220 protein-coding genes, 5 tRNA genes, 2 pseudogenes and 1 riboswitch (1 of these 228 cut by a window edge) are annotated in these 224,809 nt (G+C 72.6%); of the genes and pseudogenes, 115 read left to right on the top strand and 112 right to left on the bottom strand.

Translation table 11 applies throughout. The features are described 5' to 3' along the window. The 3 genes in view from ACTMSW_RS21860 to ACTMSW_RS21850 are tightly spaced (at most 37 nt apart) and all read right to left on the bottom strand, a layout consistent with a single transcriptional unit that may run on beyond the window. Positions 1-873, bottom strand: partial view of a hypothetical protein gene (locus tag ACTMSW_RS21860; RefSeq protein WP_441182520.1) — the 5' portion only. Its footprint begins 393 nt before the window's first position; 873 of the gene's 1,266 nt are visible here — the first part of the coding sequence; its start codon is at positions 871-873; the stop codon falls past the left edge of the window. After that, positions 870-1,679 (bottom strand): ATP-binding cassette domain-containing protein, encoded by an 810-nt coding sequence (locus ACTMSW_RS21855; RefSeq protein ID WP_441182518.1) that lies wholly within the window; start codon positions 1,677-1,679, stop codon positions 870-872. The genes ACTMSW_RS21860 and ACTMSW_RS21855 overlap by 4 nt, the downstream gene beginning before the upstream one ends. A gap of 37 nt (positions 1,680-1,716) precedes the next feature. Further along, positions 1,717-2,058, bottom strand: coding sequence for a hypothetical protein (locus ACTMSW_RS21850; RefSeq protein WP_441182516.1), 342 nt, complete (start codon positions 2,056-2,058; stop codon positions 1,717-1,719). A gap of 199 nt (positions 2,059-2,257) precedes the next feature. Between ACTMSW_RS21850 and ACTMSW_RS21845 the strand changes: the two are divergent. From ACTMSW_RS21845 to ACTMSW_RS21835, 3 genes and pseudogenes are all read left to right on the top strand, one after another. After that, positions 2,258-2,353, top strand: a pseudogene (locus ACTMSW_RS21845) (SigE family RNA polymerase sigma factor); the annotation flags it as partial. Continuing rightward, positions 2,350-3,453 carry a hypothetical protein gene (locus ACTMSW_RS21840; RefSeq protein WP_441182514.1) on the top strand — a complete coding sequence of 368 codons (1,104 nt, stop codon included), beginning with the start codon at positions 2,350-2,352 and terminating at the stop codon, positions 3,451-3,453. The pseudogene ACTMSW_RS21845 and the gene ACTMSW_RS21840, both read left to right, overlap by 4 nt. A gap of 300 nt (positions 3,454-3,753) precedes the next feature. Next, entirely contained in the window at positions 3,754-4,284 is a 531-nt protein-coding gene (locus tag ACTMSW_RS21835; RefSeq protein ID WP_441182512.1) for a hypothetical protein, read from the top strand. A gap of 48 nt (positions 4,285-4,332) precedes the next feature. Here ACTMSW_RS21835 and ACTMSW_RS21830 read toward each other — a convergent pair whose 3' ends face one another. Next, complete coding sequence (locus ACTMSW_RS21830; protein ID WP_441182510.1) at positions 4,333-4,518, bottom strand: DUF397 domain-containing protein; 186 nt, start codon at positions 4,516-4,518, stop codon at positions 4,333-4,335. Further along, positions 4,509-5,312 carry a DUF5753 domain-containing protein gene (locus tag ACTMSW_RS21825; RefSeq protein WP_441182508.1) on the bottom strand — a complete coding sequence of 268 codons (804 nt, stop codon included), beginning with the start codon at positions 5,310-5,312 and terminating at the stop codon, positions 4,509-4,511. Before ACTMSW_RS21825 ends, ACTMSW_RS21830 begins: the two co-directional genes overlap by 10 nt. 154 nt (positions 5,313-5,466) lie before the next feature. On the opposite strand from ACTMSW_RS21825, the gene ACTMSW_RS21820 reads away from it, so the two are divergent. The 3 genes from ACTMSW_RS21820 to ACTMSW_RS21810 all read left to right on the top strand — a co-directional run bounded on the left by ACTMSW_RS21820 (position 5,467) and on the right by ACTMSW_RS21810 (position 7,167). Next, positions 5,467-5,820, top strand: a complete 354-nt coding sequence (locus tag ACTMSW_RS21820) for a hypothetical protein (protein ID WP_441182506.1) — start codon at positions 5,467-5,469, stop codon at positions 5,818-5,820. 130 nt (positions 5,821-5,950) lie between these two features. Then, positions 5,951-6,718, top strand: coding sequence for an SGNH/GDSL hydrolase family protein (locus ACTMSW_RS21815; RefSeq protein ID WP_441182504.1), 768 nt, complete (start codon positions 5,951-5,953; stop codon positions 6,716-6,718). Positions 6,719-6,720: 2 nt separating this feature from the next. Beyond that, positions 6,721-7,167, top strand: a complete 447-nt coding sequence (locus ACTMSW_RS21810; RefSeq protein ID WP_441182502.1) for a hypothetical protein — start codon at positions 6,721-6,723, stop codon at positions 7,165-7,167. Between the two features lie 62 nt (positions 7,168-7,229). On the opposite strand, the gene ACTMSW_RS21805 is transcribed toward ACTMSW_RS21810, so the two are convergent. Further along, complete coding sequence (locus ACTMSW_RS21805; protein WP_441182501.1) at positions 7,230-8,486, bottom strand: hypothetical protein; 1,257 nt, start codon at positions 8,484-8,486, stop codon at positions 7,230-7,232. Then, on the bottom strand, positions 8,479-9,003 hold the full coding sequence (locus ACTMSW_RS21800; protein ID WP_441182499.1) for a SigE family RNA polymerase sigma factor: 525 nt from the start codon (positions 9,001-9,003) through the stop codon (positions 8,479-8,481). Before ACTMSW_RS21800 ends, ACTMSW_RS21805 begins: the two co-directional genes overlap by 8 nt. A gap of 115 nt (positions 9,004-9,118) precedes the next feature. Between ACTMSW_RS21800 and ACTMSW_RS21795 the strand changes: the two genes are divergently transcribed. After that, positions 9,119-10,021, top strand: coding sequence for a sulfurtransferase (locus ACTMSW_RS21795; RefSeq protein ID WP_441182497.1), 903 nt, complete (start codon positions 9,119-9,121; stop codon positions 10,019-10,021). Between the two features lie 12 nt (positions 10,022-10,033). Here the strand turns inward: ACTMSW_RS21795 and ACTMSW_RS21790 are convergent, their stop codons facing one another. Further along, on the bottom strand, positions 10,034-10,639 hold the full coding sequence (locus tag ACTMSW_RS21790; RefSeq protein WP_441182495.1) for a TetR/AcrR family transcriptional regulator: 606 nt from the start codon (positions 10,637-10,639) through the stop codon (positions 10,034-10,036). Between the two features lie 108 nt (positions 10,640-10,747). On the opposite strand from ACTMSW_RS21790, the gene ACTMSW_RS21785 reads away from it, so the two are divergent. From ACTMSW_RS21785 to ACTMSW_RS21745, 9 genes are all read left to right on the top strand, one after another. After that, positions 10,748-11,944 (top strand): FAD-dependent oxidoreductase, encoded by a 1,197-nt coding sequence (locus ACTMSW_RS21785; RefSeq protein WP_441182493.1) that lies wholly within the window; start codon positions 10,748-10,750, stop codon positions 11,942-11,944. A gap of 248 nt (positions 11,945-12,192) precedes the next feature. Next, positions 12,193-13,980 (top strand): HSP90 family protein, encoded by a 1,788-nt coding sequence (locus ACTMSW_RS21780; RefSeq protein ID WP_441182491.1) that lies wholly within the window; start codon positions 12,193-12,195, stop codon positions 13,978-13,980. Positions 13,981-13,984: 4 nt separating this feature from the next. Beyond that, positions 13,985-16,891 carry a hypothetical protein gene (locus tag ACTMSW_RS21775; protein ID WP_441182489.1) on the top strand — a complete coding sequence of 969 codons (2,907 nt, stop codon included), beginning with the start codon at positions 13,985-13,987 and terminating at the stop codon, positions 16,889-16,891. Between the two features lie 99 nt (positions 16,892-16,990). Further along, on the top strand, positions 16,991-17,605 hold the full coding sequence (locus tag ACTMSW_RS21770) for a TetR/AcrR family transcriptional regulator (protein ID WP_441182487.1): 615 nt from the start codon (positions 16,991-16,993) through the stop codon (positions 17,603-17,605). A 174-nt stretch (positions 17,606-17,779) separates the two neighbouring features. Then, on the top strand, positions 17,780-19,147 hold the full coding sequence (locus ACTMSW_RS21765) for an acetyl-CoA carboxylase biotin carboxylase subunit (RefSeq protein ID WP_441182485.1): 1,368 nt from the start codon (positions 17,780-17,782) through the stop codon (positions 19,145-19,147). A gap of 144 nt (positions 19,148-19,291) precedes the next feature. Beyond that, the gene (locus ACTMSW_RS21760; protein ID WP_441182483.1) at positions 19,292-20,212 is read left to right on the top strand and encodes a hydroxymethylglutaryl-CoA lyase; all 921 of its coding nucleotides are present in this window, start codon (positions 19,292-19,294) and stop codon (positions 20,210-20,212) included. Positions 20,213-20,330: 118 nt separating this feature from the next. After that, positions 20,331-21,863 (top strand): acyl-CoA carboxylase subunit beta, encoded by a 1,533-nt coding sequence (locus tag ACTMSW_RS21755; RefSeq protein ID WP_441182482.1) that lies wholly within the window; start codon positions 20,331-20,333, stop codon positions 21,861-21,863. Positions 21,864-21,931: 68 nt separating this feature from the next. Next, on the top strand, positions 21,932-23,080 hold the full coding sequence (locus ACTMSW_RS21750; RefSeq protein WP_441182481.1) for an acyl-CoA dehydrogenase family protein: 1,149 nt from the start codon (positions 21,932-21,934) through the stop codon (positions 23,078-23,080). Between the two features lie 137 nt (positions 23,081-23,217). Beyond that, a complete protein-coding gene (locus tag ACTMSW_RS21745; RefSeq protein ID WP_441182480.1) occupies positions 23,218-25,824 on the top strand; it encodes an ATP-binding protein in 2,607 nt (868 codons plus the stop codon). A 198-nt stretch (positions 25,825-26,022) separates the two neighbouring features. On the opposite strand, the gene ACTMSW_RS21740 is transcribed toward ACTMSW_RS21745, so the two are convergent. Next, on the bottom strand, positions 26,023-26,535 hold the full coding sequence (locus ACTMSW_RS21740; RefSeq protein ID WP_441182479.1) for a MarR family winged helix-turn-helix transcriptional regulator: 513 nt from the start codon (positions 26,533-26,535) through the stop codon (positions 26,023-26,025). Positions 26,536-26,636: 101 nt separating this feature from the next. On the opposite strand from ACTMSW_RS21740, the gene ACTMSW_RS21735 reads away from it, so the two are divergent. After that, a complete protein-coding gene (locus ACTMSW_RS21735) occupies positions 26,637-27,218 on the top strand; it encodes a YceI family protein (protein WP_441182478.1) in 582 nt (193 codons plus the stop codon). Positions 27,219-27,521: 303 nt separating this feature from the next. Beyond that, positions 27,522-29,000, top strand: a complete 1,479-nt coding sequence (locus ACTMSW_RS21730; protein WP_441182477.1) for a glutamate--cysteine ligase — start codon at positions 27,522-27,524, stop codon at positions 28,998-29,000. Between the two features lie 30 nt (positions 29,001-29,030). On the opposite strand, the gene ACTMSW_RS21725 is transcribed toward ACTMSW_RS21730, so the two are convergent. Further along, the gene (locus tag ACTMSW_RS21725; RefSeq protein ID WP_441182476.1) at positions 29,031-30,290 is read right to left on the bottom strand and encodes a hypothetical protein; all 1,260 of its coding nucleotides are present in this window, start codon (positions 30,288-30,290) and stop codon (positions 29,031-29,033) included. Between the two features lie 111 nt (positions 30,291-30,401). On the opposite strand from ACTMSW_RS21725, the gene ACTMSW_RS21720 reads away from it, so the two are divergent. Together ACTMSW_RS21720 and ACTMSW_RS21715 are read left to right on the top strand one after the other, a co-directional pair. Continuing rightward, positions 30,402-31,079 (top strand): PASTA domain-containing protein, encoded by a 678-nt coding sequence (locus ACTMSW_RS21720; RefSeq protein ID WP_441182475.1) that lies wholly within the window; start codon positions 30,402-30,404, stop codon positions 31,077-31,079. A 337-nt stretch (positions 31,080-31,416) separates the two neighbouring features. Next, complete coding sequence (locus ACTMSW_RS21715) at positions 31,417-32,049, top strand: PASTA domain-containing protein (protein ID WP_441182569.1); 633 nt, start codon at positions 31,417-31,419, stop codon at positions 32,047-32,049. Positions 32,050-32,058: 9 nt separating this feature from the next. Here ACTMSW_RS21715 and ACTMSW_RS21710 read toward each other — a convergent pair whose 3' ends face one another. Continuing rightward, positions 32,059-32,496 carry a hypothetical protein gene (locus ACTMSW_RS21710; RefSeq protein WP_441182474.1) on the bottom strand — a complete coding sequence of 146 codons (438 nt, stop codon included), beginning with the start codon at positions 32,494-32,496 and terminating at the stop codon, positions 32,059-32,061. Positions 32,497-32,594: 98 nt separating this feature from the next. Continuing rightward, positions 32,595-32,882 carry a hypothetical protein gene (locus tag ACTMSW_RS21705; RefSeq protein ID WP_441182473.1) on the bottom strand — a complete coding sequence of 96 codons (288 nt, stop codon included), beginning with the start codon at positions 32,880-32,882 and terminating at the stop codon, positions 32,595-32,597. 627 nt (positions 32,883-33,509) lie between these two features. Between ACTMSW_RS21705 and ACTMSW_RS21700 the strand changes: the two genes are divergently transcribed. The 3 genes from ACTMSW_RS21700 to ACTMSW_RS21690 all read left to right on the top strand — a co-directional run bounded on the left by ACTMSW_RS21700 (position 33,510) and on the right by ACTMSW_RS21690 (position 35,196). Beyond that, positions 33,510-34,391: a helix-turn-helix domain-containing protein gene (locus ACTMSW_RS21700; RefSeq protein ID WP_441182472.1), complete on the top strand. Its 882-nt coding sequence runs from the start codon at positions 33,510-33,512 to the stop codon at positions 34,389-34,391. Further along, positions 34,361-34,582 (top strand): DUF397 domain-containing protein, encoded by a 222-nt coding sequence (locus ACTMSW_RS21695; RefSeq protein ID WP_441182471.1) that lies wholly within the window; start codon positions 34,361-34,363, stop codon positions 34,580-34,582. Before ACTMSW_RS21700 ends, ACTMSW_RS21695 begins: the two co-directional genes overlap by 31 nt. A 203-nt stretch (positions 34,583-34,785) precedes the next feature. Continuing rightward, on the top strand, positions 34,786-35,196 hold the full coding sequence (locus tag ACTMSW_RS21690) for a hypothetical protein (RefSeq protein ID WP_441182568.1): 411 nt from the start codon (positions 34,786-34,788) through the stop codon (positions 35,194-35,196). On the opposite strand, the gene ACTMSW_RS21685 is transcribed toward ACTMSW_RS21690, so the two are convergent. Continuing rightward, positions 35,161-35,760 carry a hypothetical protein gene (locus tag ACTMSW_RS21685; protein ID WP_441182470.1) on the bottom strand — a complete coding sequence of 200 codons (600 nt, stop codon included), beginning with the start codon at positions 35,758-35,760 and terminating at the stop codon, positions 35,161-35,163. The genes ACTMSW_RS21690 and ACTMSW_RS21685 overlap by 36 nt on opposite strands. Before the next feature lie 220 nt (positions 35,761-35,980). Here ACTMSW_RS21685 and ACTMSW_RS21680 point away from each other — a divergent pair, with 220 nt between their 5' ends. After that, on the top strand, positions 35,981-37,543 hold the full coding sequence (locus ACTMSW_RS21680) for a S8 family peptidase (RefSeq protein ID WP_441182469.1): 1,563 nt from the start codon (positions 35,981-35,983) through the stop codon (positions 37,541-37,543). Positions 37,544-37,622: 79 nt separating this feature from the next. On the opposite strand, the gene ACTMSW_RS21675 is transcribed toward ACTMSW_RS21680, so the two are convergent. From ACTMSW_RS21675 to ACTMSW_RS21665, 3 genes are all read right to left on the bottom strand, one after another. After that, positions 37,623-38,441: a WecB/TagA/CpsF family glycosyltransferase gene (locus ACTMSW_RS21675; protein WP_441182468.1), complete on the bottom strand. Its 819-nt coding sequence runs from the start codon at positions 38,439-38,441 to the stop codon at positions 37,623-37,625. After that, on the bottom strand, positions 38,423-39,496 hold the full coding sequence (locus ACTMSW_RS21670) for an NAD-dependent epimerase/dehydratase family protein (protein ID WP_441182467.1): 1,074 nt from the start codon (positions 39,494-39,496) through the stop codon (positions 38,423-38,425). The genes ACTMSW_RS21675 and ACTMSW_RS21670 overlap by 19 nt, the downstream gene beginning before the upstream one ends. Positions 39,497-39,606: 110 nt before the next feature. Further along, a tRNA-Leu gene (locus tag ACTMSW_RS21665) sits at positions 39,607-39,689 on the bottom strand. 209 nt (positions 39,690-39,898) lie between these two features. Here ACTMSW_RS21665 and ACTMSW_RS21660 point away from each other — a divergent pair. From ACTMSW_RS21660 to pknB, 7 genes are read left to right on the top strand one after another with little or no spacing between them, the layout of a single operon-like run. Then, positions 39,899-40,681: a DUF3662 and FHA domain-containing protein gene (locus ACTMSW_RS21660; RefSeq protein ID WP_357034259.1), complete on the top strand. Its 783-nt coding sequence runs from the start codon at positions 39,899-39,901 to the stop codon at positions 40,679-40,681. Between the two features lie 6 nt (positions 40,682-40,687). Continuing rightward, positions 40,688-41,173 (top strand): FHA domain-containing protein FhaB/FipA, encoded by a 486-nt coding sequence (locus ACTMSW_RS21655; protein ID WP_441182466.1) that lies wholly within the window; start codon positions 40,688-40,690, stop codon positions 41,171-41,173. Continuing rightward, a complete protein-coding gene (locus ACTMSW_RS21650; RefSeq protein ID WP_441182465.1) occupies positions 41,170-42,615 on the top strand; it encodes a protein phosphatase 2C domain-containing protein in 1,446 nt (481 codons plus the stop codon). The genes ACTMSW_RS21655 and ACTMSW_RS21650 overlap by 4 nt, the downstream gene beginning before the upstream one ends. A gap of 28 nt (positions 42,616-42,643) precedes the next feature. Next, positions 42,644-44,131: an FtsW/RodA/SpoVE family cell cycle protein gene (locus ACTMSW_RS21645; RefSeq protein ID WP_441182464.1), complete on the top strand. Its 1,488-nt coding sequence runs from the start codon at positions 42,644-42,646 to the stop codon at positions 44,129-44,131. Continuing rightward, complete coding sequence (locus ACTMSW_RS21640) at positions 44,128-45,633, top strand: peptidoglycan D,D-transpeptidase FtsI family protein (protein WP_441182463.1); 1,506 nt, start codon at positions 44,128-44,130, stop codon at positions 45,631-45,633. Before ACTMSW_RS21645 ends, ACTMSW_RS21640 begins: the two co-directional genes overlap by 4 nt. Before the next feature lies 1 nt (position 45,634). Then, complete coding sequence (locus ACTMSW_RS21635; protein ID WP_441182462.1) at positions 45,635-47,041, top strand: protein kinase domain-containing protein; 1,407 nt, start codon at positions 45,635-45,637, stop codon at positions 47,039-47,041. Then, entirely contained in the window at positions 47,038-48,849 is a 1,812-nt protein-coding gene (pknB, locus tag ACTMSW_RS21630) for a Stk1 family PASTA domain-containing Ser/Thr kinase (RefSeq protein ID WP_441182461.1), read from the top strand. Before ACTMSW_RS21635 ends, pknB begins: the two co-directional genes overlap by 4 nt. A gap of 83 nt (positions 48,850-48,932) precedes the next feature. Here the strand turns inward: pknB and ACTMSW_RS21625 are convergent, their stop codons facing one another. Genes ACTMSW_RS21625 through ACTMSW_RS21610 form a run of 4 tightly spaced genes read right to left on the bottom strand, consistent with a single transcriptional unit; the run spans position 48,933 to position 52,336 of the window. Next, entirely contained in the window at positions 48,933-49,583 is a 651-nt protein-coding gene (locus ACTMSW_RS21625; protein WP_441182460.1) for an aminodeoxychorismate/anthranilate synthase component II, read from the bottom strand. Positions 49,584-49,587: 4 nt separating this feature from the next. Then, positions 49,588-49,872 carry a hypothetical protein gene (locus ACTMSW_RS21620; RefSeq protein ID WP_441182459.1) on the bottom strand — a complete coding sequence of 95 codons (285 nt, stop codon included), beginning with the start codon at positions 49,870-49,872 and terminating at the stop codon, positions 49,588-49,590. Between the two features lie 5 nt (positions 49,873-49,877). Continuing rightward, positions 49,878-51,533 carry a class E sortase gene (locus ACTMSW_RS21615; RefSeq protein ID WP_441182458.1) on the bottom strand — a complete coding sequence of 552 codons (1,656 nt, stop codon included), beginning with the start codon at positions 51,531-51,533 and terminating at the stop codon, positions 49,878-49,880. Further along, on the bottom strand, positions 51,530-52,336 hold the full coding sequence (locus tag ACTMSW_RS21610; protein ID WP_441182457.1) for a DUF881 domain-containing protein: 807 nt from the start codon (positions 52,334-52,336) through the stop codon (positions 51,530-51,532). Before ACTMSW_RS21610 ends, ACTMSW_RS21615 begins: the two co-directional genes overlap by 4 nt. A gap of 228 nt (positions 52,337-52,564) precedes the next feature. Between ACTMSW_RS21610 and ACTMSW_RS21605 the strand changes: the two genes are divergently transcribed. Together ACTMSW_RS21605 and ACTMSW_RS21600 are read left to right on the top strand one after the other, a co-directional pair. After that, complete coding sequence (locus ACTMSW_RS21605) at positions 52,565-52,828, top strand: cell division protein CrgA (RefSeq protein WP_441182456.1); 264 nt, start codon at positions 52,565-52,567, stop codon at positions 52,826-52,828. 347 nt (positions 52,829-53,175) lie between these two features. Continuing rightward, positions 53,176-55,365: a heterodisulfide reductase-related iron-sulfur binding cluster gene (locus tag ACTMSW_RS21600; RefSeq protein WP_441182455.1), complete on the top strand. Its 2,190-nt coding sequence runs from the start codon at positions 53,176-53,178 to the stop codon at positions 55,363-55,365. Positions 55,366-55,425: 60 nt separating this feature from the next. Here the strand turns inward: ACTMSW_RS21600 and ACTMSW_RS21595 are convergent, their stop codons facing one another. Further along, positions 55,426-56,103, bottom strand: coding sequence for a GOLPH3/VPS74 family protein (locus ACTMSW_RS21595; RefSeq protein WP_441182454.1), 678 nt, complete (start codon positions 56,101-56,103; stop codon positions 55,426-55,428). A gap of 124 nt (positions 56,104-56,227) precedes the next feature. On the opposite strand from ACTMSW_RS21595, the gene ACTMSW_RS21590 reads away from it, so the two are divergent. The 3 genes from ACTMSW_RS21590 to ACTMSW_RS21580 all read left to right on the top strand — a co-directional run bounded on the left by ACTMSW_RS21590 (position 56,228) and on the right by ACTMSW_RS21580 (position 59,719). Continuing rightward, on the top strand, positions 56,228-57,541 hold the full coding sequence (locus ACTMSW_RS21590; RefSeq protein WP_441182567.1) for a hemolysin family protein: 1,314 nt from the start codon (positions 56,228-56,230) through the stop codon (positions 57,539-57,541). Beyond that, positions 57,534-58,535, top strand: a complete 1,002-nt coding sequence (locus ACTMSW_RS21585; RefSeq protein WP_441182453.1) for a hemolysin family protein — start codon at positions 57,534-57,536, stop codon at positions 58,533-58,535. Before ACTMSW_RS21590 ends, ACTMSW_RS21585 begins: the two co-directional genes overlap by 8 nt. A 170-nt stretch (positions 58,536-58,705) precedes the next feature. Further along, the gene (locus tag ACTMSW_RS21580) at positions 58,706-59,719 is read left to right on the top strand and encodes a C40 family peptidase (protein ID WP_441182452.1); all 1,014 of its coding nucleotides are present in this window, start codon (positions 58,706-58,708) and stop codon (positions 59,717-59,719) included. A gap of 111 nt (positions 59,720-59,830) precedes the next feature. Here ACTMSW_RS21580 and dcd read toward each other — a convergent pair whose 3' ends face one another. After that, positions 59,831-60,409 (bottom strand): dCTP deaminase, encoded by a 579-nt coding sequence (gene dcd / locus ACTMSW_RS21575; protein WP_357032494.1) that lies wholly within the window; start codon positions 60,407-60,409, stop codon positions 59,831-59,833. Between the two features lie 78 nt (positions 60,410-60,487). On the opposite strand from dcd, the gene ACTMSW_RS21570 reads away from it, so the two are divergent. Beyond that, positions 60,488-61,009 (top strand): pyridoxamine 5'-phosphate oxidase family protein, encoded by a 522-nt coding sequence (locus ACTMSW_RS21570; RefSeq protein WP_441182451.1) that lies wholly within the window; start codon positions 60,488-60,490, stop codon positions 61,007-61,009. Between the two features lie 75 nt (positions 61,010-61,084). On the opposite strand, the gene ACTMSW_RS21565 is transcribed toward ACTMSW_RS21570, so the two are convergent. Next, complete coding sequence (locus ACTMSW_RS21565; RefSeq protein ID WP_441182450.1) at positions 61,085-62,095, bottom strand: zinc metalloprotease; 1,011 nt, start codon at positions 62,093-62,095, stop codon at positions 61,085-61,087. 232 nt (positions 62,096-62,327) lie between these two features. Here ACTMSW_RS21565 and ACTMSW_RS21560 point away from each other — a divergent pair. Further along, positions 62,328-62,401 (top strand) — tRNA-Gly (locus ACTMSW_RS21560). 88 nt (positions 62,402-62,489) lie between these two features. Here the strand turns inward: ACTMSW_RS21560 and ACTMSW_RS21555 are convergent. Continuing rightward, positions 62,490-62,636: a hypothetical protein gene (locus ACTMSW_RS21555; RefSeq protein WP_441182572.1), complete on the bottom strand. Its 147-nt coding sequence runs from the start codon at positions 62,634-62,636 to the stop codon at positions 62,490-62,492. Between the two features lie 36 nt (positions 62,637-62,672). Next, a pseudogene (locus tag ACTMSW_RS21550) lies at positions 62,673-62,753 on the bottom strand (site-specific integrase); the annotation flags it as partial. Here ACTMSW_RS21550 and ACTMSW_RS21545 point away from each other — a divergent pair. The 4 genes from ACTMSW_RS21545 (at position 62,721) to ACTMSW_RS21530 (ending at position 65,533) form a co-directional block, all read left to right on the top strand. Further along, a complete protein-coding gene (locus tag ACTMSW_RS21545) occupies positions 62,721-63,650 on the top strand; it encodes a nucleoside deaminase (RefSeq protein ID WP_441182449.1) in 930 nt (309 codons plus the stop codon). The pseudogene ACTMSW_RS21550 and the gene ACTMSW_RS21545 sit on opposite strands and share 33 nt — an antisense overlap. Continuing rightward, the gene (locus ACTMSW_RS21540; protein ID WP_441182448.1) at positions 63,590-64,156 is read left to right on the top strand and encodes a hypothetical protein; all 567 of its coding nucleotides are present in this window, start codon (positions 63,590-63,592) and stop codon (positions 64,154-64,156) included. The genes ACTMSW_RS21545 and ACTMSW_RS21540 overlap by 61 nt, the downstream gene beginning before the upstream one ends. A 227-nt stretch (positions 64,157-64,383) precedes the next feature. Beyond that, positions 64,384-64,818 (top strand): DUF6228 family protein, encoded by a 435-nt coding sequence (locus ACTMSW_RS21535; protein WP_441182447.1) that lies wholly within the window; start codon positions 64,384-64,386, stop codon positions 64,816-64,818. Between the two features lie 385 nt (positions 64,819-65,203). After that, positions 65,204-65,533 carry a hypothetical protein gene (locus ACTMSW_RS21530; RefSeq protein WP_441182446.1) on the top strand — a complete coding sequence of 110 codons (330 nt, stop codon included), beginning with the start codon at positions 65,204-65,206 and terminating at the stop codon, positions 65,531-65,533. Between the two features lie 111 nt (positions 65,534-65,644). On the opposite strand, the gene ACTMSW_RS21525 is transcribed toward ACTMSW_RS21530, so the two are convergent. From ACTMSW_RS21525 to ACTMSW_RS21510, 4 genes are all read right to left on the bottom strand, one after another. Continuing rightward, positions 65,645-66,175 carry a SigE family RNA polymerase sigma factor gene (locus tag ACTMSW_RS21525; protein WP_441182445.1) on the bottom strand — a complete coding sequence of 177 codons (531 nt, stop codon included), beginning with the start codon at positions 66,173-66,175 and terminating at the stop codon, positions 65,645-65,647. Further along, positions 66,172-67,299 (bottom strand): hypothetical protein, encoded by a 1,128-nt coding sequence (locus tag ACTMSW_RS21520; RefSeq protein WP_441182444.1) that lies wholly within the window; start codon positions 67,297-67,299, stop codon positions 66,172-66,174. Before ACTMSW_RS21520 ends, ACTMSW_RS21525 begins: the two co-directional genes overlap by 4 nt. 79 nt (positions 67,300-67,378) lie before the next feature. Next, the gene (locus ACTMSW_RS21515) at positions 67,379-68,770 is read right to left on the bottom strand and encodes a TolB family protein (RefSeq protein WP_441182443.1); all 1,392 of its coding nucleotides are present in this window, start codon (positions 68,768-68,770) and stop codon (positions 67,379-67,381) included. Next, entirely contained in the window at positions 68,767-69,270 is a 504-nt protein-coding gene (locus ACTMSW_RS21510) for a SigE family RNA polymerase sigma factor (protein ID WP_441182442.1), read from the bottom strand. Before ACTMSW_RS21510 ends, ACTMSW_RS21515 begins: the two co-directional genes overlap by 4 nt. Positions 69,271-69,335: 65 nt before the next feature. Between ACTMSW_RS21510 and ACTMSW_RS21505 the strand changes: the two genes are divergently transcribed. Both ACTMSW_RS21505 and ACTMSW_RS21500 read left to right on the top strand, forming a co-directional pair. Continuing rightward, positions 69,336-69,464: a hypothetical protein gene (locus tag ACTMSW_RS21505; RefSeq protein WP_441182441.1), complete on the top strand. Its 129-nt coding sequence runs from the start codon at positions 69,336-69,338 to the stop codon at positions 69,462-69,464. A gap of 70 nt (positions 69,465-69,534) precedes the next feature. Then, entirely contained in the window at positions 69,535-70,413 is an 879-nt protein-coding gene (locus ACTMSW_RS21500; protein WP_441182440.1) for an LLM class flavin-dependent oxidoreductase, read from the top strand. Positions 70,414-70,473: 60 nt separating this feature from the next. Here the strand turns inward: ACTMSW_RS21500 and ACTMSW_RS21495 are convergent, their stop codons facing one another. Beyond that, positions 70,474-70,905: an ASCH domain-containing protein gene (locus ACTMSW_RS21495; protein WP_441182439.1), complete on the bottom strand. Its 432-nt coding sequence runs from the start codon at positions 70,903-70,905 to the stop codon at positions 70,474-70,476. 105 nt (positions 70,906-71,010) lie between these two features. Here ACTMSW_RS21495 and ACTMSW_RS21490 point away from each other — a divergent pair, with 105 nt between their 5' ends. After that, on the top strand, positions 71,011-71,532 hold the full coding sequence (locus tag ACTMSW_RS21490; protein WP_441182438.1) for an alpha/beta fold hydrolase: 522 nt from the start codon (positions 71,011-71,013) through the stop codon (positions 71,530-71,532). Here the strand turns inward: ACTMSW_RS21490 and ACTMSW_RS21485 are convergent. Together ACTMSW_RS21485 and ACTMSW_RS21480 are read right to left on the bottom strand one after the other, a co-directional pair. After that, complete coding sequence (locus ACTMSW_RS21485) at positions 71,520-72,617, bottom strand: questin oxidase family protein (RefSeq protein ID WP_441182437.1); 1,098 nt, start codon at positions 72,615-72,617, stop codon at positions 71,520-71,522. The genes ACTMSW_RS21490 and ACTMSW_RS21485 overlap by 13 nt on opposite strands. Positions 72,618-72,650: 33 nt before the next feature. Next, a complete protein-coding gene (locus tag ACTMSW_RS21480) occupies positions 72,651-73,202 on the bottom strand; it encodes a phosphoribosyltransferase (protein ID WP_441182436.1) in 552 nt (183 codons plus the stop codon). Between the two features lie 186 nt (positions 73,203-73,388). Between ACTMSW_RS21480 and ACTMSW_RS21475 the strand changes: the two genes are divergently transcribed. The 4 genes from ACTMSW_RS21475 to ACTMSW_RS21460 all read left to right on the top strand — a co-directional run bounded on the left by ACTMSW_RS21475 (position 73,389) and on the right by ACTMSW_RS21460 (position 77,885). Continuing rightward, positions 73,389-74,030 (top strand): septal ring lytic transglycosylase RlpA family protein, encoded by a 642-nt coding sequence (locus ACTMSW_RS21475; protein ID WP_441182435.1) that lies wholly within the window; start codon positions 73,389-73,391, stop codon positions 74,028-74,030. A 100-nt stretch (positions 74,031-74,130) separates the two neighbouring features. Beyond that, positions 74,131-75,258: a PP2C family protein-serine/threonine phosphatase gene (locus tag ACTMSW_RS21470; RefSeq protein WP_441182434.1), complete on the top strand. Its 1,128-nt coding sequence runs from the start codon at positions 74,131-74,133 to the stop codon at positions 75,256-75,258. A gap of 116 nt (positions 75,259-75,374) precedes the next feature. Then, the gene (locus ACTMSW_RS21465; protein WP_441182433.1) at positions 75,375-77,231 is read left to right on the top strand and encodes an acyl-CoA dehydrogenase; all 1,857 of its coding nucleotides are present in this window, start codon (positions 75,375-75,377) and stop codon (positions 77,229-77,231) included. A gap of 384 nt (positions 77,232-77,615) precedes the next feature. Then, positions 77,616-77,885: a DUF6458 family protein gene (locus tag ACTMSW_RS21460; protein ID WP_013730795.1), complete on the top strand. Its 270-nt coding sequence runs from the start codon at positions 77,616-77,618 to the stop codon at positions 77,883-77,885. 60 nt (positions 77,886-77,945) lie between these two features. On the opposite strand, the gene ACTMSW_RS21455 is transcribed toward ACTMSW_RS21460, so the two are convergent. Beyond that, a complete protein-coding gene (locus ACTMSW_RS21455) occupies positions 77,946-78,482 on the bottom strand; it encodes a SixA phosphatase family protein (protein ID WP_441182432.1) in 537 nt (178 codons plus the stop codon). Positions 78,483-78,596: 114 nt separating this feature from the next. On the opposite strand from ACTMSW_RS21455, the gene ACTMSW_RS21450 reads away from it, so the two are divergent. Continuing rightward, positions 78,597-78,887, top strand: a complete 291-nt coding sequence (locus ACTMSW_RS21450) for a DUF6458 family protein (protein ID WP_441182431.1) — start codon at positions 78,597-78,599, stop codon at positions 78,885-78,887. Between the two features lie 134 nt (positions 78,888-79,021). Here the strand turns inward: ACTMSW_RS21450 and trhA are convergent, their stop codons facing one another. Next, positions 79,022-79,699, bottom strand: coding sequence for a PAQR family membrane homeostasis protein TrhA (gene trhA, locus ACTMSW_RS21445; protein WP_441182430.1), 678 nt, complete (start codon positions 79,697-79,699; stop codon positions 79,022-79,024). Positions 79,700-79,806: 107 nt separating this feature from the next. Between trhA and ACTMSW_RS21440 the strand changes: the two genes are divergently transcribed. Genes ACTMSW_RS21440 through ACTMSW_RS21430 form a run of 3 tightly spaced genes read left to right on the top strand, consistent with a single transcriptional unit; the run spans position 79,807 to position 82,077 of the window. Beyond that, complete coding sequence (locus ACTMSW_RS21440; protein ID WP_441182429.1) at positions 79,807-80,457, top strand: 5-oxoprolinase subunit B family protein; 651 nt, start codon at positions 79,807-79,809, stop codon at positions 80,455-80,457. Beyond that, positions 80,454-81,344 (top strand): biotin-dependent carboxyltransferase family protein, encoded by an 891-nt coding sequence (locus ACTMSW_RS21435; RefSeq protein WP_441182428.1) that lies wholly within the window; start codon positions 80,454-80,456, stop codon positions 81,342-81,344. Before ACTMSW_RS21440 ends, ACTMSW_RS21435 begins: the two co-directional genes overlap by 4 nt. After that, positions 81,328-82,077 carry a LamB/YcsF family protein gene (locus tag ACTMSW_RS21430; RefSeq protein ID WP_441182427.1) on the top strand — a complete coding sequence of 250 codons (750 nt, stop codon included), beginning with the start codon at positions 81,328-81,330 and terminating at the stop codon, positions 82,075-82,077. The genes ACTMSW_RS21435 and ACTMSW_RS21430 overlap by 17 nt, the downstream gene beginning before the upstream one ends. Before the next feature lie 134 nt (positions 82,078-82,211). On the opposite strand, the gene ACTMSW_RS21425 is transcribed toward ACTMSW_RS21430, so the two are convergent. From ACTMSW_RS21425 to ACTMSW_RS21395, 7 genes are all read right to left on the bottom strand, one after another. Continuing rightward, on the bottom strand, positions 82,212-84,044 hold the full coding sequence (locus ACTMSW_RS21425; protein WP_441182426.1) for an NHL domain-containing thioredoxin family protein: 1,833 nt from the start codon (positions 84,042-84,044) through the stop codon (positions 82,212-82,214). Between the two features lie 126 nt (positions 84,045-84,170). Further along, entirely contained in the window at positions 84,171-87,179 is a 3,009-nt protein-coding gene (locus ACTMSW_RS21420; RefSeq protein ID WP_441182425.1) for an LppU/SCO3897 family protein, read from the bottom strand. 327 nt (positions 87,180-87,506) lie between these two features. Beyond that, positions 87,507-87,644 (bottom strand): hypothetical protein, encoded by a 138-nt coding sequence (locus ACTMSW_RS21415; RefSeq protein WP_357038084.1) that lies wholly within the window; start codon positions 87,642-87,644, stop codon positions 87,507-87,509. 237 nt (positions 87,645-87,881) lie between these two features. Then, positions 87,882-89,360 (bottom strand): dihydrolipoamide acetyltransferase family protein, encoded by a 1,479-nt coding sequence (locus ACTMSW_RS21410; RefSeq protein WP_441182424.1) that lies wholly within the window; start codon positions 89,358-89,360, stop codon positions 87,882-87,884. Between the two features lie 5 nt (positions 89,361-89,365). Then, positions 89,366-90,355: an alpha-ketoacid dehydrogenase subunit beta gene (locus ACTMSW_RS21405; protein ID WP_441182423.1), complete on the bottom strand. Its 990-nt coding sequence runs from the start codon at positions 90,353-90,355 to the stop codon at positions 89,366-89,368. After that, positions 90,355-91,530, bottom strand: a complete 1,176-nt coding sequence (pdhA, locus tag ACTMSW_RS21400) for a pyruvate dehydrogenase (acetyl-transferring) E1 component subunit alpha (RefSeq protein WP_441182422.1) — start codon at positions 91,528-91,530, stop codon at positions 90,355-90,357. Before pdhA ends, ACTMSW_RS21405 begins: the two co-directional genes overlap by 1 nt. A 626-nt stretch (positions 91,531-92,156) precedes the next feature. Further along, on the bottom strand, positions 92,157-92,684 hold the full coding sequence (locus ACTMSW_RS21395) for a hypothetical protein (protein ID WP_441182421.1): 528 nt from the start codon (positions 92,682-92,684) through the stop codon (positions 92,157-92,159). Positions 92,685-92,894: 210 nt separating this feature from the next. On the opposite strand from ACTMSW_RS21395, the gene ACTMSW_RS21390 reads away from it, so the two are divergent. After that, positions 92,895-93,542: a phosphatase PAP2 family protein gene (locus ACTMSW_RS21390; protein ID WP_441182420.1), complete on the top strand. Its 648-nt coding sequence runs from the start codon at positions 92,895-92,897 to the stop codon at positions 93,540-93,542. Positions 93,543-93,625: 83 nt separating this feature from the next. Here the strand turns inward: ACTMSW_RS21390 and ACTMSW_RS21385 are convergent, their stop codons facing one another. From ACTMSW_RS21385 to ACTMSW_RS21375, 3 genes are read right to left on the bottom strand one after another with little or no spacing between them, the layout of a single operon-like run. Then, the gene (locus ACTMSW_RS21385) at positions 93,626-94,846 is read right to left on the bottom strand and encodes a hypothetical protein (protein WP_441182419.1); all 1,221 of its coding nucleotides are present in this window, start codon (positions 94,844-94,846) and stop codon (positions 93,626-93,628) included. Between the two features lie 55 nt (positions 94,847-94,901). Beyond that, positions 94,902-96,566 carry a GTPase family protein gene (locus ACTMSW_RS21380; protein WP_441182418.1) on the bottom strand — a complete coding sequence of 555 codons (1,665 nt, stop codon included), beginning with the start codon at positions 96,564-96,566 and terminating at the stop codon, positions 94,902-94,904. 17 nt (positions 96,567-96,583) lie between these two features. Then, positions 96,584-98,431 carry an ABC transporter gene (locus ACTMSW_RS21375; protein ID WP_441182417.1) on the bottom strand — a complete coding sequence of 616 codons (1,848 nt, stop codon included), beginning with the start codon at positions 98,429-98,431 and terminating at the stop codon, positions 96,584-96,586. A 196-nt stretch (positions 98,432-98,627) separates the two neighbouring features. Between ACTMSW_RS21375 and dnaK the strand changes: the two genes are divergently transcribed. The 5 genes from dnaK (at position 98,628) to ACTMSW_RS21350 (ending at position 103,366) form a co-directional block, all read left to right on the top strand. Further along, on the top strand, positions 98,628-100,487 hold the full coding sequence (gene dnaK, locus ACTMSW_RS21370) for a molecular chaperone DnaK (RefSeq protein ID WP_441182416.1): 1,860 nt from the start codon (positions 98,628-98,630) through the stop codon (positions 100,485-100,487). 47 nt (positions 100,488-100,534) lie between these two features. After that, positions 100,535-101,287 (top strand): nucleotide exchange factor GrpE, encoded by a 753-nt coding sequence (grpE, locus tag ACTMSW_RS21365; protein ID WP_441182415.1) that lies wholly within the window; start codon positions 100,535-100,537, stop codon positions 101,285-101,287. An 80-nt stretch (positions 101,288-101,367) separates the two neighbouring features. Continuing rightward, positions 101,368-102,552, top strand: a complete 1,185-nt coding sequence (gene dnaJ / locus ACTMSW_RS21360; protein ID WP_441182414.1) for a molecular chaperone DnaJ — start codon at positions 101,368-101,370, stop codon at positions 102,550-102,552. Between the two features lie 44 nt (positions 102,553-102,596). Then, on the top strand, positions 102,597-103,037 hold the full coding sequence (locus ACTMSW_RS21355; protein WP_441182413.1) for a heat shock protein transcriptional repressor HspR: 441 nt from the start codon (positions 102,597-102,599) through the stop codon (positions 103,035-103,037). Positions 103,038-103,171: 134 nt separating this feature from the next. After that, complete coding sequence (locus tag ACTMSW_RS21350; RefSeq protein WP_441182412.1) at positions 103,172-103,366, top strand: hypothetical protein; 195 nt, start codon at positions 103,172-103,174, stop codon at positions 103,364-103,366. A gap of 84 nt (positions 103,367-103,450) precedes the next feature. Here ACTMSW_RS21350 and ACTMSW_RS21345 read toward each other — a convergent pair whose 3' ends face one another. From ACTMSW_RS21345 to ACTMSW_RS21335, 3 genes are all read right to left on the bottom strand, one after another. After that, positions 103,451-103,882, bottom strand: a complete 432-nt coding sequence (locus ACTMSW_RS21345; protein ID WP_441182411.1) for a hypothetical protein — start codon at positions 103,880-103,882, stop codon at positions 103,451-103,453. A gap of 174 nt (positions 103,883-104,056) precedes the next feature. Continuing rightward, the gene (locus ACTMSW_RS21340; protein ID WP_441182410.1) at positions 104,057-105,265 is read right to left on the bottom strand and encodes a cation:proton antiporter; all 1,209 of its coding nucleotides are present in this window, start codon (positions 105,263-105,265) and stop codon (positions 104,057-104,059) included. A gap of 5 nt (positions 105,266-105,270) precedes the next feature. Then, positions 105,271-105,771, bottom strand: a complete 501-nt coding sequence (locus ACTMSW_RS21335; RefSeq protein WP_441182409.1) for a cation:proton antiporter regulatory subunit — start codon at positions 105,769-105,771, stop codon at positions 105,271-105,273. Between the two features lie 31 nt (positions 105,772-105,802). On the opposite strand from ACTMSW_RS21335, the gene ACTMSW_RS21330 reads away from it, so the two are divergent. The 15 genes from ACTMSW_RS21330 to ACTMSW_RS21260 all read left to right on the top strand — a co-directional run bounded on the left by ACTMSW_RS21330 (position 105,803) and on the right by ACTMSW_RS21260 (position 119,084). Continuing rightward, complete coding sequence (locus ACTMSW_RS21330) at positions 105,803-106,903, top strand: hypothetical protein (RefSeq protein ID WP_441182408.1); 1,101 nt, start codon at positions 105,803-105,805, stop codon at positions 106,901-106,903. Between the two features lie 100 nt (positions 106,904-107,003). Next, positions 107,004-109,595, top strand: coding sequence for an ATP-dependent chaperone ClpB (gene clpB, locus ACTMSW_RS21325; protein ID WP_441182407.1), 2,592 nt, complete (start codon positions 107,004-107,006; stop codon positions 109,593-109,595). A 138-nt stretch (positions 109,596-109,733) separates the two neighbouring features. Next, complete coding sequence (locus ACTMSW_RS21320) at positions 109,734-110,117, top strand: hypothetical protein (protein ID WP_441182406.1); 384 nt, start codon at positions 109,734-109,736, stop codon at positions 110,115-110,117. A 68-nt stretch (positions 110,118-110,185) separates the two neighbouring features. Next, a complete protein-coding gene (locus tag ACTMSW_RS21315; protein ID WP_441182405.1) occupies positions 110,186-111,049 on the top strand; it encodes a hypothetical protein in 864 nt (287 codons plus the stop codon). 80 nt (positions 111,050-111,129) lie between these two features. After that, positions 111,130-111,753 carry a DUF4178 domain-containing protein gene (locus ACTMSW_RS21310; RefSeq protein ID WP_441182403.1) on the top strand — a complete coding sequence of 208 codons (624 nt, stop codon included), beginning with the start codon at positions 111,130-111,132 and terminating at the stop codon, positions 111,751-111,753. Continuing rightward, complete coding sequence (locus ACTMSW_RS21305; RefSeq protein WP_441182402.1) at positions 111,754-112,260, top strand: DUF2617 family protein; 507 nt, start codon at positions 111,754-111,756, stop codon at positions 112,258-112,260. After that, positions 112,257-112,682 carry a DUF4247 domain-containing protein gene (locus ACTMSW_RS21300; protein ID WP_441182401.1) on the top strand — a complete coding sequence of 142 codons (426 nt, stop codon included), beginning with the start codon at positions 112,257-112,259 and terminating at the stop codon, positions 112,680-112,682. The genes ACTMSW_RS21305 and ACTMSW_RS21300 overlap by 4 nt, the downstream gene beginning before the upstream one ends. A 36-nt stretch (positions 112,683-112,718) precedes the next feature. Beyond that, entirely contained in the window at positions 112,719-113,141 is a 423-nt protein-coding gene (locus ACTMSW_RS21295) for a DUF350 domain-containing protein (protein ID WP_441182400.1), read from the top strand. Between the two features lie 134 nt (positions 113,142-113,275). Then, positions 113,276-113,947, top strand: coding sequence for a hypothetical protein (locus ACTMSW_RS21290; protein WP_441182566.1), 672 nt, complete (start codon positions 113,276-113,278; stop codon positions 113,945-113,947). Beyond that, a complete protein-coding gene (locus ACTMSW_RS21285) occupies positions 113,944-115,509 on the top strand; it encodes a polyamine aminopropyltransferase (RefSeq protein WP_441182399.1) in 1,566 nt (521 codons plus the stop codon). The genes ACTMSW_RS21290 and ACTMSW_RS21285 overlap by 4 nt, the downstream gene beginning before the upstream one ends. A gap of 86 nt (positions 115,510-115,595) precedes the next feature. Beyond that, positions 115,596-116,390, top strand: a complete 795-nt coding sequence (locus ACTMSW_RS21280) for a hypothetical protein (RefSeq protein ID WP_441182398.1) — start codon at positions 115,596-115,598, stop codon at positions 116,388-116,390. 72 nt (positions 116,391-116,462) lie between these two features. Further along, the gene (locus ACTMSW_RS21275) at positions 116,463-117,122 is read left to right on the top strand and encodes a hypothetical protein (protein WP_441182397.1); all 660 of its coding nucleotides are present in this window, start codon (positions 116,463-116,465) and stop codon (positions 117,120-117,122) included. Between the two features lie 9 nt (positions 117,123-117,131). Further along, the gene (locus tag ACTMSW_RS21270; protein WP_441182396.1) at positions 117,132-117,941 is read left to right on the top strand and encodes an SDR family NAD(P)-dependent oxidoreductase; all 810 of its coding nucleotides are present in this window, start codon (positions 117,132-117,134) and stop codon (positions 117,939-117,941) included. Between the two features lie 168 nt (positions 117,942-118,109). Continuing rightward, positions 118,110-118,649: an orotate phosphoribosyltransferase gene (pyrE, locus tag ACTMSW_RS21265; protein ID WP_441182395.1), complete on the top strand. Its 540-nt coding sequence runs from the start codon at positions 118,110-118,112 to the stop codon at positions 118,647-118,649. A gap of 57 nt (positions 118,650-118,706) precedes the next feature. Further along, a complete protein-coding gene (locus ACTMSW_RS21260) occupies positions 118,707-119,084 on the top strand; it encodes an ArsR/SmtB family transcription factor (RefSeq protein WP_357028903.1) in 378 nt (125 codons plus the stop codon). Positions 119,085-119,172: 88 nt separating this feature from the next. Here the strand turns inward: ACTMSW_RS21260 and ACTMSW_RS21255 are convergent, their stop codons facing one another. The 5 genes from ACTMSW_RS21255 to ACTMSW_RS21235 all read right to left on the bottom strand — a co-directional run bounded on the left by ACTMSW_RS21255 (position 119,173) and on the right by ACTMSW_RS21235 (position 126,082). Then, on the bottom strand, positions 119,173-119,886 hold the full coding sequence (locus ACTMSW_RS21255; protein WP_441182394.1) for a DedA family protein: 714 nt from the start codon (positions 119,884-119,886) through the stop codon (positions 119,173-119,175). A 106-nt stretch (positions 119,887-119,992) separates the two neighbouring features. Continuing rightward, entirely contained in the window at positions 119,993-122,509 is a 2,517-nt protein-coding gene (locus ACTMSW_RS21250) for a polynucleotide kinase-phosphatase (protein WP_441182393.1), read from the bottom strand. Next, on the bottom strand, positions 122,506-123,951 hold the full coding sequence (locus ACTMSW_RS21245; protein ID WP_441182565.1) for a 3' terminal RNA ribose 2'-O-methyltransferase Hen1: 1,446 nt from the start codon (positions 123,949-123,951) through the stop codon (positions 122,506-122,508). Before ACTMSW_RS21245 ends, ACTMSW_RS21250 begins: the two co-directional genes overlap by 4 nt. 136 nt (positions 123,952-124,087) lie before the next feature. Continuing rightward, positions 124,088-125,626 (bottom strand): LPXTG cell wall anchor domain-containing protein, encoded by a 1,539-nt coding sequence (locus tag ACTMSW_RS21240; RefSeq protein WP_441182392.1) that lies wholly within the window; start codon positions 125,624-125,626, stop codon positions 124,088-124,090. Between the two features lie 243 nt (positions 125,627-125,869). Next, complete coding sequence (locus ACTMSW_RS21235) at positions 125,870-126,082, bottom strand: hypothetical protein (protein ID WP_441182391.1); 213 nt, start codon at positions 126,080-126,082, stop codon at positions 125,870-125,872. A gap of 381 nt (positions 126,083-126,463) precedes the next feature. Here ACTMSW_RS21235 and fbaA point away from each other — a divergent pair, with 381 nt between their 5' ends. Beyond that, entirely contained in the window at positions 126,464-127,486 is a 1,023-nt protein-coding gene (fbaA, locus tag ACTMSW_RS21230; RefSeq protein ID WP_441182390.1) for a class II fructose-bisphosphate aldolase, read from the top strand. Between the two features lie 171 nt (positions 127,487-127,657). Here fbaA and ACTMSW_RS21225 read toward each other — a convergent pair whose 3' ends face one another. Next, positions 127,658-128,908, bottom strand: a complete 1,251-nt coding sequence (locus ACTMSW_RS21225; protein WP_441182389.1) for an LOG family protein — start codon at positions 128,906-128,908, stop codon at positions 127,658-127,660. 260 nt (positions 128,909-129,168) lie between these two features. On the opposite strand from ACTMSW_RS21225, the gene ACTMSW_RS21220 reads away from it, so the two are divergent. Next, complete coding sequence (locus tag ACTMSW_RS21220) at positions 129,169-129,597, top strand: DUF3151 domain-containing protein (RefSeq protein WP_441182388.1); 429 nt, start codon at positions 129,169-129,171, stop codon at positions 129,595-129,597. Between the two features lie 55 nt (positions 129,598-129,652). Here ACTMSW_RS21220 and ACTMSW_RS21215 read toward each other — a convergent pair whose 3' ends face one another. Both ACTMSW_RS21215 and ACTMSW_RS21210 read right to left on the bottom strand, forming a co-directional pair. Further along, positions 129,653-131,584, bottom strand: a complete 1,932-nt coding sequence (locus tag ACTMSW_RS21215; RefSeq protein WP_441182387.1) for a chromosome partitioning protein — start codon at positions 131,582-131,584, stop codon at positions 129,653-129,655. A 75-nt stretch (positions 131,585-131,659) separates the two neighbouring features. Then, the gene (locus ACTMSW_RS21210) at positions 131,660-132,661 is read right to left on the bottom strand and encodes a hypothetical protein (protein ID WP_441182386.1); all 1,002 of its coding nucleotides are present in this window, start codon (positions 132,659-132,661) and stop codon (positions 131,660-131,662) included. 120 nt (positions 132,662-132,781) lie between these two features. Here ACTMSW_RS21210 and ACTMSW_RS21205 point away from each other — a divergent pair, with 120 nt between their 5' ends. From ACTMSW_RS21205 to purD, 3 genes are all read left to right on the top strand, one after another. After that, positions 132,782-134,071: an adenylosuccinate synthase gene (locus tag ACTMSW_RS21205; protein ID WP_441182385.1), complete on the top strand. Its 1,290-nt coding sequence runs from the start codon at positions 132,782-132,784 to the stop codon at positions 134,069-134,071. A 300-nt stretch (positions 134,072-134,371) separates the two neighbouring features. Continuing rightward, positions 134,372-135,175, top strand: a complete 804-nt coding sequence (locus tag ACTMSW_RS21200; protein ID WP_441182384.1) for a hypothetical protein — start codon at positions 134,372-134,374, stop codon at positions 135,173-135,175. An 82-nt stretch (positions 135,176-135,257) separates the two neighbouring features. Beyond that, the gene (gene purD, locus ACTMSW_RS21195; RefSeq protein WP_441182383.1) at positions 135,258-136,508 is read left to right on the top strand and encodes a phosphoribosylamine--glycine ligase; all 1,251 of its coding nucleotides are present in this window, start codon (positions 135,258-135,260) and stop codon (positions 136,506-136,508) included. Positions 136,509-136,533: 25 nt separating this feature from the next. Here purD and ACTMSW_RS21190 read toward each other — a convergent pair whose 3' ends face one another. From ACTMSW_RS21190 to ACTMSW_RS21175, 4 genes are all read right to left on the bottom strand, one after another. Next, positions 136,534-137,859, bottom strand: coding sequence for an MFS transporter (locus tag ACTMSW_RS21190; protein ID WP_441182382.1), 1,326 nt, complete (start codon positions 137,857-137,859; stop codon positions 136,534-136,536). A 170-nt stretch (positions 137,860-138,029) separates the two neighbouring features. Then, positions 138,030-139,592, bottom strand: coding sequence for an AMP-binding protein (locus ACTMSW_RS21185; protein WP_441182564.1), 1,563 nt, complete (start codon positions 139,590-139,592; stop codon positions 138,030-138,032). A gap of 200 nt (positions 139,593-139,792) precedes the next feature. After that, a complete protein-coding gene (locus ACTMSW_RS21180; protein WP_441182381.1) occupies positions 139,793-141,007 on the bottom strand; it encodes an acyl-CoA dehydrogenase family protein in 1,215 nt (404 codons plus the stop codon). Between the two features lies 1 nt (position 141,008). Continuing rightward, positions 141,009-141,461, bottom strand: coding sequence for an SCP2 sterol-binding domain-containing protein (locus ACTMSW_RS21175; RefSeq protein WP_441182380.1), 453 nt, complete (start codon positions 141,459-141,461; stop codon positions 141,009-141,011). A 70-nt stretch (positions 141,462-141,531) separates the two neighbouring features. Here ACTMSW_RS21175 and ACTMSW_RS21170 point away from each other — a divergent pair, with 70 nt between their 5' ends. Next, on the top strand, positions 141,532-142,170 hold the full coding sequence (locus ACTMSW_RS21170; RefSeq protein ID WP_441182379.1) for a TetR/AcrR family transcriptional regulator: 639 nt from the start codon (positions 141,532-141,534) through the stop codon (positions 142,168-142,170). Between the two features lie 47 nt (positions 142,171-142,217). On the opposite strand, the gene ACTMSW_RS21165 is transcribed toward ACTMSW_RS21170, so the two are convergent. The 3 genes from ACTMSW_RS21165 to ACTMSW_RS21155 all read right to left on the bottom strand — a co-directional run bounded on the left by ACTMSW_RS21165 (position 142,218) and on the right by ACTMSW_RS21155 (position 145,398). Further along, the gene (locus ACTMSW_RS21165) at positions 142,218-142,835 is read right to left on the bottom strand and encodes a DedA family protein (RefSeq protein WP_441182378.1); all 618 of its coding nucleotides are present in this window, start codon (positions 142,833-142,835) and stop codon (positions 142,218-142,220) included. An 89-nt stretch (positions 142,836-142,924) separates the two neighbouring features. Next, complete coding sequence (locus ACTMSW_RS21160) at positions 142,925-144,040, bottom strand: MaoC family dehydratase (protein ID WP_441182377.1); 1,116 nt, start codon at positions 144,038-144,040, stop codon at positions 142,925-142,927. After that, positions 144,040-145,398 carry a 3-oxoacyl-ACP reductase gene (locus ACTMSW_RS21155; protein ID WP_441182375.1) on the bottom strand — a complete coding sequence of 453 codons (1,359 nt, stop codon included), beginning with the start codon at positions 145,396-145,398 and terminating at the stop codon, positions 144,040-144,042. The genes ACTMSW_RS21160 and ACTMSW_RS21155 overlap by 1 nt, the downstream gene beginning before the upstream one ends. 55 nt (positions 145,399-145,453) lie before the next feature. Between ACTMSW_RS21155 and ACTMSW_RS21150 the strand changes: the two genes are divergently transcribed. Next, positions 145,454-146,746, top strand: coding sequence for an acetyl-CoA C-acetyltransferase (locus tag ACTMSW_RS21150; protein ID WP_441182374.1), 1,293 nt, complete (start codon positions 145,454-145,456; stop codon positions 146,744-146,746). Between the two features lie 53 nt (positions 146,747-146,799). On the opposite strand, the gene ACTMSW_RS21145 is transcribed toward ACTMSW_RS21150, so the two are convergent. Together ACTMSW_RS21145 and ACTMSW_RS21140 are read right to left on the bottom strand one after the other, a co-directional pair. Then, positions 146,800-147,144: a type II toxin-antitoxin system PemK/MazF family toxin gene (locus ACTMSW_RS21145; protein ID WP_441182373.1), complete on the bottom strand. Its 345-nt coding sequence runs from the start codon at positions 147,142-147,144 to the stop codon at positions 146,800-146,802. Further along, positions 147,141-147,395 carry a hypothetical protein gene (locus ACTMSW_RS21140; protein WP_441182372.1) on the bottom strand — a complete coding sequence of 85 codons (255 nt, stop codon included), beginning with the start codon at positions 147,393-147,395 and terminating at the stop codon, positions 147,141-147,143. The genes ACTMSW_RS21145 and ACTMSW_RS21140 overlap by 4 nt, the downstream gene beginning before the upstream one ends. A gap of 79 nt (positions 147,396-147,474) precedes the next feature. Here ACTMSW_RS21140 and purB point away from each other — a divergent pair, with 79 nt between their 5' ends. Further along, positions 147,475-148,899, top strand: coding sequence for an adenylosuccinate lyase (gene purB, locus ACTMSW_RS21135; RefSeq protein WP_441182371.1), 1,425 nt, complete (start codon positions 147,475-147,477; stop codon positions 148,897-148,899). 22 nt (positions 148,900-148,921) lie between these two features. Here the strand turns inward: purB and ACTMSW_RS21130 are convergent, their stop codons facing one another. Together ACTMSW_RS21130 and ACTMSW_RS21125 are read right to left on the bottom strand one after the other, a co-directional pair. After that, positions 148,922-149,485 carry a YbjQ family protein gene (locus ACTMSW_RS21130; protein WP_441182370.1) on the bottom strand — a complete coding sequence of 188 codons (564 nt, stop codon included), beginning with the start codon at positions 149,483-149,485 and terminating at the stop codon, positions 148,922-148,924. 24 nt (positions 149,486-149,509) lie between these two features. Further along, positions 149,510-150,190 (bottom strand): S1 family peptidase, encoded by a 681-nt coding sequence (locus tag ACTMSW_RS21125; RefSeq protein WP_441182369.1) that lies wholly within the window; start codon positions 150,188-150,190, stop codon positions 149,510-149,512. Between the two features lie 402 nt (positions 150,191-150,592). On the opposite strand from ACTMSW_RS21125, the gene purS reads away from it, so the two are divergent. The 4 genes from purS to ACTMSW_RS21105 all read left to right on the top strand — a co-directional run bounded on the left by purS (position 150,593) and on the right by ACTMSW_RS21105 (position 155,135). Then, on the top strand, positions 150,593-150,856 hold the full coding sequence (gene purS, locus ACTMSW_RS21120) for a phosphoribosylformylglycinamidine synthase subunit PurS (protein ID WP_441182367.1): 264 nt from the start codon (positions 150,593-150,595) through the stop codon (positions 150,854-150,856). Beyond that, a complete protein-coding gene (gene purQ / locus ACTMSW_RS21115; RefSeq protein ID WP_441182366.1) occupies positions 150,853-151,536 on the top strand; it encodes a phosphoribosylformylglycinamidine synthase subunit PurQ in 684 nt (227 codons plus the stop codon). The genes purS and purQ overlap by 4 nt, the downstream gene beginning before the upstream one ends. 70 nt (positions 151,537-151,606) lie before the next feature. After that, the gene (purL, locus tag ACTMSW_RS21110; RefSeq protein ID WP_441182365.1) at positions 151,607-154,375 is read left to right on the top strand and encodes a phosphoribosylformylglycinamidine synthase subunit PurL; all 2,769 of its coding nucleotides are present in this window, start codon (positions 151,607-151,609) and stop codon (positions 154,373-154,375) included. A gap of 4 nt (positions 154,376-154,379) precedes the next feature. Then, complete coding sequence (locus ACTMSW_RS21105; RefSeq protein ID WP_441182364.1) at positions 154,380-155,135, top strand: 2-phosphosulfolactate phosphatase; 756 nt, start codon at positions 154,380-154,382, stop codon at positions 155,133-155,135. A 129-nt stretch (positions 155,136-155,264) separates the two neighbouring features. Here ACTMSW_RS21105 and ACTMSW_RS21100 read toward each other — a convergent pair whose 3' ends face one another. After that, the gene (locus ACTMSW_RS21100) at positions 155,265-157,313 is read right to left on the bottom strand and encodes a carboxypeptidase-like regulatory domain-containing protein (RefSeq protein ID WP_441182363.1); all 2,049 of its coding nucleotides are present in this window, start codon (positions 157,311-157,313) and stop codon (positions 155,265-155,267) included. Between the two features lie 161 nt (positions 157,314-157,474). Here ACTMSW_RS21100 and ACTMSW_RS21095 point away from each other — a divergent pair, with 161 nt between their 5' ends. From ACTMSW_RS21095 to amcA, 5 genes are all read left to right on the top strand, one after another. Then, on the top strand, positions 157,475-157,861 hold the full coding sequence (locus ACTMSW_RS21095) for a sterol carrier family protein (protein WP_441182362.1): 387 nt from the start codon (positions 157,475-157,477) through the stop codon (positions 157,859-157,861). Between the two features lie 134 nt (positions 157,862-157,995). Beyond that, entirely contained in the window at positions 157,996-159,528 is a 1,533-nt protein-coding gene (gene purF, locus ACTMSW_RS21090) for an amidophosphoribosyltransferase (protein WP_441182361.1), read from the top strand. A 55-nt stretch (positions 159,529-159,583) separates the two neighbouring features. Continuing rightward, positions 159,584-160,738 carry a phosphoribosylformylglycinamidine cyclo-ligase gene (purM, locus tag ACTMSW_RS21085; RefSeq protein WP_441182359.1) on the top strand — a complete coding sequence of 385 codons (1,155 nt, stop codon included), beginning with the start codon at positions 159,584-159,586 and terminating at the stop codon, positions 160,736-160,738. 166 nt (positions 160,739-160,904) lie between these two features. Further along, on the top strand, positions 160,905-162,008 hold the full coding sequence (gene amcB, locus ACTMSW_RS21080) for a cyclophane-forming radical SAM peptide maturase AmcB (RefSeq protein ID WP_441182563.1): 1,104 nt from the start codon (positions 160,905-160,907) through the stop codon (positions 162,006-162,008). Continuing rightward, positions 161,977-162,213, top strand: a complete 237-nt coding sequence (gene amcA, locus ACTMSW_RS21075) for a multiple cyclophane-containing RiPP AmcA (RefSeq protein WP_441182358.1) — start codon at positions 161,977-161,979, stop codon at positions 162,211-162,213. The genes amcB and amcA overlap by 32 nt, the downstream gene beginning before the upstream one ends. A gap of 141 nt (positions 162,214-162,354) precedes the next feature. Here amcA and ACTMSW_RS21070 read toward each other — a convergent pair whose 3' ends face one another. Together ACTMSW_RS21070 and ACTMSW_RS21065 are read right to left on the bottom strand one after the other, a co-directional pair. Then, entirely contained in the window at positions 162,355-162,570 is a 216-nt protein-coding gene (locus ACTMSW_RS21070; RefSeq protein ID WP_441182356.1) for a DUF3073 domain-containing protein, read from the bottom strand. A gap of 301 nt (positions 162,571-162,871) precedes the next feature. After that, positions 162,872-163,954 (bottom strand): Glu/Leu/Phe/Val family dehydrogenase, encoded by a 1,083-nt coding sequence (locus ACTMSW_RS21065; protein ID WP_441182355.1) that lies wholly within the window; start codon positions 163,952-163,954, stop codon positions 162,872-162,874. Positions 163,955-164,190: 236 nt separating this feature from the next. Here ACTMSW_RS21065 and ACTMSW_RS21060 point away from each other — a divergent pair, with 236 nt between their 5' ends. Then, the gene (locus ACTMSW_RS21060) at positions 164,191-165,030 is read left to right on the top strand and encodes a hypothetical protein (protein ID WP_441182354.1); all 840 of its coding nucleotides are present in this window, start codon (positions 164,191-164,193) and stop codon (positions 165,028-165,030) included. A 250-nt stretch (positions 165,031-165,280) separates the two neighbouring features. Then, positions 165,281-165,490 (top strand): BldC family transcriptional regulator, encoded by a 210-nt coding sequence (locus ACTMSW_RS21055; RefSeq protein WP_007073996.1) that lies wholly within the window; start codon positions 165,281-165,283, stop codon positions 165,488-165,490. Between the two features lie 96 nt (positions 165,491-165,586). On the opposite strand, the gene ACTMSW_RS21050 is transcribed toward ACTMSW_RS21055, so the two are convergent. Next, entirely contained in the window at positions 165,587-165,967 is a 381-nt protein-coding gene (locus tag ACTMSW_RS21050; protein ID WP_441182353.1) for a PPOX class F420-dependent oxidoreductase, read from the bottom strand. A gap of 54 nt (positions 165,968-166,021) precedes the next feature. Here ACTMSW_RS21050 and ACTMSW_RS21045 point away from each other — a divergent pair, with 54 nt between their 5' ends. After that, entirely contained in the window at positions 166,022-166,798 is a 777-nt protein-coding gene (locus ACTMSW_RS21045; protein WP_441182352.1) for a class I SAM-dependent methyltransferase, read from the top strand. Positions 166,799-166,850: 52 nt separating this feature from the next. On the opposite strand, the gene ACTMSW_RS21040 is transcribed toward ACTMSW_RS21045, so the two are convergent. Beyond that, the gene (locus ACTMSW_RS21040; RefSeq protein ID WP_441182351.1) at positions 166,851-167,147 is read right to left on the bottom strand and encodes a hypothetical protein; all 297 of its coding nucleotides are present in this window, start codon (positions 167,145-167,147) and stop codon (positions 166,851-166,853) included. Between the two features lie 287 nt (positions 167,148-167,434). On the opposite strand from ACTMSW_RS21040, the gene ACTMSW_RS21035 reads away from it, so the two are divergent. Together ACTMSW_RS21035 and ACTMSW_RS21030 are read left to right on the top strand one after the other, a co-directional pair. Next, positions 167,435-168,331 (top strand): 3-hydroxyacyl-CoA dehydrogenase family protein, encoded by an 897-nt coding sequence (locus ACTMSW_RS21035; RefSeq protein WP_441182350.1) that lies wholly within the window; start codon positions 167,435-167,437, stop codon positions 168,329-168,331. Then, positions 168,328-169,071 carry an enoyl-CoA hydratase/isomerase family protein gene (locus tag ACTMSW_RS21030; RefSeq protein ID WP_441182349.1) on the top strand — a complete coding sequence of 248 codons (744 nt, stop codon included), beginning with the start codon at positions 168,328-168,330 and terminating at the stop codon, positions 169,069-169,071. The genes ACTMSW_RS21035 and ACTMSW_RS21030 overlap by 4 nt, the downstream gene beginning before the upstream one ends. Before the next feature lie 63 nt (positions 169,072-169,134). Here the strand turns inward: ACTMSW_RS21030 and ACTMSW_RS21025 are convergent, their stop codons facing one another. Further along, the gene (locus ACTMSW_RS21025; RefSeq protein ID WP_441182348.1) at positions 169,135-170,484 is read right to left on the bottom strand and encodes an ABC transporter substrate-binding protein; all 1,350 of its coding nucleotides are present in this window, start codon (positions 170,482-170,484) and stop codon (positions 169,135-169,137) included. Positions 170,485-170,637: 153 nt separating this feature from the next. Here ACTMSW_RS21025 and ACTMSW_RS21020 point away from each other — a divergent pair, with 153 nt between their 5' ends. Both ACTMSW_RS21020 and ACTMSW_RS21015 read left to right on the top strand, forming a co-directional pair. Next, entirely contained in the window at positions 170,638-171,027 is a 390-nt protein-coding gene (locus tag ACTMSW_RS21020) for a hypothetical protein (RefSeq protein ID WP_441182347.1), read from the top strand. A 55-nt stretch (positions 171,028-171,082) separates the two neighbouring features. Then, complete coding sequence (locus tag ACTMSW_RS21015; RefSeq protein ID WP_441182346.1) at positions 171,083-171,784, top strand: DUF2786 domain-containing protein; 702 nt, start codon at positions 171,083-171,085, stop codon at positions 171,782-171,784. Between the two features lie 13 nt (positions 171,785-171,797). On the opposite strand, the gene ACTMSW_RS21010 is transcribed toward ACTMSW_RS21015, so the two are convergent. Then, positions 171,798-172,313: an SRPBCC family protein gene (locus ACTMSW_RS21010; RefSeq protein WP_441182345.1), complete on the bottom strand. Its 516-nt coding sequence runs from the start codon at positions 172,311-172,313 to the stop codon at positions 171,798-171,800. A 182-nt stretch (positions 172,314-172,495) separates the two neighbouring features. Between ACTMSW_RS21010 and ACTMSW_RS21005 the strand changes: the two genes are divergently transcribed. Continuing rightward, positions 172,496-173,428, top strand: coding sequence for a hypothetical protein (locus ACTMSW_RS21005; protein ID WP_441182343.1), 933 nt, complete (start codon positions 172,496-172,498; stop codon positions 173,426-173,428). Positions 173,429-173,464: 36 nt separating this feature from the next. On the opposite strand, the gene ACTMSW_RS21000 is transcribed toward ACTMSW_RS21005, so the two are convergent. From ACTMSW_RS21000 to ACTMSW_RS20955, 10 genes are all read right to left on the bottom strand, one after another. Further along, on the bottom strand, positions 173,465-174,151 hold the full coding sequence (locus tag ACTMSW_RS21000) for a cation diffusion facilitator family transporter (RefSeq protein WP_441182342.1): 687 nt from the start codon (positions 174,149-174,151) through the stop codon (positions 173,465-173,467). Beyond that, on the bottom strand, positions 174,148-174,507 hold the full coding sequence (locus ACTMSW_RS20995; RefSeq protein WP_441182341.1) for an ArsR/SmtB family transcription factor: 360 nt from the start codon (positions 174,505-174,507) through the stop codon (positions 174,148-174,150). Before ACTMSW_RS20995 ends, ACTMSW_RS21000 begins: the two co-directional genes overlap by 4 nt. 227 nt (positions 174,508-174,734) lie before the next feature. Next, positions 174,735-174,808, bottom strand: a tRNA-Phe gene (locus ACTMSW_RS20990). A gap of 104 nt (positions 174,809-174,912) precedes the next feature. Next, a tRNA-Asp gene (locus ACTMSW_RS20985) sits at positions 174,913-174,986 on the bottom strand. Positions 174,987-175,018: 32 nt separating this feature from the next. Continuing rightward, positions 175,019-175,091, bottom strand: a tRNA-Glu gene (locus ACTMSW_RS20980). 154 nt (positions 175,092-175,245) lie between these two features. Then, entirely contained in the window at positions 175,246-176,043 is a 798-nt protein-coding gene (locus ACTMSW_RS20975; RefSeq protein WP_441182340.1) for a polysaccharide deacetylase family protein, read from the bottom strand. A gap of 42 nt (positions 176,044-176,085) precedes the next feature. Continuing rightward, positions 176,086-177,075 (bottom strand): MerR family transcriptional regulator, encoded by a 990-nt coding sequence (locus tag ACTMSW_RS20970; RefSeq protein WP_441182339.1) that lies wholly within the window; start codon positions 177,073-177,075, stop codon positions 176,086-176,088. Continuing rightward, a complete protein-coding gene (idi, locus tag ACTMSW_RS20965; protein ID WP_441182338.1) occupies positions 177,065-177,685 on the bottom strand; it encodes an isopentenyl-diphosphate Delta-isomerase in 621 nt (206 codons plus the stop codon). Before idi ends, ACTMSW_RS20970 begins: the two co-directional genes overlap by 11 nt. Continuing rightward, positions 177,682-179,163, bottom strand: a complete 1,482-nt coding sequence (gene crtI / locus ACTMSW_RS20960; protein ID WP_441182337.1) for a phytoene desaturase family protein — start codon at positions 179,161-179,163, stop codon at positions 177,682-177,684. Before crtI ends, idi begins: the two co-directional genes overlap by 4 nt. 28 nt (positions 179,164-179,191) lie before the next feature. Next, entirely contained in the window at positions 179,192-180,346 is a 1,155-nt protein-coding gene (locus ACTMSW_RS20955; RefSeq protein WP_441182336.1) for a polyprenyl synthetase family protein, read from the bottom strand. A 65-nt stretch (positions 180,347-180,411) separates the two neighbouring features. Between ACTMSW_RS20955 and ACTMSW_RS20950 the strand changes: the two genes are divergently transcribed. Beyond that, positions 180,412-181,323, top strand: a complete 912-nt coding sequence (locus ACTMSW_RS20950) for a phytoene/squalene synthase family protein (RefSeq protein ID WP_441182335.1) — start codon at positions 180,412-180,414, stop codon at positions 181,321-181,323. Then, the gene (locus ACTMSW_RS20945) at positions 181,320-182,651 is read left to right on the top strand and encodes a cryptochrome/photolyase family protein (protein WP_441182334.1); all 1,332 of its coding nucleotides are present in this window, start codon (positions 181,320-181,322) and stop codon (positions 182,649-182,651) included. The genes ACTMSW_RS20950 and ACTMSW_RS20945 overlap by 4 nt, the downstream gene beginning before the upstream one ends. A gap of 83 nt (positions 182,652-182,734) precedes the next feature. On the opposite strand, the gene ACTMSW_RS20940 is transcribed toward ACTMSW_RS20945, so the two are convergent. Continuing rightward, positions 182,735-183,799 carry a serine hydrolase domain-containing protein gene (locus ACTMSW_RS20940; protein ID WP_441182333.1) on the bottom strand — a complete coding sequence of 355 codons (1,065 nt, stop codon included), beginning with the start codon at positions 183,797-183,799 and terminating at the stop codon, positions 182,735-182,737. A 93-nt stretch (positions 183,800-183,892) separates the two neighbouring features. Here ACTMSW_RS20940 and ACTMSW_RS20935 point away from each other — a divergent pair, with 93 nt between their 5' ends. Next, complete coding sequence (locus ACTMSW_RS20935) at positions 183,893-185,362, top strand: dihydrolipoyl dehydrogenase family protein (protein ID WP_441182332.1); 1,470 nt, start codon at positions 183,893-183,895, stop codon at positions 185,360-185,362. Positions 185,363-185,399: 37 nt separating this feature from the next. Here the strand turns inward: ACTMSW_RS20935 and ACTMSW_RS20930 are convergent, their stop codons facing one another. Next, complete coding sequence (locus ACTMSW_RS20930; RefSeq protein ID WP_441182331.1) at positions 185,400-186,164, bottom strand: crotonase/enoyl-CoA hydratase family protein; 765 nt, start codon at positions 186,162-186,164, stop codon at positions 185,400-185,402. A gap of 62 nt (positions 186,165-186,226) precedes the next feature. Beyond that, positions 186,227-186,424: riboswitch (cobalamin riboswitch) on the top strand. A 36-nt stretch (positions 186,425-186,460) separates the two neighbouring features. Here ACTMSW_RS20930 and bluB point away from each other — a divergent pair. Together bluB and ACTMSW_RS20920 are read left to right on the top strand one after the other, a co-directional pair. After that, positions 186,461-187,096, top strand: coding sequence for a 5,6-dimethylbenzimidazole synthase (gene bluB, locus ACTMSW_RS20925; RefSeq protein WP_441182330.1), 636 nt, complete (start codon positions 186,461-186,463; stop codon positions 187,094-187,096). 87 nt (positions 187,097-187,183) lie between these two features. Then, on the top strand, positions 187,184-188,023 hold the full coding sequence (locus ACTMSW_RS20920) for a Rieske 2Fe-2S domain-containing protein (protein ID WP_441182329.1): 840 nt from the start codon (positions 187,184-187,186) through the stop codon (positions 188,021-188,023). A 222-nt stretch (positions 188,024-188,245) separates the two neighbouring features. On the opposite strand, the gene ACTMSW_RS20915 is transcribed toward ACTMSW_RS20920, so the two are convergent. The 12 genes from ACTMSW_RS20915 to ACTMSW_RS20860 all read right to left on the bottom strand — a co-directional run bounded on the left by ACTMSW_RS20915 (position 188,246) and on the right by ACTMSW_RS20860 (position 197,323). Beyond that, positions 188,246-189,400 carry a LysM peptidoglycan-binding domain-containing protein gene (locus tag ACTMSW_RS20915; protein ID WP_441182328.1) on the bottom strand — a complete coding sequence of 385 codons (1,155 nt, stop codon included), beginning with the start codon at positions 189,398-189,400 and terminating at the stop codon, positions 188,246-188,248. 14 nt (positions 189,401-189,414) lie between these two features. Beyond that, the gene (locus ACTMSW_RS20910) at positions 189,415-189,861 is read right to left on the bottom strand and encodes a pilus assembly protein TadG-related protein (protein ID WP_441182327.1); all 447 of its coding nucleotides are present in this window, start codon (positions 189,859-189,861) and stop codon (positions 189,415-189,417) included. Further along, positions 189,858-190,337: a TadE/TadG family type IV pilus assembly protein gene (locus tag ACTMSW_RS20905; protein ID WP_441182326.1), complete on the bottom strand. Its 480-nt coding sequence runs from the start codon at positions 190,335-190,337 to the stop codon at positions 189,858-189,860. The genes ACTMSW_RS20910 and ACTMSW_RS20905 overlap by 4 nt, the downstream gene beginning before the upstream one ends. Further along, positions 190,322-190,729 carry a TadE family protein gene (locus ACTMSW_RS20900; RefSeq protein WP_441182562.1) on the bottom strand — a complete coding sequence of 136 codons (408 nt, stop codon included), beginning with the start codon at positions 190,727-190,729 and terminating at the stop codon, positions 190,322-190,324. Before ACTMSW_RS20900 ends, ACTMSW_RS20905 begins: the two co-directional genes overlap by 16 nt. A gap of 71 nt (positions 190,730-190,800) precedes the next feature. Further along, entirely contained in the window at positions 190,801-191,004 is a 204-nt protein-coding gene (locus ACTMSW_RS20895; RefSeq protein WP_441182325.1) for a hypothetical protein, read from the bottom strand. Between the two features lie 23 nt (positions 191,005-191,027). Then, complete coding sequence (locus ACTMSW_RS20890) at positions 191,028-191,894, bottom strand: type II secretion system F family protein (protein WP_441182561.1); 867 nt, start codon at positions 191,892-191,894, stop codon at positions 191,028-191,030. A gap of 58 nt (positions 191,895-191,952) precedes the next feature. Then, the gene (locus tag ACTMSW_RS20885) at positions 191,953-192,855 is read right to left on the bottom strand and encodes a type II secretion system F family protein (protein WP_441182324.1); all 903 of its coding nucleotides are present in this window, start codon (positions 192,853-192,855) and stop codon (positions 191,953-191,955) included. A gap of 3 nt (positions 192,856-192,858) precedes the next feature. Continuing rightward, positions 192,859-194,391, bottom strand: a complete 1,533-nt coding sequence (locus ACTMSW_RS20880; protein WP_441182323.1) for a CpaF family protein — start codon at positions 194,389-194,391, stop codon at positions 192,859-192,861. Further along, entirely contained in the window at positions 194,381-195,181 is an 801-nt protein-coding gene (locus ACTMSW_RS20875) for a ParA family protein (RefSeq protein ID WP_441182322.1), read from the bottom strand. The genes ACTMSW_RS20880 and ACTMSW_RS20875 overlap by 11 nt, the downstream gene beginning before the upstream one ends. A gap of 2 nt (positions 195,182-195,183) precedes the next feature. Beyond that, on the bottom strand, positions 195,184-195,843 hold the full coding sequence (locus ACTMSW_RS20870) for an SAF domain-containing protein (RefSeq protein ID WP_441182321.1): 660 nt from the start codon (positions 195,841-195,843) through the stop codon (positions 195,184-195,186). Continuing rightward, positions 195,840-196,763 carry a hypothetical protein gene (locus tag ACTMSW_RS20865; RefSeq protein WP_441182320.1) on the bottom strand — a complete coding sequence of 308 codons (924 nt, stop codon included), beginning with the start codon at positions 196,761-196,763 and terminating at the stop codon, positions 195,840-195,842. Before ACTMSW_RS20865 ends, ACTMSW_RS20870 begins: the two co-directional genes overlap by 4 nt. Then, positions 196,757-197,323 carry a hypothetical protein gene (locus ACTMSW_RS20860; RefSeq protein ID WP_441182319.1) on the bottom strand — a complete coding sequence of 189 codons (567 nt, stop codon included), beginning with the start codon at positions 197,321-197,323 and terminating at the stop codon, positions 196,757-196,759. Before ACTMSW_RS20860 ends, ACTMSW_RS20865 begins: the two co-directional genes overlap by 7 nt. Positions 197,324-197,912: 589 nt before the next feature. Between ACTMSW_RS20860 and ACTMSW_RS20855 the strand changes: the two genes are divergently transcribed. Next, the gene (locus tag ACTMSW_RS20855; protein WP_441182318.1) at positions 197,913-198,686 is read left to right on the top strand and encodes a prepilin peptidase; all 774 of its coding nucleotides are present in this window, start codon (positions 197,913-197,915) and stop codon (positions 198,684-198,686) included. 59 nt (positions 198,687-198,745) lie between these two features. On the opposite strand, the gene ACTMSW_RS20850 is transcribed toward ACTMSW_RS20855, so the two are convergent. Then, positions 198,746-199,867, bottom strand: a complete 1,122-nt coding sequence (locus ACTMSW_RS20850; protein ID WP_441182317.1) for an ice-binding family protein — start codon at positions 199,865-199,867, stop codon at positions 198,746-198,748. 336 nt (positions 199,868-200,203) lie between these two features. Between ACTMSW_RS20850 and ACTMSW_RS20845 the strand changes: the two genes are divergently transcribed. Both ACTMSW_RS20845 and ACTMSW_RS20840 read left to right on the top strand, forming a co-directional pair. Further along, positions 200,204-202,561 carry a glycoside hydrolase family 65 protein gene (locus ACTMSW_RS20845; RefSeq protein ID WP_441182560.1) on the top strand — a complete coding sequence of 786 codons (2,358 nt, stop codon included), beginning with the start codon at positions 200,204-200,206 and terminating at the stop codon, positions 202,559-202,561. A 71-nt stretch (positions 202,562-202,632) separates the two neighbouring features. Continuing rightward, complete coding sequence (locus ACTMSW_RS20840; protein ID WP_441182316.1) at positions 202,633-203,124, top strand: GNAT family N-acetyltransferase; 492 nt, start codon at positions 202,633-202,635, stop codon at positions 203,122-203,124. Here ACTMSW_RS20840 and ACTMSW_RS20835 read toward each other — a convergent pair. Continuing rightward, a complete protein-coding gene (locus tag ACTMSW_RS20835; protein WP_441182315.1) occupies positions 203,068-203,574 on the bottom strand; it encodes a hypothetical protein in 507 nt (168 codons plus the stop codon). The genes ACTMSW_RS20840 and ACTMSW_RS20835 overlap by 57 nt on opposite strands. Before the next feature lie 233 nt (positions 203,575-203,807). On the opposite strand from ACTMSW_RS20835, the gene ACTMSW_RS20830 reads away from it, so the two are divergent. Continuing rightward, positions 203,808-204,737 carry a hypothetical protein gene (locus ACTMSW_RS20830; RefSeq protein ID WP_441182314.1) on the top strand — a complete coding sequence of 310 codons (930 nt, stop codon included), beginning with the start codon at positions 203,808-203,810 and terminating at the stop codon, positions 204,735-204,737. A 98-nt stretch (positions 204,738-204,835) separates the two neighbouring features. Further along, positions 204,836-205,102: a hypothetical protein gene (locus tag ACTMSW_RS20825; RefSeq protein ID WP_441182313.1), complete on the top strand. Its 267-nt coding sequence runs from the start codon at positions 204,836-204,838 to the stop codon at positions 205,100-205,102. Between the two features lie 378 nt (positions 205,103-205,480). Here ACTMSW_RS20825 and ACTMSW_RS20820 read toward each other — a convergent pair whose 3' ends face one another. After that, a complete protein-coding gene (locus ACTMSW_RS20820; protein ID WP_441182312.1) occupies positions 205,481-206,113 on the bottom strand; it encodes a TetR/AcrR family transcriptional regulator in 633 nt (210 codons plus the stop codon). Between the two features lie 126 nt (positions 206,114-206,239). Here ACTMSW_RS20820 and ACTMSW_RS20815 point away from each other — a divergent pair, with 126 nt between their 5' ends. Continuing rightward, complete coding sequence (locus ACTMSW_RS20815) at positions 206,240-207,151, top strand: TIGR03620 family F420-dependent LLM class oxidoreductase (protein WP_441182311.1); 912 nt, start codon at positions 206,240-206,242, stop codon at positions 207,149-207,151. Positions 207,152-207,213: 62 nt separating this feature from the next. Beyond that, positions 207,214-207,963 (top strand): SDR family oxidoreductase, encoded by a 750-nt coding sequence (locus ACTMSW_RS20810; protein ID WP_441182310.1) that lies wholly within the window; start codon positions 207,214-207,216, stop codon positions 207,961-207,963. A 71-nt stretch (positions 207,964-208,034) separates the two neighbouring features. On the opposite strand, the gene ACTMSW_RS20805 is transcribed toward ACTMSW_RS20810, so the two are convergent. Continuing rightward, positions 208,035-208,928, bottom strand: coding sequence for a LysR family transcriptional regulator (locus ACTMSW_RS20805; protein WP_441182309.1), 894 nt, complete (start codon positions 208,926-208,928; stop codon positions 208,035-208,037). A 70-nt stretch (positions 208,929-208,998) separates the two neighbouring features. On the opposite strand from ACTMSW_RS20805, the gene ACTMSW_RS20800 reads away from it, so the two are divergent. Then, a complete protein-coding gene (locus ACTMSW_RS20800) occupies positions 208,999-209,877 on the top strand; it encodes a dihydrodipicolinate synthase family protein (RefSeq protein ID WP_441182308.1) in 879 nt (292 codons plus the stop codon). Next, positions 209,874-210,059: a hypothetical protein gene (locus ACTMSW_RS20795; protein ID WP_441182307.1), complete on the top strand. Its 186-nt coding sequence runs from the start codon at positions 209,874-209,876 to the stop codon at positions 210,057-210,059. The genes ACTMSW_RS20800 and ACTMSW_RS20795 overlap by 4 nt, the downstream gene beginning before the upstream one ends. Here ACTMSW_RS20795 and ACTMSW_RS20790 read toward each other — a convergent pair. The 6 genes from ACTMSW_RS20790 to argS form a co-directional block, all read right to left on the bottom strand. Beyond that, positions 210,016-210,384 (bottom strand): hypothetical protein, encoded by a 369-nt coding sequence (locus ACTMSW_RS20790; protein WP_441182306.1) that lies wholly within the window; start codon positions 210,382-210,384, stop codon positions 210,016-210,018. The genes ACTMSW_RS20795 and ACTMSW_RS20790 overlap by 44 nt on opposite strands. After that, positions 210,381-210,815, bottom strand: a complete 435-nt coding sequence (locus ACTMSW_RS20785) for a hypothetical protein (RefSeq protein ID WP_441182305.1) — start codon at positions 210,813-210,815, stop codon at positions 210,381-210,383. The genes ACTMSW_RS20790 and ACTMSW_RS20785 overlap by 4 nt, the downstream gene beginning before the upstream one ends. A gap of 46 nt (positions 210,816-210,861) precedes the next feature. Then, positions 210,862-211,350 (bottom strand): hypothetical protein, encoded by a 489-nt coding sequence (locus ACTMSW_RS20780; protein WP_441182559.1) that lies wholly within the window; start codon positions 211,348-211,350, stop codon positions 210,862-210,864. Between the two features lie 8 nt (positions 211,351-211,358). Further along, on the bottom strand, positions 211,359-211,679 hold the full coding sequence (locus ACTMSW_RS20775; protein ID WP_441182304.1) for a WXG100 family type VII secretion target: 321 nt from the start codon (positions 211,677-211,679) through the stop codon (positions 211,359-211,361). 3 nt (positions 211,680-211,682) lie between these two features. Beyond that, positions 211,683-212,099, bottom strand: coding sequence for a YbaB/EbfC family nucleoid-associated protein (locus ACTMSW_RS20770; RefSeq protein WP_441182303.1), 417 nt, complete (start codon positions 212,097-212,099; stop codon positions 211,683-211,685). 144 nt (positions 212,100-212,243) lie between these two features. Next, the gene (argS, locus tag ACTMSW_RS20765; protein WP_441182558.1) at positions 212,244-213,962 is read right to left on the bottom strand and encodes an arginine--tRNA ligase; all 1,719 of its coding nucleotides are present in this window, start codon (positions 213,960-213,962) and stop codon (positions 212,244-212,246) included. 307 nt (positions 213,963-214,269) lie between these two features. On the opposite strand from argS, the gene chrA reads away from it, so the two are divergent. After that, positions 214,270-215,679 (top strand): chromate efflux transporter, encoded by a 1,410-nt coding sequence (chrA, locus tag ACTMSW_RS20760; RefSeq protein WP_441182302.1) that lies wholly within the window; start codon positions 214,270-214,272, stop codon positions 215,677-215,679. A gap of 28 nt (positions 215,680-215,707) precedes the next feature. Here the strand turns inward: chrA and ACTMSW_RS20755 are convergent, their stop codons facing one another. Then, entirely contained in the window at positions 215,708-216,196 is a 489-nt protein-coding gene (locus ACTMSW_RS20755) for a hypothetical protein (RefSeq protein WP_441182301.1), read from the bottom strand. Positions 216,197-216,689: 493 nt separating this feature from the next. After that, on the bottom strand, positions 216,690-219,065 hold the full coding sequence (locus ACTMSW_RS20750) for a S8 family serine peptidase (protein WP_441182300.1): 2,376 nt from the start codon (positions 219,063-219,065) through the stop codon (positions 216,690-216,692). A 1,320-nt stretch (positions 219,066-220,385) separates the two neighbouring features. Between ACTMSW_RS20750 and ACTMSW_RS20745 the strand changes: the two genes are divergently transcribed. After that, on the top strand, positions 220,386-220,964 hold the full coding sequence (locus ACTMSW_RS20745; RefSeq protein ID WP_441182299.1) for a hypothetical protein: 579 nt from the start codon (positions 220,386-220,388) through the stop codon (positions 220,962-220,964). Positions 220,965-221,107: 143 nt separating this feature from the next. On the opposite strand, the gene ACTMSW_RS20740 is transcribed toward ACTMSW_RS20745, so the two are convergent. The 3 genes from ACTMSW_RS20740 to ACTMSW_RS20730 all read right to left on the bottom strand — a co-directional run. Then, entirely contained in the window at positions 221,108-221,626 is a 519-nt protein-coding gene (locus ACTMSW_RS20740) for a hypothetical protein (RefSeq protein ID WP_441182298.1), read from the bottom strand. A gap of 759 nt (positions 221,627-222,385) precedes the next feature. Beyond that, positions 222,386-224,296, bottom strand: a complete 1,911-nt coding sequence (locus ACTMSW_RS20735) for an FtsX-like permease family protein (RefSeq protein WP_441182297.1) — start codon at positions 224,294-224,296, stop codon at positions 222,386-222,388. Next, the coding region (locus ACTMSW_RS20730; protein WP_441182296.1) for an ABC transporter ATP-binding protein at positions 224,293-224,809 on the bottom strand (517 nt) is incomplete at its 5' end. The genes ACTMSW_RS20735 and ACTMSW_RS20730, both read right to left, overlap by 4 nt.

Genomic DNA, 224,809 nt, shown 5'->3' with positions numbered 1-224,809 from the left:
GGCGTTCAGTCGTTCCATCATCGTGGTAGCTAAAGGGAGGTACTTTCGATCCTCCGGCCACAGGCACACCTTCGGGTGAGTGTTCGTACAGACGAAGGCCTGCGGAGCGGCCCGATCCACGACCAGCCGGCCAGAATTCGCCGTGCCAACGACACCCAAGGCCATAGCTGCGGTGGCTATTAGCGCCGGCAGGCAAAAAGAAACGGCCGATTTCGCGCTAAAGCGGGGTGTCCGCACGAGAGAGGGGATAAGGATGGCCATCGCTACGAGGCCCAGGGAGACGACCAATCGCGCGAGGAGTGGAACAGCCGCCACCCGTTCGTTAGGGGAGCCGGAGAGAACGAACAGCTCCGCTCGCCGGCCGGTCGTCCCGAGAGCGACGAATAGCCCTAGCCCGCAGATTGCCGGCGTCGCCAACGATGACCGCGAGAGTGCGCCGACTAAGTGGCCAATAGCCGCACTAGCAACAATCACACTTGCGCCAAGGAGCACGTAACCGGGCCACAAGAAGCCAGGGCCAGCCTCATTCAGGCTAACAGCAGCAGCGGCAAGAGCGCCCACAGCATAGGCGGCAATTCCGAAGGTGACAGATGCTGCGAGCTGAACTGCGTCAATTCGCCAGGATGGTATCGCTGCCACGCGAAGTTGGTCTTGGAGTTGATTACGATGGGACCGGCCAGCCGCCCAAGCAGCTGCAGCGGCAAGAACGGGCGCGAAGAATAACGAGGGGACCTGAACTGCCGCGCTCGCCTGCGGCCAAACTCCAATCCAATAGCGACTGCGACCAAACACCGCCACCAGGTCCATAATCACGAAAACCGCAAACCACCATTTAAGCGGCGAATTTCGGAGTTCGAGGAAATATGCTTTCATTGGGGCTGGAAGCTCCTTTGCGCACCCAGGACAGTCATGTAACCCCTCTCCAAGTCGCTATCACCGGGCGCCTCTTTCGTAGCAAGCGCCGCAAGCTCCTTTGGCGTTCCGAGATAACGAGCCTGGCCTCGATCAATGACTACCACCGTGTCACAAACCGCAGCGATATCTTCGACGAGATGGGTACTTAGGACGACTGCCACATCGCCAAAAAATCGTACGAGGGCCCGGAAATCCAGCCTCTGCGCAGGATCGAGTCCGACGGTGGGCTCGTCCAACAGCAGCAGCTTGGGCGAACCTACGATAGACGACGCAATACCGACTCGGCGAAGCATCCCACCCGATAATGTCTTCATCTTTGAATTCTGTCGGTCAACCAGCCCAACGCGTTCAATGGCTAATGCTGAGGCAGCTTCGATCTCTTGTGCCGGCACATCTCGCAACCAGGCACAGTATCTAACAAAATCCTCCACGGTGAAGGAGGGCATGAACCCGAAGCTTTGTGGAAGGAAGCCAATGTTGCGACGTGCAATCCGGGCCTCACGCTCCGACGCAACTTGGTGCCCGAGTATTTGAAGAGTGCCTGCGCTCGGTGGGAGAGCGGTTGCGATCGTACGCAGCAACGTTGTCTTTCCTGCTCCATTAGGGCCCAGCACGCCGAGAACGCCCACCTCGACGTCCAAGTTGAAGCCCTCGAACACCCGGTGACGGCCATAACCTTGAGTAAGGTTTGTCAGGCTTGCCACTGAACCCATCTGATACCTCTCGTTGAGAATGGCGGAGCGCCAATGCTGGCGCCCCGCCATCTACTATAAGCCGTCTCGTTGTCGAATTCCTTAACGATCAGCTACCGGCGTAGGCGACGTATCCACCCGTAACGCGGAAGGTGCAGCTGTCGTCATCGAACGTCCCGGAGTAGCCCCGGTCCTTATGATACCAGTCGCCGTGATAGTCGCCCTCGTAGTCGCAGTAGGCGTTAAGCTGGTAGTAGCCCCTCTGGGTGGTCGACTCGCAGACACCCTTGAAGTAGGTGGAGTACCACTGGGCGTAGCAGCCGTTCGTCTTAGTACTAGTGCCTGCCGTCGCTGCTGATGGCACCAAGATGTTCACTGCTGCAAACGAGAGTGCGCCTACAACTGCTGCTTTTGGTAGGGCTTTCGCGAAGCGCTTCACAACGTCCTGCATGGGACCTCCTGAATAAGGAATGGCGAAGAAGCAACGACGGCGGCCAACCCCCCGTGACTTCTGAAAAGACTTTACTGTGCATAGGCTTTGGATGGGGGGGTGACCCATGTCACTCTCACGTGCGTTGACGTTAGCGCGGATGCAACGCGCGCCTTGTGCCGAGCCGGTCTACAAATGTGGCTTTTTTAGGCTCTTGACTACTGTCAAGAGCCAGACCTCCAAGGCCCTGGCCAGGATGCGCGCCGTCGCACCCGAGCTGGCCGAGCTGTACGTCCTGGAAGGAACCGCCCGATGAACGACGACCGCCTCCGGCTCGACCTCACCGATCTGGCCGACGAGGTCACCCCGGTCGACCTGCGCGACCGGGCGCTGCGTACGTCCCGGCGGCTCGGCATCCAGCGGGTCGTCGTCACCTCGACGACGGCCGTGGTGATGGTCGGCGCGGCCACCGGGACGGCCTTCGCGCTGATGCCCAAGGCGGACGGGACAAGTCCGCTGCCGGCCGGCACCCCCACCGTCACGCTCGACCCGTCGGGGGACGTCCCGCCGACACCGGCACCGTCCGGCTCCCGGCAGAGCCCGTCCCCGTCGGTCACCGACACCACACCCCCCGGGTCAGCGGTGCTCGGCGGCACCCGCTACCACGTCGGCCGGTCCGGAGGCGACGCGATCGTCCGCGCGGTGCGGGGCGCCGACGACAGCGTGCTGGCCCGCGTTCCCCTGGGCGACGATCCCTGCGTCGGCAACAGCATCACCGTCTCGCCGGACGGCCGCCGGCTCGCCTGGGTCGAGGACGGAGCCGCCTCCGGGGTGGGCACCCTGATGACGGCCGCGGTCGACGGCTCCAGGAAGCGGCAGGTCGCCACCGACGTCGTCTGCCTGGGCGGGAACCCTCTCGTCTGGGAAGGCGGCGACCTGCTGATGGTGCGGTTGGGCGACGGCCCGTACCGCTCGGTCGACATGAGCGCCGGCAAGATTCTGGGCGGGGATCCCGGAATGGAGCGGGATCGCTGGTGGTCGCCGGACGGCCGCTACCTGGCGGCGGTCATGGACGGCGAGCCGTACGTGTCCGGCCCCGGCGTCAGCCGCGCCTACCTTTACGACCCGCCCGCGGAGGAGGCCGCCCGGTACGACGGATGGGCCGTCCGGAGCGTGTCGATGGAGGGCCGGTACGTCGCGGTCGGCTGGAAGGGTACCGCCGTCTCCCGCCAGGACGGCAGCTTCGCGGTGGTGGACACCACGACTGGCAGGTCCGTCGATCTGCCGGTGAAGGGTGAGATCCTCAGCATCCACTTCACCGCCGACCGGAAGGTCCTCGTCCGGCAGGCGAACGGAATCACCGTGCTCGACTCGCGGTTCCGGTTCTCGACACGGTCGCCGAGCCCGCCGCCGTGAGGACGTCGCCCCTGCTCGCGTACGTGCCCTGAATCCTGACGGCCGCGGAGACCCACCGACGCCGGCCCGCCCCGGCGTAGATCCACCCGATGTCAGTGAAGTCGGGCTGGAAGTCTCACCCGGACACCCCGATTCCCATGACGCCGAGTCGATCATGCTTTGGAACAGTCACTGGCGACAGCGAGAGGACGGGCGCCCGTGGACGCGAGGACAAGCGGCGGATCACTCTCCGGTGGATCGTCCCCGCCGGCGGAACCATCGTGCGGACTGCACGTCACGGCGCGGCCTGCGGTGGTCGCGTTGGTCCTCTGGGCGATCCTCGACGTGCTCCGCACGACCCTGACCGTGGGTCGGTACGAGGACCGGATCACGATCGTCGACCACGACGAGCCGGACGTGGTGCCCGCCTGGCTGGCGTACGCCCTTCTCGATGCTTCGCTGCCGACGGGCATGGTGAGCGCCCTGGCCGACTGGACCTGGGCACTCGGGACGCTCGTCGCGGCGGCCGCCGTCGCCGTCTGGCTGCACCAGGCGCGCAGCAACGCGGGCGGCCTGCACGGTGTGGCCGCCGGGTCGGCCCCGGTGAGCTGGTGGCGGGTGAGTCTGCTCGCGGTGCTGGTCCTGCACGGCCTCGGCCTCCTGCACGGTGTGCTGACCTCGGACGGCGGGGCGTTCGAGGGGACGATGCTGGACCGTCGCACCCTCGCCTATCCGTTGTGGACCTCCGCGACGGCGACGGCCGTGGCCGCGGCACTCCTCGGCGCGAAGGTGGTACGGCGGGTCACCGCAGGGGCGGGCGAGTGCGGAGGTTGTCGGCGATCACCGACGTGAACCGCCACGCACCATGCCGAACCGTCGAGGTGAACCCCTTCGACAGGGTTACGCCGTCCGCCTGGTGCGGTCGAGGAACGCCCGCCAGGCATCAGGTGCGAAGGTCAGGACCGGCCCGGCGGGGTCCTTGCTGTCCCGTACGCCGACGACGCCCGGCAGGTTGTCGGCCACCTCGACGCACTCGCTGTTGCCGCTGCGGGTGGACTTGCGCCAGGTCGCACCGCTCAGCTCCATGACGTCATCACTTCCTTCATCAGCAGCATGGATTGACGCCGGGGCAGCGCCTCGCTGCGGACGCTCTCCCACCTGGCCAGCAGAATAGCCAACTCCTCATCCCTGTCGACCGATGTGCCGCCGAGCTGGCTCTCCAGGTAGCCGACCCATCCACCATCGGCGCCACGCGCCAGGGTGAACGGTCCTGCCAACCCGACGTGCGCGCTGATCTCCGCCGGGATGACGTGCACGCTCACGTGGGGGCGCTCGGCGCACTCGACGAGGTGAGCGATCTGCTGCACCATCAGCCCCCGGAATGCCTCGTCCGCCCGCCGGAGGACCGCCTCCTCGATCACCGCCACGAACTTCGGTGGATCGGGCTGGGCCAGGACCGCCTGTCGGTCCATCCGCACCGCGAGCCTCTTCTCCACCTCGCCGTCGCTGAGCATGTCGTCGGCCCGGATCACCGCCCGGGCGTAGTGCTCCGTCTGCAGCAGCCCGGGAATGAGCGTCGGGTGGTAGCAGCGGAGTTGACGTGCGTTCTGTTCCGCCTCCAACCAGGGACGCAGCCAGCTCGGCTGGCCGTCCCGCTCGGCGAGCTTGAGCAGCGACATCAGCAGTCCGCCCGTACCCAGCACCTCGTCGGCGCGCATGAGGAACAGGCGGTCGAGGGGCCGTTGCCCCAGCTCGACGGCCGACACCTGGGACCCCGAGTAGTGCACCAGCTTCCCGAACTCCTCCTGACTCAGCTCGGCGCGCAGTCGTAGCCGGCGAAGTTGGGCCCGGATCAGCTCCGATGTCGGCTCGCCTTCCACAGTTCCTCCACGGTTGTCCCGGCGTCTCCGAGGGGCGGGCGCACCGACCGTCGACGCCTCCCGAGGGGCCCCCACACCAACGCCGACGCCTTCCGAGAGTAATGGTGTCCTCAGCAGACTGTCACGCAGTGATCCCGCCCTCGAGGAGGTCCACGTGTGCGATCCGGTCCGCTCGCTTCCCGTACCCCGGCTCGGGCCGTACCCCGATCGGCCCCGCGCCCATCCCGCGGACCGCCCCCCGCACGTGCCGCTGCGCCCGCTGTGGCTGTGCCGGGCCTGCGGACGGCCGTGGCCGTGCGCGGAGGCCCGGCTGCTGCTGAAGGTCGAGTACGCGGACCAGCCGGTCGACCTGGCCGTCTACCTGTCGGGGCTGTACTACGAGGCGACGCACGACCTGTTCCGGCTCGACCCGCACGGCGGCCCGACGCCGCGTGAGTTGTTCGAGCGGTTCGTGGCGTGGGGTCCGTACCGCCGACCCGCCGTCGGGCCGCCGCCGTCGGACCGGTGATGACCTGTGCCACGTTCCCCGGCGCGCGGGATCACTCCGCCGTGCTGCCGATGCCAGACTGTCCGTTGTTAAGAAGGGGCCCTTCCTCTACCTCAGGCGTTAAGAAGGTGCCCTTCCTTCGGAGGTGGGAATGCGCTGGCGCAGTTACGTCGCGGTGGGGGACAGCTTCACCGAGGGCATGGACGACGCGTACCCGGACGGCACCTACCGGGGCTGGGCGGACCTGGTCGCCGCACGGCTCGCGGCCGAGGTGGGTCCGGACTTCCGGTACGCGAATCTCGCCATCCGAGGCCGTCTCTTCCCGGGTGTGGTGGCCGAGCAGGTGCCCGCCGCGGTGGCGATGAAGCCTGATCTGATCAGCTTCGCGGCGGGCGGCAACGACGTGCTGCGCCGTACCTTCGACCCGGACGCCCTGGCCACCCGCTTCGACGACGTGGTGCGGCGGCTGCGCTCCGGCGGCGCCGACGTGGTCCTGTTCCGGTTCGCCGACGTGATGGCCCGCCTGCCCGGGCAGCGGCTCGTCGCCCCCCGCATCGAACTGCTGAACCAGGCGGTCGGCGAGACCGCCGAGCGGCACGGCGCGATCCTCGTGGACCTCTACGCCGACGACACCTTCCTCAACCCGATGCTGTGGAGCACCGATCGCCTGCACCTCTCCGCCGCCGGCCACCGACGGGTCGCCGGGCAGGTGCTGACCGCGCTCGGGGTGGGCTGCGAGGAGGACTGGCTGCTCGTTCCGGAGCGGCCGTTGCCGAAGCCGTGGCTGGCCGCCCGCGCCGACGACCTGCGCTGGGCCGGCCGGCACCTCGCCCCGTGGATCAAGCGCCGGCTCACCGGCCGCTCCTCCGGCGACACGGTCACCGCCAAGCGGCCCTCACTGAGCCCGGTCGCCGACTGACCGTGCTGACCCTGCACACGGCACCCCTGCTGCGTACCGCCCCCGGCGGTCCGCCGTCGGAAGCGGCCGCCGTCGCGGTCCGGGCCGACCGCATCGTCGCGGTCGGTCCGGTGGTCCAGCTCTCCCAGGAGTACGCGGGCGCGCGCGTCCGCCGCTGGCCGGGCACCCTGGGCCCGGGGCGGGTGCACGACGCGCCGCTGCCACCCGCGCCCACGCCGCGCGAGCGGATCCACGCGCTGCTACGGCTCGGGGTGACCGCCGTGCTGGCCGAGTACGTCGTCGAACCGATGCTGCGGGCGGCCGTCGACCGCAGCGACCTGCTGGTGCTGGACGCGTCGGTCCCGCCGACGCTGGCTCCGGGCGGTCGCGCCGACCTGGCCGTCTTCGCCCACGACGGCACCTGCCTGGTGACCGTGCTCGCCGGCCGGCTCGTCCACCGCCGCGCCTGACCGGCGACGCGGCCGGTCCACCACCCCCGTGTGTGGTGGACCGGCCGCGTGTCCGTGGCGGCTCAGTAGTGCCGCGTCCAGGAGCGGTCGACGCCGGAGCCGGTCCCGAGGAAGGTGCCGGCCGGGCCGGTCACGACGATGGTGTCGTCGGGAAGGACCCGCACCGACGCGTCACCGTCGCCGGACCGCACCGTCCCGCCCAGTGCGGGCTCGTCGACGTACCGCTTGTCGAACCAGTAACCGCCACCGCCGTAGGCGCTGGTCACCGGCAACACCCCGCCGTTCGCCGCGGCCACCGTCGACGTGTCGTCCGGCAGGCCCGGCTGCTCCTGCCAGCGGTCGCCGACCAGCTTCCACAGCCGCTTCGGGGCGGTCGCGTCGAACCCGGGGTCACTGCTGTCGACCAGCCAGGCGTCCCTGCCGTCCGGAGAGACCAGGAGACGCGCGGCACCGGCCACCGGGGGTAGCCCCCGCCACGTGGACGCCTGGTCGTCGCTGACCGACACGGTCAGCCGGTCGCCCTCCCGGGTGGTCACCCACAGTCGACCGTCGCCGCCCTCGACGAGCTGGTTGTGACCATCCGACCGGGACGTCAGCGGGGGCTGCGCCCGGATCGGTGTCCCGTCGACCCGGACGAGTCGCTGCCCGGGACACGCGGTGCCGGAGATGACCAGGTCCTCCGGGCACCGGAGCAGATATCCGCTGTCGCTGCCCACGGCGAGGCTGATCACCTCCGGCGGCGCGCTGAGGGGATGGTCGGTGAAGGAGGCGCCACCGTCGACGGTGACCAGGTACCGCTTGCCCGTGACGACGGTCGCCCGCTGACCGTCCAGGGGCAGGACGTACGGGGAACCGGTCAGGTTCGGCCCGTCCGCCGCCGCCGGAAGCGCCGTTCTCCACCAGGTCACGCCGGCGTCCTCGGTGCGCGCCAGGTCACGCTGGCAGTCGCTGGACGCCTGGTCGTCGCCCTGGTCGCAGGTGTCGAAGAGCGCCCAGCCGTGCCGGGCGTCGACGAACTCCAACCGGCGCAGCGCACCGGGCACCCCGGGCACCGCCACCGCCCGCTCGACGAACCGGCCGTCCGGCGACGCGCTCGGTTCGGGTGCGGGGGGCGTCGGCGCGTCGTCGCGGCCCGCCATCGCGTACGCCCCGCCGGGACCGGCCAGGAACAGGGCCGCCACGCCGGCCAGCAGGCCGCGCCGGCGGCGACGCCGCTGGTGGACGCGACGTGCCGCGTCGGCGACCCCCGGTGGGCGGAAGGTCGGTGCGATCCGCGCCGCGAACTCGGCGAACACGTCGTCCAGGTCGGTCTCACGCACGGTGGGCCTCCTGCCGGTCGGTGAGGTGGCGGGCCAGCGCTGCCCGGCCCCGGGTCAGCCAGGACCGCACGGTGCCCTCGGGCGCGCCGAGCTGGTCGGCGATCTCGGCGACGCTGAGTTGCGCCAGGTGGTGCAGGACGACGGCCCGGCGCTGGTTCGCGGGCAGGGCGGCCAGCGCGGCGGTGAGCGCCACCCGGTCCGGTCCCGGGCCGGGCACGTGCTCCTCCCGCTGCCTGGCGAGGTGCCGGACGGCGGTACGCACCCGGCGCAGCCGGCTGGTGGCCAGGTTCCAGGCGACCCGCCGCACCCAGGCGGACGGGTCGTCGTAGGCGCTGATCCGGTCCCACCGCTCCAGCACCCGGCAGAACGCCTCCTGGGTGAGGTCCTGCGCCTCGGCGTGGTCCCCCAGGTACGCGTAGAGCTGCACCGCCAGGCGGTGGAAGTGCGCCTCGTAGAAGCCGGTGAACTCCAGCGGCGGCGGTGCACCGGGTCCCCCCGGTCGGTGCCCTACGGTCATGTCGGTCCTCGGTGTCGGGCGGGTCTCGTCACTGTCACGTGCGATGCGTCCCATCCGCTGCACCCGATCCCCGATGACCGGTCGCCGGCCCTCCATCCGGCGTACCTTGGGGATCATGTCTGTGCCGAACGATCCCGATCCCCGACTCCAGCCGTACGCGGACCCGCAGCGTCTCGTCACCACCCAGTGGTTGGCCGAGCACCTGGGCGACGAGGGCCTCGTCGTCGTCGAGTCCGACGAGGACGTGCTGCTCTACGACACCGGTCACATCCCGGGCGCCGTCAAGGTCGACTGGCACACCGAGCTGAACGACCAGGTCACCCGCGACTACCTCGACGCGGAGAGCTTCGCCGAGCTGTGCGCGGCCAAGGGTATCGGCCGCGGGGACACCATCGTCTTCTACGGCGACAACTTCAACTGGTGGGCCGCGTACGCCCTCTGGGTCTTCTCGCTCTTCGGCCACGCCGACGTGCGCCTGCTCGACGGCGGCCGGCAGAAGTGGATCGCCGAGGGGCGGGAGTTGACCCGGGACAAGCCGGCCCGGTCGCGCGCCGATTACCCGGTGCCGCAGCGCGACGACGCGCCGCTCCGCGCGTACCGCGAGCAGGTCATGGCGCACGTCGCCGCCGGCCGGCCGCTTGTCGACGTGCGGTCGCCCGGCGAGTACACCGGCGAGATGCTGCACATGCCGGACTATCCGCAGGAGGGCGCGCTGCGCGGCGGCCACATTCCCGGTGCGGTCAACAAGCCGTGGAAGTCCGCCGCCAACGAGGACGGCACCTTCAAGTCGGCCGACGAGCTGCGCACCATCTACGCCGACCAGCTCGGGCTCGACCCGTCCGACGACGTGGTGGCGTACTGCCGGATCGGTGAGCGTTCCAGCCACACCTGGTTCGTGCTGCGTCACCTGCTGGGCTACCCGCAGGTGCGCAACTACGACGGCTCGTGGACCGAATGGGGCAACCTGGTCCGGGCTCCCGTCGTGAAGGGCGACCAGCCCGGGGGCCTGTCCCGCTGACGAAGGGGCCGGTCAGTCCCGGCTGCCCGTCAGGTAGCGCTGGATGGTCGGCGCCACCCAGGCGACCAGTTCCGCCGGGTCGGCGTCGACCATCGGGGGTAGGCGCAGCACGTAGCGGGTCAGCGCCAGCCCGAGGATCTGGCTGGCCACCAGCCCGGCCCGCCGGGGTGCCTCGGTGGGGTCCTGCGCGAAGCGGGACACCGCCGTGCTGAGCTGGTCGGCGAAGATGCCGCGCATCCGTTCCGCCGCGCCCGGGTTGGTGCTGGCCGTGCGCAGCAGTGCCACCAGCGTCGCGTCGCCCTCCCAGCGGTGCAGGAAGTGCCGCACCAGCACCTCGCCGACGGCGTCCGGTGCCACGCCGGTCAGGTCGGGCAGGCGCAGGTCGAACTCGGCCGCCGCCGCGAACAGATTCTCCTTGCTGACGTAGTACCGCATCACCATCGACGGGTCGATCCGCGCGTCCGCGGCGATGGCCCGGATCGTGGCCCGGTCGTATCCGTCCTCGGCGAAGCGGTCCCGGGCGGCCCGCAGGATCGCGGCCCGGGTGACGTCGGAGCGGCGGGCGCGGGGCGGCGCGGTGCCGGAGATGTCGGCGCGGACGGGCGCGGCCTCGTTCATGCCCACGACCGTATGCCAACACCTGTTGACGTGCCAGTGCCGGTGCGCCTAGCGTGGCCAACAACAGTTGGCCAACACGTGTTGGCACGACGGTCGACGGAGGTGCCCATGCTGCCGGAGGAGACGGACGTACTGGTGGTGGGCGCCGGGCCGACGGGGCTCACCGCCGCCCTGACGCTGGCCCTGCGGGGTGTCCGGGTGACCGTGGTGGACCGCCTTCCACGACCGCCGGTCACCTCCCGGGCGGCGGTCGTGCACGCGTACACCCTGGAGGAGCTCGACCGGATCGGCGCCGGCGCCCCGCTGGTCGCCCGAGGGATCCGCTCCCGGAACTTCACCGTGCGCGACCGCGACCGCGTGCTGCTCACCGTGCCGTTCCACGCCCTGCCGTCGGTGCACCCGTACGCGCTGATGGTCTCCCAGGCGGTCACCGAGGAGGTGCTCACCGACCGGCTCGACGCGGCCGGCGTGCGGGTGCTGCGGCCGTACGAGATGGCCGACCTGGACCTCGACGGCGCCGGCGCGGTCGCCACCTTCGGCGGTGGCGCAACCGTGCGGGCGCGGTACGTCGTGGCGGCGGACGGGATGCGCAGCACCGTGCGGGAGCGGGCGGGGATCGCGTTCGTCGGACCCGCCGGTGGGGCGGAGTCCTTCGTCCTCGCGGACGTGCGGGTCACCAGCTCGCTGCCGTACGACGAGGTGTCGCTCTTCCTCGACCGGGCCGGCCCGCTGGTCTGGGCGCCGCTGCCCGACGGGGTGGTCCGGCTGGTGGCCGCGGTCGACGAGGCGCCCGCCGACCCGGACGCCGCCTACCTCCAGGCGCTGCTCGACGAGCGCGGCCCGACACGTCGACCGCACCGGATCCGGGAGGTGCTCTGGGGGTCCCGCTTCCGTCTGCACCACCGTGTCGCGGCGACCTTCCGGACCGGCCCGGTGCTGCTCGCCGGCGACGCCGGCCACGTGCACAGCCCGGCCGGCGGGCAGGGCATGAACCTCGGCATCGTCGACGCCGTCGACCTCGGCACCACCCTCGCCGACGTGCTCGCCGGAGGACCCGAGGCGCTGCTCGACGGGTACGCGGCGCGGCGCCGCCCGATGGCCGAGGACGTGGTGGCCTTCGCCGACCGGCTCACCCGGCTCGCCGCCGTGCCGCCCACCACCCGGCCGGCCCGGAACCTGCTGCTGCGTGTCCTCTCCGGCCTCCCGCCGGCCCGGCGCCGGATCGCCCTGCGCCTCTCCGGCCTCTCCCACCGGCCGGCGATCACCCCCGAGCCGGCCCCAGTACACGCCAGCCCGCCCCCGTGACCCCCGCCCCCGCCCCTCCCCGCCCCCGCCCCCTCCGCGGCGATCTTGCAGTTTCGGTCGCCCTTGTGTGGCTTGTGCACCGTTTCGTCCCGACGGAAAGTGCAAGATCGCGGGGGATGGCGGGTCGAGGGTCGAGCCGGTCGACGGTCCGGTCGGGTCGACCGTCCATCCGGCGGCGAAAGGGGGACGCGCGTGCCCGGTGATCGTCGGTACGGTGGGCGCCGGCATCGAACCGGGGAGCACACTGCGTGGACCACACCTTCCAGGTCGACCTCCGTGGCGTCGTCGACCTGCTCAGTCACCACCTCTACGGCAGCCCGCGCGTCTACGTACGCGAGCTCATGCAGAACGCGGTCGACGCGATCACCGCGCGGCGGGCGACCGATCCCGGCGCGCCCGCCTCGGTCCACATCGAACCGCCGGAGCGGACCGGCGACGGCACGCTGCGGGTGCACGACACCGGCATCGGCCTGACCGAGGCGCAGGTGCACGAGCTGCTGGCCACCATCGGCCGCAGCTCCAAACGGGACGAGCTGGGTTTCTCCCGCCACGAGTTCCTCGGCCAGTTCGGCATCGGCCTGCTCTCCTGCTTCCTGGTGGCCGACGAGATCCGGGTGGTCACCCGGCACGGCGACTCCCCGACGGTGCACTGGACGGGTCACTCCGACGGTCGGTACGCGGTGACGCTGGCCGCGCCGGACGAGGGCCGCGCCGAGCAGGGCACCACGGTGACGCTGGTGCCCCGGCGGGACGCCGAGCAGTGGTTCGCCACCCCCACCGTCGTGGACCTGGCCCGCATCTTCGGCGCCCTGCTGCCGGTCGACGTCCGGGTCGGCGACGTGGTGACCACTTCCGGCCCGCCGCCGTGGCCGACCACCCCCGGCGCGCCGGTCGACCGGCCCGCCCTCGTCCGGTACGCCCGCGAGCACCTCGGCTACGCCCCGTTCGACGTGCTGCCGCTGTCGGTGCCGGAGGCCGGGCTCACCGGTGTCGCGTTCATCCTGCCCACGCCGGTGAACCCGGCGGCGCGCGCCGGCCACCGCGTGTACCTCAAGCGGATGCTGCTCACCGAGAACGCCGACGGTCTCCTGCCGGACTGGGCGTTCTTCGCCCACTGCGTGGTCGACGCCACCGAGCTGCGCCCGACCGCCAGCCGCGAGGCGCTCTACGAGGACACCCTGCTCGCCGCCACCCGGGAGGCCCTCGGTGACCAGGTACGCGGTTGGCTCGTCCGGCTGGCCCGGCACGATCCGCGCCGGCTCGCCGAGTTCCTCCAGATCCACCACCTCGGGGTGAAGGCGCTGGCCGTGCACGACGACGAGATGCTGGGCCTGGTCGACCAGTGGTGGCCGATGGACACCAACGTCGGCACGCTCACCCTGGCCGAGTTCCGGCAGCGGCACGGCCTCGTCCGGTACGCGGCCAGCCTCGACGAGTTCCGCCAGCTCGCCGCCGTGGCCGCCGCCCAGGACCTGGCGGTCGTCAACGCCGGCTACACGTACGACACCGAGCTGATCGAGCGCCTGCCGACGGTGGACCGGTCGGTGCTCATCGAGCGGCTGGAGCCGAGCGACCTGACCACCCGCTTCGAGAGCCTCGACCCCCAGGTCGAGCTGGCGCTGCGGCCGTTCGTCGCCGCCGCTCAGGGTGCGCTGGAGCGGTCCGGGTGCGAGGTGGTGATCCGGGCGTACGACCCGGTGTCCCTGCCCGCCCTCTACCTGGTGAGCCGGTCGGCGGCGTTCAACGACCAGCTCGCGGCGAGCCGCGACAAGGCCGACGAGCTGTGGGGCGGCGTACTCGACGCGCTCGCCTCCTCGACGCCCCCGGACCGGCCGCAGCTGGTGCTCAACCACCGCAACCCGCTGGTCCGGCGCATCACCACCCTGGCCGACCCGGAGCTGGTCGGTCTCGCCGTCGAGGCGCTCTACGGCCAGGCCCTCCTGCTCGGCCACCACCCCATCCGCGCGGCCGACGCCGCCCTGCTGAACAGTTCCTTCCTCGGCCTGCTCGGCCGGGCCGTACCGGGACGGGAGTGAGGTCATGAGCGACGAGGACCTGTGGCGGGTGCTCCGCCAGATCGAGGGCATGCCGTACGGGGCGGGGCAGGTCGCCGCCCTGGAGCAGCTGCTGCGCCGGGTGGACGCGTCCGACGACCGGCACCTGGCGTTCGTGACCCGGATGCAGGCGACCACCGCGTACACCTACGGCGGCGAACCGGCGAAGTCCTTCGTGACCTTCGCGTGGTGCCTGTCCGAGTTCGACCGGGACCCGCAGCCCTACCACCAGCGCCACACCCACCAGCTTCTCTGGCACTTCAAGTACATGGTCAACGGCATGCTGAAGTTCCCCGAGCTGCCCCTGGACCGCACGTACGCGGTGCTCGACGACATGGAGCGGCGCTACCGCACGGCGGGCCACAGCCTCCAGGCCGTCCACAAGCACCGGTTCCGGGTCGCCGACCACGTCGGTGACACCGAGGCGGCCGAGCACTGGTACCGGCTCTGGCAGAGCACCCCTCGCGACGAGCTGTCCGACTGCGCCGGCTGCGACCCCACCTCCACCGTCAACCACCTCGCCTCCACCGGCCGGGACGAGGAGGCCGTCGCGCTGGCCGAGCCGGTCCTCGCCGGCCGGCTGTCCTGCACCGAGCAGCCGCAGACCATCCTCACCGCGCTTCTCATGCCGTACCTGCGTACGGGCCGCTTCGACGCGGCGCGGGACGCGCACCGGGAGGCGTACCGGCGACAGCGGGGCAACCTCTCGGACCTGTGGGAGATCAGTGACCACGTCGAGTTCTGCACGCTGACCGGCAACGAGGCCCGGGCCGTCGAGATCGTCGAGCGGCACCTCGACTGGCTCGACCGGGCGCCGTCACCGGCCGCCGCCATGCACTTCGCGGCCACCACCGCCGCCGCGCTCCGCGGCGTCGGCGACCTCACCCTGCACCGGCGTGCGGCCGGTGACCGCCCGGCGGGAGAGGTGAGCGCCGCGGAGCTGGTGACCGAGCTGACCGCGCGTGCCACGGCCCTCGCTGCCCGCTTCGACGATCGCAACGGCACCACCCGTCAGTCGGAGTGGATCGCGCAGCGGCTGGCCGTCGCGCCGACCGGGGAGCACGTGCCGCTCTCGGCCAGCCTCCGCCGGCCCCGCCGCCCCACCGGGACACCGTCGACGCAGGCGGGACCGGCGTCGGCACCGGCCGGGTCGGCGCACCCGGTGACGACGGCGCGGGCCACCGCCGCCAGGGTCGCGGACCGCGTACCGGCCGTGCCGGTGCCCGCCGACGCGACCGCCGCCGACCTGCTCGACTTCGCCGACGAGCGCCGGCGCTCCCACGACCTGGCGGGCTTCCGCGCCGCGCTGGCCGCCTGGGACGAGCGGTTCGCCGACGCCGACCTGCCGGCCCCGACCGCGGCCCATCGCACCGAGCTGCGGGCCGCCGAGCTGAGCGACGCCGAGGACGTGCCGGGAGCGATCGCCGCGCACCGGGCCGCGCTGGCCGCCTGGCGGGAGCTGGGCGACGAGGTCCGCGCGCAGGTCGTCGCCGCCCGGCTCGGCGTGGACCTCGCGTCGGCGGACGAGACCGCAGACGAAGGGATGAAGCTGCTGCGGGCCGCCGCCGACGTGCTCGACGTACGCGGTGACGCCCGGCAGCGGGCCTTCGTCCACGACCTCACGGCACTGGCCTTCATGGAGCGCCAACGCTGGTCCGACGCGTTGGAGGCACTCGACCGGGTGCCGGCCGGGGCGGGCGACGACGCCCATCTCGACGCCCGGGTGGCGCTGCACCGCGCTCGGGCTCTCGACCAGCTCGACCGCGCGGAGGAGGCGCTGGTCGAGGCCGGGCGGGCGCGCCGGCTCGGCGCCGAACTGGGCGCCGCCGACCTCACCACCGCGGCCTGCCTGGCGTACGCGGTGTGCGCCCAGGACCCGGCCGACTCGGTGACCGCCTGCGACGACGCCCTCGCCGTCGCGCCGGACGACGCGCTGCTGTCGGTACGGCTCACCCGGGCCCGGGCGCTGATGGCCGCCGACCGCGCCCCGGAGGCGGTGGACGACTTCGTCGAGGCCGTGACGCTCTGCGTCGAGCGGGGCAACCCCGGGGACGCCTTCCTCCGGTGGGAGCTGGCGAACGCGTACCGGGCCGTCGGCAGGCTGGGCGAGGCGGCCGAGGTGGCCGAGGAGGCGGTCATCGGGCTGGACCGGCTCGGCGCGCAGGCCGAGGCGGACCGGTGCCGGCACCTGCTGGCCGGCATCTACGAGGGGCTCGGCGAGATCGACCCCGCGCTCACGCTGCTGGAACAGCTCGCGACGAACCTGGACTCGCCGGACAACCTGCCGCACCGGGCGCAGGTGCTCGAGGAGGCGGGCGGCATCCTGTTCGACGTCGACCGGGACGCGGTGGCCGCGCAGCGGTTCGCGGCTGCCGCGACGGCGTACGGGCAGGCCGGAATGGCCGTCGACGAGCTGCGCGCCCGTCGCCGGGAGGCGTCCGCGCGGTACTGGGCCGGGGACGTCAAGGCAGCCGTCGACACCGTCGAGGCGGCGGATCGGCTCGCGGCCACGCTCGCCGCCCAGTCCGACCCGGCGCCGGTGGTGACGTACGAGCTGGCCCTGCTCGCCGAGCACGGCGCGCGGGTGCTCACGGGTGCCGGCCGACTGGTCGAGGCGCTGGACCGGCTCGACGGGGTGGCCGGGCGGCTGCGGGCGATCGAGGCGTTCGGCGAGGCCGCGCAGGTGGAGACCTTCACCGGTGAGGTCCTGCTCCGCCTGGAGCGACCGGCCGAGGCGGAACGACTGCTCCGCGAGGTGCTCGGCGGACTCCCCGCCGGCTCCCGCCCGGCGCAGCAGACCGCGTGGCTGCTGGCGCGGGCCCTGGACGACCTCGACCGCGGGTCGGAGGCGGCCGCGCTGCGCGAGGAGCACGGCATCGACCCGGACGACTGATTCCGTACGTCCGGGTCGGTTGCGGCTGCCCGCACCGGCCCGGACGGCCGCAACCGACCGGTAACCCATGCACCCGACGGTGCGGTCTACGCTTGCCCCGTGACGGTGGAGCAGCAGGCGCGGGGCGCGACGGGGCCGGCTCGGCGGCGGTCCCGCAAGGACGAGATCCTGGAGATCGCGGTCGGTCTCTTCGCCTCGCGGGGCTACCACGGCGTCTCGATGGACGACATCGGCGCGGCCGCCGGCGTCACCGGCCCGGCGCTCTACCACCACTTCGCGGGCAAGGAGGCGATGCTGGCCGCCGCGCTGATCCCGGTCAGCGAGGGGCTGCTCGCCGGTGGCCGGGAACGGTCCGCCGGCCAGCCGGACGACCCGCGCGCCGCTCTGGAGTCGCTGATCGACTTCCACGTCGAGTTCGCGCTCGCCAATCCCGCCGTGATCGCGCTGCATCTGCACGAGCTGGACCGGTTGCCGGAGGAGCCGCGCCGCCGGATCCGCCGGCTCCAGCGGCTCTACGTCGAGGAGTGGGTCACCACGCTGACCGCACTGCACCCGGGCCTGCCCGACGGCGAAGCGCGGGTGCTGGCCCACGCCGCGTTCGGCCTGATGAACTCGACGCCCTTCCTCGGCGGCGAGGTGGACCGTCGGCGCCGCGCCGAACTGCTCCGGGGCGCCACCCTGGCCGCTCTCCTCGCGCCGACCGCCCGGGCCTGATCGCGCGCCGGCCGGTCTCCACCGGCCGGCCGCGCCCGCCTCTTCGGTGTTAAGCGGGGGCCCTTCCTCTACACGAGGCGTTAAGCGGGGGCCCTTCCTTGCGTCCGACTCGTGAGTAACGTGCCGGTCGTGATTCCCTGTCTTCCGTCCCGACCCCCGGACGCTGGAGGAAACATGATCGAGTCGCTGCTGGTCGCCAACCGGGGCGAGATCGCCCGCCGGATCATCCGTACCGCGAAGCGGCTCGGGATCCGCGCGATCGCGGTGCACTCGGAGGCGGACGCCGACCTGCCGTTCGTGACCGAGGCCGACGAGGCGGTCTGCGTCGGCCCGGCCAACCCGGCGCAGAGCTACCGCAACGTCGAGGCGATCCTCGCCGCCGCCAAGTCGACCGGCGCACAGGCCATCCACCCCGGCTACGGCTTCCTGTCGGAGAACGCGGACTTCGCCCGTACCGTCGAGAGCAGTGGCCTGATCTGGGTCGGCCCCGGCGCGGACGCGATCACCGCGATGGGCGACAAGATCAACGCCCGGAACCTGATGGCGGCGGCCGGCGTACCGGTCGCGCCCGGCACCACCGACCCCGCCGCCGACCTCGCGGCGGCGGTCGCCGCCGCGACCGAGATCGGCTACCCGGTGATGGTCAAGGCCGCGGCCGGTGGCGGTGGCATGGGCATGGCCGTGGCCAACGACGAGGACCAGCTCGCCACGGAGTACGACAAGGTGCGCGCGTTCGCCGAGCGGATGTTCGGCGACGGCTCGGTGCTCATCGAGCGGTACTTCCCCCGGGTGCGCCACGTCGAGGTGCAGATCCTCGGCCTGGCCGACGGCCGGGTGGTGGCCCTCGGGGAGCGCGAGTGCTCGGTGCAGCGGCGCAACCAGAAGCTGGTGGAGGAGTCCCCGTCCCCGGCGGTGTCGCCGGAGCTGCGGGAGCGGTTCCTGGCGGCGGCCGTCCGCGCCGGTGAGGCGGTCGGCTACCGCAACGCGGGCACGGTCGAGTGCCTGTTGGTCCCGCGTGAGCGGGACTTCGAGGGTGAGGGCTCCCGGTCCGAAGAATTTTTCTTCCTGGAGATGAACACGCGGCTCCAGGTCGAGCACCCGGTGACGGAGCTGGTGTACGGCGTCGACCTCGTCGAGGAGCAGTTGCGCGTCGCGGCCGGTCTCGCGCCGACCTTCGACCCGGACGCGCTCGCCCCGCGCGGGCACGCCATCGAGCTGCGGATCAACGCCGAGGACCCGAAGCGCTTCCTGCCCGGTCCCGGCGCCATCCGGACCTGGGTCGAGCCCACGGGTGAGGGTGTTCGGGTGGACTCCGGCTACGTCGAGGGCAACACCGTCACGCCGTTCTACGACAGCCTGATGGCCAAGCTCATCGTCAGCGGCGCCGACCGGGCCGAGGCGATCGAGCGCGCGAGAACGGCCGTGGCCCAGTTCCAGTTGGTGGGCCCGAAGAACAACCTCCCGTTCTTCGCCGAGCTGCTGGAGAACGAGGAGTTCCTGACCGGCGACTACGACACCGGCATCGTCTCCCGCATGCGCTGACCCCACCTGTCCCGTCTCACTCCGTTGATCATGAAGTTGTTGCCGCGACACGCCGATGCCGCGGGCGACAACTTCATGATCAACGAGGTGGGAGCCGGGGGTGGCATGCTGGGGGGAATCCCAGGATCAGTGAGGTGAACCCTTATGGCGGGACTGCCGGAATTCGTGTCGATCCGTGAAGTTGGGCCGCGGGACGGGCTCCAGAACGAGGAGCCCATCCCCACCGACGCGAAGGTGCGGCTGCTGGACGCGCTGTCGCGTACCGGTGTGCGGCGGATCGAGGCGGTGTCGTTCGTGCACCCCAAGGCGATCCCGCAGATGGCGGACGCCGACGAGGTGTGGCGGCGGGCGGAGAAGGTCGACGGGGTGCGCTACTCCGCCCTGGTGCCCAACACCCGCGGTGCGCAGCGGGCCCTCGCGGCCGGGTTCACCGAGATCGAGGTGGTGGTCTCGGCCAGCGACACCCACAACCGGCGGAACGTCAACCGCTCCACGGACGAGTCGCTGGACGACATCGCCGAACTGATCGACCTGCTGCACGGCGCGGGCGCCCAGGCCGAGGTGATCGTGGCGACCAGCTTCGGCTGCCCGTACGAGGGGGACACCGACCCCGCGCGGGTCGCCGCGATCGTCGACCGGGTCGTCCGGGACGGCGCGGACCGGGTGGCCTTCGGCGACACGACCGGCATGGGTACGCCCCGGCGGGTCCGCGAACTGCTCACCGCGGTACGCGACCGCAACGCCCACGTCCCGGTGCTGCTGCACTTCCACAACACCCGGGGTACGGCGCTGGCGAACATGCTGACCGCGCTGGAGCTGGGCGTGACGGAGTTCGACGCGAGCGTCGGCGGCCTCGGCGGCTGCCCGTACGCCCCGGGGGCCAGCGGCAACCTGGCCACCGAGGAGGCGGTGCACATGCTGCACGACATGGGCATCGACACCGGCATCGACCTGGACGCCCTGATCGAGGTCGCCGAACTGGCCGAGTCCCTGGTCGGCAGGACCCTCCCGTCCGGTGTCCTCCGCGCCGGCCCCCGCACCCGCCTCACCCCCCTCCCCACCTGACCGCCCGCCCCCGCCCGGGTGGGTCGCCGGTGGGTGGTTCGATGCGCTAGCCTAACGATCGTTCAGGTCGGTCGGTCCGCTCACGAGGCGACCGGCCCAGGCGGCTGAGGGAGTCGGCGTGACGCTCGACGGTGAGGCACTGGAGCAGCTGCGCAAGCGCGCCCGGGCCGGCGGTGCGGACAAGTACCACGCGGCGAACGCCGCCAAGGGCAAGCTCTTCGCCCGGGAGCGGGTCGCGCTCCTGGTCGACGAGGGCTCCTTCGTCGAGGACGGCCTCTACGCCAACGCGATGGCCGAGGGCCTGCCGGCCGACGGCGTGGTCACCGGCACCGCCACCATCGACGGCCGGCAGGTCTGCCTGATGGCCAACGACTCCACGGTCAAGGCCGGCAGTTGGGGCGCGCGCACCGTCGAGAAGATCATCCGGATCATCGAGCGGGCGTACTCCATCGGCGTGCCGATGGTCTACCTGGTCGACTCGGCCGGCGCACGGATCACCGACCAGGTCGACCTGTTCCCCGGCCGGCGCGGTGCGGGGAAGATCTTCTGGAACCAGGTCCGCGCCTCCGGGTCGATCCCGCAGGTGTGCGCGCTGTTCGGGCCGAGCGCGGCCGGCGGGGCGTACATCCCGGCGTTCTGCGACGTGGTGGCCATGGTGGACGGCAACGCCAGCATGTACCTCGGGTCGGACCGGATGGTCGAGATGGTCACCGGCGAGAAGACCACGTTGGAGGCGATGGGCGGCGCCAAGGTGCACTGCGCCGAGTCCGGCGTCGGGCACTTCCTCTGCAAGACCGAGGCCGAGGCCCTCGACGTGGTGAAGCGCTACCTGTCGTACCTGCCGGCGAACTGGCAGCAGGCGCCCCCGGCGGCGCCGGCCGCCGAGGCGTCCGGGAAGGTCGACCTCGCCGCGCTGGTGCCGGCGAGCGAGCGGCAGGCGTTCGACATGCGCCGGTACGTGAAGGGCCTGCTCGACGACGACAGCTTCTTCGAGATCCAGGCGCTGTGGGCCAAGGAGCTGACCATCGGTTTCGGCCGGCTGAACGGCGAGGTCGTCGGCGTGGTCGGCAACAACTCGATGTTCAAGGGTGGGGTGCTCTTCGTCGACTCGGCCGACAAGGCGACCCGCTTCGTGCAGCTCTGCGACGCGTTCAACGTGCCGCTGCTGTTCCTCAGTGACGTGCCGGGGTTCATGGTCGGCAGCGCGGTGGAGAAGCAGGGCATCATCCGGCACGGCGCCAAGATGATCACCGCGATCTCGGAGGCGACCGTACCGAAGATCTGCGTGGTGGTCCGCAAGGCGTACGGCGCGGGTCTCTACGCGATGGCCGGCCCCGGTTTCGAGCCGGACGCGACGATCGCCCTGCCCACCGCGAAGATCGCCGTGATGGGTGCCGAAGCGGCGGTCAACGCCGTCTACGCCAACAAGATCGCGGCCATCGCCGACGAGACCGAGCGGGCCGCGTTCGTGGCGGCGAAGCGCGAGGAGTACGAGCGGGACATCGACATCGTCCGCCTCGCCAGCGAGCTGGTGGTCGACGCGATCGTCGAGCCGCACGAGCTGCGTGCCGAACTGGTCCGCCGGTTCGCCGCCGCCCGGGGCAAGGAACGGCACTTCTCGAAGCGCCGGCACGGCGTCACCCCCGTCTGAGCCGGACCCGGCACCACCCGTCCCGGCGTCACGAGCGCCCGGCGGCCCATCCACGACAGGAGGATCAGATGGACTTCCGGCTCAGCGAGGAACAAGAGGCGCTGCGGTCCAGCGTGCGGGAGTTCGCCCGGGAGGTGATCGCCCCGGTCATCGGCGAGCACTACGAGAAGCACACCTTCCCGTACGAGATCGTCCGGCAGATGGGCAAGATGGGCCTGTTCGGCCTGCCGTTCGCCGAGGAGCACGGCGGCATGGGCGGCGACTACTTCGCGCTCTGCCTGGCCCTGGAGGAGCTGGCCCGGGTCGACTCCAGCGTGGCGATCACCCTGGAGGCGGCGGTCTCCCTGGGCGCCATGCCGATCTACCGCTTCGGTACGGAGGAGCAGAAGGCGCAGTGGCTGCCGAGGCTGCTCAGCGGTGAGGCCCTTGCCGCCTTCGGGCTGACCGAGCCGGGCACCGGCTCGGACGCCGGTGGCACCCAGACCCGGGCGGTGCTGGACGGCGACGAGTGGGTGATCAACGGTTCGAAGGCGTTCATCACCAACTCGGGCACCGACATCACCGCGCTGGTCACGGTCACCGCCGTGACCGGCACGCGCCCGGACGGCGCCAAGGAGCTGTCCACCATCATCGTGCCCTCCGGTACGCCGGGCTTCACGGTCGCGCCGGGCTACTCCAAGGTCGGGTGGACCGCCTCGGACACCCACGAGCTGACCTTCGACGACTGCCGGGTGCCGGCGGCGAACCTGCTCGGCGAGCGGGGCCGGGGCTTCGCCCAGTTCCTGCAGATCCTCGACGAGGGCCGGATCGCCATCGCCGCCCTGGCCGTGGGTCTGGCCCAGGGCTGCGTCGACGAGTCGATCAAGTATGCGAAGGAGCGCCAGGCCTTCGGCCAGCCGATCGGCAACTACCAGGCGATCCAGTTCAAGATCGCCGACATGGAGATGAAGGCGCACACCGCCCGGCTGGCCTACTACGACGCCGCCGCGCGGATGCTCGACGGGGAACCGTTCAAGCGGCAGGCCGCGATCGCCAAGCTGCACGCGAGCACCGTCGCGGTGGACAACGCCCGCGAGGCCACCCAGATCCACGGCGGCTACGGCTTCATGAACGAGTACCCGGTCGCCCGCTTCTGGCGCGACTCGAAGATCCTGGAGATCGGCGAGGGCACCAGCGAGGTCCAGCGCATGATCATCGCCCGCGACCTCGGTATGTGACGTACCCGTGCGGGGCCCGGGCCACCTGGTGACCGGGCCCCCCATCCCGCCGGTCGGTGTCGGATATCCGCAGCGGGCCGTCGGCAGGACGACGATCGGCTGCCGCCGGTCAGGGGTGCTCCGTACTCTTCGTGCCCATGACTCCCGATCTTGAGGGTTCGCGGAGCCCGGGTCTGCCCACCGGCCTGGCCGATCTGCTCCGCGGGCACCGGCTCGCCGCCGGCCTGACCCAGGCCGAGCTGGCGTCCCGGGCCGGCGTGGGCGTACGGACGGTCCGCGACCTGGAGCGGGGACGCGCATCGCGTCCCCAGCGCACCACGGTCGAGCTGCTCGCCGGGGCGCTCGGCCTGGTCGGCCCGGCCCGGTCGGCCTTCCTGGCCGCGGCGCGCGGCCCGGTACCGGCACCCCGGGCGGCCCCGGGCGGCCCGCCGCCGGTGGACGCGGATCCGCCCGCCGGTACGACCGTGGCGCTCCCACCCCCGGTCACCCTGGTCGGTCGGGAACGGGACGTGGCGGAGCTGGTCGGGATGTTGAGCGCCGATGCCGCGCTCCGACTGGTGAGCCTGGTCGGGCTGACCGGCGTCGGCAAGACCGCACTGGCCCTCGCCGTGGCTCACGCCGTCGCCCACTGGCATCCCGGGGGCGTGGCCGGCGTCCTCATCGGTGAGGGGTCGGACAGCGACGACGTGCTGGCCGCGTCGCTGGCGGTCTTCGGTGTGGCCCGGCTGCCGGAGCTGGCGGCCCACGTCGACGGGCGACCCGCACTACTGATCATGGACGCGGTGGAGCGGTCGCCGGACCCGGTCGCCGAGACCGTACGCCGGCTCACCGGCGCGGCGCCGTCGCTGCGGGTGCTGGTCACCGGACGCCATCCGGTCGGCCTTCCGGGCGAGCGGGTCCGCCCGGTCGCGCCGCTCGACGTACCGCCGACGGACGGTGCGGACGTGGCCGACTATCCGGCGGTGGCGCTCTTCACCGCCCGGCTGGCCCAGGTACGCCGGGAGCCACCCACCCCGGACGAGCTGCCGGCGCTGGCCGCGTTGGTCCGGCGCGTCGGCGGGCTGCCGCTGGCCATCGAGCTGATGGCGGCGCGGGCCCGGATCCTCGACCTCAACGAGCTGCTCGACCGGTACGGCGATCGGGTCCTCGACCTGGCCACGTCGTCGGGTGCGGCGGAGCGACCGGGTTGGGATCCCGCCGAGCCGGTGGCACCGGAGAGTGGACGTGCCGCGGCGGCCGAGACGCTGCGGGACGCGGTGGCGACCAGCTACCGGCTCCTGGCTCCGCACGAACGTGCGGCGCTGCGCCGGCTCGCGGCGTACGGCAACCGCTGGTCGGTCGAGATGGCCGAGGAGATGCTCGCCGACGACGGCGACACCGATGGCGCGGTGGCGGTCGACCCGGTACCGCTGCTGGACCGGCTCCGGGAGCTGGGGCTGCTGAGTGTCCGGGGGGCCGGGCCGTTCCGGTTCCGGCTGGTGGACGCTGTTCGGGACTTCGCCGCCGAGCAGGCTGCCGGAGCCGGGGAGTGGACCGCGATCCGTCGCCGGCACGCCGAGGTGCTGGCGCGGCTCGTGACCCGGACCGCGCCGGACCTGGTCGGTGTGCACCTGACCGCCGCGGTGCACCGGTTGGACGAGGTGAGTGGCGACATCAGCTCGGCGCTCGCCCATGCCGCGGTGGACGACCCGCACACCGCGCTGCGCCTGGCGGCGGGGCTGGCCCGCTGGTGGCGGTTCCGGGGGCGGGACGTCGCCGGCCGTCAGTGTCTGCGCCGGTTGCTGGCCGATCCGCGTACGGCCGATGCCGATCCGGTGCTGCGGGCCTGGGCGTCGGTCGGGGTGGCCCGGCTCGCCGCCGAGCACGGCGCGGGTGCCGAGGAGGTGTCCACCGCGCGGGGGGCGCTCGCCGCGTTCCGCGAGGCGGATGACGTCAACGGCGAGGTGGAGGCGCGGACGGTGCTGTGTGCGCTGCTCATCGGCATCGGCGGACACGACGAGGCACGGGACCAGGCGGAGACGGTGCTGACCCTGGCCGTCCGCAACGGGCGTACACGGGACATGGCGGTGGCGCAGAACAACCTGTCCTGGCACGAGATCCGGGTGGGTGACCTGGCCGCGGCGCGGCGGCGCCTGGCGGCGGTGGACCGGCTCGCCACGCAGTGCGCGGACCGGCGGCTGCGGGCGCTGGCGCAGGCCAACCTGGCCGAGGTGTCCCGCCTGCAGGGCCGGTACGCCGATGCGGTCGAGCAGGGCCGGCGGGTGCTGCGCGCGCTGGACGGGTTGGGTGATCCGGGACACCGCCGCCGGGTGCTCGGCACGATGGGCCTGGCACTCGCCCAGGACGGGCGGGCGGCGGAGGCGGCCCAGGTGCTGGCCGAACTGCGGCCGCCCGGGTCGCCGGTGCACCGGACCGACGGCCTCCACGGTCGCGATCCGGCCGCCGGCGCGCACGGTACCGGCCCGGCGGACGCCGTGTACGCGCTGATCCAGGGGAACCTGGCCCTGCACGGGGGCGACCGGGACCTGGCGGCAGAGTGGTTCGCGGCGGCGGCGGAACTCGGCGTCGGCGGGCAGGACCGGCGGGACGTGGTCGAGGCGCTGGTGGGGCTCGCCGCCAGCACGGGTGAACCGGCGGTGCTGGAACGCCTGGACGAGGCGTGCCGGGCGAGCGGTGTGCGGTTGCTGCCGCAGGAGGAGGAGTTGCTCTACGCGCTGGTCGCGGCCCGGCGGGATGCCCCGTAGGGCGGGCCGGGAGGTGGCGCGAGCGAAGAAGCCCCCTCTTGCTACCCCTTGCTCATCGCTCGCGCCGTCTCCCCCCGGTGCGTCCCCGCTGCACGAAGACTAGTCAGCGGCGGTGGGCCATCCCGTCCGGTTTGAGAGGTATCTCCCGCGCGGGTGATGGTTCTGCCGGTGTTTCTGCCGGTGGCTCGGCCGGGTTGCTCACCCTCCGGAGGGGGTCTCCGCACCCTCGGTGTGAACGGAGTCGGTGCTGCCGGCGGTGGCGCCGGGGTGGACGGCGTCCCGTACCCGGCGCAGTCCGTCGAGCAGGGTGCGCAGCGACTCGGGGTCGAACTGACCGGTGAACCACTGCTCGATGATCCGCAGGTGGCCGGGGAGGACCTCGTCGAGACGGTGCAGGCCGGCGGCGGTGACCACCGCGTACGAGCTGCGCCGGTCGGAGGGGCAGGCCCGCCGCGCGAGCAGCCCGTCGCGCTCCATCCGGTCGACCACCCGGGTGACGCCGCTGGTCGACAGGGAGGTCTGGGCGGCCAGGTCGGTCATCCGAAGCTGGTTGCCGGGGGAACGGGCTAGTCGGGCGAGCACCTCGAACTCGACAGGTGAGAGGCCGTGCTCCTCGAACTGTGCGGCGAACCGGGCCGACAGCCCGGCGTGCGCCTCCACGAGCAGGCCTACGGCGGTGAGCCGGGGGTCGTCGAACAGGTTCTCGTTCACCGGCTCATCCTAACAGTCATTGACACGGGGAATATTGTTCAGGCTATAGTTGCTCAGGCAGTCGTTGGGCTACTAAACAATCTTCTCGGAGGGCAGTTCTCATGACCAGCAGCACCGCACCGGTTACCCGCGACTGGGACGGCCTCACCATCCCCACCGCCGGCACCTACCTGCTGGACGCCGCGCACAAGCGCGTGGGCTTCGTCGCCCGGCACATGATGGTGAGCAAGGTACGCGGCGAGTTCGCCGACGCCTCCGCGACGATCACCGTCGCCGAGGACCCGCTGCAGTCCTCGGTCACCGCCACCATCCAGGCCGCCAGCATCGACACCAAGCAGACCGACCGGGACGCGCACCTGCGCAGCGCCGAGTTCCTGGACGCCGAGCAGTTCCCGACGCTGGAGTTCCGCAGCACCGGCGTGAAGTCCCAGGACGGCAACGAGTTCGTCCTGTCCGGTGAGCTGACCGTGAAGGGCGTCACCCGCACGGTCGACCTGGAGGTCGTGTTCGAGGGCGTCGGCCGGAGCCCCTTCGGCCAGGACATCTTCGGCTTCTCCGCCACCACGGAGATCGACCGCGAGGACTTCGGCCTGACCTGGAACGTCGCGCTCGAGACCGGCGGCGTGCTGGTCGGCAAGAAGATCAAGATCGAGATCGAGGGCGAGGCCGTCCGTCAGGCCTGACCCCCCTCGCACCGAAACCGGGCCCGCGCCGCACAGGCGCGGGCCCGGTGCCGTACGTGCCCCGGCCGGCACCGGCCCGGGGTGCGAATTGTCACGACCTGTTCGCCTCCGCCGGCCGGTGGAGTGGACTCCGACGGGGTAGTGATCCCAGCGCACGCGCGCCCCTCGTCCGCTCCCGGGTCGATCCGTACGATCATCGACTGCGGCCTCTGGTCCCGGCGAGGGGCACGCTCTTACCGTGGATGGTTCACAACGCGCTGCGGAACGGCACCGTTCCGACGCGCCACGCGCCGGGAGGACTACATGGGCAGGGACGTCGAGCAGGGCGCCTTCTCCCGCGAGGACCGGGTCCGCTACCGGCACAAGGTCCGGCGCTGTCTGGACGTCTTCGCGCTGATGCTGGACGACTTCGGGTTCGACGCGGACCGGCCGATGACCGGGCTGGAGATCGAACTGAACCTGGTCGACTCGGCCGCCGAGCCGGCCATGCGCAACGAACAGATCCTCGCCGACATCGCCGACCCGCTCTTCCAGACCGAACTGGGGCAGTTCAACCTGGAGCTGAACGCGCTGCCCCGGCTGATCGAGGGCACCGGTTTCGCCGACTACGAGCAGGACCTGCGCAGCAGCCTCTCCCGAGCCGACGAGCGGGCGGCCAGGTCGGACGTCAAGATCGTGCTGGTCGGCATCCTGCCCACCCTCACCGAGCGTCACCTGGTCGCCGACAACCTCTCCACCAACGAGCGCTACCGGGTCCTCAACGACCAGATCGTCGGTGCCCGCGGCGAGGACATCGAGCTGGACATCCGGGGGGTCGAGCGGCTCCGCACCCACACCGACTCGATCGCCCCGGAGGCGGCCTGCACGAGCCTCCAGTTCCACCTCCAGGTCGCCCCGGACAGCTTCGCCGACTACTGGAACGCCTCCCAGGCCATCGCAGGCGTGCAGGTGGCCGTCGGGGCCAACTCCCCGTTCCTCTACGGCCGGCAGCTCTGGGCGGAGACCCGGATCGGGCTGTTCCAGCAGGCCACCGACACGCGCCCGGACGAGCTCAAGGCACAGGGCGTACGACCCCGGGTGTGGTTCGGGGAGCGCTGGATCACCTCGATCTTCGACCTGTTCGAGGAGAACGTCCGCTACTTCCCTCCGCTGCTGCCCATCTGCGAGGAGGAGGACCCGGTCGAGGTGCTGCACGCCGGCGGCGTACCGGAGCTGGGCGAGCTGCGCCTGCACAACGGCACCGTCTACCGCTGGAACCGCCCGGTGTACGACATCATGAACGGCCGCCCGCACCTGCGGGTGGAGAACCGCGTGCTCCCCGCCGGGCCGACCGTGGTCGACATGCTGGCCAACGCCGCCTTCTACTTCGGGCTGGCCCGGGGACTGGCCGAGGCGGACCGGCCGATCTGGAGCCAGCTCACCTTCAGCTCCGCCGAGGAGAACTTCCACGCCGCCGCCCGACGCGGGATGGACGCCGTCCTGCACTGGCCCCGCCTCGGCGAGGTGCCGGTGACCAAGCTGGTCCTCGACGTCCTGCTGCCCACGGCCGCGACCGGCCTGGACCGGTTCGGGGTGTCGCCGGTCGAACGGGACCGGCTGCTGGGCATCATCGAGCAGCGCTGCCGTACCGGCCGCAACGGCGCGGTGTGGCAGACCGAGACGGTCTGGGCGGCCGAGCGGCACCGCGGCATGGACCGTGACGCCGCCCTGCACCACATGGTGCAGCGCTACGCCGAGCTGCAACGCGGCAACGAGCCGGTGCACACCTGGCCGGTCGACTGACCGTCGGCGGCGGTCTCCTCGCCGGACGGGTCAGCGGGGGCGGCGCGGCGCGCGGGGACGCCGGGCCGGCGGCGCGGCCTCGGGCGTGGTGTCCGGTCCGTCCCCGGTGACCGGCTCCGTGCCGGTGCGCTGCGCCGGGATCGTGGCGGTCGGTGCCGGTGCCGTCGGGCTCGCCGGCGGGTCCATGACGATCGGTGTGACCTCGACGGTGGCCGTCCCGCCGGTCGGGGAGGCGGTGCCGGGCCGCTCGTCGGCGAGGCCGTGGGGGCTCGCGTCCGCGCCGGTCGGACCCGTCCGTCCGTCGTCGTCCGGCGTACGCGCCTCGTCGCCGGGCGTCTCGTCGGGCGTCGACGTCTCGCCGGTGCGCTGCGGCGGAACCGTGGCGCGGGCGGCGGCCCGACGGGCGGCGCGCTGGGCGAGCGCGGCCACCAGGACCGAGCCGCCGACGCCGACGATCACGGCGTACGGGGCGATCAGGTGCGCCGACAGTTGCTGCGGGTCGATCGTGGTCAGCCCCGGCACGGCCACCAGGTAGGCGGTCGCCACGAGCAGTGGCCCGGCCGCCCCGGAGGCGGCGGCACCGATCCGGCGCTCGGCGTGGCGGGCGGTCCGCCGGGCGGCCAGTGCGCCGATCAGCAGGGCGGACCCGAGCGACAGCACCGCTCCGGGCCAGTAGAACCAGTCCCGGATCCAGTAGGCCGGATCGTTCGCGCTGAGCTGCCAGATGCCGAGCTGCGCGGTGGTCAGGCCACGTCCGGCGAGGACGCCGTCCAGCACCGCGACCACCGCGAGCGCCCAGAGCCAGCCGACCGTGGCCAGCACGTTGGTGGCGGCGGCCCGGGAGCGCAGGGCCCAGACGGCCGTCAGCACGCCGAGCAGCAGCCCGACCGTCGCGTACGTCGCCGCGACGTTCCGGGGCGACGAGGTCTCCGGTACCACCGCCACCCGGGCGGGTACGGCCACCAGCAGGACGGTGATCGACGCGCCGAGCCCGGCGGCCACCGCCAGGGCCACCGCCCCGAGCGTGTCGGAGGACGCGTCGGAGGTGTCGGGGTCGGTGGCGCGGTCCCGCAGCCATCGGGCGCAGACGGCGCCGGCGACGGTGGAGGTGGCGGCGATCCAGGTCGCCCAGATCAGACCGGCCACCCAGCCCGCCACGTCCGTGGTGCCCTCGGGCGGTGCCCAGTCGATGATGCCCAGGCCGTAGCCGAAGCCCAGCTGGGCGGCACCGGTGCCCGCAGCGACACCGATCGCGGTCGCGACCGATCCTCCCCAGCCCCGTCTGGCCATGCCGGGGAGCGTAACGCCCCTGGATCGGCGCGGCGAGTCGTGTCGGTGCCCCGTGACGCAGCGCGGTTGGGCGTGCCCGGTACGGTCGCCGGTGAGCGAGGCGGTGGCGGTATGACGGATGGAAACACGGTGCAGGGTGCCGACGGCGGAACGGGACCGGACCGGCTGACCCTGATGCTGGGTGGCGGGTTGGCCGTCGCGCTGCTCGCGGCGATCGGCGCGACCGGCGGCTGGTTGCTGGCCGGCGCGGACGACGAGGCGCCCGGGGGAGCGCCGGCCCTGGCGACCGCCTCCCCGAGCACCACCCGGTCGAGTGCCGCCCCACCCTCGGAGCGGCCCCGACCGACGCCACCGCGTACCACCGCGCCGGCCCCCACCGACGGGCTGACCGTTCCACCGGTGGTCGGCATGGATTTCGAGAAGGCCCGCGGGGAGCTGCGCGACCGGCGACTCGGCTGGCGGCTGATCTTCGGCTCGGGCACCGGGCGGACGGTGGAGCGCGCGTACCCCGAGGTCGGCCAGGAGGTGGCGCCGGGCCGGACGGTCACCCTCCACGTCAGTGGGTCGGCGCCCGCCGTCGAGGTTCCCGACCTGATCGGCGACAGCTGCCCGGAGGCGGCGGACGAACTGGTCGAGGACGGCTTCTATCCCGCCTACCGTCTGCGCAGGGTCGGCGTGGTCACCCGCCAGGACCCGGCTGCCGACAGTGCGGCGCGCTGGAACGACCGGGTGTCGATCTGGTGCGAGGCCCCGGCCTCCGGGACACCCACACCCACGCCGAGTCCCTGAGGCGGGGCGGCACGCCGTTCCCGGCCGTTCCGGCCCCGGGCCGCTAGGTTGACGGGCAGGGGCCGCGAGGCGCGCGCCGGGCCGGGAAGGGACGTGCGATGAGCGAGCGCAGCGAGCGAATCATCGGGCTCAGCGCGTCGGTGTCTCATGGCACCGCGGAGCGAAGCGCAGCGGTGGCATGAGCGAGCCGACGCCCAGGGAGTACGACGACAGCACCCGACCGCTCCCGCCCACCGGCCCGAGCGGGGCGGAGCCCGCCGACCGTACGCAACGGCTGCCGGGACCGGCCGACCGGACCGCCGCCGGACCACCGGCGCCGGAGGACGCGACCCGGCCGATGCCCCCGGACCGCGCGGCGCCGGTGGACCGCACCGCGCCCCTGCCGCCCGAGCGGTCCACCTCGCCGGCCGCCTGGTCCGGCCGGGCAGAGGTCCCGGGGCCACGGCCGGCGGACTACCGCGAGCCGGCCGACTGGTACGCCGAGGAGCCGGGCGGCCGGCCCTGGTGGCTGCCCATCCTGTGGGGCGTGCTGGCGCTGCTGCTGCTCGCGCTCGTCGGCGGCGGGTTGTGGCTGGCGCTCCGGTCCGCCGACGACGCGACGCCGGCACCGTCCCCCTCGCCGTCCGTCACCCGCGCCTCCCCGACCACCGGGGCGCCGACCACGTCCGCCGCCCCCACGAGCGGTTCCCCGTCGGCGTCGCCGACCGACGAGCCGGTGGAGGTGCCGATGCCGCCGCTGGAGAACCTGCCGCTCGAGACGGCGCAGGGGATCCTGGACCGGTCGGGCCTGGCGTACCGGGTGGAATACCGGACCTCCGACCGCCCCGCCGGCACCGTCCTGGAGACCGAGCCGGAGGCGGGTGAGCAGGTGCCCGAGGGGGAGGAGGTCACGCTGGTGGTCTCCCGGGGCGAGCGCACGCCCGACAGCCCGACGGTGACCCCGAGCGGGGAGCCGACACCCACCGACTGAGCGACCGGGTCACCACATCCGGCGTCGGGTGCCGACCAGGCCCAGCCCGGCCAGCGAGATGGCCAGCCCGAACACGCCCGACCAGAACAGCGACCGTCGGACGTCCTCCGCCGAGGACGGTGCGCCGTGTGCGACGTCGTGCGGTCCCGAGGACGGCTCCGTCGCGGGGCTCGCGGTACCGGGGTCGGCGCCCCCGAAACCGTCCGGTTCCGTCAGGGCGAACGGTTCCGCGAAGGGGTCGGTCCCGGTGTCGTCGGGCGGGTCCTCGTCGACCACGGTGATCTCCGGCGCGGGCACCGGCGCGGTCAGTTGGGTGGACGAGAGGGCGGGTTCCCGGACCACGACCACGAGAGCGGTCGCGACGCCGAAGAGCGCCAGGAGTCCGAGGGCGTAGGCGATGTTCCAGAGGTGGGGCCGCCGGGCGGTGGTGTGATTGACCATGGCCATCCCAGGTTCAGGGGCCTGGAGGCGCGGGATGGAACGTGCCGGGGTGGGCGTACCGATTCTATGGCCGCGGCACGCCCCCCGGCGGCCGATCGCGGAGGTCAGCCCACCCGGACGGGAGTGCGGACGACCGGCCGGCGTGGTGCGCGGACCGCGTGCTGACGCGGTTGCGGTGCGGTCTGGAGCGTCTCGAGCCCCTCCCGCTGTACGAAGATCGACCGACGGTTGACCGCGTCCCCCGATGCGTTCAACTCGTAGCCGTCGAGCCAGAACCAACCGTCGTAGGTCGGCCAGTCGAGGACCCGGATCACCCGGAAGGCGATGGGTCGGATGAACTGGACACTCGCCGCGCGAGTCACGTGCAGTACGTCACCGGAGCGGGGAAGCACATGGGCTCCTGGGAGGGTCGGCCGGCGTTGCGGGGCCGGCGGGGGCTGCGTGGGGGACGTTTCTCCTGCCCGGCGACGGGGTCGTGCCTCGTGGAACCGGCGTGCGGGCGGTGGTGGTCGGGCGGCTTGCCGCTGGTGGCGGGGCGCCACCCGACCAACACCCGGCTGCTCCGGGTGCCGCTCCCGCCGCCGCAGCCATCAGGCGTGCAGCGGTGGGGTCATCTCCCCGGAGCAGGTCTGGTTGTCGCTGGCCACGAGCCCTGGCCGACCCACGTCCGGAGCGCCGCGGGATCACCACGGCGGGGAAGCGGACGGAGACGGTGAGTTACCCGTGCCATACGCACAGAGTGCATCAGCGTCGTGCGGGATGCAAGTTGCACGTCGACTTTTGCCGATACGTGAGCGCCACGCGCGAAGCGACGCTTGAAGACGTTCGCATTTGGACGGCACACTGAGATCCGGTTTCGCCCGTCGCGGCCGGTCGACGACCCGCACCACTCCCTGCCGCGAACGCCCGCCCCGCCCCGCGCCGGGGACCCGGCGGGCGGACGACAGCGGCGCGTCCAAGGCGGAGGTGGCGGGTGACGGCCAGCAGCCAGTGGTCCGGAACGGACGGCGGGGCCAGTCGTGAGTGAGCGGCGCAGCCCGACCATCCGGCGGCGCCGGCTCGGCGCCGAACTGCGTCGTCAGCGGGAGGCGGCGGGGATCACCATCGAGATCGTGGCCGAGCAGCTGGAGTGCTCAGCCTCCAAGATCTCGCGGATCGAGACCGGCCACACCTCGGCCACCCCACGCGACGTGCGGGACATGCTCCGGATCTACGGAGTGGTCGGCGCCGAGAGCGACGAGCTGGTGCAGATCGCCCGGGAGGCCCGCCAGAAGGGCTGGTGGCACCCGTACAGCACGGTGCTGGTCGGCGCGTACGTCGGCCTGGAGGCGGCGGCCAGCTCGATCCGCGCGTACGAGCAGCAGGTGGTCCCCGGGCTGCTGGAGACCGAGGAGTACGCCGGCGCGATGATCCGCGCCGCGCGTCCCGACTTCACGCCTGAGCAGGTACGACAGCGGGTGCGTGTCCGATTGGGCCGTCAGTCGTTGTTGACCCAGGATGATCCGGTCGATCTGTGGGTGGTGCTCGATGAGGCGGTGGTGAGCCGGCCGGTGGGCGGGGACACGGTCATGCGTGACCAGCTCCGACGGCTGGTGGAGGTGGCCGAGCTGCCGAACGTGACGCTCCAGATCCTGCCTTTCGAGGTGGGAGCGCACGCCGGCATGGACGGGACCTTCACGATCCTCAGCTTCCCCGAGCCCGGTGATCCGGATGTCGTGTACGCGGAGAACGCCACGGGTGGGCTTTTCCTGGAGAAGAGCGACGAACTGCAGAAGTACAGCTTCATCTTCGATCACATCCGCGCCGCGGCCATTCGTCCGGAGGAGTCCGTCGCACACATCGCGAAACTGGCAGAGGAGCCGTTGTGGAAATGGCGACCAAGGGGTTCCCCGTGGACCTGACGCAGGCAGCCTGGTTCAAGAGCTCGAAGAGCGGGCCGAACTGCGACAACTGCGTGGAGGTGGCGTACGTGACCGGGGCCGTCGGGGTCCGGGACTCGAAGGACAAGACGGGTCCCGCCCTGGTGTTCAGCCCGGGTGACTGGCGGGCCTTCGTCGACGGCGCCAGGGACGGCGGCCTCGGCCGGGGCTGAGACCCGGCAGTGAGGTGCGGCGTGTGTCCCCGTACGGCCCCGGCCGTACGGGGACCGGTCGTGCCCGCATCCTGGATTCGGGGCGGGTGAGCAGGGACCGGCCGGGATTCCCGTCGCCACAACGCTCCCGTCTCGTTGTACCTCTGGAGAACGGCGCTGGTCGACAAACCGCGGATCGGCAACCGAACGAGGCAGGCGTGACGATGACGACGATCGGGTCAGACAACCTCACCAACGGACCGGGCAAGCCGGAAAGGTTCGGCGGCAAGTACCGCGGCGCACGCCGGGACACGGTGCTGACCGAGGTGGTGTCGACGGACGCCGAGGTCGGCGGCCGGGAGGACGGGCCCACCGCGCCGGAGCAGGCGACCCCGCCGTTGACACTGCCGTCGCTGGACCCGAACCCGCTCACCGAGCCGTCGTTCCCGACCGGCGCCTGGGCGATGGAACCGGCCGGCTCGCTGGCCGACCACCCGCTGCTGCGTGGGCTGCTGCTGGAGCTGCCCCCGAAGGGCAGCGTGCCGCCGCCCGGATGGCTGGACCGCTGGTTCGAGGCGACCCGGGCGATCCTGGAACTGCTATACGTGCAGGGGGCGGGCAGCCGTTCGCGGTGACGCCGGCTCCGGCATCGCCTGCTCCGCCAGGCGGCTGTGCCGGAGCGCGTGACGGACCCCGATGGCGGCGACGCCCAGGACGCCGACGGTGATCGCCGGCCCGCTCGCACCCGTCCGGGTCATCAGCTCCGGCATCGCGGCCACCACCACCGCCGGCAGGGTCGCCAGGCCGGTCACCTGCACGGGAAGCCCGATCAGCGGGTGCGCCGCGGCGGCCCGCAGGCCGTGCGGGGCCGGTGTGTCCGGTGCGGTGGCGAAGGCTCCGGCGCCGGCCCACAGGCGACGCATGCGTCGTACGGCGCAGATCGCGACGGCACCCGCCGGGACCACGGCGAGCGTGAGCCCGGCGGCGGCACGGTCCACGACCGTTCCGCCGTCGCTGGAGAGCCCGGCGACTCCGACCACGACCGTGAGGCCGAGGGCGGCCCCGGTCAGGGCGAGGACCTGTCCGGTACGGCGGCGCAGCGTGCGGGCCCGATCCAGCCGGGGCAGCCCGTCGGCCAGCGCACCGGCGGTGAGCCAGACGGCGGCGAGGGGCAGCAGGACGGCGAGATGACTCTCCATGCCGTCCAGCGTTTCCCGTTCGCCGCGGCGGCGAATCCGGGCCGAGCCCCCGTTGGTCCCGTAACCGGCCCCCGTAGGGGTCATCCCACCGGTGCTATGGGCAAATCGGCATGTATATCTTCCGCTTCACCGGGATCTACTCTCAGCTCGATCGGTACTCATCGATCCGCTCGTCACGAACGGGTGGACGGTCGACGTCCGGTCGGAGGGAGGTAGGGAGATGGGTCTTCCACGCAGGTCCGTTCTCGTCGGGGTGGCCGCACTGGCCATGGTCGCCACGGCCACGCCGGCCATGGCGGCCGAGCCCGCCGGCACCGTCCGCGCCGCTGGCGGTGCGACCGCCGTCACGGACAGCTACATTGTGGTCTTCAAGGACAGCGCGGTCAGCCGGACCACCGTCGGGTCGTCGGTGAGCCGGCTCGCGAGCCGCCACGGTGGCACGACGGTCCGGACGTACCGCACCGCCGTACGCGGTGCCGAGATGCGGATGAGCGCCAGAGCGGCGGCCCGGATGGCGGCCGACCCGGCGGTGGCGTACGTCGAGCAGAACCACACCGTGTCGATCGCCGGCACCCAGGCGAACCCCCCGTCCTGGGGCCTCGACCGGATCGACCAGCGGGCGCTCCCGCTGAACAACTCGTACACGTACCCGAACACGGCGAGCAACGTGACGTCGTACATCCTGGACACCGGCATCCGGACGTCGCACTCGGACTTCGGCGGTCGCGCCACCTGGGGCACCAACACCGCCGACAGCAACAACACCGACTGCAACGGCCACGGCACGCACGTCGCGGGTACCGTCGGCGGCTCGGCGTACGGGGTCGCCAAGGGCACCCGGCTGGTGGCGGTCAAGGTGCTCAACTGCCAGGGCAGCGGCACCAACGCCGGTGTGATCGCCGGCGTCGACTGGGTGACCGCCAACGCGGTCAAGCCGGCGGTGGCCAACATGAGCCTCGGCGGTGGGGCCAGCAGCGCCCTCGACACCGCCGTGGCCAACTCGATCAGCTCCGGAGTGACCTACGCGCTGGCGGCCGGCAACAGCAACGCCAACGCGTGCAACTCGTCGCCGGCCCGTACCGCCTCGGCGATCACCGTCGGCGCGACGACCAACACCGACGCCCGGTCGTCGTTCTCCAACTTCGGCACCTGCCTGGACATCTTCGCGCCGGGCTCGTCGATCACGTCGGCCTGGTACAACAGCGACACCGCGACGAACACCATCAGCGGCACGTCGATGGCCTCCCCGCACGTGGCCGGCGGCGCGGCGCTGGTGCTCTCGGCCAACCCGTCGTACACCCCGCAGCAGGTCCGCGACGCTCTGGTCAACAGCGCCACCAGCAACGTGGTGACCAACCCGGGCACCGGCTCGCCGAACAAGCTGCTCTACGTCGGTGACGGCGGCACCACCCCGCCGCCGCCCCCGCCGCCGCCGGGCTGCACCGGCACCAACGGCACGGACGTCGCGATCCCGGACGCCGGCTCCGCGGTGAGCAGCTCGATCACCATCTCCGGCTGCGACCGGGCCGCCTCGGCGACCTCGACGGTGGCCGTGAACATCGTGCACACCTGGCGGGGTGACCTGGTCATCGACCTGATCGCGCCGGACGGGTCGGCGTACCGGCTGAAGAACAGCAGCAGCTCGGACAGCGCCGACAACGTCAACGCCACCTACACGGTCAACCTCTCCGGTGAGGCGGCCAACGGCACCTGGCGGCTCCAGGCGCGCGACATCTACCGGACGGACACCGGGTACATCAACACCTGGACGCTGACCGTCTAGCGCCTTGTTCCCACGGCCGAGGCCCCTCCCGGATCACAACCGGAAGGGGCCTCGCGCCGTGCTGGTGAGGGTCGGGCTGTCAGACCGCGAAGCTGCCGGGGTGCTCGGTGGCCGGTGCCGGCGGGCGCGCCTTCCACAGGCCGGTCTTCTGCGCCGTCAGGCGGGCGAGGTAGGCCGGGTTGAGGATCACGTAGCGCCGCCAGAGCCGCTTCGGTTCCAGGCCCAGACGCCAGAACCACTCCAGGCCCGCGCGCTGCATCCACGCCGGGGGCTGGCGAAGCAGCCCGGCGTGGTAGTCGAAGGCGGCCCCGACGGCCATCAGCGGCATGTCCAGCAAGGGCCGCATGGCGTACGCGAAGACCTCCTGGCGGGGACAGCCGAGCCCGACCAGGAGGAGCCGGGCGCCGCTGGACCGGATCCGGTCGGCGATCTCCCGGTCCTCGCCCGGCTGCACGGCCCGGAACTTCGACGGCTCCACACCGGCGATCTTGAGGGCCGGGAACATCCGCTCCAGCTCGGGGATCAGCCGACCGAGGGTCTCCTCGGTCGAGCCGTACAGGTAGATGGGCAGCCCCTCGTCGGCGAAGCGGGACAGCACGCGCAGGGTCAGCTCGGGGCCGTACACCCGGTCGGTCAGCCCCGCGCCGTGCAGCAGGTTGAGCGCCCAGCGCACCGGCTGGCCGTCCGGGGTGACCACGTCGAAGGAGTTCAGCCGGGCGTTGTGGGCCGGGTCGAGCACACCGGTCATCACGCCGTGCACGGCGAGCGCGGTCAGCGCCAGGGGCTGCCGGTCGTGGGCCGCCGTCACCACCCGCTCGGTGGCGTCGGCGTAGTCGGTGGCGTCGACCAGGACGCCCAGGACGTTCTTCTTGCCCCGGTTCACGGCTGCGGCACCCACTTGTCGACGTTGGCCTCGTAGATCTCACGCATGATCATTGGTACGTCGTACACCTGTTTCCAGTCCGGGTAGTCGGCCTGGAACGCCTCGTTGGAGCCGATCCACCACTTGTGGTCGCCGATCCGGTTCTCCTCGACGTACTCCGAGATCATCTCCTGGCCGGTGATCTGCTCGGCCAGGGCGAACGCCTCGCGCATCGAGGTGTTGGAGTGCCGGCCGCCGCCCAGGTTGTAGACCGCGGACGAGCGCGGGTCGCGGAAGAACGCCTCGAAGGCGGACACCACGTCCGAGCTGTGGATGGCGTCCCGGACCTGCTTGCCCTGGTAGCCGAAGATCTTGTACTTCCGGCGCTCCATGTTGGCCCGCATCACGTAGCCGAGGAAGCCGTGCAGCTCGGTGGCCGAGTGCGCCGGACCGGTCAGCGTCCCGCCCCGGAAGCAGGCGGTCCGCATGCCGAAGTAGCGGCCGTACTCCTGGACCATGACGTCCGCCGCCACCTTCGAGGCGCCGAACACGGAGTGCAGGCAGGCGTCGATCGACATGTCCTCGCGGATGCCCTGCTCGTACGGGTGGCCGGGCTCGATCTCCCAGCGGGTCTCCTGCTCCACCAGCGGCAGGCTGTTCGGCCGGTCGCCGTAGACCTTGTTCGTGGAGCAGTGGATCACCGGTGCCTCGGGGCAGTGCTGCCGCACGTTCTGGAGCACGTTGAGGGTGCCACCGGCGTTCACGTCGAAGTCGGTGAACGGGTCCCGGACGGCCCAGTCGTGCGAGGGCTGGGCGGCGGTGTGGATGACCACGGAGACGTCCGAGCCGTACCGGGCGAAGAGCTTCGCCAGCGCGTCCCGGTCCCGGATGTCGATGCTGTGGTGCGCGTACGCGCCACCCAGGTCGTCGGTCAGCCGGCGGACGTTCCAGGCGGTCGACGCCTCCGCGCCGAAGAACTCCTGCCGCATGTCGTTGTCGATGCCGACGACCTCGAGACCGAGGCCGGCGAAGTGCCGGACCGCCTCGGAGCCGATCAGCCCGCCCGACCCGGTCACGAACGCGACACTCACAACGCCACTCCTGGTCCGTCTGAGGCAGAAACCATCGGAGCATAGCGTGACGAACGGCACGCCCCGATATGGAGCGAGGGCCCCGCAAGCTGCGGAGCCCTCGTCTGCGGTGGGGATGGGGGGAGTTGAACCCCCACGCCCTTTCGGGCACACGGACCTGAACCGTGCGCGTCTGCCATTCCGCCACATCCCCGTGGCTCGACCTCGAACACTGTAGTCGCTGTCGGTCCCGCCGCTTCCAGCGGGCCCGGCCATCCTACCCAGGCTCCCGGCCGTTGCCACAGACGGTTACCGTTCGTGGCGGACGAAAGACTAGCACGGGATTTCGGCCCACCGAGAACGGGCCGTCGCCCCCACCGCCGAGCGGCGTGTGAGCTGCGCGCGCGCCGGCCGGATACCATCATGTCCTCGGGACCCGAGGAGGAGCCGGTGAGCGTGCTGCAACGCTTCGAGAAGCGTCTGGAAGGCCTGGTCGAGGGGGCCTTCGCCAAGGTCTTCAAAGGGGTGGTCCACCCCGTGGAGATCCTCAACGCCATGCAGCGGGAGGCCGAGGCGCACAAGGCGATCCTGGCCGGTGGGCGCACGTTGGTGCCCAACCGCTACGTGATCGATCTCTCGCCGTACGACCACAGTCGGCTGGCGCCGTACGCCGCCGCGCTGGCCCAGGAACTGGCCCAGTCGCAGGCGGAGTTCATCGGTGAGCAGGCGTGGACGGTCTACGGCGATGTGATCGTCGAGATCGAACGCGGCGAGGGACTGGACACGGGCATGTTCCGGGTCACCGCCGAGGTCTACACGGGTGGCGAGGTCGCCCCCGCGCCCGGCTACGACGCCGGCCCGCCCGCGTACCCGGCGTACGACCAGGGTGGCGGCTACGGCCCGCCGCCGGGTCACGGCGGCGGCCGCAACGTGCGGCTCGTCTCCGGCGACGGGCGCACGTACCCGCTGCAGATGGGCTCCACGGTGATCGGCCGTGGTGACCAGGCCAATCTGCGGCTGCCGGACGTTGGCATCTCCCGCCGGCACGCCCGGCTGGACTTCGACGGCGGCCAGGTCGTGCTGACCGACCTCGGCTCCACCAACGGCACGATGGTCAACGGTCAGCGGGTGTCGGCGGTCGCCCTCAATCCGGGGGACATGATCCAGCTCGGCACCACGACGCTGACCTTCCGCGTGGACGGCTGATCCGCCTTGCCGGAACTCGTCATCACCGTCGCCCGGTTCGGGTTCCTCATCCTGCTGTGGATCTTCGTGTTCACGGTGGTCGGCGTGATCCGGCGGGATCTCTTCGCGGGTGCCCGGTCGGGTCGGCTGGTGGCCGCCCCCCGGGCGGTCGGTGCGTCCCTCGGGCAGCCGGCGAAGCAGGCCAAGGCCAAGCGGGGCAGGGCGGCCCACCAGCTGGTGGTCACGGCGGGTCAACTGGCCGGTACGCGGATCACCCTCGGTGAAGCACAGATCACGATCGGTCGGGCCGAGGACTCCACCCTCGTCATCACCGACGACTACGCCTCAGCGCGACACGCCCGGCTCGTGCCGCGCGAAGGGCAGTGGTTCGTCGAGGACCTGGGCTCGACTAACGGCACGTACCTGGATCGCGCTAAGGTCACCGGACCAACCCCCGTCCCCCTCGGCGTGCCGATCCGGATCGGCCGCACTTCTCTCGAATTACGGCCATGACTCTGACCCTGCGCTACGCGGCCCACAGCGACCGCGGTCTGATCCGAGACGGTAATCAGGATTCCGTCTACGCCGGACCGCGGCTGCTTGCCGTCGCCGACGGCATGGGCGGCATGGCCGCCGGTGACGTCGCGAGCAACATCGTCATCGGTGCCATGGCGCCGCTCGACGAGGACGTCCCAGGGGACGCCCTCGTCGACGCGTTGCGTTCGGCCGTGAGCGCCGCCACCCAGCAGCTCCGCGAGACGGTGGACGCCAACCCACAGCTGGAGGGGATGGGGACCACGCTGACCGCGATCCTCTTCTCCGGCAGCAAGCTGGGGATGGTCCACATCGGCGACTCACGGGCCTACCTCCTGCGCAACGGTGAGTTCGCGCAGATCACCAAGGACGACACGTACGTCCAGATGCTCGTCGACGAGGGCCGGATCAGCGCCGAGGAGGCGAGCAGCCACCCGCAGCGGTCGCTGCTGACCCGCGCGCTCGACGGCCGCGACATCGACGCCGAGTACTCCGTCCGTCAGGTGCTCCGGGGCGACCGGTACCTCATCTGCAGCGACGGTCTCTCCGGCGTGGTCAGCGCCGAAACCATCGGCGAGACGTTGCGGGAGTACACCGATCCCCAGCGGTGCGTCGAGCGGCTGGTGCAGCTCGCCCTGCGTGGCGGCGGCCCGGACAACATCACGGTGATCATCGCCGACGCGACCGACCAGGACATCGTCGAGGCGACGCCGATCGTCGGCGGCGCCGCCGCCCGCGACCGGGGCATGGCGACCTCCGCCGACGTCTCCACCCCGGCGGCCCGGGCCTCCGCGCTCTCCGCGCCACGTCCGGCCGCTCCGGAGGAGCCCACCGCGGGCTCAGACGACGAGCCCGAGCACCGGCGACACCGTCCGGTTCGGGCCGCGGCGATGTCGCTGGCGCTGCTGGTCCTTCTCGGCGGCGCGGTCTTCGGCGGCTGGAGCTACACCCAGCGCCAGTACTACGTCGGCGCCACCGAGGACGGGCACGTCGCCGTCTTCAAGGGGATCGAGGGCCAGATCGCCGGGATGGACCTCTCCACGGAGCACTCTGTCAGCCCGGCCGAGCTGGACGACCTCACCCTGGCCGCGCAGGAGCAGGTCAAGCAGGGCATACCGGCCAGGAGCGAGCCCGACGCGGCCCGTCGCCTCGCCGAGCTGACCAGCGACGACCCGAAGAACCCGAACCTCAAGCCGGTCTGCCCGCCGACCCCGACCCCGAGCGCGGTCGTGGTGACGACGCCCGCTCCGGCGCCGTCGAGCGGGCCGGTGTCGCCGACCCCGGCCACCACGGCGGCGGGAGCGCCCAGCGCCACCGTCCCCGTCGGAACGCCGGTCGCGCCGACCACGTCGCCCGACGCCGAGCCCTCCGACACCCTCGCCCCGTCGCTCGATCCGGCGGCCTGCCGGTCGCCCGAGTGAGCGCCGGCTCGAACCCTCAGGACGATCCGTGACCGCAGCGGCAACTCCGGCATCCTCGCCCGCCACCGCGGGCGAGCAGCCCGGCGCACGCCTGGCCCGGTCCCGGCGCAACGCCGAGCTGTCGCTGCTGCTGCTGGCGATGGTGCTGGTGGCCGCGTACGGGGCGATGGTCGAGGCGAACGTGCTCGACACGGTCACCCCGGACTTCTGGATCCCGGCCGCCGCGCTCACCGCGGTGTTCTTCGGGCTGCACATGGTGATCCGCTTCCTGGCGCCGTTCGCCGACCCGGCCCTGCTGCCGGCCGTCGCGCTCCTCAACGGCCTCGGCGTAGGCTTCCTGCGGCGGCTCGACCTGGCCGACGCCGCGCCCGCCGAGCGCCAGGACCTGGCGATCTTCGCGGGCACGGGTGGCCGCCAGCTCGCCTGGACGCTCGCCTCGGTTATCCTCGCCGCCGGCCTGCTCGCCCTGGTCCGCGACCACCGCTCGATCTCCCGGTACGCGTACACCCTCGGCCTCGCCGGCATCGTGCTGGTGATGCTCCCGGCGGTGCTGCCGGCCAGCATCTCCGAGATCAACGGCGCGAAGCTCTGGGTGCGGGTGGGCGGTTTCTCGATCCAGCCCGGTGAGTTCGCCAAGCTGGCTCTGCTGACGTTCTTCGCGTACTACCTGGTGCGCAAGCGTGAGGTGCTGTCGCTGGCCAGCCGCCGGATCCTCGGCATCGACTTCCCGCGCGGCCGGGACCTCGGGCCGGTCCTGGTGGTCTGGATCATCAGCCTCCTGGTCCTCGTCTTCGAGAAGGACCTGGGCACCTCGCTGCTCTACTTCGGCATGTTCGTGGTGACGCTCTACATCGCCACCGAGCGCGTCAGCTGGCTGCTCATCGGTCTGGTGCTCTTCTTCGGCGGCGCCTACCTGGCGTACGTCCTGGGTGAGAGCGTCGGCGGCCCGTTCGCGAACTTCTACCTGCGGGCGCAGATCTGGCTGGACCCGTTCGCCGACCCGTACGAGGACGGCTACCAGCTGGTGCAGGGGCTGCTCGCGCTCGGCACCGGCGGCCTCTTCGGCGCCGGCCCGGGCGGCGGCCAGCCGGGCAAGCTGCCCGAGGTGCAGAACGACTTCATCTTCGCCGGCATCGGGGAGGAGATCGGCCTGTTCGGCCTCTCCGCCCTGCTGGTGATCTACCTGCTCATCGTCGAGCGGGGCCTGCGCGCCGCGCTGGCCGTACGGGACTCGTTCGGCAAGCTCCTCGCGGGCGGCCTGGCCTTCACCCTCGGCCTCCAGGTCTTCGTGATCGTCGGCGGGATCAGCAAGCTGATCCCGCTCACCGGTCAGACCACCCCGTTCCTCTCCGCCGGTGGCTCGTCGCTCATGGCGAACTGGCTGCTCATCGCGGTCCTGCTCCGGGTGTCGGACGGCGCGCGGCGCCCGGTGGGTGGCGGCGGCACGGCGGCCCGACCCGCCGGCGGTCCGCCGGAGCAGCTCCACGGTGCCCCCACGGAGGTGATCAGGCCGTGAACGCACCCCTGCGCCGTGTCGGCGTCGTCGTGATGGTCCTGTTCGGGCTGCTGTTCGCCAACCTGAACTGGATCCAGGCCTACAAGGCCGACGAGTACCGCACCAGCGACTACAACGGTCGCGTCCAGGTTGACGAGTACAAGCGCAAGCGCGGCAACATCGAGGCCGGAGGGACCGCGTTCGCGGTCAGCCGGGAGACCAGTGGCGAGCTGACGTACCAGCGCACCTACCCGCAGGGGCCCGAGTACGCCCACGTGCTCGGGTACAAGCCGGTCAACCTGGCCGAGACCGGCATCGAGAAGTCCGAGAACGACTTCCTCGCCGGCACCAGCGACCGGCTGATCGCCAACCGGGTGAAGGACATGTTCACCGGGGACCAGACCGGCGGCGCCAACGTCCTGCTCACCATCTCGAAGCAGGCGCAGAACGTCGCGTACGAGCAGCTCCGCAACAACCGCCAGAACGTCGCCAAGGGCGCGGCCATCGCCATCGACCCGCGTACCGGCGCGGTGCAGGCGCTGGTCTCCATGCCGAGCTTCGATCCGAACCCGCTGGCCAGCCACGACAGCGACACGGCCACCGCGGCGTACAACAAACTGGACCAGGACCCGACCGGCCCGCTGAAGAACCGCGCGCTCGGCGAGGTGCTTCCCCCCGGCTCCACCTTCAAGATCGTGGTGGCCGCCGCCGCCCTGGAGAACGGGATCGGGCAGACCACGCAGATTCCGGCCGGGAGCGAGTACACGCCACCCACGTCCGGGCAGCCGATCCGCAACGCCGCCCAGTCGATCTGCCCGGAGCGGCAGGTCACCCTGCTCGACGCCGTCACCGAGTCGTGCAACACGGGCTTCGCCCAGCTCGGCGTCCGGCTGGGCGCCGACACGGTCAAGGAGAAGGCCCGCCAGTTCGGCTTCGAGGACGAGGACCTCAGCGTCGGGCGGCTCGGCGAGGGCGGCCTGGGCGTGGCGGCCAGCCGGACCGGCGACATGCAGAACCCGGACGGAAGCACCGACCCGGCGGCGCTGGCCCAGTCCTCGATCGGCCAGAACAACGTCCGGATGACCCCGCTCCAGGGCGCGCTGATCGCCGCCACGGTCGGCAACGAGGGCAAGCAGATGCGGCCGTACCTCGTCCGCCAGGTCCTCGGCCCGGACCGGACCACCGACTACTACACCGCCCAGCCGCGCGAGCTGCGCCAGCCGGTCAACGGCCAGGTCGCCGCCGACCTGCGGGACATGATGGTCAGCGTGGTCCAGAACGGCACCGGTCGGAACGCGCGGATCAGCGGCTACACCGTCGGCGGCAAGACCGGCACCGCCCAGTCCGCTCCGAACCGCCCCGACCACGGCTGGTTCATCGGTTTCGCCCTGGACAAGGACGGCAACGCCGTCTCCGCGGTCTGCGTGGTGCTGGAGGAGGCCGGTAGCGGCGGCAGCGCCGAGGCGGCCCGGATCGCCGGTCAGATCATGCGGGCCGCGATCAACGATCCCGGGGGCCGCTGACATGCTCAGCCCGGGGGTGCAGCTCGGCAACCGCTACCGCCTCGACGAGCGGATCGCCAGCGGGGGCATGGGCGACGTCTGGCGCGGCACCGACCAGGTGCTCGGGCGTACGGTCGCGGTCAAGAGCCTGCTCCCCGCGCTGCTCGACGATCCCGACTTCGCCGAGCGGTTCCGTGGCGAGGCGCGGACGATGGCGACCATCAACCACCCCGGGGTGGTCGACATCTACGACTTCGGCAGCGACCAGCAGATCGCCTTCCTGGTGATGGAGTACGTCGAGGGCGACGCCCTGTCGGCCACCCTCAGCCGGGTCGGCCGGCTCACCCCGGCCCGCACGATGGCACTGGTCGCCCAGGCCGCCGACGCCCTGCACGCCGCACATGTGAAGGGCATCGTGCACCGGGACGTGAAGCCGGGCAACCTGCTCGTCCGGCCGAACGGCACCCTGGTGCTCACCGACTTCGGCATCGCCCGGTCCGACCTGGTGGCGCAGCTCACCGCCGCCGGCTCGGTGCTCGGCACCGCCTCGTACATCTCCCCGGAGCAGGCCACCGGCCAGGTCGCCACCCCCGCCTCGGACGTCTACGCGCTCGGCGTGGTCGCGTACCAGTGCCTCGCCGGCCGCCGGCCCTTCGAGGGCGACAACCCCCTGGAGATCGCGATGCGGCACGTCCGGGAGTCCCCCCGGCCGCTGCCCCGCGACATCCCACCGCAGGTCTGCGCGGTGGTCGAGCGCGCCTTGGCGAAGGACCCGGCGGCCCGGTGGTCGAGTGCCGCCGCGCTGGCCGGGGTGGCCCGGCAGCTCAAGGCGCAGCTCTCCCAGCAGTCCCGGGCCGCAGGCCAGGCCGGCCCGGTCTCGCCGGCTCCGGCGTCGCCGGCCGCGTCGCCCGGTCGCGCCCAGGTACCGCCGCCCTCGGCGTCGCGTCCCCCGGTGGCGCACCGGCCGCCGGCCGCGACCCCGCAGCCGCCCCGCGCGCCGGTCTCGGCGCCGCGTGCCAGCGCCGCGACGCCGTCGGCGCCGCGCCCACCGACGACACCGCAGGGCTGGCCGCGCGGTGCCGCCCCGGTGCCGCCGGCCCCCGTCAAGCAGGAGCGACAGGCCGGGTACGCCCGCTCGCCGGTCCTGCCCGTCCCACCGCCGCAGCCCCGTCGGTCCCGTGCCGGAATGGTGTTCCTCGCCATCCTCCTGGCCGTACTGGTCCTCGTCTGCTCCGGCGTGATTTCCTACTTGCTGAATGAGAACGGCGCATCCGGTGAACCCGGTGCGTTCGGCGCGCGGACGGTGCCGTCCGGCGTGCTGCGGCCCGCCGGGCACGACGATCCGGCTGGAACGTCGTACCGTCGACAGGAACGGCCCCGGCCGGGTAGCGACGAGACGACGACGAGCGAAGGACGACAGACGCGATGACAGCGCAGGCCCGCCTGCTCGGTGGCAGGTACCAGGTCGGCGAGCTCCTCGGCTACGGCGGCATGGCCGAGGTGCACCGCGGTCGCGATCTCCGGCTCGGTCGGGACGTCGCGATCAAGATGCTCCGGACGGACCTCGCCCGCGACGCCACCTTCCAGATGCGGTTCCGCCGGGAGGCGCAGAACGCCGCGTCGCTCAACCACCCGGCGATCGTCGCCGTCTACGACACCGGCGAGGAGACCGCTCCCACCGGCGAGACGCTGCCGTTCATCGTGATGGAGTTCGTCAACGGGCGGACCCTCAAGGAGGTGCTCGGCGCGGAGGGGCGGCTCCAGCCCCGCCGGGCGCTGGAGATCTGCGCCGACATCAGCGCGGCCCTGGAGTTCAGCCACCGGCACGGCATCATCCACCGGGACATCAAGCCCGGCAACGTGATGCTCACCCAGACCGGCCAGGTCAAGGTCATGGACTTCGGCATCGCCCGGGCCCTGGCCAGCGGCGCCACCACGATGACGCAGACCAGCGCGGTGATCGGCACCGCGCAGTACCTGTCGCCCGAGCAGGCGCGAGGCGAGGCGGTCGACGCCCGCTCCGACGTGTACGCCGCCGGCTGCGTTCTCTTCGAACTGCTCTGCGGGCACCCGCCGTTCGTGGGCGACAGCCCGGTCAGCGTCGCGTACCAGCACGTGCGGGAGGCCCCGCCGACGCCCAGCGACATCAACCCGGACGTCAACCCGGCGGTCGACGCGATCGTGCTGAAGGCGCTGTCGAAGAACCCGCTCAACCGCTACCAGAGCGCCGGCGAGATGCGTGCGGACCTGCTCCGCGCCGCCGCCGGCCGGCCCGTACTGGCCACGCCGGTGCTGCGCGAGGACGAGACGACGCACCTGGCGCCGGCCGCCGCGGGCTACCCGGCGGCGGGTGCGCCCCAGACCCGGCAGATCCCCGCCCGGGTCGGCGACCCGCGCCAGCGCAAGGCCTCGTCCTGGTTGATCGCCACCTTCGCCGCGGTCGGCGTGCTCGCGGTGATCGCCCTGGTGGGAGCCCTGCTCTACGGCAACCGCGACCAGAAGATCGTCGTGCCCGACGTCACCGGCATCACCCAGCAGCAGGCGATCGACCGGCTTCAGCAGGCGAGGCTGACCGGCCGGCCGGAGCAGGTTCGCGAGAGCAACTGCCGGGAGGGCCTGGTCGTCAGCCAGGATCCCGCAGCCAACGCCCGGATCGAGTCCACCCAGCAGGTGGCCGTCCGCGTCTGCAGCGGCGTGCCCGACGCGAAGGTGCCGTCCGGTCTCGAGGGCAGTAAGGTCCAGAGTGCCAGGACCCGGCTGAACGAGGCGAAGCTTGTGCCGGTGATCAAGGAGGTCGACAACGAGGCACAGGCCGGCATCGTCGTCGGTGTCAACCCGGCCGAGGGCGAGGAGGTCGCCGAGGGCAGCGAGGTCACGCTCTCGGTCTCCAAAGGTAACGTCATCGAGGTGCCCAGGGTCGAGGGCCTCAGCCAGGCCGAGGCCACACGGCAGTTGCAGAACGCCGGATTCAAGGTCGACGTGGACAAGGGCGAGAAGGTGGCGCCGGAGGACGCGGGCAAGGTCGAGGACCAGAGCCCGAACGCCGGCGAGAAGAAGGCCCGGAACAGCACCGTGAAGATCGTCGTCACGCAGCCCGAGGAGGTCGAGCCCACGCCGACCGCGCCGACCCCCGATCCGACGGCCACTCCGACCGCCACGCCCACCCCCGGCACGGGTGGCGGGGGTGGGCTGCCCTTCCCGACGGCACCCCCACCCGCCCGCCTCCCCGGCGAGTAGCGGGGTACCCCAACCCCACCCCCCGGACGGCGCTGACCCGCGGCAGTGGGTGGGAGCCGGGCGCGGGGTGCGGGCGGGGTGGGTCAGGTGGTGGCGAAGGCGGCGCGGCGGCGGGCGTCGACCTCGGCGGCCAACTCGGGGGCCCGCTCCAGGGCCTCGCGGTAGCCGCAGGCGGCGAGCCAGTTGGCCAGCATCAGGTGGCCGCCCTCGGTGAGCACCGACTCCGGGTGGAACTGGACGCCCTCGATCGGCAGTGTCCGGTGGCGCATCGCCATGACGATCCCGGAACCGGTCCAGCCGGTCACCTCCAGCTCGTCCGGCAGCGTCTCCGGCAGTACGGCGAGCGAGTGGTAGCGGGTCGCGGTGAACGGATCCGGCAGCCCGGCGAGGACGCCGGTGTCGCGGTGGCGGACCTCGGAGGTCTTGCCGTGCAGCAGCTCCGGCGCGCGGGTCACGGTGGCGCCGAAAGCCTCACCGATCGCCTGGTGCCCGAGGCAGACGCCGAAGATCGGCAGCTCGCCGGCGTACTGCCGGATGACGTCGAGGCAGATGCCCGCGCGGTCCGGGCTGCCCGGCCCGGGCGAGAGCAGGATGCCGGACGCGCCGACCCTGCCCACGTCCGCGACGTCGATCTCGTCGTTGCGCCGCACCTCGCAGTCCACGCCGAGCTGGCCGAGGTACTGGACGAGGTTGAAGACGAACGAGTCGTAGTTGTCGATCACCAGGACGCGCACGGTGTCACCTGTCCGAGGGAGGCGGTGTGTTGTTCTGGTCGGTGTCGTACGGGAGGTCGTACTCGTCGCCCGACGGTGCGTCGCCGCCGCCGGGCACGGTGTCCCCACCGGGGTCCCCGGGGACGCCGGAGTCCTGGGTGACCTGCACGTCGTCGAAGGGCAGGAGGGGCTCCGCCCACGGGAACACCACGTACCAGAGCAGCGCGACCGCGGCGGTGGCCAGCAGCAGGCTGCCGGTCAGCTTGCCGGGCAGCCCGAATGGGAGCTTGCGCCAGATCCAGGCGTACATGGTCCTCAGTTCCCCAGTTCCGCCGGCCGGCCCGCGGACTTGGCCTGGGCCCGCTCCAGCTCGGCGTGGACGATGAGGCGTTCGTAGTTGTCGAACTTCGGGTTGCACGTGGTCAGCGTGAGCATCCGCTTCCTCGGCTTCGCCCCGGGCTCGCCAGGGACGGGTGCCACCACCTCGACCTGGGTCGGCTTGACGATGTGGTTGCGCGTCACCCGGTAGACGTACCACTCGGTCTTGCCCTCGACCACGATGGCGTCGCCCTCGTCCAGCTCGTCCAACCGCCAGAAGGTCGCCCGGTTGCGGTGGCCGGCGACGGAGAAGTTGCCCACGGCGCCGGGCATGGCGCTCGACGGGTAGTGCCCCGGGGCGTACCGGATGTCCTTCTGGGTGACGCCCTCGACCACCACCCAGTTCTTGTCGAGCTTGGGGATGTAGAGACCGGCGATCGGCTTGCCCTGGACGGGCGGCTTCGGCTTGGTGGACGCGGAGGCGCTCGGGGCGACGGTCGGGTCGCCGGTCGGTCCCCACGCCTGCGCGAGTTGCTGGCTCAGGTCGTTCTGATGGGCGTCGACGATGGCCGACTTGCCCCACACCTCGTAGCCGGCGAAGAGGAGCACCACCAGACCGAAGGTGATCAGCACCTCGCCGCTGACCCGGATGCCGGTGCGCAGCCGCGAGGCCAGCGAGGGCCGGGTCAGCTCCGAGTAGACGCTCTTGTAGCCCTCGCCGGTCTGGTGCGGGCGCAGCTGGACGACCCGCTCGCCACGGCGCGGCCGGGGCGGCTCCGCGGGCTGGTCGGCGCCGTCGCCGTCCGGCTCTTCCGTCTTCGGCGGGCGCGGTACGGCACCCATCAGTGCGGTGGAGTCGAGTGGCGGCGGGGTGGGCGTCGGGGGCTTGGGCGGCCCGCCCGGCGTACGCCCGGACACCGCCGGGATCACGGCGGTGGCGCCCGGGTCGGCGGGGCGGTCCGGGCCACCGGGCGAGGCCGGCGTGCTCGGACGGGTGCCGGCGGCGCCCGACCCGCCCACCTTCGGGATGTACGCCGTCGGCGCGTCGGCCTGGCCCGGCCGGTTCGCGCCGGCGTCGGCGGCCGGACGCCCGGCGGCCCCACTCGCGTACCGGCCATCCGGGGCCGGTCGGGCGTTGCCGAACTTCGGTGTGGCCTGGGCCGGGGTGGCCGGTCGGGGAGTCTCCGCCGGTCGAGGGTCGGCCGGGGCGGGTGCGGCGGGCCGGACCGTACCGGCGCCCGGCCACGGCGGCGGGCTCGTCGGGCCCGGGCCAGCAGACCGGCCGGGGCCGGGTTGGGCCGGCCGGGCGGGACCGTCCGGCCGGGCGGGACCGGGTTGAGTCGGCCGGGCGGAACCGGCCGGCCGGGCGGGGGCCGCTGGGGTGCCCGGGCTCGCCGGACCCGACGGAGCGTTCCACGGCGCCGGATCCGCACCGGGCGGCGGTGCGGGTGCGGAGGGCCGGGCCGGACCAGGCGCGGACCGTGCGGGAAGGACCGGGTCGGGCCAGTTCCCGGACGGTGCCGGGCGGCCCGGCGCGGACTCCGGGTGGCTGGGCGCCCGGTCCGGACGGTCGACCTTGGGCAGGAAGGCGGTCGGGTCGTCGCCCGCGTCGCGGTGGCGGCCGTCGCGCCATTCGTCCGGCGATCTGCTCACCGCGGCACCGTCGCCGAGCGCAGTGTCGTCGAGTCCTCGAATGCCGGCACGGTGACCGTGGAGGAGGCGTACTCCTTGTAACCGAGCTTGTAGTCGTCGACCAAGTCCCTGAACTCCCGGACTCCCTTGGAGTCGGCGAGGGCCTGCTGAAGGGCAGCGGGATCGCCGATTGCTACGATCTTGAACGGTGGGGAGTACACCCGGCCGTGCAGCAGCAGAGTGTTACCCACGCAGCGTACCGCGCTGGTGGCGAGCACGCGGACGTTCATGATTGACATTGCCTCCGCGCCTCCGGCCCAGAGTGCGTTGACGACCGCCTGCACGTCACCCTGGTGGACCACCAGGTCGTCGTTGGTGGCCCCTTCCGGGAGGGTGCCGTCGCTGCGTCGCGGCGCGTCGTCGAGTTCGACCGTCACGCCGGGGCCGCTGAGGGCGGTGAAACCGGCCGACTGGCGGTCGCCCGCGGCGCGGGTCTGCTGGTCGCGGATCGGGCCGTCGGATCCGGCGAGCGAGGTGGTGCGGTTCTCGATCTCCCGGCGCAGCGCCGCGGCCCGCTGCTCGTTCGACGCCACGTCGGCGCGGCGGTCCTCGATGAGCTGGTTGAGCTGGGGCCGACGGTCCTCGCGGAGAGCGGTGCCGCCGGCGGTGGTGGCGGTCGTGGTGAAGAGCAGGCCGGCCGCGGCGGCGATCAGCGGAACCCCGACCGACCAGCCGGGTCGCGACTGCCGGGGCCGGCGGAGCAGCGCGGCGATCGCCCGCCGGAGCGCCTTCTGCCAGGAGGCCGCGCCGGATGTGTACTCCACGGAGCGTTCCTTCCCGTCGTCTGATGCCCGCCCGTCGGGGCGCGGGTCGAGGCGGCGATCCGTCCGATCCCGCCACTTTCGGTCACTCCGTGCACCGGCCTGACCCCATTCGTGGCCTGGACGGGTCATCCGGACTACGCTAGCTGTCGAACATTATTGGCCATGGACCGTCGCCCTCGCGCCCGGTTGTCAGGCCGGACGAGGTCGTCACCCCCTCTGGAGAGCGTCGTGCCCAAGTCTCAGGTCCGCAAGAAGAAGGTGTACACCCCGCCGACGGACGTCCGTCCGACGGCGACGGCGTCGACGCGCAAGCCTAGCCCGGTGTGGCTGCCGATCTCGGCGGTCGCCCTCATCGTCTTCGGCATCGGCTGGTTGGTCGTCTACTACCTCTCCGGGCAGGAGTACCCGGTCGCGTCGTGGCAGTACTGGAACCTCGCCGTCGGCTTCGGCGCCATGGTCGCCTCCCTGATCCTGCTCTCCCGCTGGCGCTGAGTCCCTCCGGGCGTCGGGCCTCCCGCCCGGCGCCCGCGCCGCGCGTCGCCCCGCCGCCGTACGTCCGGCGGACGGTCGGCCGAAGGATCCTCGTCACTGCTCCGTGCCCCTGACCGGCAGGTCCGGGCGGGGCACCCTATGGTGTGCGCAGGCGGCGCGGCCGAGTGCGAGAAGACTCACGTTACTGCTGGGTAACCTTGCGCGTAGGCTGCACTGCATGACCGAGCGGAGCGAGGTCGTCGACCGGTCCGGTCGAGGGTGCGGAAGCGGCTGTTCGCCGACCCCGCCCTGACCGGGCACCGATCGTCGAGCCGCTCGACAGCAGCAGACCGGGGAGGGCCGACTCGATGGGCAGCGTCCAGATCGTCACCACGATCGTCGCGGCCGCCATCACCGCCGTGGCGGTGTGGCTCGCCGTACGGGCGGTCATGAAGATGGTGGCCGTGATCCGGCTGGGTCAGCCCGACCCGTCGCGGTTCACCGACAAGGGCACACGGACCACGACCATGCTGGCCGAGACGGCCGGCCACACCCGGATGCTCCGCTGGAGCGTGGTGGGTGCGGCGCACTGGTTCGTGATGGTCGGCTTCATCGTGCTGGCGCTGCTGGTCCTGGAGGCGTACTTCGAGGTCGTCTCCGCGACCGCCGGCCTGCCGCTGGTCGGTGGATGGGCGCTCTACGGCCTGGCCACCGAGTGGATCGGCATCCTGGGCATCGTCGCCATCCTGGTGCTGATCGCGATCCGGATCCGCAACCGGCCCACCCGGCCGGGCGGGAAGTCGCGGTTCACCGGCTCCACGATGTGGCAGGGCTACTTCGTCGAGGCCGTCGTGCTCGCCGTGCTGATCATGGGCTTCGTCATCCGGGGCTTCAAGGTCGCCACCGACCACTTCGAGTACCCGACCTGGGCCACCCCGCTCAGTCACGCCGTCGGCGCGGCGCTGCCGAACTGGGAGGCCGGCGTCAGCATCGCCGCCCTCATCAAGATCATGATTTCGATGACCTGGCTCATCGTGATCTCGCTCAACGTCACCATGGGTGTCGCCTGGCACCGCTTCCTGGCCTTCTTCAACATCTTCTTCAAGCGCGACCCCGGTAAGGCCGGCTCGGGCCTCGGAGCGCTGCGGCCGATGACGAGTGGTGGCAAGCCCCTCGACTTCGAGGAGGCCGACCCCGAGAAGGACCAGTTCGGCGTCGCCCAGGTCGAGCAGTTCACCTGGAAGGGTCTGCTGGACTTCTCCACCTGCACCGAGTGCGGTCGCTGCCAGTCGCAGTGCCCGGCGTGGAACACCGGCAAGCCGCTGTCGCCGAAGCTGCTCGTGCTGAGCCTCCGCGACCACGCGTACGCCAAGGCCCCGTACCTGCTGGCCGGTGGCGGCAAGGACCTGACCGGCGAGGAGAAGGCGACCGCCGCGCAGCTCGCCCACATGGACGTGCTCGCGCTCGCCGAGGCGAACCGGCCGCTCATCGGTGGTGCCGAGGACGGCGGTGTCATCGACCCGGACGTGCTCTGGTCCTGCACCACCTGCGGTGCCTGCGTCGAGCAGTGCCCGGTCGACATCGAGCACGTCGACCACATCGTCGACATGCGCCGCTACCAGGTGCTCATCGAGTCGAGCTTCCCGTCCGAGGCCGGCGTGATGCTGCGCAACCTGGAGAACAAGGGCAACCCGTGGGGCGCCCCGCAGAACACCCGCGAGGACTGGACCAAGGGCCTCGACTTCGAGGTGCCGCGCGTCGGCGAGGTCGACGACTTCGAGTACCTCTTCTGGGTCGGCTGCGCGGGCGCGTTCGAGGACCGGGCCAAGAAGACCACCCGGGCGGTCGCCACGCTGCTCAACGAGGCCGGCGTCTCCTTCGCCATCCTCGGCGAGGGCGAGACCTGCTCCGGCGACCCGGCCCGCCGCATCGGCAACGAGTTCGTCTTCCAGATGCTCGCCCAGCAGAACGTCGAGACCCTCAACGAGGCGTTCGAGGGCCGGGAGAAGAGCAAGCGGAAGATCGTGGCGACCTGCCCGCACTGCTTCAACACGCTGGGCAACGAGTACGGCCAGCTCGGCGGCGAGTTCGAGGTCGTCCACCACACGCAGCTGCTGGCGCACCTGGTCAGCACCGGCAAGCTGACCCCGGTGCAGCCGGTCGACGGCGGGGTCACCTACCACGACCCCTGCTACCTGGGCCGGCACAACCGCGTCTTCGCCGCCCCGCGTGAGGTGCTCGGTGACGCCATCCAGGGCGAGCTCACCGAGATGCCGCGCAACAGCGAGCGCTCCTTCTGCTGCGGCGCCGGCGGCGCCCGCATGTGGATGGAGGAGAAGATCGGCAAGCGGATCAACGTGGACCGGGTCGAGGAGGCCATGTCCACCGGCGCGAGGACGGTCGCCGTCGGGTGCCCGTTCTGCTCGACGATGCTCAACGACGGCGTGAACGGCAAGGGCGCCGGCGAGCAGGTCGAGGTCGTCGACGTGGCCAGTGTGCTGCTCCGCTCGGTGAAGCCGGAGCAGGTGCAGGGCGACAAGGAGCCGGTCGCCGGCTGACCCGTACGTTGGAAGACACCACGGCGGCGGCACCTCGCGGTGCCGCCGCCGTCGTCGTCCTCACGAGACGGTGGTCGTCACGATCACGGCCGTGGTGGCGGTGGTCGCCGCGAGAAGCGCGGCCTGGGTGTCCTCGACGGCCTTCCGGGTGGCCGCGACCGCCCAGTCGCCCGCCGCGATCTCCTCGGTGCGCCGCTTGACGACGTCCTTCGGCAGCCCCTGGAACACCTGCCGGTCGAGGCCGACGGCCCGCGCCAGGCCGATCAGCGCGGCGGTGCGCGCGTCCCCCGGGCCGTCGCCGGTCACCGCGGCGGTCATCCGGCGCCGGGTGTCCGACTCGGCCGCCGGCTCGACGCCGGTCGAGGACGGGAAGCGGGTACGCGGGAAGACCCACAGCACACGGTCGGACTCCCGGCGCAGCACACCGGCGGTGACGAGGCCGTCCAGAACCTGCTCGGGAAGGTCCTTGGCCAACCGGGTGATCCAGTCCTTCGGACGGCGGCGCTTCGGCTCGGCGACGATCCGGGCCAGTGCTCCGTCGACCTGCGCCTGGCCGACCGGGGTCGGGTCGGTCACCACCAGTCGCTCGTCCTCCACCGCGACCCGACCGGCGAGCGCCAGTTCGACCAGCAGGGCACCCGCGAGGCCGTGGTCGAGGGCGGGCCGGCCGAGCCGGTTCGTACCGGCGTCGTCGTAGCTGAGCAGGACCAGGTCGTGGGCGAGCGTGAAGGCAACCATGAACCGACCGTAACGGTCCCGGATCAACCCGGCCGGCTCCGCGCACCCGTGCCCGGAGAGCGCCCGCGTGCGAGAATCGCGCCGAGGTGAGACGACCATCGATGGCCTGCTCCTGACCACGCTGCTGCCCCTGATCGGCTTCGTGCTGCTGACCGGCGGCAACGCGTTCTTCGTCGCGGCCGAGTTCGCCCTGGTGACCGTCGACCGCCCCGAGATCGATCGGCGGGCCGAGGCCGGCGACGCCCGGGCGTCGGCCGTCCGCCGGGCGCTGCGGGAACTCTCGTTCCAGCTCTCCGGGGCGCAGCTCGGCATCACCCTCACGGCCCTGCTCACCGGTTACCTCGCCGAGCCGGCACTGTCCCGGCTCTTCAGCCCGGTGCTACGCCCGGTCGCCGGGGACGCCACCGAGCGGTTCACGCCCTTCCTCGCCCTGGCGCTGGCCACCCTGCTCTCCATGCTCTTCGGGGAGCTGGTGCCGAAGAACGCCGCGCTGGCCCGGCCGATGCCGGCCGCACTCGCCACCGCCGGTCCGATGCGCGCCTTCTCCCGCGGCTTCGGCTGGTTGATCCGGGGCCTGAACGGTTCGGCGAACCGGCTGGTGCGGGCCCTGGGCGTGGAGCCGCAGGAGGAGCTGGCCAGTGCCCGGTCGCCGGAGGAGCTGGGCCTGCTGGCGGCCATCTCGGCGCGGGCCGGCGCGTTGCCGCCGGACACCGCGATGCTGCTGCGCCGCACCATTCGCTTCGGCGAGAAGCGGGCCGCGGAGGCGATGACGCCCCGGGTCGACGTGGTGGCACTGCGGGCCACCACCAGCGTCGCCGACCTGCTGGAGGAGTCCCGGCGGACCGGCCGGACCCGCTTCCCCGTCTACGAGGAGACCCTCGACCTGGTGACCGGCGTGGCGGGGGTGCTCGACGCGCTCGGTGTGCCGCCGGCGCGGCGGGAGTCCACCACCGTCGGGTCGGTGGCCCGCGAACCGGTGTACGTGCCGGAGAGCCTGGACCTGGACGGGGTGCTCGCCGCGCTGCGGGCCGCCGGCGCCGACCTGGCCATCGTGGTCGACGAGTACGGCGGCACGGACGGGGTGGTGACCGTCGAGGACCTGGTGGAGGAGCTGGTCGGGGAGATCGCCGACGAGTTCGACCCGGCCGCCGTGCCGGACGCGAACGCGGTCGAGCTGACCGTGCCGGGCGGTGAACGCACCGTCCTCGCCGACGGGGTGCTGCGCTACGACGAGCTGGTCGAGCAGACCGGCTTCCGGCTGCCCGAGGGGCCGTACGAGACGTTGGCCGGGTTCCTCATGGCGCGGCTGGGTCACATCCCGGTCGCCGGTGAGACCGTCGAGGAGTCCGGCTTCGAGTTCACCGTCGTCGAGGTGGAGCGGCACCGCGTCGAGCAGGTCCGCGTCCTGCGCCCCGAGGAGCCCGAGGTCGATGGTTGAGCTGCTGGTCACCGGCGTACTGCTGCTGGGCAACGCGTTCTTCGTCGGCAGCGAGTTCGCGCTGATCGCATCCCGGCGTACGGTCGTGGAGCCGCTCGCCGCCACCTCGAAGCGGGCCCGCTGGGCCCTGTCGGCGATGAACCAGATCCCGCTGATGATCGCCGGTGCGCAACTCGGCATCACCGTCTGCTCGCTGGGCCTCGGCGCGATCGCCGAGCCGGCGCTGGCCCACCTGCTGGAGCCGGTGTTCCACGCAGTGCACCTGCCGGAGCCGGCCGTGCACCCGGTCTCGTTCCTGCTCGCCCTCGGCGTGGTGGTCTTCCTGCACACCGTGGTCGGCGAGATGGTGCCGAAGAACATCACCCTCGCCGGCCCGGAGCCCGCCGCGCTGTGGCTGGGCCCCGCGATGCTGGCCTTCTGCCTCGCGACGAAGCCGCTGCTGCTCGCGATGAAGTGGGCGGCCCGGCACGTGCTGCGGCTGTGGCGGATCGAGGCCACCGAGGCCGTGAAGACCGTCTTCACCGCCGAGGAACTGGCCGGTCTGGTCGCGCAGGCGCGTACCGAGGGGCTGCTCGACGCGGAGGAGCACGCTCGGATCACCGGCGCGCTCGCCCTGCACAGCAGGACCGCCGCCGACGCGCTGCAACCCTGGTCCACCGTGACGACGGTCGCCGAGGACGTCTCGCCGGCCTCCCTGGAGGTGCTCGCCACGAGCACCGGGCGGTCCCGCTTCCCGGTGGTGCAGCGCAGCACCCGGCGGGTGCTGGGGTTCGTGCACGTCAAGGACGTGCTCGGGTACTCGGGTGTGAGCCGGCGGGCACCGGTGCCGGCCGACGTCTACCGCCCGCTGGTGGTGGTGCCACCGGACCGTACGCTCGCGGACCTGCTGCTGGCGATGCGCCGCGAGCGGCGGCACATGGTCCTGGTGAGCGACGGTCGCCGCCCCCTGGGCGTGGTAACTCTCGACGACGTATTGACGGCTATCGTCGGATAAAGGCTCGGTACGCATGGTGTGCGTGCCGTCGCGCAAACGTGAACTGGCCACTGGTCGCCTTGATTCCCGTGCCCACCTTCCCTAATGTGATGCACCGGCCGCTGTGGATCGTCTGCCTCGCACTCCTTCCCCGTCGCGAGGCGCCCGGCGGCGGGTTGCAAAAGGAGTCGGTGCCGGTGGCAACCATGCCCCCTCATCGTCGTGTCCCCGAACTGTCGGTTCGTCCGGGTGGCCTGCGCCGGGTCTTCCACCGTCTGCTCGTCCTGGTCGCCGCCGTCGCGGTGGGTGCCGGCGCGCTCGCCGCGCCCGCGTACGCGGAGCCCTCGGTCGACGAGATCGAGGCCGCGATCGACAAGCAGTGGGAGCAGTTGGAGCCCACCATCGAGCAGTACAACAAGGTGCGGGCGCAGCGGAAGGTCAACATCAAGAAGGCCGCCGACCTGCAGAAGAAGATCACCCCGCTGGCCCTGCAGAGCGAGCTGGCGATGAACCGGGTCGCCGACCTGGTCTCCCGGTACTACATCACCGGTCCGTCCCAGGAGATCGGCGCGCTGCTGGTCAACGGCAAGCCCACCGAGCTCGGTGAGCAGATGCTCATGCTGGACCGGTTGGCCGCCCAGGAGCGCAGCGAGGTGGCGGACGTGCTGGCGGTCCGCAAGAAGTACGACGACCAGAAGAAGAAGCTGGACGACCTGATCGAGGCGCAGGCCAAGCAGGAAGCAGACCTGGCCGCGAAGAAGAAGCAGATCGACGCGGAGATCAAGCGTCTCCAGGCGTCGCTGCCGAAGACCACGGTCAAGGTGACCAACTGCCCGACGATCAACGGCGTGGTCAGCGAGGCGGCGCGGGTCGCGATCAGGACCGCCTGTGCGCAGGTCGGCGACCCGTACGTCTGGGGCGCGACCGGGCCGAACTCGTTCGACTGCTCGGGCCTGACCCAGTACGCGTACAAGGCCGCCGGGGTCAGCCTGACGCACTTCACGGGAGCCCAGTGGAACGAGGGCCGGGCCATTCCGAGGTCCGAGGCGCGCCCGGGTGACCTGGTGTTCTTCTTCAGCGACCTGCACCATGTCGGGCTCTACCTGGGCAACGGCATGATGGTGCACGCGCCGCGCGCCGGCAAACCGGTCAACGTCTCCAGCATCAGCCACATGCCGGTGGCCGGGTTCCGTCGACCCAGCTGACCGGCGACGACAGGCGACGAAGGGCCCCGGACGGGAGACGTCCGGGGCCCTTGTCGTACGCCGGGAGGGGGTGGGGTCCGGGGAGCGGAGCCGGCGGTCGCCGGCGGTGCGTCAGCGGGTCGGCCAGGTGCGCCAGTGCTGCCAGGAGCGGCTCGGGGTCGGGCCGCGCTGTCCCTGGTAGCGCGAGCCGTAGACGGCCGAGCCGTAGGGGTGCTCGGCCGGCGACGAGAGCCGGAAGATGCAGAGCTGGCCGATCTTCATGCCGGGCCAGAGGGTGATCGGCAGGTTGGCCACGTTGGACAGTTCCAGCGTCACGTGGCCGGAGAAGCCGGGGTCGATGAAGCCGGCGGTGGAGTGCGTGAGCAGGCCGAGGCGGCCCAGCGAACTCTTGCCCTCCAGACGGCCGGCGAGCTGGTCGCCGAGGGAGATCACCTCGAGGGTGGAGGCGAGCACGAACTCGCCCGGGTGCAGCACGAACGGCTCGCCGTCGGGCACCTCGACCATCGACGTCAGGTCGTCCTGCTGCTGAGCCGGATCGATGTGCGTGTAGAGGTGGTTGTTGAAGACCCGGAACAGCTTGTCCAGGCGCACGTCGATGCTGGACGGTTGCACCAGCGTAGGCTCGAACGGCTCCAGCGCGAGCGCGCCCGCCTTGATCTCGGTGACCAGGTCGCGGTCGGAGAGCAGCATCGGAACACCATAGCGAGCGGACCGGACGACCTGCGTGTCGGACTGCGCGTTCGAACGTTTGTTCGATAGAATGCCGACATGGCTTCCTGGTCCGATTTCGCCGCCGACGAGCCCCGCCTCGCCGACGGGATCCGCCTCCTTCTGCAGCAGTACGGGCCGGGCTTCGGCTACCTCGCCACGGTCCGGGCCGACGGTGGCCCCCGTGTGCACCCGGTCTCCCCGATCGTCACCGACGAGGGGCTGTTCTGCTTCGTCATCGACTCACCCAAGCGCCGCGACCTCGAACGCGACGGCCGCTACGCGCTGCACTCCTTCCCGGCGGAGGAGAGCGACGACGAGGCGTACGTGGCGGGGCGCGCCCGGCCGGTGACCGACCCCGCCCGGGTCGCCCGACTGGCCCGCAGCTTCCGGGCCGCGCCGCACGTCGACTGGCGGCTCTTCGAGTTCACCGTCGACGTGGCGATGCTGACCCGGCGGGAGGCCGGGAGCGTCGTGGGCCACGGTCGGCCCGCCGTCCAGCTCTGGGTCGACCCGAGCGGCGGCGACCCGGCGGCCGTCGCCGAGTTACGCCCCGCCCGTCGCGACCGTGCGGCGGCCTGACCAGGAAAAGACCGGTGCCGGCTCCGTGGGACGGAGCCGGCACCGGCTTTCGTGCGCGGTGACGCGAGCGTCAGGTCACGCCGCGCGGTAGGTGTTCCAGGCGGTCAGCATGCGGCTGGCCTGACCTGCGGTGAACTGGTACATGCACGAGTCGTACGTGTAGTCCATGAAGTTGGTGATCGGGTCCTGCCCCGGAGCGGTGCAGGTGTCCCGGCCGGTCGGGCACGCGTTCGCCGGCGAGGCCTCTGCGGGGGTGTCGGAGACGCTGTCGCCGGAGCCCGAGCACCCGTTCTGGAAGGTGTGGTAGAGGTTCAGCCAGTGGCCGACCTCGTGGGTGCCCGTGTCGCCCAGGTTGTAGTTGGTGGCGGTTCCACCGGGCAGCGACTCGCTCAGCACGACCACGCCGTCCGAGCTGTTCAGCCGGCGGGTCGGGAAGGTCGCCCAGCCGAGCAGGTCGTCGCTCAGCTCGCCGAGGTAGATGTTCAGCGTGTTCTTGCCGCCGGTCCGCAGCGAGGACTTCATCGTCCGCTCCGCCGACGAGCCCTGCACGATCGGGTACCACGCCGGGTTGGTGACCCGGTTGATCTTCTGCAACTGGAACGCGAAGGCCGTGGCCGCGCCGCCGGTGCCGCCGCTGAACGACTGGTTCAGCACGCTGATCTGCGAGGTGATCATCGAGTCGGGGATGTTGCCGCCGGCCCGGGTGCTGTCCCGCTGGATCACGTGCACCACGACCGGGATCGTGACCGACGCCGCCGCTGCGGCGGTCGTCTTGAAGCCCTTCCGCTTCACCTGCTCCTGGACCAGGTCGGCCAGTTCGGCCTCACGCTGGTGCACCTGGGCGAGGGTGAGCGCGTTGGGATCGTGCTTGACGGCTCCTCCGGGGCGCACCTTCACCTTCGCCGAGGCGCCGGCCGCCTGCCAGCACTCCTCGGCGGAGACCGGGGAGGCCGCAGCGAGCGGGGCGCTGGATGGCGTCGTGGCCGTCGGCAGGACGCCGACCGTCGCAACGCCGAGCAGTAGGGCGAAGGACGTCGATGCGATGCCGGCGTTGCGCCGGGTCAGCAGGTTGGGACGAAGTCCCATGGGCCCACCTCTTTCTGACGGTGCGACCGGGGGTGTGTCGCACCGGGGCTGAGAACGTGTGGCAGACGTTACAACGCATCGACAGATTTGAGAACGGTCATATGTTGCCGGCAGGAAACTTTTTCCTGCTTTGATCGACGGTCCGTGATCGGAAGGACGCGTACGGTGTGGGTGACGCTCCGGGGGTACCTGGGTGCGTGGTCGTGGCGACTCGGGTACAGTGGTGCCGCCTGCGGGTGTAGTTCAATGGCAGAACATCAGCTTCCCAAGCTGACAGTGCGGGTTCGATTCCCGTCACCCGCTCCACGATCAAGGCCCTGGTCAGGACGCAAGTCCGAGCCGGGGCCTTCGATGTTGCTGGTCCGGCAGCGGCGGGTGGGCCATCCACGGGCCACTAGCCACGCTTCTTGCCCTTGCCGTTGGTCTTGTCCGAGGAACCTGCCGCCGGCTTCTTGGCCTTCTTGCGCTCAACCTTCACCGCGTCGCTCACCGCCTGGGCGATGGGCCGATCCGCCTCCGAGGTGGCGTGCTGGTAGATCATGGCCGCCTGCGATGAGTCGTGTCCCATCCGCGCCATGAGTTCCCGCGTGCTGGCTCCGGTCCGAGCCGCGATCGTGTTGCCGGTGTGTCGCAGATCGTGGAAGTGCAGACCTGGCACGCCGAGCTGGACGCCCAAGACGAGCGGTTCCTGGCAAGGGCCATCGAGATTTCAGGGCGCGCGTTGGAGGACGGGGGCAAGACCCCGTTTGGAGCCGTCGTCGTCATTTCCGGAGAGACCGTCGGCGAGGGAACCAGCAGCGTCGTCGAGCTGCGAGACCCGACCGCACACGCCGAAGTCATGGCCCTGCGTCACGCAGGCCGCAACCTCGGGCGACACCTCTTCGAAGACGGCATCATGTACGCCAGCAGCGAGCCCTGCCCCATGTGCCTGATGGCCTACTACTGGGCACGCATCCCCCGCTTAGTCTTCGGAGCCACCAGCCACGACGTAGCGACCTACGGCTTCGAATACCTCCAGTTCTACCGCGAGGTCGCCCAACCGGCCGAGCGCCGTTCACTGCGTGAAGAGGTTGCCAAGGGAGCGCTCCGGGACCAGGCCGTCGACGTGCTACGCAAGTGGGCCGACATGCTGCCGTCACCGGTCGAACCCAAGCTCTGGCAGAGCCCACGCACTGCCGAATTCCCCTCTTTAGGATCAAGGCGGCCCGCAAGCGGGCCGCGCCGGTCCGGCCCCGGCCTGCTGGCGACCTCCGGCCGGCATCGGCCGGGCCGGCCGGCCACGTTGACGAACGACGAGACCTTGAAGACCTCGGGGCTCTGCCCCGAACCCCGGCCCTCCTCAGAGATGCCGCCGCGGATCACCTCGCCGGGCACCACGAGGCTGGACGGTCTACGACTGCCCGACGAGGAGATCCGCTCTCAGGGGCCGCGAAGCCCACGCGCTCCCGGTATCGTCCGCTGTCACGCTATTGAAGCCTACGGGGAGGGGCACCGGTGTCGTCCGAGGTCTTGTTCTTTTCCGGGGCTGCGGTTGTGCTGTTGGCGGTTGCTGTAATGCTTGGCAGGTTGCTGGCCAAGCGGCGTCGTTGGGGACTTCTGCCCTTGGTGGTAGCCCTTGCCGCGTCGGTGTTGGTGCTGACGGTGATCACGGGGCCGCTCGGCGCACGGTCGCTGGCGGTTGTCCTTGCTACTTCGCTCTGGGGGACCGTCCTTTTGGCCACCGTCCTCTTGGTAAGGCGCTCACACTCACGCCTTGCGATCGTGGTCGGCGGGATAGGTGGAGTCATCGCGGTTCACGCGGCGATGGTCGCGTTTGTGGTGGTGAGGTTTAGCGCGACGGAGGCCCCCCGGGAGTACGCGCTGCTGTGGTTGCCGGCTGCAATGACGGGCGCGGTAAAGGATCTGGGCGAGCCGGGCAGCGGGGTCGAGACGCCGCTGTGGGCTCGAATGTCCCAGGACGCCGGCCTGTTGCCGTTGCTGGTGGTCTTGTTGTCGGGCTTTGCCGTGTCCTATGTGGCGCGCCGGGGGTCCCTCGCCCGCGCTGCCGACGCTCAGGTCTGAGCTGACGCTCCGGACCGCCCCGACAGGTGAGCGGTCCGCATCTAGTCCGCATGAGGTCCACAGACGGCGGGCGGCCGGTGTGAGATGTCGAGAGGCGTCTCCGCTGCTAGACCCCCATCCGCCCAGGTCGTCATGGCTGCAAGCTTGATCTCATAGTCCCTCGGTGGCCGTGCCGTTGGAAACACGGAGGCCAGGCCCCCCGGCGAGTGTGCATACTGCGAGCCACTATGAGCGAAGCGTTCGTTCTGCAGCCCTTCAGCGGCCAGCGGTGGATTGTCCATCTTCCGCAAGATCCGTACGGTGACGGCTACGTCTATACCATCGCGACGGAGCTGCACGACGACGGCCTGACCGCGTCGACGGTAGCCAAGATCGACGGACAATTCTTCGACCTTGATACGACCCTGTCCGGCTTTGTGCAGGGGCTCGCGGCTGACTGGCAAGGTTGGAACGGCGTCCGCACCTGGACGTCTTGGGAGCGCGAGCTTGCAATCGATGCTCGCCACGACGGCCGAGGTTACGTCTTGCTCGGTGTAACTCTCCGGGCTCCCGGCCTCGACCTAGACGACACGGCCTGGTCCGCCAGAGCAGTCTTCGTCCTCGAAGCCGGGGAGGCGATGACCCGCTGTGCTGCTGATCTCAGCCACTTCCTCCGTTCGTAGCCACCACGCCGACCACGTGCCATTAGCGTGCCATTGGCGGAGGCGAGCCAGTGGTAAGCCAGGCCACCGAGGACCGGAGAGACCAGGCTGCGGAGCCCTTGGCCAACCTCGCATTGACAATTCCCAAGCTGACAGTGCGGGTTCGACTCCCGTCACCCGCTCCACGATCGAGGCCCTGGTCAGGACGCAAGTCCGAGCCGGGGCCTTCGACGTTCCACGGCCCAGGATCATGCGGCGTGCCCTGCGGCCCGCTCATCCCGGTCCCGCCTGGGTTCGCTGGCCGCTTCCTGATCATCGTGCCGCCCGCCTTCCTGCCGGTCGTGTCCCTTGTGAAGGTGTCCTCGTGGGCGTCGGTACAGTCACGGCCGATCCGGGGAGGTCACCGATGGCAGAGGTCGACGTGGCGGTCGCGCGGATCCGGGCGACTTGGGCGTACCGGCTGCTGGTCGTCGGTTACCGATGCCTGCTCCTCGGACCGCTCCTGATGGGTCTCACGATCGGGGCGATCGCGCTCTGGTCCCTGAAGCCACCACTGGTCTGGGTGCCCATCGCCATCACCTTCGCGACAGTGGCCGTCGGGGTGGTCGGGATGTGGGTGGGCCTGGTGACTCTGTACGCCCGTGGACTCATGCCGCGTGGTGGCACCAATCGACACGCGGCCCTGATGAGGACTCTCCGACGGGACGTGCTGCCGGGGGCAGGGAGAGGCCGGTAGAGCACGTGCAAGGTGGTGTCACCGGAGGCCGACCCGTCACGCGCTCCAGCCTGAGGCCCCAGCTCAGGCTCGGTTTCCTGGCTGGGGCCCCGGTCACGTGCCGGCGGCTGGTCAGCTCGAGCCCGCCGGAGACTCCTGGAACGCCTCGGCCAACGGTCCGTCGATCCGGCGCAGGGCGGTCATCGCCCGGCTGGCGCGGCTCTTCACCGTGCCCGTCGAGCAGTTCAGCAGTCCGGCGATCTCCTGCTCGCTGAGCCCGGCCCAGTACCGCAGCACCAGCACCACACGCTGCCGGGCCGGCAGCCCCCGCAGCGCACTGAGCACCAGCCGAGCCGTGTCGCGCGGCTCGTAGGGGTCGGCCGCCCGCCGATCCGGCAGCTCCGCGGTGGGGACCTCCCGGCGCCACAGGCGCCGTCCGGCCCGCCAGGCCGCGCGCACCATCACCTGTCGGGTGTACGCGTCGGCGTCGCCGTCCGGGTGCAGCCGGTGCCAGGCACGGTACGTCTTGACCAGCGCCTCCTGGGCGAGGTCTTCGCCGTGTCCGTGGTCCCCGGTGAGCAGGGTGCCGTGCCGGACCAGGGTGGCGTACCGGGCGTTGACGAACTCGGCGAAACCCGCCGGACCGGCCGCGGGGGCGCTCACTTCCCCGCTCCCGGGGTGAGCAGGGCCCGGATCTCGGCGAGGAACCCGGCCGGCAACCAGACCCGTCCACCCATCGAGGAGGTGGCGAACGGACAGTCGTCGGTGCTGCTGATGGCGATCACTGCTTGGGGCATGCCGGACGGGTAGGTGAGGGTCAGTGTTGCCATGTCCGTGCTGGCGGCCTTCCAGAGCGGGGTGAGTTGTCGCGCCGAGGCGCACGGCAGCTCGCCGTCGTCCACGGCCCGGTCCAGTCCGCGCAGTCGATCGAGCACCTTCCCCACGGCAGAGGCATCGGTGGAGTCGAGCCGGTCCCGCTTCGCCCCGGCGAGGCTCGCCGTCTGGGCGGAATCGGGCAGGACCAGCCGGCCCGGCGGCACCGCCTCACTGCTGATCGAGCCGAGCAGATCGTCCAGTTCTTCGCTCGGAGTCTCGACGACGAGTCCTGCGCCGGCCCAGGGCAGGTAGACGTTGAAGGCCGTCCAGGTGGACCGTTCGAACGTACGGACGTTGCGGACCTCGTTGTCGGTCAGCCAGGCCGGCTGCCCGCCGGGCAGGATGACCTCGCTGACGCCCTCGCTGAACCTCGTCGGGGCTCTGTCGTAGGACCTCGGCTGCCAGGGGCGGACCTGGATCTGGGCGCGGGAGTCGCAGGCGCCGCCGGGAACCCAGTTGACATTGACCAGGATCGAGCCGGGGGTGATCTCGCAGTCGGTCACCTGCTTGGGGCTGTCGCCCTGAACCACCCTCCAGCCGCTCCGGATCCCCAGGATCAGCCCGTTGTTGATCCGTACGTCCGAGTCGGTCACCTTTGCCACCACCAACCGCCGTTCAGGTGGCCCTCCGACACCGGTGGGTCGTTTGCTCGGTAGCGGCGGTGAGGTCCGAGCGGCGTCGGTGCTCGCCGAGGGGTTCGCGGCCGGCGTACCGGTGCCCGTCCGGTTGGCGGCGACCAGGCCGCCGGTGGCGAGCAGGGCGACCGCGACGGCGCCGGCCGCGCCCGCCGTGGCCAGATGTCGGCGGCGGTCCACCCGTCGGCGCCGGAGCACCTCTGCCACCGGGTCGGCCACCCGTGGTCGGGTGTCGGCGACCGCCGCGTCGAGCAGCGATCGAATCCGCTCAGTCATGATGTGCCCCTACCTCCCCTGGTCGATGTCCCACCTGTCTAAAGACCCCGGGGAGCGCATCGGTTCCACTGAGTCGAGATCAGTGGCCGGCAGGACGTACGTCAGAGCCGCGGCCGATCAGAGCATCGCGACCGCCTCGATCCCTTCGAGCGCGGTACGCCGCGATGCCCGCCACCCCGACGGTGACGAGGAGGACCGCCCAGAACCAGAACCGGGGGCCCATCCCGTCCGGCGGGCTCGCGTCGCGGGTGCGACCGCTGCGGATCACGTCGTCGGAGACGTCGATCGCCACGACGCCTCTCGGGGCGGTGAGCAGGGTGGTGGGAGCGTCCGCGCCCGGGCCGAGGGACAGCACCCGGACGGTGCCGACATTGCCGTACGCCAGTCGCTGATCCATGTCGAGGGGCGCGTCGAACACGGCCGGCGTACGGGGTTCGGGAAGGTACGCGACGACCCGGGCGGACCCGTCCGTCGCCCATCCCAGCAGCCGGATCGCGGTCACACCGGAGACAGTCGGCGTGTCCATCGCGCCGAGGTCCCGGCCCGTGGCCGGGTCGATCCGCCGCAGGCTCCAGCTACCGCCGTCCCGTCGGGTGACCGTGAGGGTCCGTCCGTCGGTGCTCCAGGCACCCTTGCCGGCCAGTTCCGTTCCCGGCGCGAGGGTGAACGAGGAGAGCCGCCGGCCGTCCAGTTCGGAGATGGAAACCGTCCGTCCGGTCTGGAAGGCGAGCCGTACGCCGTCCGGGGCGAACGCCACGGGCGATCCGAGAGCCTCGTCGTCGGCCAGCCGGGTCCGGCGGTCATCGTCCAGCCAGACGATGCTCAGGACCTGCCGGTAGGCACTGCGCTCCGGGTTGGCCGGCACCGTGTCCCGGACGACCACCGCCCGACCGTCCGGCGACCAGCCCGCCGCTTCGACCATGACGGTGCCGGAGACCCCGCTGGACACGGTACGGCCGTGCCCGGTCGCGAGGTCGACGATATCCACGCGGGGAGGCGCGGAACTGATCGAGGTGAAGGCGATCCGCCGACCGTCGGGGGACAGCACGGTGTCCTGGCCGGCCTGCGCCTCGATCCCGCCCTTGATGATCCGGTAGCGGTCGGCGTCCGCACCGACGACCGCGATGATGCTGCCCTCGTCGCCGTACATCAGGCCCGGGGCCTGACCGGTGAAGATCACCGAGGCGGGACCGAGACGCGGCCGGTCGGTGGCATGCAGGCTGCCGAAGGGCGGCACGCCGACCCGGTCGGGCAGCGCCGCCCCCACCCCCGCCGCTGGCGGGTCGAGGGCGGGCCGAACCGCCCGCGGCAGCGCCGCCCCGACCAGCGCGACCAGCACCAGCGCCGCCACGGCGGCCAGCGCGTTGCGGCGGCGGGAGCGGCGGGCGGTGGCGAGCGCCCGCTCGTAGACCGGGTACGCCGGAACATCAGCCGCCGCCATGTGCAGCGACTCACGCAGTCGGGCGGTCATCGCGGAATCCTCTCCGCCGTGCTGTCGATCAGGTCGGGGGCGATGGCGCGCAGCCGGCGTACCGCGTCGTGGCCGTGCCTCTTGACCGTGCCGACGGAGCAGCCCAGCACCTCGGCGACCTGCGTCTCGGTCAGATCCTCGTAGAACCGCAGCACGACCACGGCGCGTTGGCGCGGGGTGAGCTGGCGGAGCGCGGCCGCCAGCGTCAGCCGCAGGGCGGTCGTGTCGGTGTGGTCGTCGCCGGGCCGGTCGACGGGCTCCGGGTCCAGCCGTTCGGCGAGCCGGCGTCGCCGCCACCAGGAGACCTGCTGGTGGTACATCACCCGCCGTACGTACGCCTCGGGGTCGCCGTCGCGGACGCGCCGCCAGTGCCGGTACGTCCGGGCCAGCGAGCTCTGCAACAGGTCCTCGGCGAGCTGATGATCGCCGGTGAGCAGGTAGGCCCTTCGGGACAGTGCCGGTGAGCGCTGCACCACGAACTCGTGGAACGACTCGGTCATGCCCACCCCCTCACCGGACAAGACGCCTCCCGTCTCCGCAATGGTTGAGGCCACCGTCGGCCAGGATGCGTTGGGCTCCGAACGAGGACGAGTTGGCCGAACTGGCCGACGTCGCCGCCGAGAGCGTCCACGAGCCGGGTGACCGACCGTTCCTGCGGCCGTGGCAGTTCGGCGTACCGACCTCACCGGCGTGACCTTCCGCGACGCTCAGAGATCCGCGCTCCGGCGAACCCTCTCCGGCCGGCCTCCCCGTACGCTGCGACCATGCGGATTGGCATCGTGATCCTGCCCGACCAGCGTTGGTCGGAGTCGCAGCGGCGTTGGCGTCAGGCGGACGAGTGGGGCTTCGACCACGCCTGGACGTACGACCACCTGGGCTGGCGTGACCTGGTCGACGGCCCGTGGTTCGACTCGATGGCCACGCTCACCGCCGCCGCCATGGTGACCGGACGGATCCGCCTCGGCACGTTGGTCGCCTCGCCGAACTTCCGGCACCCCGCCGCGTTCGCCCGGCAGGTGACCACGCTCGACGACGTGTCGGAGGGGCGGGTGCTGCTCGGCCTGGGCGCGGGGGGCATCGGGTTTGACTCGGCGGTGCTGGGTGGCGAGACGCTGCCTCCGCGCGAGCGGGTCGACCGGTTCGCCGAGTTCACCGAGCTGCTCGACCTGGTGCTGCGGGAGGACGGGACGACCTGGCGGGGTGACTGGTTCGCGGCGGTGGACGCACGCAACAACCCGGGCTGCGTGCAGACGCCCCGGGTGCCGTTCGTGATGGCCGCCAACGGGCCGCGCTCGATGCGGCTGGTCACCCGGTTCGGCCAGGGCTGGGTCACCACCGGGGTCGGCGGCGATGACGTGGAGAGCTGGTGGGACGGCGTCGCGGAGCTGTGCGGACGGATGGACAAGACGCTTGCGGCGACCGGCCGGGACCCGGCGTCCCTGGACCGCTACCTGTCGCTGGACGCCGCGCCGGCCTTCTCGCTGCGCAGCGCGGAGTTCTTCGCCGACCAGGTACGCCGGGCCGCCGCCCTGGGCTTCACCGACGTGGTCACGCACTGGCCCCGGGCCAGCAGCTGGTACGCCGGTGACGAGGCCGTGCTCGTGGACGTGGCCACCAACCTGCTGCCGGAGCTGCGCCGCTGAACCGGCGTGTTAAGCGGGGGCCCTTCCTCTACCGGAGGCGTTAACGGGGGGCCCTTCCTTTCAGGTGCTGAGGTCGCCGGTTCCGATGCCGCCGTCGCCGGCGGAGACCAGCCGGAAGCGTACGCAGACGACCTCCGTGTCGTCGGTGACCGGAGTGCCCATCCGCGCCCAGAAACCGGCGTGTCCCTCCCGCCACTCCTCGATCGAGCGGTCGCCCTCCCCCTCGGAGCGCGCGAAGTCCCAGGACACGTCGGCGAAGCGGACCACCTCGACACCGGTCACCTCGACGACGGCGACCAGCGCGTCGTGATCGTCGACGAGCACCAGCCGCTCGCCGACGTTCTCCACGTCCTCGTTCTCCCCGGCGTACTCGCTGAGCAGCCCGGCGGTCGCGGTCTTCACGCCGGCGAGCACGAGCGTGTTCAGGTTCGTCCGCATCTCACCGGGCGTACCGAGGTCGAGGGTGCGCAGTCCGCCGATCCGAGGCCACATTCTGCCGAGGCTACCGCCCGGTTTGGTCCGGCGTCGTCTCGATTGTCGCCCCCATCAGGGGCGGGAGCGGCGCTACCGTGAGGGCGACGAGGACGAGGAGAAGACATGGCGGACCGCCGGGCGGTGCTGATCCCGGGTCGGGGCTACGACACCCGCTACCCGCTCTTCGTCTACGCGGGTGAGGCGCTGCGTCGCGCCGGCTTCGCCCTGCACGCGATCTCCTGGCAGGTGCCCGACGACCTGGAGATGCCGCAGGCCCGGGGCTGGGTGGGCGGGCAGGTCGCCGCCACCCTCACCGAGCGGACGGACCTGCTGGTCGGCAAGTCCCTCGGCACCTTCGCCACACCGCTGGCCGCCGACCGCGGGCTGCCCGCGATCTGGCTCACGCCGCTGCTGCACGTGCCCGAGGTGGTCGACGGCCTGCGCCGGGCCACCGCGCCGTACCTGCTGGTCGGCGGCTCCGCCGACTCCTCGTGGGACGGCTCGGTCGCACGCCGGCTCACGCCTAACGTCGTGGAGATCCCGGAGGCCGACCACGCGCTCATGGTGCCCGGCCCGCTGGCCCGCTCCGCCGACGCGCTCGGCCGGGTGTGCAGCGCCGTCGAGGAGTTCGTTCAGACGAGCTGAGCGGCGTAGCCGGCGGCGTCGAGCACGCGAGCGTCTCCGGTCGCCCCGTACGCGTCGAGCACCGCGTCGGCCAGCTTGACCACGTGCGCGTCGCCGTGCCGGGCCGCGCGGGCGAAGACCTCCGCCGGGTCGCCACCGGTCACGGTCGGTGGCGCGGCGCCGCGCGTCGGGGCGTACACCGAGATCACGGCCGCCGTCGCGGCCCAGGCCGCCGCGACGCTCGGTGCCCACAGCTCCGGAGGAAGAGCCGGGAGCGTACGACCCACCGCAGTCGGCGCGGTCACGGCGTGCACCAGCATCACCGGCTGAGCGTGGCCGTATCGAAGGTAGTCCAGGCCGGCCCGGTGAGTGATCGCCACGAGGGCCCGCGCCGCCCCGGCCGCCGTCGGCGCCGGCGGCAACGCGCCGAGCGCGGTCTCCCATTCCGGTACGCCCACCAGGCGGCCCAGGCGCTCCCGGATGCCCCCGCTCCGGTCGGCGATCCGGGGCAGACCGGCCAGCGCGGCGGTGACCCGCGCGTCCTCGTTCCGATCGGGGTCGGCGGGCCCGGCGTCCGGAGCGGTGTGACCGCCCGGCGGGGTGGCCCGCGACGGGTCGAAGGGGAGCAGCCGTTCGGCCCCGGGCACCGGCTGCCACCGGGCGGCCCAGTAGCCGAGGGCATGGCCGAGCTCGGTCAGCCGTTCCGGCGTCTCCTGCCCCTCCCGCAGCGCGCGGACGGCGTGTCCGACCCGGATCACGCCGTGGGTGGCGCCGGCGGCGATGCCCGGCAGGAGCCGGGGCCACCAGGTGGCGAGCACCTTCCGCCAGGGACGTCGGCCTAGTTCGCGGTCGAAGTGAGCCAGCCAGTCGCCGGCCCGCTTCGGGTCACCGAGCGCCTCCCGCCAGTCGTCGACGGGCCGCAGCCCGCGGGGAAGCTCGTCCAGCCGCCCCAGGTACGCGTCGAGCCAGCGGTGCACGCCTCCTCCGTGGCCGTGCCGCACGAGTGCCTCCACGGCCATCGGACCGTGGTTGGACAGCCAGCCCTCGTACTCGGGTCCGGTGCGGTGCAGCCGCCGGTACGCCTCGTCCAGGATCTCGTCACCCATGCGCCGATCGTCGGATCTCAACCCCGCTTGAGGTCAACCCTCCAGTGCGGTGCCGGCGACGAGCCCGTGGACGCGCAGCTCGGCGACGGTCTCCGGCGCGCAGCCCACCACCACGGCGGCGGTGCCGACCGGCTCCGCCCCCCGCGCCGCGCAGATCTCGTACAGCGCGCGCACCTGGGCGCCGGTGGCCACCCAGTCGTCCACCACCAGCACCCGGTCCCCGGGGCCGAGGCTCCGCTCCCGGACAGCGAGGTCCACCCGGCGGCCCCGGAAGTCGGGTGGACTCTGCGCCCAGCGCAGCGGCCCGGCGGGAAGTCGACCGTCGCCGGGCTTGTGCGCCGGCACGAAGCCGACGCCGAGAGCCGTCGCCGCGAGCGGGCCGACGAGGAATCCGGTGACCGCCGGGGAGACCACCACGGTCGGTCGGGCGCCCCGGAACGGCGCGACCAGCGCGGGACCGAGCCGGGCGAGCACGTCCGGGTCGCGCCACCAGCCGGAGACGTCGCTGACCAGGTGGGTCGCCCCGGGACCCGGGTCGATCCACCGAACCAGGTCGACCAGACGTTCGCTCAGCTCAGCGGCCATGTGCCCATCCTGCGGGAGGCGATCCGCCCGCCGGTGACCCGGGCCGACCGGCCCATGGTGGATCGGATGATCGGCTACACGTACCACCTCAATTTCGGGCATACCATCATGATCACGTTGACTTCGGAAGTGCTTCTCTCGTTACGGTCCGACCCGGTTTGTTCAGCTAAGGAAAGGACCGGGCCGGTGGCTGGTAGGCACTCCCGTACCCGCATGATCTCCTCCCCGGCCGGCATCGCGGCCACCGCGGCGATCGGTGTCGCGCTCGCCGTCGGTGGCACCGTCGGCGCCGTCCAGCTGACCTCGGCCTCGGAATCGGCGCGGCCGGCCGCAGTCGACCTCACGCCGGCCACCCCGTCGGCCGAGCCGACCACGCCGTCGGCGCCGGCGTCGCCGAGCCTCAGCGCCAGCCCCAGCGCCGCGCCCAGCGTGAGCGCGAGCCCGAAGGCCACCCGCACGCAGGCGCCGTCGCGGAGCAGGCCGCGTACCGCCGCGCCGAAGCCGTCGCCGACCGCGACGAAGAAGACCAGCACCCGCCCGGTGGTGGACAGCGGCTCCTGCGGCGCGTCCTTCTACTCCGAGGGGCAACTGACCGCCAACGGCGAGACCTTCGACCCGTCGGCGCTCACCGCCGCGCACAAGACCCTGCCGTTCGACACGAAGGTCCGGGTCACCAATCCGTCGACCGGCAAGTCGGTGACGGTCCGGATCAACGACCGGGGTCCCTTCATCGAGGGGCGGTGCATCGACCTGTCCCGGGCCGCCTTCGCCGCCATCGCGCCGCTCGACGCCGGGCACGTGGAGGTCCGGTACGAGGTGCTCGGCTGAGCTGGTGCCCCACGGCGATCGGCCCCGTGTCGGGGACCGGCCGGCCAGAACCTCCTCGGACGACGGGCCAGGTTCATTCACCAGTTCACGTCCATCGGGCATGCTGTCCGGTGTACGCACGAAAGCCTTCCAGTCGGGCCGCGGCCCACTGAGCCCCGGATCCCGCGCCGGTCTCGGCGCGGCCCTCGCCCTGCTCGCACTCGTGTCCGCCGTGGAGCTGGCCGACGGTCGCGGGGCCAACTACATCGCGCTGATGGTGGCCGGACCCTTCCTCGCCGCCGCGCTGGCGTCCTGGCGGGTGGTGCTGGGCGTGGGTGCCGCCGCCACCGTGCTCGGGGCGAGCTTCGCCCTCGCCGAGCGGACGGTCTCGCTCTCCACGGCCGTCGCCGTCGCTGGGATCGCGCTGGGCACGGCGATCGCGGCGGCGACGGCGTCGGTACGCGAGCGCCAGGCCGAGCAGATCGCCGAGCTGTCCAAGCTCGCCGCGGTCGCCCAGCAGGCGGTGCTCCGGCCGCTGGGTCCCCAGGTCGGCACGCTCTCGGTCGCCGCCCGCTACATCTCGTCCACCGCCACCGCCGAGATCGGTGGAGACCTGTACGAGGCGGTCGACACCCCGTACGGCGTCCGCATGATCATCGGAGACGTACGCGGCAAGGGTCTGGACGCGGTCCGACTGGCGAGCATCGTGCTGGGCTCGTACCGGCACGTGGCGTACGAGCGGGCCGACCTGCGGGCCGTCGTCGCCGACCTGGACCGGGCGGTGGCCCGCAGCGTGGGTGACGAGGACTTCGTCACCGCCGCCCTGGTCGAGGAGCGAGGTGGCACGCTCACGATCGTCAACTGCGGGCACCCCCCGCCGCTGCTGCTGCGCCGGGGCGCGGTGATCCCGCTGGAGCCGCCGGCACCCGCTCCACCCCTCGGGTTCATGCCGGTGGTCCGGCCCCGGGTCGAGCGGCTGGAGCCCGGTGACCGGCTGCTGCTCTTCACCGATGGGCTGGGCGAGGCGCGCCGGGACGGCGAGTTCTTCCCGACCGCCGACCGCGCCTGGCGGCTGCTCGGTCACGGCACGGTCGGCGACGGACTCGCCTCGTTGGAAACCGCCCTGGTCGAGTGGGTGCGCGGTGGTCTCGACGACGACATCGCGCTGGTCCTCATGGAGTACCGGGGCTCGCGTACCGGCGTGACCGCCGCCGTGCCGAGCTGGGAGGTCGGCGCCACCGAGAACTGAACGGCAGGTGTGTAATCGCTGTCACTTCGGCGATCTGCTTGTCGTTGGCTACCCGCGAGTAATACAGTCTGGAGTTACTGATCGGTAACACCTGTCCGGAAGCGGGGCCAGCGAGCATGACCCACTACAAGAGCAACCTTCGGGACCTCGAGTTCAACCTGTTCGAGGTCTTCGGGGCGGACCGGACGTTCGGCCAGGCGCCGTACACGGAGCTGGACGTCGACACCGCCCGCAGCTTCCTCTCCGAGGTCGACCGCCTGGCCCGCGAGGACCTCGCGGCCAGCTACACGGACAGCGACCGCAACCCGCCGGTCTTCGACCCGGCGACGCACACCGCGCCGCTGCCGGAGTCGTTCAAGAAGTCCTACAAGGCGTTCATGGACTCCGAGTTCTGGCGGCTGGACCTGCCCGAGGTCCTGGAGGGCAGCAACGCCCCCCGCACGCTCTGGTGGTCGATCGCCGAGCTGGTGCTCGGTGCCAACGCCCCGATCTGGATGTACTCCTCCGGCCCGTCCTTCGCGCACGTGCTCCACGTCGAGGGCACCGAGCAGCAGAAGAAGTGGGCCAAGCTCTTCGTCGAGAAGCAGTGGGGCTCCACGATGGTGCTCACCGAGCCGGACGCCGGCTCGGACGTGGGTGCCGGCCGTGCCCGCGCCATCCAGCAGCCGGACGGCTCGTGGCACATCGAGGGTGTCAAGCGCTTCATCACCTCCGGTGAGCACGACCTGAGCGACAACATCGTCCACTACGTGCTGGCCCGCCCGGTCGGCGTCGAGGGCGTCGGCGGTCCCGGCACCAAGGGCCTGTCGCTCTTCGTGGTGCCGAAGTTCCACTTCGACGAGGAGACCGGCGAGCTGGGCGAGCGCAACGGCGTCTTCGCCACCAACGTCGAGCACAAGATGGGTCTGAAGGTCTCGAACACCTGCGAGGTGACCTTCGGCGAGCACGGCGTACCGGCCAAGGGCTGGCTGCTGGGCGAGAAGCACGACGGCATCCGGCAGATGTTCATGATCATCGAATACGCCCGGATGATGGTCGGCACCAAGGCGATCGCCACCCTCTCCACCGGTTACCTGAACGCCCTGGAGTACGCCAAGAACCGGGTGCAGGGCGCCGACCTGACCCAGATGGCCGACAAGACCGCGCCGCGGGTGACCATCACCAACCACCCGGACGTCCGCCGGTCCCTGCTGCTCCAGAAGTCGTACGCCGAGGGCCTGCGCGCCCTGGTCTGCTACACCGCCTCCTGGCAGGACAAGGTCGCGATCGCCGAGGCGTCCGGCGACGAGAAGGCCATCAAGCTGGCGAAGCGGGTCAACGACCTGCTCCTCCCGCTCGTCAAGGGCGTCGGTTCGGAGCGGGCGTACGAGCTGCTCGGCCACGAGTCGCTCCAGACCTTCGGCGGCTCCGGCTTCCTCCAGGACTACCCCCTGGAGCAGTACGTCCGGGACGCCAAGATCGACACCCTGTACGAGGGCACCACCGCGATCCAGAGCCTCGACCTGATCTTCCGGAAGATCGTCCGGGACAACGGCAAGGCCCTGATGGCGGTCGCCGGCGAGATCCAGGAGTTCATCACCACCGAGGGCGGCAACGGCCAGCTCAAGGTGGAGCGGCAGGCGCTCGGCAAGGCGCTCGCCGAAATTCAGACCATGCTCGGCGTGATGACCGGCTGGCTGGGTGAGGCGCAGGCCGGCGACACCCGGGCGCTCTACAAGGTCGGCCTGAGCAGCCGACGCTTCCTGCTGGCCATCGGCGACCTGATCGTCGCCTGGCTGCTGCAGAAGCAGGCCGACGTGGCGCTCAAGGCGCTGGCCGGCGACGTGCCCGCCGCCGACAAGGCGTTCTACACCGGCAAGGTGGCCGCCGCCCGGTTCTTCGCCCGCGAGGTGCTGCCGCGCCTCGGTGCCGACCGTCGGATCATCGAGGGTGCCGACCTCGACATCATGGACCTCCCGGAGGAGGCCTTCTGATTCACCCCGTACCGCTGCGCGGTGCGGTAGGCCCGGGTGCGACCCGGGAGTGAGCTGGTCACGACGGCCGGCGGGCTGCGGCCCGCCGGCCGTCGTGTTACGCGCCCGCCAGGGGAAGCGACCGCTTGGCACCGCATCGGTACAGATTGGCGTCGGACCTGGTCGCGCTGTTTCGGCGACTCTCCGTCCGTCTGCGACGGGTCGGCGGGGTCGCCCGGTCCGTCACCGGTCGCAAGCAGCCCTTCGTGGGATCGATCGTCACTCCGGTGTCCGTCAATGATCAGTCGGCGATTGACCGGCGCACACCGGGTATCCCGTCGGCGTGGCGGGTAACCGTCGCGTCAGAGAACGCCCAGAGCCACCGCACGGGGGAGTGCAGCGCACATGGGCATTGGTAGCGGGATCTTCCTGATCGCCATCGGCGCGATCCTCACCTTCGCCATCCGGGCGAACGTCTGGTGGGTGGACCTTCGCGCGGTCGGCTGGGTGTTCATCCTGGCCGGGCTGGGCGTACTGCTCACCACGCTCTGGTTCTGGCAGGACCGGCGCAAGCGGGCACGAACCCTCATCGTGGAGGAGAACCGCCTGTCGCACCCGACCGCGATGATGCCGCCGCCGCCCGACCCGCCACCGCCGACGGCGCCCCCCTCCTGAGTGGGGAAGGCGCCACCGTACGCACCACCTGAGCCACCCGTCGCAGTCGCGGCGGGTGGCTCAGCCGCGTGCCGTGTGCCGGGCGGTGATGGCGGTGCGGCCCCGTTCCACCTGCGCCCAGTCAGCGGCCGTCCGGTGCACCACCACGTCACAGCTCCGCAGGCCGTCCCGATCCGCGTGCTCCGGGTCGAGGAGTGCCGACAGGAGCGAGACGCCGGGATTGTGGGCGATCAGCAGCACGGTGCGCGCTGCCGGGTCGACCCGGTGCACCAGGGCCAGCAGATCCTCCGGCTGTGCCTCGTACGCGTCCGGTTCGTAGCGGACGGTCGGGGCCGGCCCGGCGGAACCGCCCTCCGGCGGCGTGCCGGTCATGCCCAACGCCACGCCGTGCCACGTCTCGCGGGTGCGCCGCGACGTCGAGCAGAGGACCACGTCGGGCAGCAGGTCGTGCCGGGCGAGCCAGGCGCCGGCGGCGGCCGCGTCGGCGCGGCCCCGGGCGGCCAGCGGGCGCTGGGCGTCCGGTCCCTCGTCGGGCGGCTCGGCCTTGGCGTGCCGCAACAGCACCAGCGTGCGTTCCCGGGCGTGGGCGTCCGTCATCTCCCCAGCTTGCCCGATTGGGGATCTCACCGCCGGGGTAAGTCGAGGGAGCCGCAACCTCATCTATGGCCGCGGTGGACGGATACTCCAGGTGACAGCCGAGGAGGCGACGAGATGGGCGTTGGTGCCAGTATCTTCCTGATCGCACTGGGTGCGATCCTCGCGTTCGCCGTGGAGGCGAACCTGGGGTGGCTCGACCTCGCCGTGGTCGGCTGGGTGCTGATGCTCGCCGGCCTGGCCGGGCTGCTCACCACCCTCTACTTCTGGAACTCGCGTCGTCGTACCGTCGTCGCTCCCGCGACCGTCCGGCGGGAGCGGGTCGTCGCCGACCCGGTCGTGCCGGTGCAGGACGACCGGGTGGTCGAGGAGTACCGCGAGGTGCGCCGACCGGGTCGGACCATCTGATCCTGATCTCCAGCCACCGGGGGCTCCGCAACGAGGCGGGGCCCCCGGTTCCTGTGCGGGCACTCCTGCCGTCAGGTGTTAAGAAGGGGCCCTTCCTCTACCGGAGGCGTTAAGAGGGGACCCTTCCTTACACCTCAGGCGAAGAGGGCGAAGTAGATCGCGATGTGGTGGCAGATCGCCGCCACCAGCGTGCAGGCGTGGAAGAACTCGTGGTGACCGAAGACGGTGGGCCACGGATTGGGCCGGCGGAGCGCGTAGAACACCGCGCCGACGCTGTAGACGGCACCGCCGACGGCCAGCAGCACCAGGGCGGTCACCCCGCCCTCGCGCAGGATGTCGGGGAGCATCGCCACCGACACCCAGCCGAGTGCCAGGTAGAGCGGGGCGGAGACCCAGCGCGGAGCGTGCGGCCAGACCACCTTGAGCGCCACGCCGCCCAGCGCCCCACCCCACACCAGGGAGAGCATGATCGTCGCCGTGCGCGGGTCGAGCAGGAGCACACAGAACGGTGTGTACGTGCCGGCGATGAACAGGAAGATCATCGAATGGTCCATCCGGCGCATGATCTGGTAGCCGCGCTCGGACCACACGCGGCGGTGGTAGAGCGCGCTGGTGCCGAAGAGGCCGCAGATGGTCAGGCTGTAGATCAGGCAGCTGACGAGCGGTGCCCAGCCGGGCCGGGACGCGGCGATCGAGCAGAGCACGATGCCGCTGACCAGCGCGACGAAGAACGCGTACGTGTGCAGCCAGCCGCGCATTCGGGGCTTACCGATGTCGACCGGCTTCAGGCGAAGCGGTGCGGAGGTGGTCACCCCCACAGGTTACGACACCGTAGGTTACTTCTTGGTAGTGCCGCCTGTCACGGGACATGTCGGGCCGGCCGACCCCGGGTGGCGAATCGATCGGGAAGGATGGCGGGATGCGGATCCGGCCGGTCGGCGCCCACGCCCTGCTGCTCGGCTGCGCCGAACCCGAGGCCGACGGTACGCCGCCCGACACCACGGACGTCGCCGCCCGGGTAGAGGCGTGGCGCGCCGAGCTGTGGCACCGGCGGGACCGGGGTGACCTGGCCGCGCTGGAGATCGTGCCGGCCGCGACCACCGTCCTGCTGGACGGCGTACCGGACCCGGTGGCCACCGCCGCCCTCGTCGCCGGCTGGACCCCGGAACCCCGGACCACCACGGCCGCCGCCGGAAGCGTCGACGTTCCGGTGACGTACGACGGGGAGGACCTGCCCGTCGTCGCCGACCACTGGGGCGTCGACGTGCCGGCGGTCGTCGACCGGCTGGCCGGCACGGCGTTCCGGGTGGCCTTCTGCGGGTTCGCGCCCGGTTTCGCGTACCTGACCGGGCTCCCGGCCGACCTGTCCGTGCCCCGGCTGTCCACACCGCGCGCCCGGGTGCCGGCCGGTTCGGTCGCTCTGGCCGGCCCGTACGCGGGCATCTACCCGACCGCGTCCCCGGGCGGCTGGCTCCTCGTCGGGCGGACCACGCTCACCCTGTTCGACGTGCACGCCGACCCGCCCACCCGACTCGGCCCCGGTACCAACGTCCGGCTGGTGCCGGCGTGACCGCATCCGCGCCGGACCCGGGCACCGGCACGTCCGGCGAGATCGAGGTACTCCGCGCCGGTGCGCTCACCACGGTGCAGGACCTGGGTCGGCCCGGCTCGGCGCACCTCGGCGTCCCCCGGTCGGGTGCGCTCGACCCGGACGCGCTGCGCCTGGCCAACCGGCTCGTCGGCAACCCCGAGTCCGCCGCCGGTCTGGAGATCACCCTCACCGGCTGTGAGCTGCGGTTCCGGCGGGCCGTCACGGTGGCACTGACCGGTGCCGACGTCGCCGTACGGGTCGGTCGGCGTCCCGGGGACACCGGCCGGCCACTGTCCGTCCCGGCCGGGGCGGTGCTCCGCGTCGACGTTCCCCGCGTGGGCCTGCGGACCTGGCTCGCCGTCGGCGGGGGGATCGCCGTCGAGCCGGTGCTCGGCAGTCGCGCCACCGACACCCTCTCCGGCCTCGGTCCGCCCCCGCTGCGCGACGGTGACCGGCTGCCCGTCGGCACACCGGCCGGACCACCCGCCCCCGTGGACGTCACCGTCACGCCACCGGTCCCCGACGAGCTGCGGCTGACCGTACGCCTCGGCCCTCGCGACGACTGGTTCACCGCCGTCGCGCGGGAACGGCTGCTCGGCGGCGCGTACGTGGTGAGCCCGTTGAGCAACCGGGTCGGCGCGCGGCTGACCGGCGCACCGCTGCCCCGCGCGGTGGCCGGGGAACTGCCCAGCGAGGGCATCGTCCTCGGCGCGGTGCAGGTGCCGGCCGGCGGGCAACCGCTGGTCTTCCTCGCCGACCACCCGACCACCGGCGGATACCCGGTCATCGGAGTGGTGGACGACGTGACCCCGCTCGCACAGGCGCGCCCAGGCACTACGGTGAGATTTCATGGACCTCAACGCTGACCTCGGAGAGGGATTCGGCGTCTGGCGGCTCGGCGACGACACGGCACTGCTGGACCTCGTCACCTCCGCCAACGTCGCCTGCGGCTTCCACGCGGGGGACGCGTCGACCATGCGCCGGGTCTGCGAGGCGGCCGCCGTACGCGGGGTCGCCGTCGGCGCCCAGGTCGGCTACCGCGATCTCGCCGGTTTCGGCCGGCGGCACATCGCGTACGCCTTCGCCGAGCTGCGTGACGAGATCACCTACCAGCTCGGCGCCCTCGACGCGTTCTGCCGGCTGTTCCGCACTCGGGTGCGCTACCTGAAGCCGCACGGGGCGCTCTACCACGCCGCCGCCTGTGACGAGTCCCAGGCGGCGGCCGTGGTCGCCGCCCTCAGCCAGTACGACGACCAGCTGCCGTTGCTCTGCTCACCCGGCTCGGTGGTCGCCCAACTCGCCATGGGCGCCGGGCTGCGCGTCGTCGGCGAGGGCTTCGCCGACCGGGGCTACCTGCCCAACGGCCTGCTGGTGCCCCGGACCGCGCCGAACGCGCTGGTCACCGACCCGGAGGAGGTGGCCGAGCGGGCGGTACGGATGGCCACCGAGCGGACCGTGATGGCCGTCGACGGCAGCGTGATCCCCTGCCCGGTGGAGTCGGTCTGCCTGCACGGCGACAGCCCCGGCGCGGTGCGCGCGGCCGAACTGGTCCGCGCCGCCCTCATCGACGCCGGCGTCACGCTCACTCCGTTCGCGTGAAAGGAAGGGCACCCTATTAACGCCTCCGGTAGAGGAAGGGCCCCCTTTTAACACCCCGCCGCCCGCGCCGCCCGGTGCCCGGCGCTCGCCGCTTCCCGCGCGGCGCCGGGACGACCGGCACCGCGCGGGACGGTTCAGGCGTCGAGGCCGCGCAGCACCAGCGGTACGCGGGTCGCGGCGTCGGGGACCACCCGGACCGGTACGCCCCAGTCCTGCCGGGTCAGGTGGCAGGCCGCGTGCTCGACGTCGGCGTCGCAGGTCGCCGCCTGGGCGGTCACCTGGAGCACCCCGTCGGTCACGTCACCGTTGACCACCAGCCGCCGGGACAGATCCGTCCCCGTGCCCGCCCCCTCGACCAGCAGCTCCGGCGGGGACGCGGAGACGACCAGCCGGGTGGACGGCCCGTACGTCTCGTCGAGCTTCTGCCCCGGTGCGGGCGTGAAGATCACGTCGAGGACGACCTCGCCGGCCGCGACGTCGGTCGGTTTGCGTTCGGTGCGGTGCCGGGGGCCGTCCACCGTGCTCGCCCCCGCGGCGGTGAGGGCGCCCGGCGCGAGCCGGGTCAGGCGGTGTGCCGCCGACTCCACCACGAGCACCTCACCGGACGGGGTGAGCACCAGGTCACTGGGCTCGGCGAGCCCGTCGGCGACCGTGGAGACCTGGTTCGTCCCCGGGTCGAAGCGCCGGACCGCGCCGTTGTACGTGTCGGCGATCAGCACCGAACCGTCCGGCAGCGCGCACACACCGAGCGGGTGCTGGAGCAGCGCCTCCCCGGCCGGGCCGTCGACGTGTCCGAAGTCGAAGAGGCCCTGCCCGACGGCGGTGCCCATGACGTCGTTCTCGACGTACCGGATCGCACTGGTCTCGCTGTCGGCGACCCAGAGGCGGGCGCCGTCCGCGGAGACGGACAGGCCGGACGGCTGGGCCATCCACGCCTCCGCCAGGAGCCCGTCGCGCAGGGCCTCGACGGTGGTACCCGCGTACATGCCGGCGGTGCGCCTGATCGGGTCGAACCACCACAGCTGGTGGATGCCCGCCATGGCGATGACCAGCTTGTCGTCGTACCAGGCCAGGTCCCACGGGGACGACAGGTCCACCGACAGCGCGTCGTGCGAGTGGTCGTCGACCGCGGAGCGCCACTGCCGGCCGGTCCCGGCGACGGTGACCACCTCACCGGTGGCCAGGCGTACGCCGCGTAGCAGGTGGTTGACCGTGTCCGCGACGACCAGGTCGTAGCCGGCGACCTCGGCCGTGTGCGCGGGGAGCAGGCAGAGACCCTGCGGCTCGGAGAAGGTGGCCGCCGCGGCGGGACCGTCCGCCCGACCCCGGTCGCCGGTGCCGATCCGGCGGACCACCGTCTCGCCGTCCGGGCCGAGCTCCACCAGGGAGTGCCGGGCGGAGTCCGACACCAGCAGGTTCCCGCCGTCGAGCACCACGGCCTTGCCGGGGAACCGCAGCGTGGTCTCCGGCTCGGCCGGCGGAACGTACGGGCCCTCGCCCCGGTGCAGGGTGCCCTTCGCCTCGTGGGTGACGATCAGGTCGTCGATCAGGCGGGCCAGCCCCTCGGCGTGTCCCTCGCCGGCCATCGTGGCCACCACGTAGCCCTCGGGGTCGATCACCGACAGCGTCGGCCAGGCGCGGGCCGCGTACTGCTGCCACATGCCCAGCTCGGGGTCGTCGAGGACGGGGTGGTGCACGCCGTACCGCTCGACGGCGGCCGCCAGGGCGTCCGCGTCCTTCTCGTGCTCGAACTTCGGCGAGTGCACGCCGATCACGACGAGGACGTCGCCGTACTTCTCCTCGAGCGGGCGCAGCTCGTCGAGCACGTGCAGGCAGTTGATGCAGCAGAAGGTCCAGAAATCCGCGATGACGATCTTGCCCCGCAGGTCGGACAGCTTCAGCTCTCGCCCACCGGTGTTCAGCCAGCCTCGACCGCGCAACTCCGGCGCGCGTACTCGTGCGCTCATGGGCCCAGTCTGCCGGACCGGGACGCCGCCGCCCGGCGGTACCCCGAGCGGGGTCGATCACATCCGACCCGGAGACGGCGACGGGGCCACGGTCACACCGTGGCCCCGCCCTGTCGTCCGTAACGCTCAGCCGGCCGCCGGCTTGAGGCACAGCACCCGGTTGGTGCCCTCACCGGGCAGCACCACGTGCGGCTGGGACGGGTCGGCGCACTTCTCCTTGGCATCCACCTTGGAGACCACCGAGTACGCACCGGCCTCGGCGCAGTCCACCGCCGTGGCGCCGTTGCCGGACTGCTTCACGCAGGAGCCGACCGCGGGGTCGAAGCCGGGGGCCTTTTCGGAGTCCCCGACCATCCCCAGCAGGGTGAGCAGACCCAGCGGCACCGCCAGGATCAGCACGGCGGCCACCAGCACGGCCGCGAGGACCCGCCCGTTGCGCACCTTGGGGACGGGCGCTTCGGCGGCCGGCTCGGCGATCGGCTTGAACGCGTCGAACCGCCCCTGGTCCTGCTCCGAGGCGCCCTGGTCCCAGGACGGCTCGGAGGGCTGCGGCGGCGGGGGGAACGCGGGCGGGTAGGCGCCGCCGCGCGCCGGGTCCCCGGGGCCCGGACCGAACCCGCTGCCGTTGACGCTCGCCGCGCCGCTGGTTGGGGCACCGAAGCGCTCGGCCGGACGCTCCGCACCGCTCTGCGGCCGTACGCCGTTGACCGGCCGGTCGGTGGCCGGTGCGTCGGCGAACGCCGGCATGCCGGGCGGGAACGCCGGGGGTGCCGCCGGCGAGGCGGGAGCGACCGGCGCGGCCGCGAAGGCGGCGGTCGCCGGGCGATCCCGGTTGTCGTGGCCCGGTCCGAACCGCTGGTCCGGGCCGTGGTCGAACCGGTTGTCGGGGCCCTGGTCGAAGCGGTTCTCCGGGCCCTGATCGAACCGGTTGTCGGGGCCCTGGTCGAAGCGGTTCTCCGGGCCCTGATCGAACCGGTTGTCGGGGCCCTGGTCGAAGCGGTTCTCCGGGCCCTGATCGAACCGGTTGTCGGGGCCCTGGTCGAAGCGGTTCTCCGGGCCCTGATCGAACCGGTTGTCGGGGCCCTGGTCGAAGCGGTTCTCCGGGCCCTGATCGAACCGGTTCTCCGGACCTTGGTCGAACCGGTTCTCCGGTGCCGCGCCGAAGCGCGACGGCGGAGGGGCTCCCTCGTCGTGCGACGGCTCCTCCGCCGGCTCCGGTCGGGCCGGCCGGCCGTACACCCGGGGCTGCGGCGCGGGCGCGGCGCCCGGTCGCAGGGCCTGGTCGGTCGGTGGCATGACCCGGCTGGCCAGCGGCACGGAGGCGCTCGCCGAGATGCTGCCGCCCTCGCCGCCGGCCCCCGCCGGCACGGAGGCCCGGCCGGCCGACTCCGGAGAGGTACGCGGCGCGGGTACCACCGGACCAGCCGGCGACTGCGGCTCCTCGTGCCGGGAAGCGGCGTGCCCCCAGTGCTGCTCCGGCTCGTACGCGGACGCGCCACCCTCGCGGCCGGACGGGTCGGCGTGGGCGGGCTGGCCGGACACCGGCGCGTACTGGGCGGGCGGGGCGTAGTCGGCGGGCGGCGCGGCGGCCAGGCTGGCCCCCGGCACGCGCTGCTCCTGCGGGGGCAGCGGGACCGCGTTGGCCGGTGAGATTCCCGGTGCCGGGCCCGGCTGGTAGATCGGCGACTCCTCACCGCGAGACTGCTCCCAGCCGTCCCCGGAGCGGGAGTTGGCCTGCTCCGCCGGATCCGAGTGGCCCCACGCCTCGCTCGCCGACCACGGCTTGACGTCCGGCGTGGACTCCCGGTCGGGGCCGTTCCGCTGCGGCAGGCTCCCCGCGGGAGCCCACGCGGGCGGACCACCGTCGCCCGGGACCGACGCGCTCGCCCGGGCCGGGGGGGTCGCGGCGGATTCGGGGGAACCCCAGCCCGGACCGTCGCGGTCGTCCGCCGGCGCGGGAACCGACGCCATGCCGGACGCGGCGCGGGCCGCCCACTCGCCCTGCGACTGCTCGACCGGGGCGGAGGCCCGCCCGGCGGCCGGCTGCTCCGCGCCGCCGTCCCAGCCCTCGCCCTGCGCGGCCCAGTCCGGCTGCTGCGGCCGGTCGTCGTGCGGCTTGGCGGCCCAGCCGCCGGAGCGGGCGGAGTCGTCCTGCGTCGCCCAGGCCGGCTGCTGCGGCCGGTCGTGCTGCGGGGGGCCACCGGCGGCCCAGCCGCCGGAGTGGCCCTGATCCTGCTGGTTGGGCGACCAACCTCCGGCCTGCGCCTGATCCTGCTGGCCGGCCCAGCCACCGGCCTGTGCCGGGTCCTGGCCGGGGGCGCCGTTGGCCCAGCCGCCGGCCTGTGCCGGCTCCTGCGCTGCCTCCCCGGTCCAGCCGCCGGAGCGGCCGGCGTCGTCCTGGCTGGGCCACGGCGGCGGAGTCGGGGGCGCGGCCGGTACCTGGGCGGCGCCACGGGCGGCGGCCTGCTCGGACTGCCCCCAGGCCGGGGACGCCTGGTCGGGCGTCGGCCAGGCGGTCTGCTGCTGCCATCCGCCGGAGCGCGCCGGGTCCTCCTGCGCGGCCCAGTCGGGCTGCTGCGGCCGGTCACCCTGGGCGGGCGCGTCGTTGGCCCATCCGCCGGACTGCGCCGGATCCTGGGCGGGCGCGCCGTTGGCCCATCCGCCGGACTGCGCCGGGTCCTGCTGGTCGTTGGCCCATCCAGACTGGACGGGAGAGTCCTGCGCCGGCCAGGCGGCGGCCTGCGGGACCTGCGCCGCACCGCGTACGGCGGCCGGCCCGGCCTGCGCCCACGCGGGCTGGTCGGGCTCGCCGGCCGGCCGGGCGGGCTGCTCCGCCGGGGTCGGCCAGGGCTGGCCGCCGTTGCCCTGGTTCCACGAGCCGGGCGCGTTCGCCTCGGCCTGCTGCGGCACCTGGGCGGCACCCCACGAGGGTGCGGCGGGCTGGTTGTCGTGGGCCGCCCAGGCGGGCGCGGCGGGGGTGGGGCGCGCCGGCGGCGGAGGTGCCCAGCCGAGATCGGGGGTGCCGTAGCCGTTGTCCTGCTGCGCCGGCCGGTCGCCGTACGGCGCCGGTCCGCCGGCGCCCGGCGACACCTCGTCCGGCTCCTGGCCGGGGTGGTGCGTGCCCTCGGACGTCATGCGTGCGCCTCCTCCATCACCTGTCGGCCGCCGGTCGCCTGTCGGCGCCGCAGCCGGCGTCGCCGGTCGGCACCGGCTCCCAGCACGGTATCCGGTGAGCCCCAGCGGGGCTCGGGGAGCACCGGTCGTCACTCCCCGTCGCCGTGTGGTGTCGAACAGCTTCGATCGACGTGCCCGCTCCGGCTGGCGGGCGACGACCGAGCCCCACCGTACCGGGCGCTGCGGCGAGGGGGAATCCCGGTGTCAATGGGTGTGAAACGCCGATGGCCCACCCGGGCGGACCGGGCGGGCCATCGATCGTGAGGAGGTGAGGAATGTCGTGGAGCGTCAGCGCATGTGACGCTGGGCGATGGCGAGGATCTCGTCACGGACCGCCGGGGAGTTCGCGGAGCGCAGCGCGCTCTCGATGGCGCGGGCGCGGCGGCTGGCGTCGCGGCGGTTACGGATTCGCTCGATCATGCTCATGGTGGCTCTCCTCCTGGCTATTCGGTTGTCAGCCCCTGGTGAGTCCATTTAACCGCAATCCGCCGCCAACTTCCATCGATTATTAGGTGAGCTGAGACACCTGCCGAATAATCGAAGGTCACTCCGGGGTCGTGGCCGACGTTTCTGTTCCCCAACGGTAACGGCCGGTGTGCCGGGCGTTAACCCGTGGCACACCGGCCGTCGGCCGGGTCCCGCCGGTGACGGCGGGTGGACCGGTCAGGTCCAGGCGAGCAGCGCCGCCTCCGGGTCGGCCAGGAAGTCCCCGATGTCGCGGAGGAACTTCGAGCCCAACTCGCCGTCGATGATCCGGTGGTCGAAGGACAGGCCGAGCGTCGTCACCAGACGCGGCCTGACCTTGCCCTTGTGCACCCAGGGCATCTCGCGGACCGCGCCGAAGGCGAGGATCGCCGACTCACCCGGCGGCAGGATCGGCGTACCGGTGTCGACCCCGAACACCCCGACGTTGGTGATCGTCAGGGTGCCGCCGGACATGTCCGTCGGCGAGGTCTTCCCCGCCTTGGCCGTCTGCACCAGGTCGGTCATCGCGTTCGCCAGCTCGCGCAGCGAGAGCCGGCCGGCGTCCTTGATGTTCGGCACGATCAGGCCCCGCTCGGTGGCCGCCGCGATGCCCAGGTTCACGTAGTCCTTGACCACGATCTCCTCGCCGGCCCAGGTCGAGTTGACCATCGGGTGGCGCTTGACCGCGAGCAGCACCGCCTTGGCGACCAGCAGCAGCGGCGAGACACGGACGTCGCGCCACTCCCGCCGCTCGCGCAGCCGGTCCAGGGCCTTCATCGCCCGGGTCACGTCGACGGTGAGGAACTCCGTCACGTGCGGAGCGGTGAACGCCGAGCGGGACATGTTCTCGGCGGTGAGCTTGCGTACCCCCTTGACCGGGATGCGCTGCTCGCGGTCCGCGCCGAAGCTCGCGGCGGCCGTGGTCGGCGCCGTGACCGTCAGCGGCCCGGCCGCCGCCGGGGTCCCGCTCGCCGCCCGCTGTACGTCCTCCCGCGTGATCGAGCCCAGGGGCCCTGACCCGGTCAGCGTGGTCAGGTCGACGCCGAGGTCCTTGGCGAGCTTGCGGACCGGCGGCTTGGCCAGCACGAGCGCGACGGCCCGCCCGTTGCCGTTCGCGGCAGGGGCGGGGTCGGGGACAACCGGCGCCGGCGCCGGCGCCGGGGCCGGAGCCACCGGAGCCGAAGGGGCCGGGGCGGCCGACGCCTGAGCCGGCACGCCACCCTTGCGCGGGCGGCGCTTGGCCGCCGTGGTGCGTGGGCCGTAGCCGACCAGCACGGCGGTACGCCCACCCGGGGCGGGACCGCCGATCAGGCCCGGCTCGATCGCGCCCTCGCTCGGCGCCACCTCGACCGCGGCCAGCGAGGCCGCCGACGGGGTGGGCAGGTCGGCGGCCGGCGCACCGGTCGTCGACTCCTCGAGCGGCCCGGCGCCCGGGTCGGTGTCGATCGAGATGATCGGCGTGCCGACCTCGACCGTGGTGCCCTCCGGGTGGAAGATCGCCCGCACCTGACCGGCCCACTTTGCCGGGATCTCGACGGCCGCCTTCGCCGTCTCCACCTCGACGATCGGCTGGTTCAGCTCGATCGTGTCGCCCACCTTGACCAGCCAGGCGAGGATCTCGCCCTCGGTCAGGCCCTCGCCCAGGTCGGGGAGGTTGAACTCCTTGATCCGCGACATGCCGCTCACCATCCGAAGGTGCGGTCGACGGCGTCGAGCACCCGGTCGAGGTCGGGCAGGTACTCCTCCTCCACCCGGCTGGCCGGGTAGGGGGTGTCGAAGCCGGTCACCCGCAGCACCGGGGACTCCAGGGAGTAGAAGCACTCCTCGGTGATCCGGGCCGCGATCTCCGAGCCCAGGCCCAGGTTGCCCGGTGCCTCGTGGACGACGACGCAACGGCCGGTGCGCTTCACCGACTCGTACGCGGCGGTCAGGTCCAGCGGGGAGAGCGTACGGAGGTCGATGACCTCCAGCTCCCGGCCGTCCTCGGCGGCGGCGGTCGCCGCCTCCAGGGCGGTACGCACCATCGGGCCGTACGCCAGCACGGTCGCGTCCGTGCCGGCCCGGGCGACCCGGGAGGAGTGCAGCGGGTACGCCTCCGACAGCGGGGCGTCGACGTCGACCGGCCCCTTCTCCCAGTAACGGCGCTTCGGCTCCAGGAACACGATCGGGTCGTCCGAGGCGATGGCCTGCTGGATCATCACGTACGCGTCCTGCGGGTTGGCGCAGGTCACGACCTTGAGGCCGGCGGTGTGCGCGAAGTACGCCTCGGGCGACTCCGAGTGGTGCTCGACCGCGCCGATGCCACCGCCGTAGGGGATCCGGATGACCATGGGGATCCGGACCTTGCCCTGCGAGCGGTAGTGCATCTTCGCCACCTGCGACACGATCTGGTCGTACGCCGGGTAGACGAAGCCGTCGAACTGGATCTCGCAGACCGGGCGGTAGCCCCGGATGGCGAGGCCGACGGCGGTGCCGATGATGCCGGACTCGGCGAGCGGGGTGTCGATGACCCGCTGGTCGCCGAAGTCCTTCTGGAGGCCGTCGGTGATCCGGAAGACACCGCCGAGCTTGCCGACGTCCTCGCCCATGATGACGACCTTCGGGTCGTTCTCCAGGGCGCGGCGGAGGCCGGTGTTGAGGGCCTTGCCGAGGGTGAGCGTCTCCGTGGCCATCAGTGGGCGCTCCCCTCGAACGACTCCATGTACGTGCTGAACCGTGCCCGCTGCTCGTCGAGCTCGGGGGACCCGTTGGGGTAGACGTGGTCGAACATCGACACCGGCTCCGGGTCGGGCATGGCGAGCACCCGCTCGCGCAGGTGCACCGACTCGGTGCGGGCCTGCTCGTCGATCTCGGCGAAGAACGCGTCGTCGGCGATCTCCTGCTTGGTCAGGAACGCCTTCATCCGGGCGATCGGGTCCTTCGCCTGCCAGGCCTCGACCTCGCTGGCGATCCGGTACCGGGTCGGGTCGTCGGAGGTGGTGTGCGCCCCCATCCGGTAGGTGTAGGCCTCGATGAGGCTGGGGCCCTGGCCGAGCCGGGCGTTGTCCAGCGCGTGCCGGGTCACCGCGTACGTCGCGAGCACGTCGTTGCCGTCCACCCGGACGCCGGGGAAGCCGAAGCCACCCGCCCGCTGGTAGAGCGGAACGCGGGTCTGCCGCTCCAGCGGCTCGGAGATGGCGTACTGGTTGTTCTGGCAGAAGAAGACCAGCGGCGCGTGGAAGACACTGGCCCAGACGAACGCCTCGTTGACGTCGCCCTGGCTGGTGGCGCCGTCGCCGAAGTAGGCGATCACCGCCTCGCCGTCCTCGGTGCCGGTCCTGCCGTCCATGTGGACGCCCATGGCGTACCCGGTCGCGTGCAGGGTCTGCGCCCCGATGACGATCGTGTACATGTTGAACTTGAACTCGTTCGGGTCCCAGCCGCCCTGGTCGACACCGCGGAACAGGCCGAGCGGCATGATCGGGTCGATGCCCCGGCAGTAGAGGACGCCGTGCTCCCGGTAGGTCGGGAACGCCATGTCCTGCGTACGCAGCGCGCGCCCGGAGCCCACCTGCGCGGCCTCCTGACCCAGCAGGCTGGCCCAGAGGCCCAGCTCGCCCTGGCGCTGGAGGGCGGTGGCCTCCGCGTCCAGCTTGCGGACCAGCACGAGGTCGCGGTAGAGGCCGCGGTACTCCTCGTCCGTGAAGTCGACGCGGTACTCGGTCCCGTCCGGGCCGGTCGCGCTCTCGATCCGCTCACCGTCGGCGGTGAGCAGTTGCACCAGCTGCGGGTCGCCGGTCGCGCCCTTCCGGGAGCGGGGTGCGGCCCGCCGTCCGCGGCTGGTGACCCCGGGGTCGCCCTTTGCCATGCGTTTCTCCCTGTCATGTCTGCGTCGGCACCGGGGGGTCACCCGGCAACGCGCAACTCGTGCGCCTGTCCGACTCGTGCCGGACCGGTTCCTGGCGGCCGCGCCTAGCCCCGGTGGGGGTTGCCGCGCGGCGTGAGCCGGGGTCGTGGAGCGACCCCGGTTCGGGAGCGCCGGCGCTCAGCCGTGCCGTCCGCGGGGGTGCGCGGAGGCCGCGGCTGCGTTGCCGTCGTGGTCCATATTCGCATCACACGTGAGCCCGCCCACAGTGCGCCCGGCCCGCACCTCGTGCCCCGCCCACTTCGTTACACGAAGCGTCGGCTGTCGCTTCTCGTGACGCGCGGCCGAACCGGTGATGATTTGCGCCGTTCGGCCACATACGCGTGTCGACACGCTGTGCGGGGTTGGCCTACGCAGCGTCACTGGGCAAGGCTGATCGTGCGGGATCGCCCGCCGATCCGATGGTTCGCCGATCCTGTGCCACCACCGGACGGACCACACGAGGAGGATGCCGTGTCCGAGCCAGAGGAAGTCCCCGGATCGCCGTTCCTCGGCCGGCACCGAGCTACGGGCTACCGCAGGGTCGTCGGAGCGCACCGGGCACCCGGCGCCGGCGGACCGTCCCGGGGTTACCTCTTCACCGTCGCCCTGCTCGCCGGCACCGCCTCGATGCCGATCCTCGCCGCCATCAGCACCGGCTCCGCGACGATCGGCAGCACCGCCCTGCCGGACAGCAGCACCCCGTTCATACCCACACCCTCCGTCGGTCCGGTGGTGATCCCCCTGCCGGTGACCGGCCAACCGGCGGCGGTCCCGTCGACCGGCTCCACGCCGGTGGTCGGTGTCGCGGCGAGCGCCGGGCCCCCCGGCGTACCTCCGGTGGGGACGCCGGCCGGCGCGGTGCCGGCTCCACCGGCCCCCGAGTCCGCCCGCGCCGCGTCGTCGCCGGACGCGGCCGTCCCGTCGCAGCGGCCGGGTCCGCCGCGCCGCACCACCGCGCCGGTCCGGTCGCCGCTCCCGACACCGGCCCCGACGCCCACCGCGGGCCCCACGCCGACGCCCTCGCCGACCGCCGGACCGACGGCGTCGGCCGCGCCGACCAGCGCACTCCCCCCACCCCCCTCGGACCCCGCGCCGACCACCGTTCCCACCGCCACCGCGGCACCGTCGCCTCCGACCCCGACGGCGGAGCCGACCGTGACCGCGCCGCCCCCCGAGCCGGGTCCGGCACCGACCGACCCGATCGGCCCGACCGCGCCGGCATCGGCCGGTACGGTGACGGTCGACCCGAGGTGAGAGCGGTCGAGCGAGCGGGTGGACGGTGACGAGCGATCCCGGACGGCGGTCCGGGACGGAGCAGGGGTGGGGTGCTGAGCGGAGCGGACGGCACGGGCCCGGCTGACCGGTCCCGGGTGGTGACCGCACGGCCACCCGGCCCCGCGCTGCGGCTGGCCCGTCTGGTCACCGAGCTCACCGCGCCCGCTGTCGTGGTCTCGGTCCTCACCGTCGCCGTCGGGTGGCACAGCGCCCGGGGCAGCGTGGACGGCCTGGCCTGGGGGCTGCTCGCCACACTCTTCGTCAGCGGGATCCCGTTCGCGTACATCCTCGGCGGCGTGCGACGAGGTCGCCTCACCGACCACCACGTCCGTCTGCGCGAGCAGCGGCGGATTCCGCTGCTCGTCGGCGTCTGCTCGGTCGCCGCCGGAACGGCCCTGCTCGCGGCACTCGACGCGCCCCGCCCGGTGCTGGCGCTGGCGGCGGCCGGAGTGGTCGGACTGGTCGTCGCCGTGGCGGTGAGCCACTGGTGGAAGATGTCGATCCACACCGCGGTCGCCGCCGGATCGGTGGTCGTCCTGGTGGTGACGTTCGGGCCGCTGCTGGCGGCGACCGCGCCGCTGCTCGCCCTGGTCGGCTGGTCCCGGGTACGGCTGCGCGACCACACCGTGCCGCAGGTCCTCGCCGGCGGCGCACTCGGTGCCCTGGTGGCGGCGGTGGTCTTCACCGGCCTCCGCTGACGGCGTAAGGAAGGGCCCCCGCTTAACGCCTCCGGTAGAGGAGGGGGCCCTTCTTAACGCTCGTAATGCTCGGCGGCGCCCGCTCAGGCGCCGTCGTCGGCGAGCCGGTGGCGGTTCGCCTCGATCCACGCGTCCAACGCCGCCGGGTCGTCCGGATCGACGCCGTCGGCCATCAGCTGGGCGACCGCGGCGGTGGCGGGACTGCGCCGCTCACCGGTGGTGTAGAGGCGGGCGAACTCCGGCACCATCTCCTCGATCGCGGCGTCGGTCTGCGCGGCGGCCTGCTCCGGCAGGCCCCGCTTGCGGGAGCCGTACGCGGCCCAGCCCCGCAGCACCCGGGGCAGCAGGGCGGCGTCGTCCATGTCCAGCACGGCCCGCCGGTGCACCCAGTCGAGCAGGAACAGGCCGGCGACGCTGGGGCTCCACCGCATCGGATCCGGGTCGGTGAAGCTCGCCGCGTGGTCCAGCAGCAGGCTGATGCAGAAGTGCAGCGACGCCAGTTCGGCCCCGTCGATGGTGTCCAGGCCGAAACGGGCCGCCTCCGGGGCGGCGAGGAAGCGCCGGACCAGGTCCGTACGTTCCGCGGCGGTGAGCGGCTCGTACGCCCGGACGGCCTCGGGGCGCCCGGACGGCAGCAGCGCCAGCCGTGCCCCGACCAAGGCCCGGTCGGTGGCCAGCGAGCCCTCACCGGGCAGCTCGCTGAGATCGTCGGTGACGGCGAGGTGGCGACCCACCTCGGTGCGCATCCGAGCCGGCTCCTCCTCGCGGAACCAGGTCAGCTCGTCCTCCGAGCACATCTGCCGCACCTGGTCGATCACCCGGGCGGCGGGCCCACCCACGAAGACGTCCTTGGTGATCCCGATGTTGTGGTCGACGAGGGCCACCAGGGCGTGCTCCGGCCCTCCGGCGGCGTCGTCGTACGCGAAGGTCGCCAGGTAGGAGGTCTGGTCGCCGTACACGTCGCCGTAGGCCCAGCAGCCGGTGAGGTGAACTCGCCCGAGCTGGCCCGACCAGGCCGGTGCGGCGGTGCCGGGGCGGACCCGGTCGGCGCCGGCGGCGTCGGGCACCAGCGCGGCGAAGACGGAGCGGATGGTGGTCGCCGACGCGGTGCGGCGGCGGGAGGTGGCGGCGAGGAAGTTCGCCACGAACTGTCGGACGGCGACCTCCCGCCCGGTTTCGGCGACGGCGTAGACGCTGCCGAGCAACGCTGCGCCGAGCATCTCGGCGTCCAGGGCGTTGTCGAGCTTGGCCACGTCCCGGGCGGCGTGCAGCACCGCGTCGTACGGGGTCTCAGGCGTTCCCATCCACCGACCCTACGTCGCCGCCGCCCCCGGGACAGCGCTGCCGCCCGGTACGGCGTCAGCGGCGTGCGGCGTCCCGGAGGGCGTGCCGCGCCTCGGCGTACGTGCCGAGCACCTCCCGCACCGGGCGCAGGACGTACTCCTCGCCGACGTCGGCGACCGCGGCGTTGAGCCGGCGCTCCGCCCGCCGCCGGGCACGACGGGCCGCCCAGCGGACGACCGGCCGGGTCAGCGCCGCCACCAGCAGGCCGGCGAGCAGGCCACCGAGCAGCAGCAGGGTAGGCAGCGGCACCACGCCCACGGTCGGGTTGTCCAGGGCGGGCAGCCCGAGGATGCGCAGCGCGTACCCGAGGGCCAGCCAGCCGAGCCCGACCACCGCGGCGAGGGTGACCAGCCACTGCAGTGCGCCGACGAGCCGCCACCAGACCGGCCGGTGGTCCATCCCCAGATCGGTGCCGGCGATCGCGCGGTCCAGCGCGTCGGGCAGGTCGGCAAGGCGCGAGCGGGCGGCGGCGGTGATCGCTGCCGGCCAGGCCCCGGGCAGAGGCGCACCGGCGCGGTCGGCGACCGCCCGGATGGCCAGCCCGAGCGCGGAGCGCTGTGCTGCGGTCGGGTCGGGCACCGAGGTCGCGGCGACCAGGCTCTCCGCCGGGTCGGCGGCGTCGCCGGGGGTGCCCGGCAGGTGCAGGCGGCGCAGGGGGTCGGGGCGGAGCCGTCGCCAGCCCCGCACCAGCGGCCAGCCGGTGGCGGCGCCGCCACGGTGCCGGTACGCGCGCTCGACCGCGTCGCCCACCGCCGGTACGCCCGCCGCGCCGGACAGCGCCCGGTGCAGCCCGGCGACGGCGGCGTCGTCCGGTCGGGTGGATGGCTCGGCGCTGTCCACCAGCTCACCGAGGCCGGCCACGACGCTGTCGACGTCGCCCGCCAGGCGCCGCAGGGCGGCCTGCCGTTCGGCGACGGTCCGCTCCAGCGCCTCCCGCAGCCCGGCCATGCCGTCCGGGTCGACGGCGGTGGTGGCCATCAGCGGTACGCCGTCCAGCCCGTCGGCGTCGAGCAGCCGGCGCAGGTCGGCCAGCACCCGGGGCAGCTCGGCCGGGGGCAGCCGGTCGGCCTGGTTGAGCACGACCAGCGTCACGTCCCGGTGCCGGTGGAACTCGCGCAGGTAACTGGTGTGGATCACACGGTCCGCGTACTTCTGCGGGTCGACCACCCAGACCACCAGGTCGACGAGCCCGAGGAGGCGGTCCACCTCCAGCCGGTGGGACCGCTGCACCGAGTCGAAGTCGGGCAGGTCGAGCAGGATCAGGCCGTGCATCGAGGACTCGTCGTCGCCGTCCAGCACGCTCTCCCGGACGAACCGGTGGCGGGGCAGGACGCCGATCCAGTCGAGCAGCCGGTTGCCGCCGTCGAGCGGGCCCCAGACGCAGGCGTGGGTGACGCCGGTGGTGGGGCGGCGCACCCCGACCGGGGACAGCTCCATCCGGGCGAGGGCGTTGAACAGGCTGGACTTGCCGCTGCCGGTCGCGCCGGCGAGCGCCACGACGGTGTGGTCGCGGGAGAGTGCGAGCCGGGTGCCGGCGCGCTCGACGAGGGTGTGCGCCGGCACGAGCGGCGTGTCCGGCAGGTGCCCGTCGACCAGGGTGAGGAACCGGCGTACCGCCTGGAGGCGCGCGACCAGCGCGTCGGCGTCCACCCGCTGGTCGCCGCGGAACGCCTCGCGCATGCGTCCGACGATATTGCTCACGGGCGCCCTTCCTCGTCGGCCGGCGGCGTCCGGGCCACCGTGGCGGCCTCGGCGAAGCCGCTGCGGTGCCGGGCCGCCTCGACCTGGTCGGCGGCGCGGCGCAGGGACCCGGCGACGTCCGCGGCCGGCCGCGCGGCCCGCGTCCGTTCCAGGTAGCGCGCGGCCTCGTCGTCCAGCAGCGTCCGCACGCGGGCGAGCAGGTCGGTCCGGGCCTTGTTGGCGAGCGTACGCACGGCCTGGTCGCCGAAGATCGCCTGGAGCACGGCCTGCGCGGCGACCGTCGTGCCGGCTCCGGTGGCGACCTCCAGCCCGGTCGGGATGAAGGCGGTCGACGCGAACACCGCGACCATCACGGCCAGCCCGGTGGCGTTCACCGCGTACGCGGCGGTGCGGGCCACGAAACGCTTGTCGCCCCCCTCGACCGCGACCAGTTCGAGGACGCCGCGCTGCCAGTCGCGGACCAGCCGCTCGGCCCGTTCGGGCAGGTCGGCGGAGGGGTGGGCGAGGTCGGGGTCGAGCAGGGCGGCACCGGCGGGGTGCGCCTTCCACCCGGTGTACGCGGTCTCCGCGGCCTCCGAGGAGACCCCGCGCAGCAGGGTCACCAACTGCGACTCGATCGCGGTGCGCAGCTCGGCGGCGGGGGCGGGCCGGCCGGTCACGGCGGCGACCACCCGGTCCCGGAGGCGCCCGATGCGCGCCTCCAGCGTCCGGAACAACTCGCCGGTGCCGACGAACTCCTGCCAGCGGGCGAGCACCTCGCCACGGAGGAGCCGGCCGTCGGAGAGCCCCTGCTCGACGGTGCGGTGCGCCCCCCGGTACGCGGCCCCCACCCGCTCGTCGAGCGAGTCGGCGGCGACCACCTGCTCGTCGGCGGCCTCGGCGAGCCCGGTGACGGCCGGGTGGAGTGCGGCGAGCGCACCGTCGAGGGTCTGCCGGACCACGGCGCCGCGGGCGTCCGCGTCGGCGGCGAGCCGGGCGAACCAGTCGGCGAGCGGCGCGGTGACCTGCGCGGGCAGCAGGCCCTGCCCGTCGACCCAGGTCTCCGGGAGCACGAACAGCGGCGCCGCACCGAGGTCCTGGGCGGCGAGCATCTCGGACAGGTGGGCGGCGATCTCGTCGGCCGCCTCGGGGGGTACCCGGTCGAGGACCATGGCGATCACCGCGCCCCGGGCCCGCGCGCTGCGCAGCAGTTCCCAGGGGACGGCGTCGGCGTACCGGGCGGCGGTGGTGACGAAGAGCCAGAGGTCGGCGGCGGCCAGGAGTTGGCCGGCGAGGGCCCGGTTGGCGTCGACGACCGAGTCGATGTCGGGCGCGTCGAGGAAGGCCAGCCCGGCGGGGAGCGCGGGAGCGGTGACGAGTTGCAGGGTGCGCGGGTCCTCGCTGGGCTCGGTGGTGCGGGTCAGGCCGGGCAGCAGCTCCCCCCGGCGGAACCAGGCGGAGTCCGTCGGATTGCAGACCAGCACCGGGGAGCGGGTGGTGGGCCGCAGCACCCCGGCGGCGCTCACCCGGGCCTGCACGAGGCTGTTGACCAGGGTCGACTTGCCGGCGCCGGTGGAGCCACCGACGACCACGAGGAGCGGGGCGTCGAGCCGGCGCAGGCGGGGCAGCAGATAGTCGTCGAGCTGGTCGGTGAGGCTCCCGGCGGCCCGGCGGGCCGGCTCGGCGGAGGGCAGCGCGAGCGGGAACCGCGCCGCCTCGACCGCGGCCCGCAGGCCGGTCAGCGCGGCGGGCAGGCTGTCGTCCCCGGTGGTGGCGGGCGGATCCTCCCCGGCGTCCGTGGAGCCGGTGCGAGCGGCGACGGCGGGCGCGGCGGACTGGGTGGCGGGATCGCCGTGCGTCGTCACCGCTAAAGCGTGCCCGACCGATGCAAGGGAAGACAACCGGACGGTAATAACGGGTGGGTTGCGTCGGGTCCGCTCAACCTCGATTTGACGATCGGCGACGGCGTGGCACTATTGAGTCAAGTTCACTCAACTTGTGGTGGGTGTGCTGCGGGCGGTGCCCGTCACCTGCTCAACGTAACGAAGCGAGGAAGCGAAGATGGCACGTGCGGTCGGTATCGACCTCGGCACGACGAACTCCTGCGTCAGCGTCCTGGAGGGCGGTGAGCCCACCGTCATCGCCAACGCTGAGGGATCGCGGACGACCCCGTCGATCGTCGCGTTCGCCCGCAACGGCGAGGTGCTCGTCGGTGAGGTCGCCAAGCGCCAGGCGGTGACCAACCCGGACCGGACAATCCGCTCGGTCAAGCGGGAGATCGGCACCAACTGGTCCGTCGACATCGACGGCAAGAAGTACACCCCGCAGGAGATCTCGGCCCGCACGCTGATGAAGCTCAAGCGGGACGCCGAGGCGTACCTGGGCGAGCAGATCACCGACGCGGTGATCACCGTCCCGGCCTACTTCAACGACGGCCAGCGCCAGGCCACCAAGGAGGCCGGTGAGATCGCCGGCTTCAACGTGCTGCGGATCGTCAACGAGCCGACCGCGGCCGCCCTGGCGTACGGGCTGGACAAGGGCTCCAAGGAGCAGACCGTCCTGGTCTTCGACCTCGGCGGCGGCACCTTCGACGTCTCCCTGCTCGAGCTGGCCGAGGGCGTCGTCGAGGTCAAGTCGACCAGCGGTGACAACCAGCTCGGTGGCGACGACTGGGACCAGCGGATCATCGACCACCTGGTGAAGACCTTCCGCGGCGAGCACGGAATCGACCTCGCGCAGGACAAGATGGCCCTCCAGCGGCTCCGCGAGGCTGCCGAGAAGGCCAAGATCGAGCTGTCCGCCGCCACCACCACGAACATCAACCTGCCGTACATCACCGCCGGCTCGGCCGGCCCGCTGCACCTGGACGTGACGCTCAGCCGCGCCGAGTTCCAGCGGATGACGCAGGACCTGCTGGACCGCTGCAAGGGCCCGTTCGAGCAGGCCGTGAAGGACGCCGGGATCAAGGTCTCCGACGTCGACCACGTCATCCTCGTCGGCGGCTCGACCCGGATGCCGGCCGTGACCGACCTGGTCAAGCAGCTCACCGGCCGCGACCCGAACAAGGGCGTCAACCCGGACGAGGTCGTGGCCGTCGGCGCCGCCCTCCAGGCCGGTGTGCTCAAGGGCGAGGTCAAGGACGTCCTGCTGCTCGACGTGACCCCGCTCAGCCTGGGCATCGAGACCAAGGGCGGCATCTTCACCAAGCTGATCGAGCGCAACACCACCATCCCGACCAAGCGCTCCGAGGTCTTCACCACGGCGGACGACAACCAGCCGTCGGTGCTGATCCAGGTGTTCCAGGGTGAGCGCGAGATCGCGGCCTACAACAAGAAGCTCGGCACCTTCGAACTGACCGGTCTGCCGCCGGCGCCGCGTGGCGTGCCGCAGATCGAGGTCACCTTCGACATCGACGCCAACGGCATCGTGAACGTCCACGCGAAGGACCTCGGCACCGGCAAGGAGCAGAAGATGACGATCACCGGCGGCTCCTCGCTGCCGAAGGACGACATCGAGCGGATGCGCCGGGACGCCGAGGAGCACGCCGACGACGACAAGCGTCGTCGCGAGGAGGCGGAGACCCGCAACCTCGCCGAGGCGCTCCAGTGGCAGACCGAGAAGTTCCTGGCGGAGAGCGGCGACAAGCTGCCGTCGGAGTCCCGCGACCAGATCAACGAGGCCCTCGGCGAGCTGCGTGGCGCGCTCGGCGGCCAGGACATCGAGAAGATCAAGTCGGCGCACGAGCGGCTGGCCCAGGTGTCCCAGCAGGCCGGTTCGCTGCTCTACAACCAGCCGGGCGAGCAGCCGGGCGAGGCCGGCCCGGGTGCCGGTGCGACCGGTGGCGCCCCGGGTGGCGCGCAGGCCGCCGGCGGTGCCGACGACGTGGTCGACGCGGAGATCGTGGACGAGGACAAGAAGTGACGATCCGCCTCGCACACGTACTCGACGCAGAGGGATGAGGTAGCCGCATGACGGAGAAGCCACGAGCCGCCGACCCAGGTTCCGCCGGGTCGGCGCCGGGTGGCTCCGCGCCCGCCGGACAGTCGTCCGACGAGCCGCGGGTCGTCATCCGCAACAACCGCAAGATCAGCGAGGCCGAGGGTTCGGACACGGCCGCCGCTGACGCCGGCTCGGACGTGCCGGCCGAAGGGCTGGTGCAGGACGCCGAGGTCGTCGTCGACGAGATCGAGGTCGAGGCGACCCCGGCGGCCGGCCCGGAGCCGGCCGGCCCGCCGGTGGTCGACGCCCCGGCGGAGCCGGTCAGCGGTGCCGGCGCCCCCGCGCTCGGTGCCGAGTTGGAGGCGCTTCGGGCCGAACTCGACGAGCGGACCCGGGACCTGCAGCGGGTGTCGGCGGAGTACGCCAACTACCGCAAGCGGGTGGACCGGGACCGGGGACTGGTGACCGAGCAGGCCACCGGGGCGGTGCTCGCCGCGCTGCTGCCCATCCTCGACGACCTGGACCGGGCCCGCGAGCACGGTGACCTCGTCGGTCCGTTCGGCACGGTGGCCGAGCAGCTCACCACCGCGCTGGGCAAGTTCGGGCTGAGCCCGTTCGGCGAGCAGGGCGACCCGTTCGACCCGACCCGCCACGAGGCGGTGGCGCACCAGACCTCGGCCGAGGTCACCGAGCCCACCTGCGTGCAGGTGATGCGGCGGGGTTACCAGATCGGTGAGCGGCTGCTGCGGCCGGCGCTGGTCGCGGTCGCCGACCCCGAGTAGGTGCGCAACGATCCGGCCGTCCCGCCCGTCCCCCTCGGGCGGGCGGGACGACCGGTCAACGGTGGGAAGGGGGTGGACCGGTGAGTTCCAAGGACTGGATCGAGAAGGACTACTACGCCGCTCTGGGCGTGCCGAAGACGGCTTCCGCGGACGAGATCAAGAAGGTGTACCGGAAGGTCGCGCGGGAGTCGCACCCGGACCACAACCCCGGCGACCCGAAGGCGGAGGAGCGCTTCAAGACGGTCTCCGAGGCGTACGCGGTGCTCGGCGACGACACCAAGCGCCGCGAGTACGACGAGATGCGCTCCCTCTTCGGCTCCGGCGCGTTCCGGCGCAATGCCCGTGCCGGCGGGCAGCCCGGCGGCGTGCCGTTCGACGTCTCCGACCTGTTCGGCGGTGCGGGGGCCGGCGGCGACCGTCGGTTCGGCGGGGCGGGCTTCCAGGACCTGTTCAGTTCGATCTTCTCGGGTGGTGGGGCCGGCGGTGCCGCCGCGCCCTCCGGACCGGCTCGCGGGCGGGACGTCGAGACCGAGGTGTCGCTGGACTTCCACGACGCCGTACGCGGGGTGACCCTTCCGCTGACGCTGCGGGCGCCCGGCGTCTGCGATACCTGCCACGGCGACGGGGCGAAGCCCGGCACCCGGCCGCGCACCTGCCCGGTCTGCCACGGTGCCGGGGTGACCACCCGCAACCAGGGGTCGTTCAGCTTCTCCGAGCCCTGCCGCAACTGTCAGGGCGTCGGCACCGTGGTCGAGGAGAAGTGTCCGGAGTGCCAGGGCACCGGCGGGGTCACCAAGACCCGCACCCTGAACGTGCGCTTCCCGGCCGGGGTGGCCGACGGCCAGCGGATCCGGCTGGCCGGGCGTGGTGAGCCCGGTGCGCGCGGCGGTACGGCGGGGGACCTGTTCGTGCAGGTCAAGGTACGCCCCGACGAGCTGTTCGGGCGGTCCGGCGACGACCTCACCCTGACCGTGCCGATCACCTTCGCCGAGGCGGTGCTCGGCACCGACCTGCGGGTGCCCACCCTCGACGGCGCGGTGACCCTCCGGGTGCCGCCGGGCACCCCGAGCGGCCGGATCCTGCGGGCGCGCGGCAAGGGTGTGGTGCGCCGGGACGGTCAGGCGGGGGACCTGCTGGTCACCCTCGACGTGGTGGTGCCGGCGACGGTGTCGGCGGAGGCGCGTGCGGCGTTGGAGAGCTTCGCCGACCAGACGCCGCCGGCGGCACGGGAACATCTCGACGCGCGGTTGCGTCGATCCAGTTGAGCCGTTGGTGAGTGGCCCGGTGCGAGGCGCGGAGGTGAGCGGGGATGTCGGACGAGTTCGTCGGTGCGGGTGACCCGGCCTACGAGGCCAAGGTGCTGATGATTTCGGTGGCGGCGCGGATGGCGGGGATGCACCCGCAGACACTGCGCCAGTACGACCGGCTGGGCCTGGTGCAGGCCGGCCGCGCGGCCGGCGGTGGACGCCGGTACAGCGTCCGGGACGTGGTGCTGCTGCGCGAGGTGCAGCGGCTCAGTCAGGACGACGGCATCAACCTCGCCGGCGTCAAGCGGATCATCGGCCTGGAGCGGCTGCTGGAGCAGGCGCAGCAGCGGGTGGCCCGGCTGGAGGCGGAGCTCGACGCCGCGTACCGCCGGATCGCCGAACTGGAGGCGGTGGCCCGCTTCCCGGGCAGTGATCTGGTGCCGACCAACCGCACCTCCACCGCGCTGGTGGTCTGGCGTCCCCGCCGGAGTTCCGGCCGCTGACCCTGTGCTCCGCGGCCCGCGCCGGCCCGGTCCGCTCGCCGGTTCACCGGCGCGGGCCGGGCCGGTTCCGTTAAGGTCCTGATTGAGGTCGGATCTACTCAATTCGGACCTACCGCCATGGCGAGGGGGAGCCCGTGACGGAAGCAGCGAAGAAGGCGGCCGAGCAGACCGAGGAGCGCCTGGAGAAGGTGGCCGAGACTGCTCGGGAGCGGTTCGACAAGGTCGCCAAGGGACGTTTCCGCGACAAGATCACCGATGGACGCTTCGCCGACCAGGTCGACCACGGCGTCGACCAGGGCCGCGACGAGAGTCGCCGCAAGCAGGGTTGACCGGTGGTGCCGGCCGACCGGCGAACGGGCCGGGACCCACGGGGGGTCCCGGCCCGTTCGCGTCGGGGGTCGGTGCGGGTGGGGTCAGCCCAGGCGGCGGTTCTCGCGGACCAGGCCGCCCTCGCACCAGTCCCGGTAGACGAAGAGGTCGGGGCGGGCGAGCAGGACCCGGCTGTTGTGGGCCCAGGTCCGCATCAGGTCGTCGCCGTCCCGCTCGGCCTGCTCGACGAGCTTGCGGAAGCGCCGCTTGGGATGGGCGCGGAAGTTCGTCCGGATGCCGTCGGCGGCGTAGATGTAGAGGCAGTGCAGCGCGAAGCGGCGGGCCGGGCAGGCGGGATCGATCGCCAGGTCGAAGAGGGTCAGCACGAGGCGGTCACCGGAGACGAGGAGGTCCCAGTCCGGAGGCATGGACGCCAGGGGCACCGAGTCGGGTTGGTACGCCCAGGCCCGCAACTCCGCCGGAGACGGGTCGACGGGGTTGGCGAAGCCGTGAAACGCTGACTCCTGCACGCTCACCGGCCAACCTTCCGCTCTCGCCCAGCGGGGGCACCGGCACCCCGCGAACCGTGGCTGCTGGGGCGACACGGTAACGCGCAGGGTGCGAACTGCGGTAGCCCCCGGGGGAGCAATTCGGTAAACGTTGGCCGGGCCGGATCCACCGTACGGTGGACCCGGCCGACGGCCTCGCGATCAGTCGGTGGCGACCGCGGCCTGGCGGGCCCGCTCGGCCGCCGCGCGGCGCCGCAGCCACCCCTTGAACCAGCCGAGGTCCGGCACCCGCGCCAGCATCGGTCCGGTCACCACCGTGATCAGCACGTACGCCGTGGCGAGCGCGGCCAGGCGCGGCTCCACGCTGCCGGCGGTCACCGCGAGCCCGGCGATGACGATGGAGAACTCCCCGCGCGGCACCAGCGTGAGGCCGGCGCGCCAGCGGCCGGGCTCGGCGATGCCGACCCGCCGGGCGGCCAGGTAGCCGGTGAGCGTCTTCGTGGCCATGGTGACCAGAGCCAGCGCGAGCGCCGGCAGCAGCACCGGCGGTATGTCCCGCGGGTCGGTGACCAGCCCGAAGAAGAGGAAGAACACGGCGGCGAACAGGTCCCGCAGCGGGGTGAGCAACTGGGTGGCGTGGTGCGCCACCGGCCCGGACAGCGCGATGCCGACCAGGAACGCGCCGACCGCCGCCGAGACCTGGAGCTTCGCGGCCACGCCGGCGACCAGCAGGGTCATCCCGAGCACCCCGAGGAGCAGGGCCTCCGGGTCGCGGGCGGACATCACCGACGAGATGACGTTGCCGTAGCGGATCGCCACCACGAGGACGACCAGCACCGTGGCGACCGCGACCGCGAGCGCGATCCCGCCTCCGATCAGCCCGGTGTCGGCCAGGACGGCGGTCAGCAGCGGCAGGTAGAGGGCCATCGCCAGGTCCTCGATGACCAGGATCGAGAGCACCACCGGGGTCTCGCGGTTACCGAGCCGGCCCAGGTCGGCCATCACCTTGGCGATGACGCCGGAGGAGGAGACCCAGGTGATGCCGGCCAGCACCAGCGCGGCCACCCAGTCCCACCCGAGGAGCAGGGCGAACGCGGCGCCGGGCAGGGCGTTGAGCACACCGTCGATCAGGCCGGCCGGCGCGGCGGCGCGGAGGTTGCCGACGAGTTCGCCGGCCGAGTACTCCAGGCCGAGCATCACCAGCAGGAGGATGACGCCGATCTCGGCGCCGATCGCGAAGAACTCCTCGCTGGCCTTGAACTCGAGCAGGCCGCCGTGGCCGAAGACCAGCCCGGCCAGCAGGTAGAGCGGAATGGGCGAGAGGCCGATCCGGCGGCTGAGCCGGCCCAGCAGGCCGAGCAGGAACAGCAGCGCGCCGACCTCGATGAGCAGCGTCGTGGTCTCGTGCATCCGCCTCAGCCGTCCGGGTCACTGTCGGCGAGGATGGCGGTCACTCCGTCGAGGCCCTGCCGGGTCCCGACGACGACCACCACGTCACCGGCCGCGAAGCGGAAGGAGGGATCGGGCGAGACGATCACCTCGCCGTGGCGGAGGACCGCCACGATCGAGGCGCCCGTGCGGGTACGCGCCTTGGTGTCGCCGAGCCTGCGGCCCACGTACTTCGAGCCGGCCGGGATGGCCAACTGCTCGGTGAGCAGCCCCGCCGCCTGCTCCCGCAGCCCGGAGAGCTGGCCGAGCATCAGCGACGCGCCGAGGATGTCGGCCAGCGCCTCCGCCTCGTCGTCGGTCAGCGGGATGTCGTGCTGGCCGGCGTCGGGGTCGTCGGGGTCGTAGAGGACGAGGTCACGACGGCCGTTGCGGTGGGAGACCACCCCCAGCCGCCGTCCGGACTCCGTCATCAGATCGTGACGTACGCCGATTCCCGGTAGGGCAGTCTGTTCGACACGTACTCGCACCGCGCAAGGCTACCGTGCTGCGGAGGTCCGTGTGATCAAGCGATGGCGGCGCCGGCCGGCCGCGATGCTGTTGGTTCTGGCGCTGACCGGCTGCTCAGTCGGCGACATCCGCCGCGACCCACCCGTCCGGTCCGCCGCACCCACCGCACCGCCCGCGACGCGGTCCGCCGCGCCGCCTCCCGTGGCCGTCGCCGAGACCCGCGCCGCCCGGGTCGCGGTGCCAAAGGGGTACGACCCGCCGCGCGTGGAGTTCGTCGACGTGACCCAGGGATACGCGCTGTTCGCCTCGTGCGGCGAGCGTCCACCCGGGCGGGACTGCCCCGTCCTGCTGTACGCCACCACCGACGGTGGTCGGCACTGGCGGAAGCTGCGACACCCCCGCCCGGTGGCCGACGGCCAGCAGATGTACACCGCATCGGGTGTGCTGACGCTGCTGAGCGAGCCGTACGGCTGGTGGACCTCGATCGACGGTGGCGCGACGTTCCGGCACACCCCGGGTGAGGCGGCGCCACCCGAGTGGCGGGCCGCCCAGGGGCGGTTCCAGGTCGTCGAGGAGACCGGCGGGGTGGGCCGGTGGGACGGCCGTACGTTGCGCCGGCTGCCGGCGCAGCCGGACCTGCCCGCGCTCAACACCGTCACCGAGCGGCACGGTGTGCTGGTGGCGGCGGGCGCACGCGACGGCAGGGCGTACGCGGCCGTCTCGACGGACCAGGGTCGGAGTTGGCGGACGACCCCGGTCCCGGAGTCCGACGGCGCGGTGGAGCTGGTCCGGGCGCAGAATGCGCCGGACGGTGACCTGTGGCTGGTGGGCGACCGGGGCGACCGGGTCTCCTTTCCGGCGCTGTGGCGCTGGGCGGACGGCTGGCAGCCGGTGCGGGCCGTGGGGCACCCGGAGCGGGCCCACTCGACCGTGCCGCTCGGAGGGGGCCTGCTGGCCACGAACGGTCCGAGCGGCGCCGGCGTGGTGCGAGGTGACCGGTACGAGCCCCTGCCCTGGCCGGTGAAGGACACCCACTACCTGCTCATGCTCGCCGACGGCGGGCTGGCCGCCGTCGCGCCGGACGAGGTGCTGCTCGGCACCGGCCGGCACACCACGCGAACGTGGGCGAAGGTGACCATCGACATCGCCTGAGGTCGTCATGGTGACTCAGGTCACATAGCGAGGGTTGAGTGGAATACGCTCAACTCTGGTGGTGTCCGTACCAGTGGACACGCCGATTCCGGGGGAGCCCATGAACACGGAACGACTCACCACCAAGAGCCGCGAGACCATCACCGGTGCCGTCGCGCTGGCGAACCAGCGCGGACACGCCACCGTGGAGCCCTGGCACCTGCTGCTGGCACTGCTGGACACCGAGGGCTCGACCGCCGCCGCCCTGCTGCGCGCCGTCGGGGCCGACCCCGCCGAGCTGCGCCGGGTGACCCAGCGCTCGGTCGACGCCCTGCCCGCCGCGCGTGGCTCCAGCATCGCCGAGCCCACTCTCGCCCGCGAGTTCGTCAACGCCATCGGTGCCGCCGAGCAGATCGCCCGGCCGCTGGGCGACGAGTACACCTCGACCGAGCACCTGCTGGCCGGCCTGGCCCGGGTCGGCGGCGCGGTCTCCGTCGCGCTCAGGAACTCGGGCGCGACCGAGGAGAACCTGGTCGCCGCCTTCCCGACCGTCCGGGGCGGCGACCGCCGGGTCACCACCGCCGACCCGGAGCAGACCTACCAGGCCCTCGCCAAGTACGGCGTCGACCTGACCGCCAGCGCGCGCGACGGCAAGATCGACCCGGTCATCGGCCGGGACTCGGAGATCCGCCGGGTGATCCAGGTGCTGTCCCGGCGGACGAAGAACAACCCGGTGCTCATCGGTGAGCCCGGCGTCGGCAAGACCGCCATCGTCGAGGGCCTCGCCCAGCGGATCGTGGCCGGCGACGTGCCCGAGTCGCTGCGGGACAAGAAGCTGGTCTCGCTCGACCTGGGCGCGATGGTCGCCGGAGCGTCGTACCGGGGCCAGTTCGAGGAGCGGCTGAAGTCCGTCCTGGAGGAGATCAAGAACTCCAACGGGCAGGTCATCACCTTCCTCGACGAGCTGCACACCGTGGTCGGCGCGGGCAAGGGCGAGGGCTCGATGGACGCCGGCAACATGCTCAAGCCGATGCTGGCCCGCGGTGAGCTGCGGATGGTCGGCGCGACCACGCTGGACGAGTACCGCGAGCACATCGAGAAGGACCCGGCCCTGGAGCGGCGCTTCCAGCCGGTGCTGGTCGGCGAGCCGACCATCGAGGACACCATCGGCATCCTGCGCGGTCTCAAGGAGCGCTACGAGGTGCACCACGGCGTCCGCATCACCGACGCCGCCCTGGTCGCAGCCGCGTCCCTGTCCGACCGGTACATCACCGACCGGTTCCTGCCGGACAAGGCGATCGACCTGGTCGACGAGTCCGCGTCCCGGCTCCGCATGGAGATCGACTCGCGCCCGGTCGAGGTCGACGAGATCGAGCGGGCGGTGCGCCGGCTGGAGATCGAGGAGATGGCGCTGGCCAAGGAGCCGGACGCCGCCTCCGCCGAGCGGCTGGAGCGGCTGCGCAAGGAACTGGCCGACAAGCGCGAGCAGCTCACCGCGCTGTCCGAGCGCTGGCAGCTGGAGAAGAGCCACATCACCAAGCTCTCCACCGCCAAGGAGGAACTGGAGCGCCTGGGCGGCGAGGCCGAGCGGGCCGAGCGCGACGGCGAGCTGGAGCGTGCCGCCGAGCTGCGGTACGGCCGCATCCCCGCCCTGAAGGCCGACCTGGCGAAGGCGGAGGAGGAGCTGGCCCGGCTCCAGGCCGACGGCGCGATGCTCAAGGAGGAGGTCGGCGCGGACGACATCGCCGCCGTCGTCGCCTCCTGGACCGGCATCCCCGCCGGCCGGCTGCTGGAGGGCGAGACGGCCAAGCTGCTCCGGATGGAGGAGTCGCTGCGGGGCCGCGTGGTCGGCCAGTCCGAGGCGGTGGGCGCGGTCTCCGACGCGGTCCGCCGGGCGCGGGCCGGCGTCGCCGACCCGGACCGTCCCACCGGCAGTTTCCTCTTCCTCGGCCCGACCGGCGTCGGCAAGACCGAGCTGGCCAAGGCGCTCGCCGAGTTCCTCTTCGACGACGAGCGGGCCATGGTCCGGATCGACATGAGCGAGTACGGCGAGAAGCACTCGGTCGCCCGCCTGGTCGGTGCCCCACCCGGGTACGTCGGCTACGAGGAGGGTGGCCAGCTCACCGAGGCGGTGCGCCGCCGGCCGTACTCGGTGATCCTGCTGGACGAGGTGGAGAAGGCCCACCCGGACGTCTTCGACGTGCTGCTTCAGGTGCTCGACGACGGCCGGCTCACCGACGGTCAGGGTCGTACGGTCGACTTCCGCAACGCGATCCTGATCCTCACCTCCAACCTCGGGTCGTCGGTGATCAGCGACCTGACGCTGGCCGAGGAGCAGCGCCGGGAGGGTGTCCTGGCGGTGGTCCGGTCGCACTTCAAGCCGGAGTTCCTGAACCGTCTCGACGACATCGTGGTCTTCGCCGCCCTGCTCGGTGACGACCTGCGGGCCATCGTGGACATCCAGCTGGAGCGGATGCGCCGGCGGCTGGCCGACCGCCGCCTGGGTCTGGAGATCACCGAGCCGGCGCGCGGGTGGCTGGCCGAGCACGGGTACGACCCGATCTACGGTGCCCGACCGCTGCGCCGCCTGGTCCAGTCGGCCATCGGCGACCAGCTCGCGAGGGCCCTCCTGGCCGGCACGATCCGCGACGGCGACACCGTCCACGTGGACCTGGCCGACTCCAAGGACGGCCTGACGGTCCGCCCCGCCTAACCCACCCACCCACCCGCCCGCCCTCGCGCCCGAATCCCGCGTCGATCATGAAGTTGTTGCCGTGACACGCCGGTCCGGCGGGCAACAACTTCATGATCAGCGGGGTGGGGGGCGGGGTGGCGGGGAAGAGATAGGGGCATGTTCGGGATTGGTGGGAAGAAGAAGGACCGGCAGCTGGACGCGGATCTCGACGAGCTGACACGGGCCGAGACGCTGGCGTTCGGCGGGGTGGGGATCACCGGCACGCTGCTGCCGGTGACCGAGGCGTACCGGCGGGTGGAGGCGGCGCTCGCCGACCACGCGGAGGAGGTGCGCGAGCGGATCGACCGGGTGCTCGACGAGGGCACCCCGGCGGGCAAGGTGTACGCGGCCACGCTGCTCGAACGCCTCGACCCGGCCGCCGGCCGCCGGGCCTGGGAGACGCTGCGCGAGGACACGGCCGAGTTCGGCACCTTCACCGGCTGCGTCATGGGCCGCAGCACACTCCGCGAGTACGCCACGGACCGCCACTCGGAGGCGTGATCCTTTCGTCCCCGCGATCTGCCCGACCGGGTCTGCCGGAGGGGGTCCGCGGCCCGTAGCTTGCCGGCATGACGCCCCCCGCCGACGTGCCGGTACGCCCGCCCCGGCCCCGTACCGTCACGATCGCCTTCTGGTTGCAGCTCACCCTCGTCGCCGTCCTGCTGGGGCTGGTGGCCCTGGTGGTCGTCGAGGCAATCGACTGGAACGCGCAGATCGACCGGGCGGCCCGTGCCGTTCCCAACGCCGACCCGGACGAGGTCAGCGGTGAGCGTGTCGGCAACGTGGTGACATCGGTGCTGCTCGGCCTGCCGACCCTGCTGCTCGCCGCCTGGATGGCCGCGACCGCCCTACCCGTACGCCGGGGTGGCAACACCGCGCGGATCATGGTCTTCGTGGGCGGCGGCGCCCAACTCCTGCTCTGCATGGCCCCGGCCTGCGCCGGGATGATCTCCGCGCCGCTGTTCCTCGCCTCCGGCTTCGACGAGGAGATGTATCCCGAAGAGGAGGGCGGCACGTCGGTCGACGACCCCTGGTCGGAGTCCCGCTTCATTGAGGCGCTCTACGACAGCCCGAATCCGTTCGACCAGGTGCTCTTTCCCCTGGCCGCGGTCGGAATCCTGACCGTGCTGACGCTCACGGCGGCGATCGTGCTCCTGCTCGCGCTGCCACCCGCGCACCGCTGGTTCGTGCCGCACACCACGGCACCGACTCCGCCGGTTCCCTTCGCCCCGCTCCCGCCACCCGGCTACGGCTACGGCTACCAGCCAGCGGCGGCGCCACCCGGCTACGGCTACCACCCGCCGGCCTTCCTGATCTGCCCCGATCCGGCCGCGCACCTGGGGCCGCCGCCGGGGGGCGGCGCACCGCCCGGCGGAACACCGACCGGACCGGAACCGGCCGGGCCCTCCGGTCCGGTGACACCCGGTAGCTGACCGATGACCGTCCGACGGCTGACGTTCCGGGGTGCGCGTAGTTGTTACCGTCTCCGCCGACGTACCTGGGGAGGTTGTCGGTGAGCGAGTCGGTGGCGTACCTGTGGGCAGCGGTGGGTTGCCTGGTCGCCGTGGCGGGGGTGGTGGTCGCCGTGGTGGCCCTGCGCCGGTCGCGGTCCCGGCCGACGGCCGCCGGGGGGCCGGGGGACCCGTTACGGGACCGGGACTCCGACGCGCTGCGCGGCGACCCGCGTCGCCTGAAGCCCGGCGACATCGTCGAGATCCGGAGCGTATCGTACGCGGTGCGCGGCACGATCCGCCTGGTCGAGGGCGGGTGGAGCTGGGCCGAGCACCTGCTCGACGACACCGGCGGTGTCCGCCGCTGGCTGTCGGTCGAGGAGGACCCGGAACTGGAACTGGTGCTCTGGGCGGCCGAGCCGGGCGCGACGGTGACCCCGGGAGCGCCCACCATCGACTTCGACGGCCGCCGCTACCACTGGGACGAGTCCGGCCAGGCCCGGTACACCTCGACCGGCACCACCGGCCTCGACCCGAGCGGCACCATGCGCTACCACGACTACCAGGCGCCCGGCGGCGCCCGGCTGTCCTTCGAGGCGTACGGCGAGGCGGGCTGGGAGGTGGCGCGGGGCGAGACGCTGCTCCGGGCCGAGGTGATGATCTACCCGCAGGCCGAGGTGGACTGAGTGCTCGTCACCCTGCACACCCCGTACGTCGACACCAGCGCCGCCGAGCTGAGTCTCGCCCTCGACGACGTCGAGCGCCCCGCGCTGCACGTCCTCGACCTCGACCTGCCCGGCGCCGTACGACTGCGGCTGCGCCTGCTCGGCGCCTCGCACCAGGTGGTGGTACGCGCGCCCGGCAGCACGCTGACCGAGACGGTGGCCTGCCTGCCCGGCCGCAACCCCGCGCTCCCGGAGACGCTGCACGACGAGCACGCCGGTTACCGGTTCACCGCCACCGTCCTGCGTCCGGAGGGCCACGGGCTGCGGGACCGGGTGGCCGCCCTCCGCGCCGACCTGGCCGACGACCCGTACGCGCTGGTCGGGGTGTTTCCCGGCGACGTCGACGCGGTGACCGCGCTGTCGGTGCGCCCCGACCCGCCCGACGGTGCCCTCCGCTGGCGCACCTGGCACGCGTATCCCCAGACCAACGAGCTGGTCCTGACCGAGACGGTGGTGGCACTGCGATGACGTACCGACGCTGGTTCGTGGTGGGAACGGTGTTCGCGGTCATCGGCGCGCTGGTCGCCGCGTTCGCGCTCCTCTACGGCAACTTCTCGCCGCGCGGCTTCGTCGAGGACCGCTACAGCCGGGCCGCCGCGCGCGACATCGGCGGCGACGCGGTCGCGTACACCTCGACCAAGGACCCGAGCACGGTGGCGCAGGAGGTCAGCCAGGCCTGGCAGCCGGCCGACCAGTACGTCGACGGCAGCGGTGTCTACCTCCGCTACGACGACGAGTCGGTGGTGATCCTGCCCCTCGCCGCCGGTTCGCTGATCCTCCTGGAACGACTGAGCACCGCCTACCCGCGTTACCACTCCACGGTCGGCAGCCACTGGGGTTGGGGGCGGGGGAACACCGTCCGGGGCGGCGGCCCCGGCAGCGGCAAGTAGACCCGGCCCTGCACCGACCGACCCCTGGAGCGTCCCTTGCAGACCCTCGTCACCGACCTGCTGGTCACCCTCGCCTACGGGGTGGTCGGCATCGTCCTCATGGGCATCGGCTACGTCCTGGTGGACGTGGCCACGCCCGGCAAGCTCCACGAGCTGATCTGGAACGAGCGCAACCGCAACGCCGCGCTGCTGCTCGCCTCGAACCTGGCCGGCGTCGGTGTCATCGTGGTCGCCGCGATCGCCGCCAGCGAGGACGACTTCGTGCTCGGCCTGGTCGGCGCCGCGTCGTACGGGATCCTCGGCCTGGTCATCATGGCCGCCGCGTTCCTGCTGCTCGACGTCGTGACCCCCGGCCGGCTCGGTGAGATCCTGGTCGACCCGGAGCCGCACCCGGCGGTCTGGGTCTCCGCCGTGGTCCACCTCGCCTCCGGCGCGATCATCGCCGCCGCGATCAGCTGATGGTCACCGCCCAGCAGCCCGGTGCCGCGCCGAGCGGACCGGCAGCCAAGGGGAGCAGCCGGAAGGCCGTGTTCTTCACGCTGCTCGTGGTGCTCATCGTGTGCGGGCCGTTCGCGATCATCCCGCTGGCGACCATGAACGACGACGACGGCACGGACGTGCGGCCGCCCACCGCGACCGAGCGGACCGACACCGTGCCGATCCTGCGCAAGGCCTTCGAGAGCCAGGGCGTCTGCTACGGCTGGCGGCTCGGGGACGGGTACGGCGGCGCCGAGGTGGTCAGCGTCGGGTCCAACCTCGGCGACGGGATCCCGGCGGCGGGCGACCCGCGGTGCCCGCGCTGGGTGGAGGTCGTCGCGGACGTCACGTACTACTCCGACAGCAGCGAGGCCGAGGACCGCGCCTCGGTCAGCCTGGAGGGGTCGACCGACTTCACGGCCACCGACCTGCTCCTGGTCGAGCGGGGGCTGGAGCGCTTCGACCTGACCCCCGACGCGTTCGTCGACGACCCCGGATGGGCGGTCACCCGGGCCGCCGTGACCCTGCCGCTGCTGGTCGCCGAGCGCGAGAAGGCCACGTTCGCGCCCGTCGACACCGCCGCGCCGGCCGCGCCGCCCGCCGCGCTGCCGAACGTCGGCAACGACGTGTGGCGGGACCGCTGGGGCTGGCTGGTCGGTGCCGCGGCGATGCTGCTCGTCACCGCGCTGCTGGTCACCGTCGGCCTGGTGCAGCGCCGCCGGCAGCGGGCCGTCCCGGCGCCCCGCGCCGGCGAGGACGCTTCCGCGCGTACGCCGGAGAGAGCGTGACCGTCGACGCGCCGGCACGGTGGCGGCTGGCCCGCGCCGCCGTGCTGGCCGCGGTCTTCGTGTGCGCGGCCTGCGGTCTGGTCTACGAGCTGGCCCTGGTCGCGCTCGGCAGCTACCTGATCGGCGACACCGTCGGTCAGGCGTCGATCGTGCTCGGCGTGATGGTCTTCGCCATGGGCGTCGGCGCGCTCGCCGCGAAGCCGTTGCAGTCCCGGGCCGCCGTCGCGTTCGCGGCCGTCGAGCTGCTGCTGGCCCTGCTCGGCGGCCTGTCCGTGCTCGGTCTCTACGCCGCCTTCGCCTGGCTGGACCTCTACGGGCCCGCGCTGGTGGCGACGGCGTTCGTGCTCGGCCTGCTCATCGGCGCGGAGATCCCGCTGCTGATGGTGCTGCTGCAACGGATCCGGGAGCAGGCCGCCGGCAGCGCCGTGGCGGACCTGTTCGCCGCCGACTACGTCGGTGCGCTGCTGGGCGGGCTGGCCTTTCCCTTCCTGCTGCTGCCGATCTTCGGCCAGCTCAAGGGCGCGCTGGTGGTCGGCGCGGTGAACGCCGCCGCCGGTGTCGTCCTCGTCTTCACCGTCTTCCGGCGCGAGCTGGGTCGACGCGCGCGCGTCGGGCTCACCGCCGGCTCCGTCGTGGTGGCGCTCTGCCTGGGGTACGCGTGGCTGACCGCCCAGGACTTCGAGGTGACCGCGCGGCAGCAGCTCTACCGGGACCCGGTGGTGCACGCCGAACGCAGCCGGTACCAGGAGATCGTGCTGACCCGGTCGGTCGCCGAGCCGGGCCGTACCGGCACCACCGACCTGCGGTTGTTCCTCAACGGCGACCTCCAGTTCTCCTCGGTCGACGAGTACCGCTACCACGAGGCGCTGGTGCACCCGGCGCTGAACGGGCCGCGCGGGGAGGTGCTGGTGCTCGGCGCCGGTGACGGGCTCGCCGTCCGGGAACTCCTGCGCTACCCCGACGTCCGCCGGATCACCGTGGTGGACCTCGACCCGGCGGTGGTGGCGCTGGCCCGCGCCGAGCCGCAGCTACGACGGCTCAACGCCGGGGCCTTCGACGACCCCCGGGTGCGGGTGGTGCACGCCGACGCGTTCGGCTGGCTGCGAACCGCCACGGACCGCTTCGACGCCGTCGTGGCGGACCTCCCGGACCCGGACGAGACGGCCACCGCCAAGCTCTACACCGTCGAGTTCTACACGCTGGTCGAGGGCGTCCTCGCCGAGGGCGGGCGGGTGGTCGTGCAGGCCGGCTCCCCGTACTTCGCGCCCCGGTCGTACTGGTCGATCGAGGCGTCGCTGCGGGAGGCCGGCTTCGCCGTGACGCCGTACCACGTGGACGTCCCCTCCTTCGGCGACTGGGGCTTCCTGCTCGCCACCGCGGGCACCACCCCGCCCACCCTGGCGCTGCCGGCCGACGCGCCGCGGCTGCGGTTCCTCGACGCCGACACGCTGGCCGCCGCCGGTGCGTTCCCCGCCGACCGGCGCCGCGTGGACGTGCCGGCGTCGACGCTGCTGCGGCCCCGGGTGCTGGAGTACGCGCGCGGGGAGTGGCGCGGCTACTGACGCCGTTCCGGCGGGTCCGCTCGTCGAGTCCTGCCCCGTTGGCTCGGAGTCGATACGGTGTGGGCGCGATCTAGGGAAGGAGAATCGTGGTCGATCCCCACCACAACGCGCCGGCTCGGGTACGCCCCGCTGCCGTCACGATTTCCAGCTATCTGCTCATCTTCTACGCCGTCCTCTCGGTGATCAGCCTCATCGTCGCGCTCAGCACGCTGAGCAAGATCCAGGACGTCTACCGGGACGCCTTCGCCGGCACCGACGCGGAGGGCGCGGAAACCGTCGCCACGGTCGCGGGCGTCGGCGCCGGCGTCGTCAGCCTGCTCTTCGCGCTCGGCCTGATCGTTCTGGCCCTGCTCAACATGCGGGGCAAGAACGGCGCCCGGATCACCACCTGGGTGGTCGGCGGCATCGCGCTCTGCTGCGCGGGGCTGGGCCTGGCCGGCAACGCGCTCGGCAACTCGATGGGCGGCCAGACCTCCGGGAACGTGCCGAGCCAGGACGAGATCAACCGTCGTCTCGACGAGGCCCTGCCGTCCTGGTACGAGCCGGTCACCACGCTGCTCGCCGTGCTCGGCATCCTCTCCCTGCTGGCGGCGCTGATCCTGTTGGCGCTGCCCAAGGCCAACGAGTTCTTCCGCAAGCCGCAGCAGGCGTGGGAACCGCCGGTCCCCGGCGCCACCTACCCCGGCTACCCGCAGACCTCGGGCGATCCCGGGTACCCGCAGGCCCCGGGTCAGCCGGGCGGCTACCCGCAGGCCCCGGGTTACCCGCCGGCACCGGGCCAGCCGGGCAGCGGTTCCACGTCGGGCGGCCCCGGCCAGCCGGGTGCCGACGGCCAGCCGGGGTCGGACCGTCCCGGCCCGACCCCGCCGCCGGTGAGTTGACGCTCCGATAACGGCGACGCCGACGGTCCCTCCGAGTAGGTTGCAACCCGACGCCTACCGGAGGGACTCGTCGTGTCGCACCCCGAACAGGCACCGGCCCGTCGACCGGCGGTGGTGACCCTGGCCGTCGCCCTGCTCGTGGTGATGGCACTGGCCGCTCTCGCGTACGCCGTCGCCGGCCTGCTCACCATCGGTGGCACCGCCGACAACCTCCGGAGCGTCGCCAAGGGCACCTCCGCCCGCCCCGAGGACACCGACGGGGTGGTCGCGCTGCTGTGGGTGTCCGGTGTGCTCTCGGCGGTGGTGAGCGTGCTGGCGGCGGTGCTGCTCGTCGGCCTGGCCCTCGGGCTGCGCGCCGGGCGTCCGGGTGCCCGGGTGGGTACCTGGGTGGTCTCCGGGCTCGGGCTGATTCTCGGCTGCTGCGGGCTCGCCGCGCTGGCCGGGCAGCGGGCCGTACCGCTGCGGCTGGGCGAGGACGAGCGGGGCACCGCCGAGCTGCTCGCCCTCGTCGAGGACGCGTACCCGGGTTGGTGGATCCCGCTGGGCACGGCACTTCTGGTGGGCCAGGTGCTCGGCTACCTTGTGGTGGCCGCGCTGTTGGCGCTGCCGGCCGCGAACGCCTGGTTCCGCCGGCGTCCGCCGGCCGCACCCGGCCCGCACCACCCGTACGGTCCCGCGCCGTACCCGTACCCGCCCACCGGGACGCCCGCGTCCCCGTACCCGCCCAGGTGAGGACCGCCCGTGACGCTCGACCAGCCGACCACCGAGCGACGGGCGTTGATCACCGGGGCGACCGCCGGCATCGGCGCGGCGTTCGCCCGACGGCTGGCCGCCGACGGCTGGCATCTGGTGCTGGTCGCCCGGGACGCCGCCCGGCTGGCCGACATGGCGACCGAGCTGACCGGCCGGCACGGCCACGAGGTGGAGACCCTTCCCGCCGACCTGTCCACTGACGACGGCTGCGCACTCGTGGAGCGGCGGCTGACCGAGGGGCCTCCGGTCGAGCTCCTGGTCAACAACGCGGGCATCAGCCTGAACCGGCCGTTTCTCCGGTCGACGGTCGAGGACGAGTCCCGGCTGCTGCGTCTCAACGTGCACGCGGTGATGCGACTGACCCTCGCGGCCCTGCGTACGATGACCGAGCGGCGGCACGGGGCAGTGATAAATGTCTCTTCGGTTGCGGGTTTCGGGGCGCTCATGCCCGGCTCGACGTACTCCGCCAGCAAGGCGTGGGTCACCAACTTCAGCGAGTCCGTCGGCCAGTCCGCGCGCCCCTTCGGCGTACGCGTGCTGGCGCTGTGCCCCGGCTACACGCGCACCGAGTTCCACGCCCGGGCCGGGATCGACATGTCGAAGACTCCGGAGTGGTTGTGGCTGCGGGCCGAGGACGTGGTCGACGAAGCCCTTCGTGACCTGCGGAAAGGCAAGCTGGTCAGCGTGCCGGCGTGGAAGTACAAGCTCGCCGTGGCGGGGCTTCGGCACGCGCCCCGGCGGCTGATCGAAGCGGTCTCCCGGGACACCCGGGGCCGGACCGGCCGGGACGGACGCTGACCCGTCGGCGTGGTCCGCCGCGTCGTCCACCCGCCCCGGATTCGGCCTGCCGATCCGGACGGCAGTCGCTCAGCGTAGCCGTCCATCGCCGAACGTCTCATCGCCCGCAGGGTGATCGGGTCGGACCCCACACGCGGCTCCCAGAGTGGAGCAGTACCCTCTATCGCCATGGGGGCCCACGACGACCTGCGTAAATTCATTGGTGACCTGGCCGTGGTCCATGGCCGCGTGGTGCTCTCCTCGGGGCGCGAGGCGGACTGGTACGTCGATCTGCGGCGCGTCACGCTCCATCACCGGGCGGCTCCGTTGGTGGGTCGGGTGATGTGTGACCTGACGGCCGACTGGGCCTACGACGCGGTGGGTGGCCTGACCCTGGGCGCCGACCCCGTCGCCGTCTCGATGCTGCACGCGGCGTCCGGGACGGACCGCCCGCTGGACGCCTTCGTGGTCCGAAAGGCGGGCAAGGCGCACGGCCTGCAACGCCGGATCGAGGGCCCGGACGTGGCCGGGCGGCGGGTGCTGGCGGTGGAGGACACCTCCACCACCGGCGGAAGTGTGTTGACCGCGGTCGAGGCGCTTCGTGAGGCCGGGGCCGACGTGGTGGGTGTGGCGGTTATTGTTGATCGAGGCGCTGGTGACGCGGTGCGAGCCGCCGGACTGCCGTATCGGGCGGCCTACACGTTGGCTGACCTCGGCCTTGTGGCGTAAAAGTTTGCCGATTCGGATCTGCTGATATGCAGGCGGATCGATGCTCCTGGTGGAAGGATGGAATACGTGGGAACTGCGTTGGCTGATATGACCATGCCTCAGATCTCGCCGCTTGCCGGCGAGCCGATCGAACGTGCCGATGCCGAGCGTCTCGCGGGGGTCCTCAAGGCCCTCGCGGATCCCGCTCGTCTGCGGCTGCTCAGTCTGATCCAGTCGGCCCCCGAGGGCGAGGCGTGTGTCTGTGACCTGACCGCGCCGCTCGGCCTCTCCCAGCCGACGGTCAGCCACCACCTGCGTATCCTCACCGAGGCCGGCTTGCTGGAGCGGGAGAAGCGCGGTGTCTGGGCGTACTACCGGCTGGTGCCGTCGGCGATCGCCACGATCGCCGATCTGCTCACCCCGCCGCGCAAGCGCGCCACCAAGAAGGCGCGCTGACCTTTACCGATCGTCCGGTGCACTCCCCGTGGGGAGAGCACCGGACGGCCGGACGGGCCGCTGATTCCGTGCTGCCCGTGCCACGTGGTCAGTGCTTGCCGTAGTGCTCGCGCGTCTCCCGGATCGCCTCCTCGGCGGCGGCCCGCTCCTGCGGCGTGGTGCCGCGTCGTGCGGCCATCCACGCCCGCAGCAGCTCCACCGCGATCGGGATCACCGAGATCCCGACGATCGCGATGAGGATGAACTCGATGTTCGCCTTGACGAACGGGATCTGGCCGAGGAAGTAGCCGAGCACGGTCACGCCGGTGCCCCAGAGGACGCCGCCGATCACGTTGTAGATGACGAACGTCCGGTAGTTCATCCGGCTGACCCCGGCCACGATCGGCGTGAACGTCCGCACGATCGGCACGAAGCGGGCCAGCACGATCGAGCGCGCTCCGTACTTCTCGAAGAAGTCGTGCGCCTTCAGCACGTTCTCCTGCTTGAACAGCCGTGAGTTCGGCCGGCGGAACAACGCCGGGCCGACCTTGCGGCCGAACGCGTACCCGACCTGGTCTCCCGCGATCGCCGCGATCGTGATGAGCAGGCAGACCAGCCACAGCGGATAGGTGATGTACTGCCCGTCGGCGGTGAGCAGGCCCGCCGTGAACAGCAGCGAGTCACCCGGCAGGAAGAACCCGATCAGCAGGCCGGACTCGGCGAACACGATCACCAGGATGCCGAGCAGCCCGAAGGTGGAGATCAACACCTCTGGATCGAGCCAGTCCGGCCCCAGGGCCAGGGTGGTGGTGGGCGTCGACACGAGGTGACCTCCGATAGCTGCCGGTCAGGAACGGAACGCCCGTAGTCTAGGTGTCGCCCTCGTGCCCCGGTGCTCGACGTCACACCGCCCCCACCCGACGCGCGACCTACAGGCGGGGGTCGACCGGCTCGGACTCGCACGCCAGGATCGCGAAGACCAGCTCGTGCCGGCGCCACAGTGGTGCACCGCCGACCAGCGCGTCCAGGGCCGCCAGCCCCAGGCCGTGCTCGCGCAGGGCCAGACCCCGCTTGCGTCCGAGCGACCGGCGCCGGAGCAGGGCGAGCTGCTCCGGCTCGGTGTAGCCGGGCCCGTAGATGATCCGCAGGTACTCCCGTCCCCGGCACTTGATCCCCGGCTGGAGCAGGGAACCGCGCTCGCTGCGAGCCGCCGGCCCGGCGTACGGCTTGACCACCATTCCCTCCCCGCCGGCCGCGGTGAGCGCCAGCCACCACCGGGTGGCCTCCGCCTCGGCAGCCGCGTCGGACAGGTCCACCACCTGCCGCCGGGTCGGCGTGAAGAAATCCGGGGCGGCGGCGCACAGCCGGTCGGCCAGGTCGAGGTGCCAGCCGTGGTCCCGGTCGGCGTAGCTCGCCTTCGCGCCGGCCAGCACCGCGAACGGCGCGAGAGTCACCCCGCGCAGCCCCTCGGTCGGCCCCACGTACGCCCGGTACGCCTCCGTGTAGGCGACGATCTCGTCCCGTCGTCGGGCCATGGAGTCGCGCAGGTCGGCCAGGTCCAGGCCCCGGCTCACGGCGGCGTCCAGCGCGGCCAGAGCCGCCGGCAGCGCGGCCCGACCGGCGGCGCCGACTCCCGCGTACTGCTCGCGGATCAGACCGCCCGCCTTCGCCGACCAGGGCAGCAGCTCGGTGTCGAGCAGCAGCCAGTCGGTGTCCAGCTCGTCCCACAGCCCGGCCGCGTCGACCGCCGCCCGAACCCGGTCGAGCAGCCCGGTGTCCAGTGGCTCGCCGAAGAACGGCCGGCCGGTGCGCGTGTGCACCACCCCGCCGCCGAACGGTCCGGCCGCCTCCCGGGCGACCAGCACGACGGCGCGGGAGCCCATGTGCTTCTCCTCGCAGACGACCCGGTCCACGCCCGCCGCCCGGTAGTCGGCGAACGCCTGTGCCGGGTGCTCCAGGAAACCGTCCACGGTCGCCGTGGAGCACGGCGCCATCGTCGGCGGCAGCCACACCAGCCGCGCCGGGTCGACGGCGAAGCGGCTCATCACCTCAAGCGCCGCGGCGGCGTTCTCCGCCGGCACGGTAAGCGACCCGTACGGGTGCTCGACGTGCCGCCGGCCGGTCACGTCGGTCAGCTCCAGCACCTCGTCGGGGCGGGCCGGCGCGGCGGTCAGGGGACGCGCCGGGGCGTACCACTCCCGCTCGGCCGGCACCGACTCCAGCTCCCGCTCCGGGTACCGCAGCGCGGTGAGCCGACCGCCGAAGACGCAACCGGTGTCGACGCAGATGGTGTTGTTGACCCACTCCGGCTCCGGCGTGGGCGTGTGCCCGTAGACCACCATCGCCGAGCCCCGGTACTCCCGCGCCCACGGGTAGCGCACCGGCAGCCCGTACTCGTCGGTCTCGCCGGTGGTCTCCCCGTACAGCGCGAACGAGCGGACCCGGCCGGATGCCCGGCCCTGGTACGCCTCCTTGAGGCCGGCGTGCGCGACCACCAGTCGACCGCCGTCCAGCACGAAGTGGCTGGTCAGGCCGTCGACGAACGTCGCCACCTCGGCGACGAATCCCTCCGGCTCGTCGGCCAGCTGGGCCATCGTCTCGGCCAGGCCGTGGGTGAGCCGCACGTCCCGGCCGCGCAGCTTGCGCAGCAGCTTCTGCTCGTGGTTGCCCGGCACGCAGAGCGCGTGCCCGGCCGCGACCATGCCCATCACCAGGCGGAGCACGCCGGGGGAGTCCGGGCCGCGGTCCACCAGGTCGCCGACGAACAATGCGGTACGCCCCGACGGGTGCGTCGCGTCGACCGGCCGGCCCTGCGCGTCGCGGTGCAGCTCCCACCCGAGACGGGTCAGCAGCGTCTCCAGCTCGGCGCGGCAACCGTGCACGTCACCGACGATGTCGAAGGGCCCGGTGAGCTCCTTCCGGTCGTTGAACAGCTTCTCGTAGCGGATCTCCGCGGCGTCGATCTCGTCGACCCCGCGCAGCACGTGCACCTTCCGGAAACCCTCCCGGGCCAGCTGCCCGTACGTGCGGCGCAGGTCGCGCTGCATCCGGGCCAGCACCGGACGGCCGAACGTGCGGTCGGCGCGCCCCTCCGTCCGCTCCCACGCCAGCGCCTCCGGCACGTCGAGCACGATCGCCACCGGCAGTACGTCGTGCTCCCGGGCCACCCGCACCAGCCCGGCCCGGGCGTGCGGCTGGAGGTTCGTCGCGTCCACCACGGTCAGCCGCCCGGCGCGCAGCCGCTTGCCGGCCACGTAGTGCAGCACGTCGAACGCCTCGGCGGAGGCGGACTGGTCGTTCTCGTCGTCGGCCACCATCGCGCGGAAGGCGTCGGAGGACAGCACCTGGGTCGGCGCGAAGTGCCGGGCGGCGAACGTGGACTTTCCGGAGCCGGAGACGCCGACCAGCGCCACCAGGGCCAGCTCGGGGAGTTCGAGGGTGGTCATCGGCTCTCCTCCGTCCGGGTCAGCACGGCCAGCTGGGTCGGTGCGCCGACCTCGGGGTCGTCGTCTCCGACGCCACGGATCACGGCCGTGTAGCCGTACGTCGCGGTCACCCGGGCGACCCAGTCGGCGAACTCGGCGCGGGTCCACTCGAAGCGGTGGTCCGCGTGGCGGAACCGCCCGGCAGGCAGCCCCTCGTAGCGCACGTTGTGCTCCACGTTCGGCGTGGTCACCACGACCGTCGCCGGCCGGGCATGACCGAGGACGGCGTCCTCCAGCGCGGGCAGCCGAGGCGGGTCGAGGTGCTCGACGACCTCCACCAGCACCGCCGCGTCGTAGCCCCGCAGCCGGTCGTCCCGGTAGGTCAGCGCGGACTGCCACAGCCGGATCCGGTCCCGCTGCCGCTCCGGCAGCCGGTCCAGGCGCAGCCGTCGGGCCGCCAGCGTCAGCGCGTGGGTGGACACGTCCGTCCCCACGATCTCGGTGAACCGACGGTCACCGGCCAGCGCCGCCATCAGCGCGCCACCACCGCAGCCCAGGTCCAGCACCCGGCTCGCACCGGCCTCCACCAGCGCGGCGAGCACCGCCTCCCGACGGCGTACCGCCAGCGACGGCACCCGGACCGCCTCCTCGACCGCGGTCTCGTCCACCGCGTCCTCGTCGGCCGCGGCCGGCTCGTCGGCCAGCCGCTGCTCGGCGAGACGGGCCAGGGCCGCGCCGGCGAGGGCACGCCGGTGCGCCAGGTAGCGGCGGCTGATCAGGCCCCGCTCCGGGTGGCCGGCCAGCCAGCCCGCACCGGCCCGGAGCAGCTTGTCCACCTCGTCCGGCGCCACCCAGTAGTGCTTGGCGTCGTCCAGCACCGGCAGCAGCACGTACAGGTGGTTGAGGGCGTCGGCGACACGGACGGTGCCGGTCAGCGTCAGGTCGACGTACCGGCTGTCGCCCCACTCCGGGTGCCGCTCGTCGAGCGGGAGCGGGGTGGCCACCACCGTCCAGCCGAGGGGCGTGAACAGCCGGACCGCGACCTCCGCGCCACCCCGGCAGCGCAGCACCGGTACGCGTACCTCCAGCGGGATCGGCGTGGCGGCCAGTTCCGGGCGATCCCGGGACTCCCCGCGCAGCGCCGACCGGTACACCTTCGACAGTGCCGAGGAGAGCAGGCTGGACGCCGCGTACGGCCGGTCGTTGACGTACCGCCCGAGGGTGAAGTTCTCCGGGGCCGCCGCCGGCTGCCGGCCGCGGCCCCGGCCCCGCGCGCCGGCCAGCCGCAGCGGGTCCACGTCCAGCAGCAGGGCGGCGGTGCAGCGCTGCTCGTGCGCCTCGGGGTAGAACACGTGCGCGGTGCCGACCGGCACGTCGAAGGACTGCGCGCGGTCGGGGTGCTTGACCAGCAGGTGACCGAGATCGGTCGCTGGCCGGTGCGTGGTGGTGAGGGTGAGCAGCACGCCGCCCATGGTCCCAGCGTTCCGGATCTTGTGTCGTCCCGTTTTCCGCGCGGTGCCGGTGCCCGCTTCTCCGGCGCGGTGACGACGGTGCCCCGCCGACCGGAGGGTCGGCGGGGCACCGGGACGTGCGGGTGGATCAGGCCACGAAGCGGGTCCTGCGGCGGCGGGCCACCACGAAGCCGGCACCACCGGCGGCGAGGAGGACGGCGCCGAGGCCCGCGACCAGAGCGGTGTTGGCGCCGGTGATGGGCAGCGAGCCGCCGTCACCGTTGCCGCCGCCCTGACCCGGCTCGCCGCCCGGGTTGCCGGACTTGTCGCCGAGCGCCACGGTGATCGGAGCCACGTTGTTGGATGCGTTCGGGTCGCCCTCGATCATGGTGGAGACCGTGCCGGAGGTCTTCGAATCCAGCTTGTCGATCTTCAGCACGAACTCGAAGGAGGCGGTGTCGTCCCTGCCCAGATCCTCGTAGCCGATGCAGCCGTAGACGGGGGCGCCGGGCTCACCCAGGCTCTCCCAGGGGTACCACTCCTCGTCCCTGGTGTACGGGGCGCAGTTCTCGGACACCGTGACGGCGGTGGTCCCGGCGGGGATCTCGACGACCACCAGCGGGCCTTCGTTCCGCCACGTCTCGATGACGGCCGGGCCGAGGTTCCTCGCGCCGGCGCGCACCGTGACCTTGTCGCCCACCTTGCCGGTCGCGGTGCTGCCCACGGCGGCAAGGTCGGCGGTGTTGCCACCGGTCACCGTGACCTTGAAGTCGGTGAAGCTGTTCCAGCGGTCGACGTCGGTCTGCGGCGCGCGCAACGCCGTGGCGGGCGCCTCGACCAGCTTCAGCTCCGCGCCGGTGCCCTGCTCGCCCTCGGGCAGCGGCCACGACGGGTCGTTGGCGATCAACGCCCAGTCGTCCTTCGTCCACCAGTCGAGCAGGTTCAGCAGGTGCGAGCCGGCGCGCGCGTCCTTGTCCACCCGGACCGGCAGTCCCTCGGAGAGACGGTAGCTCTTGCCCGGTTCGAGGTCGGTGTCGAACGTGCAGACGGTCGCCAGGTAATCGATGTACTCGCAGTTGCTGAAGTTGCCCACGTACGGGCTCCGGCCGTCGTTCTGCAGGCGCAGGACGGCGCCGCGGCTGGTGTTCTCGCCACCGTTGCGGACGGTGCTCGGCAGGACGGCGACCGTCCCGGCCTCGGCCTCCAGGCCGCCCTCCGGCTCGCTCTGCAGATCCACGCCCTCGGCCACGGTGATCGAGACGGCCCGCTCGACGGTCTGCCCGTCCCCGGTGATCTTGACGCCCATCTCGGCCTTCTCGCCCGGCTTGGCGTCCGCCTTGGCGGTCAGGAAGTAGTCGAAGAACGGCGTGTTGCCGTCCGGCTCGATGGTCGCCTCGCAGTGCAGGACGGCGGCCTCGCGGGCGCAGGCGAAGTCCGAGTTCACGGGCTCCAGCACGCCGATGCCGTCCACCTTGGACAGGTCGAGGTCCAGGGTCAGCTTCCGCAGCTCGGTCGCCGGGTTCCAGGCCGCGATCCAGCTGGCCACCGTGTGGTTCGGAGCCACGAGGAGGTCGCTGGCGTGGACCTGGAGGTCCTCGTCGGCGTAGGCGGGGGTGGCGGAGGCGGCGATCAGTGCCCCTGCGACGCCGAGCCCAGCCAGCCAGCGCCGGGTCGAGTGGGTGAACATGTGGGGGTTTCCTCCCGTGGGGGAAAGCAAAGGGGGTGTGGCCAGCGGATCTTAAGGAAACCTAAAGACTCCGCGCTCCCCCGGCGGTCCCCGCACGGGCAAGACGAACCGAACGGCTGATCTTCGGTGGACCAGCCATCACCGGGCGGTGGCGCTGCGTGAGGTCGAGGGCGCCGACGGGTCGCCGCAGCAGGGCGGACCCCCGACGGCGCCCGGGATCCGGAACCGCGACGCCCGGCCGCCTCAGCGGTAGTCGTCCTCGTCGTTGGCGACCACCCGGGCCTGTTCCATCGCGTCCCAGTCGCCGACCTCCAGGCCGCGGTGCGGCTCGGTGTCGGCGTCACCGGCGTCGATGGCGGCGGCCTGCTCGACCGCGTCGGCCGGCTCCGCCTCCATGTCCCGCTCCTCGGGGCTGAGGTGGTGGCTGGGAGTGAAGTCCTCGTCGGGCTGACCCATCGGTCCCTCCCGTGATTTCGGCGGACGGTTCCCACCCACCGTACGGTCTGCGCTGCCGCAGCGCTGGTCGACCCACGGACGACCGCGCGGCGGCCGAGTCGACCCAATCGCCCCTCCGGGTGCCGTCCCCGGTGCCAGGATGGGGCGGTGGGTCGCCCTGTGGGGTGCCGTCGTGATGACCGTCGCGACCTGGCTGATCAGCGCCGCCGTACCGGACAGTCTGGAGCGTCGGTGCGGCCGACCGGTGGACGCCCGCCGGGGTGGTTGTGCCCCGCGCCACCTTCTACGGGATACTGCCCGCGGTGGACAGCGCGGTCCGGCGCACCCGTGGACAACAGCGGCCGGTGACGGCCGAGAGCGGCAAGTAAGGAGCACTCGACTATGCCCATCGCATCCCCCGAGGCCTACGCGGAGATGCTGGACCGCGCCAAGGCCGGCCGGTACGCGTACCCCGCGATCAACGTGACGTCCTCGCAGACCCTCAACGCCGCGCTGAAGGGCTTCGCCGACGCGGAGAGCGACGGCATCATCCAGGTCTCCACCGGTGGCGCCGAGTACCTGTCCGGGCCCTCCGTGAAGGACATGGTCACCGGCGCGGTGGCGTTCGCCGCGTACGCGCACGAGGTGGCCAAGAAGTACCCGGTCAACATCGCGCTGCACACCGACCACTGCCCGAAGGACAAGCTGGACAAGTTCGTCCGGCCGCTCATGCAGATCTCCAAGGAGCGGGTGGCCGCCGGCCAGGAGCCGCTGTTCCAGTCGCACATGTGGGACGGCTCGGCCGTGCCGGTGGCGGAGAACCTGCAGATCGCGGCCGAGCTGCTCGACCGGGCCGCCGAGGCCAAGATCGTCCTCGAGATCGAGGTCGGTGTCGTCGGCGGCGAGGAGGACGGCGTCGAGAACGCCATCAACGACAAGCTCTACACCACCGTCGAGGACGGCCTGGCCATGGTCGAGGCCCTCGGCCTGGGCGAGAAGGGCCGCTACATGGCGGCGCTGACCTTCGGCAACGTGCACGGCGTCTACAAGCCGGGCAATGTCAAGCTCCGCCCGGAGATCCTCAACCAGATCCAGGAGGCGGTGGGCGCCAAGTACGGCAAGGACAAGCCGCTCAGCCTGGTCTTCCACGGTGGTTCCGGCTCGCTGCTGTCGGAGATCCGTGAGGCGCTGGACTACGGCGTGGTGAAGATGAACATCGACACCGACACCCAGTACACGTTCTCCCGGCCGGTCGCGGACCACATGTTCCGCAACTACGACGGCGTGCTGAAGGTCGACGGCGACGTCGGCAACAAGAAGTTGTACGACCCGCGCGTCTGGGGCAAGGCCGCCGAGGCCGGCATGGCCGCCCGGGTCGCCGAGGCCTGCGAGCACCTGCGCTCCACCGGCACCACCATGAAGTGACCACCGCCTGACACGTCGACGGCCGGCTCCCCGCACCGGGGGGCCGGCCGTCGCCGTCACGGTGCCGGCTGCGGCGCCACGGCGTCGGCGTCGGCTGCGGCGCCACGGCGTCGGCTGCGGCGTTAGGAAGGGGCCCTTTTACAACGCCAGGCGTTAATAGGGGGCCCTTCCTTACACCGCGGTCAGGACGCGGACGGCCTCGTGGACGTCGTCGGTGAGGTGCACCGTGGAGGAGAGGTCGCCGAACGGGGAGGCGGCCAGCAGCGGGCGCAGCAACGACTCCACCGGCAGCTCCCGCGTCCAGTACGCACGGTCCAGGAAGACGTACGCCCCGCTGGCGCCGTCGGTGCCGTAGTACGTCTTCGTGGCCGCCTGGAACACCTCCTGCACGGTGCCGGCGCGGCCGGGGGCGAAGACGATCCCGCCCCGGGCCAGCCGCAGGATGGTGTCCTCGCGGATGGCGTTCGAGAAGTACTTGGCGATCCGGCCGGCGAAGAGGTTCGCCGGCTCGTGCCCGTACAGCCAGGTGGGGATGGCCAGGCCGCCACTGCGTGCCCAGTCGAGCTCGCCGGTGGCCAGGGCGGCCGAGTCGGCGTGGTGCCGGGCCGTCGGGTCGCCGCCGTTGGGCGGCGGCGGGGCCACCGGGCGGCCGTAGACCTCCCGTACCCGCAGCGCCGCCGCCGTGTAGCGGTCGTGGTCGGTGAAGTCCGGTGCCCCGGCGAGCAGGTCGATGGCGGCGGTCAGGTCCTCGGCCGGCCGCAGCGACAGGTACGCGCCGAGGTTCGCCGCCTCCATCACCCCAGGCCCGCCGCCGGTCACCACCAGCCGGTCGGCCCGGGCCAGCTCCCAGCCCAGCACGGCGGCCATCCGGTACGGCGCGCTGCCGCGTGGCACCGCGTGCCCGCCCATGATGCCCACCACCGACTGCGGCCCGTGGGTGGCCAGCCAGGCGCGGGTGGCGTCGGCGAGGGCGTTGTCCACGCCGTGGTCGTGCAGCCGCTGGCCGAGCGCCTCGCGGACGTCCGGCAGCGCCCCGCCGTGCGCCCGGAAGTGCTCGTAGACCCGGGTGTCGTACATGCCGGCGAAGCCCGCACCGGAGAACCCGTCGGCCAGTTCCTCCGGCGTGTAGAGGTGGGACGGCTGGGTCGGGTACGGCAGCCCGGAGAAGGGCGGCACCACGTTCGCGCCGCGCCGCACCAGGTCGGCCCCCACGTCGCGGGAGGCGAACCGGCAGCCGACGAAGAGGGTGCCGGTGACCGTGACGCCGGTGAGGTCGGGCGGGTCGAGGTCGAGTCGGAGACCCTGGACGGTGAGTCCGGCCAGGTCGCCGGTGGTGAGCCGCCGGTCGAAGTCGGCGCGGGTCTCGACCTCGTCCGTGCAGACGTGCGGCTCGATGACGTCGATGGGAGGTGGGCTGGGCACGCGATCATCCTGCCCGGCCGGGTCAACCCGCCAAACCTGCCCCGCCCGGCCCACGTCCGCGTGAACGCACAGGAGCCCGGGGGCCGAGGCCTCCGGGCTCCTGCTTGACCGGGTCCTGGGGAGGCTCCGGACCCATAGTTGTAATGGAAGACACGCGGGAGCGGCATGGGCCGCAGGCGTGACCAGTTCCTCAGCCTTTCAGTCGAGCGACTCGGCCGACCCTCTCGCGTGTCGTACCGCGAAGCGGGTTGAATGGGACGATGCAGAACCTGTTGCCGGAGCCACCGGCCACCCTCCTTCCCGCGCACGACGAGGCGGACGCCGCCCTGGCCGCCGCCGAGGAGAGCGGCAGCGACGAGGCGCTCGCCGAGGTGGCGGCCCACCATCCGACCTACAGCGCCGGCTGGGCCGCGCTGGCGGCCCGGGCGTTCACCGCGGGCCAGGTCGTTCCGGCGTACGCGTACGCCCGCACCGGGTACCACCGGGGCCTGGATCAGCTGCGTCGCAGCGGCTGGAAGGGGCACGGCCCGGTGCCGTGGTCGCACGAGCCGAACCGCGGCTTCCTGCGCTGCCTCTACGTGCTGTCCCGGGCCGCCGACGAGATCGGCGAGGCGGACGAGGCGGCCCGCTGCGCCCAGTTCCTCCGCGACTGCGACCCGGCCGCGGCCGACGCCCTGGCCAGCAACTGACCCGTCGTGACGGCCGGCCCGGCGGATCCGGGCCGGCCGTCACGCCGTCACCGCGTCACAGTCCCTCGGCCACCGAGGCGGCGATCTTCAGCCAGGCGTCCCGCGTGGCCGACGAGAGGGCCCCGTAGCGGAGCGGTTCGCCGCTGTCGATGAGCCGCTCGTACGGCGCCAGCAGCACCGCCCGGGTCCGCGCCGCGAAGTGCTCCTGGATCGCGGGGAGGTCGATCTCCTTGCGCGACGGCGGCATGGAGACCACGGTGACCGCCTGCCGGACCAGCCGCTGCCGGCCGCTCTGCTCCAGGTGGTCGAGCATCCGGGCGGCCGTCTCGGCCGAGTCGTTCCGGGCCGACATGGTGACCACCAACTGGTCGGTGGCGTCCATCGCGGCCTGCCAGTTCTGCGCCCGGACGTTGTTGCCGGTGTCCACGAAGATCAGCTTGTAGAAGCGGCTGACCACATCACGGATCTCCGCGAACGCGGCGGCGGTGAGCATCTCGCCGCCGGTCGCCGACTCGTCGGAGGCGAGGACGTCGAACATCCCCTCGCCCTGGGAACGGACGTACTGCGACAGGTCGCCGACGCGCCCGTGCGCGCCGTTGAACTGACCGAGGTCGCGCAGCATGTCCCGCACCGTGCGGGAGTGGAAGTCCTGCTGGGCGCGCATGCCGAGGGTGCCCTGGGTCTCGTTGTTGTCCCAGGCCAGCACGTAGCCGCCGCGCTTCTGGCCGAACGTCATGGCCAGCAGCAGGATCGCCACCGTCTTGCCGGCGCCGCCCTTCGGGTTGACCACGGTCACCTGCCGGAGCCCGCCGAAGTTGCGCCGCACCATCTCGATGTCGTGCCGGAGCTCCTGCTCGTGCCGGCCCGGCGCCAGACGCAGCAGCCCGGTCTTGTTGACGATGGCGCGTACGCCCATGGTGGCGACCGGGTCGGCGGGCCGGACCTGCCGGCGGCGCGCGAAGTCCTCGGCGGTGGGCGGTGCGCCGACCTCCGGACTCCAGGCCGGCTCGGGGTACGGCGGCTGCGCCGGCGGTGCGCCCTCCGGCGGGTACTGCGGCGGAACCGGCCCGGACTGCGGGACGGTCCCCTGCTGCCAGGGCGGCGGGTACCAGGCCGGCTGCGGCGGGAAGGGGCCCGGCGGCGCCGGGACGGGCGGCGTCTCCGCCACCGGCTCGTACTGCTGCGGGGTGACCTGCGGCGGCGGGGGGATCTCCGTCGCGTACTGCGTCGGCGCCTCGCCCCCGGTCTGGGGGACGGCCGGCGGCGGCACCGGCGGGACCGCCCCGGCCTGCGACGTCGCCCACGGCGGTGCCGGTTCGGCGGTGGCGGGACGCTGCGGCGGTTGGGCCCACGGCGACTCGGCCGGCACCCGGCTCCCGTGCGTCGCCGGACCGTCGACCGGATCCCCCGGCGCGTCGTCGCCAACCACCGGTTGTCCGGTCGCGGGGTCGACGGCGGCGTGCGGGGCCGGGGCGTCGCCAGCGTCCGGTGACCCGTCGGCGCCGGTCTGGTGGACCGGCGCGACCATGGGAGCCTCGTGCGCCGGCGCGTCGCCGGGGCGGGGGCTGTGCGACCCCCCGGCCTGCGGGCCCGGCTGGTGGACGACCGCTGGGTCGGCACCGGGCGCGGCCGGCTGGTCGAGGCTGAAGGGCATGTCGAGGTCGACACCCTGCCCCGCCGGCCCGCCCCACCCGGCGGCCTGCGGTGGTGACCAGCCGTTTGCGGCGGGAGGGCCGATCATCGCCCACCCGCCGGGTGCGGCCGTCCCGGCGCCGAGCGACGGGTAGTCGGCGGCGGACGGCGGTCGGCCGGTCGCCGCCCGGTCCTGGTCGTGCGCGGAAGGCTGTGGTGGGACCGGCGGTGGCCCGGTCGTCGGCGCCCAGGAGTGCGCGCCGGCCTGCTCCGTCGGCCACGGTGGTTCGATGTCCCGCTCGGGCACCGGCTGCTGGCCGGGCACGTGCGTCCGGTCGGCGTTCTCGTCCACCACGGATCCTCCCCAGTCCTCCTGCCGAGGATAGGCCCCCGGACCGAGCCGGGGTTCGCCGCCGCGACGGGGGCGGGATCAGACCGTCCAGACCGCCCAGGCGCCCGGCTCGGTCCACCAGGAGCGCTTGCGGCCCAGCTCGCCCTCCGCCCCGTCGTCCAGGAACGGCACCTTGCCCTCGCGGGGCAGCACGGACACCGCACGGCCGCGGGCCCGGCGCACCTCCAGGCGTACCCGCCGTCGGCCCCACCTCGAACGGGTCGTCACCGGGACGGCCACCGCGACCTCGACCAGCCCGTCCGTCGGGTCGGGCGCGCCGAGCAGTGCCACGTCGTCCAGGCGCGCGTACCCGCCGGCGTTGCCGATCGCGCACGCCACCAGGAGGTCTTCGCCATCGGTGAGCACGGCGTCGTCGACCTCCACCCGGCCGCGCCAGTGCAGCGGCCGGCCGCCGTCGTCGGCCGCGCCGAGCAGCGCGCCGTCCAGGGTCACCGAGCCGCCGTCGTTGCGGAGCAGGTCGAGTCGCCGGGCCGTGCCGTCCAGCACGGCGGTCGCCACCGCCACCGGGTCGCGCGGCAGGCCGAGCTGCGCGGCCAGGTCGCGCTGCGCGGTGGACCGGGCCGGATCCAGCGGGAGTACGCCGATCGCCGGCAGGTCCGGCACCGTCCGGTTCGCGGCCAGGTCGTCCGGACGGCGGCTCGGCGGTGGGGCGTACCGGCGGACGAGCCGGCGCACGACGGCGCGCAACTGGGCGTCACTGGCCGTGGCGACGACCAGGCGGGTCTTGGAGTCCGGGTCCGGCCAGGTGAGGCCGTCGGGGCGCGGCGGACCGTCCAGCCGGGCCAGCACCTCGTCGATCTCCGCGTCCGAGCGGGCGGTCACCGTCTCGACCCGCGCACCCCGGGCGGTGAACGCGTCCGCGCAGGCCAGCACCGGTACGCGGGGGGTCTCGCAGCGGTCCTCCGTCGTCGCGCCGTCGGCCCTGTCGTCGGCGCCTCCGCAGCAGGCGCCGCCGCTGCCGCAGCCCCCACCGGGAGCGTCCCGCTCCGAGCCCAGGGTGAGCAGCACCACGTCGAACACGAAGGAGCCTCCTACTTCTCGTGACCGCTGCCGGTCCCGCCCGCACTACTTGTTAGCCTGACACCCCGGGCTCGCCGACCGGTCGCCACCTGGCACCCGAGCCTTCTGGAGGCGGAAAAGATGCCAGCGATCGTGCTCCTCGGCGCTCAGTGGGGCGACGAGGGCAAGGGCAAGGTTACCGACCTGCTGGGTGAGCGGGTCGACTACGTCGTGCGCTACTCGGGCGGGAACAACGCCGGCCACACGGTGATCACGCCGGACGGTCAGAAGTACGCACTGCACCTGATGCCGTCGGGCGCCCTCTCGCCGAGCGCGATGATCGTCATCGGCAACGGCGTGGTCGTGGACCCCAAGGTGCTGCTCACCGAGATCGACGGTCTCGCCGCGCGGGGCGTGGACGTCTCCCGGCTGCGGATCTCGGGTGACGCGCACCTGATCATGCCGCACCACCGGGCACTGGACCGGGTGGTCGAGCGCTACCTCGGGTCGTCCCGGATCGGCACCACCGGCCGGGGCATCGGCCCGGCGTACGGCGACAAGGTCGCCCGCATGGGCATCCGCCTGCAGGACCTGCTCGACCCGGGCATCCTGCGCAAGAAGCTGGAACTCGCGCTGCGCGAGAAGAACCAGCTCCTGTTCAAGATCTACAACCGCAAGGCGATCGACGTCGACGCGACGATCGAGGAGTACCTGGAGTACGCGGAGCGGCTCAAGCCGTACATCGCGGAGACGCGGGTCATGCTCTGGGACGCCCTGGACCGCGGCGAGACCGTGCTGCTGGAGGGTGCCCAGGCCACCATGCTCGACATGGACCACGGCACGTATCCCTTCGTGACCTCGTCCAACCCGACCGCCGGTGGGGCGTGCGTGGGTGCGGGCATCCCGCCGACCGCCATCACCAGGGTCATCGCGGTGAGCAAGGCGTACACCACGCGGGTCGGCTCCGGGCCGTTCCCGACGGAGTTGTTCGACGACAGCGGGCAGCACCTGCGCAAGATCGGTCACGAGTACGGCACCACCACCGGCCGGGAGCGGCGCTGCGGCTGGTTCGACGCCGTCGTCGCCCGGTACGCCTGCCGCCTCAACGGCGTCACCGATTTGGTGGTCACCAAGCTCGACGTGCTCACCGGTCTGCCGAAGGTGCCGATCTGCGTCGGGTACGAGATCAACGGCGAGCGTGTCGACGACATGCCGATGACGCAGACCGACTTCCACCACGCCACGCCGATCTACGAAGAGCTCGACGGCTGGTGGGAGGACATCTCCAAGGCCAGGACCGAGGACGAGCTGCCGGAGAACGCGAGACGCTACATCGCCCGCCTGGAAGAACTCTGCGGCACCCGGATCAGCGTGGTCGGCGTAGGCCCAGGCCGCGAAGAAAACGTAGTCCGCCACCCCCTCCTCCCCTAACCCCGCAGGGGCGCACCCCGTCGATCATGAAGTTGTTGTCCTCGCTGCCGGCGTGTCCTGGCAACAACTTCATGATCGACCGAGGCTGGGCGATAGTTATCCACAGGTCGGCTCGGGTTGTCCACAGGGAGTTCCGTCGACCTCTCTTTGCCGGAACAGTCGATCGGCGTGGATGCTCTGACGACCGTGCGGTCGATCGCCCGTGAGCGGGACGGAATTGTGACGTTGGCGCAGGCCCGTGCTGCCGGATTGACCGTGCACGAGGTGCATCGGATGTGCCGGACGGGACGGTGGCGGTCGGTGGCCAGGGCTGCGTACCTCGTCGATGCGGACCTGCACGATGCCATCCCACGCCGGGCGCGAATCAGGGCGGCGACAGCCTCCTTCGGTCCGTGCGCGGCGGTGGTGCTGGAAACGGCGGCTGAGCTGCACCGGATCGGCGGTTCTCGGCAGGTGGACCAGATCCACCTGTCGCTCCCCGGTCCGGCAGCTCGACCTGCTCGTCTCGCCCACCCGGATGTGGTGGTGCACCAGTTGGTCATCCCGCCGGCACACCTCGTCACGGTCGACGGAATGATCACCACGGCGCCGGTCCGCACAGTCGCCGACCTCGTCCTGCGACTCGATCGCTACGCGGCTGTCTCCGTGCTCGACTCCGCGCTGAATCGAGGGCTCGCCGCCGAGGCCGACCTGCTGCTGATCTCCAAGCTGATCCGCGGGCGGCGGGGAGCAACAGCGGCGCGGGGCTGTCTGGCCGAGGCGGACGGGCGGGCGCAGTCCCCGCTGGAGACCCGCACCCGGCTGCGCTGCGTCGACGGCCGGGTCCCGCCGGACGTGCTGCAACTGGAGGTGCGCGACGACGACGGCTACCTGCTCGGCATTGGCGACCTGGGCTGGCGTGCGCCCAGGGTCATCGCCGAAGCCGACGGTCGTGGCCCGCACGGAACCCCGGACGCGGCGTACGCCGACCGCCGCAGGCAGAACCGCCTGGTCAACGCCGGCTGGACCGTCCTCCGCTTCACCTGGCAGGACACCCTCGACCCGCACTACATCCCCTGGACAGTCCGCCAGGCTCTCGCCGACGCCCGACAGCGTCGATCATGAAGTTGTCGCCCGGCTGCCCGGCGTGTCCCGGCAACAACTTCATGATCAACGGGCTGAGGGTGGGGGTCGGTAGGATGCCGGCGTGCGCGTACTTCTTGTGGGTGGTGGCGGGCGGGAGCATGCGCTCGCGCTCGGGTTGGTGTCTGATCCGTCGGTTTCGGCACTCGTCGCGGCGCCGGGGAATCCGGGGATCGCCGCCGTGGCCGAGCTGCGGGCCCTCGACGCGGCCGATCCTTCGGCTGTCGCCGCGCTGGCCGTGGAGGTCCAGGCCGACCTGGTGGTGATCGGGCCGGAGGCGCCGCTCGTCGCCGGGGCCGCCGACGCGGTGCGCGCCAAGGGTGTCGCCGTGTTCGGGCCGTCCGCCGAGGCCGCCCGGCTGGAGGGGTCGAAGACGTTCGCCAAGGACGTGATGACCGCCGCCGGCGTGCCCACCGCCCGCGCGTACACCTGCACCGACCCGGAGAGCACCGCACGGGCGCTGGACGTGTTCGGCGCGCCGTACGTGGTGAAGAACGACGGCCTCGCCGCCGGCAAGGGCGTCGTCGTCACCGACGACCGGGCGGCGGCGTTGGCGCACGCGCAGGAGTGCGGCCGGGTCGTCGTCGAGGAGTACCTGGCCGGCCCCGAGGTGTCGCTCTTCGTGGTCACCGACGGCGAGGCGGCGGTGCCGCTGCTGCCCGCACAGGACTTCAAGCGGGTCGGCGACGGTGACAGCGGCCCGAACACCGGCGGCATGGGGGCGTACGCGCCGCTGCCCTGGGCGCCGCCGGCCCTCGTCGACGAGGTGATGCGCGACGTCGTCCACCCGACCCTGGCCGAGATGCGCCGCCGGAGCACCCCGTTCGCCGGTCTGCTCTACGTCGGTCTGGCGATCACCGCCGCCGGCCCCCGTGTGATCGAGTTCAACGCCCGCTTCGGCGACCCGGAGACGCAGGTCGTGCTGGCGTTGCTGGAGACACCGCTGGCCGGGCTGCTGCACGCCGCGGCCACCGGCACGCTGGCCGAGCACCCGCCGCTGCGCTGGCGGGACGGCGCCGCCGTCACCGTCGTGGTCGCCGCCGAGGGCTACCCGGCGGCTCCGCGTACCGGCGACGTCATCACCGGCGCGGACCGCCCGGGCGTCATCCACGCGGGCACCGCCCGCCGGGCCTCCGACGGCGCGCTGCTCTCCGCCGGGGGCCGTGTCCTCTGCGGTACGGCCACCGGCGCCGACCTGGCCGCCGCGCGGGACGCCGCCTACGAGATGGTACGCGGCATCGGGCTGGCCGGCTCCCACCACCGCACCGACATCGCCGCGACCGCGATCGGCGACCGGATCACCATTCCACGCTGACCGGGCAGACCGTCGCCGGCTGGGTCTACGCCTGGTCCGAGGAGACCCGGCGCGCCGCCGGAACCGACTGCTCGCCGAGCGGCACCGGCCCCTGGGTGGGGTCGGGCGTCTCGCCGGGCGGGGCGGGCGGGTACAGGGGCGGGTCGTCCAGCATCCGCAGCGCGCGCACCGGAGCGGCGGCCACGGCGGCCACCAGTACCGCCCCGGCCAGCGTCAGGAACGCCGTCCGGACGCCCAGCCACTCGACGAGCGGCCCGGCCAGCAGATAGCCCGCCGGGCCGGCCGCGTACGCGAAGGACGTCATCACGCCGACCACCCGGCCGCGCAGGTGCTCCGGGGTGCGGGTCTGCATCGCGTAGTTGGACAGCGGGCCCACCGGCCCGTACGCGATGCCGACCAGCGCCGCGATGGCGATCATGGCCGGGTAGGGCGGGAGGAACGCCAGGCCGAGCAGTGCCGCGCCGGTGACCACCAGTGCCACCGCCAGGAGCGTACGGCGACGGATCAGCCGCCCCGCCACACTGGAGGCGAGGGCCCCGACCACCGTGCCGATGCTCATCGTCATGAGGATCGCGCCCAGCCGGGCCGGTTGGTCCTGCTCGACGAACCACGTCGGCAGCACGACACCCTCGACCGGCAGGTAGAGCGCGACGAGCACCATCATGATCAGCGCGATGGCGCGCAGCAGCGGGTCCCGCCAGACGAACCGGAGGCCCTCCACGGTGCCCTGCCACAACCCGGCCGGGGGCTTCTCGGGGCGGCCGGCCCCGGGCAGCCGGACGGCCGCGATCAGTAGCACCGCCAGGGCGAAGCCGGCGGCGGTGACCCAGAGCGTCGAGCTCGCGCCGACCACGGCGATGAGCAGGCCGCCGACACCGGGACCGAGGAGGAAGGCCAGCCCCCACACCGCCTTGTGGACACCGTTGGCCTGTTCGATACGCCAGCCGGCGGACTGGGCGGCGGCGGGGAGCAGCGTCTCGCGGGCGGTCAGGCCGGCCGGGTCGAAGACCGCCCCGACGACCGCCAGCAGCACGATCAGACCGAGGTTCAGCCCGAGCAGGGAGTCCACCACCGGGATCAGGGCCACCGACACGGCGGAGAGGGCGTCGGACACCAGCGCCGTACGCCGCCGGCCGATCAGGTCGACGACGGTGCCGGCGAAGAGGCTGGACAGCAGCAACGGCAGTGCGGTGGCGGCGGCGACCACGCCGGCGGCGGTGGCGCTGCCGGTGCGTTCCAGCACCAGCCAGGGCAACGCCACGGTGGCCACCCCGTTGCCGGCGCCGGAGAGGAGGGTCGCCCCCTCGAGCAGCAGCAGCGGTGTACGGCGCGTACGCGGGTCGGCCTTCACGGCGTGCTCCTGTGCTGACTCGGGCGTATGGCCACCGTCGGTCCCCTCCGGCCGGGCGATCGGAGCGACCAGGCCGTGACGGACCGCGCACCCCGTGCGACGCTCGATCGACGGACGTCGTCGCCGCTCGATCCTAAGGGGCGGTGCGTCGCCGCGGATACCCCGGACGGTCAGCCGTAGTAGCGGCGCAGTTCCCGGGAGAGAACCTTGCCGGTGGCGTTGCGGGGCAGGTACTTCACGAAGACCACGTCCCGGGGCACGGAGAACCGCGCGAGGTAGTGCCGGACGTACTCGCGGACCGCCTCCTCGTCGAGGGTCTCGCCGGCGTGCAGGGCGAGGAAGGCGGCCAGGCGCTGCCCGTACTCGGGGTCGGGGACACCGATCACGGCCGCCTCCCGTACCTGGGGCAGTCCGGCGAGCAGGTTCTCCACCTCGGACGGGAAGACGTTCTCACCACCGGAGACGATCATGTCGTCGGCGCGGCCGTCGACGAAGAGGAGGCCGTCGGGGTTCATCCGGCCCAGATCGCCGGTGTCCAGCAGGCCGTCGCGGCGCTCCCGGCCGTCACCGGAGGTGTAGCCCTCGAAGAGCATCTCGTTACCGACGAAGATCCGCCCGACCCGCCCGGCGGCCACCGGCCGACCGTCGTCGTCGAGGATCGCCAGCCGGGTCCCGTGCGGCGGCCGCCCGGCGGTGGTGGGCGCGGTCCGCAGGTCGTCCGGGGCGGCGATCGAGGCCCAGGAGACCTCCGTGGAGCCGTACAGGTTGTAGAGCACGTCGCCGTACGTGTCCATGAAGGCCGGTGCCAGGCCGCCGGGCAGCGCGGAGCCGCTCACCGCGACCACCTTCAGCGGCGGTCGTGGGTCGGGTGCCGGCTCCTCCAGCAGTCGTTGCAGCATCACGGGTACGGCGAACAGCGCGTCGCACCGCTGCGCCACGAGGGCGGCGACGGTGGCGGCCGGCTCGAAGCGGCGGTGCAGCACGACTGTGGCACGCAACGCGAAGCACACCTGCAGGGCGGCGTAGCCCCAGGTGTGGAAGAGCGGCGCGGCGATCATCACCCGGTCCCGGGCGTGCAGGGGGATGCGGTCGATGATGGACACCAGCGGACCGAACCCGTTCGGGGTGGGCCGGCGGGCGCCCTTGGGGGTGCCGGTGGTGCCGGAGGTCAGCACGATGATCCGGCCGTCGCGTTCCGGTGGGCGCAGCTCGCCCGGCAGGGCCCCGGCGACCAGTTCCTCACGGGCCTGCTCGTCGAGGCGGTGCAGGTCGGCGGGCAGGCCGGTGACCCGATCCGCGAACTCGGTGTCGTGCACGAGCACCCGGAGTCGCTGCTCCTCGGCCACCGTGGCCAGTTGCGCGGCGGACAGACCGGAGTTGACCAGGACCGCGTCCGCGCCGAGCAGGGTGCCGGCGACCACCGTCTCGACCAGGCCGTGGTGGTTGCGGCAGAGCACACCGATCCGGTCGCCGACCCGGACACCGAGCGCGGTCCGCAGTGACCGGGCCAGACGTTCGGACCGGTCCAGCAGCTGGGCGTACGTCAGCTCGTGCCCCTCCTCGTCGACGATCGCCGTCCGGTCGGGGTCCCGGGCGGCGGCCTGCCGCAGTTCGCCCGCGAGGCTCCATCCCCACCGGCGGAGCGCGCCGAGCTGGGAGGCGATGCGGACGGGGCGGCCCGGCGTGAGCAGCCCGCGCCGGGTGAGGGTGGCGACGACGAACGGCAGGTCCATGTCGCGGGCATCCTTCCGCACGTGCCGGAGGGCGGGCCGGTCGACGGCCCCGCCGGGAGACTTCTGCTCGATCATGCACCCGGCGGAGATGTGCCGCCCAGCAGCCCTTCGGCCCGAGTCCACCCGTCGGACACGTACGGGACATCTGCCGGACGCGGGGGAGGCGACGCGGCGCGCCCGCCGGGGAACCGGCGGGCGCGTCAGCGGATCTGGACGCCCGAGATGGCGCGTGAGATGACCAGGCGCTGGATCTCGGAGGTGCCCTCGAAGATGGTGTAGATCTTCGCGTCCCGATACCACCGCTCGACCGGGTGGTCACGGAGGAAGCCGGCCCCGCCGAGCAGCTGCACGGCCTTCTCGGTCACGGAGACCGCCACCTCACCGGCCTTCAGCTTCGACATGGAGCCCTCGCCGGCGGTGAACGGCCGGTTGTTGCGGCCCATCCACGAGGCCCGCCAGACCAGCAGCCGGGCGGCGTCGATCTCCATCCTCATGTCGGCCAGCGCGAAGGCGACCGCCTGGTTGGAGATGATCGGCCGTCCGAACTGGACGCGGTCCTTCGCGTAGTCCAGGGCGTACTCGTAGGCGGCCCGGGCGACCCCCAGTGCCTGCGCCCCGACGGTGGGGCGGGACAGCTCGAAGGTGCGCATGGCGGCCTGGCCGGAGGCGCGCTGCCCGGAGCGGGCCCGGGCCAGTCGCTCGTCCAGTGCCTCCTTGCCGCCGAGCAGGCAGCGCCCGGGTACGCGTACGTCGTCGAGGAACACGTCGGCGGTGTGCGACGCGCGCAGACCGAGCTTGCGCAGCTTGCGGGTCGCGGTCAGGCCCGCGGTCCCCGGCGGTACGACGAAGGCCGCCTGCCCACGGGAGCCCAGCGACGGGTCGACGGAGGCGGTGACCACGTGCACACCGGCGATGCCGCCGTTGGTGGCGTACGCCTTCTGGCCGCGCAGCACCCACTCGTCGGTGGCCTCGTCGTGGACGGCCCGGGTCCGCATGGCGCCGACGTCGGAGCCGGCCTCGGGTTCGCTTGTGCAGAAGGCGGCGACGGCGGGGTCGTCGACGTCGCCGAAGCACTGCGGCACCCATTCGACCATCTGGTCGGGGGTGCCCGCGCCGTAGATGGCGGCGACGGCGAGCGAGGTGCCGAAGATGGCGAGGCCGATGCCCGCGTCACCCCAGAAGAGTTCCTCGCTGGCGATCGGCAGGGAGAGCCCCGTGGGGTCGGCCCAGCAGGTGGCGAGGAACTCGAAGCCGTAGAGGCCGACCTTGGCCGCCTCCTGGATCACCGGCCAGGGGGTTTCTTCCCGCGCGTCCCATTCGGCCGCGACCGGGCGCACGACCTCGGCGGCGAAGCCGTGCACCCAGTCGCGCAGATCCCGCTGTTCCTCATTCAGGTCGAGCGAGAACTCGGCCATGTCAGGCCTTGGGGATGTCGAACAGGTTGGCGATGTTGGCGGCCAGGCCCAGGTCGCCCTTGGCCTTGAGCTTGCCGGTCATGAACATCATCACCGGGTTGGCGCCACCGGAGACGATCTTCAGGAACTCGACCGGGCCCATGGTGAGGCTGAGCTTCGGGTCGCGGGTGGCGCCCTCGTTGACCGTGCAGGTGCCGTTCTCGATGACGACCTCGTAGGTGTCGGTGCCACCGTCGGCGCGACCGGTGATGTTCCAGTGGATGACCGCGTTGGTCGAGCCGGCCCGGTCGGCCCGGAACAGCTGCGGCATCCGGCCGAAGACCTCGCTCAGGATCTTGCCGCGCATCTCACCCGACATGACCTCGGCGATCTTGTCGTCGGGGGTGGACTTGACCAGCTGCGCGAACTCCTTGGGGCCGACGTTGGCGAAGTTGGCCGGGTCGAAGTCAGTCATGGTGGTGCACCTTCCGGACGATTTGGCTACTCGTGCGTAACCTTACGCACGAGTAGGTATGCTCGCAAGGGTGTCCAGCGCACCCACCTTCCGGCGCCTTCCGAGGGCCGTCCGCGAGCAGCAGATGCTCGACGCGGCCGTCCGGGTCTTCTCCCGACGCGGCTACCACGCGGCCAGCATGGACGAGATCGCCGACGACGCCGGCATCTCCAAGCCCATGGTCTACGCGTACCTGGGCACGAAGGAGGAGCTGTTCGTCGCCTGCCTGCACCGCGAGGGCACCCGGATGATGCAGGCCATCGCCGGGGCGGCAGCCCCCGATCTGCCCGCCGACGAACGCCTCTGGCGCGGCCTGCGGGCGTTCTTCGGCGTCGTCGGGGCGCATCGGGACGGCTGGGCGGTCCTCTACCGGCAGGCCCGGGCCGAGCAGCCGTTCGCCGGCGAGATCGCCACGATGCGGGCCCGGCTGGTCGAGGTCGTCGTCGGGATGCTCGACCACGCCCTGCGCGCCGAGGGACGCGAGGTGGGCGAGACCGACCTGGAGGTCGTCGCGTACGCCCTGGTGGGAGCGACCGAGTCGCTGGCCGACTGGCTCGCCGACCACCCGGAGGCCGACCCGGAGAAGACGGCCACCCGGATGATGAACGCCGCCTGGCTCGGTGCCGGCCAACTCCTGCACGGCGCAACCTGGCGCCCCCCGTCGACGTGAAAGGAAGGGCCCCCGCTTAACGCCTCCGGTAGAGGAAGGGCCCCCTCTTAACGCGAGGCGGCGCCCCGGCGCCTCGCCCGCTGCCGCAGCCAGCGGACCGCCTCGACCACGAGCGTGACCGCCACCGACAGGCCCACCCCGGCCAGGATGCCCCGGACCGGATCGCGCTCGAAAGCCAGCCCGCCGAAGTAGCCGAGCAGCCCGCAGTAGAGCGCCCAGCTCGCGGTCGCGATCGCGTCGAACAGCAGGAAGGTCCGCCGGGGATATCGAACGGCGCCCATGGTCAGGGTGACGGCGGTGCGGCCGCCGGGGACGTACCGGGCGGTGGTCAGGATCAGCCCGCCGCGCCGGTCCACCGCCCGGCGGGCCCACTCCGAGCCGGCCCGCCGCCGGCTCTGCGCGGGCAGGCGGGCCAGCCGGCGCGCGCCACCGCCGCGACCGATCGCGTACGAGACGTGGTCCCCGGTGAGCGCGCCGAGCGCCGCGACGGCGATCACCACCACCAGCTCGGGGTCGCCGCCGGTGGCGAGGACGGCGGCCGTGATCACCGCCGCCTCACCCGGCACCATCGGAAAGAACGCGTCGACCGCGGTGAGCCCGAAGATCAGCAGGTACACCCACGGTGAGGCGACCGTCTGCCGGAGCAGGTCGAGCGTGGACTCCATGCCCCTCATGCTCCGGTCCGGTCGCGTTAAGAAGGGGCCCTTCCTCGACAAAAGGCGTTAAGAGGGGGCCCTTCCTTACACCTCACACCTCACACCTCACGCAGGGTGCCGGACAGGTGTGGGCGGCCGTGGGAGTCGTGCAGGGCGAAGTCCCAGGCGGGCGTCGCGCTGAAGGCCACCGTGCTCGGCAGCGGCACCGGCAACTTGAACGCCACGTCGACCGTGTACGCGTCGGGCAGCCGGTTCTCCAGCGCCGCCAGGCAGCGGGCCTTGCTCCACATCCCGTGCGCGATGGGTCGGGGGAAGCCGAGCAGCCGGGCCCCCAGCCGGGAGGTGTGGATGGGGTTGTGGTCACCCGAGACGCGGGCGTAGTCGGTGCCGACGCGGGGCTCGACCCGCCACCGGGCCGAGGCGGCCGGCGGCGCGGGCCGCTCACCCTTCCCGCGCCCCTCGCCGCCGCCGGGCGAGCGCTCCTTGCCGAGGTACGTCGACACGCCGCGCCACACCTCCTCCCCGCCGACCGAGCCGACCAGTACGACGTCGATCTGCCGGCCCCGGTCGTGCGGGCGCAGGTTCTCCGCGTACGTGTGGAAGTCGATCGTCTCGTCGGCACCGATCGGGCGGCGCACGGTGATCCGGTTGCCCACGTGCACCACGCCGGTCAGCGCGATCGGGAACTCCGGTGCGGTCATCAGCCGCAGCGACAGCGGGAAGCCCATGATGTGCGGGTAGGTCGCCGGCAGCCGGTCGGAGAGGCGGAACCCGCAGACCCGGTCGTAGTCGGCCAGGTGCGCCCGGTCGACGGTGACGCCGGAGGTCGCCAACTCCACCGAGGGCGGCTCGGTCGCCCGCTGAACCCCCAGACCGGGCAGCGCGCCGAGCAGCGCGCGCCGGTACAGCGGCCCGGATGCCGGCATCCGGGGCAGGTCGACGCGGGTCCGGAGCCTGGGCCCGCGCCGACCCGACAGGTCACGAGTCGCCTCCTCGTCGAGGGTGGAGAGGTCTCGGGTGGTCTCCTGGTCGAGGCCGGAGAGGTCGTGGGTGGCCTCGACACTCAGGTCGTAGCTCGCCGCGTCGTGCTCCGCCTGGGCGCGACGGAACGCGTCGAGGCCGCGCGTGGAGATGATCTCCGTCGGGCCGTCGATCAGCTCGTGCACGGAGAGGTCGTCGGCCGGTCGGTCGGCCGGATCCTTGCGGCCCGCCATCACGCCCCCAGCAGGCTCTGGCCGCAGACCCGTACGACATTGCCGCTGACCGCGCCGGACGCCGGCCAGGAGAGCCAGCCGATCGTCTCCGCCACGTCCACCGGCAGGCCGCCCTGGGACATGCTGTTCATCCGGCGGCCCGCCTCGCGCAGCGCCAGGGGAACCCGCGCGGTCAGCCGGGTCTCGATGAAACCGGGGGCGACCGCGTTGACGGTGACCTGCCGGTCGCGCAGCGCCGGAGCGAGCGACTCGACCAGTCCGATCACGCCCGCCTTGCTGGTGGCGTAGTTGGTCTGGCCCCGGTTGCCGGCGATCCCGGCGATCGAGGACACCGACACGATCCGCCCGCCGGCCGGGATCAGCTCCCGCTCCAGCAGCACGTCGTTGATCCGCTCCTGGCTGGAGAGGTTGATGTCGAGCACCGAGTCCCAGCGGTCGGCGTCCATCCGGCCGAGCGTCTTGTCCCGGGTGATGCCGGCGTTGTGCACGACCACGTCGACGCGGCCGTGTCGGGCCGCCACGTGCTCGGCGAGCCGGGTCGGTGCGTCGGGTGCGGTCAGGTCGAGCTGCACGGCCGAGGCGCCGATCTCGTTGACCACCCGGGCCAGCTCGTCCCCGGCGCTCGGCACGTCCAGCGCGATCACCTGGGCGCCGTCGCGGGCGAGCACCCGGGCCAGGGCGGCGCCGATCCCGCGCGCCGCGCCGGTGACGAGGACGACCTGCCCGTCGAGCGGGCGGTCCCAGTCGGCCGGCGGCTCCGCCCGGCCGGTGCCGACCCGGACCACCTGCCCCGAGACGTACGCGGAGCGACCGGACAGCAGGAAGCGCAGGGTGGCCTCCACGCTGGTGAGGGTGCCCGCGTCCCCGTCCGGTGTGACGTACACGAGTTGGGCCGTGACGCCCCGGCCGAACTCCTTGCCGATGCTGCGGGTCAGCCCCTCCAGGGCCCGCTGGGCGGTCGCCTCGCGGGGGGAGCCGCAGTCGGCGGGGGCGGTGCCGAGCACGACGACCCGGCCGCTGGGCAGCACCGAACGGGCGCGCGGGTGGAAGAAGTCGTACAGCTGGCGGAGCTGGGTGGAGTCGGTGACGCCGGTGGCGTCGTACACCAGGGCGCCGAAGCGGGCCTCGGCGTCGTCGTCGGTGGTGGGGTCGCGCAGCTCGACCCCGGCGGCGGTCAGGATCTTGCCGACCGGCTCGGCGAGGCGTCCGCCGGTGGCGGCGCCGAGCAGCACCGGCCCGGTCAGCAGGGGGTCGCCGGGGGTGTGCCGGCGCAGGCGGGGCGGGTCGGGCAGCCCGAGGCGCTTGACCAGCGCGCGGCCGGCCCCCGATTGGACGAAGCTCGCGTACCTGTCGGTCATAGGCGTAGCCTACTGGCGAGTAAGGTGCGGGCAAACACTGTCGAGGAGGCGGATCGTGCAGAACATCCGACGGGTCGCGGTCATCGGGGGCAACCGCATCCCCTTCGCCCGCTCCAACTCGCGCTACGCCGACGCCTCCAACGCCGACATGCTCGGCGCGGCGCTGGACGGGCTGGTCGCCCGTTTCGGCCTGGCGGGGCAGCGGGTCGGCGAGGTGGTCGCCGGGGCGGTGCTCAAGCACGCGAAGGACTTCAACCTCACCCGCGAGGTGGTGCTGGGCTCGAAGCTCGACGCGCACACCCCCGCGTACGACATCCAGCAGGCCTGTGGCACCGGCCTGGAGGCGGCCATCCTGGTCGCCAACAAGATCGCCCTCGGGCAGATCGAGGTGGGCATCGCCGGCGGGGTCGACACCACCTCCGACGCGCCGCTCGCCGTCAACGAGGACATGCGCCGGACCCTGTTGAAGCTCAACAGCGCCCGCACCCTCGGTGAGCGGCTGAAGATCGCCGCGAAGCTCCGCCCGCACCAGCCGTTCAAGCCGGAGGTGCCGCGCAACGCGGAGCCGCGCACCGGGCTGTCCATGGGTGAGCACGCCGCCCGCACCGCGCTGCGCTGGCAGATCGACCGGCAGTCCCAGGACGAGCTGGCGCTGCGGTCGCACCAGCGCCTCGCCGCCGCGTACGACCGGGGTTTCTTCGACGACCTGATGACCCCCTACCTGGGGTTGACCCGCGACGCGAACCTCCGCCCGGACACCAGCCTGGAGAAGCTGGGCTCGCTGAAGCCGGTGTTCGGCACCCGGGGGCCGGACGCGGAGCAGGCCACCATGACCGCCGGCAACTCGTCCCCGCTGACCGACGGCGCCTCCACCGTGCTGCTCGCCAGCGAGGAGTGGGCGCGGGAGCACAGCCTCCCGGTGCTGGCGTGGTTCTCCTGGTCGGAGGTGGCCGCCGTGGACTTCGTGCACGGCGACGAGGGCCTGCTGATGGCCCCCGCGTACGCGGTGCCCCGGATGCTCGCCCGGGCCGGGCTGACGTTGCAGGACTTCGACTACTACGAGATCCACGAGGCGTTCGCCTCCCAGGTGCTGGCCACCCTCGCCGCCTGGGAGTCGCCGGAGTTCTGCAAGGACCGGCTCGGCCTGGACGCCCCGCTGGGCTCCGTCGACCGGGACCGGCTCAACGTCAACGGGTCCTCGCTCGCCGCCGGCCACCCGTTCGCGGCCACCGGGGGCCGGATCGTGGCCACGCTGGCCAAGCTCCTCGCGGATAAGGGCTCCGGGCGCGGGCTGATCTCCATCTGCGCCGCCGGTGGGCAGGGCGTGACGGCGATCCTGGAGCGCTGAGCCGCTACGCGTCGACGCCCGCCACGGCGCGTTCGTGGCGGGCGCCGGCCGTGTCACAGGTCGATCATCTGGCGCAGCACCGTCCTGACCTCCGCGACCTGGTCCGGGCCGAGGCGGTGGACGGGACCTCGTCCGGTGAGACGGGCCGCCGAGACGGTGCGGATCTGCTCGGTGATCGCCCAGCCGGCCCGGTTGCCAGGAATCTCGATCTTGACGCGGTGCAGCCAGCCGGGCCGTTCCCGGGTCGTCAACGGCAGCACGCTGACCAGTGCACCGGCGGTCAGGGCGAGGTGGAAGCGGGACGAGACGACGAGGGCGGGGCGCTGGCCGGCCTGCTCACGGCCGGCGACCGGGTCGAAGTCGAGCCACCACACCTCCCAGGGGCGGATCCGGCTCACGCCTTCGGATCCCACGGGTCACCGACCGGCGCGTCGGCCCGGTGCCACCCTTCCGCTTCGTCCAGGTAGGCGCTCCATCCGTCCGGGTCGACGGTGCGGTAGTGGTCCATTGCCGCGACCGCCTTGGCGCGCCAGTGCTCCTCCAGCAGGCGCCGGACCGCCTCGTCCGCGCTCACCCCGCCGAAGTCCTCGGCGGCGACCCGGAGCACCTGCTCGCGGGTCTCCGGGCTGACCCGCATCATCGTCGTCATACGCGGAAGTATACGTCGCCGTAAACGCCCCGGTTGCCGCCCGACCGGCGACGTCCGGGGTCATGAAAGACTGAGGTACGTGACGACGATCCCCAACGTGCTCGCGAACCGTTACGCCTCGCCCGAGCTGGTCGCCCTCTGGTCGCCGGAGGAGAAGGTCCGGATGGAACGGCGACTCTGGCTCGCCGTGCTCCGCGCCCAGCGTGACCTCGGTGTGGCCGTCCCCGACGGGGTCGTCGAGGCGTACGAGCGGGTCCTCGACCAGGTCGACCTGGCGTCGATCGCCGAGCGGGAGCGGGTCACCCGGCACGACGTGAAGGCCCGCATCGAGGAGTTCAGCGCGCTCGCCGGGCACGAGCACGTGCACAAGGGGATGACGTCCCGGGACCTCACCGAGAACGTCGAGCAGCTCCAGATCCGCGCCTCGCTGGAGCTGGTCCGGGACCGGGTGGTGGCCACCCTGGCACGGCTGGCCTGGCACGCCCACGAGTACTCCGGCCTGGTCATGACCGGGCGTTCCCACAACGTGGCCGCCCAGGCGACCACGCTGGGCAAGCGCTTCGCCTCCGCCGCCGAGGAACTGCTGATCGCCTACGAGCGGCTGGAGGACCTGATCGGCCGCTACCCGCTGCGGGGCGTCAAGGGTCCGGTCGGCACGGCAGCCGACCAGCTCGACCTCTTCGACGGCGACGCCGACAAGGTGGCCGAGCTGGAGCGCCGGGTCGCCGAGCACCTCGGCTTCGCCCGGGTGTTGGACAGCGTCGGGCAGGTCTACCCGCGCTCGCTCGACTTCGACGTGCTGTCCGCGCTGGCCCAGGTCGCCGCCGCGCCGTCGTCGCTGGCCACCACGATCCGGCTGATGGTCGGCCAGGAGCTGGCCACCGAGGGCTTCAAGCCCGGCCAGGTGGGGTCCAGCGCGATGCCGCACAAGATGAACACCCGGTCGTCGGAGCGGGTGAACGGCTTCGCGGTGATCATCCGGGGCTACCTGTCGATGGTCGGCGAGCTGGCCGGTGACCAGTGGAACGAGGGGGACGTCTCCTGCTCGGTGGTCCGCCGGGTCGCCCTGCCGGACGCGTTCTTCGCCGCCGACGGGCTCTTCCAGACGTTCCTCACCGTGCTCGACGAGTTCGGGGCGTACCCGGCGGTGATCAACCGGGAGCTGGAGCGGTTCCTGCCGTTCCTCGCCACGACGAAGATCCTGGTCGCGGCGGTCCGGCGTGGTGTGGGCCGCGAGGTGGCCCATGAGGTGATCAAGGAGCACGCGGTCGCCGTGGCGCTGGCGATGCGGGAGAAGGGCGCGACGGAGAACGACCTCTTCGACCGCCTCGCCGCCGACGGCCGCCTCGGCCTGACGCGGAGCGAGATCGACACCCTGGTCGCCGACCCCGCCACGTTCACCGGCGCCGCCACCGCACAGGTGGCCGCCCTGACCCGTCGGATCACCCGGGTCGTCGAAGCCCACCCCGAAGCCGCCGCCTACAGCCCGCCCCCCATCCTCTGACCCGTCCACCCGCGGGTGGGGATCAGTCTCGGGTGGGGGTTTCGACCGCCGAGCCCAGGTTGGGGGCGCTCGCCGGTTCGGCGATGCCGCCGGGGGACTGCGCGAACGCGGGATCGTTGGCGGTGTCCGCCGCGACCAGGGGCTGGTCGTTCGGCATGACGTCGGGGACCTTCGGCGCCACGATGACCGCCGTGCCGTAGGCGCAGATCTCCATCCACATCTCGCCGCAGTCGCGGCTGTCGAACCGCATCCCCACCACGGCGTTCGCGCCGAGGCGGCGGGCCTCCTCGCCGAGCCGGGCCACCGAGTCGGTACGCCAGCGGGTGAGGTTGTCCGGCGCCATCGGGTCGTACGCTCCACCGCGCAGGTTCTTCACCCCCTCGCGGTACGGGTTGCGGGTCCGGGCCATCGAGGAGACGACCTCGCCGAGGATCTGGCGGATCTCGTAGCCGGGCAGTTGATCCGTCGTCACGACCAGCACGTTTCCGATGCTGTCAGGGTCGACGCGTACCCATCGTGAGCCTTGTTCACCTGATCGGATGCTGAAAAACCGCGCGGCGCGGACGGCCGGCACTCGGCCGACCATCCGCGCCGCCGAGGGCGCTAACCGTCAGACACCGGCCACCGAGGTGATCCAGGCCCTGTTGTACGCGACACTGCCGTAGTTCTGGATGCTGTAGCCGTCGGCGGTGGAGGCGACGCCGACCTGGCGGCCGTTGTAGAACTGCGGGCCGCCCGAGTCGCCCCGCCACGCGTTGCCGGTGATCTCGGTGCTCCGGATGGCCTGCCCGCCGTACGCGTCCGTGTAGCTGGTGCTGGTCACCCGGACGCTCGCGGTCTTGAGCTGGCTGGAGGCGGAGCAGCCGCTGTAGCAGGTCTGGCCCCAGCCGTAGATCGTGTTCGTCGACCCGACCGGCGGGTTGCTGCTCGCCAGCGTCACGTAGCTGGTGCTCACGGGGCTGGACAGGCGCATCAGGGCCAGGTCGTACCGGCTGTAGCTGGCGCTCACGGTGCGGGTGACCCCGCCGGAGGAGCGGTAGACGCTGCCGACCCGGACGGACATCGAGCCACCGAGGCAGTGCCGGGCGGTGAGCACCCACTCGGACGAGATGACCGTGCCGGAGCAGGTGAACGAGCCGTTGCTGAACACCGCGGCGGCCCACGGCGCGGAGGAGACGGTGTTGCCGCCGATGATGTACGGGCTGACGGGGGAGGCGACGGCGCCGGAGCTGGCGCCGAGCACGCCGGCCAGGGCGGTGGCGAGGACCGCGATCACGGATCGGATGCGCATGACAGGGGGCTCCTTCTCGGGGCACGTCCCGGGTTCACCGGGGCGGAACTGCCGGCCGGTGGGCGGGGGTCGGCCCGCCGGCGGAGACATCTCATCGACGTCTGACGATGTACGGTAGGGCCCCTGAGAGGTCGTTCACAAGTGTTTCCATCGAAAAGCGTCAATCATTGCGCCCGGCGGTGCGGTGGCCCGGCAAAGCGGGCGAACAGGTTACGACGACAACGGATCCGCATCGGGATCGCAACGAACCGGCATCGGTCCCGGGCCTCGTGCGCGGACGACGCCGATCACTGTCCGAACCGCCTCCGGCCGGTGCGTCCCTGACGGTATCTGCCAGGTAGGCTGGCTGCGCTCGCCCGTTGTGGGTCGGCACCCAACTGCGTACACAGTCAGGAGTGCCCAGTGCCTCGCGTCGTCGTCGACGTCATGCTCAAGCCCGAGATCCTCGATCCGCAGGGCCAGGCCGTCGCAAACGCGCTGCCCCGGCTCGGCGTCAGCGACGTCGCCTCGGTTCGGATCGGCAGGCGGATCGAGATCGAGTTCGCCGGTGAACCGGACCTGGACCAGGCTCGGGAGATCGCGGACAAGCTGCTCGCCAACCCGGTCATCGAGGACTTCACCGTCCGCCTGGTCGAGGCCGACGAGACCGCGGGCGCCCGCTCGTGACCGCCCGGGTCGGTGTCGTCACCTTCCCCGGCTCGCTCGACGACGGTGACGCGGCCCGGGCCGTCCGGATCGCCGGCGCCGAGCCGGTCCGCCTCTGGCACGGCGACCCGAACCTGCACGGGGTGGACGCCGTCGTCCTTCCCGGCGGCTTCTCCTACGGCGACTACCTGCGCTGCGGCGCGATCGCCCGGTTCGCCCCCGTGATGGAGACGATCGTGGACGCCTCCCGGGGCGGCCTGCCGGTGCTCGGCATCTGCAACGGCTTCCAGATCCTCTGCGAGGCACACCTGCTGCCGGGTGCGCTCACCCGCAACCAGCACCTCCACTTCCGCAACCGCGACCAGGTGCTGCGCGTGGAGTCGGTCGGCACCGCGTGGACCAACGCCTTCCAGCCGGGCCAGGAGATCCTCATCCCGGTCAAGAACGGCGAGGGCTGCTACGTCGCCGACACCGTGACGCTGGACCAGTTGGAGGCCGAGGGGCGGGTCGTCGCCCGCTACGTCGGTGGCAACCCCAACGGGTCGCAGCGGGACATCGCCGCGATCACCAACACCGCCGGCAACGTGGTCGGCATCATGCCGCACCCCGAGCACGCGGTGGAGGCCCTCACCGGCCCCTCCCTGGACGGCCTCGGCTTCTTCACCTCGGTGCTGAAGCACCTGGTGGGGGCGCCGGCGTGACCGTGCGCGGCGGCATCATCGGTCAGCTCACCCGCCCCCGGGGCGGTCACGAGCGCAGCGAGGAGAGGTCATGACCACCCAGGACCCGGTACGGGACAGCGCGGACGCCTTCCCGGCCGCCCCGGCGCAGCCCGCCGCACCGCGTGCGACCGCCGCCGTGCCGCCGCCCGGTCCGGCCCGGCACGCCGAGCCGGCCGACGACTGGGCCGACGGCCTGGACACCGTGCCGCGCGCCGGTGGCACCCCCGGCGAGCTGCAGCCGTACGCGGAGCTGGGTCTCCGCGACGACGAGTACGACCGGATCCGGCAGGTCCTCGGTCGCCGGCCCACGCAGGCCGAGCTGGCGATGTACTCGATCATGTGGAGTGAGCACTGCTCCTACAAGTCGAGCAAGGTGCACCTGCGCCAGTTCAGCGAGAAGGCGCCGCCGAGCGACCGGATGCTCGCCGGCATCGGCGAGAACGCCGGCGTCGTGCAGATCTCCGACGAGCTGGCGGTGACCTTCAAGGTCGAGTCGCACAACCACCCGAGCTTCGTCGAGCCGTACCAGGGCGCGGCGACCGGTGTCGGCGGCATCGTCCGGGACATCCTCGCCATGGGCGCCCGCCCGGTCGCCGTGATGGACCCGCTGCGCTTCGGCGCCGCCGACCACCCGGACACCGCCCGGGTGCTGCCCGGCGTGGTCGCCGGCGTCGGCGGCTACGGCAACTGCCTCGGCCTGCCCAACATCGGCGGCGAGGTCGTCTTCGACCCCTGCTACCAGGGCAACCCGCTGGTCAACGCGCTCTGCCTCGGCGTGCTGCCGGTCAGCCGGCTGCAGAACAAGGCCGCCGCCGGCCCCGGCAACGTCGTCGTGCTGATTGGCGCGCGGACCGGCCGGGACGGCATCGGCGGCGTGTCGGTGCTCGCCAGCGCCACCTTCGACGAGGGCAGCGAGCAGCGTCGCCCGTCGGTGCAGGTCGGGGACCCGTTCATGGAGAAGCTGCTCATCGAGGCGTGCCTGGAGCTGTACGACGCCGAGCTGGTGGTCGGCATCCAGGACCTGGGCGGCGCCGGGCTGACCTGCGCGCTCACCGAGACCGCCGCGGCGGCCGGCACCGGCATGCGGGTCTGGCTGGAGCGGGTGCCGCTGCGCGAGGCCTCGATGGAGCCGCACGAGATCCTCGCCAGCGAGTCCCAGGAGCGGATGCTGCTGGTCGTCGAGCCGGAGAAGCTGGAGGCGGTGCTCAAGACCGCCGAGAAGTGGGGCGTCTGGGCCACCGCGATCGGCGAGGTCACCCCGCCGTCCCCGGACGGCCAGCCCGGCCGGCTGCTGATCACCTGGCGGGACCAGCTCGTGGTCGACGTCCCGCCGGGTTCGCTGGTCGACGACGGCCCGGTGTACGCCCGCCCGATGCGCGAGCCGGCCGACCTGATCCTGCTCCAGGCCGATCGCGCCGAGACGCTGCCCCGCCCGGCCGACCCGGACGCGCTGCGGGAGACCGTGCTGCGGATGATCGCGTCGCCGAACCTGTGCGACAAGACCTGGGTCACCGAGCAGTACGACCGCTACGTGCTGGGCAACACCGTGCTCGCCCAGCCGGAGGACTCCGGCGTGATCCGGATCGACGAGCGGACCGGCCTCGGCGTGGCGCTCTCGGTGGACGGCAACGGCCGGTACGCGCGCCTCGACCCGTACCACGGCGCCAAGCTGGCACTGGCCGAGGCGTACCGGAACGTGGCCGTGACCGGCGCGAAGCCGATCGCCGTCACCGACTGCCTGAACTTCGGCTCGCCGGAGGACCCGGGCGTGATGTGGCAGTTCGCCGAGGCCGTCCGCGGCCTGGCCGACGGCTGCGCCGAACTGGGCATCCCGGTGACCGGTGGAAACGTCAGCTTCTACAACCAGACCGGTGCGGCGGCCATCCACCCCACCCCGGTGGTGGGTGTGCTCGGCGTGCTCGACAACGTCGCGGACCGGGTGCCGATGGGCTTCGCGCCGCGCCCCGGCGGCGAGCACGACCAGCTCTACCTGCTCGGCGAGACCCACGTGGAGCTGTCCGGCTCCGAGTGGGCGTGGGTGACCCACGAGCACCTCGGCGGCGTACCCCCGCAGGTCGACCTGGCCCGGGAGAAGACGCTGGGTGACCTGATGGCGGAGGCCGCGCGGGTCGGGCACCTCAGCTCGGCGCACGACCTCTCCGACGGCGGTCTCGCGCAGAGCCTGGTGGAGTCCTGCCTGCGGCGCGGTGTCGGCGCCCGCATCGCGGTGCCGGAGCGGTTCGCCGGCGGTTCCATGCCGTTCGTCTACCTGTTCAGCGAGTCGGCGGGCCGGGTCCTGGTGTCGGTGCCGCGCGGTCGGGAGAAGGCGTTCACCGCCCTCTGCGCCGAGCGTGGGGTGCCGTTCGAGCTGATCGGCGTCACCGACCCGACCGGCGGCGCGCTGGAGGTGCACGGCCAGTTCCGGATCGGCCTGGACGAGCTGCGGGCGGCCCACGGTGCCACGCTGCCGCGCCTCTTCGGTGGTGCGGAGGTCGTCGAGGTTCCGGCGCCCGCGGCCGGCGTGGCCGGTGCCGTCGAGGCGGTGCCGCTGCCGGTCGCCGAGCCGGCCGGACAGCCGCCGCTGGACCCGGCGGACGTGGTGTCCGAGCCGATCGCGTCGTCCGGTCCGGTGCCGACCACCGGTGCCGTCACCCCCGTCGCCGCTCCCGGCGAGCCGGACGCCCCTGCCGCTGCCGCGCCTCCGTCCGAGGAGCCGGCCGAGCCGGCCGGTCCGGCGTCGCCGGCGGCGGACCCCACCGGGGCGACCGCCCCGGAGCCCGGTGACACCGAGCAGCCCCCCGCGCCCGATAAGCGCTGAGGCATTGGCCGCGGCCGTCCACGCCCAACCCGGTTCCGGCGCTCGTTTCGACTGGGGGCTGGCGGGGGCGGCCGAGCTCGGCCGGGTCTGCGCCGCCCTGGTGGTGGTGGACGTGCTCTCGTTCACCACCGCCGTGGAGGTCGCCGTCGGGCGGGGCATCCGCGTACACCCCTTCCCCTGGGGTGAGCAGGCCGACGACTACGCCGTGCGGGTCGGCGCGGTGGCCGCCGTCGGCCGCCGTCAGACCAGCCCCGAGCGGCCGTGGTCGCTCTCGCCGGCGGCGCTGGTCGCCGCGCCGTTCGTCACCGACCTGGTGCTTCCCTCGCCGAACGGCTCGGCCATCAGCGCCGCCGCCAGCGCCACTGGGATTCCGGTGGTCGCGGCCTGCCTGCGCAACGCCGGCGCCGTCGGGCGGTGGCTGCGCCGCCAGGGGTACGGCTCGACGGACGCCCCGGTCGGGGTGGTGGCCTCCGGGGAGCGTTGGCCGGACGGCTCACTGCGGCCCAGTGTGGAGGATCAGCTCGGGGCGGCGAGCGTGCTCGACGCCCTCTCCGGTGTACCCGGTGGCCTCTCCGTCGAGGCCGCGACGGCGCTCGCCGCCCTGGCCAGCATCCCCGACGTGCCGGCGGCCGTACGCGGCAGCGTGTCCGGCCGGGAACTCATCGAGGGCGGCTTCGCCGAGGACGTCGAGATCGCCGTCGAGGCCGACGCGTCCGACGTGGTGCCGCTGCTGCGGAGCGGCGTCTTCTCCGCCGCCTGAACGATCCGTCCGCGCGGGACCTCGTCCGGCTCCGGTCGGCACCGCCGGTACGACGAAGGGCCGCCCGGATCCGGGCGGCCCTTCGTCGTTGTCGTCATGCCGGTCGGTCGCGAGGACCCGGCCCGAGGATCAGTCGTCGAGCCAGTCCAGCCGACGGCCGCCCCGCTCCGGGGCCGGCGGCCCGTCGGGTCGAGCGCGACCGGTCTGCGCCGGATCGCCGTAGGGCGCTCCGCCGTACCCGGGCTGGTCGTAGCCGGCGCGGTCGTCGTACCCACCGTGCGGGGCGGCCGGTTCCTGGCCGTAGCCGCCGGCTTGGCCGTAGCCGCCGCCGGATCCGTAGCCGCCCTGGTCGTAGCCGGCGTGGTCGTCGTAGCCGCCGCGCGGGGCGGGCGGTTCCTGGCCGTAGCCCGCGCCGTGCTGGGCCGGCGGCTCCTGGACGTACCCCCCGGACGGGGCGGGCGGTTCCTGGCCGTAGCCGCCGGCCTGGCCGTAGCCGCCGCCGGATCCGTAGCCGCCCTGGTCGTACCCGCCCCGGTCGTCGTACCCGCCGGCCTGGCCGTAGCCACCGGTCGGCTCGGCGCCGCCCTGGCCGTACGGTGCCGGCTCGGGATCGCCGTAGCCCGGCTCCGGCTGGTACATGCCGGTCGCGTAGGGGTCGGCGGCAGCCGGGTACTGCGTGGCGTCGCCGGTGTAGCGGCCGGTCGGCTCGTCGTAACGCTCGCCGTAGCCGGGAGCGGCGCCACCGGGGGCCGGGGGATAGCCGGCCGGGGCGGCCGGGGCGGCGTAGTCGTTGCCGCCGTAGCCGCCACCGGACGCCGGGGCGTTGCCGTAGCCGCCACCCGAGGCGGGCGCGACGCCGTAGCCGCCGGCCGGGGCCGCGTTGCCGTAGCCGCCGCCGGAGGACGGGGCGTTGCCGTACGCGCCGGCCGCGCCGTAGCCGCCCGCGCCGGCGGGCTCGTCGCCGTAGCCGTTGCCGGCCCAGCCGCCCTGACCGCCGACAGCGCCGTACGGCTGCGGGGGAGCGCCGTACGGGTCCGGCGGCACGTCGTCGACCACCGGGCGGTGCATCATGGTCGGTGCCTCGCTGAGCGCGGCACCGCCCACCATCGTCGGGTCGGGTCCGACACCACTCACCACGCGGGTGTGGTCGTCCGCGCCCCGGTACGCGCCACGGGCGGCCGGCACGGCACCCGCCGCGGCGGCGGCACCCACGGGGGCGTCGTCGTCGCCGCTGTCCCGGCGCCGCATCCAGAGCAGCACGATGGTGCCGACACCGGCGGCGACGAGCAGGCCACCCAGCAGGATGATCAGCAGGGATCCCATCCCGCCGGAGTCCTCGTCGCTGGCGGCGGTCGGCGCGCCCGCGGCGGTCTCGCTCGCCTCGTCGGTCGGTTCGTCGGTCGTCTCCTCGGTCGGCGCGGCCGACTCGCTCGCCGACGGGGTCGGGCTCGGGGTCGCCTCGGTCTTGAGGTTGAGCGTGAGGCGCTGGCCGGTGATCGACTGGCCGGCGGAGGCGTTGAGGTTCTTCGTCACGGTGACGCTGTCGAAACTCGCGCCGATGTCGATGCGTCCCGGAGCGATCGGCTTCTCGCTGGTGCCGGTGAACCGGAAGTTGCCGCTGCCGTCGCTGATGGCGTCCAGCTGCCGGCCGGCGGAGTCCTTGAGGGCGACGTAGGCGTTCGGCACGGCCGCGCCGTCCTGGTTGACGACCTTGCCGGAGACCGACCGGACCGTCTGCGTCTGCTCCTGCGTCGGCGGGGTCGACGGCGGTGGCGCGGCCGCGGCCCGGACCGTCAGGTCGAAGCTGTCGGTGTCCCCCTCACCGGCCGCGACGGTCACGTTCTGCCGGTCGACGCCCGGAGCGTTACCCGCCGCCTGCAGGCGGATCTTGTGCGGAGTGGTCTGCCCCCCGGGCAGGAGAGGCACCGTCCCACACCCGGCGCACGTGACTCCCTGGGGAAGTCCGTCGAGATTGATGGTGGCGGTCGTCTCGTTGTTCACGGCCTTGAGCGAGACGGTGACCGACGTCTCGTTACCCGCCTGAACGGTGGCGGACTTCGGCGACACCGAGACATCGGCGGCCATCGCCGGAGTGGCGGGGACGGTGAGCAGGGCGCCGAAGACCAGCGCCACGACCACACCCGCCCGCTGCTTCCAGGCACGTCGGTGTGTTGACACGTCCACCGCCTTCCGGACTTGGTCCCCCTGGCGGCCGGCGGCGCCGGGCCGGGGATCATCACGGTACGAATACGCCGTCGGCAACTATGCCTTGTCTGACCGGATCAGCGCGACCCAGGGCCAGCGCGCGCCGCGCTCCGCGCAGGTCGTATCGTCCCGTCGTGTCCTCTCCGCACGTTAAGTCCGCCACAGTCGCGGCGGCGTTGTCAGCGCTCGATGAGGGGCGTACGCCCGAGCGGCCGGTCTTCCGGGATGCGGTACGTGCCCTGTTGACCGCCCTCGCGGAGCGCGCCCCCGGCCGATCGGTGGAGGTGCGTGTCCCACCTTACGGTGCAGTTCAATGCGTTCCGGGTCCTCGACACACCCGTGGCACGCCGCCGAACGTGGTCGAGACGGATCCGGAGACCTGGTTGAGGTTGGCGGTCGGGCGGCTCGACTGGGCGGAAGCCGTCACTCAGGGTCGCGTACGGGTGAGTGGAAATCGGGCGGATCTCTCCGCGTACCTCCCTCTGGAGCTGGGCGGACACCCATCGACCAGCGACGCATAGCAGCGAGTGCGTGACTTTATGTGTTGACATCGGTTCGCGTACACTGTCAGGCGACGACAGTGGTCCCGGCTGCCGTGCGGATCCGCCCCCGTGACTCCGCCAGGCCGGTCCAGACCAGCATGAGGGAGCGGCACGTGCCCCGAGGCGATGGCCGGCTGAGCCACGACCTTGATCCCCAACGACCCGGTCCCCAGGACGCCTGTGGCGTCTTCGGCGTCTGGGCGCCGGGTGAAGAGGTCGCCAATCTGACCTACTTCGGGCTGTACGCGTTGCAGCACCGGGGGCAGGAGGCGGCCGGCATCGCGGTCAGCGACGGCTCCGGGGTGGTGGTCTACAAGGACCTCGGTCTGGTCGCCCAGGTCTTCGACGAGCCGACCCTGGCCAGCCTGCGCGGCCACGTGGCGATCGGGCACGCCCGCTACTCCACCACCGGTGGTTCGACCTGGGAGAACGCCCAGCCGACCATCCGGTCCACCACCTCCGGCACCACGATCGCGCTGGCCCACAACGGCAATCTGGTCAACACCACCGACCTCCAGAAGGAGGTCGCCGAGCGGGGCCTGGTCGCCGACGGCGCGACCAACGACACCTCGCTGGTCACGATGCTGCTGGCGAGCAGGCCGGACCTGTCGGTGGAGGCCGCGGCGCTGGAGGTGCTGCCCCAGCTGCGGGGCGCGTTCAGCTTCGTCTTCATGGACGAGACGACGCTCTACGCCGCCCGCGACCCGCACGGCGTACGCCCGCTGGTGCTGGGGCGGCTGGAGCGGGGCTGGGTGGTGGCCAGCGAGACCGCCGCGCTGGACATCGTCGGCGCGAGCGTGGTCCGTGAGGTGGAGCCGGGCGAGCTGATCGCCATCGACGAGGACGGCCTGCGCTCCACGCGGTTCGCCGCACCGGAGCCGAAGGGCTGTCTCTTCGAGTACGTCTACATCGCGCGCCCGGACGCCACCATCGCCGGGCGCAACGTGCACTCCGCGCGGGTGCAGATCGGCCGCCAGCTCGCCAAGGAGCACCCGGTCGAGGCCGACCTGGTGATCCCGGTGCCGGAGTCGGGCACCCCGGCCGCCATCGGGTACGCCGAGGAGTCCGGCATCACCTACGGCCAGGGCCTGATGAAGAACCCGTACGTGGGCCGCACCTTCATCCAGCCGTCGCAGACGCTGCGCCAGCTCGGCATCCGGCTCAAGCTGAACCCGCTGCGGGAGAACGTCCGGGGCAAGCGGCTGGTCGTGGTCGACGACTCGATCGTGCGCGGCAACACCCAGCGGGCGATCGTGCGGATGCTGCGTGAGGCCGGCGCGCTGGAGGTGCACGTCCGCATCTCCTCGCCACCGGTCAACTGGCCGTGCTTCTACGGCATCGACTTCGCCACCCGGGCCGAGCTGCTGGCCAACGGGCTGGACAACGAGGGCATCCGGCGTTCCATCGGTGCCGACACCCTGGGGTACGTCTCCCTGCCCGGCCTCGTCGCCGCCACCGAGCAGCCGAAGACGCGGCTGTGCCGGGCCTGTTTCGACGGCGAGTACCCGATCGACCTGCCGTCGGGGAACCTGATCGGCAAGCACGTGCTCGAAGGCGTCGGCCGGCGGGTCGCCGCGGCCCCGTCGGAGCAGCACACCCCTCCGCTCGTCGCCACTCCGGGCGGCGGCACCACCCACCGCCCGTAGCACCACGGGCGCCGCCGGCCACCCCGTCGGCGCCAGAAACACAAAGGGGAGAAACGTGACGCACGTGTCCGAGCGCAGCGGCGCAGGAAGCAGCCCGACCGGCGCTGGCGGCGACCGCCAGCCGTGGACGGCCGGTGCCGGCCGCCCGGCCCGCAAACGCTCGGTCTCGTACGCGGACGCCGGCGTGTCGATCGAGGCGGGCGACCGTGCGGTGGAGCTGCTCAAGTCGAAGGTGAAGCAGACCCGGCGGCCCGAGGTGATGGGCGACCTGGGTGGCTTCGCCGGCCTGTTCCGACTGGACACGAAGAAGTACAAGAATCCGATCCTGGCCTCCTCCACCGACGGCGTGGGCACCAAGCTGGTGATCGCGCAGCAGATGGACATCCACGACACGGTCGGCATCGACCTGGTCGCCATGGTCGTCGACGACCTGGTCGCCTGCGGTGCGGAGCCGCTGTTCCTGCTGGACTACATCGCCACCGGTGAGGTCGTGCCGGACAAGGTCGCCGAGATCGGCGCCGGCATCGCCGACGGCTGCCGGTACGCGGGTTGTGCCCTGCTGGGCGGCGAGACCGCCGAGCACCCCGGTGTGCTGCGCCCGGACGAGTACGACATCTCCGCGACCGGCGTCGGCGTGGTGGAGGAGAGCGACATCCTCAGCCCGGAGCGGGTCGAGGTGGGCGACGTGGTGATCGCGATGCGCTCGTCGGGTCTGCACTCCAACGGCTACTCGCTGGTCCGGCACGTGCTGCTCGGTGCGGGCCGGATGCGGCTGGACGTCGTGATCGACGATTTTGGCCGGCAGCGGACGCTCGGTGAGGAGCTGCTGACCCCCACCAAGATCTACGCGCAGGACTGCCTCAAGCTGATCGCCGAGGCCGAGGTGCGGGCGCTGGCCCACGTGACCGGCGGTGGCATCCCCGGCAACCTGGTGCGGGTCCTGCCGGAGCACGTCGACGCGGTGGTCAACCGTTCCACCTGGAAGCCGCAGCCGGTCTTCGACCTGATCCAGTCCAAGGGCCGGATCGAGGACCCGGAGATGGAGGCGACCTTCAACATGGGCGTCGGCATGTTCGCCATCGTGTCGTCCGAGGACGCCGACCGTGCGCTGGCCACGCTGACCGGCCGCGGCGTCGAGGCCTGGCAGGTCGGCGAGATCATCGAGGGTTCCGGGAACGTGCAGATGATCGGGCAGCACACCCGAGGATGATCACGCTCCGGTGATCGTCCGGGCACTTGATCAGGGGTTCACCCGAGTGGCCAATGCCGCCTAGCCTGAAGGGCACCCTCAACCCCGCCGTGCACCTCCAGGTGCCGGCGGACCTTCAGGCGACGGCGGGAGGGCGATGGCTGCCCGGGGACGTTCGACCAGCGGGATGCGCGGCCTGGCCGCGGTTCCGTCGTACGTCGTGATGCAGCCGACGACCCTCTGCAACCTCGACTGTGCGTACTGCTATCTGCCGTTCCGGGCTTCGGACCGACGCATGACGGTGGCGGTGGCGGAGGCGGTCGCGGCCTCGGTCAACCCGTGGGCGGTCGCGGGGCGGTTCTCGGTGGTGTGGCACGGCGGGGAGCCCCTGGCCGCCGGCCGGGCGCACCTGGCCGCCCTGCTCGCGCCGTTCGGGCCGGAGGTGGAGCACCACGTCCAGACCAACGCCACGTTGATCGACGACGAGTGGTGCGCCTTCTTCGTCGAGCACGGGATGCGCGTCAGTGTGAGCGTGGACGGGCCGCGGGAGCGCAACGGCGACCGGGTCACCCGGGCCGGCCGGCCGGCGTACGACCGGATCGTGCGCGGCGTCGCGGCGCTGCGGCGGCACGGGTTGCCGTTCTCGGCGCTCGCGGTGGTGGCCCGCCCGGAGCCCGGCCTGGCCACCGAGCTGTACGAGTACTTCCTCGACCTGGGCTGCGATGTCCTCGGGGTCAACATCGAGGAGACCGAGGGCGTCAACACGCGCGACAACACCTGGGACGCGGCCACGGTGACGGCGTTCTGGGCCGAGCTGGTGGCGGCATGGCGCCGGGCGCCGTCGATCCACCTGCGGGAGGTCGAGTGGTCCCTGCGGTACGCGGCAGCGGTGCTCGACGGCACGGCGGACGGTCTGCTGCCCCGCCAGCTGGACCCGATCCCGACGGTCGGGCACGACGGTTCGGTGACCGTGCTCTCGCCCGAGCTGGCCGGCTTCACCGATGTCCGTTACGGCGACTTCAGCAGCGGCAACGTGCTGACCACCCCGCTGGGGCAGATCCTCCAGGGTGCGGAGCGCACCCCATGGGTCGGCGAGTTCCTCACCGGCGTGGAAGCGTGCCGTGCGAGCTGCCCCTACTTCGGCTTCTGTGGCGGCGGTCACGCCGCCAACCGTTACTTCGAGTTGGGGCGTTTCGACGGTACGGAGACCGAGCACTGCCGCAACAGCAAGATCCGCCTACTGGAGGGAGTGTTGGAGCATGCGCGAGACCACGAGTCACCGGCAGCCTGAGCGCGGAACGGGTGCCGCATCGGATGAGGTCGCCGACCGGGTGCGGAACGCCGCGTCGGGCCTGACCGCGCTGCTGGCCGAGGCCGAGGCCGCGCGCAGACTCCGGGCGGAGGTGGCGGGCGGCGACGGCGCGAGCGCGGTCTGCGCCTGGAACCACTTCGAGAACATCCCGACGTTCTACAACTGGAACAACCGACCGCGCTGAAGGTGGCCGGGATCAGGGACCTTCCGCTACGCCGGACGGATGTCCGGTACGGCAAGGTCCCCGATCGTCGGTCTGCTGCCGCCCCCGACGGGCACACGCGTGAGCACGCGGTGTTACCGCGTGCTCAGCTGCGACGGGAGGTCAACGAGTTGGGCGGACCCACTGATCCGGGTCCTCGTCCGCGTGATCCTCATCATCGTCGTCGACATACTCTTTGTAGTCGTCGTCGAAGTTGTGCTCAGACTTACCAGCACCTGCCAGTTCGCGCTGCAAGGCGGTGAGGTCGGTGTTCGGGGAGTGGTACTTCAACTCCCGGGCCACCTTCGTCTGCTTGGCCTTAGCACGGCCGCGCCCCATGGCTCGACCCCCTCGCACAGAATGCGGGGCAGCCCGAAGGCGGGCCCCGATGACGTCAGGCATCTCTCGTGGCTCTTACGGTACATGGGGATGCCGCCGTTCGGCACCTCGGGTTACCGTCGACCGGCTCCGCGCGTCGCGGTGATCCGGCCGTCACAAATTGTACCCGGTAAGGAGTGAAGCCGGGAGCGGCCGTGACACCGGACAAACGCCCTCAAACTGGCCTCATGTCCAGCTTAACGGTGTGGCCGCCCCGGCGGTGTTCCCGGGGGCGGAAAGTCCGCTCCGCCCCCGGTGACACTCACGGCAGGTGGATCGTGCGCAGCCGGCCGACGTCGGCCATCCGCCGCTCGGCGAGCCGGTCCGCCGCCACCGCCGGCGGGACGCCCTCGGCGTCGGCCAGGCGGAGGATCTCCCGGGTGGTGTCGAAGATCCTGGTGGCGCGCAGCTTGGCCCGGTCGAAGTTGAAGCCCTCGATCTCGTCGGCCACCTGGATCACCCCACCGGCGTTCACGACGTAGTCGGGGGCGTACAGGATGCCCCGGTCCGCGAGGATCTTCTCGATGCCCGGGTGCGCCAGCTGGTTGTTCGCCGCGCCGGCGACGACCTTCGCCCGCAGCGTCGACACCGTGTCGTCGTCGAGGGCACCACCCAGGGCGCAGGGCGCGTACACGTCGATGTCGGCGGCGACGAGCGCGGCCGCGTCGTCGACGAGCGTGACCTGCGGGTGGGTGGCGCGGGCCCACTTCAGGGCGTTCGGGTTGACGTCGGTCGCGACCACCTCGGCGCCGTCGTCCAGCAGGTGGGCGACGAGGTACTTGCCGACCTTGCCCAGGCCGGCCACGCCGACCCTCTTCCCGTGCAGCGTCGGCGCGCCCCAGGCGTGCTCGGCGGCGGCGCGCATGCCCTGGAAGACACCCCAGGCGGTGAGGATGGAGGAGTCGCCGGCGCCGCCGTGCTCCACGCTGCGCCCGGTGACGTACCGCGTCTCGCGGGCGACCACGTCCATGTCGGCGACGTAGGTGCCGACGTCGCAGGCGGTGTAGTAGCGCCCACCGAGCGACTCCACGAAGCGTCCGTACGCGCGGAGCAGCGCCTCGCTCTTCATCTGCTCGGGGTCACCCCAGATGACCGCCTTGCCTCCACCGAGGTCCAGGCCGGCCAGGGCGTTCTTGTACGCCATGCCGCGCGACAGGTTGAGCACGTCGGCGAGGGCGGCGTCCTCGCTCGCGTACGGGTAGAACCGGGTACCGCCGAGCGCGGGGCCGAGCGCGGTGGAGTAGATGCCGATGATCGCCTTCAGGCCGGTCTGCTTGTCCTGGCAGAACACGACCTGTTCGTGACCGCTCGATTCCTGGTCGACGGTGCTGGCGAATACGCCCATGACTCGCTCCTGGTGTGGGGTGCGGGGTTGCTTCCTTGTGGGACGCGGACCTGTGACTGCCGGCGGGATGGTGCCGGTGTCGCTGAGCCTAGTATCGGCCGATGGCGTCCGGCCGGCCCACGGCGGGCGTGACCGTGCCGCCGAGGGCGGCCCCGGCCGTCCTGGCTGGGGGATCGCGGCACGCGCGACCGCGGCGCCGGTGACGGGCCGGTTCCAATTCGTGGGAGGATCGCGCCGTGCCGTCGCTTTTCGCTTCGTATCTGCGGGTGTACGAGCCGCTGACCGCCTTCGACCGGGACCGCCAGTCGTACTGGCGGCGCTATGTCGAACAGGGGCGGGCCGTGGCCCCCGGTGAGGGGCCGGGCCGGCAGCGGACCTCGGTGATCGCCGCACTCGGCGCCGGTTGGACGCGGCTGCCCGACCTGCCGGACGAGGCGTACGTCCTGGAGGCCGACGACACCCTGCTGGTCTGCCCGTGGAACCTGCGCATCCGGGTGGCGGAGGCGGCGTTGAACGCGCGCGACGGGGTGCCGCCCGTGCTGGCCGACGCCTTCGTCCCGCCGGTGCTCGCCGGTCAGGCCAAGGCTGTGGTGGAGGACTGGCGCAGCGGCGCCCGGGTGCTGGAGCACGGCGTTCCCCGGGTGCACGAGCAGATCGCCACCTGGGGCGTACCCCTGCGGTGGTTCGTGCTCTTCGACGCCGAGGAGCGGCACCACGTCACCCTGCCCGCCCGCCGGGCGCTGCGCTACCGCACGGAGATCTCCAAGGCCCGCCGCCGCTCGTCCCGGGCGCTCTCGGTGCTGCGCAAGTCGGTCGGCGAGGCGCCGATCACCGAGGCGGTCGAGGAGGCGGCCCGGTGGCTGGAGGAGTTCCATCCGCGCTCGGTCGTGGAGCTCGACTACGGCGGCCTGGTGGACCTGCTCTCCGACGAGACGCTGGCGGCGGACGACTCGCCGGAACTGGTCGCGACGGGCCTCGCCGGTCTGTCGCGCGGCGAAGCCGAGGAGGCTTCGGCGGCGTACGACAAGCTGGTGGCCCGTTGGCGTGCGGTGCAGTTGCTGGAGCGGTGCAACTAGGGCAAATTACGCGGGAAGCGCTCCCAAAGCGAGGGCACCTCGTAGTTAACGCATCACGAACCGTGATCATGAGTCCGAATAAGGTACTTTCTTCCGTGTAAAAGTCGCATAATTCGGGCATGGTTCATCCGTCCGTCTAGGGACGTTCGGCCGTTCGGCCCATGTCGGACATCGGGGACTAGCCGGACCATGGGAGACGCGTCGACCGGCGGGACCCCGGCCGATGTCTATACATGTGGAGGAGTGACCGATGGCATCGCGAACGCACGAACCAGAGCCGCTACTCACGCCGGCCGAGGTGGCGTCGATGTTCCGTGTCGACCCGAAGACGGTGACCCGGTGGGCCAAGGCTGGCAAGCTCAGCGCCATCCGCACCCTGGGCGGACACCGTCGGTACCGGGAGTCGGAGGTCAGGGCCCTGCTGCAGGGGCAGATCCCCCAGCAGCGCCAGGGAGACTGACCGGCCGGGAGCCAACCGGACGAGCTGTGCGAAGGGCGGTGGACCGAGGGTCCGCCGCCCTTCGGCGTGACCGGACCCGGATTCCCCGGGGGCCGGTCACTCCGGCACGGTGATCCGGATGCCCACCGTGCCGCTCTCGCCCCGACGCAGCCGGCTACCGAGCAGACTCAGCCGCCCCAGCAGCCGGTACTTCTTCTTCAGCAAATCACGCACCCGGCGGGTGCCCGAAGCGTCGTACAGGGTGGCGTGCGCCGGAACGGCCGGGCCGTGCGGTCGGCCCCGGACGTCGCACGGCGCGACGGTGACGTCCCCGCTGCGCCGGATCCGCTTCACCTTGCCGGAGTCGGACACCGTCCAGACCGCCAGCCCGTCGCCGTCGCGTACCGCCCACACCGGGGTCGGCACCGCACGACCGTCCTTGCGGAAGGTCGTGAGCAGGATGTACTTCTCCGCCGACAGGCGGTCCAGCGTCGTCACGCGGCAAGGATACGGCGGCTGCGACCCGCCGGGCGGAGCGATAGCGTGAACCCCGTGACGGGGGAACCACGGATCGGTGACGTCTTCGGCGAACTGCTGCGGGACGCGCTCGCCGTGGCCACCGGCGTCGGCCCACGACCACTGGCCGGCGGACGCCTGCCCCGGCCCGTCATCGAGGTCATCGAACGCGACGACGGCCTGATCAACGGTGCGCCGGCCGCGCACTACCTGGACGGGCCGGCGGACTGGCAGCCGCACGACCACCGGGCGGTGGACCGCGTACGCGGGGCCACGCTGGACGTGGGCGTCGGCGCGGGGCGGATCGCCCTGCTGCTCCAGGAACGCGGCGTACCGGTGACCGGGCTGGACACCTCGCCCGGCGCCCTCGACGTGTGCCGGCGTCGGGGCGTACGCGACCTGGTCCTCGGCACCGTCGACGACCACGCGGCCGAGGGTCGCCGGTACGACACGTTCCTGCTGCTCGGCAACAACCTCGGCCTGATCGAGGGCCGGGAGCGGGCACCGGGGTTCCTGAGCGCGCTCGCCGCGTTGGCCCGACCCGGCGCCCAGGTCATCGCCCACGGCACCGACCCGTACGGGACCCGGGACCCGCTGCACACCGGCTACCACGAGCACAACCGCCGGCGTGGTCGCCTCGGCGGGCAGCTCCGCCTCCGCCTGCGCTACCGGGAGCTGGGCACCGAGTGGTTCGACTACCTGGTCTGCTCGCCGGAGGAGCTGGCCGAACTGGTGCACGGCAGCCCCTGGCGACTGACCGACGTGGACGACCAGGACGCCCCCTACTACCTGGCGACCCTGCGGCTGCGTTAAGAAGGGCCCCCTGCTATGCACGAGGCGTTAAGCGGGGGCCCTTCCTTACACCTCAGACCTGGACGGTCGGGGGGAGCTGCTGCGGGGGCAGGCCGCCGTCGCCGTCGACCACCGCGTCGGGGGTGCCGTCCTCGTCGAGGTCGACCATCGTGATGTCCACCTTGCCGTCGTGGTCGGTGTCGAACTGGAAGAGGTCGGCCTTGCCGTCGCCGTCCGTGTCGACCACCCAGACGTCGGTCTGACCGTCGTTGTTGGTGTCGGCGCGCAGCAGGTCCACGCGCTCCTCACCACGGGTCTCCACGGTCTCCCCCGCGTCCGTGCTGTGCGCCGTCTCCGGTGCCTGGCTCATGTCGGCTCGTCCTTCCCTCGGTTGATCGGCGTTGTACCCGGTCCGGTCCGCCCCCACGCATGCCGCCCGGTCCGCCGCTGCATAGGGTCCCCCCATGACCGAGTGGAGCGAGCGTCGGCGCGCCGAGCGTGACCGACGTGGCCGCACGAGCGGGCGGAGGGGCGCGGGTGATCCCCGTGGTGCCGCCGAGAGGACCGGGGAGGCGTCATGAGCGAGCGGAGCGAGCGAATCATCGGGTGCAGCGCGTCGGTGCCTCATGCCGGCTCCTCACGGAGCGAGGAGCCGGCATGAGCGAGCGCTGTGTCGTGGTCGGAGCCGGCACGATGGGGCTCGGCATCGCGTACGTGGCGGCGGGCGCCGGCCACGACGTGGAACTGGTCGAGGTGGACCGGGACCGGGGGGCAGCCGCCCTCGCGCGCCTCGGCGAGCTGTGGGACCGCGCGGTCGGGCGGGGCAAGCTCACCGCCGACGAGGCCGCCGCGAACCGGGCCCGGGTGACGCTGCGCGCCGCCCTCACCGAGGTCGCTCCGGAACCCGCCGTCGCCATCGAGGCCGTACCGGAGCGGCTGGACCTCAAGCGTGCGGTGCTCCGCGACGCCGAGGCCCTGCGCCCCGCCCTGCTGGGCAGCAACACCTCCAGCATCCCCATCGGCGAGCTGGCCGACGGGCTGGCCCGGCCGGAGCGCTTCCTCGGGCTGCACTTCTTCAACCCGGTGTGGGCGATGGCCCTGCTGGAGGTCGTGGTCGGCCCGGCCACCGCCGAGGAGACCACCACGGCGGCCGTCGCCCTCGCCGGTCGGCTGGGCAAGGACCCCGTGGTCGTACGCGACATGCCCGGCTTCGCCACCTCCCGGCTCGGCGTGACCCTCGGCCTGGAGGCCATCCGGATGGTCGCCGACGGGGTGGCCGACCCGGCCGACATCGACAAGGCGATGGTGCTCGGCTACCGGCACCCGGTCGGTCCGCTGGAGCTGACCGACCTCGTCGGGCTGGACGTACGGCTGGACATCGCCCGCACCCTCCAGGCCGCGTACGGGGACCGGTTCGCACCGCCGCCGCTGCTGGAGGCGATGGTGACGGCGGGACGGCTGGGCCGGAAGTCCGGGCAGGGCTTCTACCGATGGGTGGACGGGAAACGGGCCGGCGCGGCCGATCTGGCCGGGCTGCTCGGGGGTGACCGGTGAGTGGGCTGCGGATCGAGGAGCGCCCCGACCGGCTGGTCGTCACCCTGGACCGGCCGGAGAAGCGCAACGCCATCGACGCCGACCTGATCGGCGCGCTGCACGAGGTCTGCGCCGAACTGGAGGCCCGGCCGCGCCTGCTGCTGCTCACCGGCGGCACCGAGGGCATCTTCGCCGGCGGTGCGGACATCGGGCAGTTGCGGGAGCGTGGCCGGCTGGACGCCCTCGCCGCCATCAACTCGGCGGCCTTCGCCCGGATCCGGGCACTTCCGATGCCGACGGTCGCGGCCGTCGACGGCCCGGCGCTGGGCGGAGGCGCCGAGCTGGCGTACGCCTGCGACCTGCGGGTCTGCACGGACCGCGCGGTGTTCGGGCAGCCGGAGGTGCGGCTGGGCATCCTGGCCGGTGCCGGCGCGACCCACCGCCTGCCGGCGCTGATCGGCGAGGCGCGGGCCAAGGAACTGCTGTTCACCGGGCGGCGGGTGGACGCGGCGGAGGCGCTGCGGATCGGCCTGGTGAACCGGGTGGTGGCCGAGCCGGGGGAGCTCCTGCCCACGGCGCACGGGCTGCTGGACGAGATGGCCAAGGGTTCCGCGCTGGCGCTGCGGCTGACCAAGCTGGCGGTCGACGCGCCGGCCGCCGCCCACCCCCACCTCGACCTGGTCAGTCAGGCGGTGCTCTTCGAGGACGAGGAGAAGCACCGGCGGATGACGGAGTTCCTCGACCGGCGACGCTCCCGCTGACCCGGAGACGGCGACGGCCGCACCGGTTGCCCGGGGCGGCCGTCGCCGTTCACGCCGTGTCGGTCACTGCCGGAACTGCACGCCCACGTCGGCCAGACCACGGATCACCGCGGCCGACTCACCGAAGCCGATGATGAGTACGGCGTCGGCCCCGAACTCCTTGATGTCCCGGGCGCCGCCGGCGAAGTCGACCGGGTTGGCCTGGGCGTCCTTCGGCGGGACGTAGCTCAGCAGCTTCACCCGGTCCGACCCCATGCCGGCCTGCTCCAGCTCGGCCCGCACCGTCTCCTGGAGGCCCTTGCCGTACGAGTCGTCGCGCGCCACGATCGCGATCTTCTGCGGACCGTCCCGGAGGATCACGTCGGCCAGCGCCCGACCCTGGAGGCTGTCCGGCGGCGAGGTACGGAAGTACAGGCCCTTGTCGTCCAGCTCGGTCAGGCTGGCGTCGGTGTTGGACGGGGAGAAGAGGATCCGCCCCGCCTTCACCACGTCGGGCAGCACCTCGCGGGAGATGCCCGACGCGCCGGCACCGATGATGACGTGCACGCCGGCGCCGACGTGCCGCGCCACGGTGGCCTTGGCGACCGCCACGCTGGTGCCGTCGTCACCGTCGATCCAGACCGCCGGCTCGCCGAGCACACCGCCGGCGGCGTTGACGTCCTTCATCCCCAGCGCGGCGCCGGCGGACAGTGGCGGGTTGGCGATGGCCAGGTCACCCGTCTTCGGCAGCAGGCCGCCCAGGACGAGCGGCGCACCACTGTCGGGGCTGGCCTTGTCGCCGCTCTGCTTCTTCGCCTTCGGCGGCTTCTTCGTGCTCGCGGTCGACTCGCTGCCCGCACCGACGAACTCGGTCTTGCCGTCGTTGAGCTGCTGCCCGTCGAAGTGCAGGGTGGCGTAGCTGGCCGTGGCCGGCTCACCGGCGTCGGTGAAGCCCGCCCGGTTCAGCGAGACGCTGCGGTACTCCACGTCCTTGCCCTCGCGGGCCAGCGCCAGGCAGATCGCCGCCGTCTCGCAGCGCTCACCGCCGTTGGTGACCCCGACGATCTGCTTCGCGACGGCGGCCGGGTCGGTGGTGCCGGCGAGCTGGGCGGCGATCGCGCTGATGACCACCGCGTCGTACGCCTCGGCGGAGTACAGGTAGTCGGTCAGCGTCGGATCGACGGACCGTAGCCGCTCCTTGAAGCTCTCCGGCAACTGCGTCAGCGGGGTGGTGCCTTTCATGCCGTCGACCAGGTTGGCGCGCTCCTTGAGGTCCGCGGCGTACGAGTTGAGCATGTTGCCGTCGGTTCCGTAGAGGCGCACCTGGGTGGTGGTGGCCTCTTCGGGCTCGTCGGTCCCGCAGGCGCTGGTGGCGAGCAGGAACGTCGCGCAGGCGGCCAGGGTGGCTGCCCGCGGGGCGCGTGTCTTGAACATGGTCGTCCTTCCTCCGGCGAAGGTCCGCTGCGCAGATTAGCGTGCCGGTGGTGGCGGCGGACCCACGGAGGCCGCTCAATCCGCAGGTCCACCCTCGCAGTCACGGAGGGTGACGGATTTCTGGTGTTGACCGACGGTCCTACCGTGCTGTGGGTGACCGACTCGCCACAGCAGACGTTCGACGACGCGGCCGCCGTGCTCCGCTCCGCGCTCGCCGGGGACGGCGCCGGCGTCACCGGCACGTTCGACGCGGTCGTCGACCGGTCGGGCCTCGCCGGAGCGTACGGGGTGGCGTGGTGCCTCGCCGCGACGATGGTGGGGGAGGTCGACGCACCCGGCCCGTGCGCGCTGGACTTTCCCGGCATCGACGAGGCCGGGTACGACGCCCGGTGGGTGGCCCGCTTCGTCAGCGCGTACGCGAACGCCGACGACGACACCGGCGCGGCGCTGTTCGGGGCGGCGGCGGCGGACGGGCTGCTGCCCGACTGCCTGCTCACCCTCGCCGGCTCGACGGTGGCCACCCTGCGCAGCCGCACCGACTGACCGGCGGCCCCGGGTCGCCGGCACGCCCACGCCCGGGCGTGGTACTCCTGTGGACATGTCCGAGGCCATGCTGAGCAAGGTGCGCAAGCTGCTGGCCCAGGCGGAGGACCCGGCCTGCACGCCGGCCGAGGCTGCCGCCTTCACGGCCAAGGCGACGGAGCTGATCGCCCGTTACGGCGTGGACCGTGCCCTGCTGGCGGCCCGCGATCCGGCCACCGACCCGGTCGGCGACCGGGTGGTCGAGGTCGTCGCCCCGTACGCCCGGGACAAGGCCGGCCTGCTCGCGGCCGTCGCCGACCCGCTGCGCTGCCGGTGCGTCCGGCGCCGCAGCGGCAACGGCTTCGCGATGCACCTCTTCGGTTTCGCCAGCGACCTGGAACGGGTCGATCTGCTCTTCACCTCGCTGCTGGTGCAGGCCGCGCACGGTCTGGCCGGTGTGCCGGTGCCGCCCGAGGAGCATCCCGCCGCCTTCCGGCGCTCCTGGCTGGCCGGCTTCGCGCAGGTCGTGGCCGTACGGCTGCGGACCGCCGAGGAGGACGCGGCGGCCGACTCGGGCGGCTCCTCGGTGGCTCTGGTGCTGGCCGACCGGTCGGACCGCGTGCAGCGGCGCCTCGCCGAGGTCTACCCCCGGCTGCGGACCGCCGCGCCCCGTCGGCTGGCCGGCTCCGGCTTCGGTTCCGGGGCCGAGGCGGGCCGGCGGGCGGACCTGGGCGGTGCCCGGGTCGGCACCGACCCGCGTCAGGGCATCGAACGCTGACAGTCGGTGTGGGTCAGCCGGCGCCGCGTACGGCGGTCGCGGCGTAGCGGGAGAGCAGTTCGTGCCAGCCGGCGGTCAGGGCCTGGCGGTAACCCTCCGCCGCCCGGCCGTGCCGGTCGAAGTGGCGGTGCTCCACCTCGACCCGCGTGCGTTGCGGGCCGTCCAGGTGGAAGAGCACCTCGACCTCGCTCGCCCGGGACGGGTCGGGGACCGGCACCCGGTCGGCCCCGATCTGCCAGGTGAAGACCAGCCGTCGGGGCGGATCCCAGGTCAGCACCCGACCCCAGTCGGAACGGAAGCCGTACGGGCCGATCTCGTAGAGCATGCCGCCGGGACGGGGCTCCATTCCCAACTCGGCCAGGAGACCCGGACCGGACCAGGTGTACTCGGTGACCCACCAGTCGGTCATCGCCTGCGTGAAGACCCCGAACGCCTCCTCGGGCGTGGTGGGGACCAGGAGGGTGCTGCGTAGCGAGAACCGTTCGAGATCCTGTCGGACGTCGGCCGGCTCGGCCATCTCCTGTCCCATAGGCCCGGACCATACCGGCTGATGCCCGACCGTGCGACCTGCGCGCACCGCTATTGTCGACGGCTGGTTCGCCCTCCGACACGGAGCGTAACCATCCTGCGGACAGGTGTGCGGGATGGTGCGAGGGAAAGCGGGTAAGCGCGCCGCACGCGTGACAGGTGGTCGGAGGCGGAGCGGAGAGCATGGGCGACGACGAACAGCAGCGGGGTGCGGTGCGGTCGGGTGGACGGGCGGCCCAGGGCGAGGCGGGAGCGGAGCCGGACGTCCTGCTCGACGTTCCGGAGATTTCCGTCGACTCGCTCCGGCTGGCGGTCGACGCGTTGGACGCCGACCTCTCGTTGCGGACCCGGTTGGCCAACCTGCTCCAGATCGACGCCGGCGTGCGGTTGCACCTCGAGGGAGTCGAGCTGGACATCACCGGGGTGCACGCTGAGGCGCTGCTCAAGGTGCGGCTGGAGAACGTGGCCCGGATTCTCGAACGGGCGATGGCCACCGTCGACCGGAATCCGCAGATCCTCGGGGACCTGGCCAAGGCCCTGGCCATCCCCGTCGATGACGTGAACCGTGCGGCCCGCCAGATGGCCACGAAGGACGCGCAGATCTCGGGGACGGTCCAGCGGCCGGACCGGCCCAAGGAGGAGTTCCGCGTGCCGCGCGAGCCGGAGGCCGGTGGTGCGACGGAGGAGCTCGGCCAGCAGGTGGGCGCGATCGGGGCGGTCGCCGACCAGGGCCGGCGCGAGGGGGGTGCCGAGTCGGGTGGTGCGGGTGCTCCGGCGGGCGGCCCGGGCGCGCGCGGGCCGTCGGCACGCGGACCGGGTCTGGCCAGTGGCTCCGGTGGAGGGGGAGAGGAGGGCGAGGCGGTTCGGGCCCGGGAGCGGCAGGCCAGGGCGGACCAGGATCGGGAGCGCCGGCCGGAGGCGGCCGGAGGGGACCGGCCGGCGACGGGCGGCGCCGACGAGGGCGAGGAACGCCGGTCCGAGCAGCCCTCGCCCGGTGGCGCGGCGCCGAGTGCCGCCCAGCTCGCCGAGCAGGCGGGCGAGACGCTGCGGCAGGCCGGACGGAGCGTCTGGGAGGCGATCCAGGGGGGTATGGCGCACCGCCGTCATCAGGACTGACCCGCGGCCCGACCTCCGTCCTGGACGCCTGCGTGGTCACGCCTCCCGGGCGGTGCAGCAGCCGTCGGCGCAACCCCCGTCCGGGTCGTCGACCGGCAGGGGGGTGCAGTCGTCGCAGTGCTCGCCCCGCCAGGCTTCGACCCCCTCCTTGACCGCGACCACGGCGATGACGAGCGCGGCGATCGGGTCGGCCCACGACCAGCCCCAGACGGCGTTGAGGACCAGACCGACGAGGAGCACCGCGGACAGGTAGGTGCACAGCAGGGTCTGCGTCGAGTCCGCCAGCACCGTGGCCGAGCGGAGTTCCCGGCCGGTACGGCGCTTGGCCCGTACGAGCAGCGGCATCACGATCAGTGACGCGACGGCGAGGCCGATGCCGACCGGACTGGCGTCGGCGTCCCCGCCCGCCAGCAGGGACCGGACGGCGTCGACCGTGACCCAGAGGGCCAGGGCGAAGAACGACACGCCGATGAGCCGCAGCGCCAGCCGTTCCCGACTCTCCGGTACGCGGGACCGGAACTGCCAGATGAGCACGGCGGCGCTCGACACCTCCACGAAGGAGTCCAGGCCGAAACCGATCAACGCGGTCGACGAGGCCGTCACACCGGCGGCGATGGCGACCAGACCCTCCAGCAGGTTGTAGCCGGCCGTGGCGTAGGCCAGCCACAGGCTCCGTCGGGAGAGCGCTGCCCGGCGCTCCGGGGTCAGGACGGACGCGCTCACGCCGTCACCTCCGCAGGGGCCTCGGCGGGCGTGCCGTAGACCGGGCACAGGGCGACGGCGTCACCCGTGGCGGCGAGCACCTGTTCCGCGGACCGCAGCAGGTCCAGCAGTTCCGGTCGGGCCAGGGCGTAGAAGGACTGGCGGCCCTCCACGCGGAAGTCGACCAGGCCGCAGTCCCGGAGGCAGGCGAGGTGCTTCGACACCGTCGACTGCGCCAGGGCCAGCTCGCCGGTCAGGTCGACCACCCGTGCCTCGCCCGCCGCGAGCCGACGCAGGATGACCAGCCGGGTCGGGTCGCCCAGGGACCGGAACAACGCCACGGCCGGGGCCAGGCCGGTGGTACAACCAATCGCCATGTGGCGATGATAGTCGTTGAAAGCGATGACGCGCGACCGCTTCCGGCCCCGCCCAACGGTGATCCACTCGATGTCACTGACGTCGGGCTGAAAACCTCACCCGGACACCGCGATGTCAGTGACGTCGAGTCGATCAAGAGTGGGCGGATCGGCAGCCCCCGCACAAAGCAAAACGCCGACCGGCGTTTCCGCTGATCGGCGTTGCTGTAGCCCGGCGAAAGGCTATGTGGCCAGGGGCGGGGTCGAACCGCCGACCTTCCGATTTTCAGTCGGACGCTCGTACCAACTGAGCTACCTGGCCGTGGTGCTCGGCTCATGCTACCCAAAGGGTCGACTCTCCACCCGGAGGGTTGCACGCTCCGATACGCAGAACGCCGCGCGGTGTAGGCGCGGCGTCAGCGCTTGCGGTCCTGACGGGACTTGAACCCGCGACCTCCGCCTTGACAGGGCGGCGAGCACTCCAACTGCTCCACAGGACCTAGCTTTGTTGCCTCCGACCGAAGCCGGATCGTGCCCCCAACGGGATTCGAACCCGTGCTACCGCCTTGAAAGGGCGGCGTCCTGGGCCGCTAGACGATGAGGGCGGCCCCGCCATCATTGCACATTCGCAACTTCAAGCGGACTTGCTCCCATCCGGCCCCGCCGGAGGCTTGGAAAGCATACGTGATGCCCGCCCGCCCGACCAAACCGGTATGGCCCCAGCCACAACGATCTACAAAATCGCAGGTCAAGTGGCATCTACCGGAGTCGGGCGATGCCGTACCGGCGCTTCAGGTCGCCGATCAGGCCGGGGCAGGCGGTCAGGGTGGCGGCCCGATCACCGCCCCCGTCGTGCAGCAGGACGACGGAACCGGGCCGGGCGGCGACGCGTACGCGGGTGGCGATGGTGGTGGCCGTCGGCTTCCCCCAGTCCTGCGGGTCGACGGTCCAGTGCAGCGACCGCATGCCGAGCTTCTTCGCGACCGCCACCACCTCGGGCGTCCACCGGCCACCCGGCTGCCGGTAGAACGGCACCTTCGCCCGCGGGACCGCCTTGCGGATGGCCTGGTTGGTGCGCACCAGGTCGGCCTGGATCTCGGCGACCGGCCGGCGGCCGAGGTCGAAGTCGTGGTGCCAGCTGTGGTTGCAGAGCTGGTGGCCCTCGCGGACGATCCGGCGGACCAGTTCCGGGTGCCGTGTCACCTCGTTGCCCACCACGCAGAACGTGGCGGTGACCCCGGCGGCCTTCAGCTCGTCGAGGACCTTCGGCGTCCAGACCGGGTCCGGACCGTCGTCGAAGGTCAGGGCCACCGCGCGTACCCCGGAGGTGCGCTGCAGGCCGGCCGGGAGCCTGGCCGGCAGCGGGCGGAGCGCCGGCCGGGTCGGGACGGCACGGGTCGGCCGGGGCGTCGCGGACGCGGGCGGTTCGTCCGGGAAGGCGCCGGAGGCCACCGGTGCGGGGCCACCGCCGGCCGTGCCGGGGCCGTCGGCCCCGCCGCAGCCGGCAACCAACAGGGTCAGGGCCAGGCCGTACGCGAGGAGAGCGCGGAGGCGCATGTCGCTCCCGAAGGGGGTCGGGGTCGGCGGACCCCCGGAACGCTAGCGGACCGCGTCCCGACCCGGCACCCCTCGACCGCCGCCCTGGTCCGCCGTCGACTGGTCCAGCGAGTCGCGTACGGCCACGGCCAGCGAGACCGCCTCGCCGAGGTCGACCGGGCGCACGACTCCGGCGGGCAGCGTGTCGGCCCGCCATCCGGGCCCGGCGGCGAGCACCAGCAGTGGCCGTCGGGGTGCGGCCAGCAGGGCGGTGAGCTGGCCGGGATCGGCGGTGGCCCGGGTGTGCGACCACACGACGACGGCCGCCGGACCGGTGCGGTTGACCGCCTCGAGCAGCGCGGCGATCGGCACCCGGGCGCCGAGCATCCGGTACGCGACGCCGACCTCGGCCAGGGCGGCGGCGAGCGCCTCCAGGGGCAGGCTGTGCTGCTCCTCGTCGGCGCAGGAGAGCAGGAGGCGGGCCGGGCCCGGGACGGCGGCGCTCCGGGCGACCGCCGCCAGCGCCTCGGAGACGCACCGGGAGACCAGGTGCTCGACCTCGATCAGGCCGGCGGTGGCGACGTGTCGTTCGCCGATTCCGACGAGCACCGGACGCAGCAGCCCGTCCCAGGTGGCCACGACGCCGTCGGCCTCGACGGTGCGCATGATCGTCTCGCTGATGGCGACGGAGTCCAACCGCATGGCCGCACGTGCCAGACCACGGGCCGCCGGCCCGGCGCGGCCGACGGGGATCGTAGGGCCGCCGCCGTCGCGGGCGCCGGCGGGGCGGGCCCGCGTCCGGCCGGTCTCCGGCGGTACGGCGTCCGGCGCCTGACGGGCCCAGCGGGCTGCCTCCGCGGGGGTGACCCCCTCGGCGGTGAGTCGGCGCATGATCTCCAGGCGCGCGAGATCGGCCGGGGTGTAGCGCCGGTGGTGCCCGGGGATGTGCTCGCTCGGACCGAGCCCGTAGCGCTGGTGCCAGGTACGCAGCGTGGTGACGGCGACTCCGAGCCGCCGGGCGACGGCTCCGGCGCTCAGCGCCTCATCGGCCACCCGACCGCTCCGCCGCGTCGTCGGCCGGGAGCCGGGAGGGATTCTGGGGCAGGTCGGGCGCTGCGACGGCCGGGCCCGACGGTCGCAGCAGCCGGTTCACCACCCCGCCCAGCCAGGGTGCGTACGAGCAGGGGTCGGCGTCGAGGTCGGCCTCCAGGGCGACCGGGTCGACCCACTGGAGTTCGGCCACCTCGTCCGGGTCGGGTCGCATCGGTAGGTCGGCCGGCACGTTCCCGCGCAGGACGTGGTCGTACTCGAACTCGACCCGCCCGGTGGTGGGGTCCTCGGCGTAGTAGATGTACACCCCGACCTCGGTCAGCTCCACCGGGCCGGCGCCCAGCTCCTCGTGGAGCCGACGGTTGGCCGCCTCGGCCAGCGACTCGCCGGGAGCGGGGTGCCCGCAGCACGAGTTGCCCCAGCGCAGCGGGAAGCGCGTCTTGACGGCGGCGCGGCGCTGGAGCAGCACCCGGCCCGCCGGGTCGACCAGCAGCACCGAGAAGGCCCGGTGCAGCTGGCCCGGTGGCTGGTGCGAGGCCGAGACGGTCATCTCGCCCACGGCCTGCCCGGCGTCGTCGACGAGCTCGACGAGGTGCTTCTCCCGGTACGTCACCGGGTCGCCCCGGTGATGCGGCCGGCGGCGAGCTTGCCCGAGATGAGCACCATCGGCACGCCCACGCCGGGCTGGGTGCCCGAGCCGACGAACACCACGTTCTCCAGCGAGCGGTGCAGGTTGGACGGGCGGAACGGGCCGGTCTGGAAGAGGCTGTGCGCGGAGGCGAACGGCGTGCCGGCGGCCATCCCCTGCTCCGCCCACTCGGCGGGGGTGATGGCCCGCAGCACCTCGACGCCCTCGCCGAAGCCGACGTAGCCGCGCTCCTCCAGCGTGCCGATGAGCTGGTCGGCGTACCGCTCGGTGAGGTCGCCCCGCCAGTCGAAGGGCGCCCGGTCGAGGTTGGGCACCGGGGCGAGGACGTAGTAGGTGTGCCGGCCGGCCGGCGCCACCGACGGGTCGGTCCGGCTCGGGTTGGTCACCATCAACGACGGATCCTTCATCAGCTCACCACGGCGGATGATCTCATCGAAGGTGCCCTTCCACGCGCGTCCGAAGTGGATGTTGTGGTGGGCGATCTTGTCATAGCCCTGCTTCGACCCCACGTGCAGGACGACGCAGGACGGCGAGTAGGTGAGCTTGCGCTGGCGGGCCGGGGGCAGCAGGTCGCGGTAGGCGACCGGCAGGTCCGGGTTGAGCACCACCACGTCGGCCGGGATCAGCTCGCCGTCGGCGGTCACCACGCCGGTCGCCCGGCCGCCGGAGGTCTCCACCCGGGCCACCGTCGTGTCGTACCGGATCTGCACGCCGTGCTTCTCGGCGGCGCCGGCCATTCCCCGGGAGAGCGCGTGGATGCCGCCGCGTGGGAAGAAGACACCGGCGACCGAGTCGAGGTACGCGATGACCGTGTAGATGGCCAGCGCGTCCTGCGGGGCGAGGCCGGCGTACATGGCCTGGAAGGAGAAGATCCGCTGGGTGCGCGGGTCCCGGAAGAACTGGTTGATCTTCGTCTGCATGCGCCGGAACGCGCCGCTGGCCAGCAGTTTGAGCAGGTTGCCGGTGAGCAGGTCGGTCGGCGCGTCCAGGTTCCGCTCGATGAAGTCGGCCCGCTCCAGCTGCCACAGCTTGCGGGCGTAGTCCACGAAGCGCAGGTAGCCGTCGGCCTCCCGGGGGCCGCAGACCTTGGCGATCTCGGCGGCCATGCGGGTGGTGTCGGTGATGACGTCCAGGGTCGACCCGTCCGGGTAGTACGCCCGGTAGGCCGGGTCGAGCGGGGTCAGGTCGAGCCAGTCGTCCAGCTCCTCGCCGACCGCGCCGAGCGCCTCGGCGATCAGGTCCGGCACGGTCAGCACGACCGGGCCGGTGTCGAACTCGTACCCGTCGACGCTGAGCCGGCCGGCCCGTCCCCCCGGCACCGACTCGCGCTCCAGCACGGTCACCTGCCGGCCGCTGCCGGCCAGGTGCAGGGCGCACGCCAGCCCGCCGAGACCCGCGCCGACGACCACCACCCGGTCGGTCCGTCCGTTCACGGTGCGCACGACGCCACCTCCTTCTCGAGACTGCCCATCATGAACGCCGGTGGGTGGCGGCGGTGGCGAGGCCGGTCAGCGCGGTGCGCGCCGTCTCGTCGAGCGGTGCGGTGCCCAGCGCGGCCAGCGCCTCGGCCACCCGGTCGTCGATCATCCGTTCCACCCGGGTGACCGCCCCGGTGTCGGCGACCACCCCGGCGAGCCGGGTGATCCTCTGATCGGTCGCCTCGGCGCCCGCGCCGTCGAGCGCCCGCCGCTGGGCGGGAGTGGCCAGTTGCCGGGCCAGCATGAGCAGCGTGGTGGGCTTGCCGGTGCGCAGGTCGTCGCCGGCCGGCTTGCCGGTGGTCTCCGGGTCGCCGTAGACGCCGAGCAGGTCGTCGCGGAGCTGGAACGCCTCACCGACGGCCAGCCCGTAGCGGCTGTACGCGGAGATCAGCGGCCCCTCCGGGTCGGCGCCGGCCAGGCAGGCGCCGAAGAGCAGCGGGCGCTGGACGGTGTAGCTCGCGGTCTTGTAGCGGGCGACGCGCAGCGCGCGGTCCACCGACCAGTTCGCCGCGTCGCTCTCGCCGAGCACGTCGAGGTACTGCCCGGCGATGGTCTCCACGCGCATCTGGTCGTAGCAGCGGCGGACCTCGAGCAGGCGGGCCGGCGGAAGGGTGGCCTGGGACAACAGCCGGTCGGCCCAGACCATGCAGAGGTCGCCGATCAGCACCGCGACCGCCTCACCGAAGCGGTCCGGATCGCCGCGGTGACCGGCGGCGGTGTGCTGGGCCGCCAGCGCCACGTGTGCGGTGGGGCGGCCCCGGCGGGTGGCGGACGCGTCCATCACGTCGTCGTGCACCAGCGCGAACGTGTGCAGGAGTTCGAGGGCCGAGAGGGCGGGCAGCACCGGGGGCAGCGGGTCGCCGTTGCCGATCACGCCGCGCCAGCCCCAGTAGGCGAACGTCGGGCGGACCCGCTTGCCGCCGCCCAGGACGTAGTCGCTCGCCGTCGCGGCGAATCCGCCCATCGCCGCGTCGATCCGGCTGAGGGCGGCGACCTCGGTGGCCAGGAAACCGGCGAGGGTGTCGTCGACCGCTCTGACCAGGTCCTTCGTGTAAGCGGCCAGGACCGCGCGGACCGGATCGTCCCCGTCGGTCGGCCCCGCCGGCGGCACGCGGAGCGCATTACCCGCAACTGCGTCGTTGGCCATGTCGGCGAGCGTACCCTAGGGTTACGAGTTGCGTCGATTGGTGCGTCGATAATTGAGGAGGGCCGGTGGACACGGATCTCACCGCTGCCTATGAGCGCTGCCGCCAACTGCACAGACGTCATGGCCGGACCTACTATCTCGCCACCCGCCTGCTCCCCGCTTGGAAACGGCGCCATGTGCATGCTTTGTACGGTTTCACGCGCTATGCGGACGAGATCGTCGACCGGACCGAGGACCTGCCGCCCACCGAGCGCGCGGCCCGGCTCGACGACTGGGGCGGGCGGTTCATCGCCGGACTGCACGGGGAGCCGGTCGACGACCCGCTCCTCCCCGCCGTCCTGCACACGATCGCCATCTTCGATCTCGACCGGGACGACTTTGCGTCGTTCCTCAAGAGCATGGCGATGGACCTGACGGTCAGCTCGTACCGCACGTACGACCACCTGCTCGACTACATGGAGGGCTCCGCCGCCGTCATCGGCACGATGATGCTGCCGATCCTCGGCAGCTCCGACCCGGCAGCCGCCCGGGAACCCGCCCGTCAGCTCGGGTTCGCCTTCCAGCTCACCAACTTCATCCGCGACGTGGCCGAGGACCTGGACCGGGGCCGGACGTACCTGCCGGACGAGGACATGGACCGGTTCGGCGTCACCCGTGCGGACCTGGCGCGGGCGCGGGCCGCCGGCCGCACCACCGAGCCGATCCGCGAGCTGATCCGGTACGAGGTCACCCGCGCGCAGGCGCACTACCTGGCCGCCGCCCCCGGCATCACCCTGCTCGCGCCCGCCTCGCAGGCCTGCATGCGCACCGCGTACGCGCTCTACGGCGGAATCCTCGACGAGGTGGCCGCCCAGGACTACGACGTCTTCGTCGACCGTGCGCTCGTGCCGCAGCGAAGGCGGATGGCGGTGGCCGCCCGTGCCCTGCTCACCCCCACCGGCACTCCGGTGGTGGTGCCCGGGCCGCCGAGCCCGTGACCGAGCGGAGCGCGCGTACCGCCGTCGTGCTCTTCACCCGCGACCTGCGGGTGCACGACCACCCGGCGCTGGCGACCACCTGCGCCGCCTTCGACCGGGTGGTCCCCCTGTACGTCCTCGACCCCGCGCTGGCCGAGCTGTCGCCCAACCGCACCCGGTTCCTGCACCAGAGCCTGGCGGCGCTGAAGGAGGCCCTGCGCCGCCTCGGCGGCGACCTGGTCGTTCGGCGGGGCGACCCGGTCGCCGAGACGGTGAAGCTCGCCCGCGAGGTCGGCGCGCAGGGCGTCGCCCTGTCCGCCGACGTGAGCCGGTACGCCCGCCGACGGGAGCGCCGGCTGCGCGCCGAGTGCGAGCGGCACCGGCTGGCCCTGCGCCTGTTCCCGGGCCTCACCGTCGTGCAGCCGGGCGAACTGCGCCCCGGCGGCGGCGACCACTACCGGGTGTTCAGCCCCTACCACCGGGCCTGGTCCCGGCAGTCCTGGCGCGAGGAGCTGGCCGCGCCCCGCCGGGTCAGCCTGCCCGACGGCGTGACCGTCGGACGGCTGCCCGAGCCGCCGACCGGCGACTCACCCGACACCGCCGTCGGCGGTGAGGACGTGGCCCGGCGTCGGCTGAAGCAGTGGCTGCCCACCCTGCCCGACTACGACGACCTGCACGACGACATGGCCGGTGACGGCACCTCGCGGCTCAGCCCGTACCTGCGGTGGGGCTGCCTCTCCCCGCTGACCGTCGCCGACGCCGCCGGGGACCGCGACTCGCCCTTCGTCCGGCAGATCTGCTGGCGCGACTTCTACTACCAGGTCACGGCCGGGTTCCCGGAGATCTCCGTCGCCGCGTACCGGCGTGGGGCCGACGAGGACTGGCGGTACGACGAGGACGCCCTCGCGGCCTGGACCGAGGGGCGTACCGGAGTCCCGATCGTCGACGCGGGCATGCGGCAGATGCGCGCCGAGGGCTGGATGCACAACCGGGCGCGGCTGATCACCGCCGGGTACCTCACCAAGAGCCTCCGACTCGACTGGCGGCCGGGTGTCGCGGTCTTCTTCCGCTGGCTTCTCGACGGAGACGTGGCCAACAACTCCGGCAACTGGCAGTGGGTCGCCGGGACCGGCAACGACACCCGTCCGTACCGGGGCTTCAACCCCGTCCGGCAGGCCGAACGGTACGACCCCGACGGCGCGTACGTCCGGCGGTGGGTGCCCGAGCTGGCGGGTGTCGAGGGCAAGGCGGTCCACCAGCCCTGGCGACTGCCCGACCAGCTCCGCGGCACCCTCGACTACCCGCCCCCGCTGACCGCCCCCGACAGCAACCCCGTCTGGCTCCGCTGAGGTGTAAGGAAGGGCCCCCCGTTAACGCCTGGCGTTGTAGAAGGGCCCCTTCCTAACGTGCGCCCCGGCTCGCGCGTCCCCGTCTACAGGCAGGAGTGCAGTGCCTCGACCAGCTCGTCCACCCGGTCGTGGTCCGCCAGGTGGGCGGTGGTGTACGCGAAGGTGTAGCCGCGTTCCGGGTCCGCCCAGGCCGAGCTGCCCCCGAGGCCGCCCATGCCCCAGCTGCCGTCCGGCTCCCACTGCATGCCCAGCGTCCACCGGGTACGCCGGTTCAGCAGCAGGTCGTCACCGTCGTACTGGACCCGGGTCGCCTCGGTCACCAGGTCGGCGGAGAACAGGCGTACGCCGTCGAGCGTTCCGCCGGCGAGCAGGCCGGTGTAGAGGCGGGCCAGGGCGTCGGCGGTGGCGTGCAGGTTGACCGCGGGCACCTCGGTGCCCCGCCACAACGGGCTGTTCAGCACCGACAGGTCCAGCCCACCGGCCGGGTTGCCCACGGCACGGGCGCGGAGCGAGCCAGGTGCGCCGGCCGCCAGGCGCGGCCACTCCGGCCCGCCGTACCGCAGGTCGGCGCAGCGGAGCTGATCCGCCTCGTCGAGCCCGTAGCCGAGGTCCAGCCGCCACGGGCCGGCGATCTCCTCCGCCAGGAAACGTCCGACCGGTCGGCCGTCGACCCGCCGGACCAGTTCGCCCACCAGGTGCCCGTACGTCCAGGCGTGCTCGGCCGCGACGGAGCCCGGCTCCCACTCACCGTCGGCGGCGGCGAGGTCGGCGCAGAGTAGGTCCCAGTTGGCGACGGCCTCGGCCGGTCGCGGCACCGGGAAGGCGGGCAGCCCGGCGGTGTGGGTGAGCACCTGGCGGACGGTGGCGGGGGTACGGAAGCCCGGCCAGTACACGGCGACCCGCTCGTCCAGGTCGACCCGCCCCCGGTCGACGAGGGTCAGCAGGCAGAGCGCGACCACCGGCTTGCCGACCGAGTAGACGCCCACCAGCGTGTCCGGCCGCCAGGGACGGGTGGTGTCGGCCGCACCTCCGGTGAGGCGGACGGCGGGGATGCCGTCGACGTCGACCGCCAGGGCGGCACCGGTCTCGCGACCGGAGGCGAGCAGGTCGTGGAAGCGGTCGTGGACGGCGGCGAAGCGTGCGGACATGCGGCAACCGTAGGGTCCCCGGCCGGGCCCGTCGCGCGGATTCCACCGGGCGAATCGCTGGCACGGCGCCGGGCACTGCGGAATGCTGACCGCATGACGGAGCCGGAGATCGTGGACGTGGTCGTCGTCGGGCTGGGCGTCGGTGGCGAGGAGGTGGGCGGTCGGCTCGCCGAGGCCGGCCTGAGCGTCGTCGGCGTCGAGCGGGACCTGGTCGGCGGGGAGTGCCCGTACTGGGGCTGCATCCCGAGCAAGATGATGATCAGGGCCGCCAACGCGATCGCCGAGGCCCGCCGGGTCGACGGGCTGGCCGGTACCGCCGAGGTGCGGCCGGACTGGGCGCCGGTGGCGAAGCGGATCCGCGAGGAGGCGACCGACACCTGGGACGACCGGGTGGCCGTGGAACGGTTCACCGGGCGCGGCGGCCGGTTCGTACGCGGCAGCGGCCGGCTGGACGGGCCCGGCCGGGTACGGGTCGGCGACCAGGTCTTCCAGGCGCGGCACGGGATCGTGCTCGGCACCGGCACCCGGCCGTCCGTGCCACCGATCGACGGGCTGGCCGACACCCCCTACTGGACGAACCACCAGGCGATCGAGGTCGAGGAGCTGCCCGGGTCGCTGCTGGTGCTCGGCGGCGGCGCGATCGGGCTGGAGCTGGCCCAGGTCTTCGCCCGCTTCGGCGTACGGGTGACGGTGGTGGAGGCGCTGGACCGGGTCCTGGCCGTCGAGGAGCCGGAGGCGTCCGAGGTGGTCGCCGCGGCGCTGCGTACGGACGGGGTGGAAATCCACACCGGGGTCAAGGCGGCCCGGGTCGACCACGACGGTGAGGGCTTCACCCTGCGGGGCGCCGGTGGCGAGACGTTCACCGCCGAGCGGCTGCTGGTGGTGACCGGTCGCCGGGCCCACCTGGAGGAACTGGGCCTGGACACGGTCGGCATCGACGCCAGGCAGCGCTTCCTGCCGGTGGACGACCGGCTGCACGTCGCCGACGGGCTGTGGGCGGTGGGTGACGTCACCGGCGAGGGCGCCTTCACCCACATCGCCATGTACCAGGCGGCGATCGTCGTCGCCGACCTCCTCGACCACGCCCGGCGCGCCACACGCGGCCCGGACCCCAGCGGCACCGCCAGCGCGGTGGGTGGGGCGATGGGCGCGGCCAGCGCGGTGGGCGCGAACGGGTCCAGCGGGCCGGCCGGCACGGTGCCGCCTGCGGACTACCGGGCACTGCCCCGGGTCACCTTCACCGACCCGGAGGTCGGCGCGGTCGGGCTCACCGAGCACCAGGCCCGGGAGCGCGGCATCAACGTGCAGGTCGGCTTCGCCGAGCTGTCGTCGTCGACACGGGGCTGGATCCACCGGGCCGACGGGTTCATCAAGGTGGTCGCGGACGCCGACCAAGGCGTCCTCATCGGCGCCACGTCGGTCGGCCCGGCCGGCGGCGAGGTGCTGTCCGGGCTGGTGGTGGCGGTGCACGCGGCCGTACCGCTGGCCCAGCTCCGGCACATGATCTACGCGTACCCGACCTTCCACCGGGCCATCGGCGACGCCGTCCGCGACCTGAGCTGACGCCGGGTGCCGGGCCGGCGCGCCGTGCCGGCCCGGCTCAGCCCGTACCGGCGCCGTGCCGACCGGCGCCGGCGACGAACCGCGCGGCACCGGCGGCCGCGTCGGTGGCCAGCGACCCCAGCCCGTACGCCAGTTCGGTGGCGAGCGCCTCCGCCTCGGGCAACCCGGCGCCGGCGAGGACCGCCGACCGGTCGTTGCGCAGGCAGGTCTGCGGATGCCCGGCGATCTCGGCCGCGAGCCGCTCGGCCGCCGCCCGCGCCTCACCCGGCGCGACCAGGCGGTTCACCAACCCCATGTCGTACGCCTCGGCGGCCGGCACGGCGCGGCCGGTGAGGATCAGGTCCATGGCCCGGCTCTCGCCGACCAGCCGGGGCAGCCGGACGGTGCCCCCGTCGATCAGCGGCACCCCCCAGCGCCGGCAGAAGACCCCGAGCACCGCGTCGGACTCGGCGACCCGCAGGTCGCACCAGAGCGCCAGCTCCAGCCCACCGGCCACCGCGTACCCGGAGATCGCCGCGATCACCGGCTTGGACAGCACCATCCGGGTCGGGCCCATCGGACCGTCCCCGTCCGGCTCGACGCGGTTGCCGCTCGGGGTCCCGATCGCCTTCAGGTCCGCTCCGGCGCAGAACGTGCCACCGGCGCCCCAGAGCACCGCGACCGCCGCGTCCGGGTCGGCCTCGAACGCGCGGAACGCGTCGGCGAGCGCGCGGGCGGTCGGCCCGTCGACCGCGTTGCGCGCCGCCGGCCGGTCCAGGATCACCGTGGTCACCCCTGCGGCACGTTCGACGCGTACGCCCATCGGGACAGCATGCCCGCGGCGGACCCGGCACGCCAGGCCCCGCCGGTGCGGTTAGCATCGGCGTCGGCACGATCATGTGAGGTGCCCCGCGCGAGCGGGGAGAATCGGGAAGCCGGTGCGAATCCGGCACGGGCCCGCCGCGGTGACCGGGGAGCCACCGTCCACGCGCGACAGCGCAGCCACTGGCCGACCGGCTGGGAAGGCGGACGGCCAGGCGACGATCCGGGAGTCCGAAGACCGGCCTCGCGTCCGGTGCCCACGCCGTCGGCGTGGGCCGAACGCAGCGGGAGCCTGCCATGGATCTGTACGACGCCATCCACCGCCGTCGGGACGTACGCGGTCAGTTCACCGGGGCGCCGGTGCCCGACGACACCCTGCACCGGGTGCTGGCCGCCGCGCACGCCGCGCCGAGCGTCGGTCACTCCCAGCCGTGGGACTTCGTCGTGGTCCGCGACCCGGACCTGCGCCGCCGTTTCCACGAACACGTCCACACCGAGCGGGCGACCTTCGCCGCCACCCTCGACGGTGCGGCCGCCGAGCGGTTCAGCCGCATCAAGATCGACGGCGTGCTGGAGTCGACGCTGTCGGTGGTCGTCACGTACGACCCGGCGCGGGGTGGCCCCGCCGTGCTGGGCCGGCACGCCATCGCCGACACCGGGCTCTACTCGGCCTGCCTGGCCGTCCAGAACCTTTGGCTGGCCGCCACCGCCGAGGGCCTCGGCGTCGGCTGGGTGTCGTTCTACCGGGAACCGTGGCTGGCCGAACTCCTCGGCATCCCCGACGGCGTACGCCCGGTCGCCTGGCTCTGCCTCGGCCCGGTCACCCACCTCGAAGCCGTCCCCGACCTGGTGCGGCACGGCTGGCGACGCGACCGCCCGCTGGCCGAGGCGGTCCACCACGACCGTTGGCGGCCGGCGGAGGGGACGCGGTAGCCCGGCGATCACCCGATGGTGGTATCCGTCCCCCGAGGTCGGTTTGCTCCTGCTCGTACCGGGAAGTCGGTACTCGTGCGAGCACTCATGACGAAGATCGAGCAGGCCTCCAGCCTGGACCGGGTCGGCGACCGGTTGCAGAAGGTGGTCCAGGCCACCCTCCGTCCACAGCGGGTGCGCGACCTGCTGCACGGTGTCTGGCTGGGGCACCCGCTGCACCCGGCGATGGTGCAGGTCCCCGTCGGCGCCTGGATCAGCACGGCGGTGCTGGACCTGATGCCGGGACAGCGTCGGGCGGCCACCACGCTCTGCGTGCTCGGCACGGTCAGCGCCGTGCCGGCGGCCGTCGCCGGCCTCAACGACTGGGCCGCGCTCTCCCGCGACCAGCGCCGCATCGGGCTCGTGCACGCCGCGTCGAACAGCGTCGGCCTGGCGTTCTACGCCGGCTCGGTGGCCGCGCGACTGAGCGGGCGGCACACCCTCGGTCGCACGCTGGGCTGGCTCGGGCTCACCGCGGCCAGCACCGGCGCGTACATCGGCGGGCACCTGGCGTACAAGCAGGGCGCGCAGGTCAACCAGAGCATCTCCGAGCTGCACCGGATGAGCGACGGCTGGCACCCGGTGGCCGACATGACCGCGCTGCCGGAGCGGAAGCTGGTCACCCGCGAGATCGACGACGTGTCGGTGATCCTCTACCGGCACGGCGACGAGGTGACCGTCATGCTGGAACGCTGCCCGCACCAGAGCGGTCCGCTCGGTGAGGGCGAGGTCCAGCGGATCGACGGGCACGACTGCGTGGTGTGCCCGTGGCACGGCAGCGCGTTCCGGCTCGACGATGGCGAGGTCGTCCACGGACCGTCCGCCAACGACCAGCAGATCCTGTCGACCCGCGTCGTGGACGGCGTGGTGGAGGCCCGCATCCCCTGACCGGTCCCCTGCCTTCGGCCGCTGATCGCGGTGGCGGCGCGCCCTTTGGTGCCCGCATCGCTTTCGACTCTCATACCTGTCCGTCATGAATATGACGGACAGGTATGAGAGCAACGAGCTATGGCCGCACCGGCCGGGATCCTCGACCCGACTCGGCGTCGACCGGCCGTGATACTGCCGGCCGAGGTCGGTGCAGCCGCGCCGGTGCGGGCCGAGGTTGATTCAGCCGCGCCGGTGCCGGCCGACCGGTACGTCCTGCGGCACCCTGCCGGCACCGGAGTTGGCGCCGGCTCGCGCCACACCGGGACGACGGCGCAGACCCAGGACCGCGCCGATCTGCGCGCCGACGATGCTCGACACGGCCAGGACCGCCGAGATCGCGAGGGGCCGGTTCACCCGGTCGGGGTCGCCGGGCCGGGCCGCGCCGACCGTCATCACCGGGCCGTCGTCGTCGGTCCCCCGGCCGGTGGACCCCTCCGGAGCCTCGTCCGGCAGGTCGGCCGCCGGCGGTGCGGGGGACACCTGCTGCGGAGCGTCCGGTTCGGCGGACGGTGCGGGCCGGGCCGGTGCGGGCTTCGCCGGCCGTTCAGCGGCGGGCCCGGGCACCAGGCGGCCGTTGGCGTGCGAGCGGGCACCCTGGTCGTGTGCCTCGGTGGGCAGCCGGAGCAACTGCCCGGGGCGGATCCGGTCCGGGTCGGCCAGCCGGTTCAACTCGGCCAGTTCCCGGTAGTCGCCGAACCGGTCCAGGTAGCGCTCGGCGACCGCGCCGAGGTGGTCGCCCTTCGCCACCCGGTAGACCGGCGCGGCACCGTCCGGCGCGCCGGCCGGTGCGGCGTGTGCGGTCTGCGCGAGCGGAGCGGGGGCGGTCACCGGCCGCGTGACGAGTCCGGTGTGTGCCGCGTACGCGGTGGAGGGACCCGCGGCGCTGACGTGCGTGACCGCGGTGGGCGCCGGCAGGGCGTACGGGCCGGCCAGGGTGGCCGCGCTCGCCGCCGCGGGGCTGGCCGCGATGATCAGCGCGACCGATCCGACCAGCGCGGCGGCTGCCCGCTGCTGCCGGCCCATCCCGGGCAGCCGGGGTGCCGGCCGGCGTAGCGTCTGAGCGCCCAGCTCGACGAGGACGGACAGGGCGAAGGTCGCCCAGCCGAACCAGCCGGCCAGCGCCAGTGCGCGCAGGAACAGCTGGCCGTCGTCGCGGCTGGTCAGCGTGGTGCCGACCTCGGCCAGCGTGGGCACATGGTCGGGCAGCGGGTTGCCCGCGAGGGTCAGCAGCGCCACCGGGGCGCCGACCAGCACCCCGCAGAGCACGACGAGTGCGCCGAGTCCGGTGAGGACGCGTCCGGTCCGCCGTACGACGGACCCACCCGATGCGGTCATGACTGCCTTCCTTCCTACGGTGCCCCGGTGAGTGCGCGCGCGGTCGCCCGGCCCGAGACGGTGACCGTCCGGTTGAAGCCGACCAGGCCGAGCAGGGATCGCTGATAGGTGACGGTGACGTCGACCTGGACGAGCGTCTCGCCGTCGACCACCGGAAAGGTGACCGTGTGGCCGGTGGAGCCGGCGGCGGTGAGGTAGTCGGCCACGGCCTGGCGAGCCTGTGGCTGGTCGATCCGTTTCGGCCCGCCCTCGATCGCGGTGGCCCGGTCGATCGACTGGCCACCGGCTCGGGCGGCCTCCGCGGCGAGATTGTCGGCGCGTTGCAGGGTGCGCAACTGCCCGGCGCCGTCGAAGGCGAGCGCGATGATCGTGAGGACGCCGACGGCGGCCACCGCCAGGAACACGCTCACCCGGCCGTCGTCGCGGTGGTGACGCGTCAACGCCGCGCGGCGGGCGGTCATCCCCGGCTCCGGTAGCGGTCCAGCGGCGAGGTGAAGCTCGCCGACACCTCGTTCGACAGCTGCATGCCGGGCAGCACGGAGAGCTTCATGTCCTCGTAGGAGACGGTGCAGGCGATACGGACGGTGACCGAGGCCTCCTGCCCCGCCGGACTGTCGAACGCGTCGTCGAAGCTCGCCGGGCTGCCGGCCACCGATCCGCCGAACGTCAGCTGAGGCGTACCCGTGCAGTTGAGGCCCTTCCATTCGAGCTGCTTGCCGGCCGCGTCGTGGGCCTCGGCACGGGCGGTGGCCGCGTTCCGGGAGATGGATGCGGCGCGGGCCGCGTCGTGCGCGGCGGCGTCGACCGCCTCGGCCGCCACTGCGGTACGGCCCGCCACGCCGCCCAGCACGATCAGCGCGACGAACGCCGGGGCGAGGACCGCCACCTCGATGGAGACCGCACCCCGGTCGGCGGTACGCCTCATGGCACCGTCCACCGTTCTCTCGTCCCGTGCGCGGTCTGCGTCACGGCGAAGTCGACCCCCGGGACGATCGACAGCGCGCGGCCGGTGACCGTGCAGGTCACCTCGGTCACCTCGGTGACGCAGCTCGGGCCGGGGGACTTCCAGCCGACCAACCAGCCACCGGCGGCGGTGAGGAAGCCGGTCGCACGGGCCGTGCCGGCGCCGGGCGGGGCCTGGTAGACGCGTTGCGCGTTGACCCCGCTCTGCGCCGCGTTCAGGGCGGTGGAGCGCGCCACGAACACGGCGGCCACCTGGATCGAGGCGAAGAGCAGCACCAGGATCGCCGGCATCGTCACCGCCAGCTCGACCGGGTTGGCGCCCCGGTCGTCGCCGGACCGGAGCCGCCGCCGTACGGCGGCCGGCAGGAGACGCCGGACGGCGGTCGTGGCCGCCCGGCGCCCCGCGGTGATGACTGCGTGGATCACGGTTCAGGCTTCTACTTCGGGTCCTGGTGCTTCGGGATGTTGCTCATCCAGTCGTTCGCCGCGCCCAGGGCGGCGGCGGTGACCGCCATGGCGACGGCGACCAGGCCGAAGATGATGACCGCGGTGGGGACGGGGCTGTCGCCCCGCTCGCCGTCGCGGCGCAGCTCGGCCAGGCGTGCCGCCAGCGTGGCGTGCACGTAGTGGATGACGGACATGGCGTGCTCCTTCTCTCGGGGTTTCACAGGCGGGCGATGAACGGGTAGATCACGAAGCCGAGGAGGACGAAGACGAGCAGCGACCCGGGGATGTCCAGGCGGCTCGTCACCCCCTCGGCCCGGGTCAGGTTGTCGGTGCGGATCTGGTCCCGCAGGGAATCGGCGCGGCTGCGCAGCGTCTCGTGCACCTGCGCGCCCTCGCTGCCGGCGGAGCGCATGATCGCGCCCACGTCGCCCAGTTCCGGGATGCCGATGCGGTCGGCCAGGTCGCGCAGCTCGTCCCAGGGCGAGTGCATCTGCATCTGGGCGATCCGCAGGGACTCCCGGATCCGGTCGAAGACCCAGCCGTCGCAGACCGCCGCGGCCCGCTCCAGCGACTGCACCGGCCCGTGGGCGGCGGAGAGCTGCAACGCCACCAGGTCCAGGTAGGTGCAGATGGCGGCGCGGAACTCGTCCCGGGCGCGGTCGGCCCTGATGATCACGGACCGGTGGGCGGACAGCGCGCAGACCAGTGCCAGACCGAGGCTGCCGAGCACCGGCACCACCACCGGCAGCCGTACGCCGACGGCGAGCAGCGTGACGCCGAGCAGGGTCGGCGCGGCCAGCCCGATCAGGGCGGAGAGCAGCAGCGACAGCGCGTACCGCTCGGGAGTCTGGTCGATCAGCGCGAGTTGACGGTGCGGCGGTCGCAGCCACCGGGACAGCCCGGTGAGCCATTCCAGTTGCCGTCCGGCCGGCGCTTCGCCGGAGGTCCCGGGTGGCTGGTGCAGCCGGCGCAGCGCCGGGCCGAGCGCCGGGGTCGCCGGCACCAGTTCCCGGACGACCAGGAAGACGCCCAGACCGACGGCCGCCCCACCGACGACGGCGACGGCCAGATGCCAGTTGAGGATCATCGGAGCCGTCCTTCGATCGCGACGGCGGGACTCCGCTGCGCTGCGTTCCTCGCGCTCACGCGACCACCTCCTGCAGGTCCGGTGCCGGCAGGAAACGCGCGGGGCGCTGGGGCTGGCTCATCGACCGGACCCAGGCGAGCAGGCCGATGAAGGCTGCGCCGAGCACCGCCATCACCACCTGCCCGAAGGGCGTGCCGTACGGGCGGACGTACTCGACGTTGATCAGCCCGTACGCGACGGTGGCCAGGGTCATGCCGGTGAGGAAGCGGACCGCGAACCGGGGTTGGGTGCGCTTCGCCTCGACCTCGCGCCGGGTGGCCACCTCGGTCGCCGCCGCGGCGGCGATCGAGCCCAGCACGTCGCCAAGGCGTTCGCCCCGGTCGGTGAGGTGCAGGATCAGCGCCGCCACGACCTGGTCGCAGACCGGGTCGCCGATCTCGTCGGCGAAGGCGAGCAGCGCCGGCCGGGCGAGCCAGCCGGCCTGGAGGCGGGCCGCGAGCAGCCGTACCTCCTCCTGGATCTCCTCCGGCGCGGTGGCCACCGTGCCGGTGATCGCCGCCTGGAGGCCCTGGCCGGTGGCGGAGACGTCCTTGAGCCGGCGGGTCCACTCACCGACGGCCTCGATGCGCGCGATGGCCCGCTGCTCCTCCTTGCCGACGGAGAAGAGCCACGGGGTGCCCGGCACGGCGATCGCCACCAGCAGGCCGACCACCGGCAGGCCGGTGATCAGGAACGCCAGCGCGCCCGCCACCACCGCGCCGACCAACAGCGCCTGGTGGGCGCGCTGCTCGCGGGGAGTGGCGCCGGAACCCCTCCAGAGTCGTTCGACGCCCTTGCCGGCACCCGGGGCGGGGCCCGGCGGGCGGCTGGTGCCGACGATCGCGACGACGGCGAGGATCAGCCCGGCCACGCAGGCCGCACCGGCGAGCACCGCGACGAGTTCCACGTTGTCCGGCACCGGTCACCGCCGTCCGAGACGGGTCTGTCGGGGCCGCCGCCAGGCGCCGGTGCCCGCCTCGATCCACCGGCCCAGCAGGCGGGCGTCGTAGCCGACCCGGAGCAGTTGGGCGCGGATCCGTTCCGGCAGGTGGCGTGGCACCGCCCGGCCGTCCGGTCCGGGACCGAAGACCGTGGTGGTGACGATCCGGTTGTTGTCGCCGACGCCGATGACCTCCTCGACGTGCGACACGAAACGGTGCTTCCGGCCGCCGATCGCGGTCTCGTCCTCGACGGTGACGTAGACGATCAGGTCGAGCGCGTTGCCGGCCATCCGGCGTGCCTGGTCCACGGTCATCTCCCGGCCGTGCGCCAGCGCCAGCTCGATGATCCGCTCGCTGACCCCGCCGGGCGTACGGGCGTGGATCGTGCACATCGATCCCCGACTGGTGGTCATGGCCTGGAGCATCGGCACGATCTCCCGGGACCGGACCTCGCCGACGATGATCCGCAGCACACCCATCCGCAGTGAGACGGGGATCAGGTCGGCGATGCTCACCTCACCCGCCGGCCGCCCGTCCATCCCGCGTTCGCCGTGGCCCTCCCGGGCCTCGAAGCTCATGACCGCCCGGTGCCGGTGCCCCCGGCGGGCGGGGAGCAGTTCCCGGCTCTCCTCCAGCAGCACGTACGGCTCGTCGGGCGGGATCTCGCTCATCAGCGCGCGGATGACGGTGGTCTTCCCGGCACCGGCCAGCCCGGCGACCATGATGTTGAGACCGGCCCGCATCGAGGCGCGCAGGAAGTCGCGCAGCAGTGGATCGATCATCTCGTCCAGGTCACCCCGGGCCCCGGCGACGTCGTCGAGGGAGACCTCGAGGGTGTTGTGCTTCCGGATGACCGCGTACGGGCGGTGGCTGACCAGGAACACCGCGGCGAGCCGACTGCCGTCGGGCAGCTGCAGGTCCAGCGTCGGCTTGGAGGTGGACAGCGAACGCTCGGTGGCCCCGGCGCGGCGGGCCGCCGCCTGGAGGATCTCCACCAGCTCGTCGTCGCTGTCGGCGATGGGGTCGACCCAGTCCACGCCCCCGCCGTGCCGGGTGATCCGCACCTGGTCGCAGCCGAGGATGTGGACCTCTTCGATGGTGTCGTCGACCAGCAGGGTCTGGAGCCGGCCGAGCCCGGCCAGCTCGGCGGTGACCTGGTCGAGCAGGAGTCGTTCCTCGCCGGCGGCCATCGGGGTGCCGGCGCGGCGGATCGCGTCGGCGTACTCGGAGACCACCGCCACGGCGAGCCGGGCCCGCTCGACGTCCTCGGCGTCGGCGTCGAACTCCCGACCGCGCTGCCAGAGGGTGAGCCGTTCGCTCAGTTCCCGGCGCAGCTCGCGTACCACCTGGAAGTCGACCCGGCGGGGCGGCGGCTCGGGCGGCGGTGCGACCGCCGGCACCGGGGCGACGGCGGCGTGGTGGTGGCGACCGTTCGGCGGGGCCAGCGGCGGCGCGATGGAGGTGGCGGTGGGCGCCTGCCGGCGGGGATCGGTGGAGACCGGCTCAAACCGCATCCGGCACCCCCTGCGTCACCGGCCAGGCCAGCCGGGCCCGCCGCCGGTCCAGCAGCGATCCCACCGGCACCTCCAGCGCCCCGGCCGCGCGCATCAACGGCCGTCCGGCCCGCACGGTGCCGCCCACGCCGAGGACCTCGGCGGTACGCGGGTCGCGCGGCAGCCGACCGATCACCGGTACGCCGAGTGCGCGGCTGATCTCACCGTCGGAGTGCCCCTCGCCGACCAGCAGCAGCCGCAGCGTGCCGGGTGGCACCCGGTGCTCGGCGAAGTCCCGTTCGATCGCCCGCACCATCGCCTTCGTGCCGGAGAGGTCCGGCAGCCGCGCGCCGCTGACCAGCAGCACGACCGAGGCGGCACGCAGGACCGGCCAGGGCGGGCCGGGAACGTGCAACCGGCCGCAGTCGACGAGCACGTCGTACGCGGGGTCGCCCCGGTCGAGGGCGGTGAAGAAGTCCGCGAACCGTTGCCACAGCGGCACGACGCTGCCGGCCTGGGCGGGGTCGACCACGCCCGGCAGGAGAAGGCGTTCCCGCTTCGGGGCGTCCAGGTCGACGAGCTGGGACCAGAAGGCGCTCTCCAGGTTGCCGTCGCGCAGTTCCCCGACGGCCAGCTCGCCGATGCCCCGGGGCCCGTCGAGCGTGCCGCCCAGGTAGCCGGCGAGGATCGACCCGCCGGACGGGTCGGCCTCGACCAGCACCAGCCGGCGGTGCCAGCTCAGCGCGCAGGCCAGGGCCGAGGTGGTGACGCCGGGGGAGCCCTTCGCCGACACCAGCGCGATGATCGCCATGCTCAGGCCGCCCCGGTGAGGACGACCGCGATCCGGTCCTGCGCGGCGAGCGCCACCACGGCCGGTACGTCCCGGACGGGAAGCGCCAGGTACACCACCGACTCGTCGGCGTTGCCGGTGGCCGCCGTGTCGATGACGGTGGCGGCGAACCGGGTGGCGGTGCCGGCGGAGCTGCCGTCCTTGTCGTCGGGGGTGCTGACCAGCAGCACCTTGTCGCCGGGGTGCAGCTTGCGGGCGGGGATCTCCGCCGGGTCGAGCCCGAGCGCGATCTGCTGCTGACCGGGGCCGAGCAGCGGGTCGTCGGTGAGCTGGTCGTCGGTGAGCAGCGTGCCGGGCACGAGGGCCACGGCGGCGCGCTTGCCGACGACGTCGTCGAGCCGCCCGGCGGGCACCGGCGACAGACCTCGACCGCCGGCCACCTGGACGGTGATCAGGTCGTCCGCCCCGATCTCGCGGCCCACTTCCACGGGCCGGGCCACCGCGAGGTAGCTGCCGGTGGCGCGGACGGACGTCACCGCGAACGCCGCGCCCAGCCCGCCGAGGGCGATGAGCAGTACGGCCAGCCCGAGCAGCCCGGGCCGCATCCGGCGCTGCCGCACCACCTTCGGTGGGGTGACCGGGGCGTCCACCGGTCCGGTTCCGTTGCGCGTCGCCAGGCTCACTCCGCCACCACCTGAAGTTCGTTGATCCGGATCGTCGCCGCGTTGCTGGTCCTGGTCTGCGGTATGGGGGGATCGCCCTCCACGCCGTCGGCCCACCAGCGCACGGTCCAGTACGTGGTGGCGAAGACCCGGTACGTGCCGGCCTTCGTGTAGCCGCTGTCGTAGCCGCAGGTCGGGGACTTCTTCCCGGCGTGCGGGCCCTGCGGGTCGTACGCCGTGCCGGGACCCGTGCAGGTTTCCCGGTGCCCGTTGCCCATGTGCCACTCGATCCGGTCGACGTTCGCCTCGATGGTGACGGTCAGACCCCGCTCGGACTCCGAGGCACGGATCGGCCCGAAGTAGTTCGCGCCGGGACTGGCCCACATCCAGACCGGGAGGCCGACCAGGCCGGGGCCCTTGTCCTTGTCCGGCGCGACCGCCACCCGCGGGGGGAGCAGCGAGATCGAGGCCAGCGCCCGGCGGGCCAGTTCCTCCGGGTCCGGCGGGGCGCCGAAGCCGGGCGGCGGGTCGTCGAGCAGCACGACGTCCTGCTCGCCGAGGTCCCCGCCGTTGCAGGTCTTCACGTAGTACTGCTGGCCGTCGGGCGGCTCGGCCGGCTGCGGCTCGGCGAGCTTGAAGTAGCAGCCGGAGCCGTTGTCGAACCAGCCGAGGAACTCGTCGTAGCAGGGGATCGTGCGGCCGTTCCACTGGCACTTCGCGCCGCCGCCACCGCCGCCGTCGTTCCCGCCGCCGTCACCGCCACCGGGGTCGCCGGGGTCGCCGGGGTCGCCCGGGTCGTCGTCCCAGACGTTGCAGTCGCTCTGGCCCGGTGGGCACTCCGCACCGGGCGGATCGGCGAGCGCGGGCACGCCGACCGTCGTCGCCAGCAGCGCCGCCAAGGCGAACACGGACACTCCCCGCCGTCCCCGCCGGGTCAGCACGGCTGGTCCTCGTGGGCGACGCCGGCGCTGATCAACCAGCGGCCGTCGGGATAGCGGGTTGCTGTCGCGGTGGCCAGGTGCCGGCTGCCCCGGGTGCCGGGGACGACCTTCCGGTTCCGCGCGTACACGAGCTGGTAGCCGGTCGCGTCGAGGCAGTCCTGGATCTCCACCGTCGGCGGGACGGCGGCCAGGTCCACCGCCACCACGGTGGGGTCGGAGACCAGCTTCCCGGTGCGTACGGCGCCGTGCTGTCTCGCCGTCCGAATCGTCAACCGAACCCGCGTGAGCAGCGGATCGGCGAGGAACGCCGACAGTTCCGCGAGATGGGGGTCGCTGCGACTGCTCGCCTCGCGGGAGGCGGCGAGATATCCGGAATAGGCGGCCAGAGCTGCCTTTTCCGCTGCGCGTACGTCGGCTTTACGGTCGGTTCGGGCGGGCGTGGCCTCGACGGCCGTCGTGCCGGTGGACGTCTCGTCACCGGCGCCGCAGGCCGTGGTGGAAGCGACCGTCGCGGCCACGACCAGGCAGGTTGACCACCGGCGAAGCTGCCGTCCTCGCACTGTCGTGCCTCCTCAGTGGCGACCCGGGCCGCGTCGTGGCGGCCGGCGGGCATGCGGAAGCGCGGCCGAATGAACACATCCGGACCCGCCCCGTGCGCTTCCGCATTTACCGTTACAGATCTTCTCGCAGGAGATTTCCTGTTTCGTCCTGTCGGTTCGTCGTGGGTTGCATCACACCCAAGGGGCGAGCATAGGCTGACGCCCGCCGATGCAACAGAGGCAATTCATCTGAATACTCTGCGTGATGAAGGGCGGTGGTGGGCATGGTTGCGGGCAGGTTGCGGCAGGCCGTCCGGCGGATGTGCGGAGGTGTACCGGGCGGTCGGCACGGGGGGCCTCGGTCGGGCCGGTTCCGGTGCGGGCAGGGGGTGTCGGTCCGACCCGAACGGTGGGTCCTGTCCGCTTTGCCCCTCGGCCGTCCGGGTCTGTGGAGCGGGCCGATCGCCGCCGCCGGGCCACGCCCGCACGAGCCGGGCGTCCCGTTCGCTCGTGCCGGGGTCCGGGGTGGACCCGCCGATGCCCGTTACCGAAGTCCGTCCCCGAAACTACGCTGCGTGTCCGTGGGAGTGCGGCTCGGGGGGAAGCCGGCATGGTGACGAGCGACCCGACCCGCACTCCCACCGCCCGCACCCCGCGTCGGTCGTACCCCTGGGCGGCCCTCGCGGTCACGCCCCCGCTCCGCCTCGCGGCGCTGCGGCACGCCGTACCGTCGTGGTCTCCGAGCCGGAGCGGATGCGACGCCTGCGGCGCGCCGATCGACCTGGCCCGCCCGTGGCCGGCGCTCGGTCCGGCCGCCCGGTGCGGGCGGTGCCGTGGTCGGGTCGGCCCGCCGCCGGGCGCCGTGGAGGTCGTCGTGGTCCTCGCCGTCGCGGTGCTGGCGCTGGTCGGAGCGCCCCTCGGCGAACTGGTGGCGACGGCCTGGTGGCTCGGGTGGATGGTGCCGCTGGTCTTCGTCGACGTGGCCGTGCACCGCCTGCCGGACCGGTTCACCACCCCGGCCACGGTCGGGACCGGACTGCTGCTCGGGGTCGCGGCGCTGACCGGCGCGGGCGTCGCGCCCTGGCTGCGGGCGATCGGCGCCGGGGCCGCCCTCGGGCTGTTCTTCGCCACCACGACGGTGCTGCTCGGTCGGCGCGGCTTCGGCCTCGGCGACGCCAAGCTAGCGGTCGGCGCGGGGATGCTGCTCGGCTGGTACGGGTGGGCCTTCCCGGTCCTCGGCCTGCTGGCGGCATGCGGACTGTCCGCGCTGGTCGCCGTCGGTCTGCTGGTGGCGGGACGGGTGCGCTGGTCCGCGAGCCTGCCGTTCGGACCATTCCTCGTCCTCGGCACGGTCGCGGCGCTTCTCGTGGCGACCCGCGCCTGACGGCTCGTGAGCGCGGACGGGAGCGGCGTCCTCGTCGGACACCGCTCCCGTCGGAACGATCAGTCGTTGCCCGGTCCGCGGTCCGGCCGGCCCGGCTGCTCGTCGCGGCCGGACTGGCCGGGAGGCCCGTCACGATCCGGCCGGCCCGGCTGCTCGTCGCGATCCGACTGGCCGGGAGGCCCTTCGCGGTCCGGTCGGCCCGGCTGCTCGTCGCGGTCCGGTCGGTCCGGCCGCTCGTCCCGGCCCGGCTGCTCGTCGCGGTCCGGCCGGCCCGGAGGTGCCGTCGGGCGCCTGTCGCGATCCCGTTCGGTCGGCGGGGCCGTCGGAGACTCCGTCACCTCCGGCGGGGTGGGAGCGGGCGCCCTGGTCTCCGGCGGGGTCGTGCCGGGCGTGACCGGCGCCGGCGTCGTCGGGCTCGCCGGTGCCGTCGCCGCCGCGCAGTCGGATCGACTGACCGCGTTGGTGTCCAAGGTGACCGCACCGTCACGGCTGAGGGCACCACCCTGCTCGACCCGGGCGGCGGTTTCGAGCCGGATGTCCCGGACGGCCATGATCCGGCCGGTGAAGGACGTGTTGGTGTTCAGGTCGGCGGAGTCCCCGACGGTCCAGAAGACGTTGCAGGCGGGCCCCGGCGTGTTCACTACCCGGACGGTGCTGTTCTCCGCCGCGTCCAGGTCGGAGCCGACCTGGAGGATGAACACCGCCGTGGCGTCGCCCTGCGCGTCGAGGGTGAGCGTCCCGTCCAGGTCGGCGTCCTCGGCGACCCGGTACACGCCGGGCGTGAGCGTCTGTCCACCGAGTCCAGGGCCGATGGTCGCCCTCGCATCCCGTCCGACGGCGTCCTGGTACGCGTCCGTCAGGTCGGCCTGCGCCCGCTCGGCCGCGGCGTCACCGACGTTGCGCTCGCCGTTGACGACCCCCGGTGGGAATCCCGACACCTCCGTGCCCGGGTGTACGCCCACGTCCCCGTCGATGACGGAGCTTCCGGTGTTGGTGACGGCGTCGTCGGCGAGGACGGCGTAGGAGGCCGCCGTCGCGAGGTCGACCGGATCGGAGACCCGGGCCTCGGTGGCCGAGGTCGCTACGGGTGCCAGCCCGGCGGCGACCAGGCTCGACCCGACGATGACTGACCGGGCAAGGCGAAGCCCTCCGCCGGCGGTACGTGCGAAGTCCTTGGTCATGGCTGATATCCGATTTCTGTGACGGTGGTGGCAACGCGGAACGCTGGTTCCACGGCGGCCGGTCCGCGCCCACCGCCTCCCCGTCGACCCGGGGCGCAAAACCTGCCGCCCGCGCCCGGCGGGGATGAGCCACCTCACCAAACGCTCGCGTCGCGTTTACCGCTCCGGCAACGTTGGAAAAACCTAGGGCCACCGCGGCGTGCGATGGTCGGACGTCCCCCGACGACCGGCGGCTCAGCGACCTCACAGCCCGGTCTGCTTCGCTGGCCAGGTACGCCGGACACGCAGGAGGCGCCCGTGCAGCCCATCGCCGACCGACCGCCGACCACGCCCGGTATGGACGGCGACGAACGCTGGCGGGTCCGGCGTACGGCCGACGACCTCGACCGGACCGCCGAGACCGAGTCGATCTTCGCGCTCTCGAACGGGTGGGTGGGCTGGCGCGGCACCCTCGACGAGGGCCGGCCGTACGGCATGCCCGGCACCTACCTGAACGGGTTCCACGAGCGGCGTGAGCTGACCTATCCCGAGAGCGGGTACGGCTTCCCGCAGGAGAGCGACACGGTGGTGAGCGCGCCCAACGCGGCCCTGGTCCGGCTCTGGGTGGCCGACGAACCGCTGGACGTGCGTACCGGCACCCTCCGCGTCCACGACCGGGTGCTCGACCTGCGGGCCGGAACGGTCGAACGACTCACCGAATGGGTCTCCCCGGCCGGTCACGGCGTACGCGTACGTAGCACCCGGCTGGTGTCGCTGCCCCGGCGCCCGGTGGCCGCCGTCCGGTGGAGCGTCGAACCGCTGGACGGGCCGGTCGACATCCGGGTCTGCGCCGACCTGCTCGCCAACGAGCGGGTGCCCGAGCGCGACGACCCTCGGGCCGCGTCGGTGGTCACCGACCCGCTGACCGCCGAGTACCGCCACTCGACCGGGCACGACGGCGTGCTGGTCCACCGCACCGACCGCAGCGGCCAGCGGGTCGCCGTCGCGGTCGCGCACGAGGTGGACGCCCCGGACGGCTTCGCGCCGGGCGTCGACTGCGCACCGGACCGGCTGCGCCTGTCGCTGTCCGGGACCCTGGGCGCGGGGGAGCGCCTGGAGCTGACCCGGTTCGCCGCGTACGAGTGCGCCCCGGTCGACGGGACCTCCCCCGAGGACCTGGCCGGGCAGGTCGTCGCCGAGGCCGACGCCGCCCGCGCGGACGGCTTCGACGCCCTGCTCGCCGGGCAGCGTACGGTCCTCGACGCCGCCTGGGAGACCGCCGACGTGCTGCTCGTCGGCGACGACGAACTCCAGCAGGCGATCCGGTTCGCGATGTTCCACCTGATCCAGGCCGGCCGACCGGACGGGGACCGGACCATCCCGGCGAAGGGCCTCACCGGCAACGGCTACGACGGCCACGTGCTGTGGGACACCGAGGGCTACGTGCTGCCCGTGCTGACGTACGTGGCGCCGGCTGTGGCCCGCTCCGCCCTGCGGTGGCGGCACGCGCACCTGCCGCAGGCCCGGGAACGCGCGGCCGAACTGCGGCTTCCCGGTGCGACCTTCCCGTGGCGGACCATCGGCGGCCGGGAGTGCTCCGGCTACTGGCCGGCCGGCACCGCGGCCCTGCACGTCAACGCCGACATCGCCGACGCGGTCCTGCGCTACGCGGCGGTCACCGGCGACGACGACCTCCTCGCCGGGCCGGGCCTGGAACTGCTGGTGGAGACCGCGCGGCTCTGGCAGGGCTTCGGCCACTGGTCCGACACCGGCACGTTCCACCTGCACGGGGTCACCGGCCCGGACGAGTACGCCGCCCTCGTCGACGACAACGTCTTCACCAACCTCATGGCCCGGCGTAACCTGCGCGGCGCCGCCGACGCCGCCGGGCGGCACCCGGAGGCGGCCGCCCGGCTCGGCGTCGACCCGGCCGAGGTGTCGGCCTGGCGGGCCGCCGCCGACGCGATGGTCGTCCCGTACGACCGCAAGCTCGGCGTGCACCAGCAGACCGCCGGCTTCACCAGCCAGCCGGAGTGGGACTTCGCGAGCACCGACGAGGACGACTACCCGCTGCTGCTGCACTTCCCCTACCTGGAGCTGTACCGCAAGCAGGTGGTGAAGCAGGCCGATCTGGTGCTCGCCATGCAACGCTGCCCCGGCGAGTTCACCGCCGAGGAGAAGGCGCGCAACTTCGCGTACTACGAGGCGCGCACCGTCCGCGACTCCTCCCTGTCGGCCTCCCCGCAGGCGGTGCTCGCTGCCGAGGTGGGGCATCTCGACCTCGCGTACGACCTGTTCGCCGAGTCGGCCCTCCAGGACCTCGCCGACCTGGGCGACAAGACGTCCGACGGCCTGCACCTGGCCTCCCTGGCCGGCGCGTGGCTGGCCCTCGTGCAGGGTTTCGGCGGGCTCCGCGACGACCGGGCGGTGCTCTCCTTCGACCCCCGGCTGCCCCGACAGATCCACCGGCTCGCGTTCAGCCTGCGCTGGCACGGCCACCGGCTGCGGGTCACGCTCACCCCGGAGGAGGCCCGCTACGAGCTGCCGGACGCCGACCCGGAGGCCGGCGTCGACGTCTGGCACCACGGCGAGCCGTTCCGGGTCACCGGCGGGGCGTCGGTCACCCGACCGATGCCGCCGGTCCCCGACCCCGGCCCCGAACCGCCCTCACCCCCCGGCCGCCGCCCCAAGGTGAAAGGAAGGGCACCTTCTTAACGTCTCCGGTAGAGGAAGGGCCCCTTCTTAACACCAGGGACACGGGGCACCGCCGCGGCTAGGGTGGCGCCGTGCCCGACCTCCAGCCGCTCGCCGCCCACCACGCCGAGGCGTTGCTCCGCTTCGAGAGCGACAACCGGGAGTGGTTCGCCCGGTCATTGCCGGACCGAGGCGACGACTACTTCGCCGGCTTCGCCGCACGGCACGCCGCGCTCCTCGCCGAGCAGGCCACCGGCACCTGCCGCTTCCACCTGCTGGTCGACGACGACGGCACGGTCCTGGGACGGTTCAACCTGGTCGACATCGCGGCCGGGCAGGCCGAGCTGGGCTACCGGGTCGCGGAGCGCGCCGCCGGGCGCGGGCTCGCCACCGAGGGCGTACGCCGGACGTGCGCGCTGGCCCGCGACGCGTACGGCCTCAGCCGGCTGACCGCCGGGGCGACCCTGGACAACGCCGCCTCGCTGGCGGTGCTCCGGCGCACCGGCTTCACCCCGGTCGGGCCGGTGTCACTCGACGGACGGCCCGGGCTGCGGCACGTTCGCGACCTGACCGCCGAGGACTGACGCGCCGGACATCCGCTGCCGGACCTCCTCCAGCGCCTCGAAGGCGTACGCCCAGTTGTGGCACTTGAAGCTGCGCAGGCCCTCGATCGGCGTGCGGCAGTCGGCACAGTTGACACCGGCGATCGCGTCCGGGATCTCGGTGTTGACGTACTTCCGGTCGCCCAGGATGACGGTCGCGATCATCATCCGGTCGTGCACGCCGGAGAGCGCGGAGGAGACGATGTCGTACCAGGTCATCCGCCGGGAGCACTTCGGACAGTCCGGCTCGTCGCCGCTGACCCACAGCGGTGCGCCGATGCTGCGCAGCGGCATCCCGAGCAGCTTCTCGATCCGGCGTACGTCCGACTCGGGGGTCGTCCAGCGGTGCCGGCCGGGCAGGGAGGCGGGTGAGTCGTACACGGCGCGGAACAGGACCGGGTCGACCTCCACGGTCTCGCGCTGACGGGTCATCGGCGTCCCTCCTCGACGTGTCGGTGCCCCCACCGTCGTGCCTGCTGGGCGACGGTTTCAACCGGATCAACGACACGAGGTGCCGGGCGGTGGTCGCCGCCTCCGGCCGGCGGCGGGACAGCGGGGCGACCGGCCGGACTGCGATGATGAGGACCGCTCACGGCCGTGCAGCGCGCCGGCTTCGTGGGCGTCGCCGCGGAACGTCCGCGGTAACGGGGAAGTCGGGGAGTTCCATGCGATTCAGACTGTCCACTGTGCTGGCCGGGGTGCTGAGTTTGGCCGCGGTGTCGGTGTTCGCCGCGCCGGCCGCCCAGGCCGCATCCGCCTCGACGGCGTCCACCGCCACCGTCGCCGACCGGCTCGTGTTCGAGCCGACCGCGCGCGGCTACCGGGGGTCCCTCCAGGTCGAGCTGACCTACCAGGGCTCGGAGCCGGGCCGCGCCCGGTACGTCATCACCGAACCCGTCCCGGGTTCCTACGTGAACCTGGAGTGGGGCACCTCCTGCTACAGCGGCGGCGAGGCCCTGCCGGACGGTCGGATCCGGGTCGAGTGCGACGTACCGGGCGGCGAGCTCCAGCCCGGTGAGCGGCGCGCCTTCACCATCGACTTCGAGGTCCTCACCACCGTCCAGCCGTACGCCATGAAGGCCGCGAACGGTCGCCTGGCCGTCACGGTCGGCGGGAAGACCGTCACCAACGAGGCGTTCTCCACCCGCTTCCGGTCGTCGACCGGCTCGCTGCGCGACCCACAGCCGTACGTCCGGGACACCCGGCCGGAGGCGAGCCTCACCTCGGTCGGTGACCTGACCCTGGTCCGCCAGCCGGACGGTGGCTTCCTCGGGCGGCTTCCGCTGACCGTGCGCTACGACAGCGACGCGCCGCACTGGGCGCTCAACGTCGTAACGCAGGGCCTGCCGGCGGGGGTCGGGGAGTCGTACACCGACCCGTCCGACGGCTGCGCGCACTTCTGCGTGCCCGGCGGCCAGTTCATGGAGGGTGAGGAGCGCAGCTTCGACCTGATCTTCAGGGGCGAGGCCGGGACCCCGCTCGGCGACCTGGGTGAGGCGAGCATCGAGGTGCAGGTCAACTGGGACCCGGCCGTCGACGCTGACCCGTCGGACAACACCGGCACCTTCTCCGTCACCGCGGTCGACGCGGCCTGACACCACCAACGACGGGGCTCCGACCGCCACGCGCGGTCGGAGCCCCGTCGTTTCCGGTGGATCCCTCGCCCTGGCCCTCGCCTGCGACACTGCACGACATGGACGACCGGTTTCGGAAGCTACCGCCCCGGATCGAGCCGACGTACGAGACGGAGGACGTCTCGAACCGGCCCCCGACCCCGGAGGTGCGGGAGACCAACCCGTGGTCCCCGGCAGGTGAGGTGGCCGGTTACAAGCGGTTCACCGACGGGGTCCTCCACGTCCCGTACGCGCGGGCCCGCACCCGCCGGGCAGCGACGCTGCTCGTCGTCAGCGTGGCAGTGGTCCTGCTCGCCATGGTGGCGGTGCTGCTCCTGCTCGACTGACCGCGCCCGCCCTCGCCGTCCTTTGGCCGAACGTCCAGGAAAAGCGGCGGAGTCTGTGGGTTCCAGGAAAGTGGCGGTCCTGCCGCACGTGCCGGGTGATGTTCTACAACGGTCTGCCGGAGAAGGGCCGCTGTGCGGTCGGCGGCGGCCACGACGCGCAGGGCCACAACTTCAAGCTCGACTACATCCCCTGATCGATCGCCGAGCGGTCTCGTCGATCGGCCACGATCGACACGAGGTCATTGAGTCGGGGTGTCCATGCGCAATGGACACCCCGACTTCAGCGAACCCGAGTCGGCGTTGCCGACGCGTACCGACGGTGGTCGGCCGGACCGGTCCGCAGCGGCGAACGTGCGAGCAGCACCGCCACGACCTGTTTCACGCCGCGTCGGTGGCGTGCTCGGCCGGCCGCGCCCCGGATGCGGCGGCGAAGCCGGCGAGCGCGATCTCGGCCGCCTGCAACAGGTCGGCCTGGCTGACCCCGGCGGCGGCGTGCACCGCGTGACCCTCGGTGACGATCATGACGAAACGGGCGAGCGCGGCCGGGTCGGCGTCGGCGGGTAGGTCGCCTTCGGCGACGGCGCGGGCGAGCCGGTCGGCGAGGGCCTGTTCGCCGGCCAGTCGGCTGGCGGCGAGGAACCCGGCGACGGTGGTGTTCTCGGTGGAGCAGGCGGTGCCGCCCTGGATCGAGAGGCAGCCGGCCGGGCGGTCGGACCGGGTCACGGCGAGCACGTTGTCCCGCAACAGGGCGGCGACGACCTCGTACGCCGTGGGTCGGGCGAGCGCGTTGCGCGCGTACAGCATGTCCTGGTCGGCGTAGCGGGCGACGACCTTGCGGAACAGCTCCTCCTTGCCGCCGTAGGCGGCGTAGAGGCTCGGTCTGTTGATGCCCATGGCGGCGGTGAGGTCGCTCAGTGACGTCCCCTCGTACCCCTGCCGCCAGAACACCTCCACGGCGCGCTCCAGTGCCGCCTCGGCGTCGAAACCCCGCGGTCGTCCTCGTTGCGGCACGGCCAACCACCTCCCGGCACCCATGTTACCCAGGTCGCAACCGAACGGTACAGAAATTTGGCGGCCGGGTCGTTGGTTGCTACCTTCATATGAGTACCGCTCGGTACACAAATTCTGGAGGTTGGTGTGGCAACACGGCTGGACACCTCGCTGCCTGCGGTCGGCGTCTGGAGCATGGAACTGCGGGGCGCGGCCCGCCCGGCCGTCCGGGACGCGGCGACCGAACTCGACGAACGGGGCTTCCGCGCGCTGTGGATACCCGGCCTCGACGGCGGTGGGGCGGTCGACGACGTCGGCCACCTGCTGGAGGCCGCGCCGCGCGCCACGGTCGCGCTCGGTGTCCTGGCGATCTGGGGCCAGGACCCGGTGGCCCTGGGGGACCGGCTGGCCGCGTGGGACGCCGTCCACGGAAAGCGGACGATCCTCGGCTTCGGGGTCAGCAACGCCCACTCGGCCGCCCGGGCGGGACAGGACTACGGCCGGCCGGTGGAGTCGATGGGCCGCTGGCTGGACGCCCTCGACGCCGCGCCCCGGCCGGTTCCCGCCGGACGCCGCATCCTGGGCGCGCTCGGGCCGAGGATGGCGGACCTGGCAGCCGACCGGACGGCCGGGTGGCACCCGTTCCTCGTGACCCCGGACTACACCGCGGCCCAGCGGGAACGCGTCGGGGCGCAACCGCTGGTCGCTCCGCACCTGGCCGTCGTCCTCGAACGGGACCCGGACCGGGCCCGCACCGCCGCTCGGGCCGGGATCGGCATGTTCATCGGCTTCCCGGCGTACCGGGCCAACCTGGCACGCCTCGGGTTCACCGAGGACGACCTGGTCCCCGGCGGCAGTGACCGACTGATCGACGCACTCGTCGCCTGGGGCGACCTCGACGCGGTGGGCGACCGCATCCGCGAGCACCTGGACGCGGGCGCGGACCACGTCGCCCTCCACGTGCTGCGGCCCGAGGAGCCGGATCAGCCGGCGCTGCCCCTGCCGCAGTGGCGGGACCTGGCGACTCTCCTGCCGAGTCTCGCCCCCGCAACCCACTGACCACCGGCCGGCGCACCGGCCGGCCGGACAGCCCAAATGGAAACACGAGAAGGAGACCCATCGTGGGACAGCTTGACGGCAAAACCGCCCTCGTCACCGGGGGCACCACCGGCATCGGCCTGGCCGCCGCCCGCCGCTTCGCCGCCGAAGGCGCGTACGTCTTCGTCACCGGCCGGCGCAAGGGCCCGCTGGACGAGGCCGTGGCGAGCATCGGGGCCAACGCCACCGGCATCGCCAGCGACGTGGGCAATCTCGACGACCTGGACCGCGTGATGCGGGCGATCGAGGACCGGGGCGCGGGGCTGGACGTCGTGTTCGCCAACGCCGGTGGCGGGGAGTTCCTCCCGCTGGGCTCGATCACGGTCGAGCACTACGCGACCACCTTCGACAGCAACGTCCGCGGCACCCTGTTCACCGTGCAGAAGGCCCTGCCCCTGCTCAACGAGGGCGCCTCGGTCGTCCTGACCGGCTCGACGGCCGCGGTCAACGGCACCCCCGCCTTCAGCGTCTACGCCGCCTCGAAGGCCGCGATCCGCTCGTTCGGCCGCACCTGGGCCGCCGAGCTGGTCGACCGGAAGATCCGGGTCAACACCCTGATCCCCGGCCCGACCGAGACCCCGGGGATCGTGGGCCTGGCGGCCAGCCCCGAGGAGGCCACCGGGCTGATGGACGCGATCGCCTCGAGCGTCCCCATGCGCCGCATGGCCGCTCCGGAGGAGATCGCCAACGCCGCGCTCTTCCTCGCCTCCGACCAGAGCAGCTACATGACCGGCAGCGAGATCTTCGTGGACGGCGGTCAGCAGCAGATCTGATCGAACGGCAGCACTCGGCCCGCCCACGACGTGGGCGGGCCGAGTGCTGCGACGACCGCCCGAGCCGGTGGTCAGGCGTGTTCGCGGCCGGCGGCCCGCAGCGCCGCGACACAGGCGGCCACGGCCGGGTGGCCGCCCGCGCCCCGCCGGTGGGCGATGCGGGTACGCCGGCGGATGGTGAGGGGTACGAGGCGCACCCCGGCGGGTGGTTGCCCGACGGCGAGCTGGGGTACCAGCCCGACGCCCTGACCGGCAGCCACCAGGGCGAGCATGGCGGCGAAGTCGTCCGCGTGGTGGCGCACGGTCGGGCGGAAGCCGGCCAGCTCGCAGGCGTGCAGGGCGAGCGAGTGGCAGAGCGTTCCCTGGCTCCCCACGATCCAGTCTGCGTCGCGCACCGACCGCAGCGGGTCGCCGTCCGGGTCGTGGTCCGTCGTGGCGGGCAGGGCGAGGAACACCGTCTCGTCCAGCAACGATGTCACGTCCAGCGCCGGGTCCGGTTCGACCGGCACGATGTCGTAGTCGTGCACGAGGGCCACGTCGAGGCGGCGGTCGCGCAGCGCGTCGGGCACCGCGACCGGGTCCAGTTCGGTGACCATCAGGTCGAGCCCGGGGTGGTCGCGGGCCAGCGCGACCAGGGCGGGCAACAGCGCGGTACGCACCGCGCTGGGGTACGCGCCGATGCGTACCGTGCCGGCGAGCCCGCCGCGAGCGGCGGCGAGGGTGGCGTCCGCCGCCTCCAGCGCGGCGAGGACCACCTCGGTGTGCCGGACCAGCGCCTCTCCGGTGGGCGTGAGGGTGACCCGGCGGCCGGCGCGTTCGAGGAGAGCGACGCCGGCCTCCCGTTGCAGCGCCGCGAGCTGCTGGGAGACCGCGGACGCGGTGTAGGTGTGCGCCTCGGCGACGGCCGCGATGGTGCCGAGCCGAGCCAGGTCCCGCAACAGGCGCAGGCGGCGGACGTCGAGCATCAGCTCAGCTTACGTATCTGTTGAGGAACCTGAACTGGTTCTTCATGGTCTTCGGTCGCAGGCTGGAGGCATGACACCGACCGGGTTGTACGTACCGCTGATCACGCCGTTCGACGAGGCCGGCGCCGTCGCCGTCCAGGCGCTGGCTGCCCTCGCCCACGAGGTGCTGGAGGCCGGTGCCGCCGGCCTGGTCGCCCTGGGCACCACCGCCGAGCCGCACGCGCTCGACGCCGCCGAGCGGCGGACCGTGGTCGACGTGGTCGCCGCGGTCTGCCGGGAGCACCGGGCGGGGCTCCTGGTCGGCGCGCACACCACCGAAGACCTGCGGGCGCTCGCCGAACGGGCCGAGGTCACGGCGGCGCTCTGCCTGGTGCCGCCGTTCCTGCGGCCGGGCGAGGAAGCGGTACTCGCGCACTTCGCCCGGTTGGCCGAGGCGTCCCCGGTGCCGCTGGTCGCCTACCACGTCCCGTACCGCACCGGGCAGCCGCTCTCCGCCAGAACCCTGCGCCGGCTGGCGGAGACGACCGGGGTGGTCGGGATCAAGTACGCCGTCGGCGGTATCGACGCGGACACCGTCGCCTTCCTCGCCGACGTACCGCCGGGCTGCGCGGTGCTCGGCGGCGAGGACGCGTACGTCTCGGCGCTGCTCGCGCTCGGCGCGCACGGCGGCATCCTCGCGTCCGCGCACGTGGCCACCGCCGACTACGCCGCGCTGGTCGAGGCCTGGCGGGCCGGGAACGTCGAGCGGGCCCGGCCGCTCGGCCACCGGCTCGCCGTCCTCTCCGCCGCGCTCTTCGCCGAACCCAATCCCTCCGTGATCAAGGCCGTGCTGTACGCCCAGGGACGCATCCCGACGCCGACGGTCCGCCCGCCGCTGCTGCCCGCCACCCCGGCGGCCACGACAGAGGCCGTGGCCTGCGTGGACGAGCTGGCCAGGGTGTCGGCGTGACCACCGTCGACGGCACCGCCCTGGTCCGGGATCTGCTGCGGCACATCATCGACGAGGTGGCGGACTTCCGCAGTCCTGGACCGGAGGTGCTCGCGGCGTACCAACGGGCGACGGTGGCCATGACGCTGTACGGGTCGCCTACGCGCGCACGGCTCCGGGCGGGAGACCGAGGAACTGCGTGATGTCGGCGATGGCGTCCTCCACGGTGCCGCCGACGGACGGGTCGCGCAGCTTGGCGCGCAGGGCGGGGATGACCCGGTCGGTGTCGAGCCGGCGGTGGATGCGGGCCAGGTGACCGAGGCAGATCGCGGCGGTCGCGCGGACGTCCTCCTCCGGATGATCCAGCAGACGCAGATAGAAGTCCTGGCACCAGCGCCAGTCCGCATCGTGCAGGGCCAGCCCGACCATCGAGTCGGTGAGGCTGTCGATGTCGCCCGCGGCCAGCGCGGCCGTGGCGCTGTCGTGGGTCGCCGGGGCGGGTTCGTAGTAGCTGCGCTGTGTGCTCATCCCTCGTCCTTCGGCGGCGCGGTGGGCCTGCCCTTCCTGTCTACCAGCCCACCCCGTTTGAGGGCGTTGCGCATGTCGTCGTTCAGGCCGTCCGCACTGTGGTCGTCCCAGTGGCGGACGTGGCCGTGGTAGATCTCGACGACATCCTCGCCGGGAGTGCGGGGCTCGATGCGGCGGTGCCGGTCGAGGATAACGATCTCGCCGCTCTGGTGATCGACGCCGATCCGGCGACGTTCGTTGGTCTCCTTGATTTGCACCGAGCGGTCCAGCGCGGTCTGGCCGTTAGCGGGGGCGCGGCTCGCGCTGCCCATGGCGAGGTTGCGGTCGGTGTCCCGGTGCTTGGGTCGTTGCTCGTCGCCGACGTGGTACTCGCGCCGTACGCGGGGGGTTTTGGCGAGCTGTGCGACCGGCTTGACCAGCGCCGACTCCACCTGGGGCGGTACGGCCGCGTCCCGGAGGTGTCGGTTGCGGCTGCGCTTACCCACCGAGGATCGCCTGGAGGGCCATGTCGATGAGCTGGTCGACGATCAGACCGGTGATCATCTTGAAGATCGGGATCTCCAGCAGGGAGGCCCCGAAGGTGGGCACCGCGGTGGCGATCGCCTGGGCGATCTGGACGGCCAGGATGACCAACTGGACGATGATCTGCACTTTCAGCGCCAAAACGACCGCGGCGACCACCACGTAGCCGGCACCCAGCACGGTCGTGGCGGTGGTGTTGCCGGCCAGCACGCCGCCCGGCCCGTCGTCGCCGGACCAGTACGCGTCGAAGGCCGCCACCACGTCGCCCCGGTTGCCGCCGGTAACCTCCGCGGCCAGCGCGTCGGCCTCCCGGCCCACCTCCTCGACGGTGGTGGCGAAGTCCATCCAGACCTGCCCGAGCTCGAAGAGCTTCTCCTCATCGCCCTCGGGCCAGGCGTACCCAATCATGGCGAGCAGCGACGCGAGTTCACCCGGGATCGTCATGCCCACGGTCAGTCCAACTTTCCGGCCAGTGCCTGGAACCGGCCGGCCAGCTCCTCCTCGACGGCCGTCATGTCGTCCGCCAGGGCCATCAGGTCCTCGCCGCTGCTCTGGTACTCGTCGGCCATGGCGGCGCAACACTGCACGAGGTAGCCGGAGACGACCGGAAAGGAGGCAGCGACGAGGGTGCCGAGCATGTCGCCGCCCCACGGCTCGCCGAAGCCCTTGAGGCGGGCGTCGAGCGTTTCGAGTGCGGTCGCCAGCCGATCACCCAGGCCGATGAGCCGGGTGCCGACCGCACGGACGTGGTCAGGATCGATCTCCAACGACATCCGTCAGTCCGCTCGGCGGGCGTTCCGGGCGTGAGCGGCGGTGAGTGTGCTCAGGAACGACTGCATCTGGCGTACCGACTGCTGCTGCACGCCTTCGAGGCGCTCGAGCAGCACGGCCGGATCCGGAACGTGCGGTGCGTCGGTGACCGTTCGGGCCCGTAGGTCGTCGAGGGCGGCGTTGACGGCGAGCGTCACCTGCTCGGCAAGGTAGCCACTGCCCATGCGCAGTGCCGCGGGTGCCACGGTGATCGACTCGATCCGAGCACCCGGAGCGGCCACCACGGTGATCAGGCCGTCCGCCGCACTGGCCTCGCCGCGGGTCTCGACGCTTTCCGCGGCGGGACGAGTGGCCCGTAACTCGCGCAGGGTACGGAGAGCGTCGTCCATCGACTGGCGGAACTCGTCTGCGCTGGCCGTCACGAGGGCTCCTCTCCGACCGGTCGGCGACGTCCCCGCACCTGCTGTCCTGTTCGGACAGCAGCGATGTGTGACGTCCACTCACGACCGACTCCGAACGGACCGTACCCGATCGGTCACCGCCGCGGGGGACGCCCCCGATCCTGATCACATCTGTTCGGGGGTCCGGATGCCGAGCAGGTACAGGCCCTGCCCGAGCACCCGGGCGGTCAGGTCGCAGAGCACCAGCCGGCTCTCCCGGACCGGTTCGTCGGCCCGCAGCACTGGGCACCGTTCGTAGAAGGTGCTGAACGCGGCGGCCAACCGGTACAGGTATCCGGCCAGGTGGTGGAACTCCAGGCTGTCCGTCACGTCGGTGACCACCCGGCCGAACCCGACCAGTTCGATCGCGAGTGCCCGCTCGGCCGGCTCGGCCAGCGAGATGCCCGCTTCGGGCCGTGCTGCCACCCCGGCCCGCCGGAAGATGGACCTGATCCGGGAGTACGCGTACTGGAGGTAGGGCGCGGTGTTGCCGTCCAGTGACAGCATCCGTTCCCAGTCGAGCACGTAGTCCTTGTGCCGGTCGCTGGACAGGTCGGCGTACTTGACCGCGCCGATGCCGACCGCCCGGCCCACCTCGGCCGCCTCCGCCTCGTCCAGCTCCGGGTTCCGTTCCCGGGTCAGCGCGGTGGCCCGGGCGATCGCCTCCTCCAGCAGCCCGACCAGCTTCACCGATCCGCCGGCCCGGCTGCGCAGCATCCGCCCGTCCGGTCCGAGGATCGAGCCGAACCCGACGTGCTCGGCCCGGGCCGGCGGGGCCAGCCAGCCGGCCTGCGCGGCGGCGGCGTACACCATCTCGAAGTGCCGCCGTTGAGGCAACCCGACCACGTAGAGCAGCCGGGTCGCGCCCAGCGTGCCCGTGCGGTGCCGGACCGCCGCCAGGTCGGTCGCCGGGTAGCCGTACCCGCCGTCGGACTTGCGCACGATCAACGGCAGCGGCTCGCCGTCCCGCCCGACGGAGCCGGGCGGGAACACGCAGGCCGCGCCCTCGCTCTCCCGTAGCAGCCCGAGCCGGTCCAGGTCCTCGACCACCGGGTCGAGCAGGTCGTTGTAGCTACTCTCGCCGTGGAAGTCCCGGTCGGTGAGGGTCACGTCGAGCAGGTCGTACACGGTCAGGAAGTAGCGCTCGGACTGCTCCACCAGCAGCCGCCACAGCCGCAGCGTCGCCTCATCGCCGCCCTGCAACGCCACCACCCGCAGCCGGGCCCGCTCGCAGAACGCCGGGTCGGCGTCGAACTTCACCCGGGCCGCCTTGTAGAACGAGTCCAGGTCACCCATGGACAGCTCGCGCGTCGCCTCGGCCTCACCGAGGTCGACCAGGTGCTCGATCAGCATGCCGAACGGCGTGCCCCAGTCACCCAGGTGGTTGGCCCGCAGGACCCGGTGCCCCCGCCAGTGGAGCAGCCGGGCCGCCGCGTCGCCGATCACCGTCGACCGCAGGTGCCCGACGTGCATCTCCTTGGCCACGTTCGGCGCCGAGTAGTCGACCACCACCGTCTCCGGTTCGGCGACCACCGGCACCCCGAGCCGCGCATCGCTGGCCAGCGTGGTGACCAGGGCACCCAGGGCCCGGTCGGCGACGGTCAGGTTGAGAAAGCCCGGCCCGGAGACCTCCGCCACGCCGCACAGGTCCGCCAGGTCCGCGCGATCCAGCACCTCGGCGGCGATCGCCCGCGGCGGCCGGCCGAGCCGCCGGGCCAGACCCAGCGCCGCGTCGGACTGGAAGTCCGCGCGCGCCGAGCGCCGCACGACCGGATCCACCGGTACGCCGGCCACCGTCGCGAACGCCGGCGCCAGCCGGTCGGTCAGCAGTTTTTCAAGGTCCATGGGTACGCCGATCTCGCTCGGATCCTTCGCGCGGATCACTCGGGTGAGGATGCGGGCGGACCGAGGACGTACGGCGGTGACCGGCGGCTCGATCCGCCGGTCGCAGAGGGAATGCTCAGCGCAGGCGGTCGCGGGACCGCCGGCGTCGCAGCGCGCCGAACAGGACGTCGGAGGACGTCATCGGGTACGCGTGCGAGCTGGTCATGGCCGCAGCCTAAGCCAACGGCCCCGGGGTGGCGCAAGGTGTTTCCGTCCCGTCCGCTGGTCTTCCCTATCAACCAGGTAGACATTGCGGAATACTGCCGGGATGGCCGAGGTGAGGGACGCCGATGCCGGCGCGTCGACGGAATCGGTGCCGGGGCGTGATGTGGTTCCCCTGCGGCGGGCCGTCCGTGCCTGGTTCTCGATCTCGTTGCAGACCTTCGGTGGTCCGGCGGGGCAGATCGCGGTGATGCAGCGGCACCTGGTCGATGAGCGCCGGTGGATCGGGCAGCGCCGGTTCCTGCACGCCCTGAACTACTGCATGTTGTTGCCGGGACCGGAGGCGCAGCAGCTCGCCATCTACGTGGGGTGGCTGCTCAACGGGATGCGCGGCGGCCTGATCGCGGGCACGCTGTTCGTGCTGCCCGGCCTGGTCGCTTTGCTGGCCCTGTCGGCGTTGTACGTCGGCTTCGGCGACACCGGGATCGTGACGGCGTTGTTCGCCGGGCTGGCGCCGGCGGTGGTGGCGATCGTGGCCCAGGCGGTGTGGCGGGTCGGTACCCGTGCTCTGGCCAACCGGGTCCTGGTGGGCTTCGCCGTGGCCGCGTTCGTCGCCCTGGCGGTCTTCGGGGTGCCGTTCCCGGTCGTCGTCGCCCTGGCCGCCGTGGCCGGCTGGCTGGTCCACCGATGGCGGCCGGCCTACCTGGCCTCCGCCGGTCACGGTGCTGACGGGAAGAAGGACGGCCCCGCCCCACTCATCCCGGATGACGCCCTGCACCATGATCGACCGACCGGCCGACGTGCGGCGACGGTGCTGACCGTCGGTCTGCTGGCCTGGTTGGTGCCGGTGGCTGCCGTGGCAGCGCTGACGGGCGTCGGCAGCGTCTACACCCAGCAGGGACTGTTCTTCTCCGGGACCGCGGTGGTGACCTTCGGGGGCGCGTACGCGGTGCTCGCCTTCGTCGCGCAGCGGGCGGTGGAGGACTACGGGTGGCTGACCGCCGGAGACATGGTGCGTGGTCTCGCCCTGGCCGAGACCACGCCCGGTCCGCTGATCATGGTCGTGCAGTTCGTCGCCTTCCTCGGCGCGTACCACAATCCCGGCAGCCTGGACCCGTGGGTCGCCGGGGTGGTGGGCTCGCTGCTGACGACCTGGGTGACCTTCGTGCCGTGCTTCCTGTTCGTCCTGCTCGGCGCGCCCTACGTCGAACGCCTGCGCGGCAACCACACGCTGTCCGCCGCGCTGACCGGCATCACCGCCGCCGTGGTCGGCGTGATCGCCAACCTCGGCCTGTACTTCGCCGCCCACACCCTGTTCGCCCGGCAGCAGTTCGTGACCACCGGGCCTCTGCACCTGGAGCTGCCCGACCCCGGCAGTTGGCGACCGGTGCCGGTCGCCATCGCCGTGATCGCGGCGGTGCTGGTCTTCGGGCTGCGCTGGTCGGTCCTGCGGGTGCTCGGGGTCAGCGCCGCCCTCGGTCTCGCCGCCGGCCTGGCCGGGCTCCCCGTCTCCTGACACCGACAACCGGCGCCCTCAGCCCGCCTCAGAGGAGGCAGCGGGCGAGTTCTGAGTGGTCGTAGGTCCAGTACCCGAAGAAGCCGGACCACACCCAGCGCTTCACGTGCCAGTAGTGGTACTCGTACTCCAGGGAGAACCCGGGCCAGCCCGGATTCGGCTCGAGGCCGGTGCGTGCGCCGACGTACTGGTACACGCTGGTCGAGGTGCTGCCGCAGCGATCGCCCCCGGTGGCGGTCACGGCCAGATCGGTGGCGGTGGCGATCGTTTCGCCGCTGCACCGCACGACGTAACTGCGCTGGTAGTTGTCGGACGTCGCCTCGACGACGTGCCAGTACCGATAGGTGCCGACGGAGCCGACCAGCCAGAAGGTCGTCGGCGTGCCGCCGACAACGCGGCTGTAGCTGCCCGCCGCAGCGCAGGCCAGGCTGTCCGGTGCGGCGTGGGCGGGCGCTGGGAGGACGATGACGGACGCCAGCGTCGCGATCGCGACGGCAAGGGCGAGTTTGAGTCTCATGCCCACGCAACCTACGGTCGATCGTCGCATCGATGCAGGTCATTGGCGGCTTCCCGACACGGCTCCCGGTGACCCGCCCGGGATCGGATGTTGGAGATCATCACGACCGGTGGGGCGGCCCGATCCCCACCCCCGGGCCGGTGCCGGCCGGGTTGCGGACGGCGGCGCACGACCCCTTCGTGCGCCGGGAGCTCGGCTGGGTCCCCCCGTCGGACTCCGACAGCGGGTCCGTGCGTTACCCGTCCTCGCACCGGACAAGATCAGGTGAAGGCGCCACAGCTAGTTCTGACCAGCTCACCGGTCGGCGAATAGCAAGGGCCCGCAGCTCATCAGCGGCATCCGCGTCGGATACCACAGTGACGAACTGCGGGCCGGGACCACGATACGATCCGCTGCTGGGCCGGGCGGTCCGATGACCAATCACCCTGCCGTTTATCGGACGGTGCTCACGGAGGCGATTCGGGGCAGCGCGGAGTCTCCCCTCGCCGCATGGTCAGGGTGCGGTCAGGTGCCAGTTCTCGCGGGTCACTCGACCCGCGGGGTAGGTGCGCCTCGGGCCGTCCATCGAGGCGTATCCGGACTCGGAACTGGCGAAGACGTGAGTGGCCCAGCCCAAGTCGTTGTCCACGCTGACGTGTTCGGTCCGCCGGAAAGGAAAGTCGAATTCGGCTTGGTAGGAATCAGTCGTCCAGTTCGGGCTGTCACCCACCGTTCCCTGCCAGACACGGCCACCGACCGCTCCCGGCGCGTCCGAGACGTAGGTCGCGTCGATGGTGGCCAGGTCAGCGTCCTTCACCGCGCGCCGGTACCCATTAGGCACCCTCCCTCGCTCCATGAGGTACAGCTCGTACAGGTACGGGCTGTTGCGTCCGGCACGAGCGAACGAGCCGGAGAACGCGGTGATGAAACCGGGGACGGCCTTGGCCGGACCGATCCGGCCGATCGCTGCAGTCCGGAACGACGGCACGTACATTCCGTCTTCCCACGCCGGCCAGCGCAGGTAGATACTGCCGCCGAGCTGCTTCGCGTCGCGCGGGGGTACGGTCACCGCCACGGGTTCGGCCCTGCGGGCGTCGATCTTCAGCGTCATCGTCCGGTCGACGAGCAAGTCGGGCTGGCCGAGGACGGTCGACTCGTCGTCACCCGGTGTCTCGGTGTCTCTACCGCCGAAGACGAAGCCGGAGAGACCATACGTCCCGCGCGGAACCCGGAACGTCACCGAAGCCTTGGCGCCGATTACGTGGAACAGCGAATTGTTGTCCTTGTTCGTGAGGAATGCGGCCGCGAAGTCGGCCGGAGAACCATCACGATCACGGAAGGTCAGCTTGACCGTGTAGCTCTCCACCTCCTTGTCCACGGCGTACGGCGTACGCACCTGGACGTCACCCGCGCCGGTCGCGAGCAGGTATCCATCCTGAAGTCCATCCGCGCTGGGCACTCGGGTATCGACTCGGAGGGTGGTCGCGGCAGCGCCACCGGCCGGCACTGTGAGCGTCTCGGCGCCCAGGGTGAAGCCCGGTCGTGCGGGCTCGAGGGCGAGGGAGAGAGTGATCGGCTTTGTGCCGGCATTGCGGTAGGTGACCGTTTTGACGATCGGCTCGTCGTCGGTGTGCGGCCACGCCTGCCGGCCGAAGCTCAGGCTGCCGCCGTCGACGGTCACGTCCTGGGTGATCGCCCGGGCCACGTCCACCCGGCCGGCGCCCTGCTCCATGGTGGTCGCCCCCGCCAGCCAGGTGGTCGACGCCATCAACGCCTCCTTGCGCCGGGCCGCCGTCCACTCCGGATGCTGGCCGGTCAGGATCGCGGCCGCCGCTGCCACGTGCGGCGACGCCATCGACGTGCCGCTCTTCGACGTGTAGCTGCCTGTGGTGCCGTCACCGGTGTCGCTGTGCGCCGCCCGGGCCGCGACGATGTCGACGCCGGGCGCGGCGATGTCCGGCTTGAGCGCGGCGTCACCCACCCGCGGCCCGCGGCTGGAGAAGGGGGCGATCCGGTCGGCGGAGTCCACTGCGGCGACGGTCAGGGCCTCGTCGGCGCTGCCGGGCGAGCCGACTGTACCGACGGGGTTCGACCCTCCGCCTTCGTTGCCGGCAGCGACGACGAACAGGGTGTCGTAACGCGCGGTCAGGTCGCGCACCGCCATTTCCAGCGGGTCGAGTTCCGGTGTGTCTTGGCCGCCGAGGCTCATGTTGATCACTCGTGACCGGGGCGCCGCCCACTGCATGCCGGCGATGATCGCGGAGTCCATGCAGAAGGCCGAACCGCACACCTTGGCGATGTTCAGGCGTACGCCCGGCGCGACGCCCCGGTACTTCCCGGCCGACGCGGCGCCCGTGCCCGCGATGATGGATGCCACATGGGTCCCGTGGCCCACGTGGTCGTCGATATCCGGATCGTCGGTGAAGTTCGCCGTCTCGGCTATCTGCCCGGCCAGGTCCGGGTGGCTGGAGTCGATACCGCTGTCCAGGACGGCGACGGGAACCTGCGAACCGGTGAGGCCCTGCTTCCACGCCGCCGGGACACCGATCTGGGCGTTGCTGACGTCGTCGGACAGGCGTCGCTTGCCGTCCAGCCAGATCCGGTCGACGCCGCCGGAGAGCCTCCGATCAGAGCGCCCGGCCGGAACCGCGTTCCGCCACAAGCTCGCCCGCGCCGCACCGTCGGCCCGCAAAGCGGTCAGTCGGAGGTAAGACAGATCCCGGGTGACCGTGGCGTCGGACCGCGCGGCGACGTCCCGCCCGGTCGCCGATTCGAGCAGTAGAGGAAGGGTCGTCGTGCTGCGGTCGTCGTAGCCGTAGCGGCGCAGAGTCGCGATGTCGAACAGCCGGGCGTCCACCCGGCCGGCATGGATAGGCTCGAAGGCGTCCACCGGGATGACGTGAAGTGCATCGGCGGACCGCCGGGTCACGAAACTCATGGCCGAGCGGCCAGGTCCGCGCACGACGTCGATCGCGCCGTCAGCCGCCTCCGTCACCCGGTCGCCCGTGATCAGCGTGTAGGTCCGCACCCCACCGGCCGGGGTTGGCGAAGCCGCTTGGGCGGGCGCGGAGGTGACCGGCGCCGCTGTTGCGCACAGCACAGCGCTGAGCGCTGCACACGCCAGGCGGCGGCCTGTAGATCTTGAGATGGACATCCAGCGAAACTAGTGGACGTCGATGCCAGGGAGCCTCCGGCCACAGGCTGAATGGGCTCTCCCCTAAGGACGGTTTTCGCGTCGGCCGCCTCGGCCGAAAGTCGTACCCGAGGCGCCGCCGGCCCTCGTGCGGGGCGACGCCGCACCACTCGTGTCCGATGCGCACCGGTACGTGGCGTCACCACTGGCCGGACAGGCCACCTCGTCGCGGTGGGCGGCCGCAGTCATGGCCTGGTCTCATGCCGCCGATGAGGCGCGGTGCTGGCTGCAACTACTGGCTACGTCCGGCACGACCCGGCCGCCGGTCGCATCCGCTGATGAGAAACAGCGGAGAGTGCTCGGGTTGGAGGCGAACCGTACAGCGGGTTCCACACGGGCGTGGCTGGCAAAACCATGAGACACCGGTCAGGGCGCCGAGCCACGGCCGCGGGACCGGGCGGCTCATCGCCCGGCATGCCATCGAACCTCGGAACGGCCGTGTTCGCGGTCGTCACGGCCTGGAAACCGTAGGCAACCCCCGTCTCACGGACGAAGATCCCTCGTTTGTAAGTTCTGGGCGCTTCGTCTGGCGAGGTCCGTCCGCGTGCGGGACCTCGGGCGACGATCCGCCCTCCGCCGTCGGTGGCCGTCTTGGTCCGGCGGGTTGCTGTCGCCGTTGCTGTCAACAGCATCAGAGCTGACCGCCCCGTGAGGTGACGCGGGCCCTGCCCGCTTCGCCTTGACCTGTTGCTGTCAGAGTTGCCGGCGCCTAACCGACTGCTTCAGCGGTCCCACCGCGTCCCGCCACAGCATGCCCACCATCGCCTGCCGGCTGCTCATTGCGCGAGGCATCAACCCATCCGCGTACGGCACAAAGAATCCTGCAAACCAGAGGGCCGCGGCTGGAAGCATCACGAGCCCTGCGCACACCGCCAACACCGCCGTCAGCTGCGGAACCTTGACGAGCGTTCGGGCTCTATCGACGTCAGGTGTCATCGGTTACCGTCGCGTTCGCTGCCTCTCTGCTGCTCCTGCGCCTCCGTCACCCGCACGCAGCCAGGTCGCTACGCTCCTCAGGTGACGAATAGTGCCGGTGTCGCCTTGGGTGTCGAGGCCGCTCGACGATTAGCCCAGTTGGATCTGGTGGACATCCAACCGGGGCTCACCGTCGCCGAGTTCGTCAGCGTCGAACAACGGTTCGGCTTCGAGTTCGCCGACGACCACCGCGCCTTCCTCGCAGCCGGGCTGCCAATCTGGACACGTGGCCACGACGACCACCCCGACAAGGCAAGTTGGGGTTGGCCCAACTGGCGCCAGCTCAACTCCACCGACCTGCAAGAGCAGGTTGACTGGCCGCACGCAACCGTGCTCGACGACATCCAGCACGGGGAGTGGCCACCCGGGTGGGGCAAGCGCCCTCACGACCTCGTCAAGCGAATGGCCAAGACGAAGCGACTTCTCACCGGCGTTCCGCGCATGATCCCCGTGTACGCCCACCGCTACCTGCCGGCTGGTCGGGGCTCCTTCGGGCATCCAGTGCTCTCCATCCACCGACTGACCGACACCATCGTGTATGGCCACGACCTCGCCGATTACATCGAGCAGGAGTTCCGAAGGCCCAGGGTGACTGTGGGCTTCTGGCGTGACTACGTGTAGGAGGTGAGGGCCGACGCCCGACTCCTTGACCCCCAGGCAACCAACAACGAGCCGTGACCTGCCGTCACACCAAGGCAGTGATGCCGCAACGATTCGTCAGCGTCCGCAGGCGTCCTCCATTATCCGCAGCGATCGTCACCCAGTTAGTCACCCGCCAACGGGCGGCATTCTGCCTCACCGGGCGAATGTGGGTCGGCCAGCAGCACGACACGGTCGGCCTCGACATCAAAGCCGAGCACCGGATGCTGGTAGTCGCTCTCAGGAGCCATCAAGACCGGCTTGCCCAGCTTGCGCCCAATTGCTGCAAAGAACCCGCACAGCATGTCCAGCCGCTGCTGACCTTGCAGCTCCCGCAGGTCGATGTCGAAGTCGATCTCGACCGCCGAGTATGGCCAGAAGTTCACCAGGACTCCGGGGACCGGCCACACCCGCAAGATCGGCAGCTCAGCGTCAGCAGGTCGTACCAACACGTCGGTTGCCGGAGGAAGTGATACAACGGCGTTACCCACGGAATACTCCCACGTCCACCCCTGCGTCTGGACCAGGTCGAAGACTGCCTGCCAGTCCTCCACCGACGCGTCTTCGACACGCACGTGCGGCAACGCACCCATCAGGTCCGGGTCGAAGAAGTTCTTGACGTCGTCCCACACAAGGTCAGGCACCCCGTCATGCTGGCTGACCCGCAATGATGACGCAGCCCCATTGCGCCGGGCACGCTTGCCTGTTGTATCTGTACCGCAATGACCCCTCGCTCGTAAGCTCTGTGCGCCTGCGTTCGCGCGTGTCTGGGAACGGCTGCACGCTCGGAGCTTCGTTCCTGCCCGTGCTTGTCAGCGTGCCGCTGTCCGGCCCGGTTGCTGTCAGCATTGCTGTCGACAGCCTGAATCTCCCTGACCTGACGTTCCTCATCGCCGGTTGGCCCCTCAGGCGAATGCGGGCAGGATCGGCCCATGTCTCACGAAGAATGCTTTGTCCGATGCGAGGTGGTGGCCTGGGTCAGCCACGACTTCCCAGGCTGGATACGTGTCCGCCTGGTCGATGCTGACGGGAAGCCGTGGTTCTTCGTTGACAAGGCCCCCGTCTTCACCTGTGGTCAGCTCGACGCTGGCGCTCGTCTGCCAGCCGCCGTGCCTTCCCCTTCGCCGCGCGGGCTCGTGGCCCCGCGGCCCGGCCGGCTGCCGGCTCACCACCTCACTCGGCGATGGCCTGCCGTTCTGCGGCGGCCTCTTGGGCATCTCGCTTCCACGCCAGCCGCCGGGCGTGTTGCGTGGCCGGCGTGGAGCGACAGCGGAGCGTCGGACACGCGCCCAGGCGGGTTCACGAGCGGCCAGTCGAGGAGCAGTGGGGCCAGCGCGTCCCAACCCAGGCAACACCGAACGAGATCAGCAGGAACGCCGTCAGACCCGTCGCTCGCGCATCGCTCATGGCGCGTTCCCGGCTAGATGTGGAGCCTTGCGCGTACGGATACCGGCCGCTGCTGCGGCCACGGTGAGCAGCAGGCAGGTGACGCCGATGCCGAGCAGCGGGAGCCATGGGATGGTGATGGGCACGGCGATGCCGACCAGGTCGGCGGTGATGGCGCGGCGTACGAGCCAGCCGAGCAGCACGGTGGTGGCACCGCCCAGGAGCAGGCCGGTGCCGCAGACAAGGGCGGCCTGCCAGATGGCTGCTCGCCGGACCTGGTCGGGGGTCGCGCCGAGGAACTGGACCAGGTCGCGTTGCCGGCGCCGCTGGGATCCGCCGATGAGGGTGGCGTTGACGATCGCGATGGCGGCGTAGAGGCCGGCCGGTCCGAGCAGGATGGTGAGGCTGAGGTTGTTGGCCTGGCGGGTCTGGGCCGTGGTGGCGTCGATCCAGTCGCTGGAGCCGAGGATCCGGCTGTTGGTGCCGGCGAGGGTGCGCTGGAGGGAGACGCGCGCCGCGGCGGCGTCGGCGCGCGGTAGGACGAAGACCGTCCCAGTGGCACGTTCGCTTGCGGGCGGGAGCAGGCCGGCCGGGATGACGAGATCGCCGTACAGATCGGGTGCGTCGGGGATGACGGCGACGAGCCGCAACGGGACCCGCTCGCCGGCGATCCAGACCGGGAGAGTGCCGCCCAGGCCGATGCCGGCGTCGCTGGCCTCTGTGGCGGTGACCGCCACCACGCGTCCCTGGAAGTCGTCGAGGGTGCCGCGGGTGGCGGTCAGGCCCCGGGCGGCGGAGGCGGTGACGGGGTCGAGGATCTCGACCTGATTGCGCACGCCGGGACGGCCCTCCTCGTCACGCTGGAGCATGGCCTGCCGGCGTACGTCGGCGATCGCGACGGCCTTGTCGGACGCGACCGCCGCCGCTGCGGCCGGACTGTCCGCCTCGACGACGAGCGGTGCGCGCAGCCGGGCCCGGTCCTGCGCGTTCGTCCAGTCGGCGGTGAAGCTGAGGGACAGCAGCAGCGACCCGGCGATGGCGGAGATGGCCACGACCGGGGCGGCGACCGCGGCGGTGGTGCGGGCGGCCGCACGCACCTCGTCGCGGGCCATCCGGGCCGTGACGTCTCGGGCGACGAACGGGCGGGCGAGCAGGGCGGCGAGCCGCGGGATGACGGCGTGGCCGATGCTCATCAGGCCAATCACGACCACCTCGGGCAGCAGGATGGAGGCGACCAGGGCGAACAGCGGCGGCATGTCGGCGGCGACGGCGACCACCAGGCCGCCGAAGCACAGCGTCGCGACGGCGAGCTGGAGAATGCTCGGCCGGGTTCGTTCGATCGTGGCCTCCCGCAGGGCGGCGCTCGGGGCGATCCGGGCGGCGCGGCGCGAGGATCGCCAGACCCCGAGGAGCGCGATCACGGCACCGGTGGGCACGGCGATCGCCCAGGCGATCCACGGGCGCGGCGCCCGAAGGTCGAGCGTGGTGATCCCGATGGCCTCCACCAGCCAGAGAACGGCGGGGGCCAGCGCCGTGCCGAGCAGACCGCCAAGCGTGGTGGCCGCGGCCGCGACGACGAGGGACTCGCCCAGCAGAAGCCGGCGCACCTGCCCTGGCGTCGCGCCGACCAGGCGCAGCAGGCCGAGCTCGCGCCGGCGGCCGGCCACGACGAAGCCGAACGTGCTGCTGACCACGAACAGCGCCATGAACGCCGAGACCGCCGACATCAGCCCGAACATCGCGGCCAGGTCGTCGAGTTGGGCGCGCTGGTCGGCGGTGACGCCGGGCCGGCCGCCGGTGGCGTCGACGCTCCCGAGGAGCGTCACGGTGACGGCGATCAGGACGACGCCGAACAGCAGCGCGACGAAGGCGCCCAGGTAGCCGCGCCATGAGCTGCGCACGGTCTGCCGGCTCAAAGTCAGCATCATCGCTCCAAGTCGGTCATCGTCGCGGCGATCTGACCAGCGTCGGCGTGCGTAAGGCGACCGACGATCTGCCCGTCGGCGAGGAACAACACCGCGTCCGCGTACGAGGCAGCCAGTGGATCGTGGGTCACCATGACGACGCTCTGGCCGCCGTCGGCCAGCGAGCGCAGGAGTTCCAGCACGTCGCGTCCGGTGCCGCGGTCCAGGGCGCCGGTGGGTTCATCGGCGAACAGGACGTCGGGCCGACCGTGCAGCGCCCGGGCGATCGCGACCCGCTGTTGCTGGCCGCCGGACAGCTCCGATGGCCGGCGCGTGGCGTGTTCGGCAAGGCCGACGTGAGCCAGGGCGGTCTGCACGGCGGCCGGGTCGACACGGCGTCCGGCCAGGCGGGCGGGAAGCGCGACGTTGTCGAACGCGGTGAGCGCGTCGAGAAGGTTGTAGGACTGGAAGACGAACGCCATCGACGTGCGCCGGAAGCGGGTCAGCGCGGTCTCGTTCAGCTTGTCGAGCTGAGTG

Origin of the sequence: Micromonospora sp. BQ11 (genome assembly GCF_052068135.1) — a bacterium.
Taxonomy (GTDB): Bacteria; Actinomycetota; Actinomycetes; order Mycobacteriales; family Micromonosporaceae; genus Micromonospora.
This window is presented reverse-complemented; position numbering and strand designations above follow the sequence as displayed.

Coding starts and splice junctions, on each gene's coding strand:
- ACTMSW_RS21855 (WP_441182518.1), bottom strand. CDS start 1,679: ATGGCGGGGCGCCAGCATTGGCGCTCCGCCATTCTCAACGAGAGGTAT.
- ACTMSW_RS21850 (WP_441182516.1), bottom strand. CDS start 2,058: ATGCAGGACGTTGTGAAGCGCTTCGCGAAAGCCCTACCAAAAGCAGCA.
- ACTMSW_RS21840 (WP_441182514.1), top strand. CDS start 2,350: ATGAACGACGACCGCCTCCGGCTCGACCTCACCGATCTGGCCGACGAG.
- ACTMSW_RS21830 (WP_441182510.1), bottom strand. CDS start 4,518: ATGGAGCTGAGCGGTGCGACCTGGCGCAAGTCCACCCGCAGCGGCAAC.
- ACTMSW_RS21815 (WP_441182504.1), top strand. CDS start 5,951: ATGCGCTGGCGCAGTTACGTCGCGGTGGGGGACAGCTTCACCGAGGGC.
- ACTMSW_RS21800 (WP_441182499.1), bottom strand. CDS start 9,003: ATGACCGTAGGGCACCGACCGGGGGGACCCGGTGCACCGCCGCCGCTG.
- ACTMSW_RS21795 (WP_441182497.1), top strand. CDS start 9,119: ATGTCTGTGCCGAACGATCCCGATCCCCGACTCCAGCCGTACGCGGAC.
- ACTMSW_RS21790 (WP_441182495.1), bottom strand. CDS start 10,639: ATGAACGAGGCCGCGCCCGTCCGCGCCGACATCTCCGGCACCGCGCCG.
- ACTMSW_RS21785 (WP_441182493.1), top strand. CDS start 10,748: ATGCTGCCGGAGGAGACGGACGTACTGGTGGTGGGCGCCGGGCCGACG.
- ACTMSW_RS21775 (WP_441182489.1), top strand. CDS start 13,985: ATGAGCGACGAGGACCTGTGGCGGGTGCTCCGCCAGATCGAGGGCATG.
- ACTMSW_RS21765 (WP_441182485.1), top strand. CDS start 17,780: ATGATCGAGTCGCTGCTGGTCGCCAACCGGGGCGAGATCGCCCGCCGG.
- ACTMSW_RS21760 (WP_441182483.1), top strand. CDS start 19,292: ATGGCGGGACTGCCGGAATTCGTGTCGATCCGTGAAGTTGGGCCGCGG.
- ACTMSW_RS21750 (WP_441182481.1), top strand. CDS start 21,932: ATGGACTTCCGGCTCAGCGAGGAACAAGAGGCGCTGCGGTCCAGCGTG.
- ACTMSW_RS21745 (WP_441182480.1), top strand. CDS start 23,218: ATGACTCCCGATCTTGAGGGTTCGCGGAGCCCGGGTCTGCCCACCGGC.
- ACTMSW_RS21735 (WP_441182478.1), top strand. CDS start 26,637: ATGACCAGCAGCACCGCACCGGTTACCCGCGACTGGGACGGCCTCACC.
- ACTMSW_RS21730 (WP_441182477.1), top strand. CDS start 27,522: ATGGGCAGGGACGTCGAGCAGGGCGCCTTCTCCCGCGAGGACCGGGTC.
- ACTMSW_RS21725 (WP_441182476.1), bottom strand. CDS start 30,290: ATGGCCAGACGGGGCTGGGGAGGATCGGTCGCGACCGCGATCGGTGTC.
- ACTMSW_RS21720 (WP_441182475.1), top strand. CDS start 30,402: ATGACGGATGGAAACACGGTGCAGGGTGCCGACGGCGGAACGGGACCG.
- ACTMSW_RS21715 (WP_441182569.1), top strand. CDS start 31,417: ATGCCCCCGGACCGCGCGGCGCCGGTGGACCGCACCGCGCCCCTGCCG.
- ACTMSW_RS21710 (WP_441182474.1), bottom strand. CDS start 32,496: ATGGCCATGGTCAATCACACCACCGCCCGGCGGCCCCACCTCTGGAAC.
- ACTMSW_RS21695 (WP_441182471.1), top strand. CDS start 34,361: ATGGCGACCAAGGGGTTCCCCGTGGACCTGACGCAGGCAGCCTGGTTC.
- ACTMSW_RS21690 (WP_441182568.1), top strand. CDS start 34,786: ATGACGACGATCGGGTCAGACAACCTCACCAACGGACCGGGCAAGCCG.
- ACTMSW_RS21685 (WP_441182470.1), bottom strand. CDS start 35,760: ATGGAGAGTCATCTCGCCGTCCTGCTGCCCCTCGCCGCCGTCTGGCTC.
- ACTMSW_RS21680 (WP_441182469.1), top strand. CDS start 35,981: ATGGGTCTTCCACGCAGGTCCGTTCTCGTCGGGGTGGCCGCACTGGCC.
- ACTMSW_RS21660 (WP_357034259.1), top strand. CDS start 39,899: ATGTCCTCGGGACCCGAGGAGGAGCCGGTGAGCGTGCTGCAACGCTTC.
- ACTMSW_RS21650 (WP_441182465.1), top strand. CDS start 41,170: ATGACTCTGACCCTGCGCTACGCGGCCCACAGCGACCGCGGTCTGATC.
- ACTMSW_RS21635 (WP_441182462.1), top strand. CDS start 45,635: ATGCTCAGCCCGGGGGTGCAGCTCGGCAACCGCTACCGCCTCGACGAG.
- pknB (WP_441182461.1), top strand. CDS start 47,038: ATGACAGCGCAGGCCCGCCTGCTCGGTGGCAGGTACCAGGTCGGCGAG.
- ACTMSW_RS21620 (WP_441182459.1), bottom strand. CDS start 49,872: ATGTACGCCTGGATCTGGCGCAAGCTCCCATTCGGGCTGCCCGGCAAG.
- ACTMSW_RS21600 (WP_441182455.1), top strand. CDS start 53,176: ATGGGCAGCGTCCAGATCGTCACCACGATCGTCGCGGCCGCCATCACC.
- ACTMSW_RS21595 (WP_441182454.1), bottom strand. CDS start 56,103: ATGGTTGCCTTCACGCTCGCCCACGACCTGGTCCTGCTCAGCTACGAC.
- ACTMSW_RS21585 (WP_441182453.1), top strand. CDS start 57,534: ATGGTTGAGCTGCTGGTCACCGGCGTACTGCTGCTGGGCAACGCGTTC.
- dcd (WP_357032494.1), bottom strand. CDS start 60,409: ATGCTGCTCTCCGACCGCGACCTGGTCACCGAGATCAAGGCGGGCGCG.
- ACTMSW_RS21570 (WP_441182451.1), top strand. CDS start 60,488: ATGGCTTCCTGGTCCGATTTCGCCGCCGACGAGCCCCGCCTCGCCGAC.
- ACTMSW_RS21565 (WP_441182450.1), bottom strand. CDS start 62,095: ATGGGACTTCGTCCCAACCTGCTGACCCGGCGCAACGCCGGCATCGCA.
- ACTMSW_RS21555 (WP_441182572.1), bottom strand. CDS start 62,636: ATGATCTACCAGCACGCCACCTCGGAGGCGGATCGGCCCATCGCCCAG.
- ACTMSW_RS21535 (WP_441182447.1), top strand. CDS start 64,384: ATGAGCGAAGCGTTCGTTCTGCAGCCCTTCAGCGGCCAGCGGTGGATT.
- ACTMSW_RS21530 (WP_441182446.1), top strand. CDS start 65,204: ATGGCAGAGGTCGACGTGGCGGTCGCGCGGATCCGGGCGACTTGGGCG.
- ACTMSW_RS21520 (WP_441182444.1), bottom strand. CDS start 67,299: ATGACTGAGCGGATTCGATCGCTGCTCGACGCGGCGGTCGCCGACACC.
- ACTMSW_RS21515 (WP_441182443.1), bottom strand. CDS start 68,770: ATGACCGCCCGACTGCGTGAGTCGCTGCACATGGCGGCGGCTGATGTT.
- ACTMSW_RS21510 (WP_441182442.1), bottom strand. CDS start 69,270: ATGACCGAGTCGTTCCACGAGTTCGTGGTGCAGCGCTCACCGGCACTG.
- ACTMSW_RS21505 (WP_441182441.1), top strand. CDS start 69,336: ATGCGTTGGGCTCCGAACGAGGACGAGTTGGCCGAACTGGCCGACGTC.
- ACTMSW_RS21500 (WP_441182440.1), top strand. CDS start 69,535: ATGCGGATTGGCATCGTGATCCTGCCCGACCAGCGTTGGTCGGAGTCG.
- ACTMSW_RS21495 (WP_441182439.1), bottom strand. CDS start 70,905: ATGTGGCCTCGGATCGGCGGACTGCGCACCCTCGACCTCGGTACGCCC.
- ACTMSW_RS21490 (WP_441182438.1), top strand. CDS start 71,011: ATGGCGGACCGCCGGGCGGTGCTGATCCCGGGTCGGGGCTACGACACC.
- ACTMSW_RS21485 (WP_441182437.1), bottom strand. CDS start 72,617: ATGGGTGACGAGATCCTGGACGAGGCGTACCGGCGGCTGCACCGCACC.
- ACTMSW_RS21480 (WP_441182436.1), bottom strand. CDS start 73,202: ATGGCCGCTGAGCTGAGCGAACGTCTGGTCGACCTGGTTCGGTGGATC.
- ACTMSW_RS21470 (WP_441182434.1), top strand. CDS start 74,131: ATGCTGTCCGGTGTACGCACGAAAGCCTTCCAGTCGGGCCGCGGCCCA.
- ACTMSW_RS21465 (WP_441182433.1), top strand. CDS start 75,375: ATGACCCACTACAAGAGCAACCTTCGGGACCTCGAGTTCAACCTGTTC.
- ACTMSW_RS21460 (WP_013730795.1), top strand. CDS start 77,616: ATGGGCATTGGTAGCGGGATCTTCCTGATCGCCATCGGCGCGATCCTC.
- ACTMSW_RS21455 (WP_441182432.1), bottom strand. CDS start 78,482: ATGACGGACGCCCACGCCCGGGAACGCACGCTGGTGCTGTTGCGGCAC.
- ACTMSW_RS21450 (WP_441182431.1), top strand. CDS start 78,597: ATGGGCGTTGGTGCCAGTATCTTCCTGATCGCACTGGGTGCGATCCTC.
- ACTMSW_RS21440 (WP_441182429.1), top strand. CDS start 79,807: ATGCGGATCCGGCCGGTCGGCGCCCACGCCCTGCTGCTCGGCTGCGCC.
- ACTMSW_RS21430 (WP_441182427.1), top strand. CDS start 81,328: ATGGACCTCAACGCTGACCTCGGAGAGGGATTCGGCGTCTGGCGGCTC.
- ACTMSW_RS21425 (WP_441182426.1), bottom strand. CDS start 84,044: ATGAGCGCACGAGTACGCGCGCCGGAGTTGCGCGGTCGAGGCTGGCTG.
- ACTMSW_RS21420 (WP_441182425.1), bottom strand. CDS start 87,179: ATGACGTCCGAGGGCACGCACCACCCCGGCCAGGAGCCGGACGAGGTG.
- ACTMSW_RS21415 (WP_357038084.1), bottom strand. CDS start 87,644: ATGAGCATGATCGAGCGAATCCGTAACCGCCGCGACGCCAGCCGCCGC.
- ACTMSW_RS21410 (WP_441182424.1), bottom strand. CDS start 89,360: ATGTCGCGGATCAAGGAGTTCAACCTCCCCGACCTGGGCGAGGGCCTG.
- ACTMSW_RS21405 (WP_441182423.1), bottom strand. CDS start 90,355: ATGGCCACGGAGACGCTCACCCTCGGCAAGGCCCTCAACACCGGCCTC.
- pdhA (WP_441182422.1), bottom strand. CDS start 91,530: ATGGCAAAGGGCGACCCCGGGGTCACCAGCCGCGGACGGCGGGCCGCA.
- ACTMSW_RS21385 (WP_441182419.1), bottom strand. CDS start 94,846: ATGGGAACGCCTGAGACCCCGTACGACGCGGTGCTGCACGCCGCCCGG.
- ACTMSW_RS21380 (WP_441182418.1), bottom strand. CDS start 96,566: ATGCGCGAGGCGTTCCGCGGCGACCAGCGGGTGGACGCCGACGCGCTG.
- dnaK (WP_441182416.1), top strand. CDS start 98,628: ATGGCACGTGCGGTCGGTATCGACCTCGGCACGACGAACTCCTGCGTC.
- grpE (WP_441182415.1), top strand. CDS start 100,535: ATGACGGAGAAGCCACGAGCCGCCGACCCAGGTTCCGCCGGGTCGGCG.
- ACTMSW_RS21355 (WP_441182413.1), top strand. CDS start 102,597: ATGTCGGACGAGTTCGTCGGTGCGGGTGACCCGGCCTACGAGGCCAAG.
- ACTMSW_RS21340 (WP_441182410.1), bottom strand. CDS start 105,265: ATGCACGAGACCACGACGCTGCTCATCGAGGTCGGCGCGCTGCTGTTC.
- clpB (WP_441182407.1), top strand. CDS start 107,004: ATGAACACGGAACGACTCACCACCAAGAGCCGCGAGACCATCACCGGT.
- ACTMSW_RS21320 (WP_441182406.1), top strand. CDS start 109,734: ATGTTCGGGATTGGTGGGAAGAAGAAGGACCGGCAGCTGGACGCGGAT.
- ACTMSW_RS21315 (WP_441182405.1), top strand. CDS start 110,186: ATGACGCCCCCCGCCGACGTGCCGGTACGCCCGCCCCGGCCCCGTACC.
- ACTMSW_RS21300 (WP_441182401.1), top strand. CDS start 112,257: ATGACGTACCGACGCTGGTTCGTGGTGGGAACGGTGTTCGCGGTCATC.
- ACTMSW_RS21290 (WP_441182566.1), top strand. CDS start 113,276: ATGAACGACGACGACGGCACGGACGTGCGGCCGCCCACCGCGACCGAG.
- pyrE (WP_441182395.1), top strand. CDS start 118,110: ATGGGGGCCCACGACGACCTGCGTAAATTCATTGGTGACCTGGCCGTG.
- ACTMSW_RS21260 (WP_357028903.1), top strand. CDS start 118,707: ATGGAATACGTGGGAACTGCGTTGGCTGATATGACCATGCCTCAGATC.
- ACTMSW_RS21250 (WP_441182393.1), bottom strand. CDS start 122,509: ATGACCACCCTCGAACTCCCCGAGCTGGCCCTGGTGGCGCTGGTCGGC.
- ACTMSW_RS21240 (WP_441182392.1), bottom strand. CDS start 125,626: ATGTTCACCCACTCGACCCGGCGCTGGCTGGCTGGGCTCGGCGTCGCA.
- ACTMSW_RS21235 (WP_441182391.1), bottom strand. CDS start 126,082: ATGGGTCAGCCCGACGAGGACTTCACTCCCAGCCACCACCTCAGCCCC.
- fbaA (WP_441182390.1), top strand. CDS start 126,464: ATGCCCATCGCATCCCCCGAGGCCTACGCGGAGATGCTGGACCGCGCC.
- ACTMSW_RS21220 (WP_441182388.1), top strand. CDS start 129,169: ATGCAGAACCTGTTGCCGGAGCCACCGGCCACCCTCCTTCCCGCGCAC.
- ACTMSW_RS21205 (WP_441182385.1), top strand. CDS start 132,782: ATGCCAGCGATCGTGCTCCTCGGCGCTCAGTGGGGCGACGAGGGCAAG.
- ACTMSW_RS21185 (WP_441182564.1), bottom strand. CDS start 139,592: ATGGACCTGCCGTTCGTCGTCGCCACCCTCACCCGGCGCGGGCTGCTC.
- ACTMSW_RS21180 (WP_441182381.1), bottom strand. CDS start 141,007: ATGGCCGAGTTCTCGCTCGACCTGAATGAGGAACAGCGGGATCTGCGC.
- ACTMSW_RS21175 (WP_441182380.1), bottom strand. CDS start 141,461: ATGACTGACTTCGACCCGGCCAACTTCGCCAACGTCGGCCCCAAGGAG.
- ACTMSW_RS21165 (WP_441182378.1), bottom strand. CDS start 142,835: ATGGAGTCCACGCTCGACCTGCTCCGGCAGACGGTCGCCTCACCGTGG.
- ACTMSW_RS21160 (WP_441182377.1), bottom strand. CDS start 144,040: ATGGCGGGCCGCAAGGATCCGGCCGACCGACCGGCCGACGACCTCTCC.
- ACTMSW_RS21155 (WP_441182375.1), bottom strand. CDS start 145,398: ATGACCGACAGGTACGCGAGCTTCGTCCAATCGGGGGCCGGCCGCGCG.
- ACTMSW_RS21140 (WP_441182372.1), bottom strand. CDS start 147,395: ATGACGACGATGATGCGGGTCAGCCCGGAGACCCGCGAGCAGGTGCTC.
- ACTMSW_RS21130 (WP_441182370.1), bottom strand. CDS start 149,485: ATGGTCGGCCGAGTGCCGGCCGTCCGCGCCGCGCGGTTTTTCAGCATC.
- ACTMSW_RS21125 (WP_441182369.1), bottom strand. CDS start 150,190: ATGCGCATCCGATCCGTGATCGCGGTCCTCGCCACCGCCCTGGCCGGC.
- purL (WP_441182365.1), top strand. CDS start 151,607: ATGACCACCCAGGACCCGGTACGGGACAGCGCGGACGCCTTCCCGGCC.
- amcB (WP_441182563.1), top strand. CDS start 160,905: ATGCGCGGCCTGGCCGCGGTTCCGTCGTACGTCGTGATGCAGCCGACG.
- amcA (WP_441182358.1), top strand. CDS start 161,977: ATGCGCGAGACCACGAGTCACCGGCAGCCTGAGCGCGGAACGGGTGCC.
- ACTMSW_RS21070 (WP_441182356.1), bottom strand. CDS start 162,570: ATGGGGCGCGGCCGTGCTAAGGCCAAGCAGACGAAGGTGGCCCGGGAG.
- ACTMSW_RS21065 (WP_441182355.1), bottom strand. CDS start 163,954: ATGGGCGTATTCGCCAGCACCGTCGACCAGGAATCGAGCGGTCACGAA.
- ACTMSW_RS21055 (WP_007073996.1), top strand. CDS start 165,281: ATGGCATCGCGAACGCACGAACCAGAGCCGCTACTCACGCCGGCCGAG.
- ACTMSW_RS21040 (WP_441182351.1), bottom strand. CDS start 167,147: ATGAGCCAGGCACCGGAGACGGCGCACAGCACGGACGCGGGGGAGACC.
- ACTMSW_RS21035 (WP_441182350.1), top strand. CDS start 167,435: ATGAGCGAGCGCTGTGTCGTGGTCGGAGCCGGCACGATGGGGCTCGGC.
- ACTMSW_RS21025 (WP_441182348.1), bottom strand. CDS start 170,484: ATGTTCAAGACACGCGCCCCGCGGGCAGCCACCCTGGCCGCCTGCGCG.
- ACTMSW_RS21015 (WP_441182346.1), top strand. CDS start 171,083: ATGTCCGAGGCCATGCTGAGCAAGGTGCGCAAGCTGCTGGCCCAGGCG.
- ACTMSW_RS21010 (WP_441182345.1), bottom strand. CDS start 172,313: ATGGGACAGGAGATGGCCGAGCCGGCCGACGTCCGACAGGATCTCGAA.
- ACTMSW_RS21005 (WP_441182343.1), top strand. CDS start 172,496: ATGGGCGACGACGAACAGCAGCGGGGTGCGGTGCGGTCGGGTGGACGG.
- ACTMSW_RS20995 (WP_441182341.1), bottom strand. CDS start 174,507: ATGGCGATTGGTTGTACCACCGGCCTGGCCCCGGCCGTGGCGTTGTTC.
- ACTMSW_RS20975 (WP_441182340.1), bottom strand. CDS start 176,043: ATGCGCCTCCGCGCTCTCCTCGCGTACGGCCTGGCCCTGACCCTGTTG.
- ACTMSW_RS20955 (WP_441182336.1), bottom strand. CDS start 180,346: ATGGCCAACGACGCAGTTGCGGGTAATGCGCTCCGCGTGCCGCCGGCG.
- ACTMSW_RS20940 (WP_441182333.1), bottom strand. CDS start 183,799: ATGTCCGCACGCTTCGCCGCCGTCCACGACCGCTTCCACGACCTGCTC.
- ACTMSW_RS20935 (WP_441182332.1), top strand. CDS start 183,893: ATGACGGAGCCGGAGATCGTGGACGTGGTCGTCGTCGGGCTGGGCGTC.
- ACTMSW_RS20930 (WP_441182331.1), bottom strand. CDS start 186,164: ATGGGCGTACGCGTCGAACGTGCCGCAGGGGTGACCACGGTGATCCTG.
- bluB (WP_441182330.1), top strand. CDS start 186,461: ATGGATCTGTACGACGCCATCCACCGCCGTCGGGACGTACGCGGTCAG.
- ACTMSW_RS20920 (WP_441182329.1), top strand. CDS start 187,184: ATGACGAAGATCGAGCAGGCCTCCAGCCTGGACCGGGTCGGCGACCGG.
- ACTMSW_RS20915 (WP_441182328.1), bottom strand. CDS start 189,400: ATGACCGCATCGGGTGGGTCCGTCGTACGGCGGACCGGACGCGTCCTC.
- ACTMSW_RS20910 (WP_441182327.1), bottom strand. CDS start 189,861: ATGACCGCCCGCCGCGCGGCGTTGACGCGTCACCACCGCGACGACGGC.
- ACTMSW_RS20895 (WP_441182325.1), bottom strand. CDS start 191,004: ATGTCCGTCATCCACTACGTGCACGCCACGCTGGCGGCACGCCTGGCC.
- ACTMSW_RS20880 (WP_441182323.1), bottom strand. CDS start 194,391: ATGCGGTTTGAGCCGGTCTCCACCGATCCCCGCCGGCAGGCGCCCACC.
- ACTMSW_RS20875 (WP_441182322.1), bottom strand. CDS start 195,181: ATGGCGATCATCGCGCTGGTGTCGGCGAAGGGCTCCCCCGGCGTCACC.
- ACTMSW_RS20855 (WP_441182318.1), top strand. CDS start 197,913: ATGGTGACGAGCGACCCGACCCGCACTCCCACCGCCCGCACCCCGCGT.
- ACTMSW_RS20850 (WP_441182317.1), bottom strand. CDS start 199,867: ATGACCAAGGACTTCGCACGTACCGCCGGCGGAGGGCTTCGCCTTGCC.
- ACTMSW_RS20845 (WP_441182560.1), top strand. CDS start 200,204: ATGGACGGCGACGAACGCTGGCGGGTCCGGCGTACGGCCGACGACCTC.
- ACTMSW_RS20835 (WP_441182315.1), bottom strand. CDS start 203,574: ATGACCCGTCAGCGCGAGACCGTGGAGGTCGACCCGGTCCTGTTCCGC.
- ACTMSW_RS20830 (WP_441182314.1), top strand. CDS start 203,808: ATGCGATTCAGACTGTCCACTGTGCTGGCCGGGGTGCTGAGTTTGGCC.
- ACTMSW_RS20825 (WP_441182313.1), top strand. CDS start 204,836: ATGGACGACCGGTTTCGGAAGCTACCGCCCCGGATCGAGCCGACGTAC.
- ACTMSW_RS20805 (WP_441182309.1), bottom strand. CDS start 208,928: ATGCTCGACGTCCGCCGCCTGCGCCTGTTGCGGGACCTGGCTCGGCTC.
- ACTMSW_RS20800 (WP_441182308.1), top strand. CDS start 208,999: ATGACACCGACCGGGTTGTACGTACCGCTGATCACGCCGTTCGACGAG.
- ACTMSW_RS20790 (WP_441182306.1), bottom strand. CDS start 210,384: ATGAGCACACAGCGCAGCTACTACGAACCCGCCCCGGCGACCCACGAC.
- ACTMSW_RS20780 (WP_441182559.1), bottom strand. CDS start 211,350: ATGACGATCCCGGGTGAACTCGCGTCGCTGCTCGCCATGATTGGGTAC.
- ACTMSW_RS20775 (WP_441182304.1), bottom strand. CDS start 211,679: ATGTCGTTGGAGATCGATCCTGACCACGTCCGTGCGGTCGGCACCCGG.
- argS (WP_441182558.1), bottom strand. CDS start 213,962: ATGGACCTTGAAAAACTGCTGACCGACCGGCTGGCGCCGGCGTTCGCG.
- chrA (WP_441182302.1), top strand. CDS start 214,270: ATGGCCGAGGTGAGGGACGCCGATGCCGGCGCGTCGACGGAATCGGTG.
- ACTMSW_RS20755 (WP_441182301.1), bottom strand. CDS start 216,196: ATGAGACTCAAACTCGCCCTTGCCGTCGCGATCGCGACGCTGGCGTCC.
- ACTMSW_RS20735 (WP_441182297.1), bottom strand. CDS start 224,296: ATGATGCTGACTTTGAGCCGGCAGACCGTGCGCAGCTCATGGCGCGGC.